This is a genomic window from Bradyrhizobium sp. CCGB12 (assembly GCF_024199845.1).
GTDB lineage: Bacteria > Pseudomonadota > Alphaproteobacteria > Rhizobiales > Xanthobacteraceae > Bradyrhizobium.
In genome coordinates this window covers 230,200-441,151 of record NZ_JANADO010000002.1, presented here as the reverse complement: position 1 = coordinate 441,151, position 210,952 = coordinate 230,200, and the positions used below count along the sequence as shown (strand labels likewise).

Sequence of the window (210,952 nt, the reverse complement as noted above, 5' to 3'; positions counted from 1 at the left end):
AACGGCTCAATGAGCATGCTCATCAAGAAGAACAGGATCGTTGGTCGGCTTGAAGACAACCGCGAGTGTTGCGTCCCGCGAGGACGATAGAAGTCACAATCGAAGGAAGAAGGGGAAGGGCGGGAGAGGGACGGCCCCCAAAAGGGAATGGGCCACTCAGGAACTATCGCCTCTTTCACACCATTGATCTTCTTTCCATCGGGAGAAGGTCATGAACCGAAAATCTCTTCTTCTTACAGCTGCGTTGTCCCTGGCTGTTACTCCTGTCCTCGCCCAAGGTGGCGGAGGCGGTGGTGGTGCTGGTGGAGGCGCGGGTGGGGCGGCCTCCAGCGGTGGGGCGTCCGGGTCATCCGCGAGTTCAGGCGCAGGCGTCGGGATGTCCAATGGCGCGAGTGGCGGCCCCTCGGCACCATCCGGCATGGGGACCAACAACAGCACAACGGGAGTCCACACAAACAACTCGCCAATTAGTCCGAACGTTCAGCCGCCGACGCCGAACGGGAATACAGCAAGCACACCTGCGGCCCCAACCAGCTCGGGCACGGGCAACACCGCGACTGGTTTGACGGGTACGCAAAACGGGAACGACAAGTCTGGCATCACGGCAACGAACGGCGGCAACAACAACGGCCGGCAGATGACCCCCGCCGAACAAGCAAGAACGGGCATCAAGACGCTTCCTCAAGACCAAGCTCCCGGCGCGGTCAGTGCTCCAGGCGTTGGCGTCGGTCACGCCGCGAACGGCTTGCCAATCGGCACTCCGGGCTCCGGGACGAGCAACGTCGATCAGAAGTAGCCTTGTCCATGCCTTTCCAGTGAAGGCCTGCTATCCCTGCGTTTTGATAGTACTTCACTGAGTGCGCTTGCGCTGAGGAGAGCGGCTGCTCATTCGGCATTTCCGCTGGTAGCATGGCTGAACAACGCTGAGCCTTCGCCATGTAGGCTATTAGCAGCCTGCCGAGCCGCGAGGCAATGCCGACGGGTGCGTCACCATCAATGGCTCCGCTGCGAAAACTGGATCATTTGGGGCAATGACCACCAGTGAAGAAGGTATCTGCGATGTCAAAAATTTATAGCGTCGACTGGGCTGACATAGTTATTCCGACCCACTCCATTCTCGAAATGGTCGTGCGTGGTAGCCTCAGCTATGTCGCCCTTTTCGTTATCCTGCGGTTTCTCATGAAGCGTCAATCCTCCACAATCGGTATTGCCGACATTCTCGTAATCGTCGTGATTGCCGATGCCGCGCAAAATGGTTTCTCAAAGGAGTACAAATCGGTCACCGAGAGCATCGTGCTCGTACTCACCATCGTTTTCTGGGATTTCGGGCTCAACTGGCTTGGTTTCCATGTCAGGCTTTTCGAGCGGCTGCTCGCACCGTCGCCGGTGCCACTGATTACCGGCGGCCGCATGGACCGGCGCAATATGCGGCGCGAGCTTATTACTGAAGAGGAGCTAAGGAGCCATCTCAGGCAGGAGGGGCTTGACGATTTTTCTGAGGTAGAAAGCGCACGTGTCGAGGGCAATGGAGAGATCAGCGTTGTCAAGAAGAAGCGTGACGACACGGGTGGAGGGAGTAAGAAAAAGCCGCGTGCCTAAGACAAGGGACCGCCGGTTTGTTGCTTGGAGAGGCATCCGAGTTAAGCGCACAGAGCTTTCAGATGGAGAACCAGCACCGCGTCACCAGTAATCCTCTCAGGGTAGACACTCGGGCAGGTGTCGCCAATCCCGTCAAAAACCTCGGCTAGCGCCACGGCAGCCGACTCTGGTGACACCCCAGATGGAGGGTGTTGCGGAGCAATTTCGAAAGCACGTTCGCGAGCGTGAGGATCGACATGATCTCGCATCCACCCGTGTTCTTAGCATTCGCGGATAGCCCCAGCTTCCAACAGTACCCGACCGCGGCCAACCTTCAACCGTGCGGTAAGCAGGGCGTCGTTCGCGTAACATCCACGTGGTGTATGAGCGACACAACTCAATGGCGGAAGCTGAGGAGGCTACAAAATGCAATCACTACGATCGTGCGACGAATGCCCACTTTCGGTCGGACATGCCCAGTGGTGCGACCAGTAAGTCATTGATTATGTTCGACCGGTGGCTGTCTCTTAATCATCGGGTCCCAGGTTCGAGCCCTGGTGCGCCCACCATCTCAAAGCCCTGTTGATGTAGGGTTTTCTCAATTCCGGGCAGAAAACCAAAGCGCGTTTCGTGCAACGCTTTACGTGATCGGACGTCGCACGGTCGGATTGTTGTGCGACCTTTTTCTTTGCTTCTGCATCTTCACCCCATTCGATAGAGCGCGCAGATGCGATGGTACAGGTCGATTATGTCCCCCGTCGTAGCGGGATACCAGGGCGAGCAAAACTGTGAACGTGATCGAATACCCTTATGTCGATCATTGCGGTCGTTCTGTCTCCAGTATCACGCGAGCCAGCTCCGACGGATTTTCGACAGTCGAGAAGTGGCCGGTATTCTTGAGAGTCACCATCTGCGAAGCAGGAATCAGCGAATGTGTGCGTTCGCGTTCATCTGGCCGTGACCAATCGCTATCGCCGTAGACGAGCGTCACGGGCGCCGAGATCTGATAATAGTAATCGCGTGCCTTGCTCCAGGATCGCCAGCCTGCCAGCACCTTGCGTGCAGCCCGCTTGTATCCGGGGCGACGGGCTACTTCACCGAACTCAGCAAGCAGGTCGGCTGGTAGTTTGCGCGGGTCGTGATATCCGCCGCCCATGATCTTGCCGAGCACGATCTTGTTTTCGAGCGAAGCATTGATCGCGCCGAGCACCGGGATCTGCAAACTTCCGATGATGAAGTTCGCGAGCCAGTTGCCGCGTCGAAGGCCGTCGCCGTAGCGGGTCTCATAGTCGTAGGAGTTGATCGCAAAGACCCGCTTCACCCGCTGCGGAAGCGATGCCGCCACGGTGAGAGCCAACGCCCCGCCGATCGATTCACCAACGAGTGTCAGGTTGGAGAGGTCCAGCTCCTCGATGAAGCTTATGACGGCCCGCCTGAAGTAGGGCTCGTCGAAGCTCGCGCCTGGATCGATCGGTGAGTGGCCGTGCCCCGGGAGGTCGATAGCGTACACCGTGTGCGATCTGGCGAGGAGGGGCGCAAGCGCGCGGAAATACTCGAGCTGCGTCCGGATCGTATGGATGAGGAGCAGCGGAGGCCCGCTGCCGGTCTTCTGAAAACGTACGCTTAGCTTATCCGATATCTTCAGCAAACTTGGTTTGGCTTCGATCACGCTGAGCATTCGATCTCTCCGTGCTTTGAGGGGGGGCGCCTTCAAGCGGCAGCTGCGTCGCGAACCTGTTCGGCCGCGGCATCCAAAAGCGCCTGAGCCAGATCGGGGTCGTTGACGACGCGCGATAGCGTCACCGCGCCGACCATCGTCGCGAGAATGGCCATGGCCTTGCCGCGGGAGGCCTCGTCGCCGGTCCCGGCGATGAAGCGGTCGAGCACATCGAGATGCGCTTTGATTCCCGCTTCGAATTCCGCCTTCACGTCGGGGCCCTGTCGGGCGGCATCCGAGCCGAGTGCCACGATCGGGCAGCCGTCCATCTTTTCTCCGCGATGGTCGCCACTGAGGTAAAACGCGATCACCGCGCCGAGTGGATCGTCAGGATGTGCCGCGGCAGCGTCCGACCATCGGCCGGAAGCACTCTCCAACGCGCGCTTGGACGCCTCGACCGCCAGATCCTCTTTTGAGCCGAACTGCTTGTAAAAGGCGCCTTGGGTCAGCCCGGCACCTTTCATCAGATCCTTGAGCCCGATGCCATCAAAGCCGCGCTCCCTGAAGAGGCGACTTGCCACATTGATCACGGTTTGGCGGTTCTCCGCCGCCTGGGTGCGACTGACTCGCATTGTGGACCTCCATTTGGATTTCGTTCGACCTCTATATCTAGGTTAGAGTTCAGGCGCAATCTATCAAGGTGTGTCGCTGGATTTCGCCGCTGCACGGGGGGAAAGGGTCGATTTCCGCTTTCCGTCAGAACTGAAGAATAGATTGCGATCGACTTCTAATAGAAATATAGAAGTCGAACGAAATCTAAAATTCAAAGGAGACGGTCATGTTGAGGGGTGTTGCGGTGCTGGCCGGTATTTTGATCCCGGCGGGGGTGGCAACCTTCGTTGCCCTTGCGATTCCCGCCCATCAAGCCTCTGCGGTCAGCGACCCGAGGCAGGATCCCCCGATGGTCCGTCTGGCGACGGCCGCGCGCGTCAGCGGATCCGAGCGCCGTTTCACCGGGACCATCGGCGCCAGGGTGGAAAGCAATCTCGGTTTTCGCGTTGCCGGGAAGATCGTCGAACGACTCGTGAATGTCGGTGAGCAGGTCAAATCCGGCCAGCCGCTGATGCGGATCGACGAAACCGACCTCCGTCTGGCGGTGGCAGCGAAGCGCAACGCCGTCGCCGCTGCGCGTGCAGTTGTCGTTCAGACCGACGCCGACGAGCGGCGCTACGCCAATCTCGTGAACGACGGATGGACGTCCAAACAGCGCTACGAGCAGGCGAAGGCCGCATCGGACACCGCCAAAGCGCAGCTTGCCGCGGCGGAAGCCGAAGCAGGGGTCGCCGAGAACCAGGCAACCTATTCCGTCCTGGTGGCTGATGCGGACGGAACGGTCACCCAAACACTTGGCGAGCCGGGACAAGTGGTCTCCGCCGGCCAAACGGTCGTTCGGCTGGCACAGTCCGGTCCTCGCGAAGCTGTGGTGGCGCTGCCCGAAACGACCCGGCCGGCGATTGGTTCGCTCGCCGATGCAAGCCTGTATGGGGGCGATGGGCGCCGCTATAGCGCACATCTTCGGCAGTTGTCGGATTCCGCTGATCCCCAGACCCGCACTTATGAGGCCCGCTACGTGCTCGATGGTGAGGCCGCGGCGGCACCACTAGGCGCGACGGTCACCGTTCGGCTTGCAAACCAGGATAGTCAGCCCGAACTCCAGGTGCCGCTGGGAGCCGTGCTCGATGACGGCAGGACGACGGGCGTTTGGGTCTTCGACGGCGCCACCTCGACCGTACGCCTGCAGCCCGTCACGCTTCTGCGTGTGACCAGCGAAACGGCCGTTATCTCCGGATCGAACTCCGGTGACCAGATTGTTTCACTCGGCGCTCATCTCCTGCACGAGGGCGCTCGCGTCCGGACTGCGTCGGAAACCAGGAGCAACTGATGAGCTTCAATCTTTCCGCGCTCGCCGTCCGCGAGCGGGCCGTCACCCTGTTCTTCATCCTCCTGCTGGCGGCCGCAGGCGCCTACGCCTTCATCATGCTCGGGCGTGCCGAGGACCCGTCCTTCACCATCAAGACCCTGACGGTCACCACCGTGTGGCCGGGCGCGACGGCACGCGAGATGCAGGACCAGGTCGCCGAACCCCTGGAGAAGCGGATTCAGGAACTGACCTGGTACGACCGGGTGGAGACGACAACGCGGCCCGGTTATGCCTACATGACGGTGACGCTGAAGGACAGCACGCCGCCATCGAGCGTGCAGGAGGAATTCTATCAGGCCCGCAAGAAGCTGGGAGATGAAGCGCGCAAGCTGCCCTCTGGCGTGCTCGGCCCCTTCGTCAACGACGAATATTCGGATGTGAGCTTCGCCCTTTATGCCCTCAAGGCCAAGGGCATGCCGATGCGCGAGCTCGCCAGGCAAGCCGAGGTCATCCGTCAGGACCTCCTGCACGTGCCCGGCGTCAAGAAGATCAACATCCTCGGCGAACGTCCCGAGCAAATCTTCGTCGAGTTTTCCTATGCCAAGCTGACAACCCTCGGTGTGTCGGCAACGGATATCGTTGCCGCCTTGCAGCGGCAGAACACGGTGACACCGGCAGGCTCGATCGACACCAAGGGGCCGCAGGTCTTCATCCGGGTCGATGGCGCTTATGACAGCGTCCAGGCGATTGCCGACACGCCCATCGTCGCTGCCGGGCGAACGCTGAAGCTTTCCGACATTGCCGAGGTCCGCCGCGGCTACGAGGATCCACCCACCTATATCATCCGACACCAGGGTGAGCCCACCATCATGCTCGCGGCGGTGATGCAGGAGGGCTGGAACGGTCTGGCGCTCGGCAAGGCGCTGGAGGACAGGTCCGCAGCCATCGCTGGGACACTGCCGCTCGGGATGACCCTGGCCAAGGTCAGCGATCAGGCCGTCAACATCACCTCGGCGGTCGACGAGTTCATGATGAAGTTCGCGATGGCGCTCGGCGTGGTGCTGCTGGTGAGCCTGCTCAGCCTCGGCTGGCGCGTCGGCATCGTTGTCGCGGCTGCCGTTCCTTTGACGCTGGCCGTCGTGTTCCTCATCATGTTGGAGACCGGCCGGTTCTTCGACCGTATCACCCTCGGCGCCCTTATCCTGGCGCTCGGTCTCCTCGTCGACGACGCCATCATCGCGATCGAGGTGATGGTGGTGAAGATGGAAGAAGGCATGGACCGCATCTCGGCGGCAGCCTATGCGTGGAGCCACACTGCGGCGCCGATGCTGTCCGGAACACTCGTGACGATCGCCGGTTTCCTGCCGGTGGGCTTCGCCCGCTCGACCGCCGGCGAATATGCCGGCAACATCTTCTGGGTCGTGGGCTTTGCCCTCATCGTCTCCTGGATCGTCGCGGTGATCTTCACGCCCTATCTTGGCGTCAAGATGCTGCCCGCGATCAAGCCGGTCGAAGGCGGTCACCACGCGATTTACGGCACGCCCAACTATCAGCGCCTGCGAGGACTCATCACCTTCGCCGTCCGCCACAAGTTCCTGACCTGCAGCATCGTCGCCGTCGCCTTCGCGCTTTCCGTTGTCGGCATGGGGGGCGTCAAGCAGCAGTTCTTCCCGACCTCCGACCGCCCCGAAGTGCTGGTAGAAGTTCGCCTGCCGGAAGGCACCAGCATCGAGACGACGACGGCCACCGTCGAGAAGCTCGAGGGCTGGCTGCACGATCAATCCGAGGCCAAGATCATCACGAGCTATGTCGGTCAGGGTGCGCCGCGCTTCTTCTTCGCGATGGCGCCCGAGCTGCCGGATCCGGCCTTCGCCAAGATCGTCGTGCTGACGCCTGACGCGGAAGCGCGCGAGGCTTTGAAGCACCGGCTCCGACAGGCGGTGTCACAGGGCCTTGCTCCCGAGGCCAATGTGCGCGTCACCCAGCTCGTGTTCGGACCCTATACGCCGTTCCCGGTGGAGTTCAGGGTCATGGGACCAGATCCCACTCAATTGTACGCGATCTCCCAGAAGGCTCTCGAAGTTATGCGTGGCGTTCATGACGCGCGGCAGGCAAATCGGGATTGGGGCGATCGCATGCCCGTGCTTCGCTTCATCCCGGATCAGGACCGACTGAACCTGATCGGCCTGTCGCCGGCCGAGGTGGGCCGCCAGCTCCAGTTCCTCCTCACGGGCATCGCCGTGACGCAGGTTCGCGAGGACATCCGCAATGTCCCGATCGTGGCACGTAGCGCCGGTGGCGAGCGGCTCGATCCGGCGCGTCTGGCGGATTTCTCGTTGATGAGCCGGGACGGCCGTTCGATTCCGCTCGACCAGGTCGGCCATTCGGAAATCCGACTTGAAGAGCCGATTATGAAGCGCCGCGATCGCACCCCCGTCGTCACGATACGCTCGGATATCAATGAGGCGACCCAACCTCCGGAGGTCTCCAAGGAGATCAAGACGGCCCTGCAGCCCCTGATCGCATCTCTTCCGGCCGGCTATCGTATCGAGCTGGGCGGATCGATCGAGGAGGCAACCAAGGCCAATGACGCGTTGGCGACGATCTTCCCGGCCATGATTGCCGCCATGCTGATCGTCGTCATGCTGCAGGTGCGATCCTTCTCGACGATGGCCATGGTCGTGCTGACGGGACCACTTGGCCTCGTCGGCGTCGTGCCGATGTTGCTGATCTTTCACCAGCCGTTCGGATTCAACGCGATTCTGGGCCTGATCGGACTGGCGGGCATCCTGATGCGCAACACTCTGATCCTGACCGAACAAATCAAGGAGAACCTTGCCGCCGGACTTGATGACTATCACGCCGTCATCGAGGCGACGGTGCAACGCACGAGGCCCGTGATCCTCACCGCATTGGCCGCCGTGCTGGCCTTCATCCCGCTCACGCATTCCGTGTTTTGGGGATCGATGGCCTATACGTTGATCGGCGGCACCGCAGTCGGCACGGTCCTGATTCTGCTGTTCCTTCCCGCGCTCTATGCCGCGTGGTTTCGGATCAAGCCGACCGCAGACAATAAGGACGAGGCTTCGCGCGAGAAACCGGAATTGCGATCAGCATTGGCTGCCGAGTAAGGCTCTATTGCTGCATGGATCGTCCGGTCCGAACGGGAAAAGAGTCCGACGAGGCCCGCGCCCGGATCCTGGGAGCAGCGGAAGAGCGCTTTCGCCGCGTCGGTCACCACAGGACGTCGGTGGCCGACATCGCCGCCGAACTCGGCATGAGCCCGGCGAATATCTATCGCTTCTTTCCCTCCAGGAATGCGATCAACGAGTCCATCTGCGAGCGCATTGTGGACGAGGTTGCCGCAACCGCCTCTGCGATTGCACGCGAGGACGCACCGGCGACCGAGAAGCTCGATCAACTGCTGACCAGTCTTCACCACCACAGCAAGATGATGCTGGTCAAAGGCAAAGCCCATGCACGATCTGATCGTGGCCGCCATAGAGGAGAACTGGCCGATCATCTAGGTGCACATCGAGCGGATGCTGATGATCTTGGAGGCCATCATACGCAAGGGTGCTGATGGGGGCGAGTTCGACGTCGAAGATGCCGCGGAAGCGGCGCGAGCGGTCAGATCCGCGTTCATGCCATTTCTTCATCCAATTCTGATCGAGCACTGCGTTCAGCACGGCGAAGATACCGAAGCAGGCCTGCGCGGCCAGATTCGCTTTATCCTGAAAGCTCTGGGGCAAGTCCGGCTAGGAGCGCCGTATCGGGATCTGGTGCGTTCGCAAGTCCGTGGCTGAATCCAGTTAAGCTCCCGTCTATAAAACAACACGAATCCGGAACAGTGGATCAGCGTGCAGCGGAGCCCCGCTACTCTTTCTACACTATCCTACACTGAGGCTCGCGGAGCCGGTGCGGCCGGACCAATATCTAGTAGAGAGGCCCGTAGGTGCCCGCGTGCTGAGAGGAAAAACAGCTTGTACATCAACGGGATTGACTGACACTCTCTCCCTCATTTCGCTGTCGCGATTGGTCGCGACCTTATCGAGCGTCCGAGACAGAAGGCGCAGGCCGAATGCGCTGGTCGGTGGAGCTAGAACGGCACCCGTTTCCCGTTTGCTCGAGGGAAGGATCAGTCCCTCTCTTTGGCGAAGCCAAACCAGGCGAATGGGAGCGCGAGGACACAGAGCACCGCCATAGGAAGAAACGCCGCTCCAGCATAGGAAGCATACAGTGCACCGGACAAAAAGGTCAGTACAGCCGTCAGCACCCCTGAGCCAAACGCATAAAGTGCTTGCGCCGTTGCAGCGACGCTTGCGGTGACCAGCATCGCCATCATCCGCATGCAAGCGAGATGAAGCAGAGCGAACGTTAATCCGTGTAACGGCTGTATGAGCGAGAGCAGCAATACGGAGGTCGTTATTGCCGCTACGGACCAGCGGAGGATTCCGGCCGCGGCTGCCAAGACAGCCGCGCCACGCACGCCCAACCTATCCAGGAGTGCCGGACCGGCGAGCATGAACACCAGCACTTCAGCAACTACCGCTTCCGACCACAGGAAGCTGATCGTGGAAGTGCTGATGTCCGCATCGCTCCACCTGATCACCGCAAATGCATCGTGCACCGCATGACTGCCATAGATCAAAGCTGACGCGATAATCATCGTTCGAAACTGCGACACGCTCATCAGGACTTTCATTTCTGACGCAGCAAAGGACGACGATCTCCGCGATTGGACTTGTCCAGGTAGCAATGCAGTAGCGCCAGTCGCGGCGATCAGGAAGGCGGCATTCATCCAAATAACTGCAGTAAGATCGGCTGGGCTTACGAGCTGACCGGCGATGAGTGTTCCCAGGACGAAAGCCGCGGAGGCAGCCCCTCGTATCCAGCCGTACTCGAATGGCCTTCCCATGAACCGAGGCCTCGCTGCGTTGACCGATAAGGCATCGGCAATGGAGGTGGTGGGCGCGAGGGCGGCAGCCTGAACCAACGCGACAGGAAGCAGCAGCCAGAATCTATCGGCCCAGAGCAGCGCGACAGCTGCTGAAGCCGCCGCGGCAGCGCAGCCTGCTAGCATGAGACGCAATGACCCGAGGCGATCCGCCAGCACAGCAAATAACGGTCCGGAAACGAGCCGCGTCAGCATTGCGGCAGCAAGAATCAGACCGATCTGCGGTGACGCTAGATCTCTCGTTTCGAAAAATTTTGGCCAGAATGGAGATGCGGCGCCGAACGCCGCATAGAGGGCGACGTAGAGGACTATGTAAGCGATTGGTGCAGGAATGCGCACTGGGCCCTGTATCGATTACCATATGCCTACACGCCTGGAGGAGGAGACCTCTCTGCCGGCCTCCACGAACCATACTGTACAACCCATTCGTATAATATCGTTCCGTCTTGCTAGCGGAAAGGAACCGGTCGCCTCCTTCCCACTTGGCTTACGCAGCCGCATGTTCGACGGGCGAGGCGCATGAGTGAATTTACAGAACTTCGCAACCGGATGGTCGATGTTCAGCTCGCTCGCCGCGGCATTCGCGACATCCGGATATTGGACACCATGCGCTGGGTCCCGCGGGAACGCTCCCTGCAGCCAGGATTCGAGGAATTCGCCTACGACGATGGCGCGCTGCCGATCGCGAACGGCCAGACTATCTCGCAGCCTTACATCGTCGCGGCCATGATCGAAGCGGCCGAGCTGAAGCCGGCCGACAAGGTTCTCGAAGTCGGCACGGGCTCGGGCTATGCCGCGGCAGTCGCTTCTCAACTCGCCGAAATCGTCCATACGATTGAGCGCGATGACGCGCTAGCGCGGACGGCCACGGATCGGCTGGCCAAGCTCAGATACACGAACTGCATCGTTCATACCGGCGATGGCACGCGCGGATTGCCCGATGAAGCGCCATTCGACGCGTTTCTGGTCGCCGCCAGCGGTCCCTCGGTGCCGGACGCGCTCAGGCTGCAGTTGGCGATCGACGGCCGCCTCGTCATCCCCGTCGGCAATTTCAAGGGCGAACAATAGCTGCTTCGAATCACCCGCCGAACCGGGACGGACTACGACGAAGAAACTTTCGGCGCCGTCCGCTTCGTGCCGCTGATCGGGGAGCAGGGATGGGCCGAGAATGGCAGGCGGTCGGCCCGCAACCATGCTCCGGCCGGGGGGCGGGCGCAATCCGTCACGGACATGATCCGCGTTGGCGCCGAGCCGTCGCCACCTTTCGACGATCCTGCGTTCGGGATTCTGTTCGACCGGCTCGGCCGTGCACGCGTCGTGTTGTTGGGCGAAGCCAGCCACGGCACCCCGGAGTTCTACCAGGCGCGCGCCGCAATCACGCGCCGGCTAATCGAGAGCACCGTTTGACCGTGGTCGCGGTTCAGGCGGACTGGCCTGACGCAGTCGACCGCCACGTTCGCCATAGAGCCCGAATGCGCGCACAGGAGGCGCCGTTCGAGCGATTTCCGAACTGGATGTGGCGGAATACGGATGTCAGCTCGTTCGTGGACTAGATGCGCGGTCACAACGAACGGCAGCCGCCGGGCGAACGTGCGGGATTCTACGGCCTCGACATCTACAACATGCGCGGGTCGATCGCGGCGGTTCTTGTCTATCTCGACAGCGTCGATCCGGAAGCAGCAGCGGGTGCCCCGCGAGCGCTACGGATGCTTGACACCATGGCAGCGCGAGCCATCGACCTTGGGACGCGCCGTTCTGACGGAAGGATCGCGAATGCGAGGCCGAGGTGGTCCCTGGTTTCCTGGTTGTCGCTCTTCGGTTTCAGGGGGGAAGCTTACGTCCTTGGTGTAACCGAATTCGTCATTGCGATCTTGCTGATTGCTGGCGCATTCAGTCCGGTACTTTCGGCATTGGGTTCGTTCATGGGGGTCGTTACTTTCATGGTGACCTGGTCGTTCTTCTTCACCACTCCCGGAGTGGTCAAGTGGAGCATTTCGACCGACCCGATGGCGTGGAACTTGGCCGGCGAGTTCTTATTCAAGGACATTGTGCTGCTTTGCGTTTGCGTAGTGCTTCTTTTTGCATCCTTGCCTCAGACCATCACACGGCTTCGCGCCTAGAAGGCTTATGTCCCATTCGGATATCCAGCACGTGCCGAAGCGCATGCTGCTATTTCGAAAAGGTCAGCCGGTCGCTTCCGGTCTAGCTCTCCAGGACTTCCCCAGCGGACACGACGCCGAGTGGCTTTACCAGTCAAAATTCGTGTTTCCGTTAGCCAGCGACCGCCGATCGCGAGCACGGAGACGGGAGTTCCATACCGAATAGCCGGCGCATTTGCGCCTCTTGCAACATCTCTGACAGAGCCAAGTGACCGAGGAGAAATTCCGACGGAGGCGATCATTGCAACGAACCAAGCCGCGGGAAAGTCCGGGATGAGTTTGGACGGCCCGAACCGAAAGCCGCGATAAATGACATCGTCGTTCAGGTTCATGCCTTGTCCCGACCGATTCGAGGGGCCTCGACGGGAATGAACGAAGTGGGTGCGGAGCACTGAAGGTAACTCCGGCGTCCAGGTCGGTTACACCCGTCTTTTCGAACCACTTCTTGCCACCCGGCGGCAGTCCGGGTGCGATGCCAGCTTCGGGCCAGGCGATCCGCCGCGTCGGAAGATCAATCCGGCTTCATGGCCGTTTTGCTTAGGACGCCCCTGTGCCATCGCGAGCGCTACCGCTCCGTCAAACTCGGGGAGGGGTGGGTGAGCAGGTCCCTTCAACTAAGCCACTCGGGACAGAGCTCGCCGTTTCCGTTTCAAATGGCGGATTATTTCGGCAAGGGTCATCGCGTTCAGGACCCGGTCCGCGGGGATGCCGCCTTTGCGTGCCATCTCGACGCCCCAGTGCATGTGGTCGAGCTCGCGGATCGAATGGGCGTCGGGATTGATGCTCATCATGCAGCCGAGTTCGAGTGCTGCCTGATGCCAGCGCCAATCGAGATCGAGCCGCCATGGATGCGCGTTGATCTCGACCGCGACATCGTGCTTGGCGCAGGCGCGCAACACTTTTTCGACGTCGATCTCATACCCCGGCCGACGCTGGAGCTGGCGTCCAGTCATGTGACCGATGATAGTAGTGTAGGGATTGGCGATTGCGCGCAGCAAGCGCTGGGTCTGGGCTTTCCGGTCCAGCTTGAAACGTCCGTGAATGCTGGCGACCACGAAATCGAAGCCTTCCAGCACGTCGTCCGGATAGTCGAGCGATCCATCTGCCAAGATGTCGGATTCGATTCCCTTCAGGATCCGGAAGTCCTTACCGAACTTCTTGTTGAGCCGGTCGGCCTCCCGATGCTGTTCCTTGATCTGCTCGAGCGACAGGCCTCCGGCATAGTGCGCCGATTTCGAGTGATCGGCGACGCCAAAGTATTCGAAGCCTCGCTTCAGCGTGGCCTTCGCCATCGTCTCGAGCGTCTCGGTCCCGTCGGAGGCATCCGTATGGCAATGCAGGATGCCGCGCAGGTCCTGATCGGCTACGAGCTTCGACAGCTCTCCTTTCAGGGCGCGATCAATCTCGCCGCGTCCCTCCCGCAATTCGGGCTCGACGAAGGAAAGCCCGAGCGCCCGGTAAATGTCCTCTTCGGTGCCCGCGACCACGCTGCGTCCCTTGTGCAGCCCGTCCTGTTCGAGGCGCATTCCCTTCTTTTCCGCGAGGAGGCGAAGCTGCTCCAGATGGACCGGCGAGCCTGTGGCGTGCAGCAGGACCGCCCCGAAGTGCTCGCGATCGGCGAGGTGGACCTGCAGCCCCGCCGTGTCGATGACGTCCGCCTCTCCGCCGCTGCCGGGTGTCTCGGCGACGATCGCCAGATCTCCGACCAGCTCGCAGCCGCGTCTGAAGTCGCCGGCGATGGTCAGTCTCTTGAGCTCGGGTCGGGATTTTTGGAGGGACTCCTTCGCATGTTCGAGCAGTGCGGCGGCGCGATGCAGGTGCAACCGACCTTGGCCGCCTTTCGCGATCGCCAGGTTCTGCAGGACCTTGGTCTGCAATGCCGCGCCGAGCCCCTTAGCCTTCTTGATCCGGTCGTCCTTCGCCGCCCGCTCCAGCTCGGCAAGCGAGATGATGCCGAGGTCCTTGTAGAGCCGCAGCACCTTTTCGGGCCGCAGACCGGGCACGCTCAACAGCTCCAGGACACCGGCGGGAATGTCCTGCCGGAGCTTCACCAGGCTGGGGTGCGTGCCGGCGCGGTGTAGCTTGGTAATGATGTCGGCAATGGCTTCGCCGACGCCAGGTATCTCGGTCAGCCTGCCCTCGTCGATGAGACGCTCGATGGGGACGCCGAGCGCAGCCAGGCTGTCCGCTGCCCGCGAATAGGCCTTCGCGCGATATGGGTTGCCGCCGCGCAACGCACTCCGCTGCGCGTACTCGCGCAGTAGTCTCGCGATCTCTTGCGTGCCAGCCTTAGGCATCGTGCCTCCGAGGAATGTAGCGCGATGTCAACGGCTCGCTGGGAGGCGCGGTTCCGGCTCGCTCACCTCGACCATTGAGATGCTGCGTGAATGCGGGGAACGGCTGTTTCGTCGCGTGGTTGGCAGCTGTGGGGCGTAGGTTGAGGAGCCGTCGCCATGCTCGAAACCAATGATCTGCTGGTGAACTGTCCGAAGTGCGGTGCCTGGCCGATGGCCGTCGGCGCTCAGAAGGTGCTTACGCGGCCCGAGATCACCTTCAGATGTCCCAGGTGCGGCAGTGAGGAGACCGGGCGGCTCCGCCGCACCGCGTCGCGGGTCTCCGCGCAGGGCAATCTGGACGCGGCCTGAGGATCACCAGCTCCCGGGTCGATCCTTCGGAACGTGTCTTCTTGCCGGGACTTGATCAGCGACAACTGGAGAGTGGAGGACGGCCACGAAACCGATCCTGGCCGCCGTATGCCTGTTGGCGCTTGCGTCGATTTCGCCGGGGAAGCGGAGGGTTGCATCAAGGGTGCAATCGTTGGCGGAGTCGCTGGCCACATGGCCGGGCATGGCAAACTTGGTGCTGCGGCCGATGCGTGATAGGGCACCACGAGGCCAACAAGAAAAAACCGAACAACTCGAATGCCCAGGTACCTTAGGGTCAGAAATAGCGCCGGCACCAAGACGTGTAGCCGATAAACATTCGCGCCGATTCCGACAGACAGATCCTCGAAGGGCTGGCCCCCCTTGCCGCACTCGGTCGCTGCTTTAGGAACGGATGGGTGGTCGCTTCCGTTGACCGCTAAACCGCAAACTCCAGGAGGTCGACATGGCCATGGAAGATCGGGAGACCGCCAGTCTCATTGGAAGCGATAAGGTCGAAGGCACGGACGTGTACGGGCCGGACGGGCAGAAAGTCGGTTACATCGAGCGCGTCATGATTGATAAGATCAGCGGCAAGGTGTCCTACGCGGTGCTCAGCTTCGGCGGCTTGTTCGGCATCGGGGACGATCATTACCCGCTGCCGTGGCAAACGCTGAAGTACGACACGAACCTCGGCGGATACGTCACCGGCCTCACCCAGGATCAGCTCCGCGGCGCCCCGAAATACGCCGACGAGAGCAGTTGGAGTTGGGACGCGCAAACGAGGCGCTCGGTCGACGACTACTATGGGGTGCCGGTTGCCTAGCCAGGCGGTCGGACACAGCGCGTTACGTACAGGAACGAAGCCGTCGCGGTCGGTTTGCGAGGCACTATGAAAACGGTTTTTGCGCGCCGCGGGCGCGCCGACGGACGTGCCGTAACATCGGCGGGAACGGTCCTCATCGCGCTTGCCGTCGGTGTTCTGCTGGTATGCGCAAGCTCGCGTAGCGCCGCGGAGAGCTGAGGGCGGAGGCCGATGCGGATCGCCCAGATCGCTCCATTGGCCGAAAGCGTTCCCCCGAAACTTTACGGCGGCACGGAAAGGGTCGTGGCCTGGCTTGTCGACGAGTTGGTCGATCTCGGCCACGAGGTGACCTTGTTCGCGAGCGGCGATTCCAGGACGCGCGCAGAGCTGCATGCGGTGTGGCCGCGGGCCTTGCGTCTCGGGCGCCCGCGCGTCGACCCGAACACGGCCTGGACGCTCTTGATCGAAGCGGTCTCGCGTCGTGCCTGCGAGTTCGAAATTATCCATGCGCATATCGACTGGCTGCACCTGCCGGCGCTCAGCCGGTGCGGGGTTCCATTCCTCACCACCCTGCATGGGCGCCTCGACCTGCCTGGCGTCGGTGAAGTTGTCCGGCAATTTCGAGAGGCGTGCTTCGTCTCGATTTCCGACAACCAGCGCGCTCCGCTCAAGGACGCCAACTGGTGCGGGACGGTGCACCACGGCTTGCCAGCCGGCCTGTTTCGGCCATCCTACGCCCCTGGTTCGTACCTCGCCTTCCTCGGACGGCTCACGCCGGACAAGGGGCCGGAGGATGCCATCCGGATCGCGCGGGCGGCCGGCATGCCGTTGCGGATCGCCGCGAAGGTGCCTCGCGGCGAAACCGGCTACTTCAAGAGCCATATCCGGCCAGAGATCGACGGGGCTCGGGTCGAGCTCGTCGGCGAGGTCGACGAACGCGGCAAGCAGCCGTTTCTCTCGGACGCTGCGGCCCAGTTGTTTCCGATCAAGTGGCCGGAGCCGTTCGGCCTGGTGATGATCGAGGCGATGGCATGCGGGACGCCAGTGATCGCCTATCGTGCCGGATCGGTGCCGGAGGTCGTCGAGGAGGGAGTGACCGGGTTCATTGTCGAAAACGAAGAGGAGGCGGTCCGGGCGGTGAAGGAGCTGGCCCGGATCGACCGCCGCAACGTCCGGGCGCGCTTCGAAGAGCGCTTCACCTCGGACCGAATGGCACGGATCTACGAGACCCACTATCGGCGGCTTCTCGCCGTCAGGCCCGACCATCTCTCAATCGCCGCCGAACACCTCGGCACGCCCGCGTCTCCGCTCGTCCCGTGAGCGGCGCTGTTCAGGGCGTTTGGCTATGGGTGCATTAGGATGGAGGATTGAATGCGCTACCAGGAAAACGCTGGCAGCCGCGGAGGTGGTTCGCGTCCATCGCAAACAAGCCCTCGCAGGCGGCCGGCCGTGCATCGGCCCTTGTCCTGGCCTGCTCTGTAGTTGTCATTTGGGCCGTCACGGGCCTCTCTTCCGATTCTCCGATACGTAGCAGCTCGTCATCAACACGGGCACGACGATCGTGACCTTTCTGATGGTCTTCCTGATCCAGAACTTACAGAACCGGGACAGTGTTGCGATCCAAGTCAAGCTGGATGAGCTGATCCGAACCGGGAGCGTCCAGAATTCGTTTGTCGGCATCGAACATCTCTCCGCCGATGAATTGGAGGAGCTGCGCCCCCGCTGCGAGGAGCGGGCCAAGGCGGTCGCGGCGGAGAGAAGAGGCTCGGGCAGGCGCCGTCCACCCAGATCCCGGTAGGATGCAGGTGCCTAACGGTCCAGCGCAAAGAAGAACGGCCTCGCGGCCCTGGCAGGAACGCACGAGCCGATGCGACGTTCGACTTGAAGGTGGGCGCAACCCGCGATGCTTTCCGCCCCGCTCGCACTTGCACAGACAACGAAGCCGGACGTCTCCAACGCGCCGAGCGCGCAGAACTCGGGTGCCGGAATCGCCGGCTAGCCGGGTAACAAGAATGCTCCAGCCGCCAAGCCGGGAGAGACCGTCGGCGTCAGCTCAAGCCAGCAGAATCCGACCGTCCAGCAGCAAAACACCTCCAACATCAAGGGTCTGCCGGGAAACAAGAGCGGTCCGCCGGCCAAGGAGCGCGATCGGAAGTGATGCGGAGGCCCGTTGATGCGGCTCTTCCTAGTTCGGTGGCATTCCTCTTTGCTCACCGAGCTCTCTCACCATCCGGATGACCTCGTCCGGATGGTAGGGCTTGTTCAGGATGCGGTTGCCCGGCCCTGGCGGAGGTGCAACGGGCGAGTAGCCCGTGGCGTAGATAACCGGCAGTGCCGGATCGCTTTCGCGGCAACGCTCCGCGATCTGCCAGCCGTCGACATTTCCGGGCAGCCTGACGTCGGTGACCAACACATCGGCGACGTGGCGCTTGCACCAGTCAAGCGCCTGCTCCCTGGGTGGCTCCATGTTTGGGAGTCAATTGCTTCATCGTGGCTCGATCGGACTGGTGTGTTCGGAACGCAACGGAGTTCTTCATAAATGCAATCCCGGTGCCGGCTGAGTAACGGAATGATCCGTGTGTGCATCCTCAACGCTGCGGTCGCTCAGCTTCCTCTGCTTTTGATGATACGCTGTATGGTCAAGTACTAACCGCGGACTGTGTTGCAGCTCAGTGGCAATCACGATGCCGACCGGTTGATGCGATCTTCATCTCAACTTTCGGAATGACGAGGCTATAACTTGCTAACTTCGGCCGTAAAGTTGGAAGCATTAATTGAAGCTATGAAGCATGTTAGGCAAGGGCGCCGCTGTCATCGGTCTAATTCTGATACACTTGGGACTACGATCATCCTCTTCAGCGTGTGGCTAAAGCCTCCGCTAATGACCAGGCGGCAATTTTGGGGACCGATGAGTTAGATATACGGAAAGTGCTGCCGGTTGTGAAGACGAAGCCACATTCGTCGTTGTTCTGCCTTTGATTGCGTTCATGGCGTGGCTGGGGCTCCCCCAACTATGTCGTGTGTTCACGACAGGAGAATTGTACTCGCGCGGATACGGTCCTAGTCGCGTCGGCTGGTCAAGACTCGTTAGCTTTGAGAGCGACCCAATCTCCTTTTGTATCGGCTCTCGTCACGGCTGTGCTCCTAATTGCTTTAGGGTTGTTCACAGCTGTTCTCCAACGCTGGTGGAGCGCCCGAGTAGCGTGCGAGCTTATGGCTCAGTCTGGCGCTTCAGAAGTGAAGCTGGCCCTACGGTTAGAAGCAGACACCAGTCGGCAACCTCCAAGGTTCGCTGTTGGCCGGTGCCTGACCTTAGCTCAAAGCGCCGCGAGGTCTGCTCCAGAAGGTGACGCGGATTTTTCTCGTGCGGGGGACTGTGCTGTCCGTATTTAACCCGACGTCCTAAGTTGAATTTCGTGGTGCCTAAATAGTGCTGTGGCATTGATCGCATTCTGGAAGGGGCGCGTCCAGCGGAGCTTCCGATCCAGCAGAACGAGGGATGTGACCCTGAATATCAACCTCAAGACCGCTAAGGCGCTTGGTCTCGACATTCCAATTTCGTTGCTCGCCCGCGCGCGGTGCATGAGTCCGTTTCCGGCCCTAAAGCTGAGATGCCAAGGCTTCTATTTGAAGTCAGCTCAATGGTCCGGATCGGACCGGCGTGGTCCCCTGAGCTTTCGCAATTTGATCCGAAGCAGAGGTTGATCAGATCTTCACCAGGCGCGTTTCAAAAAGCGCTGGATGCTTGGCGCTGACGCTCTCCCTGCGCGGAACAGACGTGCGCGCTTTGGTCGCGATGCAGGCTCGGGCGGAAGGTCCTATGTTGGCGATGACATGATCCACGTCCTCGAAATCGATCCGCGCATTGCGCGGCGTTGCTTGCGCGCAGGGCGGCTCCAAGCAGGAGCTTAGCCGGACGGCATTGGTGTCGTCCGGCTACCCCTTCCTTCATCAACCAGATTTGGAGTGCGGCTTTCCCGTGGGAAGCCAAGCAAGGAAGCATGTCATGAGCATTCCCTCCATCCCCGAGGTCACTCTTTCAGTCTCTGAGCATCGCCGCTTGGAACGGCTCGCGCGCGTGGGCGCAGCTCAAGGCGACGTGGATGCACGGTTTCTGCTGAGTGAGATACGGCGTGCGGAAATCGTCCCAGATCCCGCGGCCCGATTGGACAGCATTGTCACCATGGGATCCTGGGTGACGTTCTGGATCAACTGGGGCTTCGCTCGTGAGACGAGGCAGCTGGTGTACCCGGAAGACTACGCGTCCGAGCGCACCCAAATCCCCGTGATGTCGCCGTTGGGTGCAGCGTTGGTGGGACTGAAGGTCGGAAGTGAAATCCCTTTCTTCACTGGCGGGCGCACCAACCTCGTCAGGATCGAAGGCGTTAGTCGAACTCATGCGAATGATGTTGTCAGGGGTCTGTTTAGCAATCCGATGCAGGGCAAAAAGCTTTTTGATGACGATGACCCGGGACCGTCGGCCGCTTAGGAAAGGAGAGACAAGAAGATGAGCAAGAAAAACCGCAAGAGCAAGTCCGAAGTCGTATTGCCGCCCATTACGGTGATCGAGGATGAGGCCAAGCGGCTGAATGCGCTGGCAAGTTCGAGCGCGACACTCTTCCCGCGTGCGGCCCATTTCCTTGCACAGGAGATGGACCGTGCGACCGTGGTGACGGACAATTCCGAGCTGCGGGGGGTGGTCCGCATGGGCTCGCAGGTCCGGTTCTGCGATGACAGGACCGGGGAGGTCCGGGACGTGGTGTTGGTGTATCCGCACGAAGCCGACATAACCCTGAAACGGGTTTCGGTTCTTACGCCGGTCGGCGCTGCGTTGATCGGCCTATCGATTGGACAGGCCATCGAGTTTCAAACGCCGGGCGCCAACAAACGGTCCTTGACAGTGCTGGATGTATCCGACTGAAGGAAACCTGAGATGCGGGATGTTTCAAGCAGAGAGGCCGTATTAACAGTCATCGGAGTCACCGTTGTCTTGGCGGCCATGTTGTATCTGGCAACCTTCCTCACTGCGTGACGGTCCAACCGCTGACGTGGCCCGTTTCGGTCTCCGACCGAGCTGCATCCACGGTCGCGCGGAATGGGCTGGCATGATGGATTGTTGTCGTACGCAGGAGTTCTGTTCTGACCTTAGCGCAGGTGCGGGGCTCGGCCGATGTCGCCTCCCATCGCTGCAGTTGACGCAGTACCACCACACGTCGGCTTGCAGGGACCTTTGCAGCCGGACGCTCTACCGACGCTTTTGACCCCAACCCGACATGCCGGAGCGAGCCGATCAAGGCTTAATCCTTGGCGCCGATTGACATCACAGGAACGTCACCGGAGCGCATCAAGCAACGCTTTGGCCGCGCGCAGATCAGGCGTGTCGAAACCTTCCGTGAACCAGCCGTAGAGCGGCGCGAGGAGATCATAAGCCTGCTGCTGCTTCCCCTGATTACGCCAGAGCCGGGCCAAGCTGGTGGCGGCGCGCAGCTCCAGGGCCTTGGCGCCCTGGCGACCGGCCACCTCAATCGCACTCCGAAAGCACGCTGCCGCTTCGGCCCTGTTGCCGCCGTGCCTCGCCACCGTCAGCTCCCCAGTCAAGCGACAGATTTCCGCCTCCCATCGCCGCTCGCCGGTCTCCTCGACAGCGGCCGCAGCCTCAGCCAGCGCAGTCAATCCTTGCTCGGTTTCTCCGGCCCACGCCAAAGCTTCAGCGAGCAGCGCGAGATAAAAGGGCCAACGGATGCGCACGGCACGCGGTCAGCTCCGGTAAACTGAGAAGGGTTGTCCATGCGGCATGATGCGCCTGCAGGAGAAGTCCCGGATCGGCGCTCCGCCGAGCGATTGAGAACAGCTCGTCTAATAGATTGCGCGCCGTCTTGAACTCGCAGCGCTGCTGATAAACGAGCCACAACCTCCAACTCACGGTAAAGAGCTGTGCCACATCGCCGGCTTGCAGGCACAGGTCGCGAGCGCGCAGGTACGCTTGCTCTACCTCCGGTGCCGACCAGCTTTTGGTGGCAATCAGCACCGGCGCAAGCACGAGCTGCAGGTCCAGTTCGCGGCAGGCGCGTTCCGCCGGATCGGTGATCCGCTCCACGAGCATCAGTCCCTTGCGGAGATGGGCGATCGCCTCCGCGTGTGCCGAGCGCTCGGCCGCGCGCTGGCCAGCCTTGCGCCAGTAGGCGACAGCGCTTTCCGTAAGGTCAGCCTCCGTGAAGTGGTGCGCGAGCACCTCCGGCTGGGTGGCCACGATGTCCGGAAACTGCTCCTCGAGTGCCCGGGCGACCCGCGCGTGCAGTGTTTGCCGCTTGCTGCGTAGCAGCGTGCCGTAGGCGGTGTCCTGAACGAGGGCGTGCTTGAAGCTGTAAGCCGATGTACCACGACGGAAAATCAGCTGTGACGCGGCGAGCTGTTGGAGGGGAGATTGCAAGGGCGCTTCGGGCAGCGGCGACACGGTCCGTATCAGATCGTCGGTGAACTCCCGGCCAATGGCGGCGCCGGTCTGGGCGATTTCCTTGGCTTCCGGACCGAGACGGTCGAGACGGGCGAGGAGCGAGGCGTGCAGGGTAGCCGGGACGGCGAGCGGACCCGGCAAGGTTCGCGAAAGCACAGCCTTGGCATCCCCTGCACCGGCTCCCGCTTCGAGCACCGCCTTGGTCAGTTCCTCCACAAACAGCGGCACGCCGTCCGTGCGGTCGACGATCTCGTGGACGATCGCGCTGGGCAGCATCCTGTCACCGACCACCCGCTGCACGAGGGCTGAGGTGTCGCGCCAGTTCAAGCGACCCAGCGCCAGCATCGTGACGTGCGGCTCACCGATCCACGGCGGCGGGAACTCTGGTCGGAAGGTGAGAAGCAGCAGCACCGGCAGCTTCTGCACGCGATCGACCCTCAGCTGCAGCAGCTCGAGCGAGGTCGGGTCGATCCAGTGCGCGTCTTCGAAGACCATCAGCATGGGATTGCGCCGAGACAGGTCCTCTATTTGCCCGACCAGCGCCTGAAGCATGCAGCATTTTCTCGGGTCTGGCCAGCGAGTAGAAGGTGCTCTTCTACCCAGCATTCGACGATGCGTTTGTTGACGATGCACAGCTAAAGATGGCAGACGGGTTTCATCCGTCGGCGGCGGGGCTCGGAGCCGTTGTTACGCGCCTATTGCCGCAAGTGGAGGCGATGATTGACCAAGCGCGGCACAAAGCATCCTACCCCGTCCGGTAGGGCTGACCGTTGTTAGACGAAGCGTGCATAGCATCCAGCCACTTCTGGCGTTGGCCCCAAGCTGAACACCACAAGAGCCGTTGCCGCGTCTGCCATCCGAGGGGAGCCGGACGACGCCCGACCGATAGTCTGACCGCTGCTTTTGTCCCGGAGCCGCTGTTCCGAGACGGACCACTTCATGCCACTACTGAGAGAAACACTCCAGCCTACTTGGCCAGGGAGCTGCGATGCTCGTATGCAGAATCAACTGCTACGACCTGGGATCGGGTCCTTCTCGGAGCTGACGGGCTCTTGAAGTAGTGCTCTGGCAGCCTGGAGATCCGGTGTCCCAAAGCCCTCGGTGAATTGGCGGTAGAGAGGACTGAGCAGGTCGTGAGCTTCGCCGCGCCGACCCTGTTCTCTCCAAAATTGTGCCAGGCGTGTGGCCGCGCGCAACTCCCAGAGCTTGGCGCCTTGCCTACGCGCGGTTGCAGCCGCATGCTCAAACCGGGTTTCCACGGCAATCGGGTCGGGTCTCGGCAGCCGGAGCATCAGCTCGCCCATCATCCGATGGAGCTCGGCCTCGAACCATCGCTCGCGGGTTTCTTCCACGCGATCGAGCGCCTTTGCGACTAGATCCAAGCCTTCCTCTATTGCGCCCAAACATCCGAGCGCCTCGGCTTGCAGGCCAAGGAAATACGGCTCATAGAGGCCAGCCCCGGTGGCACGCCATGCCGGAAGGCCCTCCCGAAGCTGCGTGAGTCCCATCTCCGCCTCCCCAGACTGAGTCAGAACCCAACCTCTGATTACCGTGGCCGGCGCGAGGAAATGCGGAAATCCCTGCTCGTTCGAGAGCGCAATCAGAGCTTCGGCTCGGTCCTTCGCCTCGCGCCACGCTAGACGATACTGCTCAAAGAAACACGCGAACAAAAGGGCATACGCCATCGTGTTGAGGTGAGCGAGCTCGCGGGCGGCATCGAGCGCTTCGCGGCTCCGCGCCCGGGCTTGCTCCGGGTAGCCAAGCGCAAACAGCGTCCATGATAGCGAGGACAGCGCCGCCACCCGCGGATCTTGCACGTAGAGAAAGGCGAGCGAGCGATGCCGCTCTGGGTCATAGAGCGCGAGCGTCCTTTCCAGATGGGGGCGGGCAGCGGTGATCTCGCCGCGCCAAAGGGAACCGGTCCCGCTGACGCGGTGAGCTACCAGGGTTGCGGACGTTTCCTGATGGTCCTGCGCTCGGCGCAGAAATTCGTCTGCGACGTCTCGCGCGGCGTTGTGCTCGGCGCGCACGCCGTGAAAAACCCATTGACCGTAAAGCACGGGCCAGAGTTGGGAGGTGGCCCCAATCTGCTCGCAGAGTTCGCGGGCACGGGCATTGGCCCGTCCAGCTTCGGGCGCTGCCCAGCCTTGCGTGGCCATCAGCGCCACGCCCAACGCCACCTGTACGTCAAGTTCGAGCCGCCTCCGATCCGGCTCGGGCACACCCTCGAGTAGGTTCAAACCATTCCGCAACTGCGCCAGCGCTTCGACCATCGACGAGCGGGCGATGGCTCGCTGCCCCGCCCTCAGCCAGTAATCGATCGCCGCCTGGGCCCGCCCCGCCTTTGCGAAATGATGGGCCAAAAGCTCCGGCTGCGTCTGCACCGTCTCCGGAAGATGTTGCTCGATGGTGGCGGCGATCAGGGCGTGCAAGCGCTGCCGCTTAGGACGCACCAGGGTCGCATAGGCGGCGTCCAGCACGAGCGCATGCTTGAAACTGTAGGTCGCTTGAGGTGGCGTCCCGCGCCGGAACACCAGGCCCGAGCCGACGAGGTCCTCCAATGCCGTCTGCAATTTGTTCTCCGGCAAAGCCGCCGTCATCGCGAGCAGTTCGTGAGAAAATTCCCTGCCAATAGCCGCCGCGACCTGGGCCACCTCACGGGCCGGAGCCAGCCGGTCGAGCCGCGCCAGCAGCGACTCCTGGAGCGTGGTCGGGATTGCCATGGGTGGCAGCGGCCCGGTCAGCACGTAATGGTCGCCCTCATCGCGGAGCAGATTGGTCTCCAGCACCGTCCGCGTCAGCTCTTCGACGAACAGCGGCACGCCATCGGTCTTAGCAACGATCTGATCGAGCACCGCTTGGGGTAGCGCCTTGCCGCTCACGCGCCCGACCATGGCCGCGCCCTGGCGGCGGCTCAATCGGCTGAGGGTCAGCGCCGATACATGGGCATAGTGCATCCAGGGCGGCACGAATTCGGGCCGGAAGGTGATGAGGATGAGCACGGGGGCGCCTTGCACCCGGTCAACCAGGAGATCGAGCAGCTCGAGCGAGGTCGGATCTGCCCAGTGCACGTCCTCATACAGGGCGAGGACGGGCTGGCGCGTCGCGAGGCCAAGGACCTGATCGACCAGCGCGTCAAGTGTCCGCTCCTTTTGCCGACGCGGGCTCATGTCGAGCGGCGGGTAGCGCGCATCCGTCTCGAGCGACAGCAATGCCGCGAGCAGTGGGGCCACCGCGATGACATGTTCTGTCGATAGAGCAAGCAGTGCCTCGAGCTTATCGAGCCGAGTTGCGGAGGGATCGTCTGCGGCGAAGCCCGCCGCCCGCTTAAGCAGGCCGATCACCGGATAAAGCGGGCTAGTCTGATGATGCGGTGAGCAGTAGTGACTCAGGGGCATGTGCGGCTCATCGTCAAGTCGCCCGCGCAGCGCCCGCACGAGGCGCGACTTGCCTATGCCAGGTTCTCCCGTCAGCAGCACCACCTGACCCTCACCGTCCTTGGCTCGCTCCCAGTGCTCGAGCAGCAGGCCGATCTCATTCTCGCGACCGACAAGCGGGGTCAGGCCTGTGCCATGCAACGCCTCGAACCGGCTCTCGGCGGCGCCTTCCCCGACCACGCGCCACGGCCGCACCAGAACGGGAAAGCCTTTCAAGATCTGCATACCGAGCTCGGTGAGCTCGAACAGTCCGCCAATGAGCTCCCGGGTGCGGGCGGAAATCACCACAGTGTCGGGCTCGGCCAGGGCCTGCAACCGCGCCGCGAGGTTCGGCGTGTCGCCGACCACGGTCTCCTCGCGCGCCGCGCCTTCGCCGATCAACTCGCCGACAACCACCGGACCGGTCGCGATGCCGACACGGGCCGCGAGCGTCTCACCATGCGCCGATGCCAGGCTGTGTACCGCCGTGATAGCTGCGAGGCCGGCGCGCACCGCGCGTTCGGCCTCATCCTCATGGGCGCGCGGATAGCCGAAATAGGCCAGCACGCCATCGCCCATGTACTTCGCCACGTGCCCTTCGAACCGCGCGATCGCGCCCGCCACTACGTTCTGATAGCTCCGCAGGACTTCGGCCATTTCCTCCGGATCGAGCCGCGCCGCGAGCGCTGTCGAGCCGACCAGGTCGACAAACATCACGGTGAGCTGGCGACGCTCGGCCTCCGATGCAAGCGAAGCGTTCCCGGAGGTGGGGGCGGCCATAACAGGGGTGAACTCCGACATTGAGCTGGCGCGCAGTGCAGCAATGGCCGCGAGCAGCTTGCGGCGATGGCCGATCGAGGCGACCCCGAGCCCGATCAGATCCTCGGCCGTGAGGTCCATGAGGACCTCCGCATCGATGTCGTTCTCCCGAAACGCCTGTTCGTACTGTCCCAGCCCCAGACCACACAGCCAGGTCCCTATGTCCATGGGCACCTCCCGGCTCTCGCTTGAGCGCTAAGATGCTCCAGTCTATCTCAAGATGGCGTGCGCCGGGCGGTGAAACGTCACGAGTTGGAGGAAGGGCAGCTTGTGGGCCCTTGGCAGTCATGGCAGCCGGCTTCATCGACGTCCGCTTGCGGCGGTAGGGCCGGACACGGAAAGGGAACGGTCAGGACTTCAGCTTTTTACTCAGCGGACATTTCGGAGTCGCCCGCCGGCGCATGGTTTGCGTCTCCAAATTTTTCGGGAACCATTTCCATTCCGAAGCATCCGATGGGAGAGCACGGCAATCACCGACAATGCCGCCGGCCGGCTATGCGCGCAGGGCGGCCGTTTGCGCGGGGGATGCTGAGCTGCATGCCTCCTGCTTCATCGAGCCCGCCATCTGTTCATTCGCCAGCAGACTGCGGTCATCAATTCAATCGCGCCTATCTTGCCGAGTTCGGGATTGTCGCCCCCGCCGGGCGCAGGGGTATCGAGCAACTGCTGGAAGCCGTCGCCGATACAGCCGAGCGCCGGCTCCCGGAGGTGGCCCGCGCGTGTCTTGCGGCTCTCGGCAGTCAACTGCGAGCGTTGAAGGCCCAAATCCTGGAGTTCGACCGACGCATCATCGTCTGGCATCGATCGATAAAGCGCGACGAGCAAACGGCTGGACGCGATCCCTGGCGTCGGGCCGGCGTTCGCGACAGCGCTGGTTGCGAGCGTTGCCGATGCCAAGGGCTTCGGGTCGGGACTTCTCCGCCTGGGTTCGGCTCGTGCCGAAGCAGAACTCAAGCGGGGCAAGGACAAGCTTGGCAGTATCAGCAAACAAGGTGATCGCTATTTGCGCAGCTTGTTCACGGCTGGCGCGCTCGCAGTGATCCGCTATGCCAAAGTCCATGCCACAGGGCATCGACCTGGCTTACGGAGCTGCTGCCGCGTCGCCACCAAGGTCGCTGCGATCGCGCTCGCGAACAAGATCGCCCGCATGGCAGGGGCCATGATGGCCAGGGGTGACACTACAGGGAGCCCGCCGCACTGGCAGCATAAAAGGAATTGCGCCGCATATCCGGTGTGACGTAACGGTTGGAAGGGCGAGCAGCACTTAACGCGGGCGCCGGTCGATCCGGCGATCAGGACAACCCACATGGGCCATGGCATCTTCGAATGCTTGCTTTTGATCGGGACCTGATCCGTGGAGGGCATTATGGCCAGCGGTCATGTGAACCGCAAGAATGTGAAAATTGGAAGGAATGTTCCGGCGTGAATGATCCCCGATAATAAGGAAACGCCCGTCGTTCGGCGAACGAGATACGTTGCTCGTTCTCTGCGGCAGAGAGTCTCTTGAACCGTGCCTGCCGGCGAGCACGCACTCATCATCGAGGCGGCAGCGTCAGTCATGAATCGGGCCGGAGAAGGCTATGGAAGCTCAGGTTCGAACGCCCCTCGCCGCTGCGGATTGAACCTCTGATGGGTCGGGCAGAAGATAACGCTCCCCTGGCGCAGGTGGAATTGTCCTTTCCATCCGCAGAAGCTGCCATCGCCTATGCGCATCGCCAGGGGCTCGAATGTACCGTGCTAGGGCCGCCTGTTCCTGAGCTCCAGGTTGTGCCTGGGATCGATGATGATCGCCGAACGAGGGCAGGGTACTCGAACTCTTCGGAGGCCGTGCAGATCGGTGATCTCCAGTCGGCAGTTACTCGTGCGCAGCGGAACCCTATTGCCGATTGGCTGCTTAGCTAAAGGAGGCAGCGAGCACGCATGCTTGGGTCGTGGGATGGATAATTATCGTGATCTCGTCAGCGCAGCTCTCGCGCTGTTATGCGCCGGCGTGATGTTGGTCGCCGGTCACCTTTGGATCGAGTGGCACGCAAGGCACGCCGATCCGGGGTTGGGAGTGGAGGTGCCCAGGAACGAAGGGCCGCCTTTGCCGGTGATGTCGAACAGTTCGCCGAACGAAAGATGATTAAACTTCCAGCGGAGCGCAGGGGAAGTGAGCCGTGGAGAGCCCGTCTTGCGGTAGTCGAACGCCTGAGCCTGACGCAAAGCTCAGATCGCGCGCAGGAGCATACCAAGGCGGTGTGCTGGTGGTCCGACTAATACCGAGGTCCTTAATCATGCGCCGACGGGCCATAGACTGGCGCGCAGTAAACGGGCGGGGCGGCAGCGGCCATCAATGCTCGGGTGATCAGGCTGAGCGACGGCCGCAGCGATGCTCGGGTCAAGCCAGTGATAAGCCCTGCCACTCCTATCGCCGTTACTAGGTGTGTTTGGACTGTCCACTGAAAAGTAGCGGCATGATCTATCTATTCCGATCAGTCAAAGATGAGTCGCTCTTGGTCGTGGCCAACGACGTCGACGCGCGAATTCGCCTAGTGGAGTTTCAATCATGTCGGAGGGACAGGCGCCTGGCTTGCCAAAAGGGGGCGATCAACGCCAGGTAGGGGACAGCACAGGCCGTGGCGGCGTGCCCCCAAAGCACCATACCGAGCACGGACTGAGTAAGCATCATGGAGACCTCCGCCAGGCGGCGGCCCAAGGCCGCCGCAGTCGCATGGCCGCACCGCCCGGACGAGGCGGATCGTCGTCCTCGCCGTCGAGGCGCCGCAACGCCGCGAGGATGTCGGCCAGCCGGATGGTATGACTCATGCCCGGGATTTCGCGGAGCGAGGGGCAGGATTCGACCGCGAACATGTCGGACGCCCAAGATGATAGGATGACCCGCTTCTCGGGATCCGAAAGGGTCTGGTCGTTCAGCACGTCGTCCGGACACGCATAGTGCGAGGCGGGATGGAATAGGAGATCGAGATTGCCGGCATTGGTTTTGGCATTGGTCATTGATAGCCTCCCTTACGCTCCTTCCTTCGGGATGGGTTCGAGCTGTCGGACGGCGGCATCGCCGCCATCCGAACGTTGCTACTGGGTGTTGATCGCGATGTGTCTGACGCCCGCCCGCGCGTTTACCGGTTTCGGCAGCGACACGGTGAGGACGCCGTTCTTGAACGACGCCTCGGCTTTGTCCTCCTCAACGTTATCGAGCGGGATCCGGCGTTCGAAAGCGCCGTAGGTCCGCTCGGTGAAGTATTTGCCTTCCTCGATGCGCTCCGCCTTCTTCTCCCCGCGGATCGTCATAACGCCGCCGGCGATTTCGATCTGGACGTCCTTCTCTGTCATCCCGGGAAGCTCAGCTGTGACGGTCAGCGCCTTTTCGGTTTCGCTTAGCTCGATCTTGGGCCAGCCGAAGTGTCCTTCTATCAGGGGACCGAACCCGGACCTCCGAAGCCCCGGGATACATCCTCGAACAGCCGGTTCATCTCGCGATGAAGCGTCATGATCGGGTCGTAGCCTCGGGTGGGCGCAAGCTCCTGACTCTGCGACCGCGGAATAAGATCACGAATTGCCATGATGTTCTCCTTCGCTGCGACAGCGGCTCGCGCTTGCGAACCGCATTCCGCGGTCGATCCTCCGAACGGCATCAGGCGGCCTTCTTCTGCTCGATCTGCGCCGAGGCAGGGTTGCCGCTTGCGATCTGGATTCGGCGCGGCTTCATCGCCTCCGGCACCTCGCGGAGGAGGTAGATGATCAACAACCCGTCGCGGAAAGAGGCTTCCTTCACCTGAACGTAGTCGGCCAGGTTGAACACGCGCCGGAACGGACGCGCGGCGATGCCCCGATAAAGGTATTCGCCGGCCGCCTTCTCGGGCCTCCGGCCCTCGACGGTGAGCGCGTTCTGCTCTGCCGTTACGGTGATGTCGTCAGCTCCAAAGCCGGCGACCGCCAGAGTTATCCGGTAGTGGTCTTCGCTAGAGCGTTCGATGTTGTAGGGCGGGTAATTGTCCTCGCTCGCCTGGTGCAAAGCGCTGTCGACGAGCCCGGCCAGATGATCGAAGCCAATGGTGGAGCGCCAGAGGGGCGCGAAGTCGAAGGTGGTCCTCATATCCAAGTCCTCCAAAGAGCAAGATGGTTACGAAGGAGCGCGAGATGGTGGTCCGAGGACCTCCCGGCCGGCGCCGGCGCCGGACCCGTGAAGGCGCCCGGCACACCGCTCTCGCGGCGAAAAACCACTTAGAAAAACGGAAGGGCGATTCAAGAGGCTCGCTGAAGTTTTTTTATAGCGGCGACTGGTCGAGGGCGGTTACTAACGCGCCGTGGCAAGACTTCGCACTGCACCACTACCATCTTGACAGGGTTTCCGAGCCGAATATTTTTCCGGCGGGAAGTGGATTCCCGTTTTCTCGAAACCGCAAAAGGATCTGGAAGACCGTCTGGAGTGACGACGATGCTAGATGAAGACCTTGCCCGCATCCGTGCCCATCGCAGCAATATCCACCGCTATCGCACCCTGCTCAAGACAAGGCTGTCGGATCTTGAACGCCAGTTCATCGAACGGCGTCTTTTTGAAGAGCACACAGCATTAGAGGCCCTTAACTCCAAAACGTTCCCCGTCGCATTCACCATGCCCTGGCATGCGCCGAGGAACGCGGAGGCGGCACCATGACCGACATCAGGGATCTTCTGATCCGCAGCAACGAGAAGGTCATCGAGCACTACCGGCGGCTGCTGGCTAGCGCGAAGACAGAAAAGGAGCGCGAGCTCTACCGGGGCCGGATCGAACGCGAACAGCGGCTTCTGGACCAGCTCCGGGGCGGCTTGCCGGAACGGTTCGCGGCATGAACTCCGAAGCGACGAGGATCAATATGCAGGCTTTGACGTCCTGCTCAAGCGGCGCGGAGGCAGCCGGCATCCCGAAGATTACACGCCTGCCAATCCTCGCAAACGCGATGCCGCGGGTTGAAGATCTGCTATCTCAGAAGCCGACTTGCGGTGATTTTGGCGAAATGTCTGACACTACATTAAAGACCGGTTCAAGGCGCGAACGACGCCGAGCGCGAGCGGCGTAAGTCGATCTGAAAAGGTCGATTGAGCTTGAGCTCCTCGAAAAGGCGCTGCTGCTTAGGCGTTAGCTGAGGACGCGATCGAAAAATTCAGCGGCATAGCTACGCCGCAGCCTATCCAGCCGCAGCCAAGATGTCATTCCAGCTGCTTCGAGGCATTCGCCCCGAGACCGCCCGGCTTAGAGTTAATCCGCTCAAGTCAACCGGCCTACCGCGACCGTGCGCCCCGATTGTTGATCGGCGCGATCAAAGACGGCGAGCCATGGCCAAATGGTGCCGCAAAACCGGCAATGTCGTTCGCGCGAACCCGACGAGGCGAGGGTCGTCGCCGGACGCCGCATAGGACGAAAAGAGGGCGACCGCTTCCCGGTGGCCACCCAACTGCATCTACGCGTAGAGCCGATCGAAAGCCGGACCGCTCTGCGCCGTGAGCTGCGAGAGCATCGTCGCGTGCCGGGCATCGAGCAAACCGGATGGCCCCGAGAAAGCAGTGAGCATCGGCGCACTCTGTGAAAGTGCGGCACTTGACCTGGAGTGGTCATTGACCATTTGCTGAGCAAACGCCCGCACCTTCGGATTGGTGGATCGCTGCAAAGCGAGCTGGCTCGACTGGATTTCGAAGCCGTCGCTGGCGCTGACGGTGCGCGCGAAGGTTGCTGCGTCCACGCGCTGTTGCGCCGCAGCCGAGTGCATGACAACTAAGGTGAGGAGGGTGCAAAGTCCAAACAAAACGCGACTCATGTTCGGCTCCTTGAGATATCTCGGCCAGTAATGAACAGGTAGTTCCACCCATCGTTCCTATGAAGTGCACAAGTTGGCTCCTCGCTTGCAACCGCCCGGCGCCATAGCTCAAGCGGGTGAGAGAAGGCGCAGTCCGCTCTCCAAAGGCCGAGCCGGTGGCCTCGATCGACGCCAGTGCGCCGCAGTCGAGAAACGGTCGCAGGCCGAGAATGTGCGTGGGATACGTATGCTCTCGTTGCCAAGGCGATCCGCTCCAAATTTTCGGGTTCCGTTTTGCCCCAGAATCGCGCCCAAAGGACAAAGGGAGGACCTTGCTGGCAGGTGACGCGTTGGAAAGGTACTTACCTTTACGATCCTTTGAGACATGTTCAAATTAGCTAGATATCGATATTGGCGCGCTCGGCCTCCGACAGCGGGCCGCGCTCCGCACTCGCGCGAGCAACCGAACCTAGCCAGGGAACATGCCGGAGATTGCCAGCGGCAAACACCAGCAGTGCAGCCGCTATCACGGCGACGATAATGGAATTGCGACGATTGATGGTCATGGAATTCTCCGCGCAACAACACGTGGGAGGCAACGGTTGGATGGTCTAAATCGAGAACGCAAGGGGCCGGCATTGATCGGGGGAGATTGGGCGGCGAATTTGACGAAGGAGCGAGCAGAGCAGCTTCTCCGCTTGCTTACGCTCCCAAGCGCGGGGAATCGTCTCTGCAAACGACAGTGGCCCGTCAGCGTAAAGGCAGTGAGCAGAACTATTGCATCCAACCCACTAAGAGCGGACTCAGCCGCCGCGAGCTGAGGCCGTTGGCCTCCAGCGCCAAGGGGCGCCAGGTGAACGCCGGAGCTGGAAGCTATCGCCCGGGTTGCAATTTGTTCCTGACGGGTAAAATCCGCGAGAATTCTCCGGCTCTACTTGGCGAACCAACTCCCTTTGAGGTTTTCGCACTCGCGCGAACTCGTAGCCTTCCGCTTGCCGGGGTGCTGCAACCCGGCTGCGCGCGCTCCATGTAAGCCTTCAGGTCTTCAAGCGTTGGCATGATCGTCCTCCGTTGAAATGCGTACGGGCATCCGGTCCAAGGCCGGAGGACCCGTTCAATCGGTATCGTCGCCGCGAGCGAAGCGGTCGCCACTCGTTTGGGAACCGAAGGTTTGATCGTCGTACGCACCGTGCCCGGCTCTCCGGCCGAACGCGCCGGAATCCGCGGCGTCAACTCCTCATCCGGCAAACTCGGCGACGTCATCACCGCTGCTGACGGCAAGCCGGTGCGTCGCCTCTCTGCCCTCACCGATCAGATCGAGCAGATCGGGATCGGCAAGACCGTGCGCCTGAGCCTGAGGCGTGACGGTGGAGCGCGCGATGCCGATGTCGACGTGGGCGACATCGGCCGCGCGCAATAATTGTGATAATCGCGCGGACATGACGATCCTGTTCTTCCATGTGAGCCGCGTAGTCAGGCTGAAGAGTTGCGGCTCCTCTCGGCGTCAATTTCGTCTAAGTGACGATATGAGAACCCACAGATGGGCTAGACTCCTAGTGCCCGCTTTCGCCACAATGTTGGCTACGCGATACGGGACTATCTAACGGCATGACGATTTTATTCAACATCGCGAGCCGCGAATAGCGCGGCTCACTCTGCACGTTGGTCGCCTGCAAGCAGGGGTTTAGCCGGACGGCAGATTGCGCCGTCCGGACCCTCTTCTCATCAAAAATGTGGTTTGCGGCTTTCTCTCGGGGGCCCAACTTGCCATAGAAGGAGTGCGCCAAGAGCTAGGCGGCGAGGGACACCTTGTGTTTGTCAAGCTGATTGAGCACCGCGGCTGCGTTGCTTTGCCCTATGACCACGCCACGTCAAATTCTTGCGAATGCCATCCGTTGAGATCAATCTCCAACCCAAATAGCTGACCGGTTGGTTGTTTTCGGCTCCGAGGATAAGGTGTCCGCGTTTTCCGATTTACCGATTTCGCACAAGCTAATGGCCGCGTTTGCAGCTGTTGTCGCGGTCATATTCGTGAGCGGTGCAATCATATACGACAGACTTCGCGTGACCGAAGAGGCCAAGAACTGGCGGGTCCATACCACTGACGTGTTGGACACGCTCGAGATGGCGGTGGCGGCAATGCTGGATCAGGAAACCAGCCTGCGCGGCTATTTGATCAGCGGCGACGAGATATTCTTGGAGCCGTACCGCAGGGGCGGCGACAACTTTAGTGCGGCGATCCGGAAATTAAGAGCACAGACTTCGGATAACCCGGTCCAGCAAGACCGGCTCGATGAATTGAACAAGCTGGCGACGACGTGGCGCATGGAGACCGCCGAACGGGAGATCGCGCTGATGACGAATCCAGCGACCCGCGGGGAAGCGCGCGCGTTGGAGGGGTCGACCAGCAGAGCCGCCATGGATGCTATCCGCACCAAAGCGAGCGAATTCGAGAAGCTTGAGCGCGATCTGTTGGCAAAGCGTGACGCTGCTCAGAAGCAGGCATATGTCACTGCATACATGGCGACCCTGCTGGGAGCCGGAGCCTCGCTCATCATCGCGGTGTTGATGGGTATTCTACTCACCCGAGCTATCGCGACGCCGATCACGCGCATGACCGGCGCCATGGCCGCACTCGCCAAGGGCGACACCAGCATCGACGTGCCCGAGATTGGTCGGCGTGACGAAATCGGCGCGATGGCCGATGCGGTCAATGTCTTCAAGAACGGCAATATCGAACGCCAGAAGACACAGGTCGAGCTCGCTCACGTCAGTCGCGTTGCTACCATGGGGCAGTTGACGGCTTCGATTGCCCACGAGGTCAATCAGCCGATCTCCGCTGTGCTCACCAACGCCGACGCGGCCTTAAACTGGCTGGGCGCTAACCCGCCCAATCTGAATAAGGCCCGCGAGTCCCTCGAGCACATTGTCACAGATAGTCAACGAGCTGGCGAGATCGTCCACCGGATCCGCGCTATGGTCAGGAAAGCGCCGGTCCCCAGAAGCCGCCTCGATTTCAACGAAGCCGTTCTGGACGTCGTTGCCATAGTCCGAAGTGAGGCGGTGAGGCATGGAATTTCGCTGCAGACGCAACTGGCGGAGGACCTGCCGCAGATCGAAGGTGAGCGCATTCAGCTGCAGCAGGTGCTCCTTAATCTGATCCTAAATGCCATCGACGCCATGACCAGCCTCGAGGAGGGTAGCCGAGCGCTGCAGATTAGTACCGAAAGGGATGTTGCGGGCGATGTGAGCGTCGCCGTACGGGACACCGGCCCAGGGCTCGACTCGGCATCTGCCGAACGTGTGTTCGATGCGTTCTACACGACCAAGTCCCATGGCTTAGGCATGGGTCTGGCCATCTGTAGGTCGATCATTGCGGCTCATGGAGGACGATTGTGGGTCACGGTGAACAAGCCGCGGGGCGCCGTCTTCCAGTTCACGCTCACTTCTCATCGTGACTAGACGGCTCCCCACTTGGCTGTCGTCCCAGGCGGCTGCGCGGCGATATCATGCGCGACCGCGTGGAAATCGCCGCGTTATGAACCAGCACCGAGTCGAGATCGGGGATGTCCCAGTTGATCAGCGCGACCTTATCTTGCGGTCACGGCGTTTCCACAATCTGGATTTGTTGGACTGTTTTTCGGTGAGAGCATTTTCTCAGAAGATTTATGATAGCGCCAAACCACTTATTATGGCTCTTTCCCCGATGCCCTGCCCAAGAAACTGTGCGACCGATACCGGCCTGATCCCGTCAGTTTCCCACAAAACCAGGTCCTGTAGTCGTAAACGTAGGATGGACCGGCCGCAAAGTGAAGATTCTCCTTGCCAACCAGGAGCCGTCCACACATGACCCATATGTATGGACCGGCTGCGTCGCAAGACATTGTGCGTGGGTTGCGGAAACGCTGATTGTATCGGGCCTGGTTCATCGGATCGCGGACCGTGGCCTTGATGGGAATACGCATGCATCTTTGTCTCATTAGCGGACAGGTTGGCAAGCAACCATTTGGGTTACCAGACTCTGCATGCGCTCATTGATCCGTTCCATGCATTTTCTCTATCGCGAACTCGGATGAGGTTTGGCTCAGATCGCCATCACCTCGTGGCGGGGAGCGTCCAAGGCCGTCTCATTGCGCAGGATGCTCCACGCGATCCGCGCTAATTTGTTGGCCGTAGCCAGCTTGTTGCGATGCAGCCGTGGGGCTGCGTTCCGGAGCCATGCTCCGAAGCTGAAGCATTCCCAATTGTGCGGACGCATCAGGATGACGTTTGCGGGGATGATAGGGTTCTGAGGTACTTGCTCCCTCGTTTGGAGATGCGGCCCAGAATGGATCGGCCGCCTGTGCTGTGGCACAAGACTAAGCCATGCGCCCAAGTCTCGCCCGCGCTCGAATGCCTCGCCGGTACCAATGGCGGCGACCACGGCGGTCGAGATCGGTGGGCCGATGCCCGGAATGCTCATGAGGCAACGGCGGTCAGTTTCCTTCTCACCGGTCTGGTCAATCTCACCGGAAAGGCTCTCGACCCGTTCATCGAGAGATATCCGGTCTTCGTACAAGCCAGTAATCAGGCCGCGCGTTCGTGGCGATATCTCATCCTGACGGCTCTCCAGGATCGCCACGAATGCGCGGCCTGATTGATCGTCGCCGCCCGTCGCGAGACCAGGCGAGGTCGAATGCGATGCAGGGCCTGGAGGTCGAGCTGGTCCTGCGTCTTCTCACAAACAACGCGCAGATTCGGCCCCAGGGCGGCCTCTGCAATTGGCTCGGCGTCGTTGTAGTCGTTCTTCTGTCCCTTTACGAACGCCTTGACATAGATCGCGGGATGATCCGCGGCTGGTGGCCCCGCTGGCGCAGCGCCCGGCTGACAAAGTGTGCACTGAGGCATGCCTCCATGCCGACCACACAAGGTGGCGCTTCTTGAAGGCCTCGACCAGCGCCAGTCGCTTGATCTGGCGACAGCCCGTCCGTGCCAAAACCGATGACGTGGAAGACTTCGTTCGCGATGTCGATGCCGATCGAGGCCAGCGGGGGTGGTGTCCATGAGCTGTTTTTCCGGATGCTGCGGGGTAGCCTTTGCAGACTATCCCCGCAGAGGAAGCAGCCGGTCCATCCCATTAGCAGTCGTTACAATTTTGATCTAGGAACCGCCCCTAGCTGACGTGATTCCCGGGCGAACAGCGTTGCCCACATCGATGCTAAGACGCGCTCTTGCTTCTTTTTTGTCTTCAGCTTGCGCGACGAAGGACACCTTGGGTAAGACAATGGTAAGGACGCGCACGATTGCTCCCGGTTCTGTTTCTTGTTCCTTATCGTGAGGATCGTCCGGGGTCGAAGCCATCTTCTTCATCCTCTCCCAAATACAGGGAGTGTGGTCCTCCGAGGCAGCAATCGCATCCTGTATCTGATCGTCGCTATAGAACGTGGCTCAACCGTTCACTGCTTGATCCGGAGCGGACGTCCCCTCGGTGCCCTTCAACTGGACTTGCGGCTTTCGTCTTCAAACTGCGGACGACTGAGATGCCTCGTGAGGCGCCCTTCATTGCCCCATCCGTACCGCTTAGCGAGCGGGACGAACAGCAGGCAGGCTAGGCCCAACGCAATCAGTCCGATAGGTAGAGGCCGAGAAGCACGTAGATGCTGGACGTGCCCCCCGTCGATAAGTACGAGCAGGACAGTGGAACGCATGCTGAAGGGCGACATGCCCCACCCTGAGAGCGCCCTCGTGCTAGCATGCGCCGCTGGCCCCGAGCCGAACATCACGAGAGCCATTGCCATGTCTGCTGTCGAGGGAGGCCCGACGTTGCCCGACTGATGGGGTGACCGCTGCTTTTGACCCAACGCTGACATTCCATTGATTTGATGCAGTCGAAAATATAGCCCCTTGACGCTGCTTCCAGCCGGCCCGATCTTTCCGCACTTGCTCAACGATAATGGATCGGAGCGGCTTATGGTGAACTTGGCAGCTAACAAGCAGCACGTGGTCGAATTTTATGATCTGATGTTCAACAAATGTCGGCCGCGCGAAGCGGTAGAGCGCTACGTCGGGGTCGAATATCTTCAGCACAACCCTCACGTCGCCACGGGCAAGCAGGGCTTCATTGATTATTTCGAGCGGATGGCTCGCGAATATCCCGGCAAAAAGGTTGAATTTCAGCGTGTGATCGCCGAGGGCGCATACGTCGTCCTCCATTGCTTCCAGCATTGGCCCGGCGACAAAGACTACGCCGGAATGGACATTTTCCGACTTGATGACGATGGCAGGATCGTTGAGCACTGGGATGTGCTGCAAACCCTTCCCGAGCACTCCGCAAACGCAAATGGGATGTTTTGACGCCAACTGAAGAGGATCATCCCGTGCTCTTCTTTGGATTCTACAGCGGCGCCGTTCCGAAGTCGGTTGTTGGCCCGGAGCAGTCTGTGAGGGCAGAGCAGAGCGCGCCCGCTCTGCCCCCGAATTCAGACGTCAACTTGTTCTGCTATTGCAAGAGCGTCGTCGACCTATGCCAGGATGAGGGGTGGCGTCGCGCCGACGATCTTGCCCTTATTCCACGGAGTGCGCCCCGAAACGGGGGGTTAACGCTCAGAATATCGGTCATGTTGACCTCCTCAACTTGTGAGGCTGGCCATTTTTAGCGGGGAACCCTTCCGATCCACTTCCGCTTTCGGACGATTGGAGACGTACTTGCGTCCAATTCTAACGATGAGAGGCCCGGTTTTGACCCGAAGCGGAAGTCGCAGACCAAGACGGTCCGAACCTCTGGCACGGACACCAGCCAACGAACCCGGCGGTGGCGCAAATGGGAAGTGCCGCGGCGTCTACTAGGGCGACCTTCGCATAGACCAAGTGATAGCGTTCGTGAGGATTCGCTGGTAGCGGGCGTCCTGCCAAACTGACGGCTCGTGGCCTAGCGCCGAATAAAGTACTCGTCCCTCGCCATAGAATCGGGTCCAGGTGAGAGGCCAGCCATAGAATCGTTGATGTACGCCAGTCTTGCCAAGGTCCACCGAGCTTGGGTCGAGGCGCAGAAGCACGCGTGATCCACGATATTCGAAGTCGCTGATCTGGTAGATCTCGTCCTCGACTTGCAACGAATTCCCGAGAAAAGCCACCAGGGGGTCGCCGGCATCAACCACCTCGATCTTCACGGCCTGATGCCAAGGATGACCATTAAAGTAGCCGCCGATCAGGTCGAGATAGTCCGGCCAATTGTAGAATGTGTCCGTCGCCGAATGAACGCCGAGGAATCCGCGGCCCGAGCGCACAAAGTTGAGAAGAGCTCTCTTTTGCGCGTCGCTCATCGGAAGTTCTCCGGTTGTGTAGAACATCACCGCTGCGTAGCGCTCGAGGTTTTCGGTAGAAAATTCAGACGTGTCTTCCGTTGCAGTGACTTCAAAGACACCCGAATTGCTTCCGAGCTGAGTCAAGATTACCTTAGAAAGCGGTATGACATCATGCCGGTAGCCGGCGGAGTATGTGAAATAGAGGATGCGCTCTGGCAGACGCTGCGCATGCGCGCCGAGTGGTCGGAATGCCGCCGCGCCGCCGAGGAGCGCGATGAACTCACGTCGCCTCACAATCGCCTCCGCCAAAACCAACCATGTGTTGAAGAAGCCTAGCACAGATCAACCAACCCTGGGCCATCGCTCTCCGGCATCCTATGCAACGCGTCAGCGAAGTGGCGAACCGTCACATTGAAATCTGCTTCGTTGGTGGAAGCGGACTAGTTTTGCTCAGGCCGAATTCTTCGTACTTTGACCCTGAGCAGAAGTCTGCGGGCGGTTCCACCTCACAGGATCTATTGGCTTGTTCAATTTGCCGATGCCGCGCGTCAGGTTGATTTCCCGACCGATCTTCTTGATGCATGTGGGTTCGCCGCTGGGATGAGGTGTGCAATCCCAGTCGGGTCCAAAGCCGCATTGGCGTTCCGCTGTGGTAGGAAGGGGTAATAAGCCGCAACTCTGCAAAGATGGCGATAGCAATAATTGCTAACACCAGCATCCATACAATGCCCGCACGGTCCGGACTCCAGTGGAGTCACCGAACGGATCGATGCCTCCTTGGATTGGGGTGCTTCACCGGCGTACCATCGATTGCATGCGATTTGCACCCAAGCCTTCGATCATGTCGATCACAACTTAAGCGCTAATCGATCAAATCGCACGTGAGGCTCGCGCTCACGATTAATAGATCCTTGCCGAGGAGCCTATTGGCAGCAGACGTCCGGAATTGGCCCGATGCTGACTTTGCTGCGAGCGACCGTGGCATCCGGTCTGCGGGGTACACCGGACCAGCCCAATCAGGGGCGAGGTCGCCGTTTGACCCTGACCGGACATTTGTCAATTGGTCTGTCTCGACCTCAGCAATAATCCGTAAATATCAACGCCCTAAAGTAGAGCAGCCGTATGATGCAAAGCCTCCGCGTCGATCAGGGCCTTCCACCTGTTGTCGTGATCCAGGCAGTCGTTGGCGGATGCGTCGGCACAACGCTCGGCCGCCTGCGCGATGCGCAGATCGAATTCTCTCAGGCTCGCTTGAAACTGTCTTTGATCTTCTATTGAGAAAATCGCGACGATAGCTGTGTTCAGTACAGTGCGGCGGGGAAGATACCACGTCGAATCCGTAGTCCCGTGCCATCTTCATACTAGAATTGATGTCTGCGGAATGAAGCCATTCGCAACGGACGTGAAAGACGATGCCGCGGTCGAGGCGCTTGGTTGTCGCGCGCCCGTCGGCCCGGTTGCGCGCTTCAAGAACAAGGACTGACAACCCGTGTAGCCGCAGTTCCCGAGCTGCTGCCAAACCGGCCGCGCCGGCTTCGACAATGGCTACGTCGACAAGCGAACGATGCTGCATGACTGAGCGCAGTGACGTGAACCGAGAGGGCCTGATTGCTCTCCGAACACTGAGAATTGGAAGGCGTTCCTATGGTGTCTGTCCTGCTTGAAAGGAAAAGCTCCTCCCTCCGCAAACCTGACCCGTGTAGCAGCTCAGCCAGTTCCGACGAGCGCGAATGGCCTAGCCGAACTCGGCATTTGCGGTGTGGCAGCGGCCGTCGCGAACGCATCCAGAACGCGACGGGCGTCCGCGTACGCGACTATCCGATCACGCTGGACAAGCTGATCACGAAGCTGCCGGCTTTCGGTTGAAAGAGAGCAGCGGACGCTGCTTGCCTTCGACGCATCAGCCGCGCAACCCTAACGCGCGGACGCCGATGCAACTGCGCTGACCAGCCGTCGGGAGTCCACCGGCTTCTGAAGGCAAGGTACATCCTTGAGATCGGCTGGGACGATTGCTGAATCATAGCCTGTGACCAAGAGCACCGAGACGCCGGCCGCTCGAAGTGCTCTCGCAGGCTCGAATGTAGGGCCCTCGCCGAGATTGACGTCGACCAGAGCACATTGCGGATGATCTGCCTCGAGCGTTTCAAGAGTCTCTTCCAGGTTCCGACAAGGGCCGAGCACGCGCGCGCCGGCGTCTTCCAGCGTCAGCTGGGATTCTTCGGCGATGTAGTAGTTGTCTTCAAGGACAAGAACGGAAACGCCCTCAAGTGGACGCGAGGGGATCATAGGGTCGCCTCCCGATCTCGGATGTCGGACAGGATACCGGGCTTGTCGGACTGAAAGATGCTGTCGCCGGCCGATAGCGGGAAGGCAATCGTGCAGCGGATTCCTCCGGCTTGGAAGTCCACGCTTCCGCGGCCCCGAAGCTCATAGGGCACGCGCTTGGTGATCAACTCGGTGCCAAAACCCGCGCGCGGCTCTCCTGCCGCAGGCGCGGAGACGCCTTGCTCCTGCCAGACCAGGTGCAGCCATTCCTTGTCACTCTCCCGCGTGCGCCACCAGGACACATGCAATCGTCCTTCTGCCTGGCCCAGGGCGCCATACTTCAAAGCGTTTGTCGCCAGTTCATGGATCGCCAAGGTGAGCACCTCTGCAGCCTTTGCGGGGAGCGTCACCGCGGGGCCTGAAACCGTGATCCGGTCCACAGCAGTGACGTGAGTAAGCAGTTCGTCGCTGATCAAAGCCTCAAGATCGACCCCATCACCAGCACGCCGCGTCAACAGCGCCTGCGTCCGTGCCATCGCTGTGATCCGGCCCACCAGGTCGCGACGGAACTCCTTCACCGAAGCGGCATTTCCCTTGAAGATGATCGAGCGCACCATGGCCAAGACGTTGCGTACACGGTGCTGGAGCTCGGCGAGCAGGATGCCCTGTTGCTCCTCGGCGCGGCGGCGCTCTGTCGTGTCCTGCCCGATCTTCATGAAGCCGCGCACTGTTCCGTCCCCCCTGCGCAGCGCCACGGTCTGCCCCTCGATGAACACACGGCTTCCGTCCTTGCGCTTGTGCCACCTCACGTTGGTCGCGGTCCCGTGCTTCCGCGCCACATCGATTTCTAGCTCCGGCACGCCGATGTGCTGGTCCTCGTCGATAAAGAGCACGGCGCCAGGCTGCCCGATGATCTCGTAGGCCTTCCAGCCAAAGATCGCCTGCGCGCCGAGAAACCAGTCGGTGATGATATCATCGGGGTCGCTAAGCAGGGCCGCATAGTCGCGGGTGTTCTCGACGACCAGCCGAAAGCGTTCGACATTTGTTTCGATCGCGGACCTTCCGAAGACGGTCGATGACCGGTCCAAGGATCATGGCGTACGTGCGCAGGAATTGGATGTCATCGTCGTCGAAACTGCGGGCTTCGCGAGCATCGACTTGTAGCAGGCCGAAGGCTTTGCCCCCCGGCAGGGAAATGGGCACGTTCACAAGAGCGACGATGCCATGAGATTTCATGAAAGCCGGGAGGTCGAAGCGGGTCTCATGGGCGATGTCCTGCGTGACAACCGGCTCGCCTTTGTTGAGCGCATAGGTCTCCGAAGACCGTTCATCGAGTTGTATGCGCGCTTTGCCGACGATGTCTGATGCCCAGCCGACGCCCGCAAGAACAAGTGCGGTTCCCCGCTCGCTCTCAATCTCCAGGATCTTGGCAAGATCGGTATTCAGCGCCGCTGCGATCAGCCGACAGGCCTCTGTCAGTAACCTTGGCAGATCGTCGCAACGGAGGACGAACTCACCGAATTTTGCGAGCGCGCGCTGCCGATCAACTAGCTGTTCTCGAGTGGTCAAGGCCGCTCCTCTTTCTCCCGAGGCATGCCGATGGCGTGGCACACCCATGGCCAAGTACACTGGGAACGGCCGGTCAAGACGCCTGTTCCAACGGATTGAGCTCGCGTTGCCCCCACTCTGCGGACTGCCCGTCGCCATCTTCGGCACCGTTTGTCGTGAGACGCGTTGAAGGGTCATGAATGACAATCCAGACCAACAAGGCGAGGCGCACGTGCTGGACAAGGTCCGGCGCCATGTTCGCATTCTGGTCGATATCGGCCGTCTTTCGGCTGAGATCACAGATTTTGACCGATTCATGAGCCAGGTCGTTGTTCAGATTTCCCGCGCGGTCGAGATCCACCACGTCAAGATCCTCCGCTACCGTCCGGAGATGTCCGACCTTCTCCTCGTCGCCGGTGTCGGGTGGAAGGACGGAGCGGTCGGCACGGCCACGTTCTCGCCTGACCTGCGTTCGCCGGGGGGACGGGCTTACCAAACGGGAGAGCCGGTCAGCGTCAAGGAATTCGGTGAAGAAAAAGGCTTCGTCCGCTCCGAGTTCCTCAAGGAGCATGGGATCGTGTCCGTGAGCAACGTGCCGGTGCTGATTGATGGGGCGGCATGGGGGGTGTTGGAAGTTGACAGTACAACCCCGCGCGACTTCAGCGAAGACACAACGGAGTTTCTGACCGCCGCTGCCGCAATGATAGGTATTGTGCTGCGCCATGCTGCCCGACCCGATCAAGAGGCAAGTCTGATGGCGGCCTTGGCCGTAGCCCAAAAGCGCGAGGTTTTACTTCGTGAGATGCAGCATCGCGTGAAGAACAACTTCCAGCTCGTCCTGTCCTCGATATCCATCCAGAAGCGCCGCTATCATGATGTTGAAGCTCACCGAGCCCTCGATCACGTCGCGAGCCGCATCACCGCGATTTCCCTTGCCCATGATCAACTCGCCGCTCGCGAGGAAGGCCAGATTGTCCGGCTCGGCCATTACATCCGGGCTCTTTGCAGCGCAATCCGGCAGCAGGTTGATCAGGTTGACGTCGATGTCGAATGTGACGAGCTCGAATCAAGCATCGATCGGGCGCTGCCTGTCGGTCTCATCTTGAATGAGGCTGCGATGAACAGCATCAAGCATGCCTTTGGCGCGGGGGGCGGCACGATCAGGGTGCGATTGGTTGGGGGTATCGGCTACGGCGAGGCACGTTTGACGGTGTCGGATGACGGACGCGGAATCCAGAGTGCCAACCAGGTTGGATCCGGGCTCAAATTGATGACCTCACTTGCCAGGCAGATCGGTGGCGCAATCGACCAGCAGAGCGACGAGAGCGGCACCACCACCACCCTTACGTTCCCTCTGATGTCTTGATCGCGACGTGCTGAATTATCGTGCTGCAACTCCCGGTGCCCGCAGATGTCAAAGCATGATCATGTAGACCGCTGCGACGATGAGTATGGCAAGTCCAACGAGTATGAATCCTAGGGAGAACTTACCCATCGAGATCGTCGCAATATGCTGACTATGCTGGACCCGCAAAGAACGGCCCCAGGCGGGGGCAAGGACCGGGGCTGGGGCCACTCGCGGCTATACTTAAATAGCCTTTGGGTCTGAGACCACGGAGAAACAAAGCTTGTCGATTGGGGCGGTCCATGCTCGGGCCGTGCACTGAGGAGATGATCGAGCGGAGCTGCTCGCGTTGCTTGTCATCGAGGTTCACGGGCTACGGTCGTCGCCTGCGTGGTCTCTTTCACATCACGCGCACGAGCGCCGCTCGCATCTTCGTTACCAGCGGGATTCTCCTTGGCGGCTTTGCTGATTGCCTCCCGTTGCGTCGGAATTCCGGTGCCTACGGTCGTCGCTGGCGCTCTTGTCCGCACCCGTCGAGGGGCGTCCAAGGTAGTCTGTTGCAGCAACATCTGGGGAACAGCAAACCAGATGATGAAACCTACAAACAGGACGTTGCCAAGGCGGCTCCTGTAATCATCACCTTGCGAGTGCCCTCCTTCTCGGTTCTGCGGGATAGATATTTGACCAGGAACTGAAGCCATTGTGCGAACGTTTCGCCAACCAGGGCGCAAATCGTGCGTTCCTAGGAACATATATGAAAATCCAGCGCAACGAAATCTGCTGCCCTCTCTCGAAGAGGCTGACTTCCCTGAGATTGCTCAGGATCGCGAGGTGACGCTGGATGATAGGTGTGCGACTTGCTGTTCCTGTGGGTTGCTGCCGGAGCGGCAAGTACGAAGTGTTGAGAGCAAGCAACTCGCGTGCACTAGGCCGACTCGGACTGTCGACCTGTACTGCACCAAAGCCAATCGTCCGCGAGATATTCGAACTGCTGGGCACGTTCGCAACACAGACAAGTCAGCTCGCGCTGACGCGCACTTCCAACCGCGACCTGATCAATTTCGTGAACGCGGAAATCGCCGAGCAGGCGCAGGTTGCGAGCGCGCTGGGAGCAAGCGCCCGGGTCGGCGCCTCCTTTCGGACCATTCGACCGCATGTAATGTGCAGGGACAGATCCGCGGGAGGCGAGGCCCAGCAGCGCCTATCGTTGATAGCTAATCGGTCCGAGAACTTGATGATGATCGCTGCGCTGCGAGATAAACACAGGTTGTTGGCACAGAGTTCGCGTCATGATCATAGGCCCCCTTTCGCATCGTGCTTTCGCTCTCACGTTGTAGATCTCCTGCAACTTCGGTCCTTCATTCTCGCTTGAAGTGCGAGCGCTCGCGCAGGCGACTCGAATTTCATCGCCCGCCGCCACATCTCGCAGGAGCTAACCATGATCGAGTTCAGGCTGCCAAGAAACTCCCGCGTCGAAGAGGGACAATCTGAGGGACAATCTGGCCAAGCCCGACCGCACATCCTTGCGGGAGTTTCAGATCTATCGCTGGAATCCCAACGACGGCCGTTGACCCCGGCTCAATAGCTATTTCGTCAATACGACCGACTGCGGGCCGATGGTTCTGGATGGAGTGATCTGGATCAAGACGAACGTCGATGCTACCCTGACGTTCAAGCGCGAAGGCATATGCGGCTCCTATGAACATCGTCGGCCAGAACACGCTTGCCTGCACCAAATCCATGAGCGAAGACGTTCCGGACGGCGAGCCGCTGCGCGTCCAGCCTTTGCCGCATCAACCTGTCGTCGAGGATCTGGTGCCTGTATTACGAATTTTTATGCGCAGCTTGCGCAAATCGAGCCGTGGCTACAAACCCTTTCACCGACGCCCTAGAAGGAATGGCGCCAAAGCCATGAGGATCGTGCCAAGCTTGATGGCCTCTACAAGTGTATCCTCTGCCTGCTGCTCGACGTTGTGCCCGAGCTATTAGTGGAATTCAGAGCGCTTCCCGGCCGGCCGCTTTGATCAATGCGGCCCGATGGTCAATGACAGTCGCGACGAAGCGACGGGCGAGCGCCTCGACAAGCGCGAGGACCCTTCAGGCTCTACCGCTGTCACACGATCCTCAATTGCGCGGAGGCCTGTCCAAAAGGCTTGACCGCAGGTGAAGCCTCTGGGTTACGGCTTAAGATGGTCGAACGAAAGTTCTAGCTGCATGCACGTAGCTGCAACGGCAATTCCATTCCGAGGAGAACCGGTAAGGATCGATTGCGGTGCCGTTCAGGTCTCATCGACGCGCGGGACTTCAAAAAGGAGCATGCCCGTTCGATCGCTGCGCGCGGATGGACGCCGGCCGTGTTTCTGGGGCCTCCTCAGCGATCGGAGAGCAGGCTACCATCCGGCGCTGGCCTTCCATGAACGCGGGACCAACGCACCCAAATAGGGGGCCTTGCATCGTGAGCGGGCTCGTCGACTGTGGCCTGGTCGGTGGCAGAGGATGGCGTCCTGATCGTGTGGACCGAGAAGAATGAGTGCTCCGTTTGGTAGCCCCGTCCACCGGGCAAGCAGCTGGTTGAGACAACGATCCTGAGGATGGCCGGCGAAATCGCCGCGAACGGGGTCCAAGAGGCTCTGCGTCGAGTTCGCGCTTCCGTTAAGCGCTTTGCGCGGCTGAGGCGCCGGAAGGCATAGCTTCGCCCGATGCGGCGGGCCGGCAGATCGATTCCTCCCTGAGGTGCTCAGCGGTTAGGAACTTCCCTCACGACTGCGGCTTCGGAGTTATCGGATCCGCGAAAACTTCTGGCGAGCCGGTGTAGGGGGGCAGCAAGTGACGACGATCCAGCTCGCCGTAAGCGCGCGCTGTCGAGTGAGATCGGACAACGAGGGCGAGGAACTTCGGTCCGTGATGGTGATTACGCCGGGAGAAGGCCATGAAGGACGGCCGACAAATGATCGATCAGCGAACCTCGGGCGGGTGGAGTGTTGCCGCGGCGATCGGATTGATGACAGTCGCGTTCTTATGGGATCGTATTTCCCCTTCCGAGAACGATGACTTCTCGCGGGGGCGGCGGCAGGGCGCGAGCGGTACTTCTGCCGCCTCTCCGGCGAGCGAGGGCGGCGAGGCAGACCGCGGTCGCCAGGCCACCAAGCCGTCTGAAATCCCGGCGAAAGGCTGGAAGGATATTCTGCTGCGCGTGCATGCTAATATCGGAAAGCACCGAATTTTGGCGCTGGCAGCGGGGATGACGTACTATAGCATTCTCGCTATCTTCCCTGCCCTCGCAGCGCTCGTTGCCATCTACGGCGTTTTCGCGGATCCCGGCAGCATCGCCAAACACTTCGATCAGATCTCCGGATTCCTGCCCGGCGGCGCAATCGACGTCGCAGGTGAACAGCTCACACGCGTGACATCCAAGGGCAGCCAGGCCTTGGGCGTGACGTTCCTCATAGGACTAGCAGTTTCGCTGTGGAGCGCGAACGCCGCCATGAAAGCCTTGTTCGATACCCTGAACATCGTCTACGGAGAAGACGAGCAGCGGGGTTTCATTAAGCTGAATGCGGTATCTCTAGCTTTCACCGTCGCTGCCATCGGCTTCCTTTTGATGGCTCTTGGCGCTGTCGTGGTCCTTCCTGTCGTCCTGAAGTATCTCTCTCTTTCGGACTTGGGCGATCTCCTCGTTCGGATAGCGCGGTGGCCCGCCATGTTCGTGGCGCTCGCCCTGGCTCTCGCGTGCATCTACCGATTCGGCCCCAGCCGTGAGGCGCCGCGCTGGCGCTGGATCAGCTGGGGGAGCGTGGCGGCGACACTGCTCTGGCTGGCTGCTTCGGGGTTGTTCTCCTGGTATGCTGCCAGTTTCGGCAAGTTCAACGAGACATACGGATCGTTGGGTGCCGTGATCGGGTTCATGACATGGCTCTGGATTTCCGCCATCGTAGTTCTATTGGGCGCTGAGCTCGATGCTGAGATGGAGCACCAGACGGCGAGGGACACCACGACCGGCGCGCCGAGGTCGATGGGAGCTCGGGGAGCCAGGGTGGCAGACACCGTGGGCCATAAGATGACCTGAGAAAGCCAAGCAAGCGTCGTTGCATTCAGCCGGTCAAACGACCACGCTGCTTCAAAAGCAGGAACTTATCCTGATTTCCGCGCGCCAGATAGGACGGCGCAGAACAACCGGAGCAGCATACATAGTACATTGCCGGAGCGCGTACACCGCAGCCGATAGCGTTAAAACGGGCGGAGGCAGGAGACTACCGACGGAGTCTCCACGACGAGGAAGCCGGCGTTCTCGGACAGTCGGGCCCCCTGGAACAGCACGCGGGTTGCAGACAGGTCGATGTCGAGACGGGCAAGACACGCAAACATGGCTGGTGGTGAGTGAGATCACGCCGGCTCTTAGCGGTCGCTACTGCATCACGTTCGGCAGCAGGAATCGGCCAGCGAAGCAGGGGATCCAGGTTTCTCTCAAGAGGAGTTTTAGACTGCTCAAGTCGAGAACATTCGGAAGGGATTGCAATCTGATCTCGAACTCTGTGCATTGGGCGCGGCGAGCTCTAATGTAACCCGGCTGGCGGATGCAGGTTCTCTCCCTCCACACACCGTGAGAATGAAGCCTCCAGCCCGCCCGTAGACGCGGCAGAGCCGATCACCACCATCCGGCGAGCGCTAAAGGCCACGACTAGAACCTACGATATTTTCGTAGCCTCGTAGTAGACCTGCCGTTTACTGCACGTCAATGTGTGTTCGATCGCCGCCTCTTCTCCAGGTCTGCCGGCGGGCGCTTTGCCCGCCAGGGTTGACGACCTTGCCGGAGAGTGGCAGATCGGTCTGCTGTCGCGGATCACCGAGAGCGTCTCTCGCGGATTGCGTCAAAGTGGCTGTGGCGTTCGCATTCATACAGGCTGCGGCGATCCTGCCAGGAACGGTCACAGCCGCATCTCATTGCTCCTTGCTGAGACCAACCAGGAGCAAGCCATGTCAAAGATGCCCCCCATTCCCGGAAGAGCAGCGGAGCAACAAGGGACCTGGTTCAGATCCAGCGGTGAAGGCGGAACAGATGGTCCCCGAGCGTGAGAATTTCGATCTAGTTCGATGCGCAAATGGGTTTTCTGCTGGTCGCCGTGCTGGCCAGTGCTTCCGTCGGACCCTCATCAGGACAGGGCGGCGGGGGCGGCGGAGGTTCGGGCGGTGGCGCGGGAGGAAGGTGCAGGCTCCTCCGCCGCGGGCACGGGCGGCGGTGGCACCTCAACTGGGACCGCGACCGCTCCCGGAACTAACGCCGGAACGGCTCAATCGGGCGGCGGCGCTGGTCCCCAGGGATCCACGACAGTTGGGCGGCCCGGCAATCCGGCGGGCGGCACCAGCATCGGTCGGATCGATGGGACAGTTACGCCGGGTCCCTCGATGCAGGGCGACGAGCAGATCCGCTCCGAGAGCTCCGGGAACTCAGAGGCCGACCGGAAGATCAAGAGCATCTGCAAAGGATGCTGACGGATGATCAGGACGCCCGCTTGTCCGGCGTCCAGTCGAGATCCGCGTCATCGTGGGGTTCGGGATCGGCGGGGCAAGGCTTGATCTTCAACTTGGCCTCGAGCACGGGCTGGTTGTCGCAGTGCTCAACCAGCCCGGCCTTGTCCGCCTTCTCCAACGTTTCCTCTTCCGTCGAAAACGTCCGGCTCAGCTTCTCCCCGTCCTTGAACAGAGCGTATGCCATTTAGGCTCTCTCGCATTCCTAGAAACACTCATGCAATTTCTCTGAGACCGCTCAGGGTGGCCAAGTGCCGCTGGATGACTGGAAGCGACATCTGTGCGACCTGCTGCTCCTGCGGGTTGCCGCCGGATCGCAAATACGAATTGTTGAGCGCGAGCAACTCGCGGTGTCCCCGGATCTGCCCTTGCACGTACATCCGGTCGAACCCTGAAGGCGTCGCCTCGAGCTGCCGCAGCAAAGCGGCATGATCCGACCGCAGCGGAGCGGAGCCGGGTGCCGCCCCGAGGGCGCTTGCGACCTGGACCTGCTCGGCGATCTCAGCGTTCGCGAAATTGATGACGTCGGGATTGCGGGTGCGCGTCAAGGCGAGCTGACTCGTCTGCATCGCGAACGCGCCGCCCATGAGGTCGGCGGTCCGAAAGTCCCGCTGTGGAAGGGGTCTGGCGCTCGCAGCGTAGGTCGACAAACCGAGCCCGCCCAAAGCGAGCAAAAACGATCTTCTCAACATATTGCATCTCCGGTGTGTGGACGACAGACGCACCGCCGTGTCGAACGTTCCTATCGGTGAATGATTGGCGGCGGCCAGCGCGCGTTCGCATCTACGAATGCCTCGATCGTTTAACGCATGTTTAGTCCAGGTGAATTGGCGCTGCCATGGAAGCTCAACCTTGGCGAGATGCCTGTCATCATAGGAACGCTCGTGTGCGGAATGGCTTGTTTCGACATTCGAAGTGCCAAGCCGCGCACGAGTTCACTACATGCAAGACAGTACACCGAACAGCTTCCCGACGTCCGCTGGCGTCCTTCTCGGACTTGGCCTCGGCGGATTCTTCGACGGCATCGTCTTTCACCAGCTGCTGCAATGGCATCATATGTTAAGCGGCTGGTACCCCCTCAACTCCATCGACAACATCAGGCTCAACACGACGTGGGACGGCCTCTTCCACACCGCGACCTATGTCGCGGTGCTTGCTGCTCTCTTTTTGCTGTGGCGGCGTGCACGCGGGAGCCAGCTACAATGGTCTCGTTGGCAGTGTCTCGGTACGATCCTGCTTGGATGGGGCATCTTCAACCTGGTCGAGGGCGTGGTCGATCACCAGATCCTTAGGCTGCATCAGGTGAACGAGACGGTGCCCCATGGCCAGCGCATTTTCTGGGATATTGGTTTTCTGCTGTGGGGAGCTGCGATGACCGTCATGGGCGCCGTTATGGCGCGTGCGGGAGCGGAGAGAGCGCATGCGCAAGGCAGTCTACAAGCTCGTTAGAAGTACGCCGCCGGCGCTTGTCTACCCAATATTTTTATTGCTGCTTGTGCTCGCAACAGCACCGGCGTTTCGCGTCGTTCTGTTCGGTCTGTCGGTGGATGAACTCTTGCAGTTGCGCTGCTTTGCACCCGTCTAGCAGTGGAGGTGACGATGGCGGAGTTCAGGCTCAGCTTGCGCGAATTTCGGGTCTATCGCTGGAATCCCGGCGATGACCGCAATCCGCGGCTCGACACCTACTTCGTCGACACCGCGGATTGCGGGCCGATGGTGCTGGACGGCTGATCTGGATCAAGAACAACGTCGATTCGACATTGACCTTCAGGCGATCCTGTCGCGAGGGTGTGTGCGGGGTCGTGCTCGATGAACATCGCTGGCCAAAACACGCTGGCCTGCACCAAATCCATGCATGAGGATCTTCCGGAAGATGAGCCGCTCCGCGTGCTGCCCCTGCCGCATCAGTCGGAACTCGCTCTGATCGAGCCTTGGCTTCAGACAACGTCGCCGACGCCGCAGAAGGAATGGCGGCAAAGTCACGAGGATCGGGCAAAGCTCGATGGACTGTACGAGTGCATTCTCTGCGCCTGCTGCTCGACGTCGTGCCCGAGCTACTGGTGGAATTCCGAGCGCTTCCTGGGGCCTGCGGCCCTGATTCAGGCTACGCGTTGGATCAACGACAGTCGCGACGAAGCGACAGGCGAGCGCCTCGACATGCTCGAGGACCCCTTCAGGATCTATCGCTGTCACACCATCCTCAATTGTGCCAAGGCTTGTCCGAAGGGGCTCAATCCCGGAGAGGCCATTGCCGCCCTGCGCCTCAAGATGGTCGAGCGAAGTTCTGACCTCTGCGCAGACATACCTGCGCAAACAGGAACCATGTCCCGAGACGCCCGCTTGTCAATCCCCAGAATGGAGCAGTTTGATGGGAAAGAAGCAGTTCGCCGCTCTGCCGTTTCGTCTGCACAATTCCAAGCTGCGCGTGATGCTGATTACGACAAGGCGCAAGCGCAGATGGAGTGTCCCGAAGGGATCCCCGATGCGCAACAAGGAGCCGCACCTCACGGCTGCGGTGGAGGCTTACGAGGAGGCGGGCCTGATCGGCGTCACTGCGACCCGCGCGATGGGCAGCTTCAAGCATCGAAAGTGGAAGGGTGACCGCAAGCGGACCATGGACGTTGCCGTCTTCCCCATGAAGGTCCATGGCCAGGAACGCTGGTGGCCCGAAAAAGGGCAGCGGGAAGCGATCTGGGTCTCGGCCGAAGCGGCTACGCGTCTGGTGCACAAGGCGGGGCTCCGGCGCATGATTGCCCGCTTCGCGGCGCAAGCGGAAAAGAGTGCGTCCTCGCTGCTGGGCGGCAAGCGGCTTTTAGGAACCTGCGTTCCGCGCGATCATTCAAGTTAAATCGACCAACGACCGAGAGGACTTGTGTCCGAGGAGCGGCCGCCTCATGAAGTCCTGGCCGCGACGCTGCGCAATTGGCGAACTGGGGCATCACGACCATAGCCCGACGGATGGCATGACCGCCGATGATGGTCTCAGGCGGTTTCTGAAGGACATCAGCCAGCGTATCGATCCAAGCTCGTAGAGCGGCGCTATACGACGGCGCGCAATCTCGCCCCGCAGCTCCGCCATAGCGCCGTCGTCAGCCGGTTGTCGAAGTCGCTGGCGGAGCAAGAGAACGCCGACCAGTTGCTCAACCAAGTCGCGCCGTCGCTGATGTCCGTCGCGAAGATGCCCGCCGCGATTGGGTAAGGCGCACGGGTAACTTAGGCCGGCTGACGATCTTCTCCGGGGCCTGCGGCCAGCGTCCGCCGTCGAGCAGCGGTTCCATGAAGGATGCCGACCTCTACCTCATCAGCATCCGCCGGCCGGCGTCTCTCCTCACAAGCGACCGCGACATCCCGGCGATCGGCGATACGTATGCCGAGCCGCAGCGTATGCGGCCGCCGGGCTGCTGCTCCAGCTATTGCGGCTGGCAAACTGGGCATTTTTCTTGATTACCGTGGTCATGCTCACCGCGGGGAAGGAACGAATGCAGGCTATGGGCCTTTTGTAAGTCGCTGATTGTCAGCAATTGCCGCGAGGTAACGAATGCTCCGGGAGACGAGCAAGGTTGAAGAGGTTCTGGATCGCTCGGCGGAAGTCGCATCTGCAATCGAGGAGGAAGGGCTTCGTTACGTAAGCGACGCGACACCCGGGTACCGACGCAAGCGGACGGGCACTGCGTTCAGTTATTACGACAAGGAAGGCAGGCGCATCACCGATGTCGCGATCATCCGGCGTATCAAGTCAATCGGCATCCCGCCGGCCTACGAATCCGTTTGGATCTGTCCCGCGCCTAATGGGCACATCCAGGCGACCGGGCTGGATGCCCGACGGCGCAAGCAGTACCGCTATCACCCGAAGTGGCGCGAACTGCGGGACCAGAACAAGTACGAACATATCATGCAATTCGCGGCGGCGCTGCCCGGCTTGCGCGCTCGTGTGGCGTCCGACATGCAACTCGATGCCCTTCCCCGCGAGAAGGTATTGGCCACAATCGTGAGTCTTCTGGAGAAGACGCTCATAAGGGTCGGCAACTCGGAATACGCCGAGAAGAACAAGTCCTATGGTCTCACCACGATGAGGCGCAAGCACGTAGCGATCGGGCGTGGCGTTCTCCGGTTCGACTTCACCGGCAAGTCAGGTAAGCAATGGAAGCTGCAGGTCAAGGACGCGCGCATCGCTGCTATTGTTAAGCGCTGCGCGGAAATTCCAGGGCATGAGCTCTTCAAGTATCTGGACGACGACGGTGAGTCGCGCACCGTCGATTCAGGCGATGTGAACGAGTACATCAAGGTGATCACGCAGCAGGATTTTAGCGCCAAGGATTTCAGGACGTGGGCGGGAACGGTCTTGGCAGCGCTTGCGCTATCGGAGTTCAAGAAGCATGACAGCCAGGCGGAGGCCAAACGCAACGTCATTGCCGCGATAGAGAAGGTCGCTAAGCAGCTCGGCAACACTCCAGCAATATGCCGCAAGTGCTACGTGCATCCGCTCATACTGGACGCGTATATGTCGGGCGAAATCGCCAAAATGGCTGACGCGAAGATCGCTCAGAAGTTCAAGCGCCAGTATCGCAAGCTCAATGCCAATGAGATCATAGTGCTGGCTTTTCTCCGCAAGCGGATGGACGCGCTGAAGGCCTCCACCGAGGATCACAAGGTCGGGTAAACATCCCGCCTACTTCCCTACTTCGTCCGAACGGTCTTGGCGCCCGCGTCTTTCAAGGCCGCGGCAATTCGTTCAGGATTGTCGCCGTGGAAATCGATCGAAACTTCGAGCGCTCCTTCGAGTTTCTGATGACGTTCGGGCTTGGGCACATCCTTGGCGTCGGCACAGCGGCACGGGATCCTGCCGAATTCACACCACCTACGGGTTAGACAAACACGTCGCTTCTCGGAATACCGCATGCCTGAACGACATGCTCGACCGCGAGCTCAGCGCCGCGCCGGGACTCGAATTCTCCGATGATCGTGCTCTCCAACAAGCTCCTCCTTGTTGGGCGTCTAAGGATGCAGAAAAACGTCGGGCTCCGATCGCAGTTCCTAACGGATCCGTCGTCCTCTGCAGCCGCTTCCGCCGCTTGCAAGCTCAATTGGCTGACCCTCGTTGTCGTCGATAGCCCCGTCGAGTTCCTTCAGAACTGCAGCAATCCGAAGATGGCGAGCAGCACGAAGGTGATCAAGACGGAAATCAGGAGCGAGCCCAAACAGCCCAAGCGATTCGAGAAGAAGAAAAACATGTTGGCCGTACCGAATGAAGATCGACTAACAGCCTGGCGCCGCAAGCGTTCCGCAAGCCGGTTGTCCAGAGTCCACCCGGATGACATTCGAGAACAAATCATCCGACAAGGCGTTGAACCCGGCATGTCAGATGCATTTGACTACTTCCGAGCTCACGCGGTCCGAGCCTTTTGCCAGGCACGCGCGATGCCGCGAGGCAAAATGAAGCGTCTGAAAGTGCTGGCTGGACGGATTTATCACCTCCTGACAAAGGAGTCCGCCTACGGTCCGAACACGCAGCATCTGGATGATTTCCGCGCAGCGCAGAAACTAGAGAGAATGCTCGACGGACGGCCGAGAGATGAAGCGAATTTTCGAAGTCGCTTTTCTGGTCTCAGGTCAGAAAGCACGAAGTCGGAGGCACGTTGAGTGGCGTCCATGGGCCCTCAAGCCATAGCAAGCCTTCTGCGGGAATATGCGCAACGAACTGCGCTGCGTGGCGGCAACCCCTTCCGGGCAAAAGCCTATTCTCGGGCCGCCGATAGCCTGGCGGCCCTCGTCCCCCTCTGGAGGTGCTCATCGCCGAAGACCGGCTCACGGACATCCCTTGCGTGGGCGACGAGATAGCCGATCTCATCACCAAGCTTCACAAGACGGGCGCTCATCCGAGCCTTGGAAGGAGGTTCCCGAGGGGGTGCTTGAGACGCTTGCCCTGCCTGGTCTCCGCGCCGAGAAAGTGCTGGGTCTCTACTAGCATCTCGGCATCAACTCGCTCGCGGAACTGGAGGCCGCCGCCAAAGACGACCGCATCAAAAGAGCCAAAGGCCTCGGCGCTGCGCTGCAGACCAAGGTCCTGCAGAACCTGGCTATCGCGAAAAGCGGAGCAGCCGCCTCCACCTGCACCGCGCCGCCTTGCTCGCGCACGCGAAGGACACGATCCGTAAAGCTAGGCTCGAGCTCAAGCGGGTGACGATCGCGGGCGACTTCCGGCGAGGCTGCGAACTGGTCGGAGACCTCACTATCGTTCCGGAAGTGCCTAAGGTCGCCGGCACGTCGAATGCATCCGCGGTGGACGGACTGCAGATCCGCTTTTCCGACCGCCAACACTTCGGCGCCTCCCTTCTCTTCGCCACAGGCTCGGCGGCTCACATCGAGCAGGTCAAAGAGTTGTCCGCACAGAAAGAATGCGGTTGGACACGGATGGCTTGCACAAGGGCCGCACTCTGGTCGCTGGCGACGAGGTCGACATCTATCGCGCTCTCAGCCTGCCGTTCATCGATCCCGAACTCCGAGAGGGGCGCGGCGAGATCGAGCTAGCTCTGAAGGGCAGGTTGCCGAAGCTCGTCACCGACAAGGACCTACGAGGAATCCTTCACTGCCACACGGATGCCTCGGATGGCACCGAGACCTTGGAGACGATGGCAGGCTACGCACCAGCGCGGTTTCGAGTATTTCGGGGTCGCCGATCGGCGCTATGCGGGCGGTCTCTCTTTGGAGGAGATCGCGCAGCAGCACCGGGAAGCAGACCGACTGAACGAGCGCTTCGGCAAGGATTTCTGAATCCTCAAAGGCATCGAGACCGACATTCTGGCCGACGGCTTGCTGGATTACGCGGACGACGTGCTGGAGTGCTTCGACTTCGTGGTCGCGAGCATTACTGGACCGCAAGGTCCAGACGCAGCGCCTGCTTCGAGCCATCGCCAACCCTCACGCCACCATCATCGGCCATAATGACTGGACGACAACGCAAGCGGCAGTCAGGTTACGATATCGACGTCGAGAAGATCCTTCGGGCGTGTGCCAGGCCCGGGCCTAACCAAGCCGCCGCGCCTAGCTGGCGGCTTCTTCTTTGGCCGATATCAGATCAAGAGGCCTCACGGCGAAGCTCGCGGCGTTCGCGTCGCCGCTTCGCGCGGTCGGCTGGCTGTCGCAGTGGAGGAACTTGGGTTGGCAGGGTTAACGCCGCGGCCTCCTGGACGGGAGGCGCCTCGACCGGCGCGGTCGGGACCCGGTGCGCTTCCATGGATTCGAGCACTTCCCGACCCCCGACCGTGATCTTCCATCCCCCGCTGATGCGTTCGACCAGACCCTGGGAAAAGATGTCGAGATCCGGCACCCGCGCCGCAAGGCGCTTGGTGCGGTCGGCCCAGTCACGACCGCTGGTCGCCAGCAGCGCCATGTCGCGTTTCAGATCTTCCATCACGGCAAAGCCATCCGGATAACTCACCAGAATCTTTAGTACCGTGACTTGGAAATTCACCTGCTGCGCCCCGTTCGATCAGCGCCACATCGTCGGTACGTGGGACAGAGCTTCACGCCCGATTTGCCTGAGGCCATCCGGCGACACTTCGCCTCTGTTCGCAGCCTCCAGGATCGTCGACGCGACGTGGGTACGTGCTCCGACTTCGTGGCAAGAAATGCTTTCGCAGACTTCGTCAAAAACAGCGCGCAAAAGCGCCGTGGTGGCTGCATCGAACATGAAATGCCCTCGTTGAATAAAGCTTCATCTTGGTGAGCTTTCAAACATTTGGGAATCAAAAATGTTAACTTGCAGAGGTCAGAACACCTGACGAAACAATAGACTTCAAGTCCGAACGACGGTCAGCGTAGGTCAGTTTACTAGCGTGCCATACAGAGCAGGTCGACATGTGAACTAACTGGGCAGAGCGGATATGCTGGGGCCACTAGCTGCCCTTCAGGAGCGGCGATTTACCCGCGGGACCTCCTCGATCCGACCATGGTAGTCTGCCGACTTGAGGGAGCCTTCCGGCGTCGCCACCGGGAGCTGGGATATGGACATCGAGAAGTGGCTGTGCAGCCTGGGGCTGCAGGAGTACGTCACGGCCTTTCGCGAGAACAACGTCGAGGCCGATGTTCTTCTGCGGCGAACGGCCGAGGACGTTAAGGATATCCGGGTGAGCTCGGTAGGGCGCCCATCCTGGCAACCAGTGGCGGCGCGAATGGGCGGACCGGACAAGGCGCCTCGCGGGCGGGTGCCGATCTTGATATCTTTTCCCAAGGCCTTGTCGAACGCATCAACGGGGGCTGGAAGATCGCGGCCCAGCGTCGGGCTGTGCTCGAACTCATGGAAGCCCGCCCGGGGAGGAACTCGAGCCAGTGCAAGCGGCCTTGGCCGATGACCGTACCGGAGCGGTATTGGAGACAGCGCCGGTTCATCCGCTGCCACAGCCCGCCGATCGTGCCAAGCGGCGGCGCGAACGCCGCAACGGTCGCCGCGAGGCCCGCGAACGAGCGAGAGCGAACGCTTCTTGAGGTGAAATCGACGCCAAAGAAGAAGCCGCCAGCTGGGCGCGGCGGCTGGATTGCCTGCCCAGCCCCAAGGGTCCTGCCGTAACCTTGTTTGCGGCCACGTCGGCCCGATCTACCGGCCTGCATCTCGATTCGACCATGAGGTAGCCGAGTTGTGGACCGGGCTCTTACAGAGCTGGCGAGGCGCGAAATGGGGAGGACGGCAGCCGAATCCGCGCGGTGTCGCCGGCCGCGACCGGTCCACCAGCCCGAACCACGCCCAACACCCCACATTTGAATGGAGGGCCCAGTTCATCCGGCGAGAGGACCCGCCGTTTTAGACCGGCCCGGAAGCGATCGATGAGGACACACGGGTCCGGAGGCCGGTCAGCTCGATCATCGCCGTGGTCCGAGCTCGATGTGCGTCCCAAGCGGCATCCGCTCGAGGTCCAGGCCGGCAGTGATGATGTTCTCGCCCAGGTCACCCGTTCCTACCTCGAAGCCAGCTCGAAGGAGGGATGCGAAGTGCTCGGATGGAATCAGATGGACCTGCCGCAAATTCGGGAGGCGCGGCTGGCGACGGGCGAGATAGCGGTGCCGGACAAACCGCCGGCGTCGGCGTCGCCTTCGACGCCATGCGCTTCCACCAGCAAGATCCGATCCTGAGGCGGTTTGCTGAAGTGGTGACGGCGATCGGCGGCGACCGCGACCACGGTGCCCTCCGGCCAAAGCGAGTGCGCCGGCGGCATCAGGCCGCCCGGGCGAACGACCGTCGCTTTTGGCGAAGGTAGTGGGTGATGTCCGGTAACGTCATCGCGTCAGGACCCGGTCCGCTGGCAAGCCGCCCTTGCGCGCCATCTCGACCCCCAGTGCATGTGGTCGAGCTCGGGGACCGACTGCGCGTCTGGATTGATGCTCAGCATGCAGCCGAAGTCGAGGGCCGTCTGGTGCCAGCGCCAATCCAGATCGAGCCGCCATGGGTGGGCGTTGATCTCAACGACGACGTCATGCTGTCGATAGCCTCGCCAGCCCCAAACGTACCGCCGTTACCTTGTTCGCGGCCATGCAAGCCGGATCTACCGATTGCGTTTGGATTCGGCCATCAGAGGGCCGAGTCGGGCACCGGCTTACAGAGCCCGTAAAGCGCGGAAGGCGGAGGACGGCAGCCGAACCCGCGCGGCATCGCCGGCCGCGACCGGTCCGCCGGACCGTACCACGCCCAGCACCTCACATTTAAATGGAGAGTCCGTTCTCGCCGACGCGAGCACTTGGATAAGGACACACGGGGTCCGGAGGCCGGCTAGCTCGATAATCGCCGCTGGTCCGAGCTCAATTTGTGTCTCGAGCGGCATTTCGCTCCAGACACAGGCCGGTAGTGGTGATGTTCTCACCCAGGTCACCTGCTGCGACCTGAAAGCCTGCTTCCAGAATAGACGCGAAGCGCTCGGACGGTATATCGGGTGGACCTGCCGCAGATTAGTAGGCGGGGCTGGCGGCGGATAGCGCTGCTGGACAAACGGCTCCGCGTGGGCGTCGGCCTCGACGCCATGGCCTTCCAGCAGCATGATCCGATCCTGAGACATCTTGCTGAAACTGTGCCTGCGACCGGCGGCGACCATGACTACGGTGCCTTTCAATAAGAACGCCTGCCCCTGCGGCATCCGGCCGCCCGGGAGATCTACGTCGCGGTCCAGGCTCCGAAAGGGGAGCTTGGCGTCTTTCTTGTCTCGGATGAACCAGCAAGGCCCACAAGTGCAAGATCCGTCGCCGGGATTTGCCATCTCCAGGCTATGGACTTCCGCTGCAAGGGGTACTTGCTCGCTGACGGTTCCGCAAACCTGGGCTCGCTGGACATCGTTCGGCGAGGTCGACCGCTGAGCCCCGCCTTCAGGCGGTACGGCTAGTCGGACAGCGGCGTGTCGGCGATGTCGAGAAGTGCTCCGAGGCCTTGTCGTAGACGGCGCGTCGCGGTGCTCTCGTTGACAAGCCCAAAGACGAGCAGGGATCGGCCGGTCACGGTATAAGCGTGTCCAAACTCGAACTCTGCCATGGGCGCGCTCGGCTGGTTGGTGTCGACCAGCGCGAGCCAGATGCGCCCGTCGGTGACTTCAGGGAGAGTGAAATTCACGACGTCAAGATGGGCGTTGTAGACCAGCAGCAGGGTCGCGTCTGAGCCGCGGCGCTTGATTCCGGTTTCCTGGGCGCGCCCGTCCAGCAGCATGCCAAAGCATTTGGCGTTGCCGTCCTGCCATTGCTCGGTCGTCATCTCCTCGCCGGACGGGGACAGCCACGCTACGTCCTTGACGTCCAGCTCCTCGTTGTGGGAACCGACCAGGAAGCGGCTGCGATACAGGATGGGAAAGGCCTTGCGGGTGGCGATCAGCTTGCGGGCGAATTCACGAAGGTTTCGGCCGTTCGCGCTGATGCTCATCCAGTCGAGCCATGTTGTCTCGTTGTCCTGAGCGTAGGCGTTGTTGTTGCCGTTCTGGGTGTGACCAAACTCGTCGCCCGCGAGCAGCATCGGTGTGCCGTGCGACAACAGCATCGTCGCGAGCAGATTGCGCTTCTGCCGCTCTCTGAGCGCTGTGATCTCAGAATTATCCGTCGGCCCCTCGGCGCCGCAGTTCCAGGAATGATTGTTGCTGTGGCCATCGCGATTGTCCTCGCCGTTCCCCTCGTTGTGCTTGTCATGTAGGAGACAAGATCGTTGAGATTGAAGCCGTCGTGGGCAGTGACGAAATTGACGCTGGCCCATGGCCGACGACCGCGCTTGTTGAAGAGATCACCTGAACCCGAGACGCGCTTGGCAAAATCGGCGAGGGTGCCCGGATCTCCCTTCCAGAACGCGCGCGCGGTATCCCTGAACTTGTCGTTCCACTCGGCCCAACCCGGTGGAAATTGGCCGACCTGGTACCCGCCGGGCCCGATGTCCCAAGGCTCGGCGATCAACTTGACGCTGGAGAGCACGGGATCCTGACGGCAGGCGTCGAGGAAGCCGCCGCCTTCGTCGAAGCCGTAGGGCTCGCGGGCCAGGATGGTGGCTAGGTCGAAGCGAAAGCCGTCGACGCGCATCTCGGTCGCCCAATAGCGCAAGGAGTCCGCGACGAGCTGGAGCACGCGAGGATGCGAGAGGTTCACCGTGTTGCCGGTGCCGGTGTCGTTGATGTAATAGCGCTTCTTGTCCGGCAGCAGGCGGTAATAGCTGGCGTTATCAATACCCTTGAACGACAGGGTCGGGCCGAGCTCGTTGCCTTCGGCGGTGTGATTGTAGACGACATCGAGAATGATCTCGATGCCGTGGGCGTGAAACTGGTTGACCATCGCCTTGAATTCGTTCGCGAAGGGCGTCTTCAGGTAACGCGGTTCGGGCGCGAAGAAGGCGATCGAGTTGTATCCCCAGTAATTGCGCAGCCCTTTCTCGACCAAATAACTGTCGTCGACGAAGGCATGGATCGGCAATAGCTCCGCGCTGGTGATCCCGAGCGAGCGCAGATAGGCGGGGATCTCGGAGTGTGCGAGGCCGAAGAACGTGCCTCGGTCTGATTCCGGCACCAGCGGATGCAGGTGGGTGAACCCCTTGACATGCACCTCGTAAACGATTGTCCGCTCCCAAGGCACTTCGGGCTTGCGCGCCGCGCCCCAAGTGAAGGCGGGGTCGATGACTCTGCATTTCTGCATGAGACGCGCACTGTCGCGCTCGTCGTAGGAGAGGTCCTTGTCGGCGTGATCGAGCTGGTAGCCGAACAGTTCCGGTCCCCAGCGCAGTTGACCAACCAGCTGCCTTGCATACGGATCGAGTACGAGCTTGTTGGGATTGAACCGGTGCCCGGTGTCGGGCTCGTAAGGACCATGGACGCGATAGGCGTAAACCGCGCCGGGACGCGCCGAGGGCAGATAGCCGTGCCAGACTTCATCGGTATATTCCGGTAACTCGAGCCGCTCGAGCTCGGTTTCGCCGTCGTCGTCAAACAGGCAGAGCTCGACCTTGGTGGCGTGGGCCGAGAACAGCGCGAAATTGACGCCGAGGCCGTCCCAAGTGGCGCCGAGCGGAAACGGCTTTCCCTCAGTGATCCGCGACCGGCGCAGGCTCGAGACCGCCCGCGTCAGGGCGTCGTCCGGATGCGTCTTTTGGTCCATGTCTGCCCCCAAGGAAAAGTCTGGTCAGGATGTCGGCGTCGTCGCGGCAATCTCGGTCTGTGCCTGCTCGCTGGCTGCGGCAGAGGCGATCACTGCCGCGGGAGGCACATCGGCCGGGTCTGGCGGCGCGCCGACGCGCTGCTGGGTGGCTTCCTTGTTGATCGCCGAGAGCGAATTTCCGATCCGGCCAACTATGGCGGTCAGCTCGGCATCGGAGAGACCGAGACGTTTTCTGACGAGGCGCATTTGAACGCGATCGGTCAGGTCGAGCTTGTTGCGGATCGGTTTCGGTGTCGAGCGGCGCATGGCGGCAACTCCTGTGTGTGGTCGTAACCGCCGCTCTGCAATTCTGTTCCAGTGCCGGGGCAGACGACGTCAGCCCGCGCTGGCGGCCCATACCAGACTCACGAAGGTTCCTGTATCCTGATCGCGTCTTCGTTTTCGGGAATTGTAAGCACGTCGAACTCAGCTTTGCCGGAGCACCGGCAATCGGCTCTAGGCGGCCAGATAATCTATCGCGATCCACTCAGCCGTGAAGCGCTGTTTAGCGCGGAAGCCGTTGAGGGCAAAGAAGGTCAAATCACTCCGATTGTATTCGAAAATGGACCTGATCTTGCGCGACCGGCATGTTCTTCTCAAGAGGCTGCCGTCCGGCAGCTGACCTATCAAGACGTCTCGGCTGCCGCCGTGACCAAAATGGTGGAGTAGTTACGGACCCGACCACGGAGAGAACGAGCGTGCCGGGCGTTTATGACGCAGGCGACGTGTCGCGTGACGTCCGGTTCGTTGCCGTTGCCGTAGGCGAGGGCGCGAAAGCGGCCGTTGCGATCAACAAGGCATTCCGCAGGCGCGGCGGGTTGTCCGATTATACGTTTCGCTTTGCATACTTCCTCTTGAGAGGAAAGCAGGTTGCTCCCCAACAGAATCCAAATCCTTGAGGCATCTCGAATAGGTTGCTGCCTTAACATTCGTTAGTGGGCGAAGCTGGGCTCGGCACAATAGTGCTAGACCAAGGTAGTTCCTCGGGACCCGCCGGCTCCTGTTCTTCCTCCGCCTGCCCCACCGGCAACGGCACGATCACCTTGCGCGAGTCGGCAGCGATCTATCCCATCGCCAGCGCACCTGTCAGCGCAATCTGCCAAACTTCGTCCCTCTGTCGAAGCTGATTGCAACCGACCGCCCTGAAGCTCGGGCCTAAGCAGATCGAAACTGAATCGCGTCGAGGTGCCACATGGTCGAAGATAGTCCTCTCAAACCTGATGACTTCCCGGTGAAGGTCGAAAATCAGACGCCGCGAACTCAGAAGGACGAACCTGTCGCTGTTGCCGAGACCCCAGAGCTCGCTGACAAGCTCCCAGAACGGCTCAACGAGCATGCTCATCAAGAAGAACAGGATCGTTGGTCGGCTTGAAGAGCATCGCGGCTCGAGTCCTTGTTGTCGCCACGACGTCGAAGTCGTTATTCACTCGCACATGAAGAAGGGAGAGGGCGGGAGTGGGACGGCCCCTAAAGGAGTGGTCCACCCAGGAACTATTGCCTCCTTCACGCCATTGACTTTCTTTCCATCGGGAGAAGGTCATGAACCGAAAATCTCTTCTTCTCACAGCTGCGTTGTCCCTCGCTGTTACTCCTATCCTCGCCCAAGGAGGCGGAGGGGGTGGTGGTGCTGGTGGAGGCGCCGGTGGGGCGGCCTCAAGCGGCGGGGCGTCCGGGTCATCCGCGAGTTCAGGCGCAGGCGTCGGGACGTCCGGCGGCGCGAGTGGCGGCCCCTCGGCACCATCCGGCACGGGCACCAACAACAGCACGACTGGGGTCCACACAAACAACTCACCAATTCATCCGAACGTTCAGCCCCCGACGCCAAATGGGAATACAGCAAGCACACCTGCCGCGCCGACCAGTTCGGGCACGGGCAATACCGCGACTGGATCGACGGCGACGCAAAGCAGGACCGACAGGTCTGGCATCACGCCAACGACCGGCAACAACGGCCGGCAGATGACCCCCGCCGAACAAGCAAGAACGGGCATTAAGACGCTTCCTCAAGACCAAGCTCCCGGCGCCGTCAGTGCTCCAGGCGTTGGCGTCGGTCACGCCGCGAACGGCTTGCCAATCGGCACTCCGGGGTCCGGAACCAGTAACGTCGATCAGAAGTAGCCTTGTCCAGACCTCCCAATGAAAGCCCGTTACACACGGCGTTCCCGCTTGTGGCGGGCCAAAAACCGCACGTGAGGTTGGCTTCGCTTCAGGCACCGCGCATGGCGGTAAGCGCTACATGGCTCCTTTCCGAATGCAACCTAGCCCAATGCAAACAATTGGCGAGATAGCAATCGCTCCAAGATTTTGCACGTCGCGCTCGGGAACGCGTCTAGCCCAACTATTCTGCACTAAGGGAATCTAGCCTTGAAGAGAGTGGAAGGATGAGCGTTTTGGCAGAACGGCTCATGTTTAGTTTCAGTAGGTAAGACCAATAGCTTCGCGATGTCTCCTCGGAGAGTGGGAACGCCCGGAGCAAGACAGTGTTGGCCCACATGCGCTTCTATTTCGACTATCAGGACACGGCCGGCGCCATCATTGACGATCAGGGCGAAGCGCTTCCGGACTTCGAGGCTGCCCGGGATGCCGCGATGAGATATTTGGCAGAGGGATACGAGACCACAGCCCTTCGGTCCTAGCCGAGAAGCTGTCCCTCCTCGTAAGAACGAAAGAAGTGCCGATCATGATCGTGTCGGCTACTGTTGAAGTCGCGGCGGCGAAAAGCAGCAACCTCTCGTGACCGAGTACGGACGGAGATCCGAGATGCCCTTTTCCCCCGATCTCTCTGGCGAGTTCAGGACGCGAAGCCCGAAGCTGTTCTGTTCGCGATGTTCGACGGTATCGGCCGTATCGAGTGCAGGGTCGAATGGTCGGCCTTGCGCGATCGCGCTGTCGCCGATGGCACGGAGGCGAATGACATCGCCGGCACGTTCAAGAGACATCGGAGGACAATCGAGCAGATAGCGAGCGAACAGTTCGATGCAGGCAAGCAGACGCCCGTTATTGGGTCTGAGCAGCTTGCCCGGCAGAACCCCTGACGGCGGCAAGGAGTGAGAAGTAGGCGGCGAGGCGACGCAACCGCGCGCCGGGATCAGAACAGCCGTCCTCGTGCGGGTCTTTGAAGCGCTCGGCGCCGTCGGCATCGACGCCCGCCCAGCGATCTACGACGAAAGCTTCGCCGAAGAAGTCCACGAACAGCTGCTCGCGGTGAATGGCTGCTAGTCCGGTCCACCCATCCAAGACGGTCGACAATCGCGATGCCCTGCCGCGCGACGTCGCCGCCCGTGGAGTGTGGGTGAGCGCGCACCGGACCGCTGTACATCCAAGATCGAGATCAGCGAGGCTCGGGGGAAAGGGGAGTAGAACGGCATCAAATCGGGAAGGTCGAGCCACCCATGCAAAGTCCTCAGGTCCGGTCGGCATAGCGCCGCATCAAGGGATAGGGCAGATGGTCGATGAAGAATGGAGCACGTCGATTCGTCGGCGCGCCTTACCACCTGGTCCAGCATCATGACGTGATGTGGTGCCATGTCCTTCGCCGAGGGATCGAGGCGCAGCGCCATCTTCGAACACGGCACCAGCTCGGCTGAGGTGATCGCATCGCCGCTCGCGAACAGCGTCACCTCATGAATTGAGAAATTCTGCGCCGCAACAAAGGTTGCTAAAGTCGCGCGATCGCCTCCGCTTCTCCTTGTTCAAAAGGTACACGGCGATGCGCGTGCGCTGCTGGCGATCGTCAGGTCTGTCATGGAAGGGCTCGGCTCGCGAGGAACGAATGCGGCGACGCCAACTTTTTTGTCCTCACGCGTGCTTAAGCGATCGTAAAGCGGCATCAATGATGTCCGTCGCGATCCCGCCAACGCGTGCCGAATATCCGTGGATACAAACGAAAGGCCAGCGGTTGCATCAGAAACTGGGAATTGCCGGACAGGCCCGTCGCCACGGTCCTCAGATCGTCGGCCACGGGGTGGTCTTCAATCTCTGGGCCCCATCCGCGGGCTCGGTCGAGCTGTTGGAGGTCGGAAGGCCGCCGCACAGGATGCCGCGCGACGACGAGGGTTGGTATCAACTTCTTAGCCCAACCGCGCGTGCTGGTACGCGCTATCAATTCAGGATCAACGGGAATCTGGCGGTTCCCGACCCCGCCTCCTTCTTTCAGCCCGACGATGTAGGCGCGCCCAGCGAGGTGCTTGATACGTCGACGCTTCGGGACGCCATCCTCTATCCGGGCCGCCTTTGGGCCGAAGCCGTCATCTACGAGCTCCATGTCGGTACTTTCAGCGAAGAGGGAACGTATGCTGGTGTGGAGAAGAGGTTACCCTATCTGCGCGATCTCGGCATCACCGCCATCGAGCTGATGCCGCTCCACGACGTGCCTGGTCGGTATAATTGGGGATATGATGGGGTTCTCCTGAACGCACCTAACGCGCGTTTCGGCAGTCCGCAGGACCTCAAGGGCCTGCTGCGGGCGGCGCACGCCCTCGACATCATGGTCTATCTAGATGTTGTCTATAACCACTTTGGGCCGCAGTTGAACTATCTGCACAGTTACGCGGAGAGCTTCTTCACGGCGCGCCACACCACGTGGTGGGGGCCTGCCGTCAACTTCGAGGGGCGCGATGGCGCATTCGTCCGCGAATTCCTGATAGAGAACGCGCTGATGTGGCTGCGCGATTACGGCTTCGACGGGCTGCGCTTCGACGCGGTCCATGCTCTCAAGGATGATTCCGATCGCCATTTCCTCGTCGAACTCGCCGAGACCATACGCCACGAGCTGCCCGGCCGTCGCGTGCACTTGATGCTGGAGAACGAGGCCAACCAGGCGCATCTTCTCGGTCGCTCACAGGGGCAAGCGAGGCATTACGACGCGCAATGGGGCGACGACTTCCACAATGCGCTGCACGTCCTACTGACGGGCGAAAACGAAGGCTATTATCGCGCCTTTGCCGACAAGCCGCTCGAACATCTCGCCCGGTCCTTGACGCAGGGATTTGCGTATCAGGGCGAGATCTTCCCGCTTCACGATGCGCCGCGCGGCGAGCCGAGCGATCATCTGCCGCCCGAAGCGACCATCTTCTTCGCGCAGAACCACGACCAAGTCGGCAATCGCGCTCTGGGGGAACGCCTGTCCAGACTGGTCAGTCCCGAAAAGCTCGGTCAATCGTTGGCGCTGATCTTGCTTAATCCGCACATCCCGATGCTGTTCATGGGCGAGGAGGCGGCGGCCGACACGCCCTTCCTTTTCTTCGCGGACTGGGCGGGTGAGGCTGCCGAGCTGACACGGGAAGGACGACGGAGGGAGTTCGCCCATTTCAAATGTTTTTCGGCGCCCGAGATGCGTGCCAAAATTCCGGATCCTTGCGATGAGCGGACCTTTCATGCCTCGAAGCTCGATTGGGCGAGCATCGATAGCTCTCCCGTCGGCCGGAAATTCCGCGCGCTGACAATCCGGTTGCTGCGTATCCGCCAAGACAGGATCGTGCCGCTGATCAAGCGCGGCTTCGTTTTGGCCGGAAGCGAATCGCTGGGAGAGGGCGCACGCACTGGCGGCCTGGACGTCCGCTGGCGGACAGCGGACGGAGAGATCCTGCAGATCGTCGTGAATTTCGCCGACCATGAATTGCCGATGCCACAACTCATCGGCGGGGACGAGTTATGGCGATTACGCTCGGCAGACACAGACGCACTCCTGCCGAACAACATCATCGTGCGACTGGGGCAGGAGGGCTGACCGGCGGTCAGGAACGCAAAAGAGTCGCCCCCGTTAGCGAGTAAATCTCCTGGAGACGCCTCATAACCGAATAACCCGAGCCACCGTCCGATCACAGCAGCAACCAATGCCCGGGTCGACGAACGCAATGAATCCGCGCCCGTCAAAGCGGGCGAGCCGCGGGACGATAGCAACGTGCACATCCTGCGCCGCAATTGGCCATCGACGCCGTTCGGTGCCGCCGTCGCCGTTCCACAGGTCCCTCGCCGGGCGCCCGTACAAAGCTAGTGGCTCCGACGAACTTCGGTCGCTCCTTCATAACGTTGTCGAACCGATTCTCAGGAATTCGCTCGCCATGGCCCGTCTCCTTCGGAAGGAAGAAGTATTTGCACGAGGTAATTGGAGTCATCGAACCAATCACGCTCGGGCACCCCCAGGCCAGTCGCAGAGGAGCATATCCGTCGTCACGCACTCGACCTGCTGCCCGAACCGGTTCAAGTAGATGTTCATCATGGAGTCGTGGGTCTCGTCCGCGGAGCTGCAGACCGCATCGGTGACGAGGATTACCCGAAAGCCCCAATCGACCGCGCCGAGTACGGTGGCAAGAACGCAGACGTCGGTCTCGCCGCCGGTGACGATCACGGTGTCGACCCCCGCGTTTCGCAATTGAGCGTCCAGATCGCTTCCGGTCCACGGCGAATAAACATGCTTGTTGAAGATGCGCGCAGGCGGAACGAACCGGGCAAGGTCCGGGACCAGATCGATCATGTCCTGGCCGAGCTCGTCGATGGTCATCGATCTCCAGCGCTCGTAGTAGCGCCTCCACATGGCGACGCCGTCACCCGGCTTTTTGACTGGGATGAACCGGGTGAAGACGGTGCGATCCGGATGGGCCGCCGTTATTTCCACCACGTTGGGCAGGACGCGCGGTAACCACGGCATCTTCCAGTCCGTGCCTTCGGCGAACATGCGCTGCATGTCGACGCAGATATGGATGGCATCGGCGCCGGGAGGGCCGTATTTCAGCTCACCGTTCTTTGACATGGCTTCTTCCTCGATCGATGGTCTCGACGGAGGGGCGCGGCTGTCGTTCCTGCGTCAGAGAGAGGTCGCGGACCTTGCAACCGAGAACGATTCCGGCGAGCGCGGCGCCGACCAGGTTCGATCCGACGATGACCCAATCTCCTTGCATAACCCCGTAGACGATCCATAGCGAAAGACCGAGCGTGAGCGCTGTCAGCATGCCCAGCGAGAGGTCGGCCGTAGACCCGCGAGGCCAGGCCTTCCGGACCTGGGGCACGTACGAGAGCGAAGCAAGAAATGCGGCGATACCGCCGATGTAGGGAGCAAGGGATGACACGGACGATAACGGCAAGCGGGCGCCGCCGTTCCTATTCAATCGGCCTGCTCAAGAACCGCCGCCTTTGCGCTTTCGATCTCCTCGCCCGGCGCCTTCTCGATGCCCGTGATCTGATGGCGGCGTTCGTGGTGGCGACGATGAGCTCGTCCAACTTGACGGTTCTGCGCCGCCTGGACGAGGAACACCATCGGGAAGGTGATGATGGTGGTGCCGGTGTTGATGACGAGCTGCCATGTCGCTGAAGCCAAAGATCGGGCCGGTGACCGCCCGGACGACTACGACCGCGTTTGCGAGCAGAAAAGTCGCCAGGCGTCCTAAGACCGTGACGTGGTGACCGCTAAGCGGACGAACCAGCCGCCCTCGCGTGCGAAGTCGCGGAGGCATCCCCGATGGGAAAGGTTTGCGCGCATTCGAGTTCTCCTGAAGCTCCTTGGGCTCGACCTTGAGCTTTACTGCTCTAGATCTTTGCGGATGAGGTCGGGATGCGTGGAGGTGAGTTATCTGCGGCGGGGCAGCTTGGCATTGTCGCCAGTGTTGCTGTTCCGCGGCAAGGCGACCTCCATCCCACGGATGATGTCATCGTTGGTATCGACCATGCCGGCAAGAATATATCGCTCGAACTTCAGGTTAACAAAGAGATCTTCGCGGCAGCTGTGAAGACGCAAGCTGCTGCTAACTTTATCAAATCGGTTGCGAGTGGATTTGTCGTCGAGCATGTTACGGACTCTATACACCGCACAACGGACTTTGCGGATCATGGAGCGGTCCACGCCTGCTCGCTCGAAGGGACTGGTGAACGGGGCTGAACGGACGCGTTGCCAACTTGCGAGGAGTCATTTGCTCGCCGAGGTCCTGCCTCCTATCTGGTCTTAATCTTTGGGCTCTACTGGAAAGGGCTCTTGAGTCTTGCGGCCCAAGAACTCGTCGGGCTTGGAAAACAGGACATTCGCCGCACGCCTCGCAAGCTCGTTGAACATTTCAATCTGCTTCCGATGATCGCTTGGCTGCCTGAAGATTGGCCCATTGAAGATTGCATGTTTACTTCGGTAGCCGTAAGCCGGGTGAACGAAGCCACTCGCTCATGTGCGAGACCGTCTCGCATTGGCGAGCCTTTCGGAGCAGGTTTTCCCGCCTTATTCCCGGCGGGCGCTGAGCTGCGTCCTCGCGCAGCTGCTTGGCCGTTAGCGCGAGGCGCTCCTCGAGAGTTGTGGTTTGTTTAAAGCGACGCCGCTTCTTCATGGCTGCTCCTTGTTTTTGAGTAGGCGCAATCGGCGCCTACTTGCCGACTATGCGCGTGCTAATTTTGAAACTTGCGCCTGGTGCGGCTCGTCATCAACAAAACAATAGGTAGTTCAAGGCCTTGCTGGCGCTTTCGACCAACTAGGTTGTAACCTATGTGAATGAGGCATTTGAGCCAAAGGAGTAATGGACGCCTTAGGAGCCTTTGTACGCTTTTGAGGTTTCAGATGGGTGAGCTGAGCCGGGGAGAACGTCTCCAAATCATGCTGTCTTGCGAGGAGCTTCGTGCCCTTAATACGTGACGTTTCGCGAAACGGATGCCGAGCAGAGCCTCAGCGATAAGGGAGTTGCTAAAACGCGGCCTCGCCGCCGAAGGATTTTTGGAAGCCGAGGCGGGTCAGCACTCTAAGAACTTTTCGGTGCTGCCGGATGACGCCGCTCGGTAGAAGGTTTCCGCAGGATAGGTCTGCGAGTCACAAGCCGCCGATCGCGCTCAAGGTGAAAGACGTCCGCTTTGCGTTTGTAAGCTGACGTGACGAGTACACGCCCTAGTCGGCCGCAAGAGACGAGCAATTGAGTGAGACCGAGCATGTTTCGCTGGATGCAAATAGACCCCCGACGGAAGATAATCCAAGAGGATCGGAGATACGTTGTTCGCCGAGCGCAACGTTTTCTTCGAAGTTATTTAGCATCGGATTCAGCTGGCAAGCTGCGAGTTTATGAGGCCATCGGGGGCGCATCCGCCGCTTGCCGACCATTCACTAATCCCGTCGCGGAGGATGCACAGATCGCCGGAGCCACGGCTCAAACTGCGTTCGGCGTTGTAAAGCGACGCAGCAAAAAGGGCGATGACGGCAAAGACCAATCGGCGATATTTATAACGGACGCATACGCCACAGTGACAATTGCCTATCGCCGCGCCGCGGGCGAGTACACGCTTCATCCTGACTTGCAGCAACTTGGTACCGCGGCTGTCCATCTTCTGACCATTACGACATCCTACATGACAGCTCACCCACCAGGCGAAACACGCTGATGAGGCAAATGCCAACGGCAGCGTCTTGGGATCAAGGCTGGAGCGCCCTCCCGGCCTCAACGTGAGTCGTTGGCGGTAAGTCAGCCCAAGCGATTTCGCACGCGCTAACGAATCTAATGACGCTATACGCATCGAACAACATCAGAACTTCCTGGCCCGAGCCGCACGCAGGCGATCGAAAGAGCACTGAGTAGCGACACCCTGGCGCGGGAATTCGGGGGACGCCTGGGCTGTAGCAACCCAGTGCGGCTGTCCGCTTTCCGGTGGACGGATCAACGACTGGGTGTGGAATGTATTGAGCCAAGGTCAATTGTGTGAGTTCGCGCCAACAATTTTCCGCGCCCACAGCATCCTAACCTAGGTCAATACGGTTTACTTTTAACCAATAGAGCAGGCTCGCCAACATGGGCCTACAGCACCGGCAGATGCGAATGTCACCTTTTGGCCGATTTTGTTGCAAAAGTCGGCTGTAACCGACGGATATCTTTCGGCCATTCGGTAAGGCCGGCCGGCTTTGATCCGCCGACCCTGACGCTCTCAACGCAACTCCTACGCTACGCAATGCACAGAGCATGAGCGGGGGGTGGTCGCGCAACGAGCGACGCGAGGCGCCTCAGATTTGAGCGATGGCAGCCAGAACAAACTCGTCCTGGGCGCCCCGTGGGCCACGAAGCCAAAGCCGACCAAGCCTCAGGATGCGCTTCAAGTGCGCAAACCGCATTTCGATCTTCTTGCGCTGACGTCGCAAGGTCGCGAAGCTCTCGGTGCCAGCGAACGACCGGGCGACATCCCGGGCGTGCTCATGTATGTCGCGCGGGATCTTGCGCGATAGCTCTTTTGGACAGCACTGCGGTTTAAGCGGGCATGCGTCGCAGTCGAGCTTGCTCGCACGATACAGAAGCGTTTTGCCCTCGTGCACGGTGCCGCTCGTCCCGAGCCGCTTTCCGCCCGGGCAGTGGTAGACGTCGCTGGTCGGATCATAGCGAAAGTCGCTGCGCGAGAAGGTAGCGTCATCTCGCTTCGACTTGTCGAACACGGGGGATATGTGGCGCGATGCCCTTCTCCTCGACCAGCCAGTTCAGCATCGGAGCAGTCCCGTAAGCGGTACCCCCGACAAGCCATTCCGGCTTGAGACCAAAGCGCTCCTCTGTTCGTTCGATCATTGTCCTCGCCGCTCCGACCTCGGCCTGGCGAATGGAGCGGGACGCCTCAACATCAACGATGATGCCGAACTTCACGTCGATGAGATAATTGTCGGAGTAAGCGAAGAACGCTGGTCCCTTGTGAGCTCCGGTCCACTGGGCCGCGGGATCGGACAGCGAGATGAACTTCGGGACAACGTCACTGGCCGCACCCCACGCCGTATCGTCGAGGGTTGCCAGATACTGCTTCACCGCGCGGCTTGACCTCGCCGGATCGCGATCCCTGCGCCAATTCTGACCCGCGATCGAGCGCTGCTTGTTGGCATCTGCCTGGATCAGGCTCGCGTCTACCGCAAAACCTTCGCCAGCAACCAGACCGGCCACAATGCACGCCTCGACGATATGTTCGAACACGCGACGAAGGACATCTCCCTCGCGGAAGCGCTCATTGCGGGCCCGCGAGAAGGCCGAATGATCCGGGATAGCATCCTCGATACCGAGCTTGCAGAACCACCGATAGGCGAGGTTCACCTGCACTTCACGGCAGAGCAGCCGCTCCGAGCGGATCGCGAAGACATATCCCACGATCAGCATCCGGATCATCAGCTCCGGATCGATCGACGGGCGACCCATGGACGAATAATGAGGAGCTAGTTCGCTGTGAAGCCAAGACAGATCGAGCGCAGTGTCTATCTTCCGCACCAGATGATCTTCGGGAACCGCGTCGCTGAGATGAAACTCGTAGAACAGTTGACCTTGGCCCATCATGGATCGACCTCGTCGCGATTCGCGTCAACACAACGGAATCATGCTGGCCCGCTCGTCTCAACTGATTTTTGCAACAAAATTGGCCCCAAGCTGAATACCACAAGAGTCGTCGCGACCTTCCTATCTGAGGGAAGCCGAGCCGCCCGACTGATAGACTGATGGCTGCTTTTGACCGAGGTAATCTAGGAACCGTCCTCAGGCGCGCTCGTTTCCTACGCATGAAGAAGCCCCTGGCGCCCCGCCCAGATGCTGCGCCGGGGCTTACGCCCGCTCTCGAGCGGAACATCCAAGCGCTAGTTGAACGCAGGAAGCGCGAGCAATCCGACGCGTCTATTCAGCAAAAGGTCGCCGATGCGATAACTTCGTTCACCGGCAGCATGCAGTTTGTTTATCTACACGTTTTTGTTTTTGGATTTTGGATAGCCGCAAACGTCCGGTGGCTCCCAGGAATTTCACCATGGGATGAAAGCTTCGTAGTGCTGGCTATGATCGCTTCCGTAGAGGCAATCTTTCTTTCGACTTTTGTGCTGATCTCTCAAAATCGTATGGCGGCCGAAGCGGATCAGAGGGCGGAGCTGGATCTGCAGATCAGTCTCCTCACTGAACATGAGATTACAAAAGTGGTCGCGCTCCTGAATGAAATGGCCTCCAAAATGGAGATCGATCCCCGCCAGAACGAAGAGCTTCAGGAAGCTGCCTCAGACATCGCGCCGGAGCGAGTTCTCGATAAGATCGAAGAGACTAAGGGCTAACGCCGCTCCTGCCACGACAGAAGCCGAAATGACTGCTTCTGGCACGTGGCTGGCTTCCGCCTCTCGTTTGTTCGCTTCCTCTATCCCGCGGACACATTCTACCGAGCGGCGTCATCCCGCAGCACCGAGAAGTCCTTAGAATGCTGACCCGCCTCGGCTTCCAAAAATCCTTCGGCGGCGAGGCCGCGTCTTAGCAACTCCCTTATCGCTGAGGCTCTGCTAGGCATCCGCTTCGCGAAACGCCACGTATTGAGGGCGCGAAGCTCCTCGCTCGACAGCATGATTTGGAGACGTTCACCCCTGCTCAGCTCGCCCATTTGAGACCTCCAGAGCATACAAGGTATCTAAGGCGTCTTTTACTCCTTTGGCTCTCAAGCCTCATTCACATAGGTTATCTGAAAGACAGCCCAGTTGGCCGAAAGTGCCAGCAACGCATTGAGCTACCTATCGTTTTCTTGATGGGGAGCCGCAGGAGGCGCAAGTTTCAATTCTAGCACGCGCATACTTGGCAAATTGGAAGCCGTTTGCGCCTGCCCGAAACAAGGAGCAGCGCCATGTCGAAGCGGCGTCGCTTTAAACACACCACAACTCTCGAAGAGCGCCTCGCGTTGGAGGCCAAGCAACTCCGCGGGCGCGCCGCTCAGCGTCCACCTGGAATAACGCGCGCAAAGCTGCTGCGAAAGGCTCGCCAGTGCGAGATGGTCTTGCACATGAGCGAGTGGCTTCGCTCACCCGGCGTTCGGCCACCGAAGTAGACATGGCAATCTCCATGGGCGAATCTTCCGGCCGCCAAGCATCACCGGAAGCAGACTGAATTGTTCAAAGGAGCTTACGAGGCGTGCGGCGAGTGTCCTGCGTCTTTCCAAGCACGATGCGTTCTTAGGTCGAAACGCCACTAACCCTCTGCTTTGGGATACGATGAAGCGCTGCCTCCATCACACGAAGTAGCAGCGCAACCTGTGCGGCCGAACTCGAGAAGCTGCGGAAGGAGGAGCTCTTCATCTTCCAGGCCGACCCTCCTCCGCCGCTGGATGCCGATCGCGTAAAGAATCGGGGCAGCTGCGTTCTCAAGGAAGAGCTGACGAACTCGACCGGTGGCAGTGTGCACATCGCCGACACGCGTATTTTTCCGATCTCGACCGACGTCGCCGCTGCGCACGTGGAGGTAGATCCCGGCACATGCGTGAGGTCCACTCGCATCCGAATGCGGACGAGTGACAATATTTCATCACAGGAAGGCCCGCATGACTGTCTTCGCTGCAGAGGGCAAGGCGCGCGTTCGACTTTCAGGCCGGCAACGTCAGCTACGTCCCGATATCAATGAGCCACTTCGTGGAGAACATCGGAAACGAGCCTCTCACCTTTCTCGAACTGTTCAGATCACCCGCGGTACATGGACGTCTGGTCGACGCTGACGTCGCCTGAAATCGTCCAGGTGCATCTCAAGATCGACAGGTCCATCCTCGAGGCACTGCGCAAGGACAAGAAGCCGGCTATGAAACGGCAATAAGCCGTCCGCAAAGCGCAGGCCGCAGAGATTGCCCGGCTGCTATTTCCGGCCGGACTCCGACGTCCCGGTTTTCGTTGCCGCGCTTCCTTGCGTCGCTCCGGGAGTCGTGCCGGTCGGGGACGCAGGCACGGATTTTGCCGGTGCGCTCGATCCGCCTCCATTGTTGTCCGCGGGCGTATTCAGGCTTGAAGCTCCTGCGCCAGTCTTGCCACCCGTGCCGGATGAGCTAATGCTCGAGTTCGTGCTGAATGGGCCCGATCCACTTTGTGCGCTGGCGGTAGATGTCGTGAAAAGGGCGACGGCGAGCGCGATCATCGTGAGATTCTTCATATCGGTTCCTTCCGTTAAGGGCATGGCATTGAAGCAGCGCGCAGCTTCATCGCCAAAGTCCTGTAGTCAAAATTTGTAGCAGTAACCGCTGCAGATGCCGGAAGTGCCTATCGAACGCCGCATTAGGAACCGCCGAATGTCCCTATTGTTGCCCGTCCAAGGGAGCCGCCCATGCGCAGCATCAACCTCAGTCAAGTTCTTCTCATCGCCGCCTTGCTCATCTTGCTCGGTCTTGCCGCGTTCGGCATCGCATGGGCTTGGAGCGCAACCAACGGTGTGGACGACGCCGCCATGGACGAGAACGGCTGGATTGCCCTTGGCCTTGGCTCGTTCTTCTCGCTGATCATCGGTTGCGGCCTGATGGCGCTGATGTTCTTTAGCAGCCGGCGGGGTTATGACGAGGCCGCCGATCCGTTTCGAAACAAGGAGCCCAAATAAGCGGGCTCCCCGCCCGTGTTTTCCGACAGCGACCCCGAGGCATGAACCATTCAACTCCGTCTGATTTTGCCAAGCATTGCTGTCATGGTCCTAAGACAGGTTGTTCATGTGAAGCGGCAGGGTACTGGTGTCATCGAGGGACTGCGATGCAATCGGCCAACGCGACCACCGTTCTCGGCGTCCTCATGGTAGTCGCTGGTCTCTACCTCATCTTCGCGCAATGATCGGTCATGCCATCCAAGATCGATTAGAGAGACCATCTCCCGCGATCGAACGCGAGGGTTTGAACTATGCCGGAACCTCCGGACCGCTTTTCGTTGGCGCTGACTTTCGATGAGGAGACTTTGGGCCGCGGTAGAGATAGCCGCACACTTTGATCGTTCTGTCATTGTCAGATGAAAACGGACAAGAGTTGCGAGGCTAAAGCCAGCTGGTCAGGGGGGCAGCGCGTGTCAAAGGGGCAACTAGAACGACCACCAAGCGACTACTTCCGCAAGCAGCCTAGGAATGAGCGAACACTCCGTCGTTGCTCTGGTGATCCTATGTCGCTGAGAAATTATTCTGGCTGATTGCCTTCGCCCGCGCAGGTTCGCTGGTCCAAGACGAGCGCCTCGCACTGCAACGCTGCCTCTTCAAACAGGATAAGGCTCGGACGCCTTTCTCTTGCTGCGCTGTTACAGTGTCGTAAGGGGCGCATCGATAGCTTGCAAGGTCAAACCGCGACCGGCGGGGATTCGATCCGACCGCCTCCTTGATCGGGAGCTACGATGCTGACCGCGGCAACGTCGGCGGGCAGTTTGGCTACCCTGGCAGAATGCAGGCTGGGTGTTCGGCCTCGAGGCTCAAGGCGACTGGGCCGATATTTCGGGGGCACCGCCAGCCTCGTCGTGCCAGCCGGCACGGTTCGCTCCAGGATGGACGCCTTCGGGCTGTTCACGGGAACGGCTGGGATCTGCGTGGAACAACGTGCGGCGCGGCAATCACCGACCGCAACTACCGGTTCCTCGCCGCGGGAGGCGGACGTCCGAGATCGGCCATAGCACGCGTCTCGGCGGGCGGTGGGTGCAGGCATCGAGTTCTTTTTGCCCAGAATTGGTCGCTGGGCGTCGGGTACTTCGAAACCCCCACAGCATCACCTACAACGTCCCCAGCGGTGGTGGCGTGACCGACTTCAACTCGGGGGGCGATACCGATCTTATTCTCGGCGCCTTCAAGTTCGAAGGGGCGACAGTCGCGCGATATTGAGTTGCCCCGCGACAGCCAAGCTCCACCAAAAGAGCGTTCCTGGCGATGCCGGGACCGTTCCAAGCATTTCTGCTACGCCAGACGTGGAGGGAGGCTGTTATGAATGGTACAGGCGGCGACGGCGGCGTGCCCAATGGCCACAGAGATCTGATGTAGATCGGTCACGATGTCCCCGACACCATAGAGACCAGCGACCGAAGTCCGTTGATGATCGTCCACCTTGAGATAGCCTTCAGCTGTGTGCGCGACGCCAAGTGATAGTGCGAGCTGAGACCGCACGTCGGCGCCCATGGCCGGGTATACAATATCGAACTGTAGTGTCGCCCCGGCGCAAATGGCCTCCAGCTTGTGACCGGCACGCCGGAATCTCACCTCCGGCGTGTCCACAAGCTGAATAGCAGCCTCGGTGATTGCAGACTTCTGGTCCTCGCTATCCATGCGCGTCGCAAGCACGGTTAAGTCCCGGGAGAACCCTCGCAGAAACAGCGCCTTGGGCGCAGCATGCTCCAGCGGCCCCACGACGGCGATACGACGCCCTATCGCTTCGTAGGCGTCACAAATCGGGCAATATCGCAAGAGCCCCTCACCGACGGCAAGTTGCCACTCTTCGCATGAGGGGCGGATGTCGACCAAGCCGCAAGCGAGAACGGCGGTCGCGGCATCGGCAGCTCCGCCGGTCCAGGTCGCACGAAATCCATGCTGCGTTTTGTCGAGAGCCGAGACCTCCGCATTGATCACAGGCACCTCGAGTTCCGAGAGTTGCGCGGACATCCGCGCCAGAAGCTCCGTTCCGGGTAAGCCGCCAGCAAAACCGGGTAGATTGTGGCTGCGGGGGATTAGCGCGGCGCGGCTTGCTCCAGCATCAATCACACAAACGCTGCGGCGGAAGCGCGCCAGGTAGATCGCTGCCATTAACCCGCCAGGCCCGCCGCCGACGATCAAGCAATCGAGGAACATCGCACCCTCATATGAACCACGTGATAATTAAGCCGATGCTCGCGGCAAAGATTGCGATCACCGTCGCGCTCGAAAGGATGTTGAGCGGCCGGCTGTTGACCTTGTCGCCCATGATGCGGCGGTTGTTGGTCATCAGCAGGATGAACAGAAGCAGCGGCGGCGTCGAAAATCCCTGAACGATGCCGGAATAGATCAGGGCTCGCATCGGGTTCAGTCCAAGAAAATTCAAACAGACGGCAACGACGGTGAAGCCGGCAATGACCAGATAGAACGTTGGCGCCTCCTTGGGCTTCGCATGGAGGCTGCTCTTCCAGCCCATGACTTGGCAAAGGTCGTAGGCGGCGCCGGTTGTCATTACTGGAATTGCCAGGAAGCCGACCGCGATGATGCCGAGTGCAAACAGGATGCCTGCAGCATCGCCTGCCAGCGGACGCAAGGCATCGGCAGCTTGCGCTGCGGACTCGATGTTGGTCTGGCCCGCTTTGAACAACGTTGCTCCGGTAGATAGAATGATGAAGTACATGATGATGTTGGAAAACAGCATTCCGATTACGATATCTTTTCGGGATTTTTGCAGGTCAGCCTCACTGGAGCCCTGGCGCTCGGCTACTTTGACCCGTCCCTGCGCAATCTTCTCTTCGACTTCTACGTTGGATTGCCAGGTGTAAAGATAAGCCGACAGGCTAGTGCCGATGATGGCGACGAGGATAGACAGGAACTCTCGGGAGAACTGGATTGTCGGCACGAACGTGCCGCGCAGAACCTCCCAAGGATCGGGTTTCGCAAGCAGTGTTGAGCCTACATAGGCGAATAGAACGAGCGCAAGCCATCGGAAGATGTTTCGGATCAGCTCGTAGGAGCCCCACACCTGCAGCGCCACCATAACGGCGGCAACGGCGACAACAACAATGGGCGCTGGAAGCGGAATGAAGAGCCCGAGAGCTGCTGCCATTCCGCCGAGAGGCCACAAGACCCAGCGCGGATAATTCTCCCGAATAACGTGAAACAGACCTTTCCCGCTCACCTGTCCGAGCTTGGAAGACAGGTACACAACCGCGAACATCATGGGGAAAGTGATGGGCGCGGTCCATAGGAGCGACGTGCCGAATTGAGCACCCGCGCCCGCGTAAGTTCCTATCGCAGAACAGTCGTCGTCTGCTGCGCCCGTCACCAACCCAAGGCCGAGTGCACGAGCAAAGGCGCGTCGATTTGAACCGCCGATTGACCGAGAGGGTGGCGGCTCTTTAGCCCGCGCTCCTTGCCGCATGATCAGACCACCGCGATCAATGTTGGTACCGAGCCAATACCCGTGCGATGCGAACGTTCCTGCAGCTCACCGCCGGCTCGGAATTAAGCGGCGAACTCGTGGGATCGAAGCTACGCACGAACTTCGTTTAACAGAGCATGATCCGGTCTTCATCCGAAAACAGATTCAATGAGATAGTCCATTTCGATCCCGATCAGCGATGTTCAGTGAACCGCGCCGCGTTAGCTGCCGGTGCGGCACGATCGCTGGTGCAAGCGCCGGTGAATCGCCGGCGATTCGCAATGGAAAATAGGGGGATTGTGGCCCTTCAAACCATTTCTTCGATGCCACTTGCGGACGCCATCCCAGTAGTCGCGCGGCGATGTCGATGACAGGCTTGCGGCGCTTTGGATCGCCCTTCGGCAGTGCCCGAAGGCGTGTTGAGAAACGCCGCGATGTCGCACGCGTCCTCCTGCGGGAGGCCATTCTGGCATGGCATTGCCCGGCAACGCCCGCTGCGGATCTTCGATCCAGGCGGCCATGTTGTCCGGCGAGTTCTGGATGTAGCCGTCCAGGGACGCCGCGGGGCCAAGCTCTTCGCGCTGGACGTCATCTTCCGAGCACTCGGGCTCCACGCCATTCATGGGCTCGCGGGCATCATTCCAGCCTCGCTTCGTCCTTCAGATCGCGGAGGCGGATCTCGGCCTGCTCCTTCCGAAGTCACGATCTCCGATTCATCGGGTATCCGCGCGAGCGGACCAGGCGCCTCGCCGCCCAGGTTCCGGATCTCGACATCTCTTCGCAGGGGGTCGAACGCATAAGCCGCCTCGATACCCGACAAGCCGACGGTGGCGAGCCCACTGCCCGCGATGAACGCCGCCTGCTCGAAACTGTCCGCTCGGCGGGGAGAGCCCGTGAGCGATGAGGCCGAAGCCGGTCAGCAGCAACGTCATCCAGGTCACGAAGGATGCCATCAGCACGGATGGGGCGAAGCTGGTCGACACGCCGGTTTTGCCGCGACGCATTCGCTTCCATAGCGGCAGCATCGCGAAGAGAAGCCGCCGCGACGCGTAAGGTGCCCCTGGATTCGCCGGGCACCCACCATGGTGTCGAAGACGTCTCTCGGAGCAAGTCCGAGAGACTGATCCCCTCGACGACCTCGATGATTTGGCGGATCAGTACGCCGGACGCCCGCGGCGGAGCAGCCGGTCACGGGTAGGTCCGCTGGCGATCAGCCGCGCGATCCGGCCGACATAGCGTTGGAGAAGAAGATCAAAAGCATCTGCCGAGGTTGTTAGGGGTGAGGTGACGCAGAGAGCGCAGCAGATCCGGCCCTCCGTTACGCGCCCAGCCGCAGCACGACGCAGGCGGGAACGCCGTGGTAGATGCGCGCTGGCTGAGACATCGCCATTGGGCGTTTCCAAGCTTCGCAGTAACCCATGTTAATGCTGGCGGACATGGCTTTGTATCAATAGAAACCATCGTGGCTCGGGCCGTTATCTCTGATGCACATGGACATGCTTCGACTGACCCTTCGTGAGCTTTTCGAGCATGCTGAGCTCTGGCGCTCGATGGGCCCATATCACGCCCGCCGCAGCGAAGCAGCCGAGATTTTCCGCCGTCTGACCGAGACTGCCGCATTCGTCGACGAAGACGTCTTGTGGGCTTACGCCGAGCTGTGGGAGGGGGAAGCTGACAGGCAGGCGCACTCGAGGCTCCTGAGAACCGTGGGCTTCGGCTTTACGCCGGAATCAGCTTCTGAATTCGTCGCTCATTTCATTGCGGAACGCACCGGCGGCTTTCGCGGCCGGGACTTGAAAACGAGGGTCGGCAAGTAGTGCGCCGCTGCGGCTTGAGCCGTCGCTCCGATGTCTCAAGTCGGACGGCGATTTTAGCTTCCACAACTCGCAACCTCAACGCCGGCACTGCTCGTCGCTGACCTTCTCCATCAATCGACACGGGAGATCGTCATCACCGCGCCGCTCCGCCTTGCTGGCCGCGGCTTTGGTGATCGGCATCCTGATCTCGCGGCGGCGCTAGGCGGGATCGCACATCGCATTCCGCAGGATGGCAAGCCCCCGTGCCTTGGATCAGTGCTGCGAGCTCACGTGCACACGAAGCTCCGTCTCCTGCCAAGAGCAGCCTGCGCGCTGGGACAGCTCATTAGCTGATCACGGCGTTCAGGATGCGTGCCGCCGGAAACGGCTTATGCAGGAAAATCGTGCGGGGGCGGAAGCGATGCTGTGTGAGTGCCCGACATCACAACGATCAGCAGGGTCGGGCAAACTCCGCCGACTCGCCGCCGGTCATCCATCCGGCCAGGTTTATGATCTGTAAAGAGCGCTCTGAATTCGTTGCGGGGTCGCGGCCACAATCAACTCCGCAGCCTTGGCGGTTTGCGCACTGGACAATCTCGAAACCTTCATCCTTGAGAAGGTCAGCCAAGATCTCGCGCTGGAGGGATCCATCCTCCACCAGCAGCATGGCCGATTCCGACATCCCGACTAGCTTTTGTTGATGAAGCCTCGCTTCATCCTGTTCAGGATGGGCGTCGTTCTTTTTGATAGCGCGACAGGGCGGATGTACCCCTGCGCGCCGCGAGGCCCCGGTCCTACCCTGGGGGGCCTTTTGCTCTTGCCCTCTTTAAGGCCTAGGAAAGAAGGACTGAAGCGCATAGCTGCGCGCAGCCTCAAAGCTGAACTGGAGTCTGTGACGCGGTCCATTCTGCCGCTGTTACTAATTTTGTTAGGGACGGTTGCATCTCAAAGGTCGGCAGGAGCAGACCCAGCTCTTCCACCGAGCTTCGAACAATCGCTGGGAGAAGCCCGTGAACAGGTCAATCGGGACAATGAGGACCTCTTGGAACTGAAGCAAGGCTGGTTTGCGGAAAGATGATGGGCATTGCTGATGTGGTCCAAATGAGAACGCGTCGCGATGTTGTTCAGGCCGTATGCGTCGTCGATCACATGTACCCGATCATCGGTCAGGAACGAGAGGCGAGGGGGCCGTTTAGTGACGACGGCAAGCCATCGAGATTGACGGAAATCACTCTCTTTCGGGGCAGATCATGATGCAGATCGCGACTTAACCGCCGAACTTCTGCACGCGTACGTCGATCCGATAAAGTGGATCGCCCTCGCGAGTGACAACGAGGGACCAGCTGCCGCCGCTGGAATGTAGATTGGTTTCGATGTCTTTCACAGTTTTAACCGCCTCTCGCCAAGCCGTCTCATCGTCCGGCAATTCTTGCATCTCGTAGGAAAGGTCGCCGTTAGAGACCTTGAAGGAATACTGTGCCATCCAGCCAGAACGAACGTGTTGTCACGCGGGTTCCTGGGCAAGAGTCCGCTCTTGATGCTGTAGACGGCTCCTGACGGGGACGAGAGTGCCAAAGGAGTGAGGCGGTAGCGCATCGGGGCGAGGAACGTCCGCTAACATCAACGAGATCGACAATTGCGAGCGGCTCGGAAAAGGGTGGTGATTCCTTCCGTTGGTGGGCTTGGCGGATGGCGATGTTATGCTCGCTCAGAGAAGCTCTCGAACCGGACGAGAAACGCGCCTTGAGCAAGGGAACTGATGATGAATATCATGCGGCTGTCGCTGCGATGTCCCAGTCAGGGGCCCCCTCTTCCTCGATGGAAGTCCCGAACACACCACAAGAGGCAGCTCATTGATCAATTGGCAGCGAAGTATAGGCGAGACGCCGGGACCGCCGATTGGAGGCCCCGTTGTCTTTCAGCTTCTGGCCTTAGTTCAGACTGTACGCCTCCTGCCAATCCCCGCCGGAGGTCTTTAGCCGTCTGGCCATATGGTCTGCTCCGGTTCCCTCCATCGTCTGCTCGGCTAAAAGCACTCGCATCCTCAATTCTTCCAGTTGCCCAGCTGAGAAGCCAGCATTTCAAGACGTTCACGAAAGAGTACGGCATCATGTAAATAGCAGAAGGGATGCATCGTCAGTCGGTGCTTCCTAGATATCGCCCAGCGCTGGGCCCACCGGGAAATTCTGGCAAGTCCGGCAAGAGCGCGCCTCTTACATTCAGCAAGTTGCGTCGCAGCAATCAAATGGACGCGCAGTTCTTCCTTTGGGTGAGGCTGCGTTCCCCCCGCTGTTCGGCGTGCTAATTGTTCTCTTCAAACGGGAAGGGCACGCCGCTAAACTGGCTTCTGGTCATTTCACAGATGAAGAGAGTAGATCAGCGTGATGGCCCTAGCTGAACCATAATGATCTTAAAATGTCGGCGGTAAAGTGGGCGACGGGCCCGTTTGTCTTATGCGCCACTTATGACCCGAAGGAGCGGCTTGCTTGAAAGGTCCGTGCTGTGCTTCTGCGGCGGCGTTGGGCCGCCGCAGTCGCATCGGAACGCCGCCGGGGCGAGGCGGATCATCGTCCTCGCCGTCCAGGAATCGCCGCGCAGCTAGAATGTCGGCAAGCCGGATGGCGTGGCCCATGCCGGGTATCTCACGCAATGCGGGACAGGATTCGACCGCGAACATGTCGGACGCCCAAGACGACAGGATGATCCGCTTCTCCGGGACGGAAAGGGTTGTGTCGTTCAGCACGTCGTCCGGAGACGCGTAGTGCGCGGCGGGGTGGACGAAGGAATTCAGACTACCGGAATTGGTCGTGGCATTGGTCATCGTGGTCTCCCTTACGCTCCCTTCTTGGGGGGATAATCCGAGTTGCCGGACGGCGGCCGGGCCGCCGTCCGGGTCGCTAATGGGTGTTGATGGCGATCCGCTTGACGCCCGACCGCGAGTTCTCCGACTTTGGCAGCGAGACGGTCAGAACACCGTTCTTAAACGACGCCTCGACCTTATCCTCCTCGACATCGTCGATCGGGATCCGCCGTTCGAACGCGCCATAGCTGCGCTCGGTGAAGTACCTGCCTTCTTCGCGACGCTCGGCCTTTTTCTCGCCGCGGATGATCAGCACGTCCCCGGCGATTTCGATCTGGACGTCCTTCTCCGTCATGCCAGGCAGTTCGGCGGTGACGGTCAGCACCTTGTCGGTCTCGCCCAGTTCAAGCTTGGGCCCAGCCGAAGTGCCCTTCCATAAGGGGAGCCAGACCTGGACCGCCGAAACCGCGGAAAACGTCATCGAAAAGACGGTTCATTTCGCGGTGAAGCGCCGTGAACGGATCGTAGCTGCGCGACGGCGCAAGCTCCTGATTCCGCGACCAGGGAATGAGATCTCGAACTGCCATGATGCTCTCCTTCTGCAAGCGACAGGGAGCGCGACCGGTTTTGCGCCGGCCGCGTTCCTCCGTCGATCCTTTCGATCGGTGTCAGGCCGCCTTCTGCTCGATCTGTGCCGAGGTCGGGCTGCCGCCTGCGATCTGGATCCGGCGGGGCTTCATGGCCTCTGGCACTTCGCGGACGAGATCGATGATCAGCAGCCCGTCCTGGAAGGACGCCTGCTTGACCTGGACATAGTCGGCTAGGTTGAACACGCGCCGGAACGGACGCGCGGCGATGCCCTGGTACAGGAATTCGCCGGCCGCCTTGTCGGGCTTCCTGCCTTCGATGGTCAGCGCGTTCTGCTCGGCGGTCACGGTGATGTCGTCGGCGCCGAAGCCGGCCACCGCCAACGTGATCCGGTAGTGGTCCTCGCCGGAGCGTTCGATGTTGTAGGGCGGGTAATTGTCCTCGGTCGCCTGGCGCAGCGCGCTGTCAACGAGGCCGGCCAGATGGTCGAAGCCGATGGTGGAGCGCCACAGGGGCGCGAAGTCGAAAGTGGTTCTCATATCCAAGTCCTCCTAGGAGCAAGATGGTTACAAGAAGCGCAAGACGGCGGTCCGAGGACCTGCCGGCCGACGCCCGTGCTGGACCCGTGGAGGCGTCCGGCACACCGCACTCGCGGCGAAAAACGACTTAGAAAAGCCCAATGGCGATTCAAGAGGGCCGTTCGAAAATTTTTCGACGCGCGGTGATTTGGTTAACGCTGGTCCGGTATTTGGTGCGGCGCACGACCGGTATCTTGACAGCGGTTTCGCGCCGAATAATTTTCGCGCCGGGAATTCGCTTCCCAGTTTCTCGAACCGAAGGATATGAAAGACCGTCAGGAGTGGCGATGATGATCGATGAAGATCTTGCCCGTATCCGTGCGCACCGCAATAACATCCACCGGTATCGACGGCTCAAGAATACCAAGCTGTCGGACCTCGAACGCCAGTTCGTCGAACGGCGTCTTTTCGAGGAGGAGGCCGCACTGGCAGCCCTGGCTTCCAGGACTTTCCCGGTCGCCTTCACTCTGCCCGAACGATCGCCCGAGCTGGCAAGCGTGAGGGCGGCGTCATGACTGACGTCCGGACCTTGCTGATCCACGGCAGCGAGAAGGTCATTGACCACTATCGCCTGCTGCTGGCGAACGCGAAGACCGAGCGGGAGCGCGAGCTATATCTCAGCCGGATCGAACGCGAGCAGAGGCTTCTCGACCAGCTTGAGGCCGGCCTACTGAATGGGGTCGCTGCCTGACTTCTCGCCACGGCGATGATCGCTTTGCGGGTTCGACGTCATGCTCCGGCGGCGCGGACGCGGCCGATGGAAGTGGGCTGTCTGCGCCGCCCGAGGAGAGGTGGTCATGTCGGCTCGGAGTGCAGTTGTGCGGGAACCCGATACAAGGCCGATGGCTTCATCGGACGTGAGCTGGGCTTGCTGGCGCCCCGCTTACCCTGGAGACGGCCCGAGCCTTTGTAGCTGGTCTCGCCGTGATCGGGACGAAGGTTCATCTTCGCGGTCGAGCCGGGCATCTGCTGGCTTTGACTGGGCTACGGCGGTTTCAGATAGTCGGGCATCAGGTCGTTCTCCGCGAGTCGAGAGCCTGACAACCGGCTCAACGCTTACCCTGATGCTACGAGAAGCAGCACCTTCTCCTTCCACATTCGGTACTTCCACGCGGTATCGTCGCGGTCGTCTCGGCCACCGGCTCATAGGCGGACTCGGACAGCGTCGGCTTGAGTGCGAGCCAGGCGAGTTCGAAAGCGGATCGCCATTCTTCGAATGTCGCTCCGTGATCAGTGCCAGGATAGAGTTCGAGTTTACTAGCTCCACCGGTCGACGTCCTTCAGGACGCCGGCGCGCTCCCTGATGTTGCCGATCCGCACGTCCCCGAAATAGACGTCCAAGCCTCGAGGTGCGGGTTGTCGTGCGGCTTGCGGGTGAGGGTTGGCTCGGCCATGCGAAGATTTATGCCGCCTTATCGGCCCGAGTCGAATCTTCAATATCTTGTGGTGGTTAGTCGGCATTTGACACCGCATGGGCCACTGGCAGAGGTGGTTGAAACTTTTGCGCTCGCGAGCTCTTGACGGATTCGGAAACCGCTGCGCATAACGCTGTCCCATCGAAATCTGCCGACGGTTGCGTCGGCGCTCTGAGGACCAAACCCGTGTCGAGCTTGCGCTCACATATCGTCGCACCAGCCGCCGCCGCGCTGCTGTTTATTCGGTCGTGCGATTGGTCGCGCATGTGCGTGACGGGACAAGGTCCGAGCTATCTGACGAAGCCCGAAAATCTCTTGACACCACTAGCAAGAGCGTAAGGCGGTCGGGACTCTCCCTCCGCCAGATCAGGCGGAGAAGGGCATTGACCCAACAGACCAATCCAGGACTCGAGAAGCGCGACGACAGGACGTTTTCTTCCCCGGTAGCGCTCGCCTTCGTGCGCACCGTCGTGGCGCGCCGGCGCATCTCCGAGGCCGAAGCCCGCCAGATCTATCTCGACTACCTCAACCGCGCTGAGCCGGAGGGTCCGCGCGCGACGTGACCTGTTTGGACTTCAGGATGGTCGCCCCTGCCGCATAAGGCGATCCGCAGACCGGTGCCGGTCTCCTTCAGTGGAGCGGCAAACGGCGGTTTCAGGCAGCGCATGTTTTGATGAAAGCTTCCGCCTGCATAGCTCAGCTTGGCAGAGCAGCTGTTTTGTAAACAACAGGTCGCGCGTTCAAACCGACGCAGCGGGCACCATCAACGCGCGGGTGGCGGAACGGTAGACGCGCCGGACTTAGGTACCGGTTCTTCGGAATGACGGGTTTGAATCCCTCCTCGCGCACCATTGCCCGGGTAGCCAAACGGTAAAGGCCGCCGGCAAACCGTTTCATCTGGAGGTTCGATTCCTCTCCGGGGCACCACGGAACATTCCAACATATCGGCAATTCACTGGGCAGCCAAGGAGGCTGCCATGCTGATCGGACTCCTCATCACGATTTTGGTGCTCGGGTTAGTGTTGTATTTCATCCAGATGCTGCCGTTGCAGCAGCCTTGGAAGAACATTGCGTTCGCGGTCGTGGTCATCATCGCGATCTTCTCGCTGCTCCCCTACATACCTGGTGCAGCTGTCGTCTAGGCCGTTCCTGGGCAGACGCCGGTCGCCCACTCAATCCGCAGCTTGAGCAACCGGATCTGCCGGTTACGCGATTGCTGCCGGAAGAATTCGCTGTCGAAGCCAACCCTGATCGATCCGCGCCAGACCAACCCCCCTCGAGCGCGCTTCCGTGGCTGCTCGGTACCGTTGGAGCCGGGTCAGGTTGTCCCACCATTCTTGTAGCGCCTCATCTCGCGCGCCAGAACTGCATCATGCTTGCCCTGTAGAGGTGCTCCCTTTGGACCTACGAGTAACGTCTACATCGATCTTCCGATTTATCAGCTTCCACTCTAGCTTTCGTCATAGGGTGCGGCTACGCTTCCTGGCTCGCCATAATCGGCGACCGCAGCCCAGCGGAGCCAACCATTCGAAGTGCTGGAACTGGCTTCGCACGGGCGACCAGCGCCGCGGCGGGGGCGAGCCCTCGATGATCGCCGGCATTACCCGCCAGATCATGCGCGACCATGCGATCGATCCGAAGCGCGTATACGTCGCGGGTCTGTCGGCCGGCGGGGCCGCCGCCGCCATCATGGGCGCAACGTATAGCGACCTGTATGCGGCGGTCGGTATTCATTCAGGCCTCGCGTGCGGAGCCGCGAGCGATCTTCCCTCCGCGTTCGTCGCCATGCGGCAGGGAGGCGGCTCCAAGGCAATTGCGGATGGCAACACTTCTGTGCCGACCATCGTTTTCCATGGCGATCGCGACACTACGGTTCATCCAAAGAATGGCGATCAGATAATCGAGCAGTCCGCCAGGGCAACGAGGCCGACGACGAAGGTACTTCGCGGACGCGTACCCCACGGCCATGCCTATACTCGCACCATCCTGATCGACGGGGCCGGTCGGGCGATCGCCGAACACTGGAACATCGATGGCGCCGGACACGCGTGGTCAGGCGGCAACCCCACCCGGATCCTACACTGATCCGCAAGGACCGGATGCGACGAGGGAAATGCTGCGCTTCTTCCTCGAGCATTCGCTCGGTGGGTAATCTGGCTTCACAGGGCGCTCAGTCGGCTTGTGGGCGGCCCTTAGCCGAACATTGATGATCCCAACGTGATGTCGCCTATCGGCGGTAGACGTGACGCCGGGCGACACTGGCCTTAACCGCCGCTCTTGACCCGGAGCGTAAGTCAACCAGCACGCAAGTCTGCATCTCGGCTAGGATTTGGCGCATGCCGCTCACTAGCCCAATAAGCCGTATGATCCAAGGCGGTCACAAGAATATGCGAAGGAGGAAGCGCGCCTGCGACCTATCTTCGGGTCAGTCCTGGTGGAAATCCATCACGTTAGAAGCACCGCCGTGCCAAACCCAGCCGCGAAAGGCGAAATCGAATACTTGCGGTGATCACGCTCGCCGGAGCGATTCGAAGATTGGACGCAATCGCTTGAAGCGTTGGGCGATCGATGCGGAGGCGATCTGTCGGAGGGCCATCATTTCTTCAATCGCGATGTGGCGGGTGTCCCGACGCACAAACTTCATATCCACATGCAGATCGACAGAATGTTGCTCTTTCGAGTACCTGCGACAGCACCCAGTGGATCGGATGAGATACCAAGAACTAAAGCTTAAGCTGGAACGGGAGAATACTAGCGGAATTCAAGAGTACCTCGTCGCCAGAAGAGTCGTTCATCAGCGAAATTCTCTCTGGCCTCGCTTGATCCGTTGCAATTACAGCCTAGCTTGAGTGGAGATTGATCAAAACGAGCTTCGCGACCAACTCGGTCGACCGGGCTTGCCAATTTGATTGTCCTGCCAGCAGCGCCGACGGATAACAGTGCCCCAGACGCTGGGTCGCACGCGCGTTCATGCCGACCGTAGCAGCCAATGCCTTACAAGACATCGACCCTTAAGATTATCTGCCCGGAAACGTCAGTCGCCCGGTCATATCCGACACATCTTTACCATGCTATCTTCGTGCCGCTGGGACGTATTGTCCCACGCAATCACATCGGTCCGACGCACCCGCAGTTACTTGCAATGGTGTTATCGAGGAGGTTCCGATGTTTGCCAACCGTCGCGATTTCCTATTATCCGGAGTCTGCGCCGCTTCCGCGGCTCTATTCTGGAGTGCAGCCGCTCGGCTCAAGGCCGAAGAAATCGAGCCCCCGCCAGAAACCACCACAGTCCGCCTCGCGAAAGGCCCAAGCATCTGCATCGCTCCTGTCTACGTGGTGCGCGACCTGCTGAATGCCGAGGGTTTCACCAACGTCGTTTATGTCGAAACCGGCACGTACATCGGTAGTGGTGCGTCACAAGACAAAGCGAACTGGAAAAGCGATGTTGACTTCAACTTAAATTTCTCTGGTCCGCTTCTTCTTGAGATCGATAAGGGCTTGAGCACTACAATTTTGGCCGGGATTCACGTCGGCTGCTTCGAGCTATTCGCCAAGGACGGCATACGCAGCGTTGCCGACCTGAAAGGTCGAACCGTCGGCATTCAATCGCTAGAGTCGCCCCCGCATGTGTTCTTGAGCGCGATGGCTACACTAGTTGGACTCGATCCCAACAAGGATTTCGAGTGGGTGACGAGCGCGAAGGTCAAGCCGATCGAACTGTTCGCCGAGGGAAAGATCGACGCCTTTCTTGGATTTCCTCCAGAACCTCAACGTCTGCGCACGCAGAACATCGGTCATGTTATCGTCAACAGCGCGCAGGACCGCCCTTGGTCGCAGTATTTTTGCTGCATGTTGGCCGGGAATCGGGAATTTGTCCGGAAGAACCCCGTGGCCACCAAACGGTTAGTTCGCGCCATGCTGCGCGCGACGGATCTATGCGTGAGTGAGCCCGCTGTTACTGCGCAGCGCATGGTAGAAAGAGGGTTCACAGCCCGCTTGAACGACGCCGTTCAAACACTTGCGGAGGTGCCTTACAGCCGCTGGCGCGACTACGATCCCGAGGACACGATCCGCTTTTACGCGCTCCGTCTGCGCGAAGCAGGCATGCTGAAATCAAACCCCGCGAAACTCATCGCGGATGGGACCAACTGGCGATTCCTGAGCGAAGTTCGAAATGAACTTGGAGGCTGATTCCGAGGCGGTATCGAGGAGGTTCCTATGCATACGAGCCGTCGCGACTTGCTGTTGACTGGGGCTTGCGCTGCGTCCATCGGGCTAATCTGGACCGCCACCGCGCGGCTCAGGGCCGAACAACCCAATCCGCCACCAGAGACAACGACAATCCGTTTGGCGAAGAATCCCAGCATCTGTATCGCTCCGCAGTACGTGCTGAGCGACCTTTTGAATGCCGAGGGGTTCACCAACGTCGTTTACGTAGATTCTGATGCCGGCGTGGAGCAAACCAAAGCAATTGCGAAGGGCGACATCGATTTCACCTTGCATTTCTCCGGTCCACTTCTTCTTGAGATCGATAGGGGTGCAAGCATTACCGTTGTGGCTGGGGTTCATGTTGGCTGCTTTGAACTATTCGCCAAGGAGGACATACGCAGCGTCGCTGATCTGAAGGGTCACACGGTAGGCCAGCAAGGGGTCGGAAGTAGCCCGCACGTTTTCATCAGCGCGATGGCAACCCTTGTCGGGCTCGATCCTGCCAAGGATATCGAGTGGGTGACGAGCGCGTCAGTCAAACCGATCGAGTTGTTTGCCGCGGGCAAGATCGATGCCTTCCTCGGATTTCCTCCCGAACCACAGCGCTTGCGCGCGCAGCACATCGGCCATGTTATCGTCAACAGTGCCCTGGATCGCCCATGGTCACAGTATTTTTGCTGCATGCTGGCGGGTAACCGCGAATTCGTCCGAAAGAATCCCTCGCCACCAAGCGCGTGGTTCGTGCCATGTTGCGCGCGACGGATTTGTGCGTGAGCGAACCGGCTCTGGTTGCCCAGCGCATGGTAGACAGGGGTTTCACGCCCCGCCACGATTATGCGGTTCAGACACTTGCGGACGTACCCTACAACCGCTGGCGAGACTACGATCCCGAAGATACCATCCGCTTTTACGCACTTCGTCTGCGCGAAGCGAAGATGCTGAAATCGAACCCAGCGAAACTTATCACGGATGCCGTCGATTGGCGGTTCCTCAACGAGGTTCGACGTGAACTTGGAAGCTGACCCGGCTTCGTTTCTTGGTCAACGCGAGCTCGCTGCAACGTCGCGAGCAAGTGGAGGCAGCGCGTCCGTGAAGTATGGTCTATTCGGCTTCGCTTCGCGACCCTCACTACGCACAAAGTTGCTGATGGCCTTCCTCGTCATCGAGGCGCTCTTGGTTTCGGTTGGGCTAATTGGCCTTCTTTCCTTGCGCGAAGCAGATCAGAGGACGAACCAGGTCGTAGCCCTGCAGCACAAGATCGAAGCCTACCGACAAATGCAACACGCAACGCTTCGACAGCTTTACGTCGTCTCCACGGCTCTCGCCTTTCCGAACGAAACGACATTGGCCGCTGCGCTGCGGCAGATCAACCAGTTTGGCTACGACCTTGACCGCGTCTCGTTCGTCGCCAAAGATGAAGTGACGCTGCTCAATCAATTGCGCGAAGAGTACGGCCGCTTCATTGCTGTAGTCGCCCACATTGTCGATCTCATCCGCAATGGGCGGACGGCTGAGGCCAAGCAGAGCGAACTCCGGGAGCTCAGCCCTCTCGCGGACAAGTTGGAACGGTTGACCAATCAATTGGTCAACCGGGCTGAAGCTGACATGGTGGCTGGCATAGATGCGAGCCAGAAAACCTATGCCCGATCTCAAATACTTGTCGGTGCCGTCGCGCTCGCAAGTTTCATACTTACGCTGGTATTGGGACATGCGATCTCCCGATCTGTGATTGACCCAGTTCGCATTATCCACGACGGTCTGAATCGAATCGCAGCCGGTGACTTCAGCCAGCGCATTGAGGTTCCCAATCGGGACGAACTTGGGGAGCTTGCGGCACACGTCAACTTAACCTGCAAAGAGCTGCAACAGCTCTACGAAAATCTTGCGGAGGCGAGCCGGCACAAATCGCAGTTTCTTGCAAACATGAGCCATGAACTGCGGACGCCGCTGAACGCGGTACTCGGCTTTTCGGAGCTCCTGCTGGACGGCATATACGGCAACCCTCCGGACAAAATGCGGCCAGCCCTTGAACGAATCCAACGGAACGGCAGACATTTGCTTGGGCTGATCAACGATGTCCTCGACCTCTCCAAGATCGAAGCTGGACAGCTTCGCCTCTCTTTGGCCGACTATTCTGTGGAAGAACTGGTTAGTGGTGTTTATACCTCGGTTGAGTCTCTCGCGGCCGAAAAGAATTTGGAATTGAGAATTGCCGTTCCCAATGGTCTACCGCCGGCGCGGGGAGACGAGCGCAGGCTTGCCCAGGTTCTGCTCAATCTTGTCGGTAACGCCATCAAATTTACGGAGGCGGGAGAAGTTCGGATCGAGGTGGAGGCCAAAGGGGACTCTTACATATTCTCCGTCCAGGACACGGGTCCGGGCATTGACGAAACCGATCAAGCAAAGATCTTCCAAGAATTTCAGCAGGTCGACAATTCGATCACCAAGGCAAAGGGAGGCGCGGGATTGGGCCTCGCCATCGCTAAGCTCATTGTGGAGATGCATGGTGGGCGGCTCTGGGTAGAATCCCGCCCCGGTCGCGGCGCAAGATTTTCCTTCTGGGTGCAAGCCCGGCTTGAGCAACAGGCGACACAGACATGAGCAAGCGCGTATTGGTGGTCGAAGATCAGGAGGATAATCGGCAAATTCTGCGCGATCTCCTTGCGAGCGCCGGCTACGAAATGATTGAAGCGTACGACGGCGAAGAAGCACTCATAGCTGCGCGAAGCCAAAAGCCGGACCTCATTCTGATGGATATCCAGCTGCCTAATCTTGACGGCTACGAGGCGACGCGGCGCATAAAAGCACAATCGGACCTCCGTCATATTCCCATCGTGGTCGTTACCTCCTACGCACTTAGCGGGGATGAAGAAAAGGCGCGCGCGGCTGGTTGCGATGCTTATGTCGCGAAGCCCTACAGCGCACGAAAACTACTCGAAATGATCAATGGATATTTGACATAGGTTCCAGTGCGCCTCGACCGGGAACAGAAATGCATGATCCGCCTCGAATCTTGATTGCAGACGACAACGAAACGAATCGTTGCATTCTTGTCGCGCGGCTCACCGCGCAGGGGTATGAGGCAAGGGAGGCTGAAGACGGCGAGAGAGCGCTTGCGGTCGCGCGTGAGGATGCGCCGGACGTCATTCTGCTCGATGTCATGATGCCGAAAGTCGATGGCGTTGAGGTCTGCCGGCGATTAAAGCACGATGCCTCGCTTGGATTTGTTCCAATCATCATGGTTACCGCGCGAGCCGATTCAAGGGATGTCGTCACAGGACTTAACGCAGGCGCAGACGAGTATCTGACCAAACCTGTCGACCATGCAGCGTTGGTTGCGCGTGTGCACTCCATGCTCCGCATCAAAGAATTGCACGATCGAGCGGAAGCCCAGGCGAATGAACTCGCGTCGTGGAATAGAACGCTCGAGGTGCGTGTCGCCGAGCAGATAGCGCAAATCGAACGTGTTAGTCGTTTGAAGCGTTTTCTTTCGCCGCAGGTCGCAGAACTCATTCTTTCTTCTTCGCCAAATGAGTCCCTGGCGACCCATCGCAGACAGGTAACGATAGTCTTCTGTGACTTGCGAGGATTTACCGCTTTCTCAGAAGTTGCCGAGCCCGAGGAGGTGATGGCCGTTATGAGAGAGTATCACACAGCCTTGGGCTCTCTTGTCCATGAGTTTGAAGGCACGTTGGAGAGATTTATGGGGGATGGAATCATGGTCATTTTCGGAGATCCGATTCCTTGTCCCGATCCATGCGCACGAGCTGTGCAAATGGCGGTCGCGATGCGGAGCCGTCTATCTGAATTGTCCTGTAAATGGCGGCGGGAAAGCCACGAACTTGGTTTTGGGATCGGTATCGCACACGGATATGCGACGCTTGGCCCTATCGGTTTCGAGGGCCGCTCCGAGTACAGCGCGATCGGGACGGTGGTCAATCTCGCGGCCCGGTTGTGTGCGGAGGCGCGGGACGGCCAGATTCTCATCGATAGCAAGGTGCGCGCGGCGATCGACGAGAGAACGACGACACAGACGGTAGGCGAACTCACGCTCAAGGGCTTGCATCGTCCTATCACCGCCTACAACGTAGTTGAGACGACTTGAGTATGCGTCAATATCAATCAATTCGCGCTGAGCGACCGATCTAGGCCGACCGTCAGTCGAACTGAGAGCGAACCTGAGATCTGAGATCAATTTGAACGCCGCCCTGAGCCCAGCCGTTTGTGGTTGACGTCATTGCAGGGAGACTTGCCGTGTCTGCTGTGGCTCCTAGCTGACTCGCAGCGCCGTCTGCCGAATCGTCAGCTTTTGACCGATTGTGTTGCAAAAGTCGGCTGTAACCGACGGATATCTTTCGGCCATTCGGTAAGGCCGACCGGCTTTGATCCGTCGCCCCTAACGCTCTCAACGCAACTCCTACGCTACGCAATGCACAGAGCACGAGCGGGTGGTGGTCGTGCAACGAGCGACGCGAGGCGCCTCAGATTTTGTGCGATGGCAGCCAGAACAAATTCATCCTGGGCGCCCCGTGGGCCACGAAGCCGAAGCCGACCAAGCCTCAGGATGCGCTTCAAGTGCGCAAACCGCATCTCGATCTTCTTGCGCTGACGTCGCGACGTCTCGAAGCTCTCGGTGCCAGCGAACGACCGGGCGACGTCCCGGGCGTGCTCATGTATGTCGCGCGGGATCTTGCGCGATGGTTCTTTTGGACAGCACTGCGGTTTAAGCGGGCATGCGTCGCAGTCGAGCTTACTCGCACGATACAGAAGCGTTTTGCCCTCGTGCACGGTGCCACTCGTCCCGAGCCGCTTTCCGCCCGGGCAGTGGTAGACGTCGCTGGTCGGATCATATCGAAAGTCGCTGCGCGAGAAGGTACCGTCATCTCGCTTCGACTTGTCGAACACGGGGATATGTGGCGCGATGCCCTTCTCCTCGACCAGCCAGTTCAGCATCGGAGCAGCCCCGTAAGCGGTATCCCCGACAAGCCGTTCCGGCTTGAGACCAAAGCGCTCCTCTGTTCGTTCGATCATTGTCCTCGCCGCTCCGACCTCGGCCTGGCGAATGGAGCGGGACGCCTCAACATCAACGATGACGCCGAACTTCACGTCGATGAGATAATTGTCGGAGTAAGCGAAGAATGCTGGTCCCTTGTGAGCTCCGGTCCACTGGGCCGCGGGATCGGACAGCGAGATGAACTTCGGGACAACGTCACTGGCCGCACCCCACGCCGTATCGTCGAGGGTTGCCAGATACTCCTTCACCGCGCGGCTTGACCTCGCCGGATCGCGATCCCTGCGCCAATCCTGACCCGCGATCGAGCGCTGCTTGTTGGCATCTGCCTGGATCAGGCTCGCGTCTACCGCAAAACCTTCGCCACCAACCAGACCGGCCACAATGCACGCCTCGACGATATGTTCGAACACGCGACGAACGACATCTCCCTCGCGAAAGCGCTCATTGCGGGCCCGCGAGAAGGCCGAATGATCCGGGATAGCATCCTCGATACCGAGCTTGCAGAACCACCGATAGGCGAGGTTCACCTGCACTTCACGGCAGAGCAGCCGCTCCGAGCGGATCGCGAAGACATATCCCACGATCAGCATCCGGATCATCAGCTCCGGATCGATCGACGGGCGACCCATGGGCGAATAATGAGGAGCTAGTTCGCTGCGAAGCCAAGACAGATCGAGCGCAGTGTCGATCTTCCGCACCAGATGATCTTCGGGAACCGCGTCGCTGAGATGAAACTCGTAGAACAGTTGACCTTGGTCACTCTTCAGACGGCCCATCATGGATCGACCTCGTCGCGATTCGCGTCAACACAACGGAATCACGCTTGCCAGCTCGTCTCAACTGACTTTTGCAACAAAATCGACCCAAAACGGTCATTTACCCGTTCGGTTCCGAGGTCCGCGGCGAATTGGCCCGAGCGACCGGTGACCGTGAATTTAATGGAGCGGTCGTCGGCCCCAGTGATGTTGCCCGACATGGTCTCGTCAGTGGCCTGAGTTTCTAGAACGTCATCTTGTTGAGCGATCTAAAGTGATTATGGCCGTACTGAGAGGAGTGCGCAGGGCTGGCCTTTGCGAGCCAGGCGGCAGCAATAGGATCAATCGGAGCGCCTGATGGTTGCACACCAGCAAACGGAGATGCCTTTTCCCGCGAACCGCGCGGCGAGTTCCAGGAGGTGAGGCCCGAAGCTGTTCTGTTCGCGATGTTCGACGGCCACGATCGTATCGGCTGCAGGGTGGAATGGTCCGCCTTGCGTGATCGCGCGGCCGCGGACGGCACGATCCTAACGACTTCCAGCCACGTTTAAGAGGCATCGGGGGACAATCGAGCAGATAGCAAGCGAACAGTTCGATGCAGGCGAGAAGATGCCGGTTATTGCGTCTGAGCACCTTAGCGATGTCTGTCCAACCTCCAGTGTGGTGGCTCGGAGAAGGCGGACCTGATTCCAAGGGCCCCATCAGAACGCGGGCCGGCGAATCGAGTGCAATGCTGACGGATTCACATATGCAGGCGCGGGAACTTAAAATGATCCTAATCTAGCCGGCCGCTCTGGTTTCGATCCGGCGCGGGAAAGCGGCCTCGACATTCGATCCAAACCTCCAGATGCCGAGGCCGTCGTATTGTTCACAAAGATACAGTCGTGGTGGGAGGTCGGATGTATAGTCGCGTTGCTGATTTGCGCCAACGTTTCGAAGCACTTGCTTCTAAGCTTTCCGAATTGGAAGAGATTCAACAAAAAGTAGCTCAAGCCGAAGATGAGGCTCGCGCAAAGCAGGGAACTAGCGTGACGCGAGATCGGTTGCATCCGGCGCCACAGCCAAAACAAGCGTAGGGGCATATTCGAGGAACCGGTAATTGCTTGCCGGCCTCACGTTTACGGACCAAACGGGGCGTTGGTTCGGGTGCGATCATGGACAAAGAGCAATTAGGGCGGATGTCCATCGATGAACTGTGGGCCCTCCACACAGAGGTCGATGAGATCCTCGCCGCAAGAATAGTCGCCAAAAGGACAGAGCTCGAAAGGCGGCTTGCGCGACTCCAACCCGACCAAGACACAGGCCGACTAGCGCATGCTATCCGGAGCGGGTCTCTGACCTAGGGCTCGGCCCCAATGACGGGCAAGCTCAGCTGGAGGCCTCTTGCTTTCCAGGACGTCTCTTCTATGTCGCCTTTCGGCAGGGAAGCGGACGACGCGCGCCAGTCTGGCGCTTTTCGCCCGCGCTATGATGCCGGCGCTATGCGGATCTCGGCGGACAGTCGCGCGGATTAATGTGGGGTCGGTTCCTCTTCTTCTTTTTTGGCCATGTAGATGATCGAGGACCTCGCCGAGATCTCGCATACCCAGGATTTCTCCGCCGACCGGCAGCGGATGAAGTTCTCCCGATCGTCCCGGGGCGTCCAGCCGAGAGGCTTGCCTTCCCCCACCATCCGGCGATGCCGCGAAGCGGCAGGGCGAGTTGCACGTCGATGTGCCGCATGGCGTTGCGTGGATGAAGTCCTGCAGCGGCAGCCGGCACGCGCCGAAGTCCTCAAGCACGAAGTAGATGTCCCGGTCGAGGCGATCAGTTGAGGGCGATCGAGGGCGATGGACGCACACGCCTATTCCGAAACGCGGTGGCGGAGAGACGGCCCCGACTTTGGGCAACGAGTGCTAGGGAGATCTAGCCGGGGCCGCTCCGACGGCTCGGCGGGGCCGTCGCAAAGTCAAATTGTTCTCGATGCCTTGTGTTCCATCTGCGCAAGGCCGCCAATACTCGTTGCGACTCGGGCGCAATGTCTTCGGAAGCTCTCGCTTCTCGTTAGGTCAAGGCGAGCTCACCCAGCGCCGGACGGTGTAGAGAACCGCGCGGAATGCGAACGAAAAGGCCTCAGCCGCTGTCTGGACGGCTGAGGCCAAGTTGGATCCTTGCGTCTGTTAACCGCGAGCAAGGCTTGTTCTAACGAAAGGCAGCTCTAGCTAGTTCCTGGATGGCCACTCTCGCACTACTTTATTGGCGCGCCGATCGATATTTTTAATGAAAGCTTGGCGTGTCGTATCAGATGATACGTGTCGTGGGTGGGATCTGCTGCAGCATTGCGCTGAGCTACCCGCCAAAAAGACCGGCCTACGACAGGACTGGCCGCTCTACTGCGGCTTATGTGCTTCTTTCGGGAGATGCGCGTGAGTAAGCTTCGTCGTCGCATTGAACACACCGCCTCGTTCGCGCAGCGCCTCATTGAGGAAGCTGCCAAGTTTCGAGAGGCCGCCGAGCGGTTGCCCCCGGGTACCGAGCGCGAACTTTTAAAGAAGCGGGTCAGGCAAGCCGAGGCTGCTCTGCAAATCAATGATCGGCTAGCTGCACCCCAGTCGGCACCGCCAGCTGCGCTCGGGCATGTGCTCGCGACGAAACACAGATAGGGCATCTCGTGAAGCTGCTGACCGAATATCTTGAGCGAGCGGTCCAGCTTGAAGGGTTGGCGGCCCATGAGCCGAATTCAGCCTTCAAGTCTCAACTGCTTCAACAAGCCGGCGCCTATCGGAAGCTGGCTGGCAAGCGTGCGAAGGACTATGGACTGCCGCCACCCAGTCCACCGGAAATTGGCACGCCTTGAGTTAAGCCCTTCATTTGAACGCATCGGCAATGCGTGTAATCGCCGGGTGCGACCGGTTTTGACCAATCCTTGGTCCAGGCGATAGCGCCGTCGCCGTTTCGAAGCCCGGCCCTCGAACCCATGCGGCCGGCCGAGCCTAAGAGATCGGGCGAGGCGCCTAGTCCAAGAGGCGCCTAGTTCAAAAGGAGCGCCGCATGCCGTCAGGCCGCCCGCTCAGCACGCTGACGGTCGTGTCGCTGATCTCAAAAAGAACGCTGCCGGGCTCGAAATGCATGTCCCAGGCAGGGTCTCGAGGTTCGCGACGATCTTGGACCAATTATGCGGGTGCGGTTCACGGTCGAAATCGAGCGCATTAGAAAGCAATAAGGCGGCTTCAATCGGCAGCTTCGCCGTTTTTTAACCCGCTGTCGCGCTGTTATTGGCACAAGCTGCACAGGCGAAAACAATTCTCTTATGCTAATTTCGAGCATGGGCGAAGAACTACTAGTGCGAGCGTTGTTAGTTGGTGCCGGTGCCTTCACCGTGGGTGCCATCTCTGCCGTCCTATTCAGCTTTTGATCTATCTCAAGAGCGCACCTCCAGCGAAAATCCTGTGTCGCAGCGGGAGCCCTAGGCAATGCGACCATGGATGATATGGACGCTGACCAGGCATCGATCTGCTCGCCATCCTGTCCTTGAGCATGTAAGGCCGCCTCCGTTGGCGGCCTCTTGTCGGTTCACGGTGGCGGGCCTTTAGAGCCTTTCATTGCTTAATTGAATCGGAGGGGATTCCGGTTTTTGGCGGATTGTGATTCAAGATGCTGACTGGATTGGAGGCCAGCATCGCATGACCCGACCTCTTTCCCTGGATCTTCGCGAGCGTGTGGTGGCTGCGGTTTTGGCGGGCGAGAGCTGCCGGTCTGTGGCGGAACGGTTTGGTGTTGCGGTCTCGTCGGTTGTGAAGTGGTCACAGCGGCAGCGGGCGACCGGCTCGGTTGTGCCTGGCAAGATGGGCGGTCACCGCAAGCCTGTGCTCGATCCGCACCGCGCCTTCATCGTCGAGCGGATCACTCAAACGCCGCACCTGACGCTGCATGGTCTGAAGGCGGAACTGGCAGCCCGTGGGGTCAAGGTCTCACACAACGCGGTCTGGCTGTTCCTGCGCCGGGAAGGGCTGCGGTTCAAAAAAAACACTGTTCGCCCTCGAACAGGCTCGCGCCGACGTCTCGCGTAGGCGCCAGCGTTGGCGATCCTGGCAGGCCGGACTTGATCCGGGCCGGCTCGTCTTCATCGATGAGACCTGGATCAAGACCAACATGGCCCCTTTGCGGGGCTGGGGCCCCAAAGGGGCACGCCTGCGCGGCTTCGCCCCACACGGTCACTGGCGTACCCTCACATTCCTCGGCGCGCTCCGCCATGACCAACTCACGGCACCCTGCGTCTTCGACGGCCCGATCAACGGCGAATGCTTCCGCGCTTATGTGAAGCACCTTCTCCTGCCAACCCTGCGCGAAGGCGACATCGTCATTCTCGACAATCTCGGAAGCCACAAGTCCAAAGCTGTCAGGCAGATGATCCAGGCTGCTGGCGCCAGGCTCTGGTACCTGCCGCCATACTCGCCCGACCTCAACCCGATCGAACAGGCCTTCTCCAAGATCAAACACTGGATGCGGCAAGCTCAGAAGCGCACCATCGAGGACACTTGGCGCCACATCGGTCACCTCGTCCACGACATCCAGCCTCGCGAATGCGCCAACTACTTCGCCAACGCCGGTTACGCTTCAGTCAAAATGTGAAACGCTCTAGACGAGGGGGAACCTATGGCGCGGCTGAAAAGCTGATATGGTGGACGTATCGAGGGGTTGATTGGGGGCGGGGGGAATGTCACGGAATCGTCGTACCTTGCCGATCGCGGCAGATCTAAACGTTGTCAGTCACGAACTCCGCGGGGGAAATCGCATAGTTGTGACGTCTTCCGCGGGACCGAAGCTTGCCGGCAAGCCTGGCGTAATTGTCACCAAGGGCTCAACGCGAAGCCAAGTCCGGGTTCTACTGGACGGCTCAAGGCAGTCAATCACCCTTCACGTGCGTTTCGTGAAACCGGCTGACCTGAATTGATCGTAAAATATTCGACTTGGCCAGCCACCTCATCCGCAACGATGGTTTGGCGTGTGCAACTGGCGCCTAGGCAACCTCTTCAACGCGGACGCGCGCTTGAGGCTTTAGCCGCTTTCGAGCGACGACGCCGACGGTAATCGTCTTCTTTCATTTTGGCCCGGCAAGCTACGGCTCATTATTCCGGACATACCAAACACAGCCGAGTCATGGACGGAACGGCCCCAAGCCCATCTCCGGGGCTGGTAGGGGACGAGCCGGGGCCGCCAGCGCACGCAAACTCAACGCATGCGCCAGCAGTAATCTCAGCCGGGAAACGCTCCTTGTATGTACTAAATGACGAATATCGCGGATTAATTTTTGTGGCTCATGGAGAAGACGGCTCCGGCTGACCGCGGGGGCTTGAGCCAGAGCCGTCCCACCGGCCCTTCCGGCCAGCCCGCCGTGAAGGGACGGCCATCAAGCAATCCCGTCCCGTTCGCGTCGTTCCTAGCTGTTGGTGCGCAGGTCTTGGCATCTCGTGAGCCGCACATAGGTGCCGCTCTCATGGAGCGCGAGCCAGCCGCTCCGCGGGTCGGTGACGTTGAGCTGGGGGCTGTATATCAGGACTTCTTCTGAGCGTGCTCCGCCTCGATGGCGCGGAGCAGGGCGGCAAGGCTGGGATATTCCATGCCTTTGCGGGCGTAGCAGTTGACGTGCTCGACATAGCGGGCCAGTCCGTCGGGCTTGCCGTGCCAGCTGAATAGCAGAACGGCGCTGTTGTGCTGGCGCAGAACGTGGCCGGCGCCATTACCGAAATACTTGCTCATGGCGTGGCGCTTCATGGCCGCGCCTCCAGCTTCACCAGCTCGACTCGTCCATTTCCGAAAAAGCATTCGGAACGCAGACGTTCCTATTTTGAGGCGAGGAGATCCTCGCCGGGACGAGGAGTTCACGTAAGTCCCGCTCTCGTGAAGCATCAGCCAGCCCTTCTCGACCGCGTAGCGATGCCGGCGCCGACCTCACTTCCGCTGCCCTTCAAGGTGTAGAGAAACGGCGCATTGATTCTCTCAATGTATATGTGACCGTCCTGGACCAACTCGATGGTCGCGGCGAGTTGGCTGGCGGGCCGCGGCTTCCGGATCTGCTTGGGGACGTTCGGCCGTGAATTTCGCCATGTCTATTGCTCTTCGGTCGGGTTAACCCATTTCTAGGGCGTAATCTGCCTTGTCTCGGTTAGCTTGATCATGCGGGCTGGCGGCGCGTAGCGGCTGGCGCGACAGGAGCGGCATTTCAGCGAAGTTTCGAGTTTCCAGAGCGGCGTATCCCCGGGCCGGCGCATGGCGTCCAGCGGGAGACTGGCGCGGGTTTTACAGCGGGCGCATTTGACCTCTAGCCAAGCAAGCCCGCCGTTGAGGCGCTGGCGATTGCCGGGGTTGGCTGGGCAGGGCCGCCGTACTGCGAAGGGACCAGGCTTCCGCCTCCGCCCGGTCGGCCTGTCGAACGGCCTTCTGGGCACGCTCACGGGCCCCCGGGCGTGGATCCTCGCGCCCATGATTTGGCCGCCCCAGATGACCTCTCTCGACTTAGTCCCCATGCCGAATTGATTCCGCGGGAAGTAGCAGGAGGCAAACCGCTAGGTTTTGAGGTGCAGTCGAGAGCGCACACCTCAATTCAGTCAAGCGCGATACTGAGCTCGTCCGCGCCAAGCACCGTGTCGACTAACAGCAGAGGCCCGCCGTCCAAGGAGCCAAGTCTGAGAAGAAGCCGAAGAAGGCCGCCAACGGTCAAAAAGAGATGCGGATGCCTATCGCGGCAAGAAGCCGGCGAAGGACGATCAGCCAAGAAGCTTGGGGCCAAACCGCGGCGGACATCGGCCTAGTCCGGACCTTACGGAACGTAGGAACCGGACAAAGCGAGACCTGTTGCTCCGTCACGACCCTAGGAGGACCCACATGGACATGAAGGATACTTCGGCAATGACGGAAGCTTCGACGAGCAGGGCGGTGTCGAGCAGACTTCCGGCCACAGGTCGGAGCCCGGGGCTGAGACGAGAGGACGCCATCAATCAGAGCGTTCGCCTTCGCTGGATTCTGCTATGCGCTGGGCGGATCAGCTGCGTGAGATGACCGTGAAGGCGCCTTTACGCTCGCTCGGTGTCGCGTTCCTACTCGGAGCGTGGCTTACACGCCGGCGATAGGGAGAGACAAATGAAGCTTCTCGCGATCGTTGTCACTATCTTGCTGAGCACCTCTTCGGTCGCCATGGCGCAAAGCTCTGGAGGCAGTTCAGGTAGTTCGTCATCCAGCGGCGGCGCTAGTTCAGCCGGTTCGAGCGGCGCAGGTGGCTCGACGCTGTCGAACGGGACCACACTAAGCGGCACAGGCGGTTCGCCCGGCCCTAACGCGTCCAGTGCGAAAAGGCACGGGACCACGGGAGAGAGATTCGGCGCAACGGTTCGTGACCAGAACGGCGGTGGATCCAGATCGACGTACAATACGCCAACTGCAGACGCGGCAGTCCGGCAACTGGGAGACACTAATCCTGGCATCTTGAAGAAGTAACGTCGGTAAAGGCGGCGGCTGCACGGCTAACCCAAGTGGCGCATTTTTCGCTGCTGGCCCGATGCCGACACGCGGCATCGGCTCTGATCAATGCCCGCTAGTGACCGCATTCGGAAGTGGTCCCATGCTCAAGGCCGTAGCTCGAAATGCCACCAGTTCATCATACGTGGCCGTAGGCGTCTCGCGATCGGATGACCGGAGTCCCATTTTGGCGAACGGTTGACGAGGGGCAATTTCCCTGGGTTCGACGCGCGCAAATGTTCCAAGCGCGCCGACAAGACTTCTTTGTATGATTGATCGTCGTGCGGCGCTCACCGTGGTTTCCTGGAAAAGCTGCTCTATTGACAGCGCTGATCACAGCACGGTGATTGGCTGAAACAGCGTGACGCCTGAGACGGGCGCTTGCAGTCGCGCTGGCGCAGGTGCTGGAGTGATATAATGACAAGTCCCGAAGAAGCGGATATTGCGATCTCGATCTATGAACGAAGGCGACGTGCCCCGTTGCATTTTGCGCAGCCCGAACCAGACGCCTGCCTCTAATTTTTAATAGCCGCGTCGCTTGAACCTTGGTGTCCGCATCGCAGACATAGCAACAACCGGGACTTTTGGGAGCGGCCCAAGGTAATCTCAAGTGCGGTCCACACATCCCGGCGGATTAACCTGATTGGGAAGTCGCAGTGCACATCTCTTCTTATGGAGATTGCAGTGACGAAGATATGTTTTATGGCCACCATTCGGGTGGTGATCGTGTTGCTGGTCTGGGACTTCGCGGCGCACGCGCACGATCATAGCCGTACCGAACTCAATAGCTGGTTCGAGAGCCTCAAAAGTGGCAAGGGGCCCTGCTGTTCCGATGCCGACGGCACGGCGCTGTCTGACGCCGACTGGGAGGTGAGAGACGGCCACTACCGCGTGCTCATCAACGGCCAATGGTGGGACGTACCGGACGAGGCCGTGATCAAGGAGCCGAACCGCGATGGTCGCACGATGGTCTGGCCATTCTACAACTGGACGCTCGGCAAGGCGCTGCAGATCGACATCCGGTGTTTCATTCCCGGAGCCATGATGTAACCGATATAGCGTTTTCGAACGAAAGCCTATTCCTGCAGCTGGTGGTCGGTTGTTAGCCCGATAGTGAAGTTCGGCTTGGCTCCGAAGCGGTCCGCTGATCGGGACAGATGGGAAGTGACAGGGCATTAGCCAAACCGACGCTCGTGACCCAAAGTAGGCCCGTCGTCCGCCCTTGGACTCTCTCCGCATCTACGCCCTGACGTCGGCTTGCCGGGGCTAACGGACCAAGGACGGATATGGCGCGATGCCCGCATATGACCCGAAGCCGTCATTCCCGCGCGGCCTTGGATTCACCTATCTTACCCCACATCCGAACCGGCTTCTCCTGCATGCCAACCCTTCTCTGTAGCCTGATAACGCTCTCCGTGTTTCACCAGCCAGCCGCCTTCAACCATCTTCTCTGCCAAAGCCTTCGAGCATGCCGGCTGGTTGCTGCCGGGGTAATACAGACCGTCTCTGCGCTCGACTATAAAACCGTAGACGCGCACCAGGCGAAGCGCTTTCAGCATGCCGGGAATGAGAACTACGGTCGTGCTCGTCATTGCTCTCCAAGCAACGCCGTCACCGAACGTTCCCGAAGCCACTCGGCAAAACCTGCGTCAAATTTATCGATTCCTAGCAGCTCGGAACGAGCGTGAGCCACTGCGGGTCGTGGGTGTGGAAAAGCTAAGGAGCGTCGATCACCCAGAGAGCGCGACAGGAAGAGGCCCGCGGCGGCCTCGGCGAGAACCGACCCATCGCCTAACGCGCGTCGGACGATGGGCCGTCCCGGGTGGATGTCGCGAAGCTGGAGGCTGGAGTGATCCAGGTATCGCGCCACAGACCGAAATCTTAATCCTCTACGCTGGAGAGTCGTTCCTTGCCAGATAGCTCCGATGGACGCGGATGCCGTCAACAGAGGCGGCTTACGGTTTCAAACATAAGCAAGTCGTGCGCATAATGCGCTATGGCAAATGCGTCGGAAATCCGCCTGGTTCGGGTCATGACCGATAATCGCGAGCATAAGCTCTGGGCGGTGGCGGCTCCTCGCGACCAAGCGGTTAATGCGGTCTTGGATGTCGTTCCGGAAGGATGGAGCGCGGCCTTGCTCGATAGCGAATTGAGCCATCAGGAGGCAGAGGCCCTGAACCTCCGGCCGGGTGACGTTCGCGAGATCACGTCGCGAGGAAATTAGACCTCTCTCTATTTTTCCTTTTCCGCCAGATTCACCACCCGCGCCGTTGGAGGCGACGACGGCCCTTTGCCGGAACGGCGGATGCGGCTGCGGCGCCGCCAATTCCTGGCAATAAGTCCGATCGATGTTGAGCTGCATGAGCCCATAACAATCGCACGCGACCCTCTCCAGCCGTGTCCGATCGATTTCGATAAACCCGCGCCGGTCGGACGGGACGGCGCCGACCTCGCGTAACTTGCTCATCGTCAGAGTCACTGTCGTCCGCCGCACCCCAACCAATTGCGCAAGCGCCTCATGCGTCACCGGAAGTAGGTCATTGGGTACGCGGTCGTGAAGCTGCAGGAGCCACCGCGCCAAGCGGCCGTCAACCCGGTGCAGCGCGTTGCAAGCGGCTACGTGCTGGAGCTGCAATAACACCGCGCGGGCGTGGACCTGCACGACGTTCCTGATGGCTGCGCTTTGCGCATAGGCAGCTCGAAATTTGGCGGCGGAAATCAGCGACGCTGTGCCGGCTATGCGAGCAATCGCGGTCACGGAGGAAAGCGAGGGGCCCAGCACGGAGAACGAGGCCAAGGCGCCCTCCCGTCCCATCAAGGTGGTTGCGACCGATTGCCCGTCCGGCATATCGAGCATGAAGGCGATCGCGCCGCTATGGGGAAAATAAACGGGATCGAGCTCATCGCCCGAGCGGACAAGGACGGCATCGGGTTCGAACGAGACCTTCTTGAAGTAAGGGGTGAGCAAGCCGAGATCCGCAGGCGGCAACGCCGCCAATAGCCGATTCCCGAGGCCAGCGCGGCGGGCGGTCACGACGCCTTCTCTGAACGAGCACTCAACGAACGAAGGTATCCGCTCATTTCATCCACGATGGTCATCCGAAATTCAAATTGCCGAAGGAAACTATCCAAACAGAGCGATCAATCGAGATCAAGCACGGATATTTGCGGGAGCTCTTGCATACATCATACTATTCACGATCTTTGCCACTCAGCGTGGTGCGCGCGGAGTGAACGAGCAGCGAGAGTTGCGGCAGCGCGCGAGTCTGCTTTTGGCCGATTTTGTTGCAAAAGTCGGCTGTAACCGACGAATATCTTTCGGCCATTCGGTAAGGCCGGCCGGCTTTGATCCGCCGACCCTGACGCTCTCAACACAACTCCTACGCTACGCAATGCACAGAGCATGAGCGGGTGGTGCTCGCGCAACGAGCGACGCGAGGCGCCTCAGATTTGAGCGATGGCAGCCAGAACAAACTCGTCCTGGGGCCTTGTGGGCCACGAAGCCGAAGCCGACCAAGCCTGAGGATGCGCTTCAAGTGCGCAAACCGCATTTCGATCTTCTTGCGCTGACGTCGCAAGGTCGCGAAGCTCTCGGTGCCAGCGAACGACTGGGCGACATCCCGGGCGTGCTCATGTATGTCGCGCGGGATCTTGCGCGATAGCTCTTTTGGACAGCACTGCGGTTTAAGCGGGCATGCGTCGCAGTCGAGCTTCCTCGCACGATACAGAAGCGTTTTGCCCTCGTGCACGGTGCCGCTCGTCCCGAGCCGCTTTCCGCCCGGGCAGTGATAGACGTCGCTGGTCGGATCATAGCGAAAGTCGCTGCGCGAGAAGGTACCGTCATCTCTTCGACTTGTCGAACACGGGGATATGTGGCGCGATGCCCTTCTCCTCGAAGCCAGTTCAGCATCGGCGCAGTCCCGTAAGCGGTATCCCCGACAAGCCGTTCCGGCTTGAGACCAAAGCGCTCCTCTGTTCGTTCGATCATTGTCCTCGCCGCTCCGACCTCGGCCTGGCGAATGGAGCGGGACGCCTCAACATCAACGATGATGCCGAACTTCACGTCGATGAGATAATTGTCGGAGTAAGCGAAGAACGCTGGTCCCTTGTGAGCTCCGGTCCACTGGGCCGCGGGATCGGACAGCGAGATGAACTTCGGGACAACGTCACTGGCCGCACCCACGCCGTATCGTCGAGGGTTGCCAGATACTGCTTCACCGCGCGGCTTGACCTCGCCGGATTGCGATCCTTGCGCCAATCCTGACCCGCGATCGAGCGCTGCTTGTTGGCATCTGCCTGGATCAGGCTCGCGTCTACCGCAAAACCTTCGCCACCAACCAGACCGGCCACAATGCACGCCTCGACGATATGTTCGCCAAGGGGGAGGGCGACAGCGTGGTCCAGGCCTATATCGCCGCCATGCCCGGCTGGAAGCAGGAGGTCGGGCGTTGGCTCGACCGGGTGATCGCGCGCGAGGCGCCGGGCGTACGCAAGGCGGTGAAGTGGAACACCCCCTTCTACGGCGCGCCCCATGGTGAGGGCTGGTTCCTGGGCTTTCACTGCATCACAAGTAGGTCAAAATCAGCTTCTTCCGCGGCGCCGCGCTGGATCCGCTGCCGCCGGTCGCTTCGAAGCAGGCCGAAGTCCGTTATTTCCATATCCACGAGGACGATCCGCGCGAGGAGGCGCTGTTCGCCAACTGGGTCCGACAGGCCAGCCGATTGCCGGGAGAGAAGATGTGAGTGAATTGACGCAAGCCGAGGAAATCGTCGCGACGCTGGCCGGGCTGGGCGATTGGCGCGGGGCCATGCTCACGCACTTGCGCGGTCTGATCCGAGGCCGATCTCGACCTCGTCGAGGCGGTGAAATGGAAGAAACCGTAAAACCCTTCGGTCGTGCCGACAGGGGAGCATACCGGCATCCTCTGCACGGGCGAAGTCTACAAGGCCTATGTCAAGATGACCTTCGCCAACGGCGCGGCGCTGGAGGATCCTGTCCTCGCCATCAAAGGCGATCGAGCCCAGCCACCGATGCAGTGCAAAGAGGGTAGGGGACCGATCACCCTATTTTCCGTTCGGCCTCGACTGCGTTCTCCAACAGCGGAGCATCTAGGCTGGGAATCTCCGGCATGGCCTTACCAGCAATTGCCTGCAGGTCGCCGACCATGCCCACGGTCGAATCGATGACGGCCAGGATTTGGGTTTCCCGTTTGGCCCATTGCCGGCCCATAAACTTGCGCTCCTTGTCGAGATCCTCGCGCATATCGTTGAATTTCTCAACGACAGCCTCGACCCGCTGCCGAAACTTCGTGCCTGTCAGGTAGTGATAGACCTGCTCCATCTTGGTCTGCTGGCCCTGCTGGACGAGGCGTGAGCTGCTGACGTCAATCAGACCCTGGCGGAGCGCCACGGCGACCGGCAATGCGCAACGCGGATGAGCCACCCATACGCCGTCGACGAGATCAAATTGCTCGATATGTTTCGGCAGCGCATGGGAGATGATCAGAGCGGCGTCGGCACCCGAACGGCGCTGGTCGTCACGTAATTTGGCGAGCCACCCGTCACTCCATGCCTTGGTGGTTTCCCAAAGGATGATGCCGGCAGATTGGCCAATAGCACCATTCACCTGTTGAATAACGTCCGCCCCGAGTTCACCTTTGCCAACCGGCTCAATCGAGTCGGTCGGAAAACGACCGCGCAGAAGCTCTTCGAGCTCGAGCTCAAGTACTTCCCCTTGGGATTGCTGTGATCCCTGCTCGGCCTTGCGCTTGAGCTCCTCGATCGTTCGGGACATCGACTCGATGGTCTGGTCCTTCTCGGCAACGCGTAAGCGCGCAGCCTCGTCGGCTTCCTGCCTGGCCTTGATCTGGATTTCGCTGATTGAGGCCTGGACGCGCTTCTCTATTGTCAGGTCGAGTTCGCGCTTTTCCTCTTCGAGCGCCCGCTGCTGCCGCATTAGTTCAGCCTGCTGCTTTTGGGCCTCGGCAAGCTTCGAGTTGTTGGAGAGTAGGGCGGCTCGCAGCTCCGCAGCTTCCGCTTCCTTCGCCAGCAGCTCGGCCGCGGCCGCCTCCCGCGCCTTCTTGCTTTCGGCCGCGACCAGCTGAGCGCGTTCGGCGGTCAATCGTTTCGCAACCTGGTCTTCGACTTGCTCGCGGTCCTTGGCCACCTGCTCGCGTTCCAGCCGCAGCGCCTCAATCTTGCGCTCCATCTCGGCATCTTTGCTGGCCAGCTGCTGTTGAAAGCGCTGACGGGTTTCAGCGAGGAGGGGAGCGGCCAACGACTCCGTCAGCCGGATCTCGTGATTGCAGTTGGGACAATGCAGGGTCGCCTCGTGCGAAGCGCCGGTTGCTTTGAAGCTCATGAATTTTCCATCATCGTTGCAACCGGATTCAACATGATCTGTGCGCGATTGCGATGTCGCTCGGGTTAATGTCCACATACGCGTTGTCGATTTCGACTTCGCTGGCAGGTTTTCCACCGACACATCGATCTACCCGAACGCCAGCGCGAGCAGCCTCGCAGGAGCCCAGCCTAGTATAGAACAAAAGAAGAACAAAGGCTTCAATTTTTGAAGCCCGAAGTGAGTTTGTGTGATGATGATTTTACTTAGTCTGGCTACGGAAAATGGATGTAACTTAAACCTTGAGCGAGGTTTGAAAAAATGCTAATTTACTTAGTATGGTTGAGCAAAAGGACAGAAAGCTAAACAAGCTCGAAAGGACTCTCCCGCAGGGACTTCTGGTCGATGCTGCCTGGATGGAACGGCACGGATATTCCACCAGCCTGCGCAGCCAATACGTATCGGCGGGCTGGCTGGTTCAGCCGGCGCGGGGAACCTTCAAACGCCCGCTCGGCGAACTCTCCTGGCAAAGTGTCGTCGTTTCACTCCAGCGACTGCTCGGCTCAGATCTCGTCGTCGGGGGACGTACCGCGATCGAGGCGCAAGGCTTCAGTCACTACATGAGCCAGACGGGTCCTTCGACCGTGCATCTATACGGAACGCGGCCTGCTCCCGGCTGGCTCGGCAAACTCCCGCTCAAACAGAAATTCCGCGTTCACCGCACGCAAAGCCTGTTCAAAACGCACGGGAGCACGCCCGGTTCAAAGTCGGGAACGACGCGGGAAATACCGGGACCATTCGACTGGACTTTGACGGTATCGACGCCCGAACGCGCGTTCCTCGAACTGCTCGACGAATTGCCCCGCCACGAAAGCTTCCATCAGGTCGATGCGTTGGCGGAAGGCTTAAGGAGCTTAGGTCCCCGGCGGCTGCAAGCGCTTCTGAACGACTGCAAAAGCGTCAAGGTCAAACGACTGTTCTTCTGGTTCGCGGAGCGGCATCAGCACGCTTGGCTCAAACAGATCGACAAGTCGACAGTCAATCTCGGCACGGGAAAGCGCATGCTCGTCAAGGGCGGCAAACTCGACACCAAATACCTCATAACCATCCCAGACGACCTCAATGCCCCTGTCTGAACAATATCGGCATCAAGTGGCCTTGTTGCTCGAGACGATTCCGTTCGTCGCGGCGGAGCCCGATTTTGCGCTCAAGGGCGGCACCGCCATCAATCTCTTCCACCGCGACATGCCGCGCCTGTCGGTCGATATTGACCTGACCTATCTGCCGGTAGCTCCGCGCCCCGAATCTCTTGCCGCGATCGATGCGGCGATGAAGCGCATGGCAGCGGCGATCAGGAAAGGATTGCCGGGCGCGCGGGTGACGGAAGTCGTCAACGCTCGTGAAAAGATCGTCACCAAGCTGACCGTCCAGAAAGGCGACGCGCAGATCAAGATCGAGGTCACCCCGGTGGTCAGGGGCTGCGTCTTCGAGCCGGAGCTGCGCGACGTGTCGCCGAGCGTCGAAGAAACCTTCGGCTTCGCACAGATGGAAGTCGTTTCATTCGCCGATCTATACGGCGGCAAGCTCGTCGCGGCGCTCGACCGGCAGCATCCGCGCGATCTCTTCGATGTCCGCGATCTGCTCGCCAACGAAGGCATCACGGACGATCTCCGCAAGGCGTTCATCGTCTACCTCATCAGCCATGACAGGCCGATTTCCGAGGTTGTGGTTCCTCGCCGCAAGGACATCCAGCACGAATTCACGCACGGCTTCGAGGGCATGACGGCCGATGAAGTGACCCTGGACGAATTGCTCGAAGCCCGGGAAACGCTGATCGCCGAAATCGCGGGAAAAATGCCGCAAGCTCACAGAGATTTTCTCATGGGGTTCAAGCGCGGCGAGCCCGATTGGAGCCTGCTAGGCGTCCTTCGCGCGGCGGACCTGCCGGCGGTGCGCTGGAAGCAGATCAATCTGGACAAGCTTCCTGCCGAGCAGAGGTCGAAGCTCGTTGCGCAGCTCGAGAAGGTCTTGCGCAATGCCTGATGCGGAGGAGGGGATCTCCGTCGAGTAAGCGCGCGTCAACTTGTTGGAGCTTGCGGCTTCAGCTTAACCGCCGCGAGCCTGACTGCGACTGTCTCATTACCCGGCATGGAATTTCTGAATCCTTGGTCCTGATTGATTCGTTTATTTAATTGGACGGTCGATTCGGGAATTGCGATTCTGGCGCATGTCCGAACTCACCGTGCAATATCTCGTGCTCGAGCGGCGCGATCCGGCCCGCAACATGGCGCGGTTTTACGTGCTCACGATCGAGCCGACGCTGTTTGGCGATACGGCGTTGGTCCGTGAATGGGGTCGTCTCGGTGGGCGCGGCCGACGGCGGCTCGATCTGTTCGATGGTCAGGTGCAGGCCGTCGAAGCCCTCGACTCCTGGCTCAGGCGCAAAACCCGTCGTGGTTACGTCCAGCGGCACGTTCCGTGCGCGGAGCCAGTGTGCAACACGCCGCAAGCTGGCTGATCTGGACAAAATGCCATTGCAAATATATCAAAGTAATTCGAAGTCATCTTCGGTCATATTCCAAGAATTGAAGAAATATTCCTTAATCTTCATTATTCGAATCCAAGTTGTAGACCGCTGTAAGAACCTATGGATGGATCAGGAACGCGCTCAATGCTGCGCGAAACCGGCGCGATCCGCGAGGATACGGCTGGATGCAAACGGCGGTCGACCGCACGCCCGCCGCGCGCTGTCAATTTTGCTCGTCAGCATCCGCCGGCCGTCATGTCCGCAGATGAAGTCCCTGAAAATCCGCGGCGTCCGTGCTGGAATCCAGCGTTGCGAGTTTAACGCTTGGCAGTGCTGCGCAACCGATCAGCGCCCTTACACTTTGAACGGCGGCCATGAGACCCCCAAGACGGACAATCACTCAGTCAACTTAGTGCTCAAAGAGCCGATCGATGTCTTCGACGTGGGGACACCGGAATAGTAGCCGACGGCCAGGCTCAGCACGCCCGTCGTTGAATAGGTCAGGAATCTTTGATCGCTCGTCAGGAGGTCGACGTCACTCACGCCGCGGATGTGGACGTTGAGCGGTACGGATCCTTGCAATCGAAAATCGGCGGCTATTCCGATGCTCGCGAGTCCCGTCTTAAGCTGGGCGCCTATCCGCCCACGTGGTCGTTGCCACGGTGCGCGGCGATGAACATGGCGACGGCCGACCGGCAATAGGATTCGATTTCGTTGTCGTCCTCTGCTTTCGCCTGATCGAAGCGTGCGATCATCAGGAGATCGGATCCTTTGAAAAGCGCGGCAAACAAGCGGGCAGACCGGAGAGGATCGGGCACGTTCAGAACCGCCTTCTCGTGCAACTGACACAACAGGGCCTCGATTTGGGCGATGACATGGACGGGGCCGGCTTCGAAATGGAGCTTGCTTAACGAGTTTTGACTCGTCTTGTCGGCCATGACCATGGCTTCGACACTGCGGACGTCTGATCTCAACAACGTGCGAAGCAGTAGTGATCCCACCGCCATGAGCTGGTCTTCGACCGAACCGTCGACGCCCTCAAGAAGGGCTTGTGGTGCAAACAACTGATGGCAGCCGGCCGCCATGGCCGCGCTGAACAGCGCCTCCTTGTTCTCGAAGTGCCGATAGATGCTGAGCTTGGATATCTTCGCCCGCTGGGCGACCTTGTCCAATGTCGTCGCTTGAAAACCCAACTCCACAAAGATTTCGCGCGCGGCGTCGACGATCGTTTGGCCAAGCGCCTCGTTTGCGGGCCGGCCGCGCCGGCCCTGGCTGTTTTCGGTCACGACAATTCCAGTACTTGACAGTATTCTAATTCTTGCATTACGATACCATGTAGTATCTGAAATATGCAAGCCAATGGGCAGGTTTCCACCTGTCCTCCCGCGGAGCCCATCACCATGGATGACGTCATCATCATCGGCGGCAGCTTTGCCGGTCTCGCCGGCGCCCTGCAGCTTGGCCGTGCCCGCCGCAAGGTCACCGTTCTCGATAGCGGTCTGCCGCGTAACCGCTTCGCCGGCCACTCGCATGGACTGCTCGGCCACGATCACAAGCCGCCGCTGGACATCCTGGCCGAGGCGCGGCGGCAGCTGGCGCGTTATCCCACGGTCGGGCTGGTCAATGCCCGGGCCGACAGCATCTCTGGCAACATTGACAAATTCTCCGTCCTCACTGGCGATGGCGAAAGCTATGGGGCGCGCCGCCTGATCCTGAGCTATGGCATCGTGGACCAGATGCCTAACGTTCCGGGCTTTGCCGAAAGCTGGGGGACGTCCATCGTGCCCTGCCCCTATTGCGACGGCTTTGAAGTCGCCGGCCAGCATTGGGGCCTCGTCTGGTCCGGCCCGCAGTCGCACAATCAGGCCAGGCTGTTCCTCGATTGGACCGACAAGTTGACGCTCTTCGCCGATGGTCACGACATTCCGCCCGATATCCGGGCCGATCTGGCGCGTCGAAGCATACCTGTCGTCGATGGCCGGATCGTCGAGATCGCCCATCACGGGGGCCATAACGCCACCGTCAAGCTCGATACCGGCCCCAATGTCGCGGTCGACATCCTGTTCGCGCATCCGCGCAACAAGCCATCCGCAAGCCTGCATGAATCACTGGGCCTCGCCACGGTGGATACGCCCGGCGGCATCGCCTTGAAGGTCGACGAGCGCCGTCAAACCAGCATGCCCGGCATCTACGCCGCCGGCGACCTCACCACGGTTTTCTTGCCCTCGGTCACCCAGGCATCATCGCAGGGCGCGATGGCGGGTATCTTCGCCCAGCAGTCGATGCTGAGTTGAGAGCACAGATTCCCTTCTCCGGTTGCCGCCGCGCGCGGTTGTCCTTTGAAGCCAGCGCCAAAGCATGATCCGGAAAAGTGCGTAACGGTTTTCCGAAAAGATCATGCTCAAACAACAACCTCAAGCGCGATGCCGATTCATCCTAATCGCATCGCGCTTCAGGCGGCACCGATCTCGACGCATGAGACGATCACACGCAGGTCTGGCGTCTTATCGCTGGTGGAGGCGGAATCGCTGGAGACGATGCGCGCTTTGGCATCGGACAGCTTCGTTAAGAACACATCAGAACAAAGGACATGGCATGGCAGAGCGAAATGCGGATCAGGTCGCCGACTGGAATGGTCAAAGCGGGGAGCGCTGGGTCGTCCACCAGGCCCGGCTCGACGCCAGGCTGGAGGTGTTCGGCCAGGCCGCGATCGAAGCCGCCGCGCCCGCGACGGGCGAGCGCGTGCTGGACGTCGGCTGCGGCGCGGGCACGTCAAGTCTAGCTCTCGCCGCCCGCGTCGGCGCGGGGGGCCAAGTGCTGGGCGTGGACATATCCGAACCGCTGATCAGCCGAGCGCGCGCGTGCGCCACAGGATAGGCCGGCCTGTTCCGGGTGGCCGACGCCAGCAGCGCCGAGCTGCCCGAGGGCGCGTTCGACATCCTGTTCTCGCGTTTCGGAGTGATGTTCTTCGACGATCCGACAAAGGCGTTCGCGCATATGCGCCGTGCGCTCAAGCCGGGCGGGCGGGTCGTTTTCGTCTGCTGGCGCGGCGTGGCCGAGAACGATTGGATGCGCCTGCCGATGGGCGCGATCAAGAGCATCGTCCCGCCGACGGCGCCGCCCGATCCCGAAGCGCCCGGTCCATTCTCGTTCGGCGACCCGGGGCGGGTGGCTCGGATCCTGACGGCGGCCGGCTTCACTGATATCGCTATCGCGCCCTTCGATGCTTCCGTCCCGCTTGGCGAGGGGGCGACGCGGGACGCGGCGATCGACGACGCGGTGAAGATGACGTTGGAGGTCGGCCCGCTGTCGCGCGCGCTCGCTGATCAGCCTGACGACATCCGCGCCCGCGCCTCGGCTGCGGTTCGTGCCGCCTTCGCGGGCCGCGCCGGCGAGCGGTCGGTGATAATCGACAGCGCGACGTGGATCGTCACGGCGCGCAATCCCGCAAGCTGACAGGGATTAGATCGGCGGCCATGAGAGCAAGCACGAGTTCGCTGAAGATTAGTCGACAGTCCTCTCAGTCGAGGCGCAGGAGTGTTCTCCCGCGTCGGCGCGGGGGCCAAGTGCTGGGCATGGACATATCCGAACCGCTGATCGGCCGAGCGCGGGCGCGTGCGCCACAAGATACGCCAGCCCTGTTCCGGGTGGCCGACACCACAGCGCCGAGCTGCCCGAGAGGGCGTTCGACATCCTGTTCTCGCGTTTCGGGGTGATGTTCTTCGACTATCCGACAGGGGACGTTCGCCCATATGCGCCGCGCGCTCCAGCCGGGCGGGCGGGTCGCTTTCGTCTGCTGGCGTGGCGCGGCCGAGAACGATTGGGTGCGCCTGCCGATGGGCGCGATCAAAGGCATCGTCCCGCCGACGGCGCCGCCCGATCCCGAAGCGCCCGGCCCATTCTCGTTAGTCGCGGCCCTCATTGGACGGCTTCGATCAGGCGGCGCCGATCTCGGCCTTATGCGATGCACTGCATAAGGCTGATTATGCGTAGCGCGGGATTTGCGGGGTCGTTGGCTGGCAGCCTTGGTTTTGAGGGCTTTTGCCGCTGCGCAAATTGCAGGGTGAGGAGAAGCCACCATCGCGCGAGCTTTATAGAACTCGATAGACAAGTCGCCGATTGCGCTCGTTAGAAATGTCACCGCAAGGCCCGGCGAGGGGCGCGCGGTCGCGAAGTTGGCCGGGATTGCGCAGCGGCTGGGCGCCCGGATGAGAGTCCCAATGCCAGAGACGGCGACTGGTCGATTCGGGAGTTTTAGCCCGCCTTAAACAAGCTCGGACCTTGGCCACGTCGCCGCGGAGCCTTCTGGCTGCGGCTGGTGTCGAGCAGCTTCTGCTGCTGGGCAATGTACGTCAGAACCGGTCCTAACCGCTTGTTCTCGACGATCGCCGCCTGGTCGACTTGTCGCACGTCCGGTAGGGCAGCGCACGGCCCCTGTGCTTGATCACAGGGGTGACTCGCTGGCGGGCGAGGGTGGTCGTAATCTCGTTCGGCTCGAGGATGAACAGCAATTTGTCCTATTGAAGCGTCAGACTCTGCGATACCGTGCGCTCTTCCTTCCAAAATGCAACCCATGCCGCTCCACAAGCATCTCGGCCGCCAACGTCGGCCGGAAGTCACCGAATTGGCCTTGATCAGCGCCATCGCTTCGGTCTGGACAACCGCCGGATACGCCCGATTGCTCGGCTTGCCGCGCTTCTTGGAAATCAGCGCTGCAGACCCGCCACCGTGATACGCCTTGAGCAATCGGAACACCTGTCGCGTCGTCACCGCTTCGCTCGGTCGGATCCGTTCGGCCAGAGCCCTCATGGCCGGGGAAAGTGACATCTTTAATGAGGACAGGGGTGACCTTTCTAACGGTGGTCTACAGTATAGATTCGCATAACCTTCATTATGGAATATCCGAAGTTGAGTTCGCATCAAAATCGTGCTTCCAAAGCCCGTCTAGTTAGTTGCTGAATCGTCATTTGGCTAGAGGGATTCGACGTGTGGCCTTAGCACGTCAACCGTCTCAATCAGTCCCGCAGCCTCCATCACGAGCAATAGCTCCGCTGGCGTCAGTCCCGGTTTCTTGAAGCGTTCGCGCATACGCCGAATGGCTGCAACGGCACGAGCTTCGTCGAGCGCAATAGTATCCGCAATGAAAGCGTCGGCGGATTTTGCCTCCATGTTCAGATCGGAAAGAACTGCCGCCGGAAAGTCGGTAAGGTTTTCCGTTACGATCATTGCGGCTTGCGTCTTGGCCGCCGCAGCAACAACGTGGTGATCGTTGGGATCGGGCAGATCCGCCGCAACCGGCAAGAAGTTATCGAAATCCGCAACCATGGCGTCTTCGAAGGCAGCCTCCATGCTGGCGCGCGCCCGCTCTGCGCGCGCCGTGGCATCGTCAAAGCCTTTGCCGCTCAAGATTTCTCTGATAGCTGCTTCGGTCTCATCCAGGACACGGACTCGACCAGCGGAGAAGCGGTTTGCAAACAAGCTTACAGATGCTCCGCGTCCCGCTCAGCGAGATTCGTAAGCGCGTTACCTCGCTTCTCATCACGCGTGCGCTTATAGGCGAATAGATCCTCCGCCCTAATCCTGCGATGACGTCCCACTGTCACGTGCTGAATTTCGTTCTTCTCGAGCAGCGAGACCAGATACGGACGCGAGACATTCAGGATGTCGGCAGCTTGCTGCGTGGTCAACATCTCATGAACAGGCACGAGCGTCACCGCATCGCCGCGACCGATATGCCGCAGCAATTCCATCAAGAGACTCGACAAGGCCGGTGACAAGGTGATCTCAGCAGCCTTTTGCGCATCGTCGAGCACGCGCAGTTTGGCATCTCCTGTCGCATGCGACGCGAGTATCTGACGGAGCTGGTTGGCTGCCGCCTTCTCGCTCGCGGAAGGCAGGCGCGTACCTCCCAGCTCTTCGGCGTAGGCTGGCATACCCATAACTTAGTAGTTCTCAGAGCCGGCCTTTGCGCAAGTTGCGGCGCGGATTCGTTCAACGGCGACTGCGGCACGAAATCGAAGCCGATCTCACGGTCGCACCAGGTCTACGGCTTCCTGACAACCGTGCCGAACTTCGTGGTCGAGCCGATCCATCCCAAAGCGATGCCGGTATCACCCTGACCACGGAAGATGAGCGCGACGTCAGTAAGCGATTATCGTGTCTCGCATCGCCCGTTACGTAAATTTCGGAATAGCGTTGCCGGAAGGCTGCAATTCCACGAACTTCTCACACAGCCGGGCGGGATGGCCCGATGCTCTGCCTGCGTACCCGCACGGTTAGGGGCCGACCATCGAGAGGTGGCGGCCCTGCCGATGTGAAGCGAGCTCGTTCGGGATCCCGCCTAACAAGCAATTGTGCACGGCGGTCTGCGACACCGCTGATATTCGGAGAGTGGGCCACGATCAGGCTCTTGTGTTTCCGGGCCCGACGGCGATTTCCGCTCGCTGGTCGAGGCCGTCCAGCGCCGCGGCGTACGCGTCACCGTGATCTCCACCATCGCCAGCCAGCCGCCGATGATCGCCGACGAGCTGCGCCGCCAGGCCGACGTCTTCACCGATCTCGTCGAGCTGCAGTCCAAGCTCGGCCGCGACCCGAACGCCCCGCCCGCCCGCCGAAGTTCTTGCAAGAGCCAAAAGCTAATGAACCGCCGGAGTGAAGCCGTGTCGCTGTGCCGAGTCTACTGGCTTCCTTATTGCGAGCTCGTTAAACGGCTCTCGCTGGTATAAAGGCGTACCGCGAACTTGTTGGCCCGGAAGGACGACTAACTGGTAGGCGCCAGCGGATTGGCCCCGGGAAGCTGTTGGCGATGCTCAAGGCGCTCTCCTCGTTGTTTCGAGAGCTATTTTCTGTGCAAGCATGACATCGCCCTCGACCAAGCCACCCAGCGGGACGAAGCACCACCCGGTTCCGAGGCGTCCGTGCTTGTCGATCTCGTTCGACATTACCGGACGTTCCCCGTCGAATGCGGTACCGCTTCTTGGTATCGTTTCCTGGCACGTCGAAGTACCCCCTGGTATCGAACTCGGCCCTTTGCTCGGCGAAAGCCAACAACGCGGAAGTCGCAACGCACGAGCCTGAACCGTTTTCTCGTCCTTAGCAGCTGCGTAAAGCCTACGAACAGCCAGGCTTCGAAGGTTCCAGCGGCCGACGAAGCCAACCTTTGTCCTCACTTGGTGATCACCCGCCGACAAGCCGAGGGAAGAACAATGTCTCTTCCGCGGTCGGATCGAAGGTGGTGATCCTGGTTGCCTCACCCGGCCCCGTCCTCACCGCCGCCGTGTAGCCTTTGTCGGTTAATTTCACGAAAAGCCTCTCTGCCTCCAACAGGGCATTTGCATTGGAGTTGTCGAAGAAGTGTCGACTATCACCGCTGTGATCCATCACGATTTGTATTGCCATGCTGAGCTCCCAATTGCATTTATTGAGAATGTGGAAGCCGAGATCTCGTTCCTACTTTCGCAGAACGCGACACGACCGGCAGCGACTGTAGTTAAATGATGACCGCAAAACAGAGTCCGCCTTCAATCTGAAGGATTTCAGCCGCCCCGCGAGGCCCGCTACGGCCACAAGCAGCAGCGTGAGCCGCAGGCGCCACATAGTTTGTACCTTCGGCCTTAAGTTCTTCGCATACGGACTGGAGGCGCGTTATGCGCAACCTTGTTGAGCCTCTCAGCCGCTGCGTCGGCCGTTGAATGCGACAAGCCGGTCAAAGGCTTTCCGTTCTGCCCCATTGCAGGCTGATCAGTTGCAAGATCCAGTACGCTGAAGCGGCCCGTCCGCGGGCGCTCGCACCAAACATAGTAGCGACGTTTTTGCTCCATCAGGTCGATCCCCCCGTGCGATTATACAGTGTCTCGCAGAAGGGCGCGCGCCTTGAATTGCGGCCGGTCAAAGAATCAATGGTCACAATCCTCCGGTCGCTGGGGCCTGCTTCTCTGGGCGTGATGCCGAGTAAAAGCGCGCAGAGACTAAGAACCGCGCTCTTTCACTAATGCCTCTGCAAATCTTTCCCGGATCAGCGCCGACCGGTGCGAACGAGCCTCGAGTCACATGCGGGCGTCGCGACCATGTTCGCTACCTGGTCCGTTAGCACACCGCAAGCCGATCTCAGGGCGCACAGACGGGAGCGCTGCTAACAGGCCATTAGCGGTTATCTCGGCCCTGTAGCCCCACGAGGCGCATGTGAGTGCGTCGCGCGGTCCCCGGCCAAAGTGCTTTGGAAATCCGCTACTTGATCAACCACGTGGCGGCCGTTGATCCTAGCAGGAAGTCACCTCAAGCCGCACGTCGCCTTCCTGATGGCGGTCGGGCATCCGACGCCGCCTGCGCCGGTGAGTCCAGCACGGCTACTCTGTGGCGATAAACCATTTCCCACCCCTTCCAGCCGGTAAACAAGAGGATGCCTACGACAACGAAGGAAAGTGCCACTCCCCACGGCTTTATGGCGGCTTCGGCACCTTGGCCGTAGCGAAGCGCAAAGTTGATCGCCGCAGCGACGACCGCTGTCAGATTCCCGATCATGTGATACCAAGCATCCGACAAGGCACGAATGCGGGGCTCGCTGAAGAAATCGACGAAACCGGCAAGCGCCGCCAACAACGCCATCACAATAGCCGCGCCAATCAACCACATCGATGCCCTCGCCCAGAAGCCGTCGCCCGTCCCCAAAAACGCTAGATCAGTAACAAGCGCCCCGACCAGGAAGGCGACCGGAAATGGGATGAGCATCGGGTGAAGAGGATGGTTGCCGATTTTTGCAGTGCTTCGGGGATTGGCCGACATGGTGACCTCACGAACAAGATTGGATCCTGTCGTTCGATGCCAGTAATCCGGATTGGTTCCTAAAAAAGAACTGATCAGCTTGCCTCCCATTCGCTGCCGCAATGCGAAAGCGGTTGTCAGTGAAGTCTCGAACGATCAGAGGTCGCCCCGCGCTCGCGAGCTCCTCTGCGAGGATAGGACGCGCACTTAACGAAGCGAGACAACTGGCGTATGTCCGCTGGACCGTGCCAGGTCAGCTAAGTCTAGATGTCTCCTCCCGGGCCGATAGTCGACATTAGCCAGGGCCACAACCGGGACGCCGAATAAGCAGCCGCTCTCCCGAGCCGCAGGGCGCAAGAAGTTAGCTCCCTTCAGATTACCAAAAAGGCCTGCGGAAGAGGGCTTTCATTTGCACAAGGCTACTTCTGATCGACGTTGCTGGTCCCGGAGCCTGGAGTGCCGATCGGCAAGCCGTTCGCGGCGTGACCGACGCCAACGCCTGGAGCACTAACGGCCCGGGAGCTTGGTCCTGAGGAAGCGTCTTAACCCCAGTTCTTGCTTGTTCGGCGGGGCTCATCTGCCGATTGTTGTTGGTGCTGTTAGCGCCGTTCGTTGCAGTGATGCCAGACCTGTCGCTTCCGTTTTGCGTACCCTTCTGTGTCGAACCAGTCGCGGTGTTGCCCGTCCCCGAGCTGGTCGGCGCCGCAGGGGTGCTTGCTGTATTCCCGTTTGGCGTCGGCGGTTGAACGTTCGGATTGGTCGGCGAGTTGTTCGTGTGGATGCCGGTCGTCGTGCTGTTGTTAGTGCCCATGCCGGATGGTGCCGAGGGGCCACCACTCGTGCCGCTGGAGGTCCCGGCACCTGCGCCTGAACTCGCGGATGAACCGGACCCTCCGCCGCTGGATGCCGCCCCACCGGAGCCTCCACCAGCACCACCACCACCGCCCCCGCCACCTTGGGCGAGGACAGGAGTAACAGCGAGGGACAACGCAGCCGTAAGAAGAAGACCTTCTCCCGATGAAAGAAGATCAATGGCGTGAAAGAGGCCATAGTTCCTGGCTGATCCACTCCGGCCGAACAGCTCGCTAATGTGCCGTCCGGTGAGGGCCGTCAGGGGACGTGTTCGTCAAGGGTGGGCTCGTCAGCAACGTTAGAGGAAACTGAATAAACAACTCATAAAGAATCGCACGGTCCCATCACCTTCGGCTGGCTGCCGCAAGCTGGCTCGCTCAATCGTTCCGGTGAAAGCGCCATGCGCCGGTTTGTAGCTGGTTAGATCATTCTGCCGCACCCTGCTCAGTCGGCTCATAGCACTGCCCGGGGCCTAAACCAACTTCAGCGCCGATCCGAGCGAGCATCCAGGTTGGTTGCCACGAGCTGATGACGGATTTGGTCATGGCTCCACAAGCGCCCGCCTTCATGAACGTTCCTGAGCGCAGCCTTGGGCGACGAGAACGGAGGCGGACCTTGCACTTGGGAAAAGCTAGACGCGTGGGACGGCAGGCTTGAAGCCGGGCCGCCTGCACAAGAACGAAAAGGCCCTAAGCCAAGAGGAAGGGTGCAGGGCTGGGTGGCTAACAATTAGCGGTGACAGTTCCTATCTGAGGAAGCCTCGGCTGTCAAAGCGCGTACTTGCCGGTGTTCTGAACTAAACGGCATTCCTGCTCACCTTCCACTGTCTCAAAGGATCGGGATGGGTGGTTGGCGATTGCGAAAATATTTTCAGGCCGAGCTCTCACGCACCAACCGGACAACCCTGCGGGGACCGGCCCATACCTCTACGGCAGGATGAGCTTGCATTTTCTGCTCGCTGTTTCGCTTCATCGTCGGTCGGACTGTCGATTTCATAAACCGCGCGAGCGACGCCGGATAGATCGACTGCATACGCAACGTATCGCATGGTATTTCCCCAGCCAGGGAAGATGCCAATAAAATTCTTCTGCGCACGTGCGGTTCCTGTCCCGGGTCGACCTGAGAAGCGGCTCCGCCCGTCATCTCAGATCGCTCTCACGACACAAGTGGTGACCGGCGCCTTCTGGCTGCCGGTGGTGTGGATGCAAATGCGAATGCGCGACCTTGCCGTTCGCGCGATCGATACCGACGTCAAGCTGCGTGCCGAATATTAATGTCTGCTCCGGTGGTGGTTCGCCTTCGGATTTCCGGCGTTCGCAGCCGTGATGCTCATCTTCTGATCGCCCGCCCAACTATACGCACCTTCCGCGCGATCGACCGCTCGTCACGCCCTCTCTCATCTGGTCTGCCCCGGAAGCGGCAAGCTGAGAATGCGCGGCTAGGAACAGAACCAGACTGACCGAGTTCGAACTGTCTAACCTTTCACGGAGTTTTAAACATGAGCCGCGGAATGCCGTCCATGACTGCACTTCTCGGACTGCTCGCAATCGCCGGGTATCAGAATCGGGACAAGCTCGCAGAGTTGCTCAGAGGTCCCGGCGCAGGATCTCTCGAGCCAGCCAATGCCCAACAGCCGCTGGGAGGCCTCCTTAGCAATCTGTTGGGCTTGCTGAGCGGGGCAGGTGTCGGAGGACTGCTTCAGGGAGGAATCGGCGAGCTACTGGAGAAATTCAGTCAGGACGGCTACGGGGACGCGGCTCGCTCTTGGGTCAGCTCGGGCCCCAACAAGGATATCTCGCCCTCGCAACTGCGGGAAGCAATCGGCCCCGACACGTTGGACAAACTTGAGAAGGAAACCCGGCTTTCTCAGGAGGAGATTCTTGCAAGGTTGTCACGCGAGCTCCCCCAGGCAATCGACAAGTACACACCTGAGGGGCGTGTCCCGACCTCATAGCCCTCGAACTTTCCCGTTGTTTATCAGGAGGAGCGGAACATGAGCATTATCTGGACGATCATTATCGGCTTCATCGCGGGGGTGATCGCAAAATTCATCATGCCAGGTGACAACGAACCCTCCGGGTTTATCCTTACGACCATCCTAGGCATCGTTGGCGCCTTCCTTGCCACCTACCTCGGCCAAGCCCTCGGCTGGTACCATCCGGGAGAGGCTGCCGGGCTGATCGGAGCCGTGGTCGGCGCCATCATCGTGCTCCTTGTGTACGGCCTCTTCGCAGGTCGACAAAGGCGCGCGATTTGAGGAAGCTTCCGCAGCGACCTGCGTGCGAAGCGATCCTGCTTGATCAAGCTTAAGCTACGGGGGCGCGGTGCGCTCCCCGCCTCTTTCGTCTAATCAAAGAGACTTCACCCCGGCACGGGCAGCTCCCGCGGCGTCCTTGCCGGCTTGCTTGACCCGGTCCACAACTTCCGCGCTGGTGTCGCTGATCTCTGCCACGACGGTATCCGAAGCCTCACGCAGGGCCTGCGAGACCGCACCGGCACGCCGATCGAGGTCGGCCTTCACATCGTCGCTGACCTCGCCGATATATTTGTTCTCGATCTCGGAGGCGCGAAACGCGCCTGCAACGGCCGCACCGATCGCGATGCCCACTACCCCAAGCACGAGAGGTTGCCGTTCAAGCATCACGGCGAGTGACGATTTCGCGCTGTTTATGGCTTCCTTGTCCGGAAACGAGTTGCCGACCGCACTGAATGTCTCCCGCGCGAAGGCGACACCCTCGTCGAAGCGGTCTCGGACGCTGTCGGCAGCTGCCGAGGCCGCATCGGCAGCTGCACCGGTCGCGCCTCGAAAAGTTTCTCCGACGCCAAGCGAACTGTCGTCGTCCATTTCAGGGGCGGTCGGAGGCGCCACGGTCCGCTTGACGGCGGATGCCGCCGACCTGAGACCACTCGTCCCAACGTCCGCGACAGGTGCGACGGCCTCCGCAGCCGAACGTGCCGTAGTTTTCAGCTTCTGGTCACCGGCTAACAGCCAGAACGCTCCGCCTCCGATCAGCGCGGCGGCAAGCGGGTTTTCCCGGGCGGCCGTCATCAAATTATCCATAAAGCTGGTTTTTATGCTGCTCATCGCACCATTCCCTTCACGGTGTCCTTATCCTTTTCGAGCTGGCCGATCGTTTCCCGCGGGGCCAGATGACGCGCTTCAAGCCGGTTGATGCCGATGGCAACCAGCACGGCGGCAATGGCCGCCGCGATGACTGCCGAGGTCAAATACGAGACCGGCTGCGACCATCCCGCAGAGATAAATGCGGCGGAAAGGGCAAACAGGGCCATGACAATCGCTGGGATCACCAGAACGGCGCCACCTACGATCAGGCCCAGCGCGCCGGCGATCTTCTGAAGCTTCTCGCTAACCTCTGCCTTTGCCAGATCAATCTCGTTCTGGAAGAGCTTGGCGAACTGCGACAGAGCATCGCCGACCAGCGTCGAGATCGCTTTGAACTCGTTCTGACTCGTCTTGATATCGCGTTCGATGCTCATGGTACTGTGCTGCTCTGTGTGGATGAGGTTTGCTGCGGATTAGGACCGGACCGCACGGACTCCTGATCCCAGCTTTGTTGTCCCGGCGAAAACGAGGTTCCGCCCGGCTTTTGACCGCTTCCCGGCGAGGGTCGGTCCGTCGTCTCGCGCCGTTGGGATGACGACTGTCCGCTCGATGCCTTCAGGAAGCGGACGGCCGCGAAACCTGCCAGCACCGATATGCCGAGGAAAGCCGCCGGCTGATGTTTGGCGAAATCGGTTGCGCCTTCTACGAGATCTCGGAAGCTCCCCTCCCGGATCTTCTGCGCGGCGTTCTCGACATAGTCGGCGGCGGAATCGATGCCACGTGCGGCGAACGGTACGTCGGTCTCAAAGGCTCTGCCGGCTTCGCGGATGTTGTCTGACAGGCGCGCGATGAAATCGGCGCCGGACTGCTGCTGTTCGCGGGCCTGGCTCTGGATCTGGTCCACGGCTCCTTCCGCGACCCCCTTAGCTGCATCCGCGGCCTCACTGAACTTTTCTCGCGTGAGATCGGCCGATGCCTGGAAAGCATCGCCAGCGCGCTGCTTCATCTCCGCGCCGGCATCACCAATCTGTTCCTTCATATCCTTCGCGGTGCCCTTTTCCTGCTTGCTTCCGGATCGGGTAACGTTGTGCGGGTCCAGATCGCTCATGATAAATTTCCTTCAAGTGTTGGTTTGAGAGGGGCTGAAGGCAGCTTTGACCACATCGTCAGCAACCTCTTTCAATGTTTCAGCCATGTTCTGGGTCATCCGACTGGCGTGGCTGCCAAGATTGGCCTCGGCGACCCTTTGCGCCGCAGCATCGGCTGCCGATGTGGTCGCCTCGAATCCGGTTTGCGTCGCGGCGGCCGCAGCCTGCTTCATTCCGTCGCTTGCCCGCCCCATCACCTTGGACTCAGCCTTCGTCTCGGGAAGAGCCGCAGCAATGATGGCGCCAATCGCGATGCCCAAGCCACCTATTAGCGCGGCATTGTCGCCAATGGTCTGACGGGCCTGGTCAGGCACGCTCGCAGCGGCATCCTTGGTTGCATCAATGCCGCTCTTGAGCTTTTCACCTGCGACACTGGCAGCCCGCGCCGCACTCGCGCGTAGATCAGCGGCGAGACCAGCGGCCTTATCCTGAGCGTCACCAGCCATCCCGCCCGCTCGGCTTTGAGAGGAGGATAGCGTCTCCTTGGCATCTCCCTGCATCGCCCGGGCGCTCTCTGTCAGCTCCTCAAGCATGCGCCCCGCTTTGTCCATGACCGGACCGGTGGCTTCAGCCGCGCGATCCCGCACTGTCTTCGACGTCAGGGCCAGGCCCGCACCGAGCATGAGAAGTGGCAACGGCGAACCCCGCATCAAACGCAGCAACGGAACGCCCACTGCGGCCCCGGCGGCCACGGCGCGCATCGGATTGTCCATGATCTGTTGCTTCAGCCCCTCGACCCAGCTCTGGGTCTTTTGGCTGACGTAGTCCCCAACTTCGGATTTGATGTGCTGCGGCGAGACTTTGTGACGAATGTCATCGGCGGTATCCAATATCGTCTCCTTCAATCGTCCTGCGGTAGCCGCCAGCTCCGCGCGGCTGCGCTCGGACTCACGTCTCAGTTCCTCCACCGATCGTGTCATCACATTATCCTTTTGCTTTGTTTCTTAGATTTGAGGACGAACTCACACTTTGTTGAATCGTTCCTCGCGCGGCCTGGACTGTTGCCGGCAACGAGGAATGCGACCGGTGCGATGAAGAGCGGCGATTGACGACCATAAATTGCGGCGGGCGACACTGCCGGGATGGCTCTGCTCGGGACGAGTTCAGGGCTTGAGTTCGCGGGCGAGCTTGGGATAATCGCGTTCCATCATCACGAAATGCAAAAGGCCGCTATTGGGCGACGTGGACCATTGACTTGAGTTCACCAGCGATGGTGGTGCTTAGCGCGAAACCGGCGATAGTCGGGGGCGTGCATTCGTGCTGCGCACCGGTCTTCTTGATCCAGTTGTTACCGCGGCCGTGGCATAAACGCTGCCTTTCCACCCGCCGATAGGCTTCAAGCTCCGCGTCCCGGTTGCCGACGCTTTTGGCATCCGTTACGGCGCGCGCGTGCGTCCATGAGCGCGTTCACCAAACGCACCCTCTCCAAGGCTGCTCCCAGCAGGACGCCGAAGGTCGGACTCTCCCGTTGTCGCAGGCGGGAACCGCGAGATGTTGTCCGCGTTCCATTGCCATCATTGCAAAGGAGAGTTCGATTATGGGTATCTTCACCAAGGACATCAAATCCATGGACGATCTGCTGATCCACGGTTTGCAGGACATCTACTACGCCGAGCAGCAGATCCTCAAAGCGCTGCCGAAGATGATTGGGAAGGCCACCAATCGTGACCTCGTCACCGGCCTAAAGAACCATCTCGAAGAAACCAACAAGCAGGTCGAGCGCCTAGAGAAGGCGTTTGCCAAGCTCGGCAAGGATCCCAGCGGCACCAAGTGTCCCGCCATCGACGGCATCATCAAGGAAGCCGACGAGACGGCCGGCGAGATCGAGGACAAGGCCGTTCTGGACGCCGCCATCGTGGCGAACGCGCAGGCCGTCGAGCACTACGAGATGTGCCGCTACGGCACGCTGATCGCCTGGGCAGAAGAGCTCGGCCACGACGAGATCGTGCGCTTCCTCACCACCAATCTGAACGAGGAAAAGGCGGCGAACACCAAGCTCAACACGGTGGCGCTGCGCAAGGGCGTCAACGCGAAAGCCACCAACGCGGCCTGACGGCTTTCCAATCGTCAAAAGGGCCGGCTTCGCGGCATCGAGGGCGGGCCCTTCTCGCGGGCAGCCGGCTACCGGCTCGACTTCATCTTGCGTCGCGCGAACCAGGCCGCGACCGATGCCCAGCCAGGAAAGCGGGGCGCCAACGAAAGCTCCGGCGGCCGTTCGTTCAACCAGAAGCCAGACACAACTGCGAACGCGAACATGGTGCCCGACCCATGCGCGGCGCCCACGGAGTCGAGCGCCGCCGCGGATCGCGACGTTTGCCGCGAAGTCCCACCGCGCTTGCCCCTGATCTCATGCTTCTCGATCCGGGTGGCGCTGGCGCAAAAGATGGGCGAAGCGCAAGGAAGAGGCCGCCTAGCGAGGCACGTACCGGCTGCTGATGAGGGCACGCGAAGACCGTCGCTGCGCCACCTACTGCGAAGCGGACGAGGTATTCGTCGCAAAACTTCCGACGGCATCTTGCGAAGCGTTGACCGCCCCTCCCGCGCGCATTCGATCAGATGAACGGCTTGCCGCCCGTGACTGCCAAGGTGGCTCCCGAAGTGTAGCTCGATAGCGGGTCGGCCAGCATCACGTAGGCTGTAGCGAGCTCGGCCGGCTGCCCAGCGCGCTGCATCGGCACCTGCTTGCCGAAATTCTTGACGGAGTCCTCCGGCATGGTCGAGGGAATGAGCGGTGTCCAGATCGGTCCCGGCGCGACCGCGTTGACCCGGACGCCCTTCCCGGCCAGCATCTGAGCGAGCCCGCCAGTGAAGTTCTGGATGGCGCCCTTGGTCGTGGCATAGGCGAGCAGGCTCGGGTTCGGCATGTCCGAGTTCACGGAGGCCGTATTCACGATCGCCCCGCCCGGCCGCATGTGTGGGACAGCGGCCTTGGCCAAATAGAACATGGCGTGGATGTTCACTTCGAACGTTCGTTGCCATTCCTCGTCGCTGATATCCTTGATGTCCTTGAACGTGGCCTGATGGGCCGCGTTGTTGACGAGGATGTCGATCCCGCCGAGTTCCTCGACCGCGCGACGTACGATGGATCGGCAATGATCGGGATTGCTGATGTCGCCGGGAATCAGGACAGCCTTGCGCCCTTCCCGCTCCACCAGCGCCTTGACCTCAGCCGCGTCATCATCCTCGTTCAGATAGGCGATGACGAGGTCCGCGCCCTCGCGGGCGTAGGCGATCGCGACGGCGCGGCCGATGCCGCTGTCGCCGCCCGTGATGATGGCCTTCTTGCCAGTGAGGCGCCCTGCGCCTCTGTAACTCTCCTCGCCATGATCCGGCCGCGGGTTCATCGCGCGGGTCGAACCGGGCATTGGTTGCTGCTGGGCCGGAAACGGCGGCTGGGGATATGCGATCATAGAAATGGCTCCGGAGTTTGCTCCGGTAACGGAGGCCGACCGCAAGCGTTCCTAGCAGCCGATCAGGCCTCTTGCCCCAATCGCAAAAATGATGCCGCTCGCTTCATCTCGCCGCGACCGCGACGGCGCGACCTTGTTGTCCTGCCGCGAGAACCGGGCCTCGTCCGTCCAGAGACTTCAGTTTCTCAATGAACTGTTTCACAAAGCGGACAGACTATCTCAGCTCTTCCACACGGATGAGATGGCAGTCTTACCGGGCGCTGTTAATTGGTCGCCAAATCATTGGCATACGCGCTGTGCACGGCGTTGAAATGTGGTTGGCAGACCTCGTTCATTGTTCAAATTGGAGACCGCGATGAAACAGCTCCGGCCGCCGCCGCGCTCTCGCTCGTGACAGCCTCGGTTCATCGCACCCCCGTCGCGTAGGATCGCGATTGCCTTCAAGACCGGCTCCGGGCTGCCCAGTGCAATGGTCAGTTCGCCAGCTAGGCGCAGTGTATGGCAAGCGATCGGGAACCCACGCCTATCGCGGCATCAATCCTCATTCCGCTTATGCCCGCCGGTACAGGGTTATCGATGACAACCCCAGGAACCGATCGCTGTTTGCTTAGGCTGGCTTGTGCTCGGTGAACGACGTAATGGCATTCGGACCGGTCCCTCGACGCTGTCGTTTTCTCCGGCGGTCTCGGCCTGGGGGCCTATCAGGGCGGGGCATTCGAGGCCCTCGTTTCTTGTGGGCCGTCCATCGATTGGGTGACCGGCTCGTCGGCACCCAGAACCGAATCGAATCCAGAACTTACGCAACTACTGGCATGGTGCGGGCGTATCCTCTCTACCGCCGAGCGCTAGCCGCCACCCATTCGCGTGGCTGAGCTCGATAAACACGCGCCTGTTGGGCCATGCTGGCTTCTTCCATCCGAGGCTTCCGATGCCGACGCCTCAGTTCGGCGGCCGTACGATCTCGGTCCACCGCGCGAACGCTTGCGGCACCTGATCGATTTCGAGCGTCTGAATACCGGTGATCCGCGCATCACCATCTGTGCCACGGACCTCGAAAGCGGAAACGCCGTGCTCTTCGACTCGTTATCGGAGCGGATCGACATGGATCACATCCAGTTGCGGTTTTCTTCCCGAGTTCGCACCGGTGCAAGTGACGGGCGGTGGCTCGGCGATGTCGGCTTCTCCCTGAACGCGCCATTTGAACCGGTCCTCGAAAGTCGATTACCGCTGCGGCTTTATGTCATCGATCTCTTTGCACGAGACGGCCGAGTCCCTGACGGCCTCGACGCTGCGGCTGAACGCAAGAGCGACCTGGACCTTTGGCAACGAGACATTCCAGCGACTCCACCACGCCCTGGAAGTTCGCCAGCTTCGCGCCGAGCTGCAAGGCTGGTCCACGAAGAGGAGATCTATCTCCTGAGCTACCGACCGGGTCTGGAAGAAGCAGGACCGGAAAAGTTCTTCGACCTGTCTGAAACTGCGATGGCCCAGAGATGGCGAGCAGCCTTCCTGGACATGCGGCCGCAGGACTGGCCACAGACGGAGACGGGGTCCGGCACGTGCGTCGGTAGTCTGGACATAGCCGCGCTCATCCGCTACGCAGCGCGGACGGCTTCCACTCCGCCAGCGCGGCCAAGCGGACGATAGCCGTCGCAGTTCGGCCCTGTGCGCCAGGCCCGCCGCCCTCTCGGCCGAGGCCCAGATCGCTTCGCGCTCTCCCTTCTCAGCCACCAGTGCTCCCGACCATGCACCGTTGGAAAGACGGCGACCTTCATGGTCTCCTTGCGTTCGCCTTTACGTCCCTATGCTTGAAGGCACCCAATGCGCGGCTTGCGATCGCGCCTCGTAGGCCTCGAGCGCGGCCATCCGGTGCGGCCTTGTCATTGAGCCTTCAGGACACTCCACTGCGCTTGCGCCTGGTCGGGATCAGCATCATGCGCAGCTCGGCATTTACAGCCGAAACGGCAACCGGCGAATTGCTCCTGCCTATCGGGTATCTGCAATGGGTGGAGGAACGAACGCCGCAGCCATGGTTCCTCTGGTGGCAGCGCCGCCCGCGCCGAGATGCGTCGACCACCTTTTTGAGGAAAGTTCGATCATTGCGCCATACGCGCTGGACGATCCGCGCAAAGACTAACCACGTGTGCACGGCGGGTCGCAGTCCGGCGCTATTGCCGAGATCAAGCGTACCAATGTGATCGGAAGCTGAAGCGTCCCCCGAACCGCAGTGACAGGCGCAATCGTGCGTAGCGCGTCGAGCACGTGCTCGGCACCGATATCGCCGGCATGAATGACACCGTTTAAGCAACGCTCCACGTCCGGCCGTAGGAGCCCATGCGTATCCGAGATCACCCCAATTCTGTTTCACAGCTTCTCTCCTGACGTCCGCCGATGCGTTCCTGAGATTAGGAACCACGGCAGCATGCTCGTATTGCCCGAATATCTGGCGGGAGCGCACAAATGGGCAATAGCGGCGCTGGCAGGCTTTTGGGAAACGTCTCCGCCACATTGCTGTGGCCTTTTGTTCATCGGTGCTTGCTTGTCCCGAACACCGAAGCGGCGCAATGCCGCGAGAATCCACAAAAGCTAATGGCAAGCTGATCGAACGAGGAGGATGATATATGTTCGAAGACCTTCGCGCGATCGCCCAGCCCGGAGCGATGATTGCCGTATTTCTTGTCTTGCTCCTGATGGCCGTGGCTGACGGGGCAATCTTCATCGCAGCCAGGGGATGGCCCTTCTGACTCGTGGGACCGGCCGCGCAATAGGAACCTTCAAAGGTTTGACCCGTTCGGCCTCCCACACGGGAGCACGGCGATCATCGATGCCTGTCCGGATGCGAACGGCTCTGGTGCCATCTGCGATGTTGCCGCTGGCCGCTTGTGCGGGCCGGCAGTCTGCGCTCGACCCGCAGGGACTCCAGTCGGACGAGATTCTTCGAACCTTCTTCATCTTTCTGGTGATTGCCGCCGTTGTCTGGGTCGCGGTGGTGATCGTTCTGATCATAGGGATGTTACGCCGCAAGCGTGCTGGGGATCAGCCGCTCGGGTTGCACATCCCCTTCGAGCGAGCCACAGGACGCGTGGTGCTCGGGCTGGGGCTGGCGACTCTCGTGATCGTGCTCGGACTTTCCATCGTCAGCTATGCCGGACAGCGCACCGTGTTCGCCAAGGACGAGCATGCCCTCACGCTGAAGGTCATCGGCCATCAATGGTGGTGGGAAGTCCGCTACGAGGACGATAGCCCCGATCGGAGCTTCGTGACCGCCAACGAAATCCGGATTCCTGCCGGCCAGCCGGTCAAAGTCGAGCTGGAATCCGCCGACGTGATTCACAGCTTCTGGGTGCCGAGCCTGACAGGCAAGATGGACCTCATCACCGGGCAGAAGAACGAACTTCAATTCACGGCGAGGAACGCCGGGGTTTATCGCGGCCAGTGCGCCGAATTCTGCGGTCTTCAGCATGCGCACATGGCCTTTGCCGTGCTCGCCTTGCCGCCGGATGAGTTCGGCCGCTGGCGCGACCACGAGAACCAGAACGCGAACATTCCGACTGACCAGCTCGGCAAGCAGGGCGAGCAACTGTTCCGCGCAAGAGGATGTGCGCTGTGCCACAATATTCGTGGCACGCTCGCCGGCGGGCAGCTGGGCCCCGACCTGACCCATGTCGGAAGCCGGACCACGATTGCCGCCGGCACGCTGCCGCTGACGCCGGCCACGCTCGGCGCCTGGATCGCCGATCCCCAGCACATCAAGCCCGGCAATTACATGCCGAAGATGCCGCTGCAATCGGGTGAGCTCATCGCGATCCTTCATTATCTGGAGCAGCTCAAGTGAGCGTCACCGCTGACAAGCGCGAGTTGCGCGACGATGCACTGAATGGCCTGCAGCTTTCGACCCGGCTCGAGAGCCTCTGGCGAACGCCATCCGGGTTTCTCGGCGCTCTGATGTCGGTCGACCACAAGGTGGTGGGACGGCGCTACATTGTCACCGCCTTCGTCTTCCTGCTGCTGGGCGGCGTCCTTGCGATCCTGATGCGGGTTCAGCTCGCCGGCCCCGAACAGACGTTCCTCTCGCCCGACAAGTACAACCAGATCTTCACGATGCACGGCTCGACGATGATGTTCCTGTTCGCCGTGCCGGTCATGGAGGCATTCGCCGTCTACCTGGTACCACTGATGGTCGGAACGCGAAATATCGCCTTTCCGCGCCTGAATGCGTTCAGCTATTGGATCTTTCTGTTCGGTGGCTGCTTCCTCTGGATTTCCTTCATGCTCAATGTCGGGCCCGATGTCGGCTGGTTTGCCTACGTCCCGCTGTCGTCGTTGCAGTACACGCCGACGAAGCGCCCAGACGTCTGGGCGCAGATGATCACCTTTACGGAAGTCGCTGCGCTCGCGGTCGCCGTGGAGATCGTCGTGACCGTGTTCAAGCTGCGCGCGCCCGGCATGACGCTTGACCGCATTCCCCTCTTCGTCTGGGCTATGCTGGTGACTGCCTTCCTGGTGATGTTCGCGATGCCGTCGATTATGGTCGCATCGACGTCGCTGATCCTGGACCGTCTCGTTAACACGCGCTTCTACGACTCTTCCTCGGGCGGCCATCCCCTGCTCTGGCAGCATCTGTTCTGGTTCTTCGGACATCCCGAGGTCTACATCATCTTCATCCCCGGCACGGGCATGGTCTCGGCGATCCTCGCTACATTCGCGCGCCGACCGGTGGTCGGCTACCCCGTCGTCATTCTCTCGCTGATCGCGACGGGCTTTTTGTCTTTCGGCCTATGGGTCCACCACATGTTCGTGACCGGTCTGCCGCAACTCGGCGCCGGCCTATTCACGGCGTCCAGTATGCTGATCGCCGTGCCCAGCGGGCTGCAGATTTTCTGCTGGCTGGCGACGCTCTGGGATGGCCGCCCTGTCTACCGCACGCCGCTCCTGTTCGTGATCGGCTTCATCGTCATCTTCGTGCTTGGCGGATTGTCCGGCGTGATGGTCGCGTCGGTCCCGATCGACACCCAGGTCCACGACACCTATTTCGTCGTCGCCCACTTCCACTACGTTCTGATCGGCGGCGCCGTATTCCCGCTCATCGGCGCGGTTTACTATTGGTTTCCCAAGATCACCGGCCGGATGCTGAGCGAGACGCTCGGTCGCTGGAACTTTTGGCTCGCCTTTGTCGGCTTCAATGTCGCGTTCTTCCCGATGCACATTCTCGGTCTGATCGGGATGCCGCGGCGCGTCTACACCTACACCGCCGAGATGGATTGGGCTCACCTGAACCTTCTGTCCAGCGGTGGCGCGGCGATTTTCGCGATAAGCTTCGCGCTCCTGCTTGCCAATGCGATTCTCAGCCTGCGAAGCGGCGCTCTCGCGGGCAACAATCCCTGGGATGCCTCGACGCTGGAATGGGCAACCACGTCGCCGCCCGCGCCGCAGAACTTCGATCGCATTCCAGTCGTCAAGCACCGTGATCCATTGTGGGCCGATAACGAGAGCCTGCCCGTCGTCGTAGGCCTCAGCCTGGAGCGACGCGAAGTCCTTTTGACCACGCTGGCGGAAGCTGATCCACAAGTCCGCGAAGCGTCTCCTGAACCCAGCATCTGGCCGCTGCTCACGGCGATCGCCACCACCGTGTTCTTCATTGGCTCGATCTTCACGCCCTGGGCTGTGCTCTGGGGCACGCCACCGATGGCAGTTGCCTTGATCGGCTGGTTCTGGCCCGGCGGCAGCAAGGAGAACGAGGAGTGAGACAGACCATCGTCCGCAACGTCGCCGACTTGCCGACCTACGGATACGGCCCGCGGAGCGGTCCGTGGTGGGGAGCGATGGGCTTCATTGCGCTTGAAGGCATGGGCTTCGCCATCGCGATCGGTGCCTATCTGTATCTCTATGCCGTCAACCCGAACTGGCCGATCGGAGCTGCGCCGCCCGATCTCTGGCCTGGGACCGCCGAGACCGTGATCTACCTTCTGAGCATCATCCCGAACGAGGTCACGAATCGCGCCGCACACCGGCAGGATCTTGCAAAGGTGCGAGTCGGCCTCATCGTGATGGCGCTGATCGGAATCGCCCTGCTCGTCTTGCGCGGTTTCGAGTTTGCCCATCTCAACACGCGCTGGGACAATTCCGCCTACGGATCGATTGTTTGGCTCATTCTGGGCCTGCACACGACCCATCTTGCCACCGATCTCGGCGACACGGTGGTGCTGACAGTGCTGATGTTCACACGCCATGCCAAGCCGCGCCGGTTCAGCGACGTCACCGACAACGTGTTCTACTGGAATTTCGTCGTGCTGGCCTGGCTACCGCTCTATGTCCTGCTCGACTGGGTACCGCGCCTGTGATTGCGACCGAGGGACAAACGAGACTGCTTTATTGGGCGGGCATCGCGCTCGGACCGATCGCGTGGGGCATTAACCTGCAAGGGGTCTATGCGATCGACCATTTCTCATGCGAGACGACAAGGCTGAGCGGCACGATTATGAGCGCCGTTTTGATCGTCGTCGCACTCGTGGGCACGGCAATATCGGCGCACGCGGTCCGTCGCGGCGCGGGGGCGGAATGGGCCGATGCGCAAGGGGGTGGCCCGCGGACCTTCATGGCATGGCTCGGCGTCGGCTCCGGCGTGCTGTTCGCGCTAGCGATCGCGAACCAGCTTGCGGCGTCGCTGATGATCAGCCCATGCCTGCGCTGAGCATAGCGATAATGGTGCTTGGCCTGCTTGCAGGGCCGGTGATGGCACATGGCATCTCGGACGTCGATCCCGGATCGCTCTGGAGCTTCGATCCCTGGCTTTTGGCGCCGCTTTATATCGTCGGAATCGGCTTCTACATCGGCACGCAGCGGCTCTGGCACCACGCCGGCGGCGGTCGGGGCGTCAGCTTCCACCAAGTCGGCGCGTTCTGGACAGGATGGCTGGTCGTCGCGCTTGCCCTCACCTCGCCGCTTCATTGGCTCGGCGAGCGCCTCTTCACCGCGCACATGATCGAGCACGGGCTGCTCATGGTTGTCGGGGCCCCGCTGATGGCCTTCGCCCGGATTAACGGGCCGTTGATGTGGAGCCTGCCCTCCTCGTTGCGTCCGGCTGCGGGCGGATGTCTCAATCTGCCTATCCTGGCGCGGCCATGGGCGCTCGTCAGCCATCCTCTCAGTGCAACGGCCCTGCACGGCCTGGCGCTCTGGGCCTGGCATGCGCCGCCTCTCTATATATGGGCGCTCCAGGACACCGCCATGCATCGCCTCCAGCATGTCAGCTTCTTTGCCACCGCGTTGTTGTTCTGGTGGGTGCTCCTGCATGGCCGCGGCGTAGGGCGCAGCGTGCGGCTTCGCGACGGCATCGCGATTGCGTGCCTGTTCGTCACTGGCCTTCATTCCGGTGTACTGGGGGCGCTGCTGACCTTGTCAACTCGCATATGGATCCCGGGTCAGGGCGCTCTCGCCGGCGAGTTCGATCTTTCGCCGCTCGAGGATCAACAGCTCGCCGGGATCCTGATGTGGGTGCCGATGGGCATGCTCTACACCGGTGCGGCGTTGTTCTTCGCTTATCGGTGGCTGACGGCGTTCGATGCGCACGCCCACCTCCCGGCGGTTCGGCACGCCAATTGACGAATCTACCCGCTCGCGAGGAACATAGGAACCGCCGGTTTGATGCAACGTTCGCCTGCTGAGTTCGACAATTTCGGTGGAGGCCATATGAGCAAACGAACCGCCATCGCGGCTGGCATCCTCGCGGCGGCTTTTGCGCCGCAAGGCGGGATCGCACAAGATCAACCGCGCGCGGGAATGTCGTGTCCGGTCGACCATGATCAACTCGCCGACATCCTCAAGAAAAGCGTCAAGCCCGGCGGTGGACCCAGCAACGGCGGACTGGACAACAACGAGTGGGCAGCGGTCGTGAATCGGCAGGGCGTCGTCTGCGCGGTTGCTTACAGCGGCAGCAAGGTCGATGACCAATGGCTCGGCAGCCGCGCGATCGCGGCCGAGAAGGCCAACACGGCAAATGCCTTCAGCCTGAAGAACAAGGCGATGGCGACGGCCAATCTTTACGCGGGCGCCCAGCCGGGTGGATTTCTGTTCGGGGCCGCACTGAGCAATCCCCCGTCCCCGGAAATCCTTTATGCGGGCACGCCGGATGAATTCGGAACTGCACATGATCCGATGGTCGGCAAGCCCGTCGGCGGCGTGATCGTATTCGGCGGCGGGCTGGCGCTCTATGACGGCAACGGCATCGCCGGTGCGCTCGGCGTCAGTGGCGACAGCTCCTGCGCGGATCACAACGTTGCCTGGCGCGTGCGCCACTTTCTCGGCCTCGATCACGTTCCCGCCGGCGTCAGCCCCAACATGAAGGACGCCATCATCTACGACATCGGGCCGGATGGCAAAAGTCCGTCAGGATTTGGCCATCCCAAATGCGACGGCAAGGAGGACCAGATTGCCGTCGATCTAGGTGCCGGCGTCTCGGGGAACGTCGTGAGATAGCGACCTGAGGCTCGGCAGAGCTTTGGAACCAAGCCAGAGCGCAACGCTTGTACGTTCGCAAACGGGCCTGCAACGCGGCGCGGCCTCACCAAATGCCGTGGAGATCTTCACTTATGTTAAGGCTCGGCCTCAAGCGGTTGCTGTGGGGAACGATGAGCGTGCTCTGCGGCAGCTGGGCATTGTTCTCGCCCGGTTTTGCGCAAACTGATCTCGCCAGCCGCATGAAAGATCCCAGCCAGTGGCCGATGGCTGCACGCGACTACGCCAACACGCGTTACAGCGATCTCGACCAGATCAACGCAAGCAACGCCTCGCGCCTCCAACTCGCCTGGACGTTTTCGGTTGGAGCCGATCGTGGTCAGGAGGCAGCTCCTCTCGTTGTCGACGGGACCATGTATGTGGTCGGTCCCTATGCCGGCCCCTATCCCAACCGTGTATTCGCGCTGGACGCCACCACCGGCGAATTGAAATGGTCGTATGCGCCGAAGCCAGAGCCCGCGGCTGCCGGCGTTGCCTGCTGCGACGTCGTCAATCGTGGGCTCGCCTTCGACAACGGCAAGGTGTTCCTCAACACGCTCGACAATCACTCGGTCGCACTCGACGCCAAGACGGGCAAGGAGCTCTGGCATACGAAGCTCGGCGAGATCAATAAGGGCGAGACCATCACGATGGCGCCGGTGGTCGTAAAGGGCAAGGTTCTCATCGGCAACAGCGGCGGCGAGATGGGCGTACGCGGCTGGGTCACCGCGCTCGATGAGAACACCGGTGCCATCGCTTGGCGCGCCTATGCTACCGGCCCCGACAAGGACGTGCTGATCGGAGACGACTTCAAGCCCTTTTACGACAACCTCAAGGGCACGGATCTCGGCGTCAAGAGCTGGCCTGCCGGCCGTTGGCAGGTCGGCGGCGGCACCATGTGGGGATGGATCTCCTACGATGCCGAGCTCAATCTAATTTATTACGGTACCGCAAATCCCAGTCCGTGGAATGCCAACCAGCGCAGCGGCGACAATCTTTGGAGCACTACCATCTTCGCCCGCAATCCCGACAATGGGCATGCGAAATGGGCCTATCAGGTCAACCCGCACGATCTGTTCGACCATGACGAGGTCAACGAGAACGTGCTGGTCGACCTCGAGCTGAATGGCCAGCCGCGCAAGGTGCTGATCCACCCCGGCCGCAACGGCTACATGTACGTCATGGACCGCGCCACCGGCGAAGTGATCTCGGCGGACGCCTATGAGTTCGTGAATGCCTATAAGGGTGTCGACCTCAAGACCGGCAAGATCATCCCCAATGAGGAAAAGACGCCCGTGGTCGGCAAGACCGTTGAGAACATCTGCCCCACCGCACCCGGAGCCAAGGATTGGCAGCCCTCCGCCTGGTCACCGCGAACCAAGCTTCTCTATGTGCCGCATCAGCATCTCTGCATGAACTTCAAGGCTTCGCAGGTAGGCTACATCGCCGGCACACCCTATGTCGGTGCCGATGTCGATATGTATGCCGGTCCAGGCGGATACCGCGGCGAGTTCATGGCGTGGGATCCGGTCGCGCGCAAGAAGGTGTGGGAGATCCACGAAAAACTTCCGGTCTGGAGCGGCGCGCTGGTGACCGCGGGGGACGTCGCGTTCTACGGGACGATGGATCGTCTGTTCAAGGCGGTGGACGCCAAGACCGGCAACGTCCTCTGGCAGTTTCGCGCGGGCTCCGGATTCATCGGTCAACCAATCTCCTACCGGGGCTCGGATGGGCAACAATACATCGCAATCCTCTCGGGCGTCGGTGGCTGGCCCGGCGCAGTAGCGAATGCGGAGGTCGATCAACGCGTGCGCAATGGCGCGCTCGGCTTCACTGGTGCAATGCAGGATCTGCCATTCTACACCGCCGGCGGCAGCGAACTCCTGGTGTTCAAGCTCGGCAGCACCATTGGTCAGGACAACAACCATGCGCCTCCGCAGTGACTGTGCCGCGCTCGCGCTTGCTTGCCTGATCGGGATCGCGTCCGCGGCCTCGGCCGCGCCAAATGGCGAGCTTCATGTCTGCGCCGATCCAAACAATCTGCCATTTTCCAACGGCGCCGAAGCCGGCTTCGAGAACAAGCTCGCGGCGATGGTGGCTGAGGCTCTCGGACGCCGGCTATCCTATACTTGGTGGGCGCAGCGTCGAGGCTTCATCCGCAATACGCTGAAGGCTGAAAAGTGCGATGTCGTGATGGGCGTGCCGACCGGCTTTGATCTCGTGGAGGCCACGAAGCCCTACTATCGCTCGACATACGTTTTCGTGAGCCGTCAGCACGATCATCTCAATCTCTCCACCCTGCTCGACCCTCGCCTACGTCGTCTGGTGGTTGGCGTGCACCTCGTCGGCGATGACGGCAACAATCCACCGCCGGCGCAGGCCCTCGGCCAGCTCGGCATCGTCGATAATGTCCGCGGCTACTCGATCTACGGCGACTATCGCCAAGCCGATCCGCCGGCGCGCCTGATCGAGGCTGTCGAGAGCGGCGAGATCGACCTCGCCGCAGCTTGGGGTCCGCTCGCCGGATACTTCGCCAAGCAATCGAAGGTGCCGCTGACGGTAACGCCGATCCAGGACGGCGAACGCTTCGCACCTCAGCAATTCCAATTCGCCATTTCGATGGGCGTCCGCAAAGGCGACCACGCTTTCAAAGACCAGCTGAACGCGTTCATCGACGAGCATCGATCCGACATTGCCGCGCTGCTGCGAGGATACGGCGTGCCCCTCATCGACCCGCCGGTCACCGCTTCCGGAGGGCATCAATGAAATCTGCCAACGCTCGATCCGCGAGTGCCTTGTCTCTGCTGCTTGTGGTCCTCCCGAATGGCCCAGCTTTGGCCGAGCAAAGCCTGCCGCAATCGCAGGAAGCGCAGATGCCGACAGTGACGCCGCGTCCGAATTTTGGTGGAAGCGTCGGCAATGGTCGCCCGGGCGTCTTCATGCAGGTTCCCGTGACCACTCTTTTCCCGGGCGCGCAGCCCGATCCTCCGCAAATCAAGAACCCTGTGCAAGGCGATCCCAACGCCGAGCAGCGCGGGATGACCTATTATGTCAGCTTCAACTGCATCGGCTGCCACGCGCCAAACGGCGGCGGTGGCATGGGACCGGCGCTCAGCAACAACCTATTCACTTACGGCTCGCAACCCGAGAACATTTATCTGTCGATCTACCAGGGGAGGCCAAACGGGATGCCGGCATGGGGCAGCGTGCTGCCCGACAGCGTGATCTGGGATCTCGTCACCTATATCGGCAAGATCAGCAACGAGCCGAGCCGGCAATGGGGCCGCACATTCTCGGCAAATCCGCTGTCCCCCGAAGTGGAGCAAGTCCCGAGTGAGCAGGTCTCGACCACCGATCCGTGGTCCGCCACCAAGACCTTTAACTTCGGCAAAAAGCCTTGATCGGGAAGCGGAGCGACCGATGGTGAGTCGAACGACACGATTGCTCATCGTCCCGCTGCTGGGCGTGACGGCTGCGGCCTGCGAGCCAGGCAAGGCAGCCGGCCCGGACAATTTCACGGGCGATGCGCGCCGCGGCGCCGACCTCGTCAAGCAATACCAGTGCGGCAGCTGCCACGACATCCCCGGCATCGCCGGTGCCGACGGCAACGTCGGCCCGCCCCTCCACCGGATCGGCACGCGGACCTACATCGCCGGCTACATCCATAATTCGCCGGACAACATGGCCGCCTGGATCGAAGATCCGCAGCGGGCGTTGCCGGGCAACGCCATGCCGAAAATGGGCATCCCGCAGAAGGACGCGCGCGACATCGCGGCGTTTCTCTATACGCTGAAGTAGATCCTATGACCCCCATCCATCGCTCCCAAGACTGTTCCGGGACGCGCCGTTGCTGGCCGCGACTGTCGTCGTCGTCACCATCATGGGATTGGTCCTCGCCCTCGGTGGCACCTGGCTCGCGGCGCTTGGCGGCTCCGTCTATTATGTCATCGCCGGGCTCATGCTTCTCGTCACGAGCTGGCTGCTTGGACGCCGGCGTGCCGAAGCGCTCTGTTTCTATGCGGCGTTGCTTCTCGACACGATGGCATGGGCGATCTGGGAAGCTGGATTCGACTTCTGGTCGCTGGCGCCGCGAGGCGATGTGCTGGCACCACTTGGCGTCTGGCTGCTGTTGCCCTTCATTGCGCGTCGCCTTGCGCCGCTTACGGCGACCGCGCGATGGGCGCTCGGCCTCGTCCCGATCGTCGCGGCCGGCGTGCTCGGCATTTCCCTGGCGCGCGACCGACACGATCTTACCGGCAGGATCCCAGAGAACGAAACGACAGGCGCCGTCGCCTCCTCTGAAGCAGCCCCGCCCACCGCCGGCGAAAACTGGAAAGCCTATGGCGTGAGCGGCTTCGGCACCCGTTATTCCTCACTCAGCCAGATCACCAAGGCCAATGTGAAGGATCTCGAGCTGGCCTGGGAATTCCGCACCGGCGACCACAAGGGGCCTTATGATCCCGGCGAGATTACCAACCAGGCGACGCCGCTCAAGATCGGCGATCTGCTCTACACTTGCTCGCCGCACCAGATCGTGTTCGCACTCAATGCCGCGACCGGCTGGAAGTTCGATCCGCAGATCCAGCACAACAGAGCCTTCCAGCACATGACCTGCCGCCGGCGTGTCCTATCACGCGACGAAGCCCGGCGCGGTCACGGCCGACCGCACGCCGGCCCCCAGCGATTATCCGGAGCGCATTTTCTTGCCGACTAATGATGGACGAATGTTCGCGCTGGATGCGAGGAGCGGCACGCCCTGCGTCAGCTTCGGCGATCATGGCCAGATCGACCTCAAGGAAGGCAGCCAGATCCAGACGCTCGGCTTCTACGAGGGCACTTCGCCGCCCGTGGTCACCGACAAGGTGCTGATCGTCGGCGGCGCCGTCATCGACAATTATTCTGCCGGGTCCCATCGGGAGTCATCCGCGGCTTCGACATTTATCCGGGGCGGCTGATCTGGGCCTTTGACGCGGGCAATCCCGATCCGAACGAGATGCCCTCGACCTCGCATCACTTCACGGCCGGCTCGCCCAATTCGTGGAGCATCTCGGCACTCGACGAGACTCTCGGGCTTGTCTACGTTCCGCTCGGCTCGAGCTCTCCGGATATTTGGGGCGGCGGCCGCTCACCGGACAAGGAGCGTTATGATTCGGCGCTGATTGCGCTGGATATAACGACCGGCAAGCTGCGCTGGTCATTCCAGAACGTGCACCACGATCTCTGGGACATGGACATGCCCTCGCAGCTGAGCCTCGTTGATCTGCGCTCGAGCAACGGCATGACGCCGGCGATCTACATCCCGGCAAAGACCGGTGACGTCTTCGTGCTCGATCGACGCGATGGGCATCAGTTGGTGCCCATGCCGGAAAAGCCGGTGCCGCAGGGTCCCGCGGCCGGCGAGAGGCTGTCGCCGACGCAGCCCTTCTCGGAATTGAGCTTCCGCCCGCCCGGCATGCTTACGGACGCGCAGATGTGGGGCAGCACGATGTTCGACCAGCTCGCCTGCCGCATCAAATTCAAGCGCCTGCGTTACGAAGGACCGTTCACGCCGCCATCCGAGCAAGGAACGCTGGTTTTGCCTGGCGATTTCGGCATGTTCGAGTGGGGCGGCATCGCGGTCGATCCGCAGCGGCAGATCGCGATCGCGAACCCGCAATCCATCCCCTTCGTGTCCCGCCTCGTGCCGCGCGGACAGGACAATCCCGCGGCGCAGAACGCAGCGCATCCTCCCGGCACCGAACTCGGTGTGCAATCCATGTACGGCGCTCCCTATGGTGTCGATCTCGGCATCTTCCTGTCACCGCTCGGCATTCCCTGCCTTGCCCTGCCTTGCCCCGCCTTGGGGAAATATCGCAGCCGTCGACCTCAGCACCCACACGGTGGTGTGGCAACATCGCATTGGCACGATCCGCGATCAGGCTCCGCTCCCGCTGCCGTTCAAGCTCGGCGTTCCCATGTTGGGGGGATCGATCGTGACCGCCGGCGGTATCATATTCAAAGGGTTCGACGTCAGTAACGGCAGACAGCTCTGGCAGGACCGTCTCCCGGCTGGCGGTCAATCAACGCCGATGACATATGAGGCCGGCGGCAAACAATATGTCGTGACGGTCGACGGCGGCCACGGCTCTTTTGGCACCAAACTCGGCGACTATGTGCGAGCCTACGCGCTGTCATGATGCCGGCGATGCTGCGAGGGCGCCTGCCTACGGTCGGCGACGCCTCGCTCTGATCCGCGGCCGGCGCGGAGCGGCGACAGCCGAGGCGACGAAAGCCACCAACGCAGCGGCTCCCAGCAGAGCAAATCCCTTGCTTATGACGCCGGCCGGCGGAAGCTGCTTCCGGGCCAACCAACCGCCATCCACCGACTTCCCCGGTGAGGACGCTTCGATGACACTCCCCTCGCTGATCGGTGCCCGTCGCGCGCGCGACAGCAGGAAACGGAATGCCCATCCCAGGACCTCCTCGGTCAATTTGGGGGCGACCGCGTAGGCGAACTGACCAGCGCGTGCAGGCCACCCGACGGCCACTTCATCGCGAGGCGCGCGAACCAGGCTGAGAAAGGTCTGGGCCACATCTTCGGACTGGTAGAGCAGCGGGCCCGGATCAAGCCTCTTCCCGGACACATTGGCACCGTGCACGAAGCCCGGCGTATCCACTATCGCCGGGAAAACTCCGCAGATGCGGATGTCGGGGTATGCACCGAGCTCCTGGCGGAGGCTGGCCGTGAACCCGCGCAGGCCGAACTTGCTTGCCGTATAGGCAGCAGCGAACGGTGTCGGCGCCCAGCCGCCGAGCGAGATGTTGTTGATCAGGATACCCCGCTTCTGACGAAGAAAGATTGGTAGCACCGCGAAAGCCCCGTGCATTGTTCCCAGCAGGTTGACCTCGACCGTCCGGCGATGAAGCGCGAGGTCGGCGTCCTGGAAGGCGCCGAACACACCCGTGCCGGCATTGTTGATCCAGACATCAATGCCGCCGAACGCATCTTCCGCCTCCCTGGCCAGTCGCTGCACCGCCTCAGCATCGGTGACATCGGTCGGGACCGCCAGGGCTCGGCCTCCTAGCGCATCACACTCCGCCGCAAGGCTGGTCAGGATCTCGCCGCGCCGCGCGGCGAGAGCTACGCTCGCGCCTTCTCGAGCAAACGCTAGCGCTGCGGCGCGACCGATTCCGCTCGATGCTCCCGTTATGACGACGCGTGTGCCTCCCAACGACCGCGACGTCGCTTGCGAAGCGCCGGCGGGGAGAAGCCATCGCAGCGAGCGGCGGAGCCGCTCGGTTCCTCCAGATACAAACCAGTCGCCATGCGCGAAAATGACCCGCTCAGGCGCCAAGCTCGCCAGCCGCTCCGCCGCCGCTTGCACCGAACGGCCGCCAAGGCGCAACAGGAGACGAAGATAAACTGGCGCCTTGCCGTCCGGCCTGGCGTTGCCAAGCAGGCTTGCCGCGGCCTGATCTGACAGGGGGAGATGATTTGGATCAAGATTTTGCACGAGATCCGTCAGGATCAATGTGCGGCTTCGCTTGTCGAATATCGCCACCTCCGAGAACAGTGGCGCGTTGACGGAGACGGTCTCGAGCTCGGCAGCCCATTCGCCTGGTGTGATGTCGCCCAGTTCGCGGTCGATGCGAAGGCCGGCCTCCCGCACCTGCTTTCGCGCCGACAGTCCCCGCGCCGCGAAGGTCGACGCTTGCGGAAATTGTCTCTGCCATGCAAGCAGAAATATCCAATGCGCGACATTGGGCGCGAGCAGATATTTGATCGGGCCCAACCGTTCGAGTTGATCGCGCAGAGCCGGCGAATACCTCACCGGCGAGTGCAGCACGAGATCCCCGTTCGACAACCGAATGACCGTCATACGAACGGGCAGACGCAGGCCGGCCGCGCTGATCGGCGCGTCGTCCACGATCCAGATGTCGTCGGTCACCCTGCTCAGGCTGGCGGCCGACAGCGCGGTATCAGAACTGTTCATGAGCGCCTTTCGGTGAGCACCCTGGTGCAAATCCCAGGAATGACGCTCGTTCCTGCGATAATGTTCGACGCCAGACCTCGAGGTTTCAGGACGCGCGGACCCGAGGCCGCTTGCGCGGCATCGCGCAGCCATCGTCGTAGTGCAATTCGTTGCCGCCCCTTCCCGCCTGGGATCAAAGCGCCGGCCTCTCGGCCGGCCTCAATCTGGTGCTTCCTCAATTCCTGGCAGAGGATCAGCGGAACATCCCTCCATGGCGTCCAGCACAACTCGCCCGTTCTCGCGGATCCGCCAGCTTCCGCTCAACCGCTCGATGAGCGCCTGCGAGAAGATATCGAGGTCGGACACGCGCACCGAGCCGCTTTGTGCGATCTGTCCAATCACGTCCGCTGGTCGCCAGGATCCCCATATCACGCTTGAGGTCTTTCATTGTGGCGAACCCATCCGGATAGCTCACCGAGAACCGTGACCTGGCCCCGTCCTCGCAGAACTATCAACGGCCGGTTTAGCGATCAAAATTCTGCTGCCTCTCCAGGTCGATATGCGAAGACTTATTTCTCAAGGATGACAACCCTGACAGCAACGGCCGCGCTGTAAATCGGACTTCCAGGTGCCGCGACCTACCGATGCCCATAGCAACCATCGTTCCATCTTTGACTTGTCACTTCATGGTTGGCGAGGCGGGCGTGGCGATACCGGTCCGGCCAACCCGTTTGCGAGGGAAAAGATTAAGCAGGAAAATGACCGCGAAGCACTTGGACGAAAAGGCTTGGTGGCGGGCAGCGATCATCTACGAAATAGCGCTGATCTCGTTTCAGGATTCTGACGGCGACGGCACGGGCGACCTCGCCGGCCTTGTTTCGCGCATCGACTATCTGAAATGGCTGGGCGTCGATGCGATCTGGCTCACGCCGATTTACAGGAGTCCTTTTCGCGATCTCGGCTACGACATCTCCGACTATTGCTCCATCGCCCCCGCGTTCGGCAGCCTCGATGGCTTCGACAAGCTCGTCGCCGCCCTCCATGAGGAAGGCATCCGTCTCATTCTCGATCTGGTTCCAAATCACACGGCAGACGACCATGAATGGTTCGTCGAAAGCCGCAGTTCGCACAACAACGCGAAGGCCGATTGGTACATCTGGGCCGACGCTGCCGAGAATGGCGGTCCACCAAATAACTGGCTGAGCCGCTTTGGCGGCAGTGCGTGGGAATGGTACGAGGCGCGCCGGCAATACTATTACCATTCCTTTCTGGTCGAACAGCCCGACCTGAACTGGCGCAATCCACATGTGCGCGCCGCCGTCGCCGACGTGATGTGCTTCTGGCTCAATCGGGGCGTCGATGGCTTTCGGGTCGATGCCAGTGCTGTCCTGATCAAGGACGTGCATCTGCGCGACAATCCGGCGAACCCGGAAGCAAAAGGTAAGCCGCCACCCCAGCGGCAGACGCCGGTGTTCACCGACGACCGGCCGGAGACGATGCAATGCATCGAGTTCATTCGTGGCGTGATCGACACCTATCCGGGGCGCCTGCTCTGCGGAGAAGTCCAGGGCAAGACCGACCGCATAGGTCATTTCTACGGCACGGAGCGTCCGCGCCTTCATTTGCCTCTCAACTTCGCGCTACACGATACGCCATGGGATGCGTTGTCGCTGCAAGCGGCGATAGATGCGTATTTCAACGCCCTGCCCGAAGGCGCCTGGCCGGTGTGGGTGATCGGCGGTCATGACAAACAGCGGATCGCGAGCAAGATCGGCGAGGCGAAGATCCGTGTTCTGGCGATGCTCCTGATGACTCTGAAGGGAACGCCCTTCCTCTACATGGGCGACGAGATCGGCCGCAAGCGGGTCTCGATCCCTGCCGATCGGGTCCGCGACCCCTTCGAAAAGCTCGTTCCCGGTTACGGCCTGTGTCGCGATCCGGAGCGCGCGCCGATGCGGTGGGACAACAGCGCCAATGGCGGCTTCTCCAGCGGCCACCCCTGGCTGCCGCTCGATCCAGAAGGCTCGGCCAATGTGTCGGCGCAGCAGGGCGACGAGCGATCAGTGTTGGCGCTGTTTCGCGCGTTGATGGCATTGCGGCGCGAGCATGTATGTCTTCGCGAGGGGGACTACGAGCCGCTGCGGTCGCAGGACGACGTGCTTGCCTTTAGACGCATCCATGACGGCCAAGTCGTGATGATTGCGCTCAACATCGCTGCCGAACCACGAAGGCGGGCGTGGGAAGGTCTTGGCCACCTCTTGATGTCCACCCATCTGGACCGAAAACCGCAGGCGTTGCTGGACGCGTCGATCCTACTCCGCGGCAACGAAGGCGTGATCATCGCGATGGATCGTCGATGACGATGTCAGGAACCATGCACGCCGCAGAGAGTCTCACTGCTTTGGGCACCCTCCCATGCCGACAGCGTTTCGAATGAAACCGCACCGCGGCGCCCACTTCTTCAGGCCCCCGGGCAGCAGCGATTTGGCAGGTGGCGATAGGCAAAGCGAGAGACCTCAAAGAAGGCATTGTCGCCAAGGCCAAGCAGGCAGTCGGCGAGATCATCGGCGATCAGTCTCTCCACGAGGATGGTAAAGCGCAGGCCACTCCGCTCGTATGGCCGAAGGGAACTTGCATCTCGATTATTCTCCTGAGCCGACGTGAATGTATCAAACCTTAATGCCTAACCCTTGTCACTTGGTCAGAGTGGGTGTGGGCAGCGGGCGATCGGGTGCTCCAAATGCAGACTGGATTTGCGTTCTCCAAGCTAGCCGATCATCTGGCCTGTCTCGGTGACGTAACCGCGGACGACCTCGATCTGCTCGCGCAGATGCCGAGCACCATCACACATGTCAGTTCACGTCAGGCGATCCTGCGCCATGGCGATGATGGTTATCAGTGCTGTCTGCTGCTCCAGGGCTATCTCTCATGGCAAGACGCGGAAGGAACCGATGGACAGATTACGTCGATTTCAATCCCCGGCGACATCTGTGATCTCCAGACACTCTACCAGCCCCACATCAACGGCAATTTGATTGCGCTCGGCCCCGCCGTGGTCGCGCAGGTTCCACATCGCTTTTTTCGCGAACTGTCGGCCCGGTCGCCACGAATGTCGCGGGCATTGCTGCTGATGCTGCTTGCCGATCACGCCATACAGCGCAACTGGACGATAAACCTTGGGAGCCGGGACGCTTTGACACGCGTGGCGCACCTGCTCTGCGAGATCACGACACGCCTGCAGAATGTCGGGCTTGCGAAGGATTTCATATTGTCCTCGCCTTTCACCCAGTCCGACCTCGCCGCAGCCTGCAGCATCTCCCCCGTCCACGCCAATCGCACCATCCAGGAACTGCGCCGCTCCAACCTGCTGCAATGGCACGGCAAGACCTTGGTGATCTCGAACTGGCCTGGATTGGTTCGGCTGGCGCGTTTTGATCCCGCCTATCTTGGCATTCGGGCGCGCGACCGGGACGCGTCGCCAGCGCAACGGGTATCGACCAAAGTCGCAGCCCTGCCGGCCTGACGATTTTCATGCGATCCTTCACCCGGACTTCGTGCGCTCCTCTAAGGCTTCGCGCACCTGTGAGATGACGGCGCTCCAATCGCCGGCCGTCCTTTGGTGAAACAGCCGCAGGCTCGGATACCAAGACGAGCGGCTCCCGGCTGAAGGCCACCGCCAGTCACAATCGGCGTGCAGCAGCACCCAGGCTTCGCATCCGAGTGCGCCCGCGAGGTGTGCGACCATGGTGTCGACGCAAATGACAAGGTCGAGTTGGCGGAGCAGATGACCGAGCTTTGCGATGTCGGACGTGCTGATGTCGCGCGCGCCCACCCGCATGAGGTCTTCCTTTCTCGCATCCCTCTGCAAAGAGTAAAGCGCTATGCCGGGGACAGCGAGAGATCGCAGCAACGCGGGCGGAACAGCCCGCCGCTTGTCCCATTGACCGACTTCCCAGACCAGGCCCACGGCGAAGGCTCCGCGGTCGATCGCCGCCGACAGGGTCTTCTGGGGCAGCGTCAAGTACGGCGCCCGCATCTCGATTTGCCCGCGCCCGGACTTAAGCGCGTGCGGCACCTCCATGATTTCGATATCAACATCAAAGTCGGTTTCGGGTGTCCCCTCATGGAGGGCAAGCGCGCGGTCGACGCCTGCCGTGCGCTCCACCAGCGGCAACAATTCGGTCTGACACCAGACCGTGACGCCGCACGCCAGGCCACGGAGAGGCGGCATGAAACGCAGGAACTGGATGGTGTCGCCGAGTCCGTGATAGCACCGCACGAGCACGCGCTTGCCCGCGAGAGACTCCCCACGCCAGATCCGCTGGAGATGACGTGGACCGATATGCTTGGGCGGATGCGACGATGCCGCGAGATCGCAGTCGTTGATAGCCCAGGCGCGCGCAAAATCGTCCGCGCGCATCGCCTCCACCCAGTCGTTCGCCACCTCCCGCGATCCGCTAGCGGCGGACGAACTTGTGGAAGCGGCTCAGCTTACCGTCCTTGGCCCGGTCCTGATGCAGGAACGCAACACCGGCCTCGTCGAATTTGTCGAAGAACTCATCCCAGCCGATGCGGTCGAGCCCGTCATCGGGCGGATCGAAATCGATGCGCAGGATGCCGGCATGTCCATCCTCCTCGGTCGCCTTAACCGTCGCCGGTTGTCCGCCCCGCTCATCCACCCATTTGCGGATTGCGGCGCGATCGGTGGTCTGTTGAGCTTCGCTGTTCTGCGTCTTGGACGTCATGCGGCACCTCGCTTGTTGACAGGGCAGGCAATGACATGGTCATCGCCCGAACCATTTGCGGTGAAACGCGGCCGGCCGTGATTTGTTCTTCACGGCGCGCCGCGCCGACGCCGGCAACCAGCATCATCTTCATCATCTTCATCGAAGATGATGTTCGTTCCCTTCATCCGGCCACGGATTCTATCCCAGGTTAATCCGACTGTATTTTCTTGCCGTGAATCGATCCGCTCGCGGATGCGCCGCCTGCCGGCACAGGAACCAACATACCTTCCGGCACGTTCGTCGACCTACTTACGCTGACGCCATGCGTCTCTCCGGAGGTTTAGCCCATGCATTCCCGTCTTCAGGACAGGCGCCGCGTGCGGGTCGGTATCGTCGGCGTCGGCAACTGCGCGAGCTCCTTCGTTCAGGGGCTCACCTACTATCGGAACGCCAGCTCGAACGAGCCAGTGCCCGGCCTGATGAACGTCGAACTCGGCGGGTATCACATCAGCGACATCCAGATCGCGTCGGCTTTCGACGTCAACGTCAGCAAGGTCGGGCGAGATGTCGCCGATGCCATCTTTGCGAAGCCGAACAACACGCAGCGCTTTAGCGATGTCGATCAGACCGGCGTTATCGTCCAACGCGGCCCGACCATGGACGGCATTGGCCGCTATCTCGAAGATGACGTTCCGATTGCCGACGTCCCCGAAGCCGACGTTTCGGAAGTCCTGGCGATGTCTCGAACCGACGTTCTCGTCTCCTACCTGCCCGTCGGATCGCAGCGCGCAAGCGAATGGTATGCGGCGCGCGCGATCGAAGCTGGCTGTGGCTATGTCAACTGCATTCCTGTTTTTATCGCGTCCAATCCGGACTGGCGGCGACGCTTCGAGGATGCAGGACTTCCAATCATCGGCGACGACATCAAGAGTCAGGTTGGCGCCACCATCCTGCACCGCGTGCTGGCCAATCTGTTTCGCGACCGCGGCGTGCGACTGGACCGCACCTACCAGCTCAATGTCGGCGGCAATACCGATTTCAAGAACATGCTGGAACGTGAGCGATTGACCTCGAAGAAGATCTCCAAGACCCAGGCGGTCACCAGCCAGTTCGACGTCCCGATGCACCCTGATAACATTCACGTCGGCCCAAGCGACCATGTCCCTTGGTTGACCGATCGCAAGCTCGCCTTCATTCGGCTCGAAGGCACGACGTTCGGCGGCGTGCCGCTAAGCGCCGAGGTCAAACTCGAGGTCTGGGACTCTCCGAACTCGGCGGGCGTCGTGATCGATTCGGTCCGCTGCGCAAAACTCGCGATGGATCGCGGACGCGGGGGGGCCCTGACCGGCCCTTCCAGCTATTTCATGAAATCGCCACCGCAGCAATTCACCGACGAGGAGGCTGGTCGGCGTACACGCGCCTTCATCGACGACAAGGCGTACACCTGATGGCCGAGATCATTCATCTTGTCCGCCATGGTCACCACGGCCTGCTCGGCCGCACGCTGTGCGGCCGGATGAACGGAGTCACGCTCGATGACATCGGCTGCGAGCAGATGGCGCACTGTGCAGCCAACGTGAGCCCGCGGCCAGACCTGATCCAATCGAGCCCGCAGCGACGCTGCATGCAATCAGCCTGCATTTTGGCCGCACATTTCAGACTGCCGATCGAGATTGTTCCGGCCCTCGACGAGCTCGACTACGGCGAATGGACCGGCCGGTCCTTCGAGGAGCTCGTTGACGACTCGCAATGGTCGCGTTGGAATAGGCGACGCGGCAGCAGCCGTCCACCGCGAGGCGAGAGCATGCGGGCGCTTCAACACCGCGTCGTCGGCCATCTGAAGCAGCTGCGCAACGATCATTCTGCAGGTACCGTCATCGCCGTTAGCCATGCCGAGCCAATCCGCGCGGCGCTGCTGCATTATGCACGCAAGCGGCTCGACGACTTTCTCTCGATCGAGATCGATCCATCCAGCATCAGCACCCTCAGCGCGGAGAGGGACGGATTCAGAATCACTGGGATCAACAAGCGGGTGACGGCGTGAAGATCGTTATTTTCGGCCTGACCATCTCGTCCTCCTGGGGCAACGGCCATGCGACGCTCTGGCGTGGCCTCTGCAAGCACCTCGCGCGTCTCGGCCATACGATCGTATTCTTCGAGCGCGACGTGCCATATTATGCCGACACGAGAGACTTCTTCGAGCTCCCCTCAGGCCGCCTCGAACTCTTCGCGTCCTGGGATGAGATATCGTCCTGCGCCCGCCGGCACGTTCGCGAGGCGGATGCCGCGATCGTCACGTCCTACTGCCATGATGCCGTCGCGGCGTCGCACCTCATCTGCTCCGAACACCGCGCTGTTTCCATATTTTATGACCTCGACACTCCGGTGACGCTGGCCCGATTGAAAGCTGGCGATCCAGTCCCATATATCGGCTCGCGTGGCCTATCCGACTTCGATTTGGTCCTCAGCTTCGCCGGCGGCTCCCGGATTCAGGAGGACTTCCGGCGTATCCTTGGAGCTCGTGAGGTCCGGCCACTCTACAATCACGTCGATACTGACATTCACCGACCTGCCCCGTCCCAGCCGCAATATCGCGCCGATCTCTCCTACCTCGGCACGTATTCGAGAGATCGGCAGATCGCACTCGAGGCTCTCCTCGTACATGCCGCGCGCGCTCGGCAAGACCTCCGATTCTTGATCGCCGGAGCGCAATATCCTGACGATTTTCCCTGGTCGTCCAATATGTACTTTGTTCGCCACTTGCCCCCATCCGAGCACGCGCCGTTCTTCGCTTCCTGCCGCATGACACTCAACCTGACGCGCAAAGCGATGATCGATGCGGGGTGGTGTCCATCGGGCAGGCTGTTTGAAGCTGCCGCTTGCGGAGCGCCACTTCTTACCGACGACTGGCCTGGCATCAGTGACTTTTTTGCACCGGGGGATGAAATCATGCTCGCACACGATGTGGGCGATACGCTCTCAGCGCTAACGCTGACCGATGCCGAACTGCAGCGCATGGCGAGACGGGCTCGCGAGCGAACCCTCACTCAACATACATCCGACAAACGCGCCTCGGAGCTCATAGGCCTAATCGAACAGGCGCGGCCCGGCGCACTCGCGAACGATGGAGCGACTGTGTGACGAGAGGACTAATTTCGAAAGACGAAATCCGCCGGCGCGTCCAAGATCTGGGACCCTGGTTCCACAATCTTGATCTCGGCGGCGTTCCGACTGCCCCATCGCATTTCCTTGGCGACTATCCCACAGCGAAATGGCGCCGCTTCTCCGACGTTGTCCCGGAGCGGCTTGACGGCAAGTCGGTGTTGGACATCGGTTGCAACGCAGGCTTTTATGCCATGGAAATGAAGCGGCGGGGCGCCGAACGCGTCCTGGGCCTGGATACCGACGAAGGCTATTTGGCCCAGGCGCGCTTTGCCGCCGAGGTGAATGGGCTCCGGATCGAGTTTCGAAGGATGTCCACATACGACATCGGACAGCTCGGAGAGAGGTTCGACCTCGTGATTTTCATGGGCGTATTCTATCATCTACGCCACCCGCTGCTTGCGCTCGATCTCATCCATGAGCATGTTGCCCGCGACCTCCTGCTGTTTCAGTCTATGCAGCGAGGCGGCGCCCATGTTGATACAGTTGAGAAGAACTACGACTTCTGGAGCACAGACCAGTTCGATTCAGCCGGCTATCCCAAGCTTCACTTCATCGAGAACGAATATGCTCAAGACCCCACGAATTGGTGGGTGCCGAATCGGGCCTGCGTTGAGGCTATGCTGCGGAGCGCCGGCTTTTCCATAGCGGCGCATCCGGAAGACGAGGTCTATCTCTGCCAGCGCTCTGAACGTCTGGAATCCGATGGCTCGGCCCAGCTGTTCCGGGAAGCCGACCGATGATCGAAGCGGCAAAGATCTGGAATGAGCCGAACAACAAGTCGCATTGGGACATCGCGATCGATCCCGACTGGAGGCAATTTGCTAGTCTTGCGATTGCCGCCTGCAGGGCCATCCGCGGCGCGAGACCGGCGTTGCAGCGCGTGCTCGGAGGCATCTCGCCGATCGATCCATCTTTCATACGCAACATGCAAGCCCAAGGTGTGCTCGACGATTTCGACGCGGTGGCCGTGCACGGATTTCCGCTCGACTGGAACCTCTGGAAGATCGATGAATGGCCGGCCAAGATCGAGGAAATCAAGGCTGTGACCCGTCTGCCGGTCTGGGTCACGGAGGTCGGCGTCTCATCGTTTGGTGCCGAAGAGGTGCAAGCCTGGGGCTTAAGGCGGACCGCCGAGCTTCTGATCGGCCGTGTGCCGCGCATTCATTGGTATAGCCTCTATGACCTTCCCTCAACGTGGGAAGCCACGACGCGACACAAGGAGGCCGAAGGATCCTCCTATTACCGGCATTTCCATATGGGCCTGTTACGCGAGGACGGCACGCCAAAGGCCGCAGGAACGCTTTTCGACAGATATGCACATGGGATGGGGCTGTGTCAGTGGTTTCACTTTGAGGATCATCGCCTCGAAAGTGCCGTGCGCTGGATGCGACGTTTCGGCGTAACTCATCTCAGGACCGGGCTATCATGGGCCGACAGTTTCCGCCCTAATGCACTCGACTGGTTTGACCGTCAGATGGATGCTTTAGCAGAGTTTCAAGTCACCGTAACCTTCTGCTTTACGCCTGAGCATAGAGGCATTGAGCCTCATCACACCAGCCCGCCACGGGACGTGAACGAGTTCGCCGATTTTTGTGCGCAGATGATCGATCGCTACTGCGCGCAGACTGGGATCTCCTCTCCCAATACCCGGCAGGTCCTCCGGCCTGATCGTTAGAGAGGGAACGCCACAAACATTTCATCAACTCTCATTTCGTGCCTCCGGCAACATTGAGGCTGTCGGCTTCGCCGACACCCCCCAATTGGCCGTCGCTGAAGTGCAGATTCACCTAGGTTATAGATCTAGGTTTAGCGAAATTATTGTTTGTACAATTCAAGGAACGAACATTCCTTGCATCGCTTCTGACTCCAAACGTGACTGGCGTGCAGGTCGTCCGACCACACAGTTAAGCGCGCTTCAACTCCCTTCATCGATCGATCCCGAAAGGATCGGTCTCACGGCTGCACGGAGCAGTGAATGACGCGAGTATTGATCACCGGGGGCGCGGGATTCATCGGCTCTCATGCGACGGATGTACTGCTCGCGGGCGGCTACGAAGTCCGCGTGCTTGACAATCTTTCCCCCCAAATCCACGGCGGCGACCGCCAGCGCCCGTCCTATCTCTCCGACGAAGCCGAGCTCGTGGTTGGTGACGTCACCGACAGCGTTGCCGTAGAGCATGCCCTGCGCGGCGCCGACATGATTCTCCATCTTGCTTCCTCCGTGGGCGTCGGCCAAAGCATGTACGACATCGAGCCCTATGTGCGAACGAATGAGCTCGGCACCGCCGTGCTGCTCCAGGCGCTGTCGAAGCGCCCGGTCGAACGGCTGGTCGTCGCCTCCTCCATGAGCATCTACGGCGAAGGTCTCTATCGCAGGCCCGATCAAAGCGTTGTCGCCTGCGACGAGCGTTCCATCGAGCAACTGCGCCGAGGGGAATGGGAGTTGAGCGACACGGCGGGCCATCCGCTTGCTCCTGTAGCCACGCCGGAGAACAAGCTGCCATCGCTCAGCTCGGTCTACGCTCTGAACAAGTTCGCGCAGGAGCGCATGTGCCTGATCACGGGCAGGGCTTACGGCATCCCGACCCTGGCGCTGCGTTTCTTCAACGTGTTCGGGCCGCGTCAAGCCCTGTCAAATCCCTACACCGGTGTGCTCGCGATCTTCGCCGCGCGGCTCCTCAACGGACGGCCGCCGCTCGTCTTCGAGGATGGTGAGCAACGGCGCGACTTCGTCCATGTGCATGACGTCGCACGCGCCTGCCGCATCGCGCTGGAATCGAAGCATGCACAAGATGTCTTCAACGTCGGCTCGGGTCAAAGCCGGACCATCCTGTCTGTGGCGGAGGATCTCGCCGAGGTCATGGGACGGAGTCGTATTGCGCCCGAGATCACGCGGAAATATCGCGCCGGCGATATCAGGCACTGCTTCGCAGATATCGGCAAATCGCGCGACCTGCTCGGCTTCGAGCCGCACGTGGCCTTTAGGGACGGCTTGGAGGAGCTCGCGGAATATCTCGCAGACCAGATTGCCGATGACCAGGCCGAGCGGGCGACCCAGGAGCTGCTGCAACGAGGATTGGTTGCGTGATGAATGAGCGAGATAACAGGCCCGTCCTGATCACCGGCGGCTGCGGCTTCATAGGCTGCAATCTTGCCGACCGGCTGGCGGAACGCGGCGAGCGCGTGCTGGTGCTGGACAATCTGGCCCGCGCCGGCGTGCCCGAGAACGCGCAGTGGCTGAAGTCCAGGCATGGCGACCTCGTCACGATCACGGTGGCCGACGTTCGAGAGCCGATCCCGGTAATCGATGCCGTCCGCGAGGCCCGTGCCGTGCTGCACCTGGCGGCCCAAGTCGCCGTCACGGACAGCGTGAGCGATCCGGTCGCCGATTTCGAAATCAATGCGCGTGGCACTCTGAACGTTCTCGAAGCGGTCCGGCTGCACAACAGCACCGCGCCGGTGGTATTCGCGTCCACCAACAAGGTCTATGGCCGGCTGATCGAGGAGAGCGAGATCTCACTCACCGGCCGCCGCTATACGCCGACCAGCGACCTGCTGGCACTAGGCATCTCCGAGAGCGCGCCGCTCGACTTCTACAGCCCCTATGGCTGCTCCAAGGGAACCGCTGATCAATACGTTCATGACTATGCGCGGGTCTACGGCCTCCAGACCGTCGTGATGCGCATGAGCTGCATCTACGGGCCGCGCCAATTCGGCACTGAAGATCAGGGCTGGATCGCGCATTTCCTGCTGAGCGCGATCCGCGGCCGACCCCTTACGATCTACGGCGACGGTTATCAAGTCCGCGACGCCTTGCATGTGTCGGATGCGACTGCTGCGTGGCTTGCCGTGCTCGACCGGATCGCGCTCGCGCGCGGACGCGTGTTCAATCTCGGCGGCGGGCCCGCCAATGCGGTTAGCCTCCGCGAGCTCATCGACCACATTGCAGCCTTGACCGGGCAGCAGGTCGAATACAGCTTTTCCGATTGGCGCCCCGGCGATCAGCCCTGGTACGTCACCGACGCGCGTGCGCTGTCGACCGCGCTCGGATGGTCGCCGCGGGTTCCCTTCGCCCAGGGTCTTCGTTCTCTCCACGTTTGGCTGGACAGTCGCTTCGGAGCAACTCACGGCAATCGCGAGGCTCTCGCATGACGCGCGTCGCCCTGATCAATCCAAATTGGGATTTTGGCGGCAGCATCTATTTTGGGTGCCGGTCCCCCCACCTTCCGCTCGAATTCGGGATCTCTGAGCATTACCTTAAGATGGCCGGGCACCGGACGCTGCTGCTCGATGCGCACATGTTCGATCTGTCATTCCAGGACATCGAGGCCGAGCTACGCGCGTTCGGCCCCGACCAGATCGTCATCACGACTGCCCCGACCTACCTGTTCTGGCGCTGCGCTCCGCCGGAGCTGCGCGTTCCGCAGGAGCTTGCATTGGCGATACGGGATCTTGCACCGATCCTGATCGCCGTGGGTCCGCACGGCTCGTCGACCCCGCGAGCGGCTTTGAAGAAGCTCGGCGTCGACATCATCATCATGGGCGAATGCGAAGCATCCTTGTTGAGGCTCGCAAACGGCGAGCGGGACTTTCACGGCCTCTGCTTTGCAGATGGCGCCGCGGTCCGGGTCAATGGCGGCCCACAGGCCGCCGACTTCAGAGATCAACCCGCTCTCGACTGGCCGGACGAGATGATCCGGCGCCATCATCACCACCATCACCGTTTCGAGGCTGAGCCGGTGGGTCCCGGCGCGGAGGTCGAGGCATCGCGAGGATGCCCCTACAATTGCACGTTCTGCGCTAAGGAGAATTTCCGCAACGCGTACCGCAGGCGGCCGGCGTCGATCATCCTGGATGAGATCGAGCGCCTGCGTGGACAAGACGTCGAATATGTCTACTTCATCGACGAGATCTTCCTTCCGAACCCCGAGCTCCTGGAAGGGCTGAGCACGCGCGGCCTCAAATTCGGCGTGCAGACGCGCATCGATCTGTGGAAGCCCGAAATGCTTGCGCTACTCGGGCGCGCCGGCTGCGTCTCGATCGAGGCTGGGATCGAGAGTCTCACGGTCGAGGGACGCGCCGCGCTCGCCAAGAACTGCAAGATGACCACCGACCAGCTCGCCGACCGGCTGGTCGAAGCCCGCCGTCACGTACCCTTCGTGCAGGCCAATCTGATCGAGGTACCCGAGGACGACGATCCCGTCGTGCAGCGGTGGCGGAGCAAGATGCAGGATGCCGGCATCTGGGCGAACGATCCGGTCCCGCTCTATCCCTACCCCGGCTCGCCCGACTACCGAAAGCTCTGGGGCGAGGCTGACGATTTCGCCTGGGAGCGCGCACACCAGCATTATCTCGGGATGTTCGATCAGTTCAGCGACGTGCAGAACGATCGTCCGGTCCCGCTGGACGTCCTCGAACATCCGGTGGGGTCATGAGCCGCAGTTCGGACATCAGGATCCTGATGACGACCGACACCGTCGGCGGTGTGTGGACGTTTTCCACTACCCTCGCCTCGCGCCTTGCCGTCTTGGGTGCAGACGTCATCCTGGCGACGATGGGGCCGCCCGCCCGCTCCGATCAGCGCGAGATGCTGCACGGTTCTCGCGTGCGCCTGATTGAAACGGACCTCGCCCTCGAATGGCAAGACCCGGAAGGGCATGACGTTCCGAAGGCTAGGTGCGTCCTCGCCGGCCTCGAAACCCGGTTCAGACCAGACATCGTCCACCTGAACAGTTTTCGAGAAGCCACTCTGTCGTGGCGTGCGCCGACCGTTCTCGTGGCGCACTCCTGCGTAAACTCATGGGCGCTGGCCTGTCGCGATTCGGCGTGGCTCGGCGAGCCCCGATGGACCCGTTATACGGAACGGGTCGCCGCGGCGCTCAACAGCACACATGCCTGGGTGTGCCCGACCCGGTCCTTCCACGATGACATCGTGGAGATCTATCACCCGCGGTCACCGGGATACGTGATCTGGAACGGGATTGCTCCCGGGGATCTCTCAAGTCGTAAGCGAGAGCTGATCTTCGCGGCAGGCCGGCTCTGGGATCGTGCCAAGAACATCGAAGTCTTGGCGGAGGCTGCACCGGGACTGGATTGGCCGGTTCAGGTCGCAGGCCCCGCGGACGCAGATCCGTCCACGGGCCTCACTTGGCTGGGTCAACTGCCGCACGGCGCTTTGCACGGACATCTCCAGCACGCGGCGATCTTTGTAAGCCCCGCGCTGTACGAGCCGTTCGGCCTCTCCGTGCTGGAGGCTGCCGCCGCCGGCTGCGCACTCGTGCTGTCGGACATTCCGACGTTCCGGGAATTGTGGAGCGGAGCCGCGCTCTTCTTCGACCCCGGCGACGGTCAGGCGTTACACCGAGCCCTTGCCGAACTCTGCGCCGACGACCTCGAAAGAAGGCGGCTGCAACGCTGCGCCTATGAACATTCCCTGACCTATTCGGTGGCGCGCACGACCAGCGCCTATCTGAAGCTCTACCAACGGCTGCTCGTTTCCGACCGCACGACACCCCGGGCCAGCCGGATCGAGGTGCGCGCATGAAATGCGTCCTGTTCTACCACGCATTCACCTCCTGCTGGAATAACGGCAACGCCCATTTCCTGCGCGGCTACGCCCGCGAGCTGCATGCGCTCGGTCACGAGGTCATCGTGTTTGAGCCAGTCGACGGCTGGAGCCGACTCAATGCCATCTGCGAGAACGGCAGTCAGGCGCTGCAAGACATCGTCCGGCTTTTCCCCGGCATCTCCATTCGTCGCTATGACGCCGCGCTCGATTTCGACGAAGCACTGGATGGCGCCGATCTCGTCGTCGTGCATGAATGGAACTCGCCCGATGTGATCCGGCGGATCGGGTCCAAGCGTACGCGCGGCGCTCCCTTCACACTGCTGTTCCATGATACACACCACCGTGCTGTCACCGCGCCGGATGAGCTCGCACGGTTCGATCTCGATGCCTTCGACGGCGTGCTCGCTTTCGGCGAGGTGCTTCGCCAGATCTACATCCAGCTCGGCTGGGGCAACCGGTGCTATACCTGGCACGAGGCTGCCGATGTTGCGATGTACCATCCTTTGCCGAATGTCGAGCGCACCGAAGACATGGTCTGGATCGGCAATTGGGGCGACGGCGAACGCAGCGCCGAGCTCAACGAGTTTCTGGTCGAACCTGTTGCTGAACTTAATGTGCGGGCGAGCGTCTACGGCGTCCGCTACTCTGATGATGCCCTCCAAACCATGCGGACTGCGGGCATCCGCTACGGAGGTTGGCTGCCGGCGCACTGGGCGCCTGTCGCCTTCGCTGGCGCCCGCGCCACCGTCCACGTCCCGCGCAGCCCCTACGTGCGGTCGCTTCCGGGCATTCCCACAATCCGCGTATTCGAGGCGCTCGCCTGCGGCATCCCGCTAGTGTCGGCGCCATGGTCCGACGCCGAACGTCTGTTTCCGGACGGCGCTTACCTCAAGGCCGCCAACGGTGTCGAGATGAAGCGCGCGCTTCGCGCCGTTTTCGATGATCGGGAGCTATCCTCCGCAATGATCGAGACCGGGCTGCGAACGATCCGGGAGCGCCATACCTGCCGCCATCGAGCACAACAACTTGTAGGCATTGTGGACGCCATTCGTGGCCCCGATACCTCGTCACCGCTTCTGCGATACATGGGAGCCTCCGCATGAAGATCTGCTTCTTCGGATCCAGTCTTGTATCCTCCTACTGGAACGGCGCCGCCACCTATTATCGCGGTATGCTCAAGCAGATTGCGGCGTTCGGGCACGACATCACCTTCTTCGAACCCGACGCCTTCGAGCGGCAGACTCATCGCGACATCGCCGATCCCGACTGGGCCGAGGTCGTTGTCTACGCCGCGACGGCGGACGGCTGGCGCGACTCACTCGATGCGGCCGCGCGATCGGCCGACTTGCTGATCAAGGCCAGCGGCGTCGGTGTCTTCGATCGGGAGCTGGAGCTCGCGGTTGCGGCCCTGCCCTCCCGAACCATGCGGATCTACTGGGATGTCGATGCCCCGGCCACGCTCGAAGCCATGGCAAGCGAACCCGAGCATCATCTGCGGCGCGCGATTGCATCCTACGACATGGTCCTGACCTACGGTGGCGGCGACGGCGTGGTATCGGCCTATCGCGCCGTAGGCGCGCGGGAATGCGTTCCAATCTATAATGCCCTCGACCCGGAGACGCATTTTCCTTCCCCGCCCAAACCGAACTTCGCCTGCGATCTCAGCCTGCTCGCAAATCGCCTGCCCGATCGCGAGCAGCGCGTCGAACACTTCTTTCTCGACGTCGCACGTGAGCTGCCGGACAAGGCCTTCGTCCTCGGTGGTTCCGGCTGGGAGACCAAGAACACGGCGAGCAACCTCCGCAAGGTCGGGCATGTCGGCACCGGCGAGCACAACGCATTTTTTGGATCCGGCCTTGCGACGCTCAACGTCAATCGCGACAGCATGGCCCGCTACGGTTTCTCACCGCCGACGCGGGTGTTCGAAGCGATCGGCGCCGGCGCCTGCCTGATCACCGATGAGTGGGACGGCATCGACCATTTCCTCGAACCGGACCGCGAAGTGCTGGTGGCTGCGAATGGAGCCGCGGTGGCCAACCATCTCGGCGCCCTCAGCATCGATCGCGCCGCCGCGATCGCCAGCCGCGCACGCGCACGCATCCTGAGCCAACATACCTATCGGCATCGCGCCCGCCAGTTCAACCAACTCTTTGTCGGAAGCAGCTCACGTATCGAGGCAGCAGAATGAACCTCAGCATCGTCGTCGTCGGTCTTTCGGTCACATCGTCATGGGGCAATGGTCACGCCACGACCTATCGCGCCCTGATCAAGGCCCTCGCGCGACGAGGCCACAATGTCACCTTCCTGGAGCGTGACGTACCCTGGTATCGTGAACACCGTGATCTAACGAAACCGTCGTCGTGGACTATCGAGTTCTATCAGACGCTGAAGGATCTTCCACGCCGCTTTGGCAAGCTGATCCGGGACGCCGACCTCGTCATAATCGGGTCTTATGTGCCCGACGGCATCGCCATTTCCGAATGGATCACGAGCCAAGCGCGAGGAATCACCGCCTTCTACGACATCGACACGCCAGTGACACTGGCGAGGCTCGGTCAAGGTCTCGCGTATCTCTCCGCCACCATGATCCCGCGCTTCGATCTTTACCTGTCATTTGCCGGAGGCCCGGTGCCCGCCATGATCGAGGAGCGCTACGGCAGTGCACTGGCGCGGGTTCTCTATTGCAGCGCCGATATCGACACCTACACACCGCAACAGGCGCAAAAGAAATGGACGCTCGGCTATCTCGGGACATACAGCGAAGACCGGCAACCTGTTCTCGAACAATTGCTGCTCTGCCCGGCACGAACACTGTTCTCGGATCGGTTCGCCGTCGCTGGCGCACAATATCCTGCACATATTGCCTGGCCTGACAACGTCATGAGGATCGAGCACCTCGCTCCAAAGCAACACCCGACGTTTTATGCCGAGCAGCGGTTCGCCCTGAACGCGACGCGCGCCGACATGCGGGCGCTTGGTTTTTCGCCGAGCGTCCGACTGTTCGAAGCCGCGGCCTGCGGTACGCCTGTGATCTCCGATCGATGGCCGGGGATCGAGACGATCTTCGAGCCGTCGCAGGAAATACTGCTTGCTTCAACCCCGCGCGACGTGACCGAGATCCTGCGCGACATGCCGGAGGAGCGCCGGCGCGGCATTGCGGAAAACGCGCGGCGTCGTGTTCTCGCCGACCACACCGCCGACCATCGGGCCCGCCAGCTGGAAAGTTATTACGCCGAGGCAACCGCGCGCCGCCGGCGCAAATCCGCGAGGCTTCCCGCCAGCCGTCCGGTTCAGGTGGCTGAATTCCAAGGGAGCTTGCCATGACACTCCAGACCCGCATCCCCAAGCTCCGTCGTTCGCCGACCGTCCTGATCGCCGGCGGCGCCGGCTTCATCGGCTCTCATCTCTGCGATTCTCTCCTGCAACGCGGCAACGCGGTGATCTGCCTCGACAATCTGTTCACGGGCAGCATCGACAATATCAGGCCTCTTCTGAACCATCCGAATTTCCGCTTCATCGAGCACGACGTGCGCGAGGCGATCGAGCTGGACGACGAGATCGACCGCATCTACAGCCTGGCATGCCCTGCATCGCCCCGGCATTATCAGAAGGATCCGGTCGGCACGATGAAGACATGCGTGCTCGGCACCATCAATTTGCTCGAGCTCGCGCGCCGGCAAGGCGCCCGCATTCTGCAAGCCTCTACGAGCGAGGTCTACGGCGATCCAGAGGTGCATCCACAGCCGGAATCCTATCTCGGCAACGTCAATCCGATCGGGCCGCGAGCCTGCTACGACGAGGGCAAGCGCGCCGCCGAGACACTGATGTTCGATTATCACCGTACCCACGGAACCGAAATCAAGGTTGCGCGCATCTTCAACACCTATGGCCCGCGCATGTTGGAGAACGACGGCCGTGTCGTCTCCAATTTCATTGTGCAGGCGCTTCGTGGCGAGCCGATCACGATCTATGGCGGCGGTACGCAGACCAGAAGTTTCTGCTTCGTCGACGATCTCGTGCGGGGCCTTCAGCTGCTGATGGAAAGCCCCCCATCAGTGGCCGGTCCCTGCAACCTCGGCAATCCACACGAGGTCACCATTGAGGCAATAGCCCGCGAGGTCCTGACGTATACGGAGTCGACCTCCCCACTCCGCTTCGAGGCGCTGCCGAAGGACGATCCGAAACGCCGCAAGCCGGTGATCGATACCGCCGCGCGCCTATTGGGATGGCGCCCGCGTGTGGCGCTGGAGGATGGTCTTCGGGCCACGATTGCCTATTTCGCGATGCGAATCGCGGGCGAGACACCGACGCAGGTGCCAGCTCTCGCGCCGCGAAAGAAAAGTCCGGCGCGCGGACTGCTCTAGATCGCAGATCAAGACCAATGACCTTGTGGTTGGATCTGATCCAGAGCTCGCGATCCACGAACTCGCCACCAATTCTGTTAAGTATGGTACCCCGACGCAAGCAGAGGGCAAACTGAGTATCATCTGGCGCATCGAGCGCGGCATCGGTTCCAGACGCCGCGCCGTGCTCGACTGGTTCGAAGTGACGGAGACTATCAAACAGCTTGATCGCTTCGGCCAGCGTCGGTAATCGCATTGTCGGTCGACCGGCGGCGGTGATAGCCGGCGAGCTCTGCCGCCCCCTCAGGCCGCGCGCCCTCGTTGACGATAAGGCGCACCAGGGTCCGTTACTGTTCTGTCAGATCAAATCAGCGAATGAAGGCATCCAATCCCTTCCATTCGCGCCCAATAAGTTCGTTGCCCCGATGAAGCGGCGTTCTAACTGCTTGTCGAGCAGCGTGTGGAGGAGTGGATATCCTCTCCGTTCGGTCATGGGGAATACCACCGCTCGGGCTCCTTTGCGCGAAGACGGGCGACATCGGCTACGCCGCCTGGGACCCGAAGCAGACCTCGCTTTTGAGCGCTGTTAAAGCTTAGTGCGACAACTCCCCGACAGCGTCGGTTCCACAGCCCTCAAGTCGTACTAGCCCTTGGTGCTCGCCGTTTTTGTCGAGGGCAGCGCGCAGGCCCTTCGCCGGCTTGATCGCATCGTCGTTCGCCCAGAAGTGCATAAAGAAGAGCCTGGGCTGCTCGTCCAGCATGTGGCTGTGCAGCGCGCTGACTTCGATACCGTGCGTCCGCAGCGCGACGATGACCGGGTTGACCTCGTCGCTCGTCAGCACGAAGTCCACCGTGATCGCCGCCTTGCACCCGCCCGTCTGCTGAAAATTGATGCCGATGGCGATGCCCATCGGACCGACCGGGGTCAGCAGCATGCGACCCTCCGTGATCGGATCACGCCGCTTCACGTTGAACTGGTAGACGCCGCCGTTGGGCCTGTCCCTTGGTTCCGATGATCTGGTCGAGCTGCGCCGTGTCGATATCGACGGCAGGAGGCGGGCTCGCCGGTGCGGCGGCCGTTTGCGGCGTCTTGCGTTCCGCCAACGCATCGCGGATGGCCGAGGCTAGTTTGAGGGGATCACCATGCCCGGCGACATGCATGTAGAACGTCGCCGGGCTCGCGCGCAGCAAATGATTGTGCACGGCAGTGATCTGGAGGCCGCTCGCGATCATCTTCGCCATCACGGGATTGATATCGGTCTCCAGCAGCACAAGGTCGCCCATGATCATGGCGCTGCTTTGCATAGGCTTAAACGCCACCCAACCGCCCAACGCCAGCGAAGGCTTGATGGTCACGCCATCCAAGGTGGCCGACAGGTCGCTGCGCGGGAAGCCGTAGCGGTGGATGTCGTCGGAGACGGCGGCCTTCCGGCCGAGGGTCTCGTCGACCTTTTGCCAGTCGGTGTCTTGCGCGCGTGCCATGTAGACGAAGGGCAAGTAGGCGAGACCGAGGGCCGTGAGGGTCCATACTGTGCGTTTCATCTTACTCGTCCTCCACTCAGTTTCGCTCTTTGATCTGGCCGCTGCTGTCGACGACGAGCTTCACCGGCTTGCCGTCCTTCACCGGCTTTGACCGTGGTGCCTTCGGCGGTCGACTTGACGTCGGTCACCTGCGAGTAGCCAGCCGCCTGGATCTTGGCGACGAGCTCCTCCTGGGTCAGCGCCATTGCGGGCGACATGCCGCCCGCAAGAGCCAGCAGCATTGCTGCGAGATAGATCGTCAGTGTTCTCATGTTCGTTCTCTTGGTCGTGTCCCTGCCCCAGGTGAAGTCCGTCGGTCTCCCGTTTCAGATGATGCCCGCCAAACGCAGCAGGATACCGGCGCCGCAGGAGGCGGCGAGCATGACGAGCATGCCTACATTGAAACGGAAGATCGCGGTGGCCGCCGCGACCGACAGGACGAGGGCCGGCACGTCGATGCTGCTCAGCACTGGTCCGTCGAAGGACAGTCCAAATCCCTGAACCGGGAAAGTCCGGCGGAACAGTGTGTGTAGCGCGAACCAGATTGACAGGTTGAGGATTACGCCGACGACCGCTGCGGTGATGGCCGAGAGCGCGCGGGCGAGCGCCTTGTTGCCCCGCAGCGCCTCAATGTATGGCGCTCCGACGAAGATCCAGAGAAAGCAGGGCGCGGGTCGCCAGAAGTCCGCCGAGCGAGCCCGCTACCATAGGCGACAGCCCGGTGGTCTCGCGGAACGCGGCCATGAAGCCCACGAACTGCCATGATGAGGGGGCCGGCCGTTGTTTCCGCCATTCCGAGACCGTCGAGCATCTCGCGCGGACTTACCCAGTGGTAGTAGTCGGCCGCTGCTGCGCAACGTAGGCCAGGACGGCCTACGCGCCGCCAAACGTCACCATCGCCATCTTGCTGAAGAAGATTGCGATCTGGCTGAACACGTCGTTGGGCCTTAATGCGAGGACGGGAACGAGCCAGATGGCCAGCCAGGCGGCCAAGCCGCGCAGCGTACGCGCAGTGTTCGGTTTTGACGTGATCTGGCACCCCCTCGCCCAGCATGCTGTCGATCACCGCGGAATTCTTGCCGCCGTGTTCGAGCGCAGCGAATTCCGGTCTGCCAAGCCGGGCCCCGATGAAGCCGATGACGGCAGCGGCGACGATGATGAGCGGAAACGGCGCTCCGAAGAAGAAGATCACGACGAACGCGCCCGCCGCGAGCGAGATCATGACCGGGTTGCGCAGTGCGCGCTTGCCGACGCGGACTACCGCCTGGATGACGATGGCGAGCACGGCCGGCTTGAGGCCGAAGACGCCTCCACGAAGCCGACGTTGCCGAAGCCGGCGTAGATGTAGCTGAGGCCCATGATGGCGAACACGCCAGGCAGGATGAACAGCCCGCCTGCGACGATGCCGCCGACGGTTCGGTGCAGAAGCCAGCCGATGTAGGTCGCAAGCTGCTGCGCTTCAGGCCCCGGCAGCAGCATGCAGTAGTTCAGCGCGTGCAGGAAGCGGCTCTCGGAGATCCAGTTCTTCTCGTCGACGAGGACGCGATGCATGACGGCGATCTGGCCGGCCGGCCCGCCGAAGCTCAGGATGGCGACGCGAAGCCAGACGAGCAGCGCCTCGTTGAACGAAATGCCGTGCGCATGCTCCTGCACGCTAATCTTTTGGCTAGCGGCGAGATCGGTCATGCCTTCACCTTGTTGGTCGGCCAGTTGTGGGTTTCCTTGGTCGCGTCGCGGCACCAGCGACAGACCTAGCGACGCGGCTAGCAACCCGGGCGCCTCGGGAGACAGATCGAGCCGTGCGGTGTCGGCGGCCCTGACCATCGTCGCTAGGCCCTCCATTGCCGGCGTCGAGAGGCCGAACTCTTTCACCATCACATCCAAAGTGCAGAGCTCGCTGCGATGGCTCCAGAACACGTCCTCAATGTCGAAGGGCGTCGCTTTGAAACGCTCGCCCACCTCGACGACCTCGGAAGGTGCTACGAATAGGAAGACAGCGGCGGGGATCGACGAAACGGCGGATCAGCCATGGACATGCGATGCGGTCGATCTTCGGACGGGCTCGCGTGACCCGGACGGTGCGGCCGCGCCCGTCGCGTTTCGCGATCTTGTTGGCCGGCACAGTTGGAAGATTAGCTTCTTTCCAGCCGACGTGTCCTCCTTCGAGGACCTCGGCCGCGACGTTGCCGCAGCGGAGCCAAGCCGCGGTCCCCCCGCTGAGCTTCTTGCCCTTTGACAGACCACGGCGACGGACTGGCCCGTCAGGCGAGACGCCCAATCCTGGACGTCGAGGTGCGAGCGCCGCACGGCGCCCGGGACCAAACGCGGGGCGGCTGAGAAATCCTCGTCGATGCGTACATCGATGAGTGTCGGCGCAGCCGCCGTGCCTATCAATCGGGACAGTTGGTCGGGTGAAATGGAGGTGTACGATGCTGACATGCTGCGTCCTTGGTGATCAGGACGCGATTCTTGGGCATGACGCGGGAGATCGCTTTCCCCCGCACCTCGAATAAAGGTCCAGACGATCGGGCTGTCAACCCGTTATGTCTCTTTCCCTTTTGAGAGGGAGCATTCGGTAACCTGTCCTAACCCAAGCGCGTCCTGCAAATGCCCACCGGAACAAGGAAACGTTTGGAAGTTCGCGCGTTACGAAGCGAGCAACGCAATGGAGGAGCATATGCGAGTCTCGACTTTCGCTATAATTGTCGTTGCCGGAAGCGCGATTGCCTTCCCCGCAACAGCCCAGACGCAGCAAGCTGCACCGAGCGACCAAACGAAAGAGCAGATGCATCAAGATGCCGACAAAGGGCTCAAGACGCGCGAGCCCAACGAGCAGATGCAACGTGATGCAGACAAAGGGATCAAGACGCGAAATTCCGGAGAGTCCGGATACGTAGCCGATCAAGACAGGCCGGCAGCGTCGTCACATCCCCCGGGACGACCGGGAATGGACCAAACTACAGGCTCAGGCAGCGGGACTGGCACTCCGAAATAGGCCATACCCGTGACATCATGGTCTCCGCCGGCATCCTCGCGAGCGCCGGGCTGCGCCCGCTGGGCGCCTATTGAGACGACCTCAGCCGTCCACCCATCACGCCCTATGCGTCAGCAGCCTTGATGGAGTCGACAGCGCGGGTAGCACGGCGGCTCGGTGGCGTTCCCTCTTGAAACGCCACGACGATCTCACGTAAGTCGTATTGAAGGGGACAAGCAGACTCCCGGTGAGACTTCGGTCCAAGATCTGCGCAGCACGCAACACGTGGAGCTTGCGCATGGACACGGAACGACAATCCTCTTCCCGACCTTCAATCGCCATTCTCTCGCGAGGAAACCCCGTCGCACGCCGGGACGCCTCAGTCCGAAACAGCCCCTTCGCCGACGTCTTCGAAGCGCTCGACGCAGTCGGAGTCGACGCACGCCCCGTGATCTACGATGAAGGTTTCGCCGCAGAAGTCCGCGAGCAGTTGCTCGCGGTGGACGGCGTACTCGTCTGGGTCAACCCATCCAGGAAGGTCGAAATCGCGCCAGTCTCGACGTCCTGCTCCGCGACGTCGCCGCCCGGGGCGTCTGGGTGAGTGCGCATCCCGATGTCGTCCTCAAGATGGGCGCCAAGGAGGTGCTCTCTCGTACCCGCTTGATGGGATGGGGAAGTGACACTGCACTATATCGCACCGCCGAGTCGATGTGCACCGAGTTGCCGCCGCGGCTCGCAAGAGGTCCCCGCGTGATCAAGCGCAACCGGGGCAACGGTGGCCCAGGCGTCTGGAAGGTCGAGAGGTTGCCGACTTCCCCAATGATAAGGGTGCTGGACGCGACCAAGGACGCGCCAGAGGAACTAACGCTGGATGATTTCCTCCGTCGCTGCGCCGAGTATTTCAAGAACGGCAGCGTGATCGACCAAGCGTTCCAACCTCGCCTGAGCGGGGGCGTGGTGCGCTGCTATATGGCAGGCGATCGCTGCGCCGGTTTCGGCCATCACAAGGTCAAAGCCCTGGTCGACTCTCCGGCCGCACGCGCCGAGGCTGGGCCGCGGTTCTACACGTCCAACGCCGACCCGCGTTTCCAGCGCCTGCGCCGGCTGATGGAAGACGAGTGGACGCCCCAGCTAACCTCGTTACTGGCTATTGTGCGAGGTGACTTGCCCGCGATCTGGGACGCCGACTTCATGCTCGGCCCGGTCCAGGCCGACGGGAGCGATAGCTACGTGCTGGGTGAGATCAACGCCAGCTCGGTGCATCCCTACCCGGACGAGGCGGCGGCGCAGATTGCCAGGCAGGTTGCCGATCGGCTGCATCTCAAGCTGGCGCGCATGCTGACTGTCAGGAGGTCAAGCGCTTGCACATCTCCGGTGTCATTCGACCTGCAGGACGGCGAATGCGTCGCTCTGCAGCGACCATCCGGGGTGGAAAGACGTTGCTGCTTCGCTCAATCGCCGACCTCGATCCGAACGATGGAACGGTCAACCTTGACGGGATGCTGAGAGAGGCGATGCCCGCCCCCCGTTGGCGAAAGCGAGTGACCTACCTCGCCGCGGAGCCAGGATGATGGTTCGACATCGTGCAAGAGCACTTCACAGGCTTCTGGCGCTAATGGACATGATTTCGAGCGCGCTGCATCCAGCCTCACCAAACGACGACACGCCGCCTTGCGCACGCCATGTGGCGAAGACTTCTGGGGAAGACCGGCGTCGCATGCCGCCTCGCTAATCCACGCGGAGAACGCTTACTCGCTGCGAGCGCGGCCGTACATGGTTGCGATGAAGGCCGGGCCATCCTTAGGGCAAGCGGAAATATAGCGCGCAAGGTCGCTATGTACTGGGATGCACAACTCAACATGGCCTTGGCTCTTCTTTGTGCTGATGACGAGGCCGTCCTCAGTTAGGTGCTGCCAGCCAAGGCGCACGGCATCGGAACGGCGCAGGCTGCAACAGCACCTCGAAGGCGAGCTGTAGCGGCGTGCCAACCTGGTGGTGCTTTCGGAACTTGGTGATGTCTTCCTCAGTCCACGTCCGATGGCCCGTTGTTTTGAGCTTTACTTTCTTGGCCACGACAACGGGATTATCGGCTCGCAGGCCGGCCGACACTGCATAGTCCATCAGACCTTTAAGCCGCTTGAAGGCCAGGCCAGCTATCGGCCCTTCACCGTGCTTATCAACAAAGCGGCCCAAAACCCCGCGATAGGTGGCTTTCGTCGTTTCGGCCAGCACCTTGAATTCAGTCGAGCCGTAATAGCCGTTCACAGCCGCCGCTATGCTGCCGGTCCTAACGCGCCGCGTCGCTAGCAGGGGCTCATCCGTGCTCATGGCCTCACGATAGGCCGTCCAGAATTCCGGTGTGTATAGAGGCGCGGGTAAAGCTATTTGCGCCCTGCCCGGTCGTCGCAGCTATATGCGCGGCTTGCCATGCCTATCGATCGTATTCGTTTACGAATTTAGGCTTTCGCTGCCGCATGCCTTGTCTCGATAGCCGTCGTCATCATCATTCGCGACTGAAACACCATCGAACAGTCGGTCGAGATCCTGGCGGTCCCACAGTACAACGCCGAGCATTGTTTCGGCGCCGAATGTTGCCGGCCTTACATTGGACGTCGAATGGCTGGAGGAGATTCCGAGATAGCGCGCCGCAGCCGCGCGACGGAGGCCGCGGGACTGCACGTTGTCGTTGGCGGGATTGGGCAAGAGCGTGCCCCTGAGAATTAAATGCTCTGCGTACCTCGCCGGCCGAGGCCAGCGCACCGAGGCGAATCAAGCGCCTAACCTCATTATACCATATCGCTGACCCTATAGGCGCAGCCTTCAGTTCCAAAACCTCGGGCAAGATCGCTGCTGCGCTGAACGGCGGGAAGTAGGCGCCCTCCCCTCTTTCAGGGGCGGGCCACGGCGGCGCGGGGGGTCGCGGTAATGTTGTGTTTCCAGTAAAATGAGTAGTTAGCACTACTTGAGTAGTTCTCAAAACAAATCAGTGAGTTAACACACAATATAGCAACCAATCCCGGCATCGATCTATTGTAGTCCGTCACCGCGCGGCAGTTTGGCAGACATCGGTGATGAGAACGCGACTATGCGCTCCCGCCTTCCTCGAATGGAAAGGTGCAGCGCATGATCAAGCGTCGCAACCGAACCAAACATACGAAAACATTTGAAGAGAGATTGGCCGAGGAGGCTGCGCGCCTCAAGGAGGCCGCAGCACAGTTGCCGCCCGGCGCCCAGCGCGAGCTATATCTCAGGCGAGCCCGCCAGGCCGAAACGGCCTCGCACATCAATGAATGGCTGACGTCCCCAGGGTTGCAACCGCCGATCGCGCTGGAGAATATGCAGGTAGGAAAACGGGCGAAGCGACATCGAGGCGCCTCGGATTAGAAACCCGAGCGCCAGCTGTCGCATTGAACGAAATGGCAGAATCGTTCGGTAACACCTTCACCGTTGTTCAAGTGACGGCGGACGACACAACAACGCAAATTTGGATCGCACTCGCCAAACCGAGCCAAGCGATAACACTGGTCCTTGCCGCCGTTCCTGAGGGATGGACCGCGGAGATGTTGAATGTAGTTCTGACGCCCCAGCAGCAGCGGATGTTCGAGGAACTCAAGCTCAAGCCCGGTGATGTTCATAGGTTGGACAAAACCTAAGAAGGCTTACGCCGTGCGCGCTCAGCGTCGTTCGCCGCCTTGAGCCGGTCCTCAATGTAGTCGGGGATTTCGCCGATCTCGGCCTGCAAGTCGGCTTCTGAGATACCCTGCCCCTTGGCGGCCTCAATCAGACGACGGCTGAGTTCCGCCACATCCTGAGACGCGCCAGCAGTCCGATATTGCTCGACAGCGTGGATGCTGTTCTCTGTCCAGAAATCGACAAACTCGCGCGCCTTGCTCACCGCATTCCCCCTAGGCAGCAGCCAGCGTTAACGCCGGCCGGCGAATTGAGCAAGCAAAGCGCCCCACCCTTGCGGGGGCGCCTCGGCGGCGTGGGATTGATGGGTGTCAAGCCATGACTAGCCGCCGGTTGGTTCACTCCGCCGCTTGCGCCCAGGGCTCTATGCAGGCGGCAAGATTCTCAGCGCATTCCTTGTGAAGATCGCAAACATCATTGAGAAGCTTATCGGCCATCCACATCAAGTGCTCCTCGTCACCGTCGTTGTATAAGCGCGTGTAGGGATCTCCGTCGCGCTTTTCAGATGTGAGTCCCGCCCTAACGCGCGAAAGATGGGCGTGATGATCATGGTCGATGTACTTGATTGCCGCCGAAGACATAAAAGAACCCTCCAAGACTCCGTAGCGGAATCGCTACACCGTAACCAGATTCCGTGTTTTGCTACGCCAAGTCGTTTTCGCTACGGTGTAGCGGTTCCACACAAGGCCTTTGGGGATCAAAATGATTTCCGCTTCTCAGTCTCGTATGGCCCGGGCTGCCCTCCATCTCGGTGTCCGCGAGGTCGCTGAGGCCGCTGGTGTGTCCACCAACACGATCACGAGGCTAGAGCGCGGTGAGGAGCTGTTGCCAAGGACCGTCGCCGATATCCGTGCTGCGTTCGAAAGTGCAGGCGTCATCTTTCTGAACGACGGCCCATCGAGCGACGGTGGACCGGGCGTGAGGCTCGCGAAACCGAAGGCCTAGAGTCTAGCTGCCCACCCCTACATTGGGGGCGCTTCGGCGCTCTGGAACGTTTGTTGCCCCGACGCGTCCTTAAGGCATCGATCCTATTGTTTGTGGATCGGGCCGATGGACACAGTAGTTGCCTATGCGATCTCGGCGTTTATCGTCGGCTTTGGCATCGGGATCTTCATTGCCGGTCTAAACTCTGACGCGCCAGCCTTATGGGCCTGCGTCGCCCTGATACCCATCGCGATCGGGCTCCTGAGCGCCTTCGGTCCTAAATAACAAATCCATCCTCTTGATTGCCATGCTGGGGCAGTTGAGCTTCAATCCATTGCCGGCGCCGATCGTGCGGAACGGTAGCCAGCGTAGGCCGCAGGCGTCGCAACTGGCGTCTGCGGCCCACATGCCGCGGTCCGACTGCTGATGCTCACGGGCGCGTTTGCGAGAAATTCTGCACCTGCGCTGGGGTGAAATCGATCTGGAGCGTGGCGTGTTGCGATTGCCCGACAGTAAAACCGGCAAGAAGACTATTTATCTGCCGACTGCCGCCGTGACATCATTAAGGGTCTGACCAGACTCGGCGCGTTTGTGATTGCGGGTGAATCGGCCGGGACCAAGAATGAGAAACCGCGCGCAGACCTGAAGCGCCCATGGACAGCCATTTGCAAGCGGGCGGGTGTGACAGGCGTTAGGATGATCCACGACCTGCGACATAGCTTTGCCAGCGTCGGAATTGGCGACCAGATGGGCCTGCCTGTTATCGGCACCCTACTCGGTCATGCCGACCCGAGCACCGCACAGCGATGCCCACTTGGCCGACGAAGCTGCCCGCCGTGGCGTCGAGGCCATTGGCGGCAAGATCGCTGCTTCGCTGACGGGGAAGTAATTTGGGGTTCCGCTGCGTCCCCCCAGACACCGCCTTAAGCAAATCCGAACCCTTGAAGAGCGCCTTGCTGAAGAGGCCCAACGTTTGCGCGAAGCTGCTAAAGACACCGCCCCCGGTATCGAGCGCGAGCACCTGCTGCGAAAGGCCCGCCAGTGTGAAACCGGCTCGCATATAAGCGAGTGCTTCGTCGCCGGGCCTAAGCCGCCAGTTTGAAACGCTACCTCCAATTCAGAGTCGCCGCCGGGTGGAAACATGGGCGAGTCTTTCGGCAACTCATTCACCGTCGTTCAAGTAACCGGGGACAGCGCAGAGACCCAGGTTTGGCTTGCAGCAGCCAAGCCAACCCAGGCGCTGACGTTGGTCCTTGCAGCCGTTCCGGAAGGTTGGACTGCGGAGGTGTTGAATATTGCGCTGACCCACAAGCAACAGCGCCTGTTCGAGTAAGCTCGCGCCCGGCGATGTTCAGAGGGTGGACAGATAGACGGAATCGAGCCTCGGCGGCGCGGGCTCTTAAGCCGCCGCCCCCGCTCAATGTCGGCACGGAGGAGCCAGCCGGTTGGCGCAATGCAGGTCTCCAGCGTGTCATATACTCAAAAGTTGCACGCTTGTGGTACTACACGTAAGCCATGGGGGTAGATATGGAAACCGAGACGAAGCGGCCGTCCCGCGTCGGCCGATGCGAAAAGCGCCCCGAACCTAAAGCGGATCGAGACGGCTGGATCGATGATTTCATGAAGCGCCTGATCAACGCGTTGGATCGTATAGCTGGCAAAAAGTAGAGATGGTCAGAGCCAGCCAGCCTCGCGGGATCAACAGTGAAAGCCCCCCAACATGCGCTGGAGCGGGCCCTTCTAGTACCCTTACTGACGAGCGCCCAGCTCAATGACCTCGTCGTCCGACGCTCGGCTTGCCCACATCGCGCGCGCATACTCTAGCCGGAGCTTGCCGTCCGGATCGTGAAACGCGGCCCACCGACCCACCCTCGCTCGCAGACCCCCAGACTCCAAATTGATGTAGAGCGCGCCCCGTTAGACTACGGGTTCGCAGCCCTCGGCTCGGAGGCCGGCATAATAGGTGTACGCGCAAAAAGGCGTGGACGGATTGATTTGATGGTGGCGGTGGCGGTGGCACCAAGATTAGTCATTGGTATTTCTCCCCTACCCCGTCCCGAGACCATTCACGAGGCGCATTTTCGTGGTATCATGATTCCATGAAAAAGACAATGGTTGATCGCACGAATCCACAGAAGCGACCCACCGTCACCGGAGATCCGGTTATGGTTCGTATCCAGCCAGACATGGCGAAAGAGTTAGATGACTGGCGCCGCGAGCAGAACGACCTACCTGGCCGGCCGGAGGCCATTCGACGGCTGGTAGAGATCGGGCTGCGGAGCAAGACCAAGGGTTGACGCTGTGAAGGGATGGCTCGTCGGGGCTATAATCGGCGTTCTTGCTGGCTTCTTCGTCGGTGGCGTCGGAATCGCCGTTCGCGGCACCGCTAGGCGTGCCGTCTTGGGCCATTGTAGTGATTTTTGCCTTTTTGGGCGCAATGACCGGCAACTACCTCGGCAAGATGTTTCCGCGCCGCAAGCTTGAGATGCCCGGCCGGCCGGAAGCTATACGGCGGCTGGTGGAGTTAGGGTTGAAGGCGAAGAAATAGTGGATTTGGTCAAGACCACGATGGGATCGTTGCAACTGCCGCACTGGCTCATTGCGGCGGGCACATTGCTGGTGATTAGCGGCCTGATCGGGCGTGTGATCAATCGTAGGCAGTCGGATAAGGCTGAGGACGATTCGGTCGACGCGCCCCCTGAGCCACGTCCACGAATGACACCGCCGCCAGACTTTGTTGATTCCAGATCGGAGAACGATCGGCGTTCGAAGCCTGACTAGCTGCGCAAAAAATACGCCGCTGGGCTCGAAATACGGTGTCCCGGCGGCGCCTGTTACTGGTCCCTAAAATCCTCCAGCGGCTGCTGCTATAGCAGCTATCTGCAGCGCAAAAGTGTGAAATGGTTCACAATTGGTGGCCCGTAAGAGCACCGTCTTTGGAGCGCAAAAGACCAAAGATTAGTTGCCCTAGCCGATCGGCTCGCCCTATGGTGGCGGCGGGTCCCGGGGGTGACAATCTGTGTTTTTCTTCAAACAAAAGCAGAGCTGGGAGCGCACGGTTCCGGCTCAGAAGTCACTACGGCGCCTCATTGGTCCAACTTGCCGCCCGCATCGAGCCCGTCCAGGACGGCCGCATCTATATCGAAAGGATCAACGCGCCGTTCCTCTACACCCTCAAGGGCAGCGGCTCCGAGTTCGCCGGCATCAAGTACGCTGTCCAGCAAGGCTGGCTCGATCTGCATGAGAGCGGGACTTACGTTCGGCTTTTGAAGACGCAGACCGCCTGCTGAGGCGGCCTTAATTCATCTTCTGACGTAGCTTTCTGATGATCTCGCGGAGGTCGGCGACGTATTCCTCAATCAGGCGCCGCGCCTCATCCAAGCGCGACGGCTGGACTGCCCTACCCTCATTCTGTTTGTCGGGTTCGGGCATGACTGGATGGAATGCCGCAGACGCCGATACCGTTTGAGCTATATCAAAGGAAAGGTGGCAACTGAGGCGACCTCAGTGCCTGCTGATGGGCTCAAACCTATCGAGCCTGGTTGCGCCTTCCCAAAGCTCCACGGCCTGCCCGTCTACAAGCAATTTGGCTCGCTCCCTAGCCTCCGTCTCGTCCTGCGCGTCAAGGTCAATTCGGAGCGTTATGTGCCCCTCGCCATCGATTATATATGCGCGAAACTCTCGCGTGATCCGGCTCCAAAACACCGCCTCGTTCCGAAGCTGGAACCATTTTAGAACCGATCAAAAATCATGTCACCTTGTGAGCATTAAAACGAACCAGGCACCTTCCCAAATCAACCCTTCGGGTCAGCCAAGGAGCGTCATAAAGAAGGGCCCGCCAGCGCACACCGACAAGAAGGAAGCCTACTTACGTCGATCTCCCGGAGCTTGCGTTCCAGCCGCTCCATCTCTGCTCGTAGGCGCTCGGCCTGGTCCAAACTAGGCCACTACGACTTTGAAACTAGGCCGCTGTACCCTGACGCAATGGCCACAACTGTCACCTAGTGACAGGGCCTGCGGCCGGCACTGCGGGTCCGCATGATCGGCGCGACACGCCAAAGGGCATAAGGCCCCGCCAGCGTGAACCGGCGGACGCCTGTCGCAAACCTGTGGCTTGGCTGTTGCCCAGTCGAAACCAACTGGGATTTCAGCACTCAGTTTGAGAATAAATCGCTGCCGGGACAGTTATTTCGAGACCGGCAGCGTCCTATATTGAGACCAGTCCGAGGTGTCATGCCCTTGTTCCCGACTTGTAAAGTAAGCGGAAAACTTATGTTCGGCCTATGAGTATGGCGTACGAACTCTGCCTCGCCACCGCCGCCAAGCAAGTCCCTTCAGGGCCTGACTGGATCCATGAAGTAAAACACGACGGCTACCGGATGCTGGTCATCCGGGAGGACGAGCGTGTGCGCCTGTTGTCTCGCAACGGCACCGACTGAGCGAAACGTTATCCCTGGATTGCTGAGGCAGCTCTGAAGAACCGGCAGAAGTGATCGATAGCGATGCCGTCATCCTTGGATAGCCGCGGCCGCTGAAGGAGCTGTTGTTTCGACGCACTGGCGACTCGCCCAGTCCTGAAATGGCGGTAGGATCTGTCGTTATGAGTCCGGATCGCCCGACCGAGACGCGATGGAGAGAGGCCTGCTATCGTGCGGACAGCATGGCTTCCGCTCCTAGGCATCGTGGCGGTTGAATGGGGAACCGGTGTCCCCGAGGCTCCTTTCGCTTGGAGGCTGAGGCCGTGAAGCGTGCTGGTTGTATGTGGGCTCAGGCCACTGGCCGCCACTCACGTGCTAGCTGCCAGCACTAACATGCCCCTGTCGTTTGCTGCATCACGCGAGCCAATTCCTGTTCGTCGAACGGTTTCCTGATCATGGGATAGGCGTCCCGTCTTCGCTCTCGGCCGGACAGCTGTAGAATCTTCAGCTCTGGGCGAAGACGCGTTGCCCGCTCAGCCAGTTCGTGGCCGTCCATGGCGGGCATATTGATGTCGGTGATCAGGATCGAAATCGCATTCTGCGCGACAAGCATATCCAAAGCTTCCGCACCACTGCTTGCAGTCAGCACCTCGCAGCCCAGATCCTCAAGCATACTTGCGATGACCTCGAGGACGTTGGGATCATCATCTACAACCAGAACAGTATGAGTCATGGCAATACCTCTCTCAGAAAAACGCTCATAGTTTCCGGACGTTCCGGCGCAATCGATGTCCAGAGTTCGCCACAGGATGCGTGCACTTCGACGGTCGCTGCGCACGTCGTGCGAAACAACGAAGAGCGAGACTTTAGCTCAATTGGAGGCTGCAACACCGTTTACGCTGTGCCCAACGCAGATCGCTTACGTAAAAACCCAGCCGCTCACCACGGCTGGTTGCCTTTGTTTGACCGGCCCCGGGTCGCACTGCTCAGCGCGGGCCTTTCAGGCGGCCTTCCACCTTCTTGCGGCTGCTACCCAATGCAGCCATCACGGTCTTCGCGCGCCGCAACTGGACGAAGCGCTTCAAGAAGACCCAGCCCTACAGCAAGCGCATCACTCAAAGGCCATCTGGGTTGAACCGAAGCCTCGCCGAAATCGAGTACCGAGCGAAGTCGGCCGACGGCCGTCTGCGCCGTCCATTCTTCAAGGGCCTGCGGGAGGACCGATGAGCGCCATGCGCCAGATTAGGCCAGAGAAGCAACTGCTGCTCGCCATCCAGAGCGCGCAGAACATCCTGGCTCGCCACGTAGAGCCAGGCTGTCCCAACGAAAAGGTGACGATCGATGCCTTGCTTGCCGTGCTCGATGACCAAGAGGTGGTTGAGGCCGTGCAGGATCTTGACCGCAAGCTCGCCAGACCGCCCTCTGATGCCGATTGAAATCTACCGCGGTGTGCTTGATCCAGATCAACTGGAAGGGCTCCGCCTTCAGCTCGAGAACTTCGCCATCATCGACGAAGTCGATCCCGAGCTCCGCGGCATCATCGAGCGCAACCTGGCCCCACCTGGCAGCGAAGCTGCCGCTAGAGGACACTTGAGAGGAGCAAGCAGTCCCTGAAGCGAACTGTTAGTCCGCTTTGACCCAAAGTAACAAGCGGGACGTGAACCTTGTCAAAGGAGCGGGAATGTCCGTCGAACAACTCCAGGGTAAGGGTTAGGCAGCCTCTGGCCCTGAGCTGAACACCACGACCACGACTGCTATGTCTGCTATCTGAGGGAAGCCGGTCGTCGCCCTACTGATGGGCTGACCGCTGCTTTTGACCCTGGACTTGACAAAGAATGATATTTTTCAGTTCGATCTCGAAGTTGAATCCGCTTGCGTTGAGCGACTAAAACGGTCTTGGACGAATAACTTCTTCTATCGCGATTGAGCGTCTTCGCGTTTTCACACAGCCAAGACCCGAAGCGGACTTACGGGTGCTATTGTTTTCCCAAGGAGGATCATCCCTCCGGTCCGGGAATGAAGCAGCGCCACATAGGAGTCATTCTTCCATTGTCGTAGGACGGCCACCACCAAACCATCGCCCTGCCGCTGAGGTTCTGCCGGTTGAGCACGACAGAGTTTGGCACGTCAAACCATTGCCCGGGTTCGTTTGGCCTATGCGGATGCTTCAGAAGGACTCTATAGCCACTTTTTGCCATATCCCACTCGGCCTCCGCATGTTGGCCGTCCCCACCATCACAGCACGGCTCACCTGCCTTATTCTTGAGACTTTTGAACCAAGCGTTCAGTTCTGGTCGCATCAGGTCATGTGAATAGGCTGTGTTGATGCCGAAAAATGTGACCGCACACAATCCCACCGCCCGCGCTACGATCGACCGATAAAGATGCACCGGGCGTCCATTGGAACTGATCATGGAAACCTCCGTTTCCCAGCCCAATTGCGTGGGTCGTCGGAACCGCGCGAAGGTTCAACCGGAAGTACACGGAGGTGCCGACCACTTCCTTGGCGGGGCTTTACTTTTTTGCGTGACGCCGAGTCATCGCCTCTTGGCCCTTTTCGGGCCTGACGCACCTGATTTAACAATGTCCGCTGATCGGGAAAGTGTGGAAGTTCGCGGCGCGCTGTCAAAGTGGGGCGATCGACCCGGAACGGACATTCTGAACGTGTTGAAAGTCGCGCCCAAGAGGTTCACTAACTCGGCGGGTTGTTGGTATCAGCGCTGACGATGCCAATCGGTTTGACGCATAGTGTCTTCGTTCCATTAAATGGAACGGTCGGATTTTTCGAAGGTGCGCGAAACATTTTCGCATCCCTGTAACTTAAGTTAATCATGGGGCCTATCGAAAGGTCGCGATATGGATTTGACCAATCGAATATCGGACCACATCGACCATAAGACTGCCCGGTCGATCTGTGACGAAGTGGGTGACAGCTTGCAACAGAGCTTATCTCTCGAAGCCTCGCCTGTGCCGCCCTACCTCGAACGTCTAGTCGATGAATTGCGCAAGCAGGAGCGTCATCCAATTGATGGCGTCGCAGCGCCCGCTAACTGTTTCCTTCATGTGATGCGACGGGTAGTCGCTGCCGTCTGAGCGCGTAAAGAAGAAGTCGTCGCCGTCCAAACCGGCGGCGGCTTTTTCGCAATCTTGTAGCTGAGGCATTCCAAGGCATGGCCGCGCCGGACGCCATTAGCTATTGCGATGTCGGCGGCGGTGGACCGGATGCGCAGCCGTGCTTGCCTCGACCGCTGCTTGTGAGACCCATAGTGGACATGGGCAGCGGCGCCTATGGCTCAAGCCTGCTTTTGACCTCAGCGGTCTTCAGACCCACATCGTCGTTTGACCCAGCAGGCCAACACACAAAGAAGCATGTCAGAGCCGCTGCCCGAATCTGCCTTTTCATCAAATCGGTCGCTTGGAAAGCTGCTACCTAAGGATCGTCCACAGGGCTATACTCACGTCAGTTGCGCTCAGTCACACCTAGGTCAAGTGTGACTCCAACGTTTGATACTGACAGCGCGTCTACTACGCTCATCAATATACGCGGGGAGGTTATGATGGCACCATTCTCCCGTCGCCGTTTGCTCGACATTGCTGGCTCAATAACTGCTGCGTCTGTTCTCAGCGCACTGCGCCCCGTCCGGGTTGCGCAAGCGGCGGAGGAGAAGGGCACGTGGAATGTCAAGGGCCTCTACATGGAAGCCTGCAATTGCGAGGCAATGTGCCCTTGCGTCGTCGGAAATGCCCCGACCACCGGTTTGTGTACGGTCCTTCTCGGCTACCATGTTGAATCCGGCCGGAAAGGCGACGTGACGCTCGATGGCTTGAACGTGGTGAGAATGAACTTTTCGCCAAGCCACATGGCGAAAGGCAATTGGCGAGGGGCGTTCTACATCGACGAGCGGGCCAACCCCGCGCAGCGCGAGGCGCTGAGCGCGATCTTCTCCTTCAAGCCGGGCGGTGCATTTGCGGCGCAGGCCGGATCGGTCGCCGAAGTGCTCGGCGTCAAATTTGTGCCGATCACGTTCGAGGTTCAAGGACGGAACTGGAAGATGGCAATCGCCGGAATCGGGGATGCCGACATCACTGCGATCGAGGGGCTGGACGGCAAGGAGATCCGTGTCGAGAACTTGCCGCGAAGACCGTTTCCATACGTGGCCGCGAAATCCACGCATACCGCGTACAGAGACTTCGATCTCCAGTGGGAGATCAGCGGCAAGAGTGGATTCTATGCGCCTTTCGCCTTCTACTCGGCCTGAAGGTCCTCGCCTGATCTCAATGGAGGTTTGGCGCCTCTTGCCGGTGGGAGTCCTGGTCGGGCTCTTTATCGGAGGGGGGTGGGCGTACCTTGTCTACATGGATTGGGGCATGCGCCACATGGATGTCGGTATGGACATGTGGATCATGCCTCAGATGGTGGACTGGGACGCGACCGATCTCGGCCTCGTCTTGCTGATGTGGACCGTGATGATGGCGGCGATGATGCTGCCATCCGTCATGCCAGTAATTTTGGTTCTCACCCGCATCGGCGGCTCCGCGCACGCCGCCGGATTTATCGCGGGGTATCTTGTTGCTTGGGGCGGCTTCAGCATCGCGGCGACTCTCGTGCACTGGGCCCTGCTCAAGGCGACGCTGGTCACGCCAATGATGGTGAGCGCGAGCACGTTCTTGAGCGCCTTTGTATTCGCAATTGCTGGGTTCTTCCAGTTCACGCCTTTCAAGCAGGCCTGTCTCGTCCGGTGCCGTTCGCCATGGGGGGCGGTGCTCAATCCATCGAGCGCTACAATCGCGATGCGTGGAGGCTTTCGCTATGGCGCCTTTTGCGTCGGCTGTTGCTGGGTGTTGATGGCGCTGCTGTTCGTCGCAGGTGTCATGAATCTGCTTTGGATCGCGGTTATTGCCGTCTACGTCATCGCAGAGAAATGGGCGCCGGGCGCGGAGTGGTTTAGCCGTGCGGTCGGTGCGCTGTTGTGCCTGGCGGCAGTCGTCGTGTTCGGCGTCGGCGCGAGCTGAAGACGTCCCAGGTGCTGGCGACGAAGCCCATGAGGAGACTTCGGATCGAGGTGGTCGCTGCCGACGGAAATAAGTCGTTCATATCCTGAGGGAGGGTCTGCGAGCGCCGCGTTTACACTCCTGACGTCAGCTCGTGGCCCTGGGCCGACATGCAGCGAAAGCCCAGGCATGTCCGCTCTCAAAGAGAGAGCGGACCAACCATCTGGCAACCACGGATTCGCGCTTCTGACCCGGAGCAGAAGTGTTCGGTCTCCGGTGTTCCACTGAGCGCCCTGGGAACGATCAACGATTCGAGAGGTTGTGACCGTGTGGCAGGTTCCCACATGCCAGGAGGATGTTGTGCGTCAGCTCCTTGGAATGTTTGCCTCGATGATCTTGATGGCTGCCGGATTTGCGGCCCATGCCGGACAGAACGAGTATGATCCTGCCAAGGTCAGCGACAGCCTGAAGGCAGTCTTCCAATTTGGCTCGGTCTCGACAAAGAAGGCAATGAACGCCAACACGGTCACGCTGCTTACTGGTACGATCGGGGGCACCTATGTGCAGTTCGGCGCAGACCTCGCGTCTGTGCTCGACGACGACGGTAAGCTGCGCGTCCTGCCGATCACCGGTCGAGGTTCGGTGCAGAGCGTCGCCGACATCCTGTTCCTTAAAGGCGTCGATCTCGGCATCGTGCGCGCTGACACGCTCGACTATCTCGAGAAGAAGGGCTTCGCCAACAACATCAAGAAGCAGTTCACCTATGTGACCAAGCTCTACAATGAGGAGATGCAGGTCATCGCACCGAAGGCAGTCAAGACTCTGAGCGATCTCGAAGGCAAGACGGTGAGCGTCGACCTGCCCAACGGCGGCACGTTTGTGACTGCACTGACAGTTTTCGAGCGGCTCGGGATCAAAGCGAACTTCGTCTATATCGAGCAGCGGATCGCAATGGAAAAGTTAAAGAAGGGCGAGCTCGACGCCGTCATAGTGGTGGGCGGCAAGCCGTACCTGTCTGTCACTGCCTTCAAGAATGACGGCGCCTTTCATCTTGCTGCGGTCGACTATTCGAAGCCCCTGCAGAGCGATTATCTGCCAACGACGTTGACCTCGAAAGACTATCCGAACCTGATTCCGGAGGGGGAAACGGTGGAAACGATCGCGGTGCCGGCGGTGCTTGCGGCGTATAATTGGGCACCCAACACAGAACGCAGTCGCAAACTCGCCCTGTTCGTTGACGCCTTCTTCTCGAAATTCGCCGATTTGCAGAACCTGCCGTTTCATCCCAAGTGGAAGGAGGTCTCCCTGACGGCACCACTCGCCGGCTGGAATCGCCTGCCGCTCGCGCAGCAATGGCTCGACCAACACGGCGTCGAACCGGTAAAGCGACAACACTTTGAGGCATTCCTGCAAGAGAACCCGGCCGTCGCCAATATCCAGTCGGAGGCCGATAAGGAAGCATTATTCCGGCAATTTAAGACTAGGGAACAGGGGAGAAATGCGCAGGCACGGATGGACTCCCAAGTGGGCTCGGTTCGAGACCGGGGCCGCACCTTCCACTCGGCAATGCAAGCTGCACCTCCACGCCACCCGCCCCGTCGATGGCACCCAAGACGAGCACTACGTAGCTTGACGGGGCAAGGCTCGGTGAGCGAATGCAGCCCTCCGGATTCCTGCAATCGCACGCGCGAGGAAGCCTGGCGGAACCCATTCCCCGGCGCCACTCCGCCCGACGGCGCCAAACAAGGACTCTCAACATCCGATGATCCGTTTCGGCGCTTCGCTCCGACCGAGCCCGTCCTCAGATAACGGAAGCCTACTCCTGAGTTCGGCTTGCACAGTGCGGAGCAGTTTCGATTCAACGCCCGTGATCCATCGTTCGCTATCTTGAAGGGAGTGGACGGAGGACCGGGTTTATCGGGACACACGGACCGTTGATTTAGATCAAACAGCCTCCAAACCGAGTAGTTGCCTACGTTGAGCTGCACCGGTGGAGCAAGCAATGGCCAGTCATCGACCTACGTGGATGATGCATCTATTGGCTTGGGCAATAGCCGCTATTGGTCTCCTCACGATCCTTTCGATAGCGCTAGGGCCACCTTGACGGGAGCGAACGCCTCCGCGACCGGACGCGCATTGTGCGACGTTGTTTTCGGGCGGTCAGAAGTGATCGGACGGTATCAAAAGATGTGGAACCATCTGGAAGCGGGGTCCCAGCCTCACCGAACGGTGCTTGATATCTATCGGTGATGAAAATGAGGTTGGAGCGCACCGGATGCGCCGTGACCGTAAACAACGCGGAAGGGGGCCGATAGCTACGCTCGCACCACAGACCGTCGTTTTACAAGGCAGCCCTCGAATTAAGTGCGCGCGGGCCTCGCTCCAAAGATCGCGAGCATACCACGCGCCTCCGGCCGTGCCGCTTACTCGTACGCGCGGCAGTGGCCGTATCAGGCAATCCAGACGACACGCCCCTCCAGAACCGTTGCGGTCGGGAAGGCTCTCGCGCGATAGGCAGCAATCGCTCGGTTACCGATCATCATGGGTCGACGCTCGCCGGAGCGAATCTGGTCCTCGATGAACCGAACGAGAAAATTTGTGGACGCCTCGGCCTCTCGTAGCTCGCCAGACCTCGCCAGGAAGCCCCAGGCGATGTTGAACGAGTCCTCAATGAGGCTACCCATGTACATGACACAGAAACGTCATTCGGCGGCCTCTGTTCCTATTTGCGGGTCAGCCCCTTGAACGAGCTCGCGCGCAGAAGGCCTTCGGAGGTGATGTCCCGGTACTCGACGTCGGCAAAGAACTGGGGTTCAACCCAGGTGGCCTTTGGCTTTCTGATGGCCTTGATCAGCTTCTGCTTCGGGCTGACCACGGTGTCGAGCGCTTTGCGGATCTGGCTCGAGGTGGTCGGGCTCCTACCGGTGCCGACCTTGCCCATGTAGACGAGGTCTTTCCCTTCCTGTTTCCTAAGATAGAGAGCCGCCACACCCGTGGGGTCCTTGATGAATCCCACCACCGGAAATTTACCGCGCTGGACGGCTTTGATCTTGAGCCAGGCTTCATTTCGGTCCGAGCGGTATGGAGCATCCGCCCGCTTCGACACGATGCCTCGTAGTTGAGTCTCGCGGCCGCCTCGAACATCGCCTGGCCATCACCATCGTGGTGCTCGCTGTAGAGGATCGGCGGGTAGCATATCGATCAGCTCTTTCAAACGTTCTTTGCGGTATAGCTGGGGTTTGCCGCGGAGGTCCTCTCCGTTGTGGTGGAGGATGTCGAATGCACAGAACAGCATTCGGTCCTGACGGCCCGTCGCAAGATCTGCTTGCAGCTCCGAGAAGTTGGTTCGGCCCTCATGAACCACGACAACCTCACTGTCGAAGATCGTCCGGCTGGGCAGCCTGAAGGAGCCGGCGATGTACGAAAAGCGGTGGATCCAATCGTGCCCATTGCGAGTGAAGATTTTAGCAGCACCGCGGTCTACATGCACTTGAACCCGGTAGGCGTGGTATTTGATTTCGCGAATCCACTGAGCACTTAAAGGAGCACTGTCCTTCAGGGTCGCCAGCTGAGGTTTAATCAACCCCGGCATCAACGCCTTGGTACGCTTTGTCACTACGCAACTCATAAAATTCCCGCCGATAGCCCGGATGCCAGCGGCGGGCAGTCAGCCTACCCCCAGAATCAATGCCATTTACATACGCATGGTTCCTCTAAAGACGGACGGCGCAAGTTCAATGTAATTTCGAACGTCAAACCGCCCGGCGGCAGCGATATGCCTGCCCTCCGATCTCACGGCGGCATTCGGCTAGCTAAGGTTTTCGCGGCGGACATCATGTTCTTTAGGCACTTAGCTCTGCCGTATCAGTTAGTTGTGCTAGGCAGGTGCTCGATGAAGAGGATCTTGGTGCTGGAAGACGAATATATCGAGGCAAATGATTGCGCGAAGGTGGTTGAAGCCGCAGGGTTTGGCGTCGTCGGTCCCTTTGGTCTTGTTTGCGCAATTCCCGAAGACCGGCTTTCAAGAGGTGGACGGCGCGGTGCTGGATATCAATCTTGGCGGCGAGTTGGTCCTCCCTTTGCTCGACCGTTTTATCCGCCAACGGCGTGCCGGTCGCGCTTCTGACCGGCTACGACACCACTTTCATCCCACTCAGGTTTGCGAGTGTACCCGTGTTCATCAAGCCTGTTCATCAAGCCGGAGAATTTCGCAAAACTCGTTGCTTCTGTCGCTGAACGACTTGAGCCACCGGGAGAATGACTTGCGTATTCTAGTTGTCGAAGACGAAGACTTAATTCGCGATGTGATCGTGGACATACTGGAGAGCCATGGACACGAAGTTTTGCAAGCCGATACCGGAGAACAAGCATTGCAGCTTTGCTCTGAAGCTGCCCTGGACCTGATCTTTACGGACGTGATGTTGCTAGGCCCGCTGACGGGGTGGGATGTCGCTATTAGATGCAGGACCAGTCATCCGGCGATCCCCGTCATCTACGCCACGGGGTACACACACGCGGCTCCACGCCCCGTTTCAGGCAGCATCATGCTTCACAAGCCATACCGCCTTGAGCAGCTTCTAGAGTCTATCCGTTCACTAACCAACCCCTGATCGGTGATCCAAAAAGCTATTAGGAACGAAGTCGACCTGACGGACATCAATCATTTCGAGGCTGGCAATGCCCGCCCCTAGGGTTGTCGGCACTCAAATCCCGTGGCGCAGCTGCGGGCCTTCTTAAGGAGCCCACATGAGAGATGACCGCACCGGCAATGAGCCGTCACCCTTGGTGCTTTTCAGCGTGGCGCTCGTCCCGGTATTCGCCGTGTTGGCCTGGTTTGCGCTAGGTTAGCAATTTCGCCGAAGAACGCTGCGGCTAACAGTGGTGGGAAAGCGTAGTATTTTTCGTGACGACCCTTAAGCACTCAGCTGAACTCTATGCAGTTCTAACTACTTGCCCGCGGGGTGCAGAGGAGCGGATAATCCGCAGCCGTGAAAGGACGCTCTGCAAGAGTAGTTACCATGCTCACTGCTCGTACGGCGCCGCCGCAAAGCGTGTACGACTCAATTTAGGTCATCAGCAGGGACTAGTTGGCAAGGTTCGCATTTGAACTCGCTCGCGCCGACATTACAATCGCCCTTCCGGCCGCGCGGATGGTGTCGAGGAAGGCTGAGGCGGATTCGGATTTGCCACCTGTGGCCAAGCTCGGTGGCTTCGATGACCTGCCGTCCAGCGCCCAAAGCTTTCTGACTAACTATCGAACTCGGCTCTAGACAATGAACGAGGCGGAGTCCACGGCGCTAGCCGTTCGCGAGGTCTACAGCGCTTGTTACAGCGAGCTGCGTGGCGTAGGCGCAGCGCCGGAACCAAAAGCTTGGACACGAGAGAAGGCAAACTCGTGCGGCTCCAGAGACCGCCTAAACCCCAACTCGGTCAATCGGCTGCGCGCTATTTGACAAGCCAGTGACCCGAAAAGTCTTCGTGCCACTGCTGATTTTCGCGAGCACGGTCGCGCTGATTGTCGCCTCTAGGTTTCTAGCGCAGTAAGACCGCCCGCGGATTGCGTGCGACGTCCGCTTTTCCCTCGATGGCGACTAAAATGGTCAACAAGCAGTTCGCCGCTGATGTCGAGGCGACTGGGCCAAGGTGATCTCGCGTCGAACCGGTCGTTTAGCGCATCGCACATTACCACTTTAGCAATCTCATGCGGAAGTCGCGCTTGTTCTGTTCGAAGAGTCTTCGGAGTTTAAAAAGAGCTGAAGCCGAAACCCGGACTTCTGTCCGTCGACAGCGAATGAGGCGCGTCCCGCGCTGGTTGCAGTTGGCGCTCGAGTGCGATGATGCGCTGCACGTCTGCCAGGGTCCGACGGGCCAAAACCCAGCGTGGAGGACTGGCACAATGATAAAGCCAAGCGCCTCGGCCAAGTGTTTCCCGTTTTCGGGTGGGAGCCGGCTGCCTTCTCCACACCTCGTAGCCGCGACGCTATCGTTAGCCCGAATTCAAGCGGGCGCTGTGGGTTCGTCCGCAACCTCTACGTTGAGAACGATCTTTCCTTTCGGGCGTGATCGTCGGCCCTCCAACATCATGTGCGCATCTCGCGCATCCGTGAGAGGGAGGACTACACCTACGCAGGTCTTCAGCTCGCCGAGGTCAATGAGATCGGCGATTGTGCGCAGCCGCTCGGTGGTCACCTCCACCAAGAAGAAGGTTGCGGTGACTCCGTAGTGCTTTGCGCGGCCTTGATCGGGCTGGGAAACTGCGGAGATCAACTTGCCGCCCGGGCGAAGAACCTGAAAAGAACGCATTTGCGTTTCGCCTCCGACGAGATCCAGTACCGCGTCAGCGGCTTTTACCTCTTCCTCGAAGCGTTGCGTATGATAGTCCAATACTTTGTCGGCACCGAGGGACCGCACGTACTCGATGTCCTTCGCCCCAGCCGTCGCGATTGAACGAAGGCGAGCGCGACGAGCGAGCTGAACCGCGTAGGCTCCAACGTTTCCCGCAGCTCCATGAATGACCACCGTCTGCCCGGCTTCGAGGCGAGCGTGCTCGAACAGAGCCTGCCACGCCGTGACCGCAACGACGGGTACGGAGGCCGCTTCGGCATAGCTCAGCGAGCTTGGTTTCATCGCGAGCATCGCAGCGGAGGCCAGAGCGTATTCTGCGTAAGCGCCAAGGAACTGAGTGTTGGTCACTCCGAACACCTGATCTCCGACCGCGAGATCGGAAATGCCCGATCCCAGAGCCGCGACCGTTCCAGACAGATCGGAGCCGAGTGTGAGAGGAAGAGGCTGCGGCAACGCGCTCTTGCCGGCCCTGATCCAGCCGTCCCAAGGACCGACGCCCGCGGCGTGAACATGGATAAGAACGTCGCCCTGACCAGGATCTGGCCTTGGGAGGCGTTCAAATATCATCACTTGCGGCGCTCCAAATTCGTGTACTCGCCATGCCAACATGGAGTTGGGACCAGCGCCTTGTGACGGATTGCCGATGAGGGTACTTGCCATTCTGGCTTCCTCCTACGACCGACATCACAATAGGCCGGTGTTATTCAAGTACGAGCCACAACCGGACCTGGACCTCTTGGGCGCTCTGCACATCGCGCTTTAGTGCAGCAAATCGCTGGCTGCCACACGGTTGATAGTGGCGAGGCGCTGCTCGGCGGTTGCACCGAAATCTATGTCAGCCACCAGATCGAGCAAACGCTGATAGGCATGATCAGCGACGGCGACCGGTAAAGGCTCTTCGTCGAAGGCATCTACATAGTTCTCAACGACGGTACCCAGCAGACGACACAGACCCTGCTGGTCAGGCTCGTCCTGGCATGCCTCATAGAGCCTTTGCTGAAATTCGCGGAAAGTGTGCAACCCGTGGTGCTGTTGCGAAAGCCACGTATGCAATGCCTTCATGATAGCCTCTTCAAATAGGAGGAAGAAGCTGCTGAGTTATACAGCCCGGGAGGAAGATCAGCAAATGCGGTTTTCGCAGTTCCCTAGTGCGGCATATGCAGCAGCAGCGATCAGTAAAACCTTCTCGAAAGGCGCCGCAATCCTGCCGTTTTCGCGAGTTTTTGGAGCAGGAACGCTTTCATATGTCGTCGAGCATGCGTGCTAATTTAGAAAACTTGAACTCCTTCATCGGTTATATTGGCACCGGGCTCGTCAACGGCGCCTACGTCCTCAGATTTGGCTCCTCTGGAGTGAACAATGCTCCGCCGCAATTTAGCGAGCACGCTTACCTAATATGGGTGCTTTCGTCAGCTCTGTTTCTCGGTCATTCGATCACTATCGGCGATGTGGTGTTCATGGTTACACAGCTCGTAAACATAGTCACTCTGGCAATTATCCTAGTGCTTGCGCAGCGTTACCGTAACCAGATCTGCGCCGCGCATGCGCGTCAGCCTCCATACACGAGTAGTTAGAGGCCCGTCGGCGAACCGTGCTCGCGAGCGATAGCTGCAGATCGCGCGCCTCCGCCGGCGTCCGATGCGTGACTTTGCACTGCGTGATCTTGCTTCAGGGAGGAGTTGAATTAGCTGCCACAATGGCCACCGCCAAATGCCATAGAGCGGTGCTCGCACGCGAACGCTTCCCCCATTTCTTTCGGTGTCGCGCCAGGTGGATCGAGGAGGAAACGGAGCGACCAACAGTTGATGATTGTTCATCGCTTGATCGCGAGATTGTTCCTGATCCCATAAGAGAGAGGGAAGATGATCGGAGGCATGGAGAAGGTAAATGTCCAATGCAAGTGGAAAAATCGCAATTGTCACGGGTGCGTCGCGCGGCATTGGTGCCGCAATCGCTGAACGGCTCGGGCGTGATGGCTTTGCGGTCGTCATCAACTATGCCGGCAGTGCTGCCGAGGCGGAAGCGCTGGCCGGCAAGATCTCCCAGGCCGGCGGTCGGGCTATCACTGCGCAGGCAGACGTCAGCAACGCAAGCGCCGTGGCGAGCATGTTCAATGCCGCGGAAGAGGCGTTCGGCGGCGTGGACGTGCTGGTCAACAACGCCGGTGTGATGCAGCTGGCGGCGATCTCCGAAGCCGATGACTCGCTCTTCGATAGCCAGATAGCCATCAATCTGAAGGGTACCTTCAACACCTTACGCGAGGCGACACGCCGGCTGCGAAATGGTGGCCGCATCGTCAACCTGTCCTCCAGCCAAACGGGTCTCTTGCATCCGACCTACGGTATCTATGCCGCCACCAAGGCGGCGGTCGAGGCGATGACACAAGTTCTGTCGAAAGAGTTGCGCGGCCGCAATATCACCGTCAACGCGGTTGCGCCGGGACCGACCGCAACAAAGCTGTTTCTCGACGGCAAGCCGAAGGACGTGATCGATCATCTCGCAAATCTCGCGCCGCTGGAGCGGCTCGGCGAGCCCGCGGATGTCGCGGCTGCGGTTGCATTTCTCGCCGGGCCAGACGGCGGCTGGATCAACGGCCAGGTGCTCCGTGCCAACGGCGGGATCATCTGATCTTGCTTCCGAACCAGTAAACAGCAGTCAAAAGAGGTATCCGATGAGCAAGGTTGTTCTGATCACGGGCGCGTCCAGCGGCTTCGATCGCCTCATGGCCGAGGCACTCGCAGAGGCGGGTCACAAGGTGTACGGCTCCATGCGCCAGATGAAATCCCGAAATGCAGCCGTTGTGAAGCAGATCGCGGCCTTCTCGCACGAGCATCGCGTTGAGCTGCGTGCACTCGAACTCGACGTGCAGTCGCAGGGCTCGGTGGACGCGGCAGTCGCGCAGGTGCTTGCGGAGGCGGGGTATCGACGTTCTGGTCCACAATGCCGGCCACATGGTGTTTGGCCCGGCAGAAGCTTTTACGCCGGAGCAATATGCTGAGCTCTATGACGTCAACGTGCTGAGCACACAGCGTGTTAATCGCGCCGTGCTGCCGCATATGCGTCGTCAAATGCAGGGCCTGCTGGTCTGGATTTCCTCCTCCAGTTCCGCCGGGGGCACGCCGCCTTATCTCGCGCCGTATTTTGCGGCGAAGGCGGCCATGGATTCGATAGCCGTACAATATGCCCGCGAACTGACGCGCTGGGGTATCGAGACCTCGATCATCGTGCCAGGCGCCTTCACCTCAGGCACCAATCACTTCATTCATTCGGGTCGTCCGGCCGACGCGGCACGAGCCGCGGAATACGAAAAGCGTCCGTATCAGGGTTTTACCGAGCAGGTGCAGAAGGCCTTTGCGGCGATCGTGCCGCCGGACGCCGACGCGGGCCTTGTAGCCGAGGCAGTGGTAAATGTGGTTGGCATGCCATTCGGGAAGCGGCCGTTCCGCGTCCTCATCGATCCCACCCAGGATGGTACCGACGTCGGCTTCGCCGTGCTCGACCGTGTCCGTGCGGAGATGCTGCATCGAGTCGGGCTCGGCGATCTCTTGAAGCCAAGAGCCCTGGTCTGACGCGCAGCGCGTGGCAACATTCCTAATAGTAGCACCAGCAGAGCGGGCTAGCCATGCAATCCCATGGTCCATACGTTGGACCATGCCTTCGGTACGCTTAGATTGCTTTAGCAACGGCATCTCCGACATGGATATCAACCATCAGACGTAGTGATCCTTGCTGTAGCGTTCCTCGGGAGTGCCACACAAAAAAGATCGCCGGACTGAAAAACTATCTGAGTTCAACTCCGTCTGGCAGCGCCAGTTTTTTTGGGCTCTCTCTATTCCGGCCTGCAAGCCCCAGCGGTTGGCTCGCGTGCCGACCCGCCACTATTCTCACGCGATGATCGCCCTGAGTGGACAAGCTAGTGGCTGAGTTGCGCCTCCTGACCTCAGCAATCCGTGGCGAACACCTTCCGACGATGCGGATTTTCTTCGAGCGAGGCTTTTCCGTTTGCTTTGAGCGAGCCGCCGCTACTCTGATCGCGATGAAGATCACTAGCGGCAGACAGCCATGGGCCGCGCTGATCGTGCGCGGCCGAAAAGACGTCGAGAACCGCACCCGACCGACAATCGTGTTCCCGCGCTCGTGCCCCCTCACAGCAACAGTCCTTTCCGCCGACATCGTGCATTCAACATGGCGAGCGGCTGTAGATGGCGATCGGGCGTGGTGTCGGGTCGACGCGGCCTACCGCAGTGGCCATCGAAGAGCTAGCGCAAGTTAAAGAACCCAGCGAGCTAGGCAGTGCGCTGGGAGTGAAAGAGTCGGCGAGGCTGAGAACATGGGCCAATTGGCTGGGTAAATGCTGCCGGAAATGTATCCGACGTTGCTGGAGAGATGCCGCAAACGAACCTGGGCGCGGGCTGACTGAGAGGTCAGTCGAAAGCGACTGACACAGCCTGTTACCCGACTGCGTCAGGCGTCACGGTCCTGCTTAATGTGTGACAACCGTTTGCGGAGCAGGTTGGCGCTGGGAGTCTGTCTGTGCCTGAGCAAAAGCCATTTCCGCCCCTTGCCGCGCTTTCGCTCGGCGTGGTGAATTCTTCTTTCGGACGCAGTATTATGGAACGCAACCTCAGAGACCTCATATTCCGACGTTGAGTGCGACGACCTCGAACTAAGTATTGACCTAGCGTTGCCAGTTGGTCTCATTCTAAACGAGACTGCGATGAACAGCATCGAGCATGCATTCAGCCCCGATGGGAAAAAATCAAAGTGGCTCTGGTAGGTGGTGTGGGCTGCGTCGCAGAATCGTAAGTTTGGCACTGTGCGTGCCTTCATGAACGGATTGCAGTGGGCTTGTGATCGACTACAAGGACCTTTCGTGCCCCAAGGTCAATCGTTCACGGACTAGTCGTCTGGCTATCAAGCAGCAGAGGTTCACCGCGTGCTAGATCACGGAGTCGCATCACTTCCGCAATTGGCCCGTTTGAGACATGCTGATTGCATCGAGGAATGTCCGAGTTCGAGGGCGAAACGGAAAACATATGCTCGCACTGAATTTCTTCTCAGTTTGACCCACAAAGGGAATCCAACGAACCCTCGGTCGGTTTGGTTATCCGATTGCAGACTAGCCGTACCCGCGCATAGCCGAGGTCGAGGCATTTCGCCATTCGGAACGGCTTTTGCGAGGACAGGCATCGTCAGCATGCTCAGGGCGACCGGACCTCAATCCAAATTTCGCGATTTTCTGTTCGAAGCGCGGCCCAGGCTGCGGTAGCGTTCGCTCGCGCATAAGCGTCAATGATGCGACGAAAAGGAGGAAGCACATGGCCAGATACGATGCGGTATCACGCCGCAACTTGCTGATCGGAGCCTCTGCAGTTGGAACGATGGCGCTCTCGGCTCGCTCAGCCCAGCGTTCGCCAAGGCCCCGAAGCTCGGCACCCAGGCTCCCCGTTCTATCGCTTCAAGATCGGCGATTTTGAAGCAACAATCGTGACCGAGGGGCCGCTGCCCACCGACGCCTACGGCAGGGCCTCGGCCGGTGGTGAGCGGACAATGAACTATTCGCGGACAAGTTGCTATCGTAGATTCGGAAGGAGGCCAGCTGAGGCGGCCTTACTGTTTTAGCTCTTTCAGGATTCGTTCGCGGTGCTCAAGGTGCAGCATCTGGCTGGCGAAGAAGTTATTTAGAAGCCTCTGAGCTTCGGCCGTATCTGCACCCAGTCGGATGAGGCGCGCGATCCGCTGTTCCTGCTCTGCAATGTGACGCTCGCCCTGGGCGATGTGTTGCTCGGCCTCTTCTAGGTGGCGCAGCTGCATAGTGCGGTCCATGACAAAGCCTAGAGCAAATCAGGCCACTGTTCAGTTCAAAAGTGCCGCTGGGAAAATTTTGCATGGGCGAGAGGAACAGGCCCGCCGGCCTGAGACGCCGCCAACGCGGCGGCCTTACTTCTTACGGCGGGATTCGAGTTCCTCAAGGGTCTTGCCCGAATGACAGGACGGCGGTGCTTTTGGCGAGGACATAGTAGCTACTGGCCAGAGCTTCGAGCTGAGATCGGGAGACAGGATCTCTCGCTGCGTTGGCCAACCCGTAAAAATGTTCGGCCCTCTCCAGGTATTCCGCAGGCGTCATCATGTGCGTTCAACGACGGCGCCGTTCCTATCAAGATTATTCTGCAGCATCTTGGAGGTACGGACTTGCTCAGCTCGCCGGGCCAATTCGTCATAGCTCTTGGCGACGTTCCGCAGCGATTGCTTGCTTTCGCTATGCTCGCAGTTGTCGGCTTTGGTCCGGAACTCTTCCGCCTTATTGCGGAAGTACCTGGGTGTGAAGGTGCGCTCGATTCCCATGACGCCAATCCCTTGAATTGGTCCGTTCATGTTGATTAATGTACATTCAGTCCAAGTTGTTCCGAGGTGGTCTCTCATCGCGGCGGGTTCAATCATCCCACGTGAGCTTATGGCAATCGGCGCACTTGTAGATGCGCACTGGCTTGTCTGAGCGTGCATTGAAGAAGCTCTCGACGCGGCTCAAAGGTCCGCCGCAGTGCTCGCAGGTGTGGAATTGAACGGGTGCAGGCTGAGCGGATCGGGGACCAAATCGCAGCATGGCACAGCTCTCGGATAGAATAACACAAGCTAACCGCCGGCCGAACGTTCCTGACTTCCTTCGGTTATCAACTATTCACGTCCGGTGCTTGGAACAGTTGCCCCCGAATGACTTTGATCAGCATGCGCTTAGGCGCAAGGCTATCCAGTCCATAGCCCGAGCGGCCCCAGCCCTGGGTCTCTGGTCCAGGCCTGGGGTCGTTCCTTTTGCGCTGAAGGCTAATTAGGAACGTGGGGGCTTCGGGCATGATCTATACATCCGCCGAAAACAGGTGGTCAATCTTGGTTGAAGCCCCGGCGGTCCCAGACAGCGGCTAAGGCTCCTTCGTCAAGGGCCTCCCAAGAGACTGCGCTCATTAAATTTTGAATGCTGCATCATTTGAGACTCCGCCAGGAGCCATCGACGCGACTGCCAAATGGCGGCGCCGCGTTGAGTCTGATGCGTCGAGCGGTCCCGGCGTGTCTCGGCCCAGCCCTGGAGATGCCCGGGGCCGTTCGCACTCAGACAAGGCGCCCTACTCTGTCGACAAAGTGCTACAGCCGCCCAGGAGCTAAGACTGCATCTCGTTAGCCTTGCCTGGGTAACAGAGCGCAAGCACTGACTTGGCCTTAGCAGTCCAGACAGCGGCTGAGGCTTCGTTCTGAATTGAACGGCGTCCCTGCTCGCCTCCCACTCCCCGAAAGGGATCGTTAGCGATCGCGAAAAATAGTTTCAGTCCGAGTTCTCACGCACTAACCGGACAACCCTGCGAGGACCGGCCCATACCTCAACGCCAGGATGAGCGTCCAGAAATTTTTCTGCTCGCTGTTTCGCTTCTTCGTCGGTCGGACTATCGATTTCATAAACCTCGCGAGCGACGCCGGATGGATCGACTACATACGCAACGTATCGCATGGTATTTCCCCAGCTAGGGAAGAAGATGCCAATAAAATTCTTCTTCGCACGTACGGTTCCTGTCGCGGGTCGCCCTGAGAAGCGGCTCGGCCCGTAATCTCAGATCGCTCTCACGACGCAAGGCGCTAGACTTCCCTGCCGTCATGTTGAATTTCGCTGATCAGGACTCACTATGGAACTCAGGGCCCGGAGCTGAACTTGAATCGGCGCTGGCTCGCCGCCCGAGCCGGTGGAGCGGCCCCGCCGGATCTCCTCAGCACTCCAATGCCGAGGCCGGGCCGTCGCTCCGCCACGTTGTGCCGGAGTAAGCGTATGTGTCCATTGCCTCGCTCGTCCCAACTGACCGCCACGACCGGAACATCTACTTAGTGCTTGAGGACTTCGGCGCGCGTGCCGGCTGCGCTGACCGACGAGGCGGAAACAGATCTGGAACCGGTGATCGCCAACATCCTTTCCGGCGAGTACACCTATCCCGTACGTATCGTTTGCTTCAATTCGGGCGAAGGTTGCTCACGCGCCGCAACCTCTGACGTGGTCGACGCGGTTGCCCAAGTTCGGGGGGCGCCGACGCCGAACTCTCGGAGGCGCCACAATATTCATCGCTGCCAATGCGAGGCGCACTTTTGATATACGGTGCTAATCGGCACGCCAAAGCATTTCGCCGGTTCGAGCAGTGCAAACCGGTTCGCCTCACGCCCCCACGCGGTAGCGGCTGATGCTCTTGAAGCCACCCGGCTTCGGCGGCCAATGAGCCGGTTCCTTCGAGGTGCGCAGGTCAAAGACCTCACGACGTGAGCAGCGCGGGCAACGAAACTCCATGCGGAAAGTAAAATCGACTGGGCCCGTGAGGGCCATCGGCCAAGCCTTGCACTGCGGGCATGGCGGAAGGTAGCCACATGGCAACATAACACGCCTCCTTTCTCTGTCCTGCTGTCAGCGGAACATTGAAGGTGGCGGGCTCGTTCCAAAGACTTGCTTTGTGCTATTGAGGGGCAGACGCCGCGCCTTTCGAATGTCGGTTTGGTGGCGTTGTATGAGTCAGGCGCGCCGGCTAGTGCGACGGTTTGTCCGCGTTAACTTTTGTAATGGGCGCTTGTAGCCAAAGCCTCTAGCCTCGTTCGTCAACAAGGATGACGCGATGGGATTGAAGCGCAGGCGGTTCAAGCAAGCGACTTCTCTCGAAGATCGGTTGGCTCAGTTCACTGACGATATAAGGAAGCAAGCTGAGGCGATGCCCAGCGGCGGTGAGAAGGACAAGCTTTTAAAGAAGGTCCGCAGCGCGGAAGAAGCCATAAGCCTGGAACGGCAGCTTCGAGAGTCGCATTGATGTTCACTCGGGCGGATGTACCCCAGTGAATCAGAAGGCCTCCGGTCCGATCCCGGGGGCTTTTTGCTGTCTGATCCTGATGAGGTAATCGGCAAGCAGACATGGCGCGTCGTGAGCGGACTCGCCTGCCTTTGGACAGGCGCGAAATGGCGATGCCGGAACCTGCCGCATGCTTGCTGGTTTTTCCCGGTATGACGATCTTTCATTTTGATCTCTATGACGGCAACGAGGATCATACGGATGAGGACGGGAACGACCTGCCTGATGTCGCGGCCGCCCGGCGGTTGGCCATCGAGGCGCTAGGACAAATGATTATTGATGCTGGCGTCAAAGATCAGCACGGCCTGAAGGCCGTCAAGGTTCGCGACGCCCGTGGTGAAGTGCTGCGCGTATCTGCCAACGTTATTGTCTCGACCCCCTGAGTAATCGCGAGGGTCAGGGTCACGTAGTCTTTGGTTATCGAGCCGGGACACGGGATACTCGATCAAGCGACGCGTTTTCCTCGCCATCATCGCTTCGTTGTTGATGTTACTTCTCGGTGAAACCGGCTTGTCCGTGATCAAGTATGCTGACCTGTCTCACGACCGCCGCACGGTCGGTTTCGTCCGCTCACGATAGAGTAGCCAGCGACAGCCTTCTGCTCAGTATCCTTGAGCACTACAACGTTGCGGCGGGAACGAGCTGCAGTAGACATCTCGCTTATAGTTCCTAGTGACATCGGCTAAGCGGAAAGAATGGGTAGCCGCAGGAACGGCCTTATCGGGATTGCGTTTCTGCACAATAGGCTGAGGGCAGTCACCGACTCAATCATCGGAGAACTAAAGATGGCCAACCCGCGTCCGGAAGAGAGATCGACACAAAGCATGGAAGACGCATCCCGCCGTACGGGAGAGCAGACTACGCGCATCGGGCAAGCAGCGGCTGAAGCCGGAGAGGAAGTGGCACGGGCGAGCGCTGATATGCTCAAGCAAAATGTTGAGACGTTACAGCAAACCTGGCGCTCCAGCCTCGAAGCGGCGACCTCGGTGATGGGACGGTCTAGCGAGCAGTTTGGTCGCACGCTTGGCTTATCTGCGGAAGATGCGCAAAAGGCAACGGCGGCAACTGAACGGTCAGCTCGCAACGCGCAGACGCTCCTTTACAGTGGCACAGCCGCCGCCAAAGTGATGGGGGGAATGTCCCAAGAGTACCTTCAGATGGTTCGGCAACAATTTGAGAAGCACATCGACCACATGAACAGGTTGTGGACGTGCCGAACTCCACAGGACTTTGCAGCGGTGCAGACTGACATGGTGCGGGAGACCGTGGAGACTGCTCTGGAAAGCAGCCGTCGTATCGCCGACATGTCGCTCAAAATGGCCGACGATACCGGAAAGCAGATTAAACAAACGATGGCTCAGATCTCACGCTAAGCGGGCGGACCGGTTCAACGGACGAGGAGCGGCTCAGGCAGGCAAGCCGCTCTTGCCGCCCCGGCGAATTCAGTGCGGTTTTCGTTTGCGCGTTCGCTTCCGACTGAGTCGTTTGACGTTTGCCGCCACCTTTCTTCGATATTGCTCAACAATCTTGTCGCCGGAAGCGCCAGCCACCAGACTGGTACTGGCCTTCGCCGCCGCGGCCATTTTTTCACTGACCATGCGGTGGGCTTCACGTTGGGCAGCTTTGCCGCCGCGCATCAGCTTCGCAATCCGCAGCCCGATTACGCGATTGCTTTCCAGCGCCAGAACCATCCAGTTCAACATTGCCGTGATCCGACCTTGGTGACGCGTCTTCCCTTCGGCGGCTCAGGCCGTATGCCGAAGAGAACTTCCATAATGCTTGAAGAAGTTATCAAGCCTTACAGGTTCGCCGGTATCTCGCCAGAATAGTCTTCTACCGAGACTCGCCGCCACTGCAAGGCGGTGGTGGCCGCCAATTAGAGTATGGTCATCCGTTGCTTGGGCGATGATTTCGCCGGCTTCGTCCACGATGAATTTCATGGGCCGCCTCCAATCCGACGCGCCGGTCAGCGCCGCTGCGACGTGATCTCCGCGTTCCGATCCATACATGAAGATCAATGCCTCCCTCATTTCGACATACGCCATATCGCGCACTGCCATTGGTGTACCGATGTCGGTACAACACTAAGTGGGGATGACCACGCCGGCGCCCACGTCGCCGCCGCGCACGCGCACAAGGGTCCAAATCAAGAAGTTCCATGTGTTCATGATCGGTCCTCACTTCCGAGGAACCGCTGCGCAACTCTTTCGTTGGCCTGATCCCTCCCAATAGCAAAAGGAACACCATCATGGACCGCGAACATGTAAAGGGCGCTGTGGACAAAGCAAAAGGCGCCATAAAGGAAGGTGCTGGGAAGATTACTGGGGATAAGGACATGGAAACCGTAGGCAAGATCGATAAGGCCAAGGGATCCGCGCACAACGCTGCGGGAGATGTGAAGGATGCGGCGCGGAACGCCGCTGATGCCCTGAAATAGTAATGACGATATAAGACCAAGAATTAGCCGCCTCCGGGCGGCACTTCTTTTTAAGAAAGGCTCAAAGTTGCCCAAAGGGCTAAGGTTGAGCGAGTTGCGCTAATTGAAACGGCTCATTTTGGCAACTCGAGATCAGGACGTAGGAGAGGCCGCTATAACGCAAAAGGAGCAGGAACCACATCCTCTCGCTGCTAGTTTGTCTGTGTCCAGGTTAGGTTCCCACATTTATGAAAACACCTCCCGTCGGGGACGCCCGAAGTCTCGAACTGCTGATCAACGCCATCGTCGACTACGCAATTTTCATGCTCGATATCGACGGGGCTGTCAGAACCTGGAACACCGGAGCGGCGCGTCTCAAGGGTTATTCGGGTGACGAGATCATTGGGAAGGCGTTAGCTGTCTTCTACACGCCCGAAGACCGCAAAAAGGGCCTGCCGGAAAAGGCGCTTGCAACCGCTGCGGAGACTGGACGCTTCGCGTCAGAAGGATGGCGCGTACGCAAGGATGGCAGTCGTTTCTGGGCGCTGGTCGTCATCGACGCCATACGCGACGAACGGGGCAAGCTGATTGGCTTTGCCAAAGTCACCCGCGACATCACCGAACGACAGCAGGCTCACGAGGAACTGCTGGAAGGCGAGCGGCGATACCGCCGGCTTGTCGAAGCCGTCGTTGATTACGCCATTTTTCAATTGGATGCGTCCGGCCACGTTGCGACGTGGAATCCCGGTGCTCAGCGCATCAAGGGCTACGCTCCGGAAGAGATCATTGGCCAGCATTTCAGTGCGTTTTACACTCCCGAAGACCTCGAAAAAGAGGTGCCCAAAACCGCGCTGGCGCAGGCGGCCGAACTGGGGCGGTTTGAAGCTGAAGGCTGGCGCGTGCGCAAGGATGAAACACGCTTCTGGGCGTCGGTCGTTATTGATCGGATTACTGATGAGACCGGCGCCCTCATCGGCTTTGCCAAAGTTACGCGCGATCTCACCGAACGCAAGCAGGCGCAGGACGAACTGAAGGCGGTTCAGGAACAGCTTGTTGCGTCCCAGAAGTTGGAAGCCATCGGCCAGCTCAGTGGAGGCATCGCGCACGACTTCAACAATCTGCTCATGATCGTGCTTGGGAATCTCGAAAACGCCGAACGCAACAGCCGGCACGTTGGAGGTCCAAATCTTCACCGTGCGTTGGCGAATGCGAAGCGTGGCGCCCAACGAGCCGCAGCCCTGACCAGCCGATTGCTCGCGTTCTCGCGCCGCCAGGCACTCGATCCAAAGCCGATCAACCTGAACAACTTTCTCAGTGGTCTGCAGGAATTCTTGCAGCGTACCATAGGCGAGCGCGTCGAGGTACAGACGGTCGGCGGGGCCGGCCTCTGGCAGATCGAAGCGGACGTCAACCACCTCGAGTCCGCCATCGTCAATCTTGCGATCAACGCTCGCGATGCGATGCCAAACGGTGGAAAGCTGACGGTTGAGGCCGCAAACGTGTCAGCAGACGAGGATTATTTCCGCGCCAACCCGGAGCTTGCTGCTGGTCAGTACGTCGTCATTTGCGTGAGTGACACGGGCACGGGCATGAGCACCGAGGTGTTGAACCACGCGTTTGAACCATTTTTCACGACTAAGGAGCCCGGCCAAGGAACCGGCCTCGGGCTCAGCCAGGTCTACGGCTTTGTCAAGCAGTCCGGTGGCAATGTAAAAATCTATAGCGAAGTCGGCGAGGGTACGAGCATCAGGATGTACTTCCCGCGCTACCACGGCAGCGCGCAGCCCGCCGCGGACGACGCGGAGGAACCCTTTGCCGAAGGAGAGGCGGTGGAGACCATCCTCGTCGTCGAAGACGATGCCGACCTGAGGACTTATGTCTCGGACGTCTTGCGGGATCTCAACTATCGCGTGGTATCGGCGGGCAGCGCGCAAGCCGCGTTGACTATTTTGTTGCAGGAGAATCAACAGGTAGACTTGCTGTTGACCGACGTGGTGATGCCGGGCATCAATGGGCGCGAGCTAGGCCGGCGGGCGCAGCAGATTCGACCTCGTCTCAAAATGCTGTACATGACCGGATACTCCCGAAATGCCGTCGTGCATCAAGGAAGGTTGGACGAAGGCGTTGATCTGCTCGAAAAGCCCGTTACCCAGGCGAAGCTGGCGTTGAAGGTGCGCGAGATGTTGGACAGGTCTAATCCTTAGGACACTGGCACGCACATTTCTAAGTGTGGCAGCAATTTCGGTTTAGGTCTGCAGCCGTGTCTCCAGACATAAAGGGCTATCGCGATGTCGATGTAGAACAGCAGCCAGTGGCGGCCCTCATTGCGCGTTCGACTCCTTGCCCAACTCCTTACGGACCGTAGCTGCGGAATTGCCGACCTTATCGATAGCTTTCTGAAGCTCTTCACGGGTCACGCCGAGCGCATGCGCCCAGTACTTTACCTCGTGAGCCTCATGCATGTTTATTTTGCTGCGGTCGGGCTGACCTTGCTTGGTGAGGTTATCAGTCACGTTAATCCTCCCTGATTTGGAGAGGAGAACGCCCGTCGGAACGGCGCGTTCCTTTTGAAAGCCACTGTGACCTGACCGTTCTGCTGCTATCGTGTCGTTGCAGTCAATCCCGAGGGTTGGTCGAGGAACGCCGGCGACGACGTTGCCCACGAGCTCTGGAGCGCCGGGTCGGCGGCGGGGACACGAGATATCCGACGCCCTGACTTCATCGAGGCGCAACTCGGTCGCAAGATCGGCGTGGCGCGGCCTTTCCATTGCGCAGTTGATGTTTGGCTGCGGGGAACTCTGCGACCCAGGAACATTGTGGGCTTTTGCCAACTTTACCCGACGCCCTCGGGCGTCGCCCTAGGGCACACCTCAAGGCCCCGGCTCATCCCCCATTTGGGCGGGGTTCTTTTTGTACGACGCGGTGAGGCGTCCTCCCATTTTGCTCAAAGCGGCGACAGGCATTTTGCCAAGTCTTCCCGACATCTGGTTATGTTCTCTTAGTCCGTTAGGAAACACAATGGCAGGATCGATTCGGTTAGTGCTAGGTGCCAAGATAGATCATCAGGCTGAGGCGTTACGTGCGGCAACGCAGAGTGCGCTTTAGACGTGTCCCGGAAGCGGGCACACCATGCTCGCGTGCAGACACTTGCCCCGGTTTGGCCTAAGCAGACTGATTTGGTGCCAAGCTAGTAATATTCGACGGATGAGTCTCCTCCTGATCCTCAGCGTGAAATGGAGACTCGAAAAGTCGCGCATGTGTCCGTCGCGAACTGCACAGATCGGTGGGACCGGCAAGTACCGCGCCGATGCTCTCACGGAAGCCCGCAGCGGCCGGAAGCGCTATCTGCCTCGGAGCGATAAGCTGATGCGGGTAACGATGTCGTCCCAATCATGCTCTTCGCTGGCCGGATAGTTGATCAGCACGCAGTGGACGTTTCCGCTCGAGAAGTTGCAGCGATCATACCAGACCTTGTCCCCTTTGTAGCTGGAGACCGCGAAAAACCGCGATGTCACCCGCTTGTACTGGATACGCGGCGGTGGAAGCTTCTTCGCGAGGAAGGCAGCCGGCGAATCGTTGGAGACGTTCGGGACCGCCTGGATGGTAAAGTCCGCCCGGCCATCGGCGGTACGAAAACGCTGTCCTCGACCGTCGGGTTTGCCGGCCACGTCGGTGAAAATCGAGGCAGGAAAGTCAACGGACGTGCCGGTCTCAGGTATGGTGTAAGTGGTCCATCTCACAGGCTGCGCCGATGCCGCAGTGCAAGGCACGAAGGCCAGCGAAGCCAGCGCAATCGCTAGTCTGATAGCGTTTTCCCAGTCGCTCATCTTACGCCTCCTCCATGCCTTACAGGAAAAGGCAGCAAGACGCTCTCCGTTCCAAGCTGATCACTCCTCGACTTCTGCGGCATCGGCGCGCAATCGAGCTCGCTTGCGGGCCAACGTCGAGCGGCCCCTTGCCACTTGTTCCTGTACTGGAATGGGAGCGCACGAAGGGTTCGATCCAGCGGTTTCATCACCTAACGACGTTCGGTGGTGACGACCCGGACGGAAATTCCCTTACCTTCCGAGCGGAGGCAGGCATCCGAGAAATGCGGCCAAACCTGCTTTGAACAGTCTGCCGCTTCCGTCGCGGAATCGCGGACTTGCTGGATCTTCGGCTGAGGTATTTCGTCCGCGACAGCCGAGGTCGCGAGAAGAACTTGAAGTGCCGTCGTGGAAAGGGTCATTTTCATGCGGGCCTCCTGATCGGCGACAACGATGAGAGCCCGCAGGCGTTCCGGCAGCGCTTGCTGGCATGTTCTGGCCTATAAGTTGCTGCGCACTGCCGGCATCTGCAGGCTAGTGCGGTGCCATTATGAGGGTGGATGAGAAGCTCAAGCTGATCTCGGATACAGTCCTATCCGAAGATGTTCATAAGATCGCTTGGGAGCTAACCCCCGGCCATGCAGTTTGCTGGCTCATGAGAGGCGAGCAGATATGGCGCGCCTGCACATTCCTGGTTTGCAGGCACGCTGTTCCGCACGGACGATAGAACGACAGCTCGGATAGGAACAGGCAAGCAAACAAAGCATTTCCGCTCCTATGATGAGGTTCGTCTTCGGCTTAGCTGCACTCGCGGGATCGCTGTTCCTGTTCGAGCTCTGGCTCTCACAACACGAGATTCAGAAGGGGCACGACCGGCTAGAGCAGTCCGAAATCCGGCGGTCTCCGGGCCGCTAGGTTCGATCCCTGCGCGTCAACCAATCCGCAGGCTTTCCGCGGACACCTTACCGGAACTCCCGGCCCTCACCTCGTAGCTAACATGCGCGCCCTAGGCCAAGCCCGTGTAGCCGGCTTTCTCAACCGCACTGATGTGCGCGAAAGACGTCTGGCCCACCATCAGGAGCAATAAAGCCGTAGCCTTTGGTAGCGTTAAACCACTTCGCTTGACCTATCGCAAGTTGGTATTCCTACTTAAAAGCGTGACATGGTCGCCAGACGCAGGGTCACCAAGCGAGGTGACCCTATCCTGAGCCGTAAACGTCGCCGGGCTCTAGGTTGAACTCCTCGAACATCCTTTGCTGCTTTTCTGTCAGAACGGCCGCTACGACTTCTGCCGTTCAGCCTCCAAGGATAGCCGCGAGCACCAAAGTTTACGCCTGCGTGGGTTTGGCTAAGGCTAGAACATCTGGCTCGTTTGCCTCGGCCCATCGTCTGAGGTTACTTCAACCAGCGTGAGTGAATTGCCGAACGACTCTGCCATTATTGGGCGAATCCGGCCGCGCTTCGCTAGTTTTTGGTCGGGCCGGAAGGTCGAACGGGACCGGCAATCAATCGATAGATGGGCACCCAAGCGGTGTTCCAGGATTCCACGGTCGCGCCACAGATCGAGCACTCGAAGCTGGCGATCTGCCGACCGGGGCCATTGCCTCGGTTCGGCTATAGACCGCCCCACACTGACAGGATCTGTGATGAGAGTCTGGCATGCCCTTTTATGCGCCAGAAAATCACAATAAGCCACTGGCCAAATCAAACTAAGTCATCGACAGTCGGAAACGGCAACAAAACCTGCTGTCGTGGCGACTACCTGCGGCCTCAATTCATTCTCCTGGACGATATACTATGAAGTAGAGCGGCCTCCGCGCTTCGTCCCTAACCTCTAGCGACCACTCTTCGGCTCGCGAACTAGGCGCCCTTGCTCTGTCGAGAAGTGCCCGACCTAAGCTGTGGCGGTCTTACTGCTTCTGAGGCGCTCTATCTCGACCTTGAACCGCACCCGCATAATTGGTCCAAGATCGTCGCGAACCTCAATCGTAGATTCTCCTGGGGTGATCGGTCGGTGAAAGCTCTCGCGAGCCGCGTCCGCCATGGCCCGGGCCGCTTCGTACTCGACCCCCTCCATGTCAGAGAACTCTAGACCCTCCTCGTCGACCACAACGCCGTCTTGATCCACCAGATCGAAATAATAGCGCGTCATGATCAGTTCCGCTCCGTGCACGCGTGATCAATTAACCCATGTTTTTAGTTCCTAGCCAATTAGAACACGACGGCAACACGTTATGCAGTGTCGGTCACCCGACGGATCGAGGGAAACCTGACCGCCTCAGTGGCGCTCTGATCCGCGGAATCCATCAAGGCCAGCGGTTATGTACGGCAAGCATAAAGGCCGGACACATGGCTGCAAGCGACCACTGCTCATCACGAAAATATCTCTTGCAGGACGGGGCCATCCACACATGAGGCGGTCTCAATTATCGTTTTGGCGGAGCTTCCTGATGATCTTCCGGGGATCAGCCGCGTACTCCTCAATGACACGGCGCACCTCGTCCAAGCGCCTTGGCTTGCCTCCTTACGCTCAGGCTGTTTATCGGGGTTGGGCATGGCCCGATGGAAGGGCAACGCCCATATCGCTTGAGCTAGATCAAAGGAGACGAGCATACCCGCCAGCATGAAGAGGCCACCAGCGGAGGCGGCCTTAATGCCTTGTGTGGTGCTTCAAGATGGCGACCCGGCGACTAGGTGCCACCTCTAAATCCTGACCATCCACAAACTTGGCGGCTTGCTGTTTGGCGTCGTCATCACTGGTGCAATCCAGCTCGTGCACGCCAGCTGCCATCATCGTCCAGGATGTAAGCCCGGTCGTCCATGACAGTCGTACCAATGGAACGATCTTACCGGAGAAAGATGGAACAAGGAAAGATCGGCCAGTGTGCGGGGAGAAAGGTTGACGGCACTGGCTGGCGCAGCATGTTAACGCCGCAAGCAATGATCTCCCGTGCTCGGGCGATCACCCTCTGCATCATCGGATGCGAGATCCCGCCGTAGCTTGATATGCTCGTTACTGGTCGGCTCGTACATGGGTCGCTCCCTCTGCCTTGCAGGCGGGAGCGCGAAGCGTCTCTAAGCCACCGACACCTACGGGCAAAGCCTTGGCCGGTGATGCGGGTACACCACCACAATGGTACAAACGCTCCTGTCATCTTATCCCTCCCAGACCAGCTCCCGCACTTGCATGTGACGAGCCGGACGTAACGAGCAGGTTTTCTGGTTCCGAAGACGCTCCACCAGCTTTGTTGGCGTCCTACATTTGGGGCAGAGGGTTGGCGCTTCAGTCTGATCTTGCGACAGAGGCGCCGCCTTTGGTGACGGTACGCTACGAGCGCTGCCACTCTCGTAGAAGCCAATGTCAGGCGCCGTGCAGGATAAAACTTTGCGAGAAAATTAAGAACGATGCGTTGAAGCTCGCGTTGAGCGCATGTCCATTGAGGAGGTAAACATGCAAGGACAATGCGTAGTAGCAGTATACAACTCCCGCAACGATGCGGAGCAAGCCTACCGTGCTGTGGTCGGATCGGGCGTTCCGGCAGATCATGTGAGGCTAAGCAATCAACCATCACAGGCCTCAAGCAGTGAAAGAGTAAGCGCCAGCTCGGATGGAGAAAGCTTCTGGGACTGGCTGTTTGGAAGCGATGTGCCGGAAGACGAGCGCCGTCTTTATGAAAGCCACATGGAAAGAAGCGGTGCCGCGTTGTCGGTGTTAGTGGATGCACCCACCATGGCCGATCTCGACCGTATTGAAGGTGTGATGCAAGGGTACAATCCCGTCGAAATTCACCAAGAAAACAGGGATGGCTCGACAGCGGTCGGAAGCGGAGTATCAGGAAGCGCGATGACGCAAGAAGGGTATGTCTCTCAAGGCGCGGAACGCGAGAAGATCATCCCTCTCCCGGAAGAAGAAATGAAGGTTGGCAAACGTGCCACCGAGACCGTCAAGCATATAAAAACCTACGTAGTCGAGGAGCCCGTGCAAAAGGACGTGCGATTGCGCGATGAGCGAACAGTCGTCGAACGCCGTCCAGCCAGAGGAGCTGCGACAGGGCAACCTCTGGAGCGTGAGTACGAAGTGCGAGAACTGCATGAGGAGCCCGTGGTCCAGAAGGATGTTCGAGCCGGTGAAGAACTGGTGGTGCGCAAAGAAGCGACCGAGCGTACGGAGAGAGTTGCTGATACGGTGAAGAAAACCAAAGCCGACATCGACAAGACTGGGCGCTGAGTTTTCCTCACTGATAAACCGCCGGTAATCAAAGTTTGCAGGGACGAGTGAGGGCGGATTTAGCTCCGCTCTCACTTGCTCGGTCTCTGAAATGGCGCGCAACTCCCTTCTCGTTCTTCTTTGCTACCTTGATGGTAGCAGGCTGCGATGGCCAGACCTTTGCCGCGCTTAGACTCAGGAGTGCATTTCAAGGAATGCGCGGAAGGCAAGAAATAGCGGAAGAAGGGAGTCGCTGCCAGTC

The 210,952-nt window shown here is 60.3% G+C and carries 187 protein-coding genes, 1 tRNA gene and 39 pseudogenes; 134 read left to right on the top strand and 93 right to left on the bottom strand.

What is annotated here, in order from left to right; genetic code table 11:
- Positions 1-1,059 precede the first annotated feature (1,059 nt).
- Positions 1,060-1,599: a DUF421 domain-containing protein gene (locus tag NLM27_RS43495; protein WP_254149422.1), complete on the top strand. Its 540-nt coding sequence runs from the start codon at positions 1,060-1,062 to the stop codon at positions 1,597-1,599.
- Positions 1,600-2,395: 796 nt separating this feature from the next.
- Here the strand turns inward: NLM27_RS43495 and NLM27_RS43485 are convergent.
- Both NLM27_RS43485 and NLM27_RS43480 read right to left on the bottom strand, forming a co-directional pair.
- A complete protein-coding gene (locus tag NLM27_RS43485; RefSeq protein WP_254149421.1) occupies positions 2,396-3,256 on the bottom strand; it encodes an alpha/beta fold hydrolase in 861 nt (286 codons plus the stop codon).
- A gap of 32 nt (positions 3,257-3,288) precedes the next feature.
- Positions 3,289-3,867, bottom strand: a complete 579-nt coding sequence (locus tag NLM27_RS43480; protein ID WP_254149420.1) for a TetR/AcrR family transcriptional regulator — start codon at positions 3,865-3,867, stop codon at positions 3,289-3,291.
- Positions 3,868-4,073: 206 nt separating this feature from the next.
- On the opposite strand from NLM27_RS43480, the gene NLM27_RS43475 reads away from it, so the two are divergent.
- The 4 genes from NLM27_RS43475 to NLM27_RS43940 are packed head-to-tail and all read left to right on the top strand — an operon-like array spanning position 4,074 to position 8,962.
- On the top strand, positions 4,074-5,177 hold the full coding sequence (locus NLM27_RS43475) for an efflux RND transporter periplasmic adaptor subunit (protein WP_254149419.1): 1,104 nt from the start codon (positions 4,074-4,076) through the stop codon (positions 5,175-5,177).
- Positions 5,177-8,287, top strand: a complete 3,111-nt coding sequence (locus NLM27_RS43470) for an efflux RND transporter permease subunit (protein WP_254149418.1) — start codon at positions 5,177-5,179, stop codon at positions 8,285-8,287. Before NLM27_RS43475 ends, NLM27_RS43470 begins: the two co-directional genes overlap by 1 nt.
- Positions 8,288-8,301: 14 nt before the next feature.
- Complete coding sequence (locus NLM27_RS43465) at positions 8,302-8,739, top strand: TetR/AcrR family transcriptional regulator (RefSeq protein ID WP_309144823.1); 438 nt, start codon at positions 8,302-8,304, stop codon at positions 8,737-8,739.
- The gene (locus tag NLM27_RS43940) at positions 8,705-8,962 is read left to right on the top strand and encodes a hypothetical protein (protein ID WP_309144822.1); all 258 of its coding nucleotides are present in this window, start codon (positions 8,705-8,707) and stop codon (positions 8,960-8,962) included. The genes NLM27_RS43465 and NLM27_RS43940 overlap by 35 nt, the downstream gene beginning before the upstream one ends.
- Positions 8,963-9,294: 332 nt before the next feature.
- On the opposite strand, the gene NLM27_RS43460 is transcribed toward NLM27_RS43940, so the two are convergent.
- A complete protein-coding gene (locus NLM27_RS43460) occupies positions 9,295-10,452 on the bottom strand; it encodes an MFS transporter (protein ID WP_254149417.1) in 1,158 nt (385 codons plus the stop codon).
- Positions 10,453-10,632: 180 nt separating this feature from the next.
- Between NLM27_RS43460 and NLM27_RS43455 the strand changes: the two are divergent.
- Positions 10,633-11,886: pseudogene (locus tag NLM27_RS43455) on the top strand (protein-L-isoaspartate(D-aspartate) O-methyltransferase); the annotation flags it as partial.
- On the top strand, positions 11,820-12,233 hold the full coding sequence (locus NLM27_RS43450) for a DUF417 family protein (protein WP_309144821.1): 414 nt from the start codon (positions 11,820-11,822) through the stop codon (positions 12,231-12,233). The pseudogene NLM27_RS43455 and the gene NLM27_RS43450, both read left to right, overlap by 67 nt.
- Positions 12,234-12,886: 653 nt before the next feature.
- Here NLM27_RS43450 and NLM27_RS43445 read toward each other — a convergent pair.
- A complete protein-coding gene (locus NLM27_RS43445; RefSeq protein ID WP_254149415.1) occupies positions 12,887-14,569 on the bottom strand; it encodes a DNA polymerase/3'-5' exonuclease PolX in 1,683 nt (560 codons plus the stop codon).
- Between the two features lie 156 nt (positions 14,570-14,725).
- Between NLM27_RS43445 and NLM27_RS43440 the strand changes: the two genes are divergently transcribed.
- The 6 genes and pseudogenes from NLM27_RS43440 to NLM27_RS43415 all read left to right on the top strand — a co-directional run bounded on the left by NLM27_RS43440 (position 14,726) and on the right by NLM27_RS43415 (position 17,877).
- Positions 14,726-14,917, top strand: a complete 192-nt coding sequence (locus NLM27_RS43440; RefSeq protein ID WP_254149414.1) for a hypothetical protein — start codon at positions 14,726-14,728, stop codon at positions 14,915-14,917.
- 108 nt (positions 14,918-15,025) lie between these two features.
- Positions 15,026-15,210: pseudogene (locus NLM27_RS43435) on the top strand (hypothetical protein).
- Between the two features lie 170 nt (positions 15,211-15,380).
- Positions 15,381-15,740 carry a PRC-barrel domain-containing protein gene (locus NLM27_RS43430; RefSeq protein WP_254149413.1) on the top strand — a complete coding sequence of 120 codons (360 nt, stop codon included), beginning with the start codon at positions 15,381-15,383 and terminating at the stop codon, positions 15,738-15,740.
- Between the two features lie 210 nt (positions 15,741-15,950).
- Positions 15,951-17,039, top strand: a complete 1,089-nt coding sequence (locus NLM27_RS43425) for a glycosyltransferase family 4 protein (RefSeq protein WP_254149412.1) — start codon at positions 15,951-15,953, stop codon at positions 17,037-17,039.
- 47 nt (positions 17,040-17,086) lie between these two features.
- Positions 17,087-17,517, top strand: a pseudogene (locus tag NLM27_RS43420) (low affinity iron permease family protein).
- 105 nt (positions 17,518-17,622) lie between these two features.
- Positions 17,623-17,877, top strand: a pseudogene (locus NLM27_RS43415) (hypothetical protein).
- A gap of 27 nt (positions 17,878-17,904) precedes the next feature.
- Here NLM27_RS43415 and NLM27_RS43410 read toward each other — a convergent pair.
- A complete protein-coding gene (locus tag NLM27_RS43410) occupies positions 17,905-18,186 on the bottom strand; it encodes a response regulator (protein WP_254149411.1) in 282 nt (93 codons plus the stop codon).
- 1,539 nt (positions 18,187-19,725) lie between these two features.
- Between NLM27_RS43410 and NLM27_RS43405 the strand changes: the two genes are divergently transcribed.
- Positions 19,726-20,208 (top strand): GreA/GreB family elongation factor, encoded by a 483-nt coding sequence (locus tag NLM27_RS43405; RefSeq protein WP_254149410.1) that lies wholly within the window; start codon positions 19,726-19,728, stop codon positions 20,206-20,208.
- Between the two features lie 18 nt (positions 20,209-20,226).
- The gene (gene rnk, locus NLM27_RS43400) at positions 20,227-20,640 is read left to right on the top strand and encodes a nucleoside diphosphate kinase regulator (RefSeq protein ID WP_254149409.1); all 414 of its coding nucleotides are present in this window, start codon (positions 20,227-20,229) and stop codon (positions 20,638-20,640) included.
- A 410-nt stretch (positions 20,641-21,050) separates the two neighbouring features.
- Here rnk and NLM27_RS43395 read toward each other — a convergent pair whose 3' ends face one another.
- The 4 genes from NLM27_RS43395 to NLM27_RS43380 form a co-directional block, all read right to left on the bottom strand.
- The gene (locus tag NLM27_RS43395; RefSeq protein WP_254149408.1) at positions 21,051-21,392 is read right to left on the bottom strand and encodes a hypothetical protein; all 342 of its coding nucleotides are present in this window, start codon (positions 21,390-21,392) and stop codon (positions 21,051-21,053) included.
- A 34-nt stretch (positions 21,393-21,426) separates the two neighbouring features.
- Positions 21,427-22,725 (bottom strand): hypothetical protein, encoded by a 1,299-nt coding sequence (locus NLM27_RS43390; RefSeq protein WP_254149407.1) that lies wholly within the window; start codon positions 22,723-22,725, stop codon positions 21,427-21,429.
- Positions 22,726-23,177: 452 nt separating this feature from the next.
- Positions 23,178-26,576, bottom strand: coding sequence for an adenylate/guanylate cyclase domain-containing protein (locus tag NLM27_RS43385; protein WP_254149406.1), 3,399 nt, complete (start codon positions 26,574-26,576; stop codon positions 23,178-23,180).
- Positions 26,577-26,957: 381 nt separating this feature from the next.
- Positions 26,958-27,305, bottom strand: a complete 348-nt coding sequence (locus NLM27_RS43380) for a hypothetical protein (RefSeq protein ID WP_254149405.1) — start codon at positions 27,303-27,305, stop codon at positions 26,958-26,960.
- Between NLM27_RS43380 and NLM27_RS44330 the strand changes: the two genes are divergently transcribed.
- The gene (locus NLM27_RS44330; protein ID WP_375142366.1) at positions 27,238-27,645 is read left to right on the top strand and encodes a transposase; all 408 of its coding nucleotides are present in this window, start codon (positions 27,238-27,240) and stop codon (positions 27,643-27,645) included. The two genes, NLM27_RS43380 and NLM27_RS44330, sit on opposite strands and share 68 nt — an antisense overlap.
- Before the next feature lie 266 nt (positions 27,646-27,911).
- Entirely contained in the window at positions 27,912-28,310 is a 399-nt protein-coding gene (locus tag NLM27_RS43375) for an NADH dehydrogenase ubiquinone Fe-S protein 4 (protein ID WP_254149404.1), read from the top strand.
- 765 nt (positions 28,311-29,075) lie between these two features.
- Here NLM27_RS43375 and NLM27_RS43370 read toward each other — a convergent pair.
- The 3 genes and pseudogenes from NLM27_RS43370 to NLM27_RS43360 form a co-directional block, all read right to left on the bottom strand.
- Complete coding sequence (locus NLM27_RS43370; RefSeq protein WP_254149403.1) at positions 29,076-29,405, bottom strand: hypothetical protein; 330 nt, start codon at positions 29,403-29,405, stop codon at positions 29,076-29,078.
- A 78-nt stretch (positions 29,406-29,483) separates the two neighbouring features.
- Positions 29,484-29,971, bottom strand: a pseudogene (locus NLM27_RS43365) (Hsp20/alpha crystallin family protein).
- Between the two features lie 71 nt (positions 29,972-30,042).
- The gene (locus NLM27_RS43360; protein ID WP_254149402.1) at positions 30,043-30,504 is read right to left on the bottom strand and encodes an Hsp20 family protein; all 462 of its coding nucleotides are present in this window, start codon (positions 30,502-30,504) and stop codon (positions 30,043-30,045) included.
- Positions 30,505-30,846: 342 nt separating this feature from the next.
- Between NLM27_RS43360 and NLM27_RS43355 the strand changes: the two genes are divergently transcribed.
- Together NLM27_RS43355 and NLM27_RS43350 are read left to right on the top strand one after the other, a co-directional pair.
- Complete coding sequence (locus tag NLM27_RS43355; protein WP_254149401.1) at positions 30,847-31,065, top strand: hypothetical protein; 219 nt, start codon at positions 30,847-30,849, stop codon at positions 31,063-31,065.
- Positions 31,062-31,241 carry a hypothetical protein gene (locus NLM27_RS43350; protein WP_254149400.1) on the top strand — a complete coding sequence of 60 codons (180 nt, stop codon included), beginning with the start codon at positions 31,062-31,064 and terminating at the stop codon, positions 31,239-31,241. Before NLM27_RS43355 ends, NLM27_RS43350 begins: the two co-directional genes overlap by 4 nt.
- Before the next feature lie 467 nt (positions 31,242-31,708).
- Here the strand turns inward: NLM27_RS43350 and NLM27_RS43345 are convergent.
- A pseudogene (locus NLM27_RS43345) lies at positions 31,709-32,155 on the bottom strand (DUF4142 domain-containing protein).
- A gap of 425 nt (positions 32,156-32,580) precedes the next feature.
- Positions 32,581-32,748, bottom strand: coding sequence for a hypothetical protein (locus NLM27_RS43340; RefSeq protein WP_254149399.1), 168 nt, complete (start codon positions 32,746-32,748; stop codon positions 32,581-32,583).
- Positions 32,749-33,338: 590 nt separating this feature from the next.
- On the opposite strand from NLM27_RS43340, the gene NLM27_RS43335 reads away from it, so the two are divergent.
- Positions 33,339-33,602: a PDZ domain-containing protein gene (locus NLM27_RS43335; protein WP_256570476.1), complete on the top strand. Its 264-nt coding sequence runs from the start codon at positions 33,339-33,341 to the stop codon at positions 33,600-33,602.
- Between the two features lie 536 nt (positions 33,603-34,138).
- Positions 34,139-35,644 carry a CHASE3 domain-containing protein gene (locus tag NLM27_RS43330; RefSeq protein ID WP_254149397.1) on the top strand — a complete coding sequence of 502 codons (1,506 nt, stop codon included), beginning with the start codon at positions 34,139-34,141 and terminating at the stop codon, positions 35,642-35,644.
- Between the two features lie 622 nt (positions 35,645-36,266).
- On the opposite strand, the pseudogene NLM27_RS43325 reads toward NLM27_RS43330, so the two are convergent.
- Together NLM27_RS43325 and NLM27_RS43320 are read right to left on the bottom strand one after the other, a co-directional pair.
- A pseudogene (locus tag NLM27_RS43325) lies at positions 36,267-37,242 on the bottom strand (IS110 family transposase).
- Positions 37,243-37,321: 79 nt separating this feature from the next.
- Positions 37,322-37,531 (bottom strand): hypothetical protein, encoded by a 210-nt coding sequence (locus NLM27_RS43320; protein WP_254149396.1) that lies wholly within the window; start codon positions 37,529-37,531, stop codon positions 37,322-37,324.
- Positions 37,532-38,131: 600 nt separating this feature from the next.
- On the opposite strand from NLM27_RS43320, the gene NLM27_RS43315 reads away from it, so the two are divergent.
- Positions 38,132-38,515 (top strand): ester cyclase, encoded by a 384-nt coding sequence (locus tag NLM27_RS43315; RefSeq protein ID WP_254149444.1) that lies wholly within the window; start codon positions 38,132-38,134, stop codon positions 38,513-38,515.
- A gap of 488 nt (positions 38,516-39,003) precedes the next feature.
- Here NLM27_RS43315 and NLM27_RS43310 read toward each other — a convergent pair whose 3' ends face one another.
- The 5 genes from NLM27_RS43310 to NLM27_RS43290 form a co-directional block, all read right to left on the bottom strand.
- Positions 39,004-39,759 (bottom strand): ThuA domain-containing protein, encoded by a 756-nt coding sequence (locus NLM27_RS43310; protein WP_254149395.1) that lies wholly within the window; start codon positions 39,757-39,759, stop codon positions 39,004-39,006.
- A gap of 802 nt (positions 39,760-40,561) precedes the next feature.
- The gene (locus NLM27_RS43305) at positions 40,562-41,038 is read right to left on the bottom strand and encodes an FAD-dependent oxidoreductase (RefSeq protein WP_254149394.1); all 477 of its coding nucleotides are present in this window, start codon (positions 41,036-41,038) and stop codon (positions 40,562-40,564) included.
- A 341-nt stretch (positions 41,039-41,379) separates the two neighbouring features.
- On the bottom strand, positions 41,380-41,751 hold the full coding sequence (locus NLM27_RS43300) for a response regulator (RefSeq protein ID WP_254149393.1): 372 nt from the start codon (positions 41,749-41,751) through the stop codon (positions 41,380-41,382).
- Positions 41,748-42,818 carry a sensor histidine kinase gene (locus NLM27_RS43295; RefSeq protein WP_254149392.1) on the bottom strand — a complete coding sequence of 357 codons (1,071 nt, stop codon included), beginning with the start codon at positions 42,816-42,818 and terminating at the stop codon, positions 41,748-41,750. The genes NLM27_RS43300 and NLM27_RS43295 overlap by 4 nt, the downstream gene beginning before the upstream one ends.
- Complete coding sequence (locus tag NLM27_RS43290) at positions 42,715-43,299, bottom strand: GAF domain-containing protein (RefSeq protein ID WP_254149391.1); 585 nt, start codon at positions 43,297-43,299, stop codon at positions 42,715-42,717. The genes NLM27_RS43295 and NLM27_RS43290 overlap by 104 nt, the downstream gene beginning before the upstream one ends.
- Positions 43,300-43,474: 175 nt before the next feature.
- Between NLM27_RS43290 and NLM27_RS43285 the strand changes: the two genes are divergently transcribed.
- From NLM27_RS43285 to NLM27_RS43275, 3 genes and pseudogenes are all read left to right on the top strand, one after another.
- Positions 43,475-44,644, top strand: coding sequence for a sensor histidine kinase (locus NLM27_RS43285; protein WP_254149390.1), 1,170 nt, complete (start codon positions 43,475-43,477; stop codon positions 44,642-44,644).
- Between the two features lie 1,417 nt (positions 44,645-46,061).
- Positions 46,062-46,833: pseudogene (locus tag NLM27_RS43280) on the top strand (succinate dehydrogenase iron-sulfur subunit).
- A gap of 719 nt (positions 46,834-47,552) precedes the next feature.
- Positions 47,553-48,689, top strand: a complete 1,137-nt coding sequence (locus tag NLM27_RS43275; protein WP_254149389.1) for a YihY/virulence factor BrkB family protein — start codon at positions 47,553-47,555, stop codon at positions 48,687-48,689.
- Positions 48,690-50,120: 1,431 nt separating this feature from the next.
- On the opposite strand, the gene NLM27_RS43270 is transcribed toward NLM27_RS43275, so the two are convergent.
- Together NLM27_RS43270 and NLM27_RS43265 are read right to left on the bottom strand one after the other, a co-directional pair.
- Positions 50,121-50,336 carry a hypothetical protein gene (locus NLM27_RS43270; protein ID WP_254149388.1) on the bottom strand — a complete coding sequence of 72 codons (216 nt, stop codon included), beginning with the start codon at positions 50,334-50,336 and terminating at the stop codon, positions 50,121-50,123.
- 28 nt (positions 50,337-50,364) lie between these two features.
- On the bottom strand, positions 50,365-50,736 hold the full coding sequence (locus NLM27_RS43265; RefSeq protein WP_254149387.1) for a DUF4142 domain-containing protein: 372 nt from the start codon (positions 50,734-50,736) through the stop codon (positions 50,365-50,367).
- Positions 50,737-51,091: 355 nt separating this feature from the next.
- Here NLM27_RS43265 and NLM27_RS43260 point away from each other — a divergent pair, with 355 nt between their 5' ends.
- From NLM27_RS43260 to NLM27_RS44320, 9 genes and pseudogenes are all read left to right on the top strand, one after another.
- Positions 51,092-51,598, top strand: coding sequence for a DUF2243 domain-containing protein (locus NLM27_RS43260; protein ID WP_254149386.1), 507 nt, complete (start codon positions 51,092-51,094; stop codon positions 51,596-51,598).
- A 171-nt stretch (positions 51,599-51,769) separates the two neighbouring features.
- Positions 51,770-52,429, top strand: a pseudogene (locus tag NLM27_RS43255) (succinate dehydrogenase iron-sulfur subunit); the annotation flags it as partial.
- Between the two features lie 88 nt (positions 52,430-52,517).
- The gene (locus tag NLM27_RS43250; RefSeq protein ID WP_254149385.1) at positions 52,518-52,997 is read left to right on the top strand and encodes an NUDIX hydrolase; all 480 of its coding nucleotides are present in this window, start codon (positions 52,518-52,520) and stop codon (positions 52,995-52,997) included.
- A 192-nt stretch (positions 52,998-53,189) separates the two neighbouring features.
- Positions 53,190-53,348 (top strand): annotated as a pseudogene (locus NLM27_RS43245) (non-heme manganese-containing catalase); the annotation flags it as partial.
- Positions 53,349-53,425: 77 nt separating this feature from the next.
- Positions 53,426-53,593, top strand: coding sequence for a hypothetical protein (locus NLM27_RS43240; protein WP_254149384.1), 168 nt, complete (start codon positions 53,426-53,428; stop codon positions 53,591-53,593).
- 94 nt (positions 53,594-53,687) lie between these two features.
- On the top strand, positions 53,688-54,809 hold the full coding sequence (locus NLM27_RS43235; protein ID WP_254149383.1) for a DNA topoisomerase IB: 1,122 nt from the start codon (positions 53,688-53,690) through the stop codon (positions 54,807-54,809).
- 296 nt (positions 54,810-55,105) lie between these two features.
- Positions 55,106-55,789 carry a hypothetical protein gene (locus NLM27_RS43230; protein WP_254149382.1) on the top strand — a complete coding sequence of 228 codons (684 nt, stop codon included), beginning with the start codon at positions 55,106-55,108 and terminating at the stop codon, positions 55,787-55,789.
- Between the two features lie 9 nt (positions 55,790-55,798).
- On the top strand, positions 55,799-55,987 hold the full coding sequence (locus NLM27_RS44325; RefSeq protein WP_375142357.1) for a helix-hairpin-helix domain-containing protein: 189 nt from the start codon (positions 55,799-55,801) through the stop codon (positions 55,985-55,987).
- A 557-nt stretch (positions 55,988-56,544) separates the two neighbouring features.
- Positions 56,545-56,595, top strand: a pseudogene (locus NLM27_RS44320) (hypothetical protein); the annotation flags it as partial.
- A 629-nt stretch (positions 56,596-57,224) separates the two neighbouring features.
- On the opposite strand, the gene NLM27_RS43220 reads toward NLM27_RS44320, so the two are convergent.
- On the bottom strand, positions 57,225-57,620 hold the full coding sequence (locus NLM27_RS43220; RefSeq protein ID WP_254149443.1) for a hypothetical protein: 396 nt from the start codon (positions 57,618-57,620) through the stop codon (positions 57,225-57,227).
- Between the two features lie 18 nt (positions 57,621-57,638).
- On the bottom strand, positions 57,639-57,839 hold the full coding sequence (locus NLM27_RS43215; RefSeq protein WP_254149381.1) for a hypothetical protein: 201 nt from the start codon (positions 57,837-57,839) through the stop codon (positions 57,639-57,641).
- A 313-nt stretch (positions 57,840-58,152) separates the two neighbouring features.
- Here NLM27_RS43215 and NLM27_RS44315 point away from each other — a divergent pair, with 313 nt between their 5' ends.
- A complete protein-coding gene (locus tag NLM27_RS44315) occupies positions 58,153-58,500 on the top strand; it encodes a hypothetical protein (RefSeq protein ID WP_375142356.1) in 348 nt (115 codons plus the stop codon).
- 648 nt (positions 58,501-59,148) lie between these two features.
- On the opposite strand, the gene NLM27_RS43935 is transcribed toward NLM27_RS44315, so the two are convergent.
- The gene (locus NLM27_RS43935) at positions 59,149-59,322 is read right to left on the bottom strand and encodes a hypothetical protein (protein WP_254149380.1); all 174 of its coding nucleotides are present in this window, start codon (positions 59,320-59,322) and stop codon (positions 59,149-59,151) included.
- Between the two features lie 35 nt (positions 59,323-59,357).
- Positions 59,358-59,634: pseudogene (locus NLM27_RS43200) on the bottom strand (DNA polymerase/3'-5' exonuclease PolX); the annotation flags it as partial.
- Between the two features lie 621 nt (positions 59,635-60,255).
- Between NLM27_RS43200 and NLM27_RS43195 the strand changes: the two are divergent.
- Entirely contained in the window at positions 60,256-60,513 is a 258-nt protein-coding gene (locus tag NLM27_RS43195) for a hypothetical protein (protein ID WP_375142365.1), read from the top strand.
- Here NLM27_RS43195 and glgX read toward each other — a convergent pair.
- Positions 60,510-62,746, bottom strand: a pseudogene (gene glgX / locus NLM27_RS43190) (glycogen debranching protein GlgX). The gene NLM27_RS43195 and the pseudogene glgX sit on opposite strands and share 4 nt — an antisense overlap.
- A 24-nt stretch (positions 62,747-62,770) precedes the next feature.
- Entirely contained in the window at positions 62,771-63,052 is a 282-nt protein-coding gene (locus NLM27_RS43185; protein WP_254149379.1) for a DUF3606 domain-containing protein, read from the bottom strand.
- Positions 63,053-63,372: 320 nt separating this feature from the next.
- Here NLM27_RS43185 and NLM27_RS43180 point away from each other — a divergent pair, with 320 nt between their 5' ends.
- The 5 genes from NLM27_RS43180 to treZ all read left to right on the top strand — a co-directional run bounded on the left by NLM27_RS43180 (position 63,373) and on the right by treZ (position 68,513).
- Complete coding sequence (locus tag NLM27_RS43180; protein ID WP_254149378.1) at positions 63,373-63,684, top strand: FAD-dependent oxidoreductase; 312 nt, start codon at positions 63,373-63,375, stop codon at positions 63,682-63,684.
- 293 nt (positions 63,685-63,977) lie between these two features.
- The gene (locus NLM27_RS43175) at positions 63,978-64,157 is read left to right on the top strand and encodes a hypothetical protein (protein WP_254149377.1); all 180 of its coding nucleotides are present in this window, start codon (positions 63,978-63,980) and stop codon (positions 64,155-64,157) included.
- A 1,108-nt stretch (positions 64,158-65,265) separates the two neighbouring features.
- The gene (locus NLM27_RS43170) at positions 65,266-65,421 is read left to right on the top strand and encodes a DUF6894 family protein (RefSeq protein ID WP_254149376.1); all 156 of its coding nucleotides are present in this window, start codon (positions 65,266-65,268) and stop codon (positions 65,419-65,421) included.
- A gap of 63 nt (positions 65,422-65,484) precedes the next feature.
- Positions 65,485-65,820: a DUF1488 family protein gene (locus tag NLM27_RS43730; RefSeq protein WP_256570475.1), complete on the top strand. Its 336-nt coding sequence runs from the start codon at positions 65,485-65,487 to the stop codon at positions 65,818-65,820.
- 797 nt (positions 65,821-66,617) lie between these two features.
- Entirely contained in the window at positions 66,618-68,513 is a 1,896-nt protein-coding gene (gene treZ / locus NLM27_RS43160) for a malto-oligosyltrehalose trehalohydrolase (protein ID WP_254149374.1), read from the top strand.
- A gap of 396 nt (positions 68,514-68,909) precedes the next feature.
- Here treZ and NLM27_RS43155 read toward each other — a convergent pair whose 3' ends face one another.
- From NLM27_RS43155 to NLM27_RS43140, 4 genes are all read right to left on the bottom strand, one after another.
- Positions 68,910-69,536: a cysteine hydrolase family protein gene (locus tag NLM27_RS43155; RefSeq protein WP_254149373.1), complete on the bottom strand. Its 627-nt coding sequence runs from the start codon at positions 69,534-69,536 to the stop codon at positions 68,910-68,912.
- Positions 69,520-69,852, bottom strand: a complete 333-nt coding sequence (locus tag NLM27_RS43150; RefSeq protein WP_309144820.1) for a SemiSWEET family transporter — start codon at positions 69,850-69,852, stop codon at positions 69,520-69,522. Before NLM27_RS43150 ends, NLM27_RS43155 begins: the two co-directional genes overlap by 17 nt.
- Positions 69,853-69,887: 35 nt before the next feature.
- Entirely contained in the window at positions 69,888-70,100 is a 213-nt protein-coding gene (locus NLM27_RS44310; RefSeq protein WP_375142355.1) for a low affinity iron permease family protein, read from the bottom strand.
- 249 nt (positions 70,101-70,349) lie between these two features.
- Complete coding sequence (locus tag NLM27_RS43140; RefSeq protein WP_254149372.1) at positions 70,350-70,568, bottom strand: hypothetical protein; 219 nt, start codon at positions 70,566-70,568, stop codon at positions 70,350-70,352.
- A gap of 750 nt (positions 70,569-71,318) precedes the next feature.
- Here NLM27_RS43140 and NLM27_RS43130 point away from each other — a divergent pair.
- Positions 71,319-71,537, top strand: a pseudogene (locus tag NLM27_RS43130) (hypothetical protein).
- 251 nt (positions 71,538-71,788) lie between these two features.
- On the opposite strand, the gene NLM27_RS43125 reads toward NLM27_RS43130, so the two are convergent.
- Together NLM27_RS43125 and NLM27_RS43120 are read right to left on the bottom strand one after the other, a co-directional pair.
- A complete protein-coding gene (locus tag NLM27_RS43125) occupies positions 71,789-72,034 on the bottom strand; it encodes a hypothetical protein (RefSeq protein ID WP_254149370.1) in 246 nt (81 codons plus the stop codon).
- 647 nt (positions 72,035-72,681) lie between these two features.
- Positions 72,682-74,037 (bottom strand): annotated as a pseudogene (locus NLM27_RS43120) (IS1182 family transposase).
- A 218-nt stretch (positions 74,038-74,255) separates the two neighbouring features.
- On the opposite strand from NLM27_RS43120, the gene NLM27_RS43115 reads away from it, so the two are divergent.
- Positions 74,256-74,789 (top strand): DUF1003 domain-containing protein, encoded by a 534-nt coding sequence (locus NLM27_RS43115; protein WP_254149369.1) that lies wholly within the window; start codon positions 74,256-74,258, stop codon positions 74,787-74,789.
- A gap of 98 nt (positions 74,790-74,887) precedes the next feature.
- On the opposite strand, the gene NLM27_RS43110 is transcribed toward NLM27_RS43115, so the two are convergent.
- Positions 74,888-75,106, bottom strand: a complete 219-nt coding sequence (locus tag NLM27_RS43110; RefSeq protein WP_254149368.1) for a hypothetical protein — start codon at positions 75,104-75,106, stop codon at positions 74,888-74,890.
- Positions 75,107-76,800: 1,694 nt separating this feature from the next.
- Between NLM27_RS43110 and NLM27_RS43100 the strand changes: the two genes are divergently transcribed.
- Positions 76,801-77,067 carry a hypothetical protein gene (locus NLM27_RS43100; RefSeq protein WP_254149366.1) on the top strand — a complete coding sequence of 89 codons (267 nt, stop codon included), beginning with the start codon at positions 76,801-76,803 and terminating at the stop codon, positions 77,065-77,067.
- Between the two features lie 1,317 nt (positions 77,068-78,384).
- Here NLM27_RS43100 and NLM27_RS43095 read toward each other — a convergent pair.
- From NLM27_RS43095 to NLM27_RS43085, 3 genes are all read right to left on the bottom strand, one after another.
- Positions 78,385-79,269, bottom strand: a complete 885-nt coding sequence (locus tag NLM27_RS43095) for an NAD(P)/FAD-dependent oxidoreductase (protein ID WP_254149365.1) — start codon at positions 79,267-79,269, stop codon at positions 78,385-78,387.
- Between the two features lie 7 nt (positions 79,270-79,276).
- Positions 79,277-80,536, bottom strand: a complete 1,260-nt coding sequence (locus tag NLM27_RS43090) for an NRAMP family divalent metal transporter (RefSeq protein ID WP_254149364.1) — start codon at positions 80,534-80,536, stop codon at positions 79,277-79,279.
- Positions 80,537-80,757: 221 nt separating this feature from the next.
- The gene (locus tag NLM27_RS43085; protein WP_254149363.1) at positions 80,758-81,159 is read right to left on the bottom strand and encodes a cytochrome c family protein; all 402 of its coding nucleotides are present in this window, start codon (positions 81,157-81,159) and stop codon (positions 80,758-80,760) included.
- A 277-nt stretch (positions 81,160-81,436) separates the two neighbouring features.
- Between NLM27_RS43085 and NLM27_RS43080 the strand changes: the two genes are divergently transcribed.
- Both NLM27_RS43080 and NLM27_RS43075 read left to right on the top strand, forming a co-directional pair.
- Positions 81,437-81,589: a hypothetical protein gene (locus NLM27_RS43080; RefSeq protein ID WP_254149362.1), complete on the top strand. Its 153-nt coding sequence runs from the start codon at positions 81,437-81,439 to the stop codon at positions 81,587-81,589.
- 443 nt (positions 81,590-82,032) lie between these two features.
- Positions 82,033-82,353: a hypothetical protein gene (locus NLM27_RS43075; protein WP_254149361.1), complete on the top strand. Its 321-nt coding sequence runs from the start codon at positions 82,033-82,035 to the stop codon at positions 82,351-82,353.
- 430 nt (positions 82,354-82,783) lie between these two features.
- On the opposite strand, the gene NLM27_RS43070 is transcribed toward NLM27_RS43075, so the two are convergent.
- The 5 genes and pseudogenes from NLM27_RS43070 to NLM27_RS43050 all read right to left on the bottom strand — a co-directional run bounded on the left by NLM27_RS43070 (position 82,784) and on the right by NLM27_RS43050 (position 86,259).
- Positions 82,784-82,999, bottom strand: coding sequence for a response regulator (locus NLM27_RS43070; RefSeq protein WP_254149360.1), 216 nt, complete (start codon positions 82,997-82,999; stop codon positions 82,784-82,786).
- A 600-nt stretch (positions 83,000-83,599) separates the two neighbouring features.
- Entirely contained in the window at positions 83,600-83,815 is a 216-nt protein-coding gene (locus tag NLM27_RS43065; RefSeq protein WP_254149359.1) for a DUF6894 family protein, read from the bottom strand.
- A 927-nt stretch (positions 83,816-84,742) separates the two neighbouring features.
- On the bottom strand, positions 84,743-85,153 hold the full coding sequence (locus NLM27_RS43060; protein ID WP_254149358.1) for a hypothetical protein: 411 nt from the start codon (positions 85,151-85,153) through the stop codon (positions 84,743-84,745).
- A 76-nt stretch (positions 85,154-85,229) separates the two neighbouring features.
- Positions 85,230-85,719 (bottom strand): annotated as a pseudogene (locus NLM27_RS43055) (Hsp20/alpha crystallin family protein).
- An 81-nt stretch (positions 85,720-85,800) separates the two neighbouring features.
- Positions 85,801-86,259 carry an Hsp20 family protein gene (locus NLM27_RS43050; protein ID WP_254149357.1) on the bottom strand — a complete coding sequence of 153 codons (459 nt, stop codon included), beginning with the start codon at positions 86,257-86,259 and terminating at the stop codon, positions 85,801-85,803.
- Between the two features lie 140 nt (positions 86,260-86,399).
- On the opposite strand from NLM27_RS43050, the gene NLM27_RS43930 reads away from it, so the two are divergent.
- A complete protein-coding gene (locus NLM27_RS43930) occupies positions 86,400-86,813 on the top strand; it encodes a hypothetical protein (protein ID WP_309144819.1) in 414 nt (137 codons plus the stop codon).
- The gene (locus NLM27_RS43040) at positions 86,810-86,989 is read left to right on the top strand and encodes a hypothetical protein (RefSeq protein ID WP_254149356.1); all 180 of its coding nucleotides are present in this window, start codon (positions 86,810-86,812) and stop codon (positions 86,987-86,989) included. The genes NLM27_RS43930 and NLM27_RS43040 overlap by 4 nt, the downstream gene beginning before the upstream one ends.
- Positions 86,990-87,177: 188 nt before the next feature.
- Here NLM27_RS43040 and NLM27_RS43035 read toward each other — a convergent pair.
- A pseudogene (locus tag NLM27_RS43035) lies at positions 87,178-87,309 on the bottom strand (NAD(P)-dependent oxidoreductase); the annotation flags it as partial.
- 787 nt (positions 87,310-88,096) lie between these two features.
- Between NLM27_RS43035 and NLM27_RS43030 the strand changes: the two are divergent.
- From NLM27_RS43030 to NLM27_RS42980, 11 genes and pseudogenes are all read left to right on the top strand, one after another.
- Positions 88,097-88,276 (top strand): hypothetical protein, encoded by a 180-nt coding sequence (locus NLM27_RS43030; RefSeq protein WP_254149355.1) that lies wholly within the window; start codon positions 88,097-88,099, stop codon positions 88,274-88,276.
- 122 nt (positions 88,277-88,398) lie between these two features.
- A tRNA-Thr gene (locus NLM27_RS43025) sits at positions 88,399-88,476 on the top strand.
- Between the two features lie 214 nt (positions 88,477-88,690).
- Entirely contained in the window at positions 88,691-88,855 is a 165-nt protein-coding gene (locus tag NLM27_RS43020; RefSeq protein WP_254149354.1) for a Thivi_2564 family membrane protein, read from the top strand.
- A 328-nt stretch (positions 88,856-89,183) separates the two neighbouring features.
- Positions 89,184-89,865, top strand: a pseudogene (locus NLM27_RS43015) (alpha/beta hydrolase family esterase); the annotation flags it as partial.
- Between the two features lie 255 nt (positions 89,866-90,120).
- Entirely contained in the window at positions 90,121-90,222 is a 102-nt protein-coding gene (locus tag NLM27_RS44305) for a hypothetical protein (RefSeq protein WP_375142364.1), read from the top strand.
- Positions 90,223-90,878: 656 nt separating this feature from the next.
- A complete protein-coding gene (locus tag NLM27_RS43010) occupies positions 90,879-91,904 on the top strand; it encodes an ABC transporter substrate-binding protein (protein WP_254149353.1) in 1,026 nt (341 codons plus the stop codon).
- Between the two features lie 27 nt (positions 91,905-91,931).
- Positions 91,932-92,696, top strand: coding sequence for an ABC transporter substrate-binding protein (locus NLM27_RS43005; RefSeq protein ID WP_254149352.1), 765 nt, complete (start codon positions 91,932-91,934; stop codon positions 92,694-92,696).
- Entirely contained in the window at positions 92,693-92,944 is a 252-nt protein-coding gene (locus tag NLM27_RS43000; protein WP_254149351.1) for a hypothetical protein, read from the top strand. Before NLM27_RS43005 ends, NLM27_RS43000 begins: the two co-directional genes overlap by 4 nt.
- On the top strand, positions 92,892-94,523 hold the full coding sequence (locus NLM27_RS42995; RefSeq protein ID WP_256570474.1) for an ATP-binding protein: 1,632 nt from the start codon (positions 92,892-92,894) through the stop codon (positions 94,521-94,523). Before NLM27_RS43000 ends, NLM27_RS42995 begins: the two co-directional genes overlap by 53 nt.
- Positions 94,520-94,885, top strand: coding sequence for a response regulator (locus NLM27_RS42990; RefSeq protein WP_254149349.1), 366 nt, complete (start codon positions 94,520-94,522; stop codon positions 94,883-94,885). The genes NLM27_RS42995 and NLM27_RS42990 overlap by 4 nt, the downstream gene beginning before the upstream one ends.
- Before the next feature lie 29 nt (positions 94,886-94,914).
- Complete coding sequence (locus NLM27_RS42980; protein ID WP_305887608.1) at positions 94,915-96,027, top strand: response regulator; 1,113 nt, start codon at positions 94,915-94,917, stop codon at positions 96,025-96,027.
- 317 nt (positions 96,028-96,344) lie between these two features.
- Here the strand turns inward: NLM27_RS42980 and NLM27_RS42975 are convergent, their stop codons facing one another.
- Positions 96,345-97,715 (bottom strand): transposase, encoded by a 1,371-nt coding sequence (locus tag NLM27_RS42975; RefSeq protein WP_254149348.1) that lies wholly within the window; start codon positions 97,713-97,715, stop codon positions 96,345-96,347.
- Between the two features lie 875 nt (positions 97,716-98,590).
- Between NLM27_RS42975 and NLM27_RS42970 the strand changes: the two genes are divergently transcribed.
- The 5 genes from NLM27_RS42970 to NLM27_RS42950 all read left to right on the top strand — a co-directional run bounded on the left by NLM27_RS42970 (position 98,591) and on the right by NLM27_RS42950 (position 102,302).
- Entirely contained in the window at positions 98,591-98,767 is a 177-nt protein-coding gene (locus tag NLM27_RS42970; RefSeq protein WP_254149347.1) for a hypothetical protein, read from the top strand.
- A 477-nt stretch (positions 98,768-99,244) separates the two neighbouring features.
- Entirely contained in the window at positions 99,245-99,505 is a 261-nt protein-coding gene (locus NLM27_RS42965; RefSeq protein WP_254149346.1) for a hypothetical protein, read from the top strand.
- 591 nt (positions 99,506-100,096) lie between these two features.
- On the top strand, positions 100,097-100,333 hold the full coding sequence (locus tag NLM27_RS42960) for a hypothetical protein (RefSeq protein ID WP_254149345.1): 237 nt from the start codon (positions 100,097-100,099) through the stop codon (positions 100,331-100,333).
- A gap of 8 nt (positions 100,334-100,341) precedes the next feature.
- The gene (locus NLM27_RS42955; RefSeq protein ID WP_254149344.1) at positions 100,342-100,527 is read left to right on the top strand and encodes a hypothetical protein; all 186 of its coding nucleotides are present in this window, start codon (positions 100,342-100,344) and stop codon (positions 100,525-100,527) included.
- Between the two features lie 826 nt (positions 100,528-101,353).
- A protein-coding gene (locus tag NLM27_RS42950; protein WP_254141712.1) for an IS630 family transposase occupies positions 101,354-102,302 on the top strand; the annotation gives its coding sequence in 2 pieces (ribosomal slippage) (positions 101,354-101,689 and positions 101,691-102,302; 948 coding nt in all).
- Positions 102,303-103,223: 921 nt separating this feature from the next.
- Here the strand turns inward: NLM27_RS42950 and NLM27_RS42945 are convergent.
- Together NLM27_RS42945 and NLM27_RS42935 are read right to left on the bottom strand one after the other, a co-directional pair.
- On the bottom strand, positions 103,224-103,445 hold the full coding sequence (locus NLM27_RS42945; protein ID WP_254149343.1) for a hypothetical protein: 222 nt from the start codon (positions 103,443-103,445) through the stop codon (positions 103,224-103,226).
- Between the two features lie 365 nt (positions 103,446-103,810).
- Positions 103,811-104,197 (bottom strand): annotated as a pseudogene (locus tag NLM27_RS42935) (hypothetical protein).
- Positions 104,198-105,887: 1,690 nt separating this feature from the next.
- Here NLM27_RS42935 and NLM27_RS42930 point away from each other — a divergent pair.
- Positions 105,888-106,235, top strand: coding sequence for a hypothetical protein (locus NLM27_RS42930; RefSeq protein WP_254149342.1), 348 nt, complete (start codon positions 105,888-105,890; stop codon positions 106,233-106,235).
- Between the two features lie 299 nt (positions 106,236-106,534).
- On the opposite strand, the gene NLM27_RS42925 is transcribed toward NLM27_RS42930, so the two are convergent.
- The 3 genes and pseudogenes from NLM27_RS42925 to NLM27_RS42915 all read right to left on the bottom strand — a co-directional run.
- Positions 106,535-106,777, bottom strand: a complete 243-nt coding sequence (locus NLM27_RS42925; protein ID WP_254149341.1) for a hypothetical protein — start codon at positions 106,775-106,777, stop codon at positions 106,535-106,537.
- A gap of 668 nt (positions 106,778-107,445) precedes the next feature.
- Positions 107,446-108,219: pseudogene (locus NLM27_RS42920) on the bottom strand (Crp/Fnr family transcriptional regulator); the annotation flags it as partial.
- Positions 108,220-108,570: 351 nt separating this feature from the next.
- Positions 108,571-109,559, bottom strand: a pseudogene (locus NLM27_RS42915) (transposase); the annotation flags it as partial.
- Between NLM27_RS42915 and NLM27_RS42910 the strand changes: the two are divergent.
- A pseudogene (locus NLM27_RS42910) lies at positions 109,554-109,927 on the top strand (DUF1801 domain-containing protein). The pseudogenes NLM27_RS42915 and NLM27_RS42910 sit on opposite strands and share 6 nt — an antisense overlap.
- Positions 109,928-110,243: 316 nt before the next feature.
- Here NLM27_RS42910 and NLM27_RS42900 read toward each other — a convergent pair.
- Positions 110,244-111,545, bottom strand: coding sequence for a DUF2130 domain-containing protein (locus NLM27_RS42900; RefSeq protein WP_254149340.1), 1,302 nt, complete (start codon positions 111,543-111,545; stop codon positions 110,244-110,246).
- A gap of 317 nt (positions 111,546-111,862) precedes the next feature.
- On the opposite strand from NLM27_RS42900, the gene NLM27_RS42895 reads away from it, so the two are divergent.
- From NLM27_RS42895 to NLM27_RS42880, 4 genes are all read left to right on the top strand, one after another.
- Positions 111,863-112,660, top strand: a complete 798-nt coding sequence (locus NLM27_RS42895) for a type IV toxin-antitoxin system AbiEi family antitoxin (RefSeq protein ID WP_254149339.1) — start codon at positions 111,863-111,865, stop codon at positions 112,658-112,660.
- Positions 112,647-113,567: a nucleotidyl transferase AbiEii/AbiGii toxin family protein gene (locus NLM27_RS42890; protein WP_254149338.1), complete on the top strand. Its 921-nt coding sequence runs from the start codon at positions 112,647-112,649 to the stop codon at positions 113,565-113,567. Before NLM27_RS42895 ends, NLM27_RS42890 begins: the two co-directional genes overlap by 14 nt.
- Positions 113,568-113,751: 184 nt before the next feature.
- On the top strand, positions 113,752-114,042 hold the full coding sequence (locus NLM27_RS42885; protein WP_254149337.1) for a WGR domain-containing protein: 291 nt from the start codon (positions 113,752-113,754) through the stop codon (positions 114,040-114,042).
- Positions 114,043-114,175: 133 nt separating this feature from the next.
- On the top strand, positions 114,176-114,511 hold the full coding sequence (locus tag NLM27_RS42880) for a hypothetical protein (protein ID WP_254149336.1): 336 nt from the start codon (positions 114,176-114,178) through the stop codon (positions 114,509-114,511).
- A 175-nt stretch (positions 114,512-114,686) separates the two neighbouring features.
- Here the strand turns inward: NLM27_RS42880 and NLM27_RS42875 are convergent, their stop codons facing one another.
- Positions 114,687-115,337 (bottom strand): TetR family transcriptional regulator, encoded by a 651-nt coding sequence (locus NLM27_RS42875; protein WP_254149335.1) that lies wholly within the window; start codon positions 115,335-115,337, stop codon positions 114,687-114,689.
- Between the two features lie 114 nt (positions 115,338-115,451).
- Here NLM27_RS42875 and NLM27_RS42870 point away from each other — a divergent pair, with 114 nt between their 5' ends.
- The 3 genes and pseudogenes from NLM27_RS42870 to NLM27_RS42860 form a co-directional block, all read left to right on the top strand.
- Entirely contained in the window at positions 115,452-116,345 is an 894-nt protein-coding gene (locus NLM27_RS42870) for an NAD(P)/FAD-dependent oxidoreductase (RefSeq protein ID WP_254149334.1), read from the top strand.
- A gap of 103 nt (positions 116,346-116,448) precedes the next feature.
- Positions 116,449-117,507 (top strand): annotated as a pseudogene (locus NLM27_RS42865) (class I SAM-dependent methyltransferase).
- A 101-nt stretch (positions 117,508-117,608) separates the two neighbouring features.
- Positions 117,609-117,956, top strand: a pseudogene (locus tag NLM27_RS42860) (class I SAM-dependent methyltransferase); the annotation flags it as partial.
- Positions 117,957-118,305: 349 nt separating this feature from the next.
- Here the strand turns inward: NLM27_RS42860 and NLM27_RS44300 are convergent.
- The 3 genes and pseudogenes from NLM27_RS44300 to NLM27_RS42850 form a co-directional block, all read right to left on the bottom strand.
- Positions 118,306-118,613 (bottom strand): annotated as a pseudogene (locus NLM27_RS44300) (ISNCY family transposase); the annotation flags it as partial.
- Positions 118,614-119,022: 409 nt separating this feature from the next.
- Entirely contained in the window at positions 119,023-119,529 is a 507-nt protein-coding gene (locus NLM27_RS42855; protein ID WP_256570473.1) for a PIN domain-containing protein, read from the bottom strand.
- A 2-nt stretch (positions 119,530-119,531) separates the two neighbouring features.
- A complete protein-coding gene (locus NLM27_RS42850) occupies positions 119,532-119,990 on the bottom strand; it encodes a helix-turn-helix domain-containing protein (protein ID WP_254149332.1) in 459 nt (152 codons plus the stop codon).
- Positions 119,991-120,038: 48 nt separating this feature from the next.
- On the opposite strand from NLM27_RS42850, the pseudogene NLM27_RS42845 reads away from it, so the two are divergent.
- Together NLM27_RS42845 and NLM27_RS42840 are read left to right on the top strand one after the other, a co-directional pair.
- Positions 120,039-120,193, top strand: a pseudogene (locus NLM27_RS42845) (SOS response-associated peptidase); the annotation flags it as partial.
- Positions 120,194-120,476: 283 nt separating this feature from the next.
- A pseudogene (locus NLM27_RS42840) lies at positions 120,477-120,776 on the top strand (NYN domain-containing protein); the annotation flags it as partial.
- A gap of 451 nt (positions 120,777-121,227) precedes the next feature.
- On the opposite strand, the gene NLM27_RS42830 reads toward NLM27_RS42840, so the two are convergent.
- A complete protein-coding gene (locus NLM27_RS42830) occupies positions 121,228-121,449 on the bottom strand; it encodes a hypothetical protein (RefSeq protein ID WP_254149331.1) in 222 nt (73 codons plus the stop codon).
- 876 nt (positions 121,450-122,325) lie between these two features.
- On the bottom strand, positions 122,326-122,832 hold the full coding sequence (locus NLM27_RS42825; RefSeq protein WP_254149439.1) for a DUF2231 domain-containing protein: 507 nt from the start codon (positions 122,830-122,832) through the stop codon (positions 122,326-122,328).
- Between the two features lie 2,329 nt (positions 122,833-125,161).
- On the opposite strand from NLM27_RS42825, the gene NLM27_RS42815 reads away from it, so the two are divergent.
- Together NLM27_RS42815 and NLM27_RS42810 are read left to right on the top strand one after the other, a co-directional pair.
- The gene (locus NLM27_RS42815) at positions 125,162-125,617 is read left to right on the top strand and encodes a YidB family protein (RefSeq protein WP_254149330.1); all 456 of its coding nucleotides are present in this window, start codon (positions 125,162-125,164) and stop codon (positions 125,615-125,617) included.
- A 39-nt stretch (positions 125,618-125,656) separates the two neighbouring features.
- Complete coding sequence (locus NLM27_RS42810; RefSeq protein WP_254149329.1) at positions 125,657-125,920, top strand: GlsB/YeaQ/YmgE family stress response membrane protein; 264 nt, start codon at positions 125,657-125,659, stop codon at positions 125,918-125,920.
- 93 nt (positions 125,921-126,013) lie between these two features.
- On the opposite strand, the gene NLM27_RS42805 is transcribed toward NLM27_RS42810, so the two are convergent.
- From NLM27_RS42805 to NLM27_RS42790, 4 genes are read right to left on the bottom strand one after another with little or no spacing between them, the layout of a single operon-like run.
- Entirely contained in the window at positions 126,014-126,712 is a 699-nt protein-coding gene (locus NLM27_RS42805; RefSeq protein ID WP_309144818.1) for a hypothetical protein, read from the bottom strand.
- Between the two features lie 32 nt (positions 126,713-126,744).
- Positions 126,745-127,161: a phage holin family protein gene (locus NLM27_RS42800; protein WP_254149327.1), complete on the bottom strand. Its 417-nt coding sequence runs from the start codon at positions 127,159-127,161 to the stop codon at positions 126,745-126,747.
- Positions 127,158-127,835: a hypothetical protein gene (locus NLM27_RS42795; protein ID WP_254149326.1), complete on the bottom strand. Its 678-nt coding sequence runs from the start codon at positions 127,833-127,835 to the stop codon at positions 127,158-127,160. The genes NLM27_RS42800 and NLM27_RS42795 overlap by 4 nt, the downstream gene beginning before the upstream one ends.
- Positions 127,836-127,847: 12 nt before the next feature.
- Positions 127,848-128,795: a DUF3618 domain-containing protein gene (locus NLM27_RS42790; RefSeq protein ID WP_254149325.1), complete on the bottom strand. Its 948-nt coding sequence runs from the start codon at positions 128,793-128,795 to the stop codon at positions 127,848-127,850.
- A 617-nt stretch (positions 128,796-129,412) separates the two neighbouring features.
- Here NLM27_RS42790 and NLM27_RS42785 point away from each other — a divergent pair.
- Complete coding sequence (locus tag NLM27_RS42785; protein WP_254149324.1) at positions 129,413-129,928, top strand: ferritin-like domain-containing protein; 516 nt, start codon at positions 129,413-129,415, stop codon at positions 129,926-129,928.
- Between the two features lie 499 nt (positions 129,929-130,427).
- Here the strand turns inward: NLM27_RS42785 and NLM27_RS42780 are convergent, their stop codons facing one another.
- Complete coding sequence (locus NLM27_RS42780) at positions 130,428-131,285, bottom strand: glucose 1-dehydrogenase (protein ID WP_254149323.1); 858 nt, start codon at positions 131,283-131,285, stop codon at positions 130,428-130,430.
- A 981-nt stretch (positions 131,286-132,266) separates the two neighbouring features.
- On the opposite strand from NLM27_RS42780, the gene NLM27_RS42775 reads away from it, so the two are divergent.
- Positions 132,267-132,932, top strand: a complete 666-nt coding sequence (locus NLM27_RS42775) for a hypothetical protein (RefSeq protein WP_254149322.1) — start codon at positions 132,267-132,269, stop codon at positions 132,930-132,932.
- A 561-nt stretch (positions 132,933-133,493) separates the two neighbouring features.
- Here NLM27_RS42775 and NLM27_RS42770 read toward each other — a convergent pair.
- A pseudogene (locus NLM27_RS42770) lies at positions 133,494-133,643 on the bottom strand (metallophosphoesterase family protein); the annotation flags it as partial.
- A 263-nt stretch (positions 133,644-133,906) separates the two neighbouring features.
- Here NLM27_RS42770 and NLM27_RS43725 point away from each other — a divergent pair.
- From NLM27_RS43725 to NLM27_RS42715, 12 genes and pseudogenes are all read left to right on the top strand, one after another.
- Complete coding sequence (locus NLM27_RS43725; RefSeq protein WP_256570472.1) at positions 133,907-134,029, top strand: hypothetical protein; 123 nt, start codon at positions 133,907-133,909, stop codon at positions 134,027-134,029.
- A gap of 92 nt (positions 134,030-134,121) precedes the next feature.
- Positions 134,122-135,120, top strand: coding sequence for a cytochrome c oxidase subunit II (gene coxB / locus NLM27_RS42765; protein WP_254149321.1), 999 nt, complete (start codon positions 134,122-134,124; stop codon positions 135,118-135,120).
- Entirely contained in the window at positions 135,117-137,030 is a 1,914-nt protein-coding gene (gene ctaD / locus NLM27_RS42760) for a cytochrome c oxidase subunit I (protein WP_254149320.1), read from the top strand. Before coxB ends, ctaD begins: the two co-directional genes overlap by 4 nt.
- A complete protein-coding gene (locus NLM27_RS42755; protein ID WP_254149319.1) occupies positions 137,027-137,626 on the top strand; it encodes a cytochrome c oxidase subunit 3 in 600 nt (199 codons plus the stop codon). Before ctaD ends, NLM27_RS42755 begins: the two co-directional genes overlap by 4 nt.
- A 137-nt stretch (positions 137,627-137,763) precedes the next feature.
- Positions 137,764-137,976 carry a hypothetical protein gene (locus tag NLM27_RS42750; protein WP_254149318.1) on the top strand — a complete coding sequence of 71 codons (213 nt, stop codon included), beginning with the start codon at positions 137,764-137,766 and terminating at the stop codon, positions 137,974-137,976.
- Positions 137,964-138,887: a cytochrome c oxidase assembly protein gene (locus NLM27_RS42745; RefSeq protein WP_254149317.1), complete on the top strand. Its 924-nt coding sequence runs from the start codon at positions 137,964-137,966 to the stop codon at positions 138,885-138,887. The genes NLM27_RS42750 and NLM27_RS42745 overlap by 13 nt, the downstream gene beginning before the upstream one ends.
- A gap of 87 nt (positions 138,888-138,974) precedes the next feature.
- A complete protein-coding gene (locus NLM27_RS42740) occupies positions 138,975-139,760 on the top strand; it encodes a heme-binding protein (RefSeq protein WP_254149316.1) in 786 nt (261 codons plus the stop codon).
- Between the two features lie 113 nt (positions 139,761-139,873).
- Positions 139,874-141,721 carry a PQQ-dependent dehydrogenase, methanol/ethanol family gene (locus tag NLM27_RS42735; RefSeq protein WP_256570471.1) on the top strand — a complete coding sequence of 616 codons (1,848 nt, stop codon included), beginning with the start codon at positions 139,874-139,876 and terminating at the stop codon, positions 141,719-141,721.
- Positions 141,705-142,544, top strand: coding sequence for a substrate-binding domain-containing protein (locus tag NLM27_RS42730; protein ID WP_254149315.1), 840 nt, complete (start codon positions 141,705-141,707; stop codon positions 142,542-142,544). The genes NLM27_RS42735 and NLM27_RS42730 overlap by 17 nt, the downstream gene beginning before the upstream one ends.
- Positions 142,541-143,179 carry a cytochrome c gene (locus NLM27_RS42725; RefSeq protein WP_254149314.1) on the top strand — a complete coding sequence of 213 codons (639 nt, stop codon included), beginning with the start codon at positions 142,541-142,543 and terminating at the stop codon, positions 143,177-143,179. The genes NLM27_RS42730 and NLM27_RS42725 overlap by 4 nt, the downstream gene beginning before the upstream one ends.
- A gap of 19 nt (positions 143,180-143,198) precedes the next feature.
- Positions 143,199-143,576 (top strand): cytochrome c family protein, encoded by a 378-nt coding sequence (locus NLM27_RS42720; protein ID WP_254149313.1) that lies wholly within the window; start codon positions 143,199-143,201, stop codon positions 143,574-143,576.
- Positions 143,577-143,658: 82 nt separating this feature from the next.
- A pseudogene (locus NLM27_RS42715) lies at positions 143,659-145,954 on the top strand (membrane-bound PQQ-dependent dehydrogenase, glucose/quinate/shikimate family).
- Between the two features lie 27 nt (positions 145,955-145,981).
- On the opposite strand, the gene NLM27_RS42710 reads toward NLM27_RS42715, so the two are convergent.
- Both NLM27_RS42710 and NLM27_RS42705 read right to left on the bottom strand, forming a co-directional pair.
- A complete protein-coding gene (locus NLM27_RS42710) occupies positions 145,982-147,751 on the bottom strand; it encodes an SDR family oxidoreductase (protein WP_254149312.1) in 1,770 nt (589 codons plus the stop codon).
- Positions 147,752-147,997: 246 nt separating this feature from the next.
- Positions 147,998-148,178, bottom strand: a pseudogene (locus NLM27_RS42705) (hypothetical protein); the annotation flags it as partial.
- Between the two features lie 310 nt (positions 148,179-148,488).
- Between NLM27_RS42705 and NLM27_RS42700 the strand changes: the two are divergent.
- Entirely contained in the window at positions 148,489-150,090 is a 1,602-nt protein-coding gene (locus tag NLM27_RS42700; RefSeq protein ID WP_254149437.1) for an alpha-amylase family glycosyl hydrolase, read from the top strand.
- Between the two features lie 350 nt (positions 150,091-150,440).
- Positions 150,441-151,253: a Crp/Fnr family transcriptional regulator gene (locus NLM27_RS42695; RefSeq protein ID WP_254149311.1), complete on the top strand. Its 813-nt coding sequence runs from the start codon at positions 150,441-150,443 to the stop codon at positions 151,251-151,253.
- 18 nt (positions 151,254-151,271) lie between these two features.
- Here the strand turns inward: NLM27_RS42695 and NLM27_RS42690 are convergent, their stop codons facing one another.
- Both NLM27_RS42690 and NLM27_RS42685 read right to left on the bottom strand, forming a co-directional pair.
- A complete protein-coding gene (locus tag NLM27_RS42690; protein ID WP_254149310.1) occupies positions 151,272-152,174 on the bottom strand; it encodes a hypothetical protein in 903 nt (300 codons plus the stop codon).
- A gap of 13 nt (positions 152,175-152,187) precedes the next feature.
- A complete protein-coding gene (locus NLM27_RS42685) occupies positions 152,188-152,475 on the bottom strand; it encodes a hypothetical protein (protein WP_254149309.1) in 288 nt (95 codons plus the stop codon).
- A gap of 35 nt (positions 152,476-152,510) precedes the next feature.
- Here NLM27_RS42685 and NLM27_RS42680 point away from each other — a divergent pair, with 35 nt between their 5' ends.
- The 14 genes from NLM27_RS42680 (at position 152,511) to NLM27_RS42615 (ending at position 166,554) form a co-directional block, all read left to right on the top strand.
- Entirely contained in the window at positions 152,511-152,669 is a 159-nt protein-coding gene (locus tag NLM27_RS42680; protein WP_254149308.1) for a hypothetical protein, read from the top strand.
- 135 nt (positions 152,670-152,804) lie between these two features.
- Positions 152,805-153,905 carry an inositol-3-phosphate synthase gene (locus NLM27_RS42675; RefSeq protein WP_254149307.1) on the top strand — a complete coding sequence of 367 codons (1,101 nt, stop codon included), beginning with the start codon at positions 152,805-152,807 and terminating at the stop codon, positions 153,903-153,905.
- Complete coding sequence (locus NLM27_RS42670) at positions 153,905-154,501, top strand: histidine phosphatase family protein (RefSeq protein WP_254149306.1); 597 nt, start codon at positions 153,905-153,907, stop codon at positions 154,499-154,501. Before NLM27_RS42675 ends, NLM27_RS42670 begins: the two co-directional genes overlap by 1 nt.
- Complete coding sequence (locus NLM27_RS42665; RefSeq protein WP_254149305.1) at positions 154,498-155,598, top strand: glycosyltransferase; 1,101 nt, start codon at positions 154,498-154,500, stop codon at positions 155,596-155,598. The genes NLM27_RS42670 and NLM27_RS42665 overlap by 4 nt, the downstream gene beginning before the upstream one ends.
- A complete protein-coding gene (locus tag NLM27_RS42660) occupies positions 155,595-156,362 on the top strand; it encodes a TIGR04290 family methyltransferase (RefSeq protein WP_254149304.1) in 768 nt (255 codons plus the stop codon). The genes NLM27_RS42665 and NLM27_RS42660 overlap by 4 nt, the downstream gene beginning before the upstream one ends.
- Positions 156,359-157,297: a beta-xylosidase gene (locus tag NLM27_RS42655; protein WP_254149303.1), complete on the top strand. Its 939-nt coding sequence runs from the start codon at positions 156,359-156,361 to the stop codon at positions 157,295-157,297. Before NLM27_RS42660 ends, NLM27_RS42655 begins: the two co-directional genes overlap by 4 nt.
- Positions 157,298-157,597: 300 nt before the next feature.
- Positions 157,598-158,710 carry an NAD-dependent epimerase/dehydratase family protein gene (locus tag NLM27_RS42650; RefSeq protein ID WP_254149302.1) on the top strand — a complete coding sequence of 371 codons (1,113 nt, stop codon included), beginning with the start codon at positions 157,598-157,600 and terminating at the stop codon, positions 158,708-158,710.
- Positions 158,710-159,774, top strand: coding sequence for an NAD-dependent epimerase/dehydratase family protein (locus NLM27_RS42645; RefSeq protein ID WP_254149301.1), 1,065 nt, complete (start codon positions 158,710-158,712; stop codon positions 159,772-159,774). The genes NLM27_RS42650 and NLM27_RS42645 overlap by 1 nt, the downstream gene beginning before the upstream one ends.
- Positions 159,771-161,057, top strand: a complete 1,287-nt coding sequence (locus NLM27_RS42640; protein WP_254149300.1) for a TIGR04295 family B12-binding domain-containing radical SAM protein — start codon at positions 159,771-159,773, stop codon at positions 161,055-161,057. Before NLM27_RS42645 ends, NLM27_RS42640 begins: the two co-directional genes overlap by 4 nt.
- On the top strand, positions 161,054-162,166 hold the full coding sequence (locus NLM27_RS42635; RefSeq protein WP_375142354.1) for a glycosyltransferase family 4 protein: 1,113 nt from the start codon (positions 161,054-161,056) through the stop codon (positions 162,164-162,166). The genes NLM27_RS42640 and NLM27_RS42635 overlap by 4 nt, the downstream gene beginning before the upstream one ends.
- Positions 162,163-163,293 carry a glycosyltransferase gene (locus NLM27_RS42630; protein WP_254149298.1) on the top strand — a complete coding sequence of 377 codons (1,131 nt, stop codon included), beginning with the start codon at positions 162,163-162,165 and terminating at the stop codon, positions 163,291-163,293. The genes NLM27_RS42635 and NLM27_RS42630 overlap by 4 nt, the downstream gene beginning before the upstream one ends.
- Positions 163,290-164,378, top strand: a complete 1,089-nt coding sequence (locus tag NLM27_RS42625) for a glycosyltransferase (protein WP_254149297.1) — start codon at positions 163,290-163,292, stop codon at positions 164,376-164,378. The genes NLM27_RS42630 and NLM27_RS42625 overlap by 4 nt, the downstream gene beginning before the upstream one ends.
- Positions 164,375-165,514, top strand: coding sequence for a glycosyltransferase (locus NLM27_RS42620; protein ID WP_254149296.1), 1,140 nt, complete (start codon positions 164,375-164,377; stop codon positions 165,512-165,514). Before NLM27_RS42625 ends, NLM27_RS42620 begins: the two co-directional genes overlap by 4 nt.
- Positions 165,511-166,554 carry a UDP-glucuronic acid decarboxylase family protein gene (locus NLM27_RS42615; protein ID WP_254149295.1) on the top strand — a complete coding sequence of 348 codons (1,044 nt, stop codon included), beginning with the start codon at positions 165,511-165,513 and terminating at the stop codon, positions 166,552-166,554. Before NLM27_RS42620 ends, NLM27_RS42615 begins: the two co-directional genes overlap by 4 nt.
- 622 nt (positions 166,555-167,176) lie before the next feature.
- On the opposite strand, the pseudogene NLM27_RS42610 reads toward NLM27_RS42615, so the two are convergent.
- The 5 genes and pseudogenes from NLM27_RS42610 to NLM27_RS42595 form a co-directional block, all read right to left on the bottom strand.
- Positions 167,177-168,075: pseudogene (locus NLM27_RS42610) on the bottom strand (DUF1259 domain-containing protein).
- 16 nt (positions 168,076-168,091) lie between these two features.
- Positions 168,092-168,326: pseudogene (locus NLM27_RS42605) on the bottom strand (PepSY domain-containing protein).
- A gap of 54 nt (positions 168,327-168,380) precedes the next feature.
- Entirely contained in the window at positions 168,381-168,677 is a 297-nt protein-coding gene (locus NLM27_RS44295; protein WP_375142363.1) for a hypothetical protein, read from the bottom strand.
- Positions 168,614-169,794: pseudogene (locus NLM27_RS42600) on the bottom strand (chromate transporter). The gene NLM27_RS44295 and the pseudogene NLM27_RS42600 overlap by 64 nt, the downstream one beginning before the upstream one ends.
- Positions 169,737-170,493, bottom strand: a pseudogene (locus NLM27_RS42595) (chromate resistance protein ChrB domain-containing protein). Before NLM27_RS42595 ends, NLM27_RS42600 begins: the two co-directional pseudogenes overlap by 58 nt.
- Before the next feature lie 833 nt (positions 170,494-171,326).
- On the opposite strand from NLM27_RS42595, the pseudogene NLM27_RS42590 reads away from it, so the two are divergent.
- A pseudogene (locus NLM27_RS42590) lies at positions 171,327-172,357 on the top strand (Cj0069 family protein); the annotation flags it as partial.
- Between the two features lie 570 nt (positions 172,358-172,927).
- Here the strand turns inward: NLM27_RS42590 and NLM27_RS42580 are convergent.
- Positions 172,928-173,293, bottom strand: coding sequence for a hypothetical protein (locus NLM27_RS42580; RefSeq protein ID WP_254149294.1), 366 nt, complete (start codon positions 173,291-173,293; stop codon positions 172,928-172,930).
- Positions 173,294-174,151: 858 nt separating this feature from the next.
- On the opposite strand from NLM27_RS42580, the gene NLM27_RS42575 reads away from it, so the two are divergent.
- Both NLM27_RS42575 and NLM27_RS42570 read left to right on the top strand, forming a co-directional pair.
- Positions 174,152-174,412 carry a hypothetical protein gene (locus NLM27_RS42575; RefSeq protein WP_254149293.1) on the top strand — a complete coding sequence of 87 codons (261 nt, stop codon included), beginning with the start codon at positions 174,152-174,154 and terminating at the stop codon, positions 174,410-174,412.
- 32 nt (positions 174,413-174,444) lie between these two features.
- Positions 174,445-174,681 carry a hypothetical protein gene (locus NLM27_RS42570; protein WP_254149292.1) on the top strand — a complete coding sequence of 79 codons (237 nt, stop codon included), beginning with the start codon at positions 174,445-174,447 and terminating at the stop codon, positions 174,679-174,681.
- Here NLM27_RS42570 and NLM27_RS42565 read toward each other — a convergent pair.
- Together NLM27_RS42565 and NLM27_RS42560 are read right to left on the bottom strand one after the other, a co-directional pair.
- Positions 174,678-174,923 carry a hypothetical protein gene (locus NLM27_RS42565; protein ID WP_254149291.1) on the bottom strand — a complete coding sequence of 82 codons (246 nt, stop codon included), beginning with the start codon at positions 174,921-174,923 and terminating at the stop codon, positions 174,678-174,680. The two genes, NLM27_RS42570 and NLM27_RS42565, sit on opposite strands and share 4 nt — an antisense overlap.
- Positions 174,924-175,056: 133 nt before the next feature.
- Positions 175,057-175,299, bottom strand: a complete 243-nt coding sequence (locus NLM27_RS42560) for a hypothetical protein (RefSeq protein ID WP_254149290.1) — start codon at positions 175,297-175,299, stop codon at positions 175,057-175,059.
- A 121-nt stretch (positions 175,300-175,420) separates the two neighbouring features.
- Between NLM27_RS42560 and NLM27_RS42555 the strand changes: the two genes are divergently transcribed.
- From NLM27_RS42555 to NLM27_RS42520, 7 genes are all read left to right on the top strand, one after another.
- Positions 175,421-175,663 carry a helix-turn-helix transcriptional regulator gene (locus tag NLM27_RS42555; protein ID WP_309144817.1) on the top strand — a complete coding sequence of 81 codons (243 nt, stop codon included), beginning with the start codon at positions 175,421-175,423 and terminating at the stop codon, positions 175,661-175,663.
- A 570-nt stretch (positions 175,664-176,233) separates the two neighbouring features.
- Positions 176,234-176,569 (top strand): tyrosine-type recombinase/integrase, encoded by a 336-nt coding sequence (locus NLM27_RS42550; protein WP_254149289.1) that lies wholly within the window; start codon positions 176,234-176,236, stop codon positions 176,567-176,569.
- Positions 176,570-176,783: 214 nt separating this feature from the next.
- On the top strand, positions 176,784-176,975 hold the full coding sequence (locus NLM27_RS42540; protein ID WP_254149288.1) for a hypothetical protein: 192 nt from the start codon (positions 176,784-176,786) through the stop codon (positions 176,973-176,975).
- A gap of 766 nt (positions 176,976-177,741) precedes the next feature.
- On the top strand, positions 177,742-177,939 hold the full coding sequence (locus NLM27_RS42535; protein ID WP_254149287.1) for a hypothetical protein: 198 nt from the start codon (positions 177,742-177,744) through the stop codon (positions 177,937-177,939).
- A gap of 41 nt (positions 177,940-177,980) precedes the next feature.
- Positions 177,981-178,190, top strand: a complete 210-nt coding sequence (locus NLM27_RS42530; RefSeq protein WP_254149286.1) for a hypothetical protein — start codon at positions 177,981-177,983, stop codon at positions 178,188-178,190.
- 541 nt (positions 178,191-178,731) lie between these two features.
- The gene (locus NLM27_RS42525; protein WP_254149285.1) at positions 178,732-178,932 is read left to right on the top strand and encodes a hypothetical protein; all 201 of its coding nucleotides are present in this window, start codon (positions 178,732-178,734) and stop codon (positions 178,930-178,932) included.
- A 999-nt stretch (positions 178,933-179,931) separates the two neighbouring features.
- Positions 179,932-180,081 (top strand): hypothetical protein, encoded by a 150-nt coding sequence (locus NLM27_RS42520; RefSeq protein WP_254149284.1) that lies wholly within the window; start codon positions 179,932-179,934, stop codon positions 180,079-180,081.
- A 367-nt stretch (positions 180,082-180,448) separates the two neighbouring features.
- Here NLM27_RS42520 and NLM27_RS42515 read toward each other — a convergent pair whose 3' ends face one another.
- Positions 180,449-180,793, bottom strand: coding sequence for a response regulator (locus NLM27_RS42515; RefSeq protein WP_254149283.1), 345 nt, complete (start codon positions 180,791-180,793; stop codon positions 180,449-180,451).
- Between the two features lie 350 nt (positions 180,794-181,143).
- Between NLM27_RS42515 and NLM27_RS44290 the strand changes: the two are divergent.
- The 3 genes and pseudogenes from NLM27_RS44290 to NLM27_RS42500 form a co-directional block, all read left to right on the top strand.
- Positions 181,144-181,287, top strand: a pseudogene (locus NLM27_RS44290) (DNA ligase); the annotation flags it as partial.
- Positions 181,284-181,496 (top strand): hypothetical protein, encoded by a 213-nt coding sequence (locus NLM27_RS42505; protein ID WP_254149282.1) that lies wholly within the window; start codon positions 181,284-181,286, stop codon positions 181,494-181,496. The pseudogene NLM27_RS44290 and the gene NLM27_RS42505, both read left to right, overlap by 4 nt.
- Positions 181,486-181,674 (top strand): hypothetical protein, encoded by a 189-nt coding sequence (locus tag NLM27_RS42500; RefSeq protein WP_254149281.1) that lies wholly within the window; start codon positions 181,486-181,488, stop codon positions 181,672-181,674. The genes NLM27_RS42505 and NLM27_RS42500 overlap by 11 nt, the downstream gene beginning before the upstream one ends.
- A gap of 383 nt (positions 181,675-182,057) precedes the next feature.
- Here NLM27_RS42500 and NLM27_RS42495 read toward each other — a convergent pair whose 3' ends face one another.
- Positions 182,058-182,474, bottom strand: a complete 417-nt coding sequence (locus NLM27_RS42495; protein WP_254149280.1) for a hypothetical protein — start codon at positions 182,472-182,474, stop codon at positions 182,058-182,060.
- 574 nt (positions 182,475-183,048) lie between these two features.
- Positions 183,049-183,222, bottom strand: coding sequence for a hypothetical protein (locus NLM27_RS42490; protein ID WP_254149279.1), 174 nt, complete (start codon positions 183,220-183,222; stop codon positions 183,049-183,051).
- Between the two features lie 395 nt (positions 183,223-183,617).
- On the opposite strand from NLM27_RS42490, the gene NLM27_RS42485 reads away from it, so the two are divergent.
- The 3 genes and pseudogenes from NLM27_RS42485 to NLM27_RS42475 all read left to right on the top strand — a co-directional run.
- A complete protein-coding gene (locus NLM27_RS42485; RefSeq protein WP_254149278.1) occupies positions 183,618-184,319 on the top strand; it encodes a DUF1326 domain-containing protein in 702 nt (233 codons plus the stop codon).
- A 43-nt stretch (positions 184,320-184,362) separates the two neighbouring features.
- Positions 184,363-185,073, top strand: a complete 711-nt coding sequence (locus NLM27_RS42480) for a DUF2182 domain-containing protein (protein ID WP_254149434.1) — start codon at positions 184,363-184,365, stop codon at positions 185,071-185,073.
- A gap of 357 nt (positions 185,074-185,430) precedes the next feature.
- Positions 185,431-186,531: pseudogene (locus NLM27_RS42475) on the top strand (TAXI family TRAP transporter solute-binding subunit); the annotation flags it as partial.
- Positions 186,532-187,502: 971 nt separating this feature from the next.
- Here the strand turns inward: NLM27_RS42475 and NLM27_RS42470 are convergent.
- Genes NLM27_RS42470 through NLM27_RS42460 form a run of 3 tightly spaced genes read right to left on the bottom strand, consistent with a single transcriptional unit; the run spans position 187,503 to position 188,668 of the window.
- Positions 187,503-187,736 (bottom strand): hypothetical protein, encoded by a 234-nt coding sequence (locus NLM27_RS42470; protein ID WP_254149277.1) that lies wholly within the window; start codon positions 187,734-187,736, stop codon positions 187,503-187,505.
- Positions 187,737-187,774: 38 nt separating this feature from the next.
- Complete coding sequence (locus NLM27_RS43925; RefSeq protein ID WP_254149276.1) at positions 187,775-188,158, bottom strand: hypothetical protein; 384 nt, start codon at positions 188,156-188,158, stop codon at positions 187,775-187,777.
- Between the two features lie 48 nt (positions 188,159-188,206).
- Positions 188,207-188,668: a hypothetical protein gene (locus NLM27_RS42460; RefSeq protein WP_254149275.1), complete on the bottom strand. Its 462-nt coding sequence runs from the start codon at positions 188,666-188,668 to the stop codon at positions 188,207-188,209.
- 337 nt (positions 188,669-189,005) lie between these two features.
- Between NLM27_RS42460 and NLM27_RS42455 the strand changes: the two genes are divergently transcribed.
- Complete coding sequence (locus tag NLM27_RS42455) at positions 189,006-189,662, top strand: response regulator (protein WP_254149274.1); 657 nt, start codon at positions 189,006-189,008, stop codon at positions 189,660-189,662.
- A 1,387-nt stretch (positions 189,663-191,049) separates the two neighbouring features.
- Here NLM27_RS42455 and NLM27_RS42450 read toward each other — a convergent pair.
- Together NLM27_RS42450 and NLM27_RS42445 are read right to left on the bottom strand one after the other, a co-directional pair.
- On the bottom strand, positions 191,050-192,006 hold the full coding sequence (locus tag NLM27_RS42450; protein WP_254149433.1) for an NADP-dependent oxidoreductase: 957 nt from the start codon (positions 192,004-192,006) through the stop codon (positions 191,050-191,052).
- Positions 192,007-192,156: 150 nt separating this feature from the next.
- Positions 192,157-192,459 (bottom strand): hypothetical protein, encoded by a 303-nt coding sequence (locus NLM27_RS42445; protein WP_254149273.1) that lies wholly within the window; start codon positions 192,457-192,459, stop codon positions 192,157-192,159.
- Between the two features lie 95 nt (positions 192,460-192,554).
- Here NLM27_RS42445 and NLM27_RS42440 point away from each other — a divergent pair, with 95 nt between their 5' ends.
- From NLM27_RS42440 to NLM27_RS42430, 3 genes and pseudogenes are all read left to right on the top strand, one after another.
- Positions 192,555-192,971, top strand: coding sequence for a hypothetical protein (locus NLM27_RS42440; RefSeq protein WP_254149272.1), 417 nt, complete (start codon positions 192,555-192,557; stop codon positions 192,969-192,971).
- Positions 192,972-193,284: 313 nt separating this feature from the next.
- Positions 193,285-194,025: an SDR family oxidoreductase gene (locus tag NLM27_RS42435; RefSeq protein WP_254149271.1), complete on the top strand. Its 741-nt coding sequence runs from the start codon at positions 193,285-193,287 to the stop codon at positions 194,023-194,025.
- Between the two features lie 43 nt (positions 194,026-194,068).
- Positions 194,069-194,966 (top strand): annotated as a pseudogene (locus NLM27_RS42430) (SDR family oxidoreductase).
- Between the two features lie 2,041 nt (positions 194,967-197,007).
- On the opposite strand, the gene NLM27_RS42425 reads toward NLM27_RS42430, so the two are convergent.
- On the bottom strand, positions 197,008-197,211 hold the full coding sequence (locus tag NLM27_RS42425) for a hypothetical protein (protein ID WP_254149270.1): 204 nt from the start codon (positions 197,209-197,211) through the stop codon (positions 197,008-197,010).
- 312 nt (positions 197,212-197,523) lie between these two features.
- Positions 197,524-197,742 (bottom strand): hypothetical protein, encoded by a 219-nt coding sequence (locus tag NLM27_RS42420; RefSeq protein ID WP_254149269.1) that lies wholly within the window; start codon positions 197,740-197,742, stop codon positions 197,524-197,526.
- A 1,543-nt stretch (positions 197,743-199,285) separates the two neighbouring features.
- Between NLM27_RS42420 and NLM27_RS42415 the strand changes: the two genes are divergently transcribed.
- The 4 genes from NLM27_RS42415 to phaP all read left to right on the top strand — a co-directional run bounded on the left by NLM27_RS42415 (position 199,286) and on the right by phaP (position 201,634).
- A complete protein-coding gene (locus NLM27_RS42415) occupies positions 199,286-199,522 on the top strand; it encodes a hypothetical protein (protein WP_254149268.1) in 237 nt (78 codons plus the stop codon).
- 511 nt (positions 199,523-200,033) lie between these two features.
- Complete coding sequence (locus tag NLM27_RS42410) at positions 200,034-200,222, top strand: hypothetical protein (protein WP_254149267.1); 189 nt, start codon at positions 200,034-200,036, stop codon at positions 200,220-200,222.
- A gap of 146 nt (positions 200,223-200,368) precedes the next feature.
- Positions 200,369-200,644 carry a DUF6894 family protein gene (locus tag NLM27_RS42405; RefSeq protein WP_254149266.1) on the top strand — a complete coding sequence of 92 codons (276 nt, stop codon included), beginning with the start codon at positions 200,369-200,371 and terminating at the stop codon, positions 200,642-200,644.
- Positions 200,645-201,046: 402 nt separating this feature from the next.
- Complete coding sequence (gene phaP, locus NLM27_RS42400; RefSeq protein WP_254148567.1) at positions 201,047-201,634, top strand: phasin family protein; 588 nt, start codon at positions 201,047-201,049, stop codon at positions 201,632-201,634.
- 69 nt (positions 201,635-201,703) lie between these two features.
- Here the strand turns inward: phaP and NLM27_RS42395 are convergent, their stop codons facing one another.
- On the bottom strand, positions 201,704-201,964 hold the full coding sequence (locus tag NLM27_RS42395) for a hypothetical protein (protein ID WP_254148566.1): 261 nt from the start codon (positions 201,962-201,964) through the stop codon (positions 201,704-201,706).
- Positions 201,965-202,006: 42 nt separating this feature from the next.
- Positions 202,007-202,201, bottom strand: coding sequence for a hypothetical protein (locus NLM27_RS42390; RefSeq protein ID WP_254149265.1), 195 nt, complete (start codon positions 202,199-202,201; stop codon positions 202,007-202,009).
- Between the two features lie 308 nt (positions 202,202-202,509).
- Between NLM27_RS42390 and NLM27_RS42385 the strand changes: the two genes are divergently transcribed.
- Both NLM27_RS42385 and NLM27_RS42380 read left to right on the top strand, forming a co-directional pair.
- A complete protein-coding gene (locus NLM27_RS42385; RefSeq protein WP_254149264.1) occupies positions 202,510-202,698 on the top strand; it encodes a CsbD family protein in 189 nt (62 codons plus the stop codon).
- Positions 202,699-202,925: 227 nt separating this feature from the next.
- Positions 202,926-204,881: a PAS domain-containing sensor histidine kinase gene (locus NLM27_RS42380; RefSeq protein WP_254149263.1), complete on the top strand. Its 1,956-nt coding sequence runs from the start codon at positions 202,926-202,928 to the stop codon at positions 204,879-204,881.
- 117 nt (positions 204,882-204,998) lie between these two features.
- Here NLM27_RS42380 and NLM27_RS42375 read toward each other — a convergent pair whose 3' ends face one another.
- The 5 genes and pseudogenes from NLM27_RS42375 to NLM27_RS42355 form a co-directional block, all read right to left on the bottom strand.
- Positions 204,999-205,190, bottom strand: a complete 192-nt coding sequence (locus NLM27_RS42375) for a DUF3606 domain-containing protein (RefSeq protein ID WP_254149262.1) — start codon at positions 205,188-205,190, stop codon at positions 204,999-205,001.
- Between the two features lie 828 nt (positions 205,191-206,018).
- A complete protein-coding gene (locus NLM27_RS42370) occupies positions 206,019-206,504 on the bottom strand; it encodes a hypothetical protein (RefSeq protein WP_254149261.1) in 486 nt (161 codons plus the stop codon).
- A 191-nt stretch (positions 206,505-206,695) separates the two neighbouring features.
- Positions 206,696-206,911, bottom strand: coding sequence for a hypothetical protein (locus NLM27_RS42365; protein ID WP_254149260.1), 216 nt, complete (start codon positions 206,909-206,911; stop codon positions 206,696-206,698).
- 503 nt (positions 206,912-207,414) lie between these two features.
- Positions 207,415-207,613: pseudogene (locus NLM27_RS42360) on the bottom strand (cold-shock protein).
- 764 nt (positions 207,614-208,377) lie between these two features.
- Positions 208,378-208,635: a DUF6894 family protein gene (locus NLM27_RS42355; protein ID WP_254149259.1), complete on the bottom strand. Its 258-nt coding sequence runs from the start codon at positions 208,633-208,635 to the stop codon at positions 208,378-208,380.
- A 1,278-nt stretch (positions 208,636-209,913) separates the two neighbouring features.
- Here NLM27_RS42355 and NLM27_RS42350 point away from each other — a divergent pair.
- On the top strand, positions 209,914-210,711 hold the full coding sequence (locus tag NLM27_RS42350) for a YsnF/AvaK domain-containing protein (protein ID WP_254149258.1): 798 nt from the start codon (positions 209,914-209,916) through the stop codon (positions 210,709-210,711).
- Positions 210,712-210,952: the final 241 nt, after the last annotated feature.

Excerpts from the sequence above, each read along its gene's own strand:
- NLM27_RS42975 (WP_254149348.1), bottom strand. The coding sequence starts at position 97,715 with ATGATGGGCCGTCTGAAGAGTGACCAAGGTCAACTGTTCTACGAGTTT.
- NLM27_RS43495 (WP_254149422.1), top strand. The coding sequence starts at position 1,060 with ATGTCAAAAATTTATAGCGTCGACTGGGCTGACATAGTTATTCCGACC.
- NLM27_RS43020 (WP_254149354.1), top strand. The coding sequence starts at position 88,691 with ATGCTGATCGGACTCCTCATCACGATTTTGGTGCTCGGGTTAGTGTTG.
- NLM27_RS42505 (WP_254149282.1), top strand. The coding sequence starts at position 181,284 with ATGAGCGCCATGCGCCAGATTAGGCCAGAGAAGCAACTGCTGCTCGCC.
- NLM27_RS42390 (WP_254149265.1), bottom strand. The coding sequence starts at position 202,201 with ATGAAATTCATCGTGGACGAAGCCGGCGAAATCATCGCCCAAGCAACG.
- NLM27_RS42495 (WP_254149280.1), bottom strand. The coding sequence starts at position 182,474 with ATGATCAGTTCCAATGGACGCCCGGTGCATCTTTATCGGTCGATCGTA.
- NLM27_RS43465 (WP_309144823.1), top strand. The coding sequence starts at position 8,302 with ATGGATCGTCCGGTCCGAACGGGAAAAGAGTCCGACGAGGCCCGCGCC.
- NLM27_RS43300 (WP_254149393.1), bottom strand. The coding sequence starts at position 41,751 with ATGATCCCCTCGCGTCCACTTGAGGGCGTTTCCGTTCTTGTCCTTGAA.
- NLM27_RS42725 (WP_254149314.1), top strand. The coding sequence starts at position 142,541 with ATGAAATCTGCCAACGCTCGATCCGCGAGTGCCTTGTCTCTGCTGCTT.
- NLM27_RS42435 (WP_254149271.1), top strand. The coding sequence starts at position 193,285 with ATGTCCAATGCAAGTGGAAAAATCGCAATTGTCACGGGTGCGTCGCGC.
- NLM27_RS42560 (WP_254149290.1), bottom strand. The coding sequence starts at position 175,299 with ATGTCTTCGGCGGCAATCAAGTACATCGACCATGATCATCACGCCCAT.
- NLM27_RS42745 (WP_254149317.1), top strand. The coding sequence starts at position 137,964 with ATGCCTGCGCTGAGCATAGCGATAATGGTGCTTGGCCTGCTTGCAGGG.
- NLM27_RS42815 (WP_254149330.1), top strand. The coding sequence starts at position 125,162 with ATGAGCCGCGGAATGCCGTCCATGACTGCACTTCTCGGACTGCTCGCA.
- NLM27_RS42885 (WP_254149337.1), top strand. The coding sequence starts at position 113,752 with ATGTCCGAACTCACCGTGCAATATCTCGTGCTCGAGCGGCGCGATCCG.
- NLM27_RS42425 (WP_254149270.1), bottom strand. The coding sequence starts at position 197,211 with ATGCAGCTGCGCCACCTAGAAGAGGCCGAGCAACACATCGCCCAGGGC.
- NLM27_RS42730 (WP_254149315.1), top strand. The coding sequence starts at position 141,705 with ATGCGCCTCCGCAGTGACTGTGCCGCGCTCGCGCTTGCTTGCCTGATC.
- NLM27_RS43060 (WP_254149358.1), bottom strand. The coding sequence starts at position 85,153 with ATGACCAATGCCACGACCAATTCCGGTAGTCTGAATTCCTTCGTCCAC.
- NLM27_RS42470 (WP_254149277.1), bottom strand. The coding sequence starts at position 187,736 with ATGGGTAGCCTCATTGAGGACTCGTTCAACATCGCCTGGGGCTTCCTG.
- NLM27_RS43390 (WP_254149407.1), bottom strand. The coding sequence starts at position 22,725 with ATGCTTCAGGCGCTGGTCGGGCAAATAGAGGACCTGTCTCGGCGCAAT.
- NLM27_RS42780 (WP_254149323.1), bottom strand. The coding sequence starts at position 131,285 with ATGATCGCATATCCCCAGCCGCCGTTTCCGGCCCAGCAGCAACCAATG.
- NLM27_RS43480 (WP_254149420.1), bottom strand. The coding sequence starts at position 3,867 with ATGCGAGTCAGTCGCACCCAGGCGGCGGAGAACCGCCAAACCGTGATC.
- NLM27_RS42500 (WP_254149281.1), top strand. The coding sequence starts at position 181,486 with ATGCCGATTGAAATCTACCGCGGTGTGCTTGATCCAGATCAACTGGAA.
- NLM27_RS42965 (WP_254149346.1), top strand. The coding sequence starts at position 99,245 with ATGATCGAGGACCTCGCCGAGATCTCGCATACCCAGGATTTCTCCGCC.
- NLM27_RS43185 (WP_254149379.1), bottom strand. The coding sequence starts at position 63,052 with ATGCGCCGCTCGACACCGAAACCGATCCGCAACAAGCTCGACCTGACC.
- NLM27_RS43155 (WP_254149373.1), bottom strand. The coding sequence starts at position 69,536 with ATGTCAAAGAACGGTGAGCTGAAATACGGCCCTCCCGGCGCCGATGCC.
- NLM27_RS43350 (WP_254149400.1), top strand. The coding sequence starts at position 31,062 with ATGACCGACATCAGGGATCTTCTGATCCGCAGCAACGAGAAGGTCATC.
- NLM27_RS42540 (WP_254149288.1), top strand. The coding sequence starts at position 176,784 with ATGGGCGAGTCTTTCGGCAACTCATTCACCGTCGTTCAAGTAACCGGG.
- NLM27_RS43235 (WP_254149383.1), top strand. The coding sequence starts at position 53,688 with ATGCTCCGGGAGACGAGCAAGGTTGAAGAGGTTCTGGATCGCTCGGCG.
- NLM27_RS42870 (WP_254149334.1), top strand. The coding sequence starts at position 115,452 with ATGGATGACGTCATCATCATCGGCGGCAGCTTTGCCGGTCTCGCCGGC.
- NLM27_RS43140 (WP_254149372.1), bottom strand. The coding sequence starts at position 70,568 with ATGCTCGACGACAAATCCACTCGCAACCGATTTGATAAAGTTAGCAGC.
- NLM27_RS43475 (WP_254149419.1), top strand. The coding sequence starts at position 4,074 with ATGTTGAGGGGTGTTGCGGTGCTGGCCGGTATTTTGATCCCGGCGGGG.
- NLM27_RS42420 (WP_254149269.1), bottom strand. The coding sequence starts at position 197,742 with ATGGGAATCGAGCGCACCTTCACACCCAGGTACTTCCGCAATAAGGCG.
- NLM27_RS42900 (WP_254149340.1), bottom strand. The coding sequence starts at position 111,545 with ATGAGCTTCAAAGCAACCGGCGCTTCGCACGAGGCGACCCTGCATTGT.
- NLM27_RS43425 (WP_254149412.1), top strand. The coding sequence starts at position 15,951 with ATGCGGATCGCCCAGATCGCTCCATTGGCCGAAAGCGTTCCCCCGAAA.
- NLM27_RS42980 (WP_305887608.1), top strand. The coding sequence starts at position 94,915 with ATGCATGATCCGCCTCGAATCTTGATTGCAGACGACAACGAAACGAAT.
- NLM27_RS42930 (WP_254149342.1), top strand. The coding sequence starts at position 105,888 with ATGGCCACCATTCGGGTGGTGATCGTGTTGCTGGTCTGGGACTTCGCG.
- NLM27_RS42825 (WP_254149439.1), bottom strand. The coding sequence starts at position 122,832 with ATGTCGGCCAATCCCCGAAGCACTGCAAAAATCGGCAACCATCCTCTT.
- NLM27_RS44325 (WP_375142357.1), top strand. The coding sequence starts at position 55,799 with ATGGGCCCTCAAGCCATAGCAAGCCTTCTGCGGGAATATGCGCAACGA.
- NLM27_RS43115 (WP_254149369.1), top strand. The coding sequence starts at position 74,256 with ATGAAGAAGCCCCTGGCGCCCCGCCCAGATGCTGCGCCGGGGCTTACG.
- NLM27_RS42925 (WP_254149341.1), bottom strand. The coding sequence starts at position 106,777 with ATGACGAGCACGACCGTAGTTCTCATTCCCGGCATGCTGAAAGCGCTT.
- NLM27_RS42700 (WP_254149437.1), top strand. The coding sequence starts at position 148,489 with ATGACCGCGAAGCACTTGGACGAAAAGGCTTGGTGGCGGGCAGCGATC.
- NLM27_RS42655 (WP_254149303.1), top strand. The coding sequence starts at position 156,359 with ATGATCGAAGCGGCAAAGATCTGGAATGAGCCGAACAACAAGTCGCAT.
- NLM27_RS43430 (WP_254149413.1), top strand. The coding sequence starts at position 15,381 with ATGGCCATGGAAGATCGGGAGACCGCCAGTCTCATTGGAAGCGATAAG.
- NLM27_RS42685 (WP_254149309.1), bottom strand. The coding sequence starts at position 152,475 with ATGACGTCCAAGACGCAGAACAGCGAAGCTCAACAGACCACCGATCGC.
- NLM27_RS42675 (WP_254149307.1), top strand. The coding sequence starts at position 152,805 with ATGCATTCCCGTCTTCAGGACAGGCGCCGCGTGCGGGTCGGTATCGTC.
- NLM27_RS43405 (WP_254149410.1), top strand. The coding sequence starts at position 19,726 with ATGAGCATTCCCTCCATCCCCGAGGTCACTCTTTCAGTCTCTGAGCAT.
- NLM27_RS43360 (WP_254149402.1), bottom strand. The coding sequence starts at position 30,504 with ATGAGGACCACCTTCGACTTCGCGCCCCTCTGGCGCTCCACCATTGGC.
- NLM27_RS42810 (WP_254149329.1), top strand. The coding sequence starts at position 125,657 with ATGAGCATTATCTGGACGATCATTATCGGCTTCATCGCGGGGGTGATC.
- NLM27_RS42650 (WP_254149302.1), top strand. The coding sequence starts at position 157,598 with ATGACGCGAGTATTGATCACCGGGGGCGCGGGATTCATCGGCTCTCAT.
- NLM27_RS43095 (WP_254149365.1), bottom strand. The coding sequence starts at position 79,269 with ATGTTCCTCGATTGCTTGATCGTCGGCGGCGGGCCTGGCGGGTTAATG.
- NLM27_RS43075 (WP_254149361.1), top strand. The coding sequence starts at position 82,033 with ATGCTTCGACTGACCCTTCGTGAGCTTTTCGAGCATGCTGAGCTCTGG.
- NLM27_RS42535 (WP_254149287.1), top strand. The coding sequence starts at position 177,742 with ATGAAAAAGACAATGGTTGATCGCACGAATCCACAGAAGCGACCCACC.
- NLM27_RS42640 (WP_254149300.1), top strand. The coding sequence starts at position 159,771 with ATGACGCGCGTCGCCCTGATCAATCCAAATTGGGATTTTGGCGGCAGC.
- NLM27_RS42795 (WP_254149326.1), bottom strand. The coding sequence starts at position 127,835 with ATGAGCGATCTGGACCCGCACAACGTTACCCGATCCGGAAGCAAGCAG.
- NLM27_RS43010 (WP_254149353.1), top strand. The coding sequence starts at position 90,879 with ATGTTTGCCAACCGTCGCGATTTCCTATTATCCGGAGTCTGCGCCGCT.
- NLM27_RS42365 (WP_254149260.1), bottom strand. The coding sequence starts at position 206,911 with ATGAAAATGACCCTTTCCACGACGGCACTTCAAGTTCTTCTCGCGACC.
- NLM27_RS43125 (WP_254149370.1), bottom strand. The coding sequence starts at position 72,034 with ATGAAGCGTGTACTCGCCCGCGGCGCGGCGATAGGCAATTGTCACTGT.
- NLM27_RS43320 (WP_254149396.1), bottom strand. The coding sequence starts at position 37,531 with ATGAAGAAGATGGCTTCGACCCCGGACGATCCTCACGATAAGGAACAA.
- NLM27_RS42895 (WP_254149339.1), top strand. The coding sequence starts at position 111,863 with ATGGTTGAGCAAAAGGACAGAAAGCTAAACAAGCTCGAAAGGACTCTC.
- NLM27_RS42800 (WP_254149327.1), bottom strand. The coding sequence starts at position 127,161 with ATGAGCATCGAACGCGATATCAAGACGAGTCAGAACGAGTTCAAAGCG.
- coxB (WP_254149321.1), top strand. The coding sequence starts at position 134,122 with ATGCGAACGGCTCTGGTGCCATCTGCGATGTTGCCGCTGGCCGCTTGT.
- NLM27_RS42990 (WP_254149349.1), top strand. The coding sequence starts at position 94,520 with ATGAGCAAGCGCGTATTGGTGGTCGAAGATCAGGAGGATAATCGGCAA.
- NLM27_RS42370 (WP_254149261.1), bottom strand. The coding sequence starts at position 206,504 with ATGAGCGACTGGGAAAACGCTATCAGACTAGCGATTGCGCTGGCTTCG.
- NLM27_RS43285 (WP_254149390.1), top strand. The coding sequence starts at position 43,475 with ATGAATGACAATCCAGACCAACAAGGCGAGGCGCACGTGCTGGACAAG.
- NLM27_RS43275 (WP_254149389.1), top strand. The coding sequence starts at position 47,553 with ATGAAGGACGGCCGACAAATGATCGATCAGCGAACCTCGGGCGGGTGG.
- NLM27_RS42445 (WP_254149273.1), bottom strand. The coding sequence starts at position 192,459 with ATGAAGGCATTGCATACGTGGCTTTCGCAACAGCACCACGGGTTGCAC.
- NLM27_RS42790 (WP_254149325.1), bottom strand. The coding sequence starts at position 128,795 with ATGACACGATCGGTGGAGGAACTGAGACGTGAGTCCGAGCGCAGCCGC.
- NLM27_RS43440 (WP_254149414.1), top strand. The coding sequence starts at position 14,726 with ATGCTCGAAACCAATGATCTGCTGGTGAACTGTCCGAAGTGCGGTGCC.
- NLM27_RS43725 (WP_256570472.1), top strand. The coding sequence starts at position 133,907 with ATGTTCGAAGACCTTCGCGCGATCGCCCAGCCCGGAGCGATGATTGCC.
- NLM27_RS43930 (WP_309144819.1), top strand. The coding sequence starts at position 86,400 with ATGGCGATTCAAGAGGGCCGTTCGAAAATTTTTCGACGCGCGGTGATT.
- NLM27_RS42740 (WP_254149316.1), top strand. The coding sequence starts at position 138,975 with ATGAGCAAACGAACCGCCATCGCGGCTGGCATCCTCGCGGCGGCTTTT.
- rnk (WP_254149409.1), top strand. The coding sequence starts at position 20,227 with ATGAGCAAGAAAAACCGCAAGAGCAAGTCCGAAGTCGTATTGCCGCCC.
- NLM27_RS42520 (WP_254149284.1), top strand. The coding sequence starts at position 179,932 with ATGGCGTACGAACTCTGCCTCGCCACCGCCGCCAAGCAAGTCCCTTCA.
- NLM27_RS43050 (WP_254149357.1), bottom strand. The coding sequence starts at position 86,259 with ATGAGAACCACTTTCGACTTCGCGCCCCTGTGGCGCTCCACCATCGGC.
- NLM27_RS43470 (WP_254149418.1), top strand. The coding sequence starts at position 5,177 with ATGAGCTTCAATCTTTCCGCGCTCGCCGTCCGCGAGCGGGCCGTCACC.
- NLM27_RS42385 (WP_254149264.1), top strand. The coding sequence starts at position 202,510 with ATGGACCGCGAACATGTAAAGGGCGCTGTGGACAAAGCAAAAGGCGCC.
- NLM27_RS42355 (WP_254149259.1), bottom strand. The coding sequence starts at position 208,635 with ATGACGCGCTATTATTTCGATCTGGTGGATCAAGACGGCGTTGTGGTC.
- NLM27_RS43040 (WP_254149356.1), top strand. The coding sequence starts at position 86,810 with ATGACTGACGTCCGGACCTTGCTGATCCACGGCAGCGAGAAGGTCATT.
- NLM27_RS43100 (WP_254149366.1), top strand. The coding sequence starts at position 76,801 with ATGCGCAGCATCAACCTCAGTCAAGTTCTTCTCATCGCCGCCTTGCTC.
- NLM27_RS42490 (WP_254149279.1), bottom strand. The coding sequence starts at position 183,222 with ATGCCTCAGCTACAAGATTGCGAAAAAGCCGCCGCCGGTTTGGACGGC.
- NLM27_RS42620 (WP_254149296.1), top strand. The coding sequence starts at position 164,375 with ATGAACCTCAGCATCGTCGTCGTCGGTCTTTCGGTCACATCGTCATGG.
- NLM27_RS43090 (WP_254149364.1), bottom strand. The coding sequence starts at position 80,536 with ATGCGGCAAGGAGCGCGGGCTAAAGAGCCGCCACCCTCTCGGTCAATC.
- NLM27_RS43265 (WP_254149387.1), bottom strand. The coding sequence starts at position 50,736 with ATGGGCGGCGCGTTCGCGATGCAGACGAGTCAGCTCGCCTTGACGCGC.
- NLM27_RS43085 (WP_254149363.1), bottom strand. The coding sequence starts at position 81,159 with ATGAATGGCGTGGAGCCCGAGTGCTCGGAAGATGACGTCCAGCGCGAA.
- NLM27_RS42570 (WP_254149292.1), top strand. The coding sequence starts at position 174,445 with ATGGCAGAATCGTTCGGTAACACCTTCACCGTTGTTCAAGTGACGGCG.
- NLM27_RS42395 (WP_254148566.1), bottom strand. The coding sequence starts at position 201,964 with ATGTTGAACTGGATGGTTCTGGCGCTGGAAAGCAATCGCGTAATCGGG.
- NLM27_RS42890 (WP_254149338.1), top strand. The coding sequence starts at position 112,647 with ATGCCCCTGTCTGAACAATATCGGCATCAAGTGGCCTTGTTGCTCGAG.
- NLM27_RS42625 (WP_254149297.1), top strand. The coding sequence starts at position 163,290 with ATGAAGATCTGCTTCTTCGGATCCAGTCTTGTATCCTCCTACTGGAAC.
- NLM27_RS42750 (WP_254149318.1), top strand. The coding sequence starts at position 137,764 with ATGAGCGCCGTTTTGATCGTCGTCGCACTCGTGGGCACGGCAATATCG.
- NLM27_RS42515 (WP_254149283.1), bottom strand. The coding sequence starts at position 180,793 with ATGACTCATACTGTTCTGGTTGTAGATGATGATCCCAACGTCCTCGAG.
- NLM27_RS42575 (WP_254149293.1), top strand. The coding sequence starts at position 174,152 with ATGATCAAGCGTCGCAACCGAACCAAACATACGAAAACATTTGAAGAG.
- NLM27_RS43180 (WP_254149378.1), top strand. The coding sequence starts at position 63,373 with ATGTTCTTCTCAAGAGGCTGCCGTCCGGCAGCTGACCTATCAAGACGT.
- NLM27_RS42850 (WP_254149332.1), bottom strand. The coding sequence starts at position 119,990 with ATGGGTATGCCAGCCTACGCCGAAGAGCTGGGAGGTACGCGCCTGCCT.
- NLM27_RS42405 (WP_254149266.1), top strand. The coding sequence starts at position 200,369 with ATGGCGATGCCGGAACCTGCCGCATGCTTGCTGGTTTTTCCCGGTATG.
- NLM27_RS42645 (WP_254149301.1), top strand. The coding sequence starts at position 158,710 with ATGAATGAGCGAGATAACAGGCCCGTCCTGATCACCGGCGGCTGCGGC.
- NLM27_RS42440 (WP_254149272.1), top strand. The coding sequence starts at position 192,555 with ATGCAGCAGCAGCGATCAGTAAAACCTTCTCGAAAGGCGCCGCAATCC.
- NLM27_RS43230 (WP_254149382.1), top strand. The coding sequence starts at position 55,106 with ATGATCGTGCTCTCCAACAAGCTCCTCCTTGTTGGGCGTCTAAGGATG.
- NLM27_RS42635 (WP_375142354.1), top strand. The coding sequence starts at position 161,054 with ATGAGCCGCAGTTCGGACATCAGGATCCTGATGACGACCGACACCGTC.
- NLM27_RS42680 (WP_254149308.1), top strand. The coding sequence starts at position 152,511 with ATGGTCATCGCCCGAACCATTTGCGGTGAAACGCGGCCGGCCGTGATT.
- NLM27_RS43315 (WP_254149444.1), top strand. The coding sequence starts at position 38,132 with ATGGTGAACTTGGCAGCTAACAAGCAGCACGTGGTCGAATTTTATGAT.
- NLM27_RS42710 (WP_254149312.1), bottom strand. The coding sequence starts at position 147,751 with ATGAACAGTTCTGATACCGCGCTGTCGGCCGCCAGCCTGAGCAGGGTG.
- NLM27_RS43445 (WP_254149415.1), bottom strand. The coding sequence starts at position 14,569 with ATGCCTAAGGCTGGCACGCAAGAGATCGCGAGACTACTGCGCGAGTAC.
- NLM27_RS42485 (WP_254149278.1), top strand. The coding sequence starts at position 183,618 with ATGGCACCATTCTCCCGTCGCCGTTTGCTCGACATTGCTGGCTCAATA.
- NLM27_RS43485 (WP_254149421.1), bottom strand. The coding sequence starts at position 3,256 with ATGCTCAGCGTGATCGAAGCCAAACCAAGTTTGCTGAAGATATCGGAT.
- NLM27_RS42785 (WP_254149324.1), top strand. The coding sequence starts at position 129,413 with ATGGGTATCTTCACCAAGGACATCAAATCCATGGACGATCTGCTGATC.
- NLM27_RS43260 (WP_254149386.1), top strand. The coding sequence starts at position 51,092 with ATGCAAGACAGTACACCGAACAGCTTCCCGACGTCCGCTGGCGTCCTT.
- NLM27_RS42410 (WP_254149267.1), top strand. The coding sequence starts at position 200,034 with ATGGGATTGAAGCGCAGGCGGTTCAAGCAAGCGACTTCTCTCGAAGAT.
- NLM27_RS43305 (WP_254149394.1), bottom strand. The coding sequence starts at position 41,038 with ATGCAGCATCGTTCGCTTGTCGACGTAGCCATTGTCGAAGCCGGCGCG.
- treZ (WP_254149374.1), top strand. The coding sequence starts at position 66,618 with ATGATGTCCGTCGCGATCCCGCCAACGCGTGCCGAATATCCGTGGATA.
- NLM27_RS42350 (WP_254149258.1), top strand. The coding sequence starts at position 209,914 with ATGTCCATTGAGGAGGTAAACATGCAAGGACAATGCGTAGTAGCAGTA.
- NLM27_RS42380 (WP_254149263.1), top strand. The coding sequence starts at position 202,926 with ATGAAAACACCTCCCGTCGGGGACGCCCGAAGTCTCGAACTGCTGATC.
- NLM27_RS42830 (WP_254149331.1), bottom strand. The coding sequence starts at position 121,449 with ATGGCAATACAAATCGTGATGGATCACAGCGGTGATAGTCGACACTTC.
- NLM27_RS42805 (WP_309144818.1), bottom strand. The coding sequence starts at position 126,712 with ATGACGGCCGCCCGGGAAAACCCGCTTGCCGCCGCGCTGATCGGAGGC.
- NLM27_RS42880 (WP_254149336.1), top strand. The coding sequence starts at position 114,176 with ATGGATCAGGAACGCGCTCAATGCTGCGCGAAACCGGCGCGATCCGCG.
- NLM27_RS43110 (WP_254149368.1), bottom strand. The coding sequence starts at position 75,106 with ATGGGCGAGCTGAGCAGGGGTGAACGTCTCCAAATCATGCTGTCGAGC.
- NLM27_RS43065 (WP_254149359.1), bottom strand. The coding sequence starts at position 83,815 with ATGGCACAGTATTCCTTCAAGGTCTCTAACGGCGACCTTTCCTACGAG.
- NLM27_RS42945 (WP_254149343.1), bottom strand. The coding sequence starts at position 103,445 with ATGAAGCGCCACGCCATGAGCAAGTATTTCGGTAATGGCGCCGGCCAC.
- NLM27_RS42630 (WP_254149298.1), top strand. The coding sequence starts at position 162,163 with ATGAAATGCGTCCTGTTCTACCACGCATTCACCTCCTGCTGGAATAAC.
- NLM27_RS43175 (WP_254149377.1), top strand. The coding sequence starts at position 63,978 with ATGGTCGAAGATAGTCCTCTCAAACCTGATGACTTCCCGGTGAAGGTC.
- NLM27_RS43410 (WP_254149411.1), bottom strand. The coding sequence starts at position 18,186 with ATGGAGCCACCCAGGGAGCAGGCGCTTGACTGGTGCAAGCGCCACGTC.
- NLM27_RS43340 (WP_254149399.1), bottom strand. The coding sequence starts at position 32,748 with ATGACCATCAATCGTCGCAATTCCATTATCGTCGCCGTGATAGCGGCT.
- NLM27_RS42970 (WP_254149347.1), top strand. The coding sequence starts at position 98,591 with ATGTATAGTCGCGTTGCTGATTTGCGCCAACGTTTCGAAGCACTTGCT.
- NLM27_RS42735 (WP_256570471.1), top strand. The coding sequence starts at position 139,874 with ATGTTAAGGCTCGGCCTCAAGCGGTTGCTGTGGGGAACGATGAGCGTG.
- NLM27_RS43450 (WP_309144821.1), top strand. The coding sequence starts at position 11,820 with ATGCTTGACACCATGGCAGCGCGAGCCATCGACCTTGGGACGCGCCGT.
- NLM27_RS42670 (WP_254149306.1), top strand. The coding sequence starts at position 153,905 with ATGGCCGAGATCATTCATCTTGTCCGCCATGGTCACCACGGCCTGCTC.
- NLM27_RS43270 (WP_254149388.1), bottom strand. The coding sequence starts at position 50,336 with ATGGCATACGCTCTGTTCAAGGACGGGGAGAAGCTGAGCCGGACGTTT.
- NLM27_RS43250 (WP_254149385.1), top strand. The coding sequence starts at position 52,518 with ATGGGAAAGAAGCAGTTCGCCGCTCTGCCGTTTCGTCTGCACAATTCC.
- NLM27_RS42615 (WP_254149295.1), top strand. The coding sequence starts at position 165,511 with ATGACACTCCAGACCCGCATCCCCAAGCTCCGTCGTTCGCCGACCGTC.
- phaP (WP_254148567.1), top strand. The coding sequence starts at position 201,047 with ATGGCCAACCCGCGTCCGGAAGAGAGATCGACACAAAGCATGGAAGAC.
- NLM27_RS43070 (WP_254149360.1), bottom strand. The coding sequence starts at position 82,999 with ATGCTGCTGGTGGAGGATGGATCCCTCCAGCGCGAGATCTTGGCTGAC.
- NLM27_RS43355 (WP_254149401.1), top strand. The coding sequence starts at position 30,847 with ATGCTAGATGAAGACCTTGCCCGCATCCGTGCCCATCGCAGCAATATC.
- NLM27_RS43370 (WP_254149403.1), bottom strand. The coding sequence starts at position 29,405 with ATGACCAATGCCAAAACCAATGCCGGCAATCTCGATCTCCTATTCCAT.
- NLM27_RS43940 (WP_309144822.1), top strand. The coding sequence starts at position 8,705 with ATGATCTTGGAGGCCATCATACGCAAGGGTGCTGATGGGGGCGAGTTC.
- NLM27_RS43005 (WP_254149352.1), top strand. The coding sequence starts at position 91,932 with ATGCATACGAGCCGTCGCGACTTGCTGTTGACTGGGGCTTGCGCTGCG.
- NLM27_RS42720 (WP_254149313.1), top strand. The coding sequence starts at position 143,199 with ATGGTGAGTCGAACGACACGATTGCTCATCGTCCCGCTGCTGGGCGTG.
- NLM27_RS42995 (WP_256570474.1), top strand. The coding sequence starts at position 92,892 with ATGCCGTCGATTGGCGGTTCCTCAACGAGGTTCGACGTGAACTTGGAA.
- NLM27_RS42450 (WP_254149433.1), bottom strand. The coding sequence starts at position 192,006 with ATGTTGGCATGGCGAGTACACGAATTTGGAGCGCCGCAAGTGATGATA.
- NLM27_RS44315 (WP_375142356.1), top strand. The coding sequence starts at position 58,153 with ATGGACATCGAGAAGTGGCTGTGCAGCCTGGGGCTGCAGGAGTACGTC.
- NLM27_RS43240 (WP_254149384.1), top strand. The coding sequence starts at position 53,426 with ATGAAGGATGCCGACCTCTACCTCATCAGCATCCGCCGGCCGGCGTCT.
- NLM27_RS43215 (WP_254149381.1), bottom strand. The coding sequence starts at position 57,839 with ATGTTCGATGCAGCCACCACGGCGCTTTTGCGCGCTGTTTTTGACGAA.
- NLM27_RS42555 (WP_309144817.1), top strand. The coding sequence starts at position 175,421 with ATGATTTCCGCTTCTCAGTCTCGTATGGCCCGGGCTGCCCTCCATCTC.
- NLM27_RS43385 (WP_254149406.1), bottom strand. The coding sequence starts at position 26,576 with ATGGACATAGGGACCTGGCTGTGTGGTCTGGGGCTGGGACAGTACGAA.
- NLM27_RS43080 (WP_254149362.1), top strand. The coding sequence starts at position 81,437 with ATGAGGCCGAAGCCGGTCAGCAGCAACGTCATCCAGGTCACGAAGGAT.